The sequence below is a fragment of the Neopusillimonas maritima genome (assembly GCF_003576595.1).
Lineage (GTDB): Bacteria > Pseudomonadota > Gammaproteobacteria > Burkholderiales > Burkholderiaceae_B > Neopusillimonas > Neopusillimonas maritima.
Window position 1 is genome coordinate 587706 of sequence record NZ_NQOU01000001.1, and the last position, 230686, is coordinate 818391.

Consider the following 230686-nt stretch of genomic DNA (forward strand, 5'->3'; position numbering starts at 1 on the left):
GCAACTCGACGTTGTCGGCCAGGCTGCCGTTCATTTTCCAATTGCCAATAACCAAACGTTGACGCGCTTGCGAGGTAGTCATGAGTAAAGCCGGGATCGAATAAACCCGCTATTGTAGCGTGATTTATTCGATCTCGTTGAGCCTGTCGCGGTTAAACCGTGAGAATAATTTTACCGATTTGCTCGCCCGCTTCCATCATGGCATGTGCCTTGGCGGCCTCTTCAAGCGGGAAAGTAGCATGAACAATAGGCTTAATCTTGCCGGCTTCAAGTAACGGCCATACATGTTCACGCAACGAGTGCGCCACTTCCGCCTTGAAACTAACCGAACGCGGACGCAAGGTTGACCCCGTTACCGTTAAACGGCGACGTAAAATCTGGCCGAAATCCAGCGTACCCTTCACGCCACCCAATAAGGCAATAATCACGATTCGCCCATCATCAGCCAAACATTTCAAGTCGCGGTTAATGTAATCGCCCGCCACCATATCCAGAATGACATTCACCCCTTTGCCATCGGTCAGGGCACGAATCTCTTCAACGAAATCCTGTGTTTTGTAATTAATCCCTTTGGCGGCGCCCAGTTTTTCAACTGCCTGCACGCGTTCATCACTTCCCGCTGTGGCATAAACAGGGTTACCCATGGCTACGGCAAGTTGAATGGCCGTCGTGCCAATACCACTGGCTCCGCCATGAACCAGCAACGACTCCCCTTTTGCCAGGCGCCCGCGATCGAACACATTGCTCCAAACCGTGAAATACGTTTCAGGCAAACCCGCCGCCTCGATATCGGACAAACCTTTGGGAATCGGCAGGCACTGATCGATCGGTGCGACGCAATATTCCGCGTAACCGCCACCGGTAATTAAAGCGCAAACTTTGTCACCCTTGGCAAAGCCGCTGTCGCCGACATTACCGTCGACAATTTCACCTACAACCTCAAGGCCTGGAATGTCAGAAGCACCGGGAGGCGGCGGATAATTACCTGCGCGCTGCAAAGCATCCGGCCGGTTTACCCCCGCCGAAATCACCCTCAGCAACACTTCGTTTTCATTGGGCACCGGCATGGGGCGCTCGGCAGGCACCAGCACTTCAGGCCCGCCCGCTTGGGTAATTTCCACCACTTTCATGACAAGTACTCCTTGGACAATTCAAAGCGCATAGGCTAAACTAGCGGGCTTGCATTGGCAAGTTAAGCTTACAGTAGTAGTAGCAAGCCTAGCACCAACGCGTAATTAGACCATTTTCAGGAAGCGTGGCAGAGCGGTTGAATGCACTGGTCTTGAAAACCAGCGAGGGTTTGCGCCCTCCGTGAGTTCGAATCTCACCGCTTCCGCCAAATAAATAAATCAAGCCCCTGATGATCAGGGGCTTTTTTATCTACCTTATCTGCATTTGACGTGCCATTTATAATGGAAAGCCTAATTTAAAAGGAGCTCTACATGACCCAAGCCTCAGCCCGCCACATTCTTGTTGACACCGAAGACCGCTGTCTCGAGCTTAAAACATCTATTGAAAATGGCGCCGATTTTGCCCAGGTTGCCAAAGAGAACTCGCGCTGCCCTTCGTCGAACGATGGCGGCAACCTCGGCACCTTCGGCAGAGGTCAAATGGTGCGGGAATTCGACGAGGTCGTATTCAGCGCACCTGTCGGCGTCGTTCAAGGCCCCGTCAAAACGCAGTTTGGTTTTCATCTGGTTGAAGTCACCGGCCGTCAAGACTAATTAGCACGACTGCCGGATACCGCGCGGGGCAGGTGGTACCAGGCTGACTTTCCGGGCCTTATTTGCGCGCCAGTATATCGGCCACAATTTGCCCGGAACCACCCCCCAAACCTGGCCCGGGATGGGTAGAGGCGCCAATGTGATACACATTCTTGTATGGTGTACGATGCCCGCGCGCGCCGGAGCTGCCCGCAAACGGCCGCAACCAAAAGAATTGATCGGGCGAACATACGCCGGAATAAGGATCACCGCCCACCAAATTGCAGTTCATGGCTTCCAAATCGCCAGGCGAAAACGTCTTACGACCAATAATTAAGTCGCCCAGCCCAGGCAACACCGTTTCAATACGCTTTTGAATTCGATCGGCCATGGCCTCGCGCACGGTTTCATTCCAGCGCCCGTCGGACGGCACCTGAATTTCACCCGCAGCGTCGCCCTTCAGCCGCGAAGGCATGTCTTGCAGTTGCAGCCATAGAATCCATTTACCTTCCGGTGCCCGGCCGGCATCAACCGCAACGGGCTGGCCAATGGCAATGGTGGGCAAGCGCGGCAACAAACCATTATTGGCTTCCACCACAGACAGCGCTACGTTCTCCATGCTTTCGGTTAAGTGCACCAAAGGCACTTTCAACATTTCAGGATCACGCCAAGGCGCAGGCCCGTTCAAGGCAAAATGCACCTGCATACAGCCGCGTCCAAAATGATAGCCTTTGGCCCGCTGAGTCAGTTTCTGAGGCACATTTGGCAGCAACCGCTCATACAGCTGGGGTGGCGTCACATTGCAAACCACCGCCTCACTGGCCTGATATGCTTGACCGTTGGCCACCACGCCGGTCGCCCTTGAACCGCTTACGGTAACCGACTCAACCTCTGTGCCGGTTAAAACCTGCCCGCCCCGCTGCTCAATAAAGGTTTGCAGGGCCTCTACCAAACGCTGGCCGCCGCCTTTCACCACCGGCATGCCGCCGGCAACAACCGCGGCGAAGGTAAGTTTGCCCATTAAGGCGGCACCGGCATCGTCGGGACCCAAGCCCGAATGCAGCACCCAGGGGCTCATCATGGCACGGGTAATATCGGAATTCAGCTCGCGATACGACCAACGCCGGAATGACTCCACCGATTCCGACGTAAATTGCAACAAACCGTCGAGCCCTCGCTTACGCCATTCAGAAAAGAACAAACGCATTACCTTACCACTGTAGGGCGAGTGACCCAGCAAACCGAATGTCAGTGCGGCGTCTTGCTCGAACAGTTTGGCCGCCATTGCGCCGAACGCGTCTCCGTCGCCCGGCGCAATGGCATTAATGCGCTTTACGCTGTCTTCGATATCCTGCTTTAAGGCCAACAACTGACCGTCGGGTGTGGCGATGCCCGTGGTGTACTCGTTGGCCACGAACTCAACACCCAACGCAGCCAGATCATCTTTCAACTCGGCATACGCGCCGCCGCCCATGAAAAGCGGATACCACGACGACAACACCTCGTGCGTGAAGCCGGGGAACAGCGTTTCGGTGCGAATACAGCCACCGAGCCGATCGTTACGCTCTAGCACTAAAACCGACTTTCCCCGTTTGGCTAAAAGAGCGGCGCACGACAACGAATTCATGCCGCCACCCACCACAATGATCTGGGCTTGATTACTCATAATTTGACCTTAAGGTACCAGTGCCAACACACGCAACGGGCTACCCGACCCCCCTTTGATCTTCAACGGTGCAGCCACAATAATGGCCCCTGTCGGCGGCAACTGATCAAGATTATTCAGGCATTGCAAACCGTATTTGTTGGCGCCATGCATGAGTGTGTGACAAGGATACGGCATGGGCCAACCGAACGACTGACCCGCATCGGTGTTAATGGTTTCGACACCGAAACCCAACACATCGCGCTCTTTAATCATCCACTCCACGGCTTCTTGCGAAGGCCCAGGGGTGTGCGCGCCGTCTTCCTTAACGTTGGCGTAGGAAGCCGGATCTTTCTCGAGGCGGTCAGCCCAACCTGTGCGAAAAATTACCCAACAGCCTTTGGGAATCTTGCCGTGCTTATCTTCCCATTGCTTTAAATAATCAACAGTAAGCACCCAATCTTCGTTTTCCGCAACCTGGGCCGTTGCATCAACGACCACTGCAGGCGCAATAAAATTCTTGGGATCGATGGAATCAACTGTGTTGTTGGGGTGATCTTTACCGGTAACCCAGTGAATCGGCGCATCGAAGTGCGTACCCGTGTGTTCGCCACAGGTAAAGTTGTTCCAGTACCAGGCCGGCCCGGCATCGTTGTACTGAGAGATTGTCTCCATTTTGAATGCCGTGACCTGGCCGAATTGCGGCGGCAATTGCAAGGCAGGAAAATCTGACGACAAAGTGTGGGTAAGATCAACCACCTTGAAATTGCCGGTAGCCAGTTGCTCAAGATTATTTGTAGCGGTACTCATACTCTCTCCTTTAGTTGAAACCTCAATTATCTAAACGACAATTTCGCACGATTTAATCCAAATATCAAACCTTATCGAGTTTAATGCTGTCAAACCATTCATCATCCATTTCCGGCAAGGGAATGGCATCGATCAGCGCGTGCGTCACTTCGCTTTGAGGGGCGTCAAAAACCTGATCACAGCGGCCGGCCTCGACAATTTCACCACGATTCAACACCATTACCTGCGAACAGACGGTGCGAATAACGGAAAGGTCGTGACTGATAAACGCAATCGTCAGATTCATATCAGCAGCCAAGCCACGCAACAGGGTAAGCACCTGTGCCTGCGACGACACGTCAAGCCCGGACACAATTTCATCCGCCAATATAAAGGCAGGATTCAACGCCACCGCGCGCGCAATTCCCACGCGCTGGCGTTGTCCGCCCGATAATTCATGTGGATAGCGTTTTGCAAAAGCCGTCGACAAGCCTACTCGCTCCAGCGCTTCATACGCTTTTTTCTCGGGAGCATCGATACCATAGCGCTTGATTGGCGATGCCACAATGCGGCCCACCGTATGACGCGGGTTCAGCGACGACATGGGATCCTGGAAAATCATTTGCAGGTCACGCCTTAAGGGTTTGAGCTGAACCTCATCGAGATGCGAAATATCTTTACCTCGAAATAGAACCTGCCCGGAAGACACGCCAAGCAGCCGAACCAGGACACGCCCCAACGTTGACTTTCCCGAGCCACTTTCACCCACGATGCCGGTAATTTCACCTGCCGGCAGATCGAAAGACAACCCCTTCAAAATTTCAATACGCGGCGCAGGCCCGAATAAGGGCTTGCGTGTCATGTCGGGCAAGGCAAGATGCAGATCCCTTACCGAAAATAATGGCTCAGCCATGCGACCCTCCATTTACGTCGGAAAGCGCGACTTCTTGCGCTAGCGCCGTAATAAGTTCCGCCGGCACCGGCCGCATCGGCTCATCAGGATGAGTGTAGCGCGGTGTTGCGCTAATGAGCGCACGCGTATAAGGATGTTGGGGGTTGGCAAAAATACTGGCGGTATCAGCGCTTTCCATGACCTTTCCTGCAAACAAGACCGTCACGGTTTGACTGATTTTGGCCACAACGCCCATGTCGTGAGTCACAAAAAGTACTGCCGTGCCCGATTCGGCTTGCAGTTCGCGAATAAGCCTCAAAATTTGCTTTTGTACAGTCACATCAAGCGCGGTTGTGGGTTCATCGGCAACGATAAGCTTGGGTTTGGGCGCGAATGCTGCGGCAATCAATACCCGCTGTCGCATGCCACCGGAAAGCTCGTGCGGGTAAGACGACATGACCCGTTTGGGGTCACGAATATACACGCGCTCGAGCAACTCCAAAGCGCGCGCCTGGGCGGCATCCTGACGCCAGCCCAAACGTTTCACCAGCCTTTCTGTAATTTGCGGTCCAATGCGTCGGGAAGGGTTCAAGGCGGTCAGTGGATCCTGGGGGATAAGCGATGCGGTGGCTGCAACGGTTTGACGGCGCTGTGCGGCACTATGTTGATCGAGATTTTCTCCTTGCAAAAGAATTTCACCCGACGTGATCTCGATGTTGCGTGGTAATACACCCAACACGGCTTTACCGATCATGCTTTTACCGGCCCCGCTTTCGCCCACCAGCGCCCGAACCTCACCCGGCTTTACCGCTAGTGAAACCTGACGCAGCAAGCGCTGACCCCCACGCAGGGCGACATTCAGATTCTTAACCTCGAGTGTTGGCTGCTGACTATTAATGTGTGTCATGTCGCTTACCTCGACAAAGGGTCAAACTGCGCTTTCAAGCCTTCACCCAACTGGCTGAAGGAAAGCACGGTAAGGAAGAGCACGACCAATGGCGCTACCAGCACCCACCACGCGAAATGAATGGATGCTCTGCCTTCGGCAATCATACCGCCCCACGTAGGCGAATCGGAAGAGATGGATAAGTTCACAAAACTTAAAATGGCTTCCACAATAACGGCCACCCCCATTTCAAGCGCCAATAAAGCCACAATAGTGGGAAGGACGTTAGGCATCACCTCGCCCACTAATGTCCCCATACGGGTTGCGCCGCCGATTTTCGCCGAATGCACGTAATCCATGCGTGTTTGCACCATCGCCTCAGCGCGAATGACGCGGGCGAAACGCGTCCAATCGATAATCGCAATGGCCAGAATAACGGATGTCAGCCCCGTGCCCAGCACAGCCACCAGCAAAATGGAAAACAGAACCGGTGGAAATGCCATCCATACGTCGATCAGCCGGGAGACCACCCTGTCGACCCAACCCCCGAAATAGCCCGCCAGCAGCCCCAATACAGAACCGAAAACACAGGCCGCCGTTGCCGCGACCAGCGCAACAGTCAGCGCGATCCGAGCACCGTAAATAACGCGGGACAACACATCGCGCCCGAGGCTGTCAGTACCAAGGTAATATCCCGCTTCATAGCCGTCGAACCCAAAAGGTGGAAGCCGCCCGTACAGCAAGTCCTGAGTAAGCGGATTATGCGGTGCAATCCACGGCGCCAGTAAGGCCGCCAGTACCAGCACCGTAAGCCAACCCGCCGACAACCAAAGACGAAAGTTGAACTGACGCGCCCTTGCCCTGGGCTCAGCGCGCAATACACCGGATGTCGCTTCAGCCATGACGCAACCTCGGATTCAGGACGGTATAGAGCAAATCGACCACCAAATTAACCAATATAAACAAGCAGGCAAACATCAATACAATGCCCTGAATAAGAGGCAAATCGCGATTTATGACGGCATCAATCGCCATATTCCCCAAACCTTCATAAGCAAATAAACGTTCGACAATCACAGTGCCGCCGATCAAGAACGTGAACTGCACGCCTATTAGCGTTAGCGTGGGCAATGCCGCATTGCGCAAGGCCTCGCGCAAGATCACTTGCGTCTCGGTAAACCCTCGTACACGCGCCAGAACGGTGTAATCGAGTTGCAGCATTTCTTTCAGGCTTTGCTTGAGTAACTGCGAAATAATGGCGGCCAACGGTAATGCCAAGGCCAGTGCGGGCATCAGCATATGCGCCAACAAGTTTTGCAAAACGTCGAAACGCAAGCGCAACAATGCCTCAAATAAATAGAAATGGGTAGTGAAGTCGAAATCCAACTGCGGCGAAACCCGTCCGGAAATATAAAACACAGGCCATAACACGCCAAACAACAAAATAAGCAACAAACCCCACAAAAAGTCGGGGATCGATAACGTAGCCCCGTTAAATAGGTCGACCGCTGTTTCAGTGCTTCGACCGCGCTCTTTCGCGCCCAACACCGCCGTGAAACCCCCAATTGCCAATGCAATCAACAGCGCCAGAATCGATAACTCCAACGTGGCGGGCAAACGGGCCAAAACCAGTTCCGCAACCGGTTGTTTTAACGTAATTGACGTTCCGAAATCACCTTGAAGAACGCCCCCGGCCCATATAAAAAACTGTTGAACCAGGGGTTTATCAAGACCATACAAGGCGGTTAAAGCGGCAATATCAGCCTCGGATGCACCGGGCGATATCATCATGGCAATAGGATTACCCGGTGCAACCCGAATAAGAATAAACACCACAATGGCCACACCAACAAGCGTTACCAGCATTGTGGCCAAACGAATAAGAATGGGTTTCAGCATGAAAACTACAACGGCATTGCGAAAGAAAGCGGGTGGCTCTTAAGAACCACCCGCCAGGGAGCCTGACGTATTACCTTAAGACGCCGGCTTCATGGAAGCGGGGGTGACATCACCCGTTGCGGTAGGCGGCACCACGACCTTATCAGAATGAATAACCGGCAGCACGTACTGCAAAATCGGAATGACGTAACCGTTCTCCAAAATGTAGGCACTGACATCTTTCCAACCCTGGATTCGCTTGGCTTCATCAGGTTCCGCCCACAAGGGCCCGATTTTTTCGATGAGGTCGGGGGTGTCCCATACCGAGTGCGGCGAAGGACCAAACATGGCGTGACCGGTTGACGTGGTGGGGTCACCAATCGCGTTACCCCAGTTATAGAACGCAGCAGGAGCCAGTTGGTCGGCCGCACGTAATTCGAAATGCTTGGCAATTTCGTAAATTTCGATATCGGCCTCGATGCCCACCTTACGCCACATCCCCACGATGGCCTGAATCATTTCGTAGTCTTTGGGTTTGAAACCACGCGTGGTCTGGATCGTGAACTTCACCGGATTTTCGGTTGAATAACCCGAGGCAGCCAGCAATTCTTTGGCTTTTTCCGGGTTGTACTCCATTTTCAGGTTCGGATCGAAGGCATCGTATTCAGGCGCTTCCAAAGTGGCCAATGGTACGCCGTAGCCTCGCAACAAACGGTCGATAATAAGCTGTTTGTCAATGGCATGATGCGCAGCCAAACGAACGTTTTTGTCGAGCATGGGGCCTACATCGTTCAGGAAGATCATACCCACGTCGGCAATGGGGAAGGCCTCTCCTTTCAGACCGGGTTTTGCCTTCAGGCGATCAAACTCTTCATAGGGAATTTCCATCGTGACCTGGGCGTTACCCGATTCGATTTCCGCAACGCGACTGGCCGCATCGGGCACGAATTTAATGGTGACCGTCTCAAACGCGGGCTTGCCCCCCCAGTAGTCCTCATTTGCCACCAGGCGCATGTAAGCGCCACGTTCGTAGGCATCGAGCTTGTAAGGCCCTGTGCCGATCGGTGCTTTTTCAAAGCCCTCCGCCCCCACTTTCTCGTAGTACGCCTTGGGCAAAACATAACCGGTAAGGAACGCCATCCATTTGAAAATAGTGGGTTCAAATTGCACCACATCGGCAGTCACGACATTGCCGTCTACTTTAAAGTTGGCCAAATTCTTCCAGACAAACTGACCTGGATTTCCGGTGGCAGGATCGCCGGCGCGTTCCAATGACCAGGCGACGTCTTCCGCAGTAAAGTCGGAGCCGTCGTGCCATTTAACCCCTTCACGCACCACCATACGAACTTTCTTGTTGTCGTCGGTAAAGCCCCATTCGGTGAGCAAACCGGGGGAAAAGCTGAGGTCGGGCTCTTGTTGGATAAAGCGATCGAAAACCGACAGATACAAAGCCTGCAGTTTCGGGTTTACCGCCGACGGGCCGGTGGTTGGATCCCAACTGGGCAGCCCTGTGTTGTACGCAATAACAAGATCTTTACCGCCGTTCTGTGCAAAGGCGGGCATACCAAGCGCTGAGATACCGGCAGCTGTAATGCTGAACTGCAAAAAGTCGCGTCGGGTTTGCTTCATGGTGGGTTCCCTTTTTTAGTACTTAAGTAAGTGACGATTTACTTTTCATATTAATGTTTGAAGGTTGAAATACCCACTGGTATTAACCCCAAATCATCCCCGCAAGTCTTGTGCCACCATATATCCGGAACCCGCCCCGGTGCCCGCACCCGGCCACACTGCCGCCCCCACCATATGCAGCCCTTTCACGGGGGTGTGCCCATCGGCAAAACCCAGTACCGGGCGAAAGAGAAAATTCTGGAACAAATGATGTGACCCGCAAATTTGATCTCCGCCCACGAGATTCGGATTTTCCGCTTCCAGGTCAAGTGGCGAAACCACATGACGCTTCAGAATCAGGCCGGACAAACCCGGTGCGTATTGTTCAATTTGCTGTATGACACGATCGGCGTAGGCCTCTTTTATGTCGCCCCATGCACGGCCCTGAATGATACCGGCTGCATCACCCGCCACCTGTGCCGGCAAACAGCGCACCTGCACCCACAGCACATGTTTACCCTCTGGCGCCCTGGACGCGTCGTAAACCGTGGGCTGCCCTACTACCAGCGCAGGCTGGCTGGGTAACAACCCCGCTATCGCCTGCTGATAGGTTTGCGCCAATACATCGATAGACGGGCCGATATGTACATAAGCGAATTGACGCAACGCTTGCGCCTGCCAGGCAGGCAAATCGGACAAGGCCAAATGAATCATCATCGTGCCGGGCGCATGTCGAAATGCCTTCATACCCTGATCGAACCGAGCATCACCGCTATGGTCGGACAGCATGTTTAACAGCGCGCGCGGTGCCACGTTGGCCAAAACGCGGTCGGCCTGCACCGTTTCCCCATTTGCCAGTTGAACACCTCGGGCATGACCACCTGCAACCGTAATGGAAGCCACCTCAGCATCACAACGCACCTGCCCACCACGCGACTCAATCAGCTTGATGAGCGAACGCGTAACGGTGTCAGCTCCGCCTTTGCCTATGACCATACCCATCGCCTGACCGCCAAAGCTTTCCAGGTAGGGAAAAATCGCCCCACCGGAAATATCCGGCGCAAAATCAAGGTGCAATCCCCAAGTTGACAGTGCCGCATGCAGACGCGGATCGGAGAAAGTTTGCTCCACCCAATTTCGGGGAGAGGACACAATTAAACGTTTAAGCTCAAACAAGCCTGTGAGCCCCAGGCTGCGAAAGATCTGCCATCCGGCTTTTGTCAGCCCCCGCTTGGACATTCGGGCCGAAAGCAAAGCCACCAAGGCACCTGCATTGGCCGGAAACGACGCAAGCCCCGCTTTCCACGCGGCTTTGTCCTGCGCGTTGGGAATTGTGGCTAACGTTTCTTCAATATCGGTTGATACACCGAAGTAGTCGCCGTTGGGGAACACAGACGCAAACGGGCGGTTAACCGGCACAAACTCCAAACCATGCATAGCCAGTGTTTCCGAATGGCTCTTATGAAAGCCCGACCCGGCAAACATGGATAAATTCATGGCCGCCACGTCGTGGCGAAACCCGGGCAATGTCAGTTCTTCTGTACGTACCGCACCGCCCGGGCGATCAAGGCGCTCAAGAACAGTTACTTCGTGCCCGGCAAGCGACAGCTCTGCAGCGGCTACCAGGCCGTTAATTCCCGAGCCAATTACGACGACTTTCATTTATGCTCCTGATTGTTAATAGCCTTAAGCGGGCTCAACCTTATCAAGGTTACGCGCGGTCTTCCACCTTGATCACAATGGCCATGGCGGAATCGCCTGCCGCACAACCCACGAACAGCCCATGACCACCTCCCTTGATCGCCAGCATTTCAATTAACTCAATAACCGCACGCAACCCCATGGGCGACTGGGGGTGACCCCAAACCAACGAGCAGCCATAGTCGTTAAAGCTTTCCAACGACAACCCAAGCTCTTTGGCCAAAACCAGGTCATTCACTGCAAAGGGATTATGCGTTTTGATGGCGGTTAGATCGTTCACTGTCAGGTTGGCGGCTTGCAACGCCCGGCGCGCTGCGGGAATGGTTGCCGCCGGCATATGAGCCGCTTTTACCCGTGCCTGCCCAAACGACACAATACTCACTTTAATGCCTGGGTCACGCGATAACGCCTTCGCCTGGTCAGCATTCGTCAGCACAATGCCGGCGTTGCCGTCGGCCGGGTGCGTTTGGCCGCCAAATGTAACCGTCCCGCCTTCCATAACCGGCTTTAACTTGGCTAACCCTTCGCGTGTCGTGGGGAAAATGCCCTCATCTCCCGAAAGCACTGTTTGCTCTTTTCTGAACCGGGCATCGGGCACACTGAACGGCAGATCCATGAAGCGGCGCAAGAATGCACTGTCGTCCTTTAACGCATTTTCATACTGCGCATAACGGATGAGTGTCAGTTCATTTTGCTCTTCGGTAGTGAAACCATATTCTTTGGCAACGTTTTCCGCGGTGGTTACCATATTGACACCGGTGTAGGGATCCCAGTTGAAACTATCGAGCACCCAATTTTCATGATCTCCCGTTCCACCAGGCCCTTGGGGCGCGGGATAATAAATATGCGGCCCATTCGATATGCGGTCGCAAGCAATGGCCAGCGCCACCTGTGAATCGCCTTCGCGGATGGTTGACGCCACCGTTTGCAATAGCCGCACGCCGGTCGCGCAGGCCTGGCTAATGGTAGGGCCGGCAAGGTGGGGTATACCCATTTCACCTGCAAGCCAAGGCAAGCCATAGAAAGACCCTTTTTGTGGTACCGACATGCCCAAGGCCGCAAAGTCGAAACTTTCCGGGTCGACCTGCCGTCGCTTCAACGCATCTTTTGCAACATGCGCCGCAAATTTCAAACTATGCAAATGCGACAAACTACCTTGCCACCGGGCAAACGGCGTCGACCAATAAGCACCATAAGGGATTTCAATTTCTGACATAAATTAACTCCAAAATTTACGGGATACTGGTGACAAAACCCCGACTCAAGCTTGCTACTTTTTCAAACCCGGCATCTTTCAAAATCGACACGGCCAACGAAGAACGCCGGCCCGACCGGCACATGGCAACCACCGGTTTATCTCGCGGAATTTCTTCCAGACGGTCACGCAACTGGTTCAACGGAATGTGCACATCAACCAAACGCCTGGACTGAGGATTGTCTTTCACCTCATCATCCAGCCGCACGTCGAGCACCGTGACCTCGCCCAAATGCTGCTCCAGCCACTCCTCATCAATTTCAGGTACGCCGGCGTAGGTAATACGGATATCGCCCCAACCCGGTTCCTCCGGGAGTTTACCGTTCTCTGGACGGCCACTGCGCAAATTGGCTGGCACAGCTTCGTCAATTAATTTCGGATGCGGTAATTTCATTGCATTCATATATTCAACGAAATCCGTTTCGCTGGCTCCCGCCCCTACGCGCGCGTTAAACGCTTTTTCTTCACCGATCGTGCTGACTGTGCGCCCCTGATAGTCGTGCGCAGGATAAACCAGGCAGGAATCGGGCAAAGCAAACAACTTGCCGGTAATTGAATGGTATAAGCGATGTGCGCTACCTTGCTGAAAATCACTGCGCCCGCATCCACGAATGAGTAAGGTGTCGCCGGTAAATACCATCGACTCCCCCTCCAGAATGAAGCTCATACAACCATCTGTATGACCGGGCGTCGAGATCGCCTTTAACCGAACACCTTTCACCCCAAACTCATCGCCATTCTCCAGCGCCACGTCGGTATGATCGGCATTAATCACTTTGGCCGATGCAATCCGGCACCCTGTTTTCTGTTTGAGCAACCATGCAGCCGTAATGTGGTCCGCATGCGCATGCGTGTCTGCAACAAGCGCCAACGTCAAACCCAGTTCCCGAATCAGTGCCAAATCACGACGCACTTGTCCAAATACCGGATCAATCAGCATCGCCTGCCGGTGGTTTTCGTCAGCAAGCAAATAAGTATAGGTTGAAGATGTGTTGTCGAATAATTGGCGAAAAATCATAACGACACCCTATAAATAAATTACCAGATAACCATATTACCCAAGCTTCGTTGACAGTAAAGGCGCGATGCTTGATGCTTATCAATACCGGGTTGGATATTTACCCAGTCAACCTATGGAAAACCCGAATCATTTGCGCTAGTATTAATGAGTAGTGCGACACCGGATGAATCTGAACCGGATAACAATTTAAAGCAGTCTATTTTCAAGAAAGAGGTTAAACCATGTCATTACGTATTAACGACGTCGCTCCCAATTTCACCGTCGACTCAACCGCCGGCAAAATCACACTACACGACTGGATCGGCGACAGCTACGCTATTCTGTTCTCACATCCCAAAGATTTCACCCCCGTCTGCACCACGGAGTTCGGCGCGGTTGCCCAACTGGCACCCGAATTCGAGAAGCGCAATACAAAAGTGCTGGGTGTTTCGGTAGACAGCGTTGACGATCACCAGAAATGGAAACGCGACATCGAAAAAGTGGCGGGTGCACCGGCCAACTTCCCCATTATCGACGACACGTCTTTGGAGGTATCCAAGCTCTATAACATGCTGCCTGCCGACGCCTATTTGCCCGACGGGCGCACACCGGCCGACAGCGCAACGGTTCGCACCGTATTTATTATCGGCCCCGACAAAAAAGTACGCCTAACGATGTCTTACCCTATGTCGGTCGGCCGCAATTTTGCTGAAATTTTGCGCGCACTGGATGCCGTTCAGGCAACCGACGGGGTACCTATTGCCACCCCCGCCAACTGGACACCCGGTCAGGACGTTATCGTTGCCTTGAGCCTGAAAGACGACCAGGCCCGTGAAAAATTCGGCGAACTCGACATTAAGTTGCCTTACCTGCGCTATGCCAAAGCACCGGCAAAATAAATTCAACTAATTCAGTAATTTATACATTCCAGGCCCCGCTCGGCCCATATCGGTTAAGCGGGGTTTTTCTTATTCAGCCAGATGTTTTACCCATTGTTCGAAAGGCTCAGGCCTGCAAAACAAATACCCTTGATACACCACATCACCCCGGGCACTCAAAAAATCAGCCTGCTCATGTGTTTCCACCCCCTCGGCAACAACCTGCAGATTCATATGGTGTGCAACCGCCAGAATCGACTCAACAAGCGCGGCGCTGTCTTTTGCATTGGGTGCATCCTGAACAAATATTTTGTCGATTTTCAGCTCGTGTATTGGTAAGTGTTTAATGTAAGTTAGTGAGGAATATCCCGTGCCGAAATCGTCCAGGGAAAAGTGGATGCCGAGCTTCGTTAACGTGCGCATTTTTTCGGTTACATCAACCAGATCATGAATCCACAATGACTCTGTCACTTCAAAAGTGAGCCGTTCGGGATTGGCGCCGGTTGCATGCAGAATATGCTGAACCGATGAAAGAAAGCCAGGGTGCATGAAATGACGAGGGCTGATATTGACCGCCAATCGACCTGGAATTAAGCCATTTGAATCTTTGGCCAGTATTTCGCACGCCTCGTGTAACACCCACTCCCCTAACTCAACGATTAAATCGGTTTCTTCCGCAATCGGAATAAACACGCCTGGTGAGATGAGCCCGCGCTCTGGATGCAACCAACGCACAAACGTTTCGGCACCAACAACGGTGCCTTTGGTGTTCACTTGCGATTGGAAATAGAGGTGTAGTTGATTATCGGCGATGGCAATACGCAATTCGCGCTCGATTTGAAATTGTTGCTCCGCCACCACCGACATGGACTGCTCATAAAAGATACTTTGATTACCGCCTTTCCACTTGGCCCGGTGCATGGCAATATCCGCGCGCTTCAACACTTGAACAGGCGTATCGAAGCGGTCGTGCGGAAAAAACGTTATTCCAATGCTCACAAAAACCGGTATCTTCAAATCGTCGAGCTCAACCGGTGTTCTCAATTCCGCTCTAATACGCGTAATCCAGTCGGTCGCCACCTGCTCCAACTGGGAATCCGATGCAAAATTTTCGTTCAGTAAAACAAAAAAATCGCCGCCGGACATACGCGCCAACGTACCTTTTTGCATCAGCGTCTCTTGCAACCGGCGGGCTACTTCCTGCAACAAACGATCACCCACGTCGTAGCCCCTGGCATCGTTGAGCCGTGAAAACCGATCGAGATGAATCAGTAATACTGCACCTTTTTCACCTGAACCTAAACACAGGGACAAAGCATCGTCGACTTGCTCGGCCAGATAATGGCGATTGGGTAACGTAGTAAGCGCATCGTAATAGGCCAACCATTTCAGATTATCCCGGGTCTTCTCCTGTTCTTCGTAATCCTGAAACAAAAGACACACCGCTGCCGTGCCCGCAGGGTAAGCCAGTAAAACGGTTAACCAGATCTGCTCAACAATCGCAAACCCGACCCCGTTGGGAAGCAACAGAAACAAGAGCAGCATGAACAAATGCACCGCCAGCCCGGCACCGAACGCCTGGATGGCCGTTAAGCTGCCGTATCGCTGTCGGAAATAGTAGAAAATAACGCCGATTCCCGCCGACATGACAATGGTGGCGACACCAACCGGCATGCCGGCACCACCCAACCAGACACGATAAGCCCCCACCAGTAACGCCGAAACCCCGGCGGACACAGGCCCGCCAAAAAGGCCCGCTATAAACAACACAATGGAGCGGCCATCGAAAATAATGCCCTCACCGTACTCCAGGGGGGCCAACATACCCACCACAGCAACCGCCCCCAGCAATACCCCTAAAATCACCTTGCGCGACACCTTTTCACGCTTGTTGCGTGACACCACAACCTGATAAAAAACCATCAGGGAAAGCAGCAGACTAATGTTATAGATGAGGTCGATGAGCAACATTGAGGGTCAACTGAAACAAGGCATTGCCAGCATACACCAAGCGCGTTAATCGGCAACGCCAACCCCGATTAGAGTTTGTACCAACAACAGCTAGTTGGAACCGAAAATCTCGGCAACCGTTTTGCGCAACCATTTGTGTGCCGGGTCGTGCTGCATACGCTCGTGCCAGCTTTGCCGCACGTGATAAGACGGCATATCAACCGGCAATTTCATGACACGTACACCATGCGCACGCGCAAGCAACTTAGCTGCGCGGCCTGGCAGCGTGGCGATCAGGTTGGAACTGCCCACGACTGTTGCCACGCCAATAAAATTGGGCACCTGAACACCCACTTTGCGTTTCAAGCCCTGCTGCTGGAGATTATGTTCAATGATCAGGTGGCCGGTGCCGGACGTTTTCACAATCACGTGCTCCTCATCCTGAAAACTTCGAACAGTCAGTGCCTCTTTGACCCGCGGATGATCTTCGCGTACCAAACAGGCGAACCCATCTTCAAACAACTTTTGCTGCACATATCGTCCGTCAAGATCAGGTACGAATCCCAACGCCAAATCAACATCTCCATGCTGGAGCTGATCAGCAATTTCATTGGTAATTGTGATGACATCAACCTGAATATGCGGGGCAATGTCGCGGAATGTGTTCAAAATATGCGGTAACACCACAATTTGCCCCACGTCGGTCATGGCAATACGAAACAGTCGTGCGTCACTGGCAGGATCAAACCGGGGCTGGTAGGCCATGGTTGCCTCAAGCAAAGCAATCGCATTGGCGACCAACTCGTGTAATTGTTCGGCAATGGGAGTGGGTACCATTTTGCCGCCGACACGCACAAACAAAGGGTCACCAAAATGCTGGCGCAAACGCCCCAAAGCGAGGCTAACGGCCGGTTGCGTCAAATTCAGATTTTCCGCTGCACGAGACAAGTTTCGCGTTTTACAGATCTCGTCGAACAACTGAAGCAGCTTCAAATCGATATTGGCCAGCTTCTTCATAACCACGCCTAATGAAAAGTATAAAGTTGATTATATTGAATTAGAGTGAGCGACAACCGAGAATACGGGATAAAGGAGAAAACCGTATATGAATGAAGCAACTCACTCGGCTAAAGCCCCCATTCTTATCGTGGGCGGCGGCATCGGCGGCTGTGCTGCCGCAATCATGCTAAGCAAAGTCGGTTACACAGTATCATTGCTTGAGCAAGCAGATGAACTATCGGAAATTGGGGCCGGCATTCAATTAGGCCCCAACGCCTTCAGAATGTTCGATGCATTGGGCATTACCGCCGAAATAGAAAAAAGCGTTGTTTATCCAGAGCATCTGGTCATGATGGACGGCCTGACCGGCGATCAGGTTACGAGCATGAAAATGGGCCAGGCCTTTATTGATCGATTCGGCAAGCCGTACGGCGTTATTTATCGCGCCGATTTACACCGCGCGCTGGTTGATGCCTGTGAAAATAACGACAACGTGACGATTCACACGGGCTGCAAAGTCGCGGAGTATGACGATACGGGTAATAGCGTTAAAGTCACTACCGAGGACAATCGTACTTTTGAAGGCGCAGCACTCATTGGTTGCGACGGCCTATGGTCGCGCATTCGCAGCCGGCTTTTGAATGACGGACCCCCGCGGGTTGCAGGCCACATTGCCTACCGTGCGGTTCTTCCCATTGAGGAAGTTCCCGAGCATCTGTACCGTAATGATATGGTTTTATGGGCCGGCCCGCGCAATCACCTGGTTCACTACCCGTTGCGCAAAGGAGCGCTGTACAACCTGGTCGCCGTATTTCACAGCGACCGCTATGTGGAAGGTTGGGACGCCAAGGCCGACCCCGAGGAGTTGCACGCCCGCTTCGCACAAAACTGCGAGCCGGTAAAAGAACTTCTGTCAAAAATTGAAACATGGCGGATGTGGGTGTTATGCGATCGGGAGCCGGTTAAAACGTGGTCGAAGGGCCGTGTAACATTGCTTGGCGATGCTGCCCATCCCATGCTTCAATATATGGCGCAGGGTGCCGCCATGGCCATGGAAGACGCGGTTTGCCTGGCCGGCGAATTACGAAACACACAGAACTTCGAGCAGGCGTTTGCAAGCTACCAGAATAAGCGTTACTTGCGCACAGGGCGCGTTCAACTGACCGCGCGGTTGTATGGCGAAGCCTATCACGCGGCCGGTGTTACGCGTGAATTGCGTAATAATATGCTTGAGTCGCGAACGGACCATCAGGGTTACGAAAGCCTGGCGTGGCTTTACGATCCGTCGAACTCGCCCGCTTTTTAGAAAACCTGGAAGCGCACGTTCGACCTGAACAATAAAAATCTGTCATTTTGAATAAAGTAATTGTTGGAGGAGCAAACAATGATTTGGCTGAAGAACACCTGGTATGTTGCCGCCTTTGAGCATGAACTCGAGGAAACGACCATTAACCGCAAATTGCTGGGCGAAAATGTGATTATTTATCGCACGTCTGAAGGCGAGACTACCGCTTTGCAAGACCTTTGTCCTCATCGCCTGATGCCTTTGTCGGTCGGCAAACGGATTGGCGACGAACTCCAATGCGGTTATCACGGCATGAAGTTCAATGCCCAAGGCACATGCACGACCATTCCAGGACAAAGCCAAATTCCGGCAAAAGCCTGTGTCAAACGTTTTCCAACTGTATTGCGCCACGGTTTTGTGTGGATATGGATGGGAGACCCCGAGTTAGCCTCCGACACCCTGGTTCCCGATGTTCACTGGAATGATTCGCCTGATTGGACGCCTTCGCTGGGTTACCACCATTTCGAATGCGATTTTCGTCTTATGAACGATAACTTGCTTGATCTAAGCCACGAAAGTTATGTGCATACCCGCACTATCGGAAATGAAGAAGAAGAGTCTATCGCCAACTATCCTCTTAACGTCACGGTCAGCGGCGACCGCCTTATTCGTGCTCACCGCGAAATGCCGAATATCGATCCTCCCCCTTTCTTCGAAATGGTGCTCAAAAGCAGTAACCCGATCAATCGCTGGCAAACAGCAATTAACCTGATGCCGGGCATCAACATGACAGACGTGGGTGTATACCCGGTTGAGAAAGACCGCTCGCAGGCTCACGTCATGCATGTTTTGCATTTACTCACCCCCGAAACGGAAAAATCCACCCACTATTTCTGGGCAGTTGACCGCAACTTTGATCTGGGCGACGAAAAACTAACCCAGGGCATCAAAAAATCCATTGACGATACCTTTAATGAAGACAAGGTTATTCTTGAAATCCAACAGAAACAGCTGGATGAAATGGGCGGGGAAAGCATCCCCAACGTTGCTATTCGGCTGGATGAAGCTGCCGTAAGGGCACGCAGAATGCTGGATATGCAAATTCAAAAAGAAGCCGAAGACCCGAAAACGGTGCTGGAACCCCTGCCGCTGCTTGAAGAAGCTGAACCGGAAGCGGCCGAGGCCTAACCGCATGCAAAAACTCTGCCGCGTTTTTCGTCCATTCGCTTTTGCAACAATAAGTATCATGGCTGGGGTCACGGCCCCGGCCATGGCCACCCCCCCTGACCTGATCCTGGGTGCGTCACCCAGCGATGATGTGGTCGCCATGGCACAACCAGACCCAGGTCAGGCGATTGCTGCATTACCCGAAATTGTTAAACGCATTATGGAGCGCAGCGGCATACCCGGGCTGGCCGTCGCGGTCGTGCACAACAACCAGGTTGTGTTTCGCCAGGGTTTTGGAGTTCGCGAGGTTGGCAAAGCTGAACCTGTGGATGAAGATACTGTCTTCATGCTTGCCTCTTTGTCGAAGTCATTAACAGCCTCTCTTATTGCCACGCAGATAACGCAAGGGAGGGTAAGCTGGGCCGATCCCGTTGTTCAGCATTTACCCAAGTTTCAACTAAAAGACGCCTACGTCACTCAAAACGCAACCATTGGCGACTTTATGGCGCACCGTACCGGCCTGCCGTTCGCTGCGGGCGACGCACTGGAAGACTTGGGGTACGACCGCGACTACATCCTTGGAAAATTACACCTGCTTGACCTGAACCCGTTCAGGTCTTCTTACGCGTACGCCAATTTCGGTACGACAACAGCCGGGCAGGCCGTTGCCGCAGCGGCCGGCCAACCCTACGAAGCTTTATTGGAAAAGGACTTGTTCCTGCCTTTGGGTATGACCGCATCAAGTGCAAGATATGAAGACTACCTGGCGCGCCGGAACCGTGCATCCTTGCATGCTTTAACCAAGGGTGATTTCAAGCCACTATATGAACGTAACCCCAATGCGCAAGCCCCTGCAGGCGGTGTTTCGTCCAACATCAAAGATATGTCGCAATGGCTGAAATTTTTGTTGGCCAATGGCAAATTCGAAGGGAAAACCATTGCATCACAAGAAGCGCTGGTTCCTGCCATGAGTATTCAAACCATCACCAATCAAGTGGCAACCGATATATCACGCCCCAGCGCTTACGGCTTTGGATTCGACTACGGAATCGAAGCGAATGGACGCACGACAATAAACCATTCGGGCGCGTTCCTGCTGGGTACTGGCACCCATTTTCGTATAGTGCCATCGGCCGATCTTGGCATTATTGTTTTAACGAATGCCAGCCCGGTAGGCGCGGCCGAAGCAATTGCAGCGGAGTTTATCGACCTTGTCTCTTACGGTGAAGCCAGACGTGACTGGTATGCAGGCTACAACCATGTTTTATCGGGCATGTTCGACCCTGTTGGTGATTTAGTCGGTAAAGCACCACCCACGGAACCCAAAGCAGCTTTGCCCCTGAATCAATACACCGGCCTATTCAACAACAACTATTTCGGCCCGGCGCGCATTCAATTAAACGAGGGCAAACTGCAAATCACTTTGGGTCCGACGCCACAGGTCTATCCTTTAACTCATTGGGACGGCAATACCTTTGCCATGAAGCCGTTCAGTGAAAACGAACCCGCCGGCTCTATTTCATCGGTTAAGTTCCACACCGAAAATGGCACAATAACGGGCTTTACCGTGAACTATCTTGACCGTTACCAACAAGGCAACTGGACTAAACAGCAAGAGAACTAGCCACGCATTGCCAACCCTACCGCCGCCACCAGCTTTTCGCGACGGTAGGGCTTATGCAAAACATCGTCGTCCAGATCGGCCTGGCCTAGCGAAGCATGTATTTCGTGCCCTGCATAACCCGTGGTGTACAACACTTCCAACTCAGGCCTTAACGCACGCGCGCGTTTAACCAGTTCGCGCCCGTTCATGCCGGGCATCAAAATATCGGTGAACAATAAATCACACACTTGCCCCGCCCGTAAAAGCTCAAGCGCCTGTTCAGGTGTTTGAGCCGGGCAAACATGATAGCCCGCCGATTTCAATGCATTTTCAACATACGCCCGAACATCGGGATCGTCTTCAACCACCACCACCGTTCCTTTGGCTTTTTGCGCAACTTGAGTCAAGGTTGAAGCTGCTTTGCCGGATGTTGAACCACCCTGAGCACACGGTAAATAAAGCGTGAATTTCGCCCCTTGCCCTGGTTCCGATTCAACACTAACATGGCCTCCCGACTGAAGCGTAAAACCAAAGACCATCGCCAACCCAAGACCCGAGCCCTGCCCTTCAGCCTTGGTTGTAAAGAAGGGTTCAAATACGTGGGGCAAGTCGTCTGCAGCAATGCCGGCGCCGGTATCCGCCACCGATAAGGCAACATAGCTCCCCGGCGCCAGATTCGAATCAATTACCACTTCATTGCTTTCGTTATCAACCCGTATTGAGCTGGCTGAAATATTAAAACAGCCGCCCTCAACCATCGCATCACGGGCGTTAACGGCCAAATTCAACAAGGCGTTATCCAGTTGTCCTGCATCGACAAGAATTGGCGGCAGGTCTGCAGGGAAATCAAGATTGATGCGAATTCGCGTACCCAGTACATTTTTTAGCAGCGGCAACATACCTCGCACCACTTTTTCAGCGTCCAGACGCTCCGGTTCAAGCGGTTGACGGCGGGCGACCGCAAGCAAATGACGCGTGAGCTCCGCCCCTTTTTCAGCCGCCTGCAGAACCATGTTCACCAGCGTAATCAAACGTGGATCGCGCTGTATTTCTTCCGATAATAACTGGGCATTGCCCAAGATAACGGTTAAAAGATTGTTGAAGTCGTGCGCCACTCCACCAGTTAATTGGCCAAGCGACTCCAATCGTTGTGTTCGTTGTATTTGCTCTTCCAGCCTTATTTGCCGGGTTCGGTCGGTGAAGCCTCCAACCACCCGTTTCGCTCTGCCGCTCTCGTCTCGAAGAATGTGCGAGCGATCATCAACATGCAGCCAATGCCCGTTACCATGCCGCAACCGGTACTTAACGAACCGGATCTGCACATCCGACTGTAAATCTTGCTCAAGTGAATCAAGTACCCGAATACGGTCATCCGGATGCAACAATTCGCGCCACAATGAGCCTAATTGATCGGCGGCGGGCACAGGATGCCCCAGAACCGGAAACCATCCCGCACTGACCCAGTAACGGTTGGTGGCTATGTCCCAATCCCAGGCCACGTCGGTTGTTGCTTCGGCAAGCAAGCGAAAGCGTTCCTCACTTTCACGCAGTGCGGCTTCCGCGCGCTCCCGCCGTTCTATATCCTGCCGTAACACCCTGTTCACACGCTCAAGTTCGGTTGATTTCTCTTCAAGTTTGCGCACCAGGGTGTGACTATACAACTTGAATAACGGTTCATTTCCATAGCGCGCCAACACGGCCTGATCAGACGGCCGAGTCACAAATCCACGCCCAAGCACTTCATTCATAACCGACAAAAAAACATCGGGCTCAGTGGGTTTCAGCAAAAACTCGTCGCAGCCAAGATCACGGGCCAGCTTTTCATCCTCGGGTTCGGTATACGTTGCGGTGTAAACAATAAAAGGAATGGACTGCAAAATAGGATCACTTTTCCAGGCCTGCAGCAATGCATAACCGTCCATTTGCGGCATCAGCAAATCAGAAATAATAATGTCGGGAGGCGCTGCTTGCGCCTTTTCAAGTGCCACCACACCGTTGGGGGCCGCCATCACCTGATGCCCAACCGCCTCAAGCAGCACACGCAGGTAATAAACATTATCTTCTTTGTCGTCAACAACCAGAGCCTGAACCACGTCGGCCTCCTGATTCCGCGCTGCCGCAATACGCTTCAACCTGTATCACAAATGTATCCGGGTCGATCGGCTTTTCAACATAACCGTCACACCCAGACTCAATCGCCCGCTCACGGTCGCCCGGCATTGCATATGACGTGACCGCCACAATGGGAATGTGAGCCGTTGACGCGTGGCGACGAAGCTCTGCGGCGACATCATAGCCATGCATGGTCGGGAGCTGAATATCGAGCAAAATAAGATCGGGCTGCCACTGCTGGGCCTTGCGTATCCCCGATGCCCCGTCAATCGCCGATTGCACCGTATGACCGCGCTTTTCCAGAAGAAAAGTCAGCAAATACCGGTTTTGTTCGTTATCTTCAATAATCAGTATCCGTAACGGCAATAACGTCATGACATCTCCAGCGGTAGCGTCACTGTGAAAATGGTACCTTCCGACCACACACTGCGTACCGTAATCGTTCCTCCAAGCAACTTAACGAGTCGCGAGCAAATTGCCAGACCCAGACCGGTACCTTCGTGCGCCCGCGTGAGCCCGTTATCGACCTGACTAAATGGGTGAAACAGCGTACCGATATCTTCAGGCTTGATACCTATTCCGGTGTCACGAACCTGAATACGAAGGGCTTGGCATGGCGGTGCCTGTGCGTTTACATGAAACGCCGGATCCAAGGTTAATTGAATAACAGCGCCGCCTTCGTCTGTAAATTTAATTGCATTGTTTAATAGATTAATAAGAATTTGTTCCACCCGACGACGATCGCTATACATACTGCCGACATCGGGTGCAATTTCCACCTGCAAACGCAAACCTTTTTGTTCCGCCAGCGGCTGAACCAAACCGACTACTTTGTGAGCCGAATCCGAGATATCGAAGGCCTCAGCACGTACTTGAAGTTGACCTGCTTCAATTTTCGATAAATCGAGCACATCGTTAATCAGATCAAGCAAGTGCCGCGCACTCCCGCGCACCATGCCTAACTGGCGTTGCTGCTCGGGAGTGAGCGGCCCGGCCATACCCTGTAAAACGATGCCGGTAAACCCAATAATAGAATTCAACGGCGTTCGTAATTCGTGTGACATGGTTGCCAGAAAAGCCGACTTTAAACGGTCTGCGTCGCGCGCCCTGTTTAGGGCATTCTCCAATTCATGAGTGCGCCCCGACACCTTTTCCTCAAGCGATCCATTTAGCTCGCGCAGTGCAGCATAGGCCTGCTCCAGCGCACCAAACGCCTTCCACATTAGCCAAAAGAGCAGTGCCGACGTTACCGCGACGAACGCCAACCCTTTGAAAACACTCCACCGGGCCAAAGTTTCCTGATCCAAGGCAAGACTGAGCAATGCATAATCTGAGAAATAAATCCAGACGATGGACACCATGGCATAAACCAAGGTGATGGTGGAGACCCGGGAACGTGGCGACCAAACCGCTCGCGAACGCCGGGCGGTAAAGACCGGAGAGGAAAATGCCCCCTTCCGTTTACGAACAGGTGCCTCGAAATTAGCCATTGTTCTCCTGCCCTACCCATCGTCCGAAAAAGATTATTGAATATAGAGCGGCGCTCATCACACCGTCAACGAAAACTTGGCGAAAAGAATGCACGCTGCATCTGCGCTGATTGATCTTGCTGATTGATCTTGCCTGTCAGTGCAACGTGAGAATGTCCTGTATCTGCTAAATAGAAATGTCCGGTTGGCGGACAAACGAGCAGGGGCACAGGATGATCACGATGAGCGAACGCGACACGCACCGTCTTGGTGTACTTGAACGGGTTAGGAGTGGGCATTTGAGTCAAGTCCAGGCGGGACTGGAACTGGGTTTGAGTACGCGCCAGGTGCGCCGTTTGCTTACACGCTATGAGCGGCAAGGTGCCCGGGGGTTAGTGCACTGTTTGCGCGGGCGCCCCTCGAACCGGCGTACCCCGCAAACAGTGCTGGATCAGGCCCGGCAGTTGGTGGGGGCTTATTATGCGGATTTTGGTCCCACGCTGGCCAGCGAGAAGCTGCTTGAGCGTCACGGCATTGCGCTGTCGGTAGAACATACCCGTCAACTCATGACCCAGGCCGGGCTGTGGCATCCCAAACGGCGGCGCAACAAGCCCATTCATCCGATGCGTGAGCGACGCACCTGCCGGGGTGAGTTGATTCAAATCGATGGCTCGCCGCACGACTGGTTTGAGGGGCGTGCACCGCGCTGCACGCTGTTGGTGTTCATCGATGATGCCACCAGTGAGCTGATGGCGCTGCGCTTTGTTGAGCAGGAAACGACCCGTGACTATTTAAGCGTCTTGCAACAATACATTCTGGCGCATGGTCTACCGGCCTGTCTGTACAGTGATCGCCATAGCATTTTTGTGACCAATCACGGTCAACAGGAGCACGTTAAACCCACGCGTTTTAATCAGGCCCTGCAGCGGCTGGGCATCGAGGCCATACAGGCGAGCAGCCCGCAGGCCAAGGGGCGGGTCGAGCGCGCCAATCAGACGCTGCAAGACCGGTTGGTTAAAGAGATGCGCCTGGCGGGCATTAACGGCATGCAACAGGCCAATGCCTGGTTAGAAGCGTTTCGCCGTGGGCATAACCAACGCTTTGCCGTGGCCGCGCATAACATGCAGGATGCCCATGTGCCTTACCTGAGCCGCCCTGAAGCGCTGGTGCAAGCCTGTAGTCTGCATTATGAACGCATCCTGTCGCGTGCACTGACCTGCCAGTTCAACGGCAAGCTGCTACAGATCCAGGCACCGGGTCAGCAGCGTCAGTTGGCCGGCAAGCGTGTGCAGATTCTGGAGCAGCCGGACGGGCAACTGACGCTCTTGTATAAAAACGCATCACTGCCCTTTGAAATGGGGCCCAAATCCAACAAACTACCCCCGGTGGATGCAAAACAATTAAATGACGTCGTGACGCATAAAATCGACCGACGTGAACTCAACAGACGGCCTGCACCCGATACCCATCCCTGGAAAAGATGGATATCCACAGAGCCCAACCCTCGGGGACAAATAGCCCCTTAAACAGGACATTTCTACTTTGCACAAAAGCGGACATTTCTATTTAGCGTTGACAGCTGATTGATCTTGCCATGCCAGACACGCGAATTTATGTCATAATTTGGGGCTTCGCGTCCATGGCGGAATTGGTAGACGCAAGAGACTTAAAATCTCTCGCCCATAGGGCGTGCCGGTTCGATTCCGGCTGGACGCACCACCCTGTTTTTCCTAGTCTCAAGCCTTCGGGCTTTCTCCATTGCATTTACCGGTGCAAGCACCCAACGACGTATTTCAACCACGCTCGTTTTTACCCCGATTGACACGGTATCAAGAAACCTTATACAAATCGGATAAACCGGTATAGAATCCAAAAAAACAAATAAGAAGCAATAACAAATAACAAGATTCCGGCATCCCGGCATGTGTCGTGCCGAAGATGCGCCCACAAGGGAGGGCCGTAATGGCTTACAGAAGTCAAACCTGCGCAAGGTTGTTCTGTTGCAAACAAGCGGTAACGCTAACCGCAAGGGGTTTTGTCAGCCCTGCGATTCACGCTCTTGAACATCTGCTATACCAAAGGATACTTTCAACCCCGCCGCAGTGCGGGGTTGTTTCGTATACGGCCACCCGGTCTCTGCAAGCCCGGGTCGCTGTTCATTGGGGGAGACGCACGTGGGATAAGTGTGCCTCATGGAGACAACGACAAGGAGTTATTTATGGTGGACAAAACATCCTCTGAAGCCTATTGGAAGGCAAATCTCCGCATTATCTTGATTTCACTCATTATCTGGTTCATTTGCTCTTTCGGTCTTGGTATTATTCTGCGCCCCGCCCTAATGGGCATCTCGGTAGGCGGAGCAGACTTCGGGTTCTGGATGGCTCAGAACGGTTCGATCTACGTATTCATCATACTGATCTTCGTTTATGCGAAGTTGATGAATTCCCTGGATCGCGAACACGGCGTTGAAGAGTAAGGGGAACCCTATGGATCAATTTGTCCTCAATCTGATATTTGTCGGGGTCACCTTCGCCATTTATATCGGTATCGCCTTCTGGTCACGTGCGGCTTCAACTTCCGAGTTCTACGCGGCCGGCCAGGGGGTGCACCCGGTACTCAATGGGATGGCCACAGGGGCCGACTGGATGTCTGCCGCCTCGTTCATTTCCATGGCGGGTATTATCGCCCTGGCGCCTACCGGCGGCTACACACAATCTGCCTTTCTTATGGGGTGGACAGGCGGTTATGTGCTGCTGGCGCTGCTACTTGCCCCCTATCTGCGAAAGTTCGGCAAATTCACTGTCCCGGAATTCATTGGTGAACGTTTCTACTCAAACGGGGCGCGTGTCCTGGCCGTAATCTGCCTGATCGTCATTTCCATTACCTACGTGATCGGGCAAATGCGCGGTGTCGGGGTTACGTTCTCTCGTTTCCTGGAAGTCTCCACCGATGTCGGTCTTTATATCGGTGCCGCAATCGTATTTATTTACGCGGTATTCGGGGGAATGAAAGGCATTACCTATACCCAGGTGGCGCAATATGTCGTGCTCATTATCGCGTATACGGTACCAGCACTTTTTATCTCGCTGAATCTCACCGGAACCGTTATTCCGCAACTGGGTTTTATCGGTGGGTATGCTCCTTCAGGTGGGGATATCAGCCTATTAACCAAACTCAATGAGGTGGTCACTGAGCTTGGCTTCACCGCCTATACGGCAGATACGCCCAATCGGCTTAACATGTTCCTGTTCACGCTTTCGCTCATGATTGGCACGGCGGGCTTACCACACGTCATTATCCGCTTCTTCACCGTACCCAAAGTGGCGGATGCCCGCTCCTCTGCAGGCTGGGCGCTGGTATTCATTGCCTTGCTATACACCGTAGCACCCGCAGTAGGCTCAATGGCTCGCCTGAACCTAACCACCACCATGTGGCCGGCCGCCATTACCAGCACCGCCACCAGCGGCCCCGCGCTTTCCCTGGAGGACATTCAAACCAAACCCGAGCTTTCATGGATTCGCACGTGGGAGGCAACCGGCCTGCTGGATATGGAAGATAAGAATGGTGACGGCCGAATCCAGTACTACAACGATAAAGCCCCGGCCGACTCACCCATTATGCAAATGGCTCAAGAGCGTGGCTGGAAAGGCAACGAACTGGTGAAAATCGACAACGACATCATGGTCTTGGCCAATCCCGAAATTGCGGGCCTACCTGGCTGGGTGATTGCGTTGGTGGCAGCCGGGGCGCTTGCTGCAGCACTCTCAACAGCGGCGGGGCTATTGCTTGCTATTTCGTCAGCCATCTCTCACGATTTGATCAAAGGGTCCATTAAGCCCGACATTACGGAAAAAGGAGAGCTCACGGCGGCCCGAATATCCATGACCTTTGCCATTATCCTGGCGACCTGGCTGGGGCTGAACCCCCCGGGCTTCGCCGCCCAGGTGGTGGCGCTGGCCTTCGGTCTGGCTGCGGCAACCATCTTCCCTGCACTCATGATGGGTATCTTCTGGAAACGCATCAATAAGCAAGGCGCCATTGCCGGTATGTTAATCGGCCTGCTGTTCACTGCCATTTATATCTTTGTGTACAAAGGCTGGTTCTTCATCCCCGGCACCAACAACCTGCCGGATACCGCCGCAAACTATGTCTTTGGCATATCGCCACTGTCGATCGGCGCGGTGGGTGCGTTGGTTAACTTTGTTGTGGCTTATCTGGTCTCGTCGGCCACTGCGGCACCTCCACAACATGTTCAGGAATTGGTCGAATCAATCCGCGTTCCGAAAGGAGCCGGTGCCGCGACACACCATTAACCTGAGACAAACCGGGCGGGGTTCCCTGCCCGGGCTTTTTCACATGAAGGGTACGCCATTGCGGCGTACCCATTTTCTTCAAGCCGCCCATGGTACAAACCGTCTTGTCGCGTTCCGAAGCTGTTGAATTTCTTGAAACTGTGGCTCCCTATAATGGTTTGCCCGCCAGTCAACTGAGCGCCCTGGCCGAAACAGTTTCGATCCTTCATTACTCAAGCGGTGAGTTTGTTTACAAAATCGACGCGCCGCTTGAAGGCCTTCATATTATTGTTTCGGGCACCATTGATATCAGTGATCGCGATGGAAAGCGCGTGTCTCAGTTGGCAAAAAGGCAAAGCTTCGGCGAGCGCGGCCTACTGCGTGACGGCAAGGCGTCTACCACCGCCCGTGCCAAGACAGACGCCGTAACGTTACTGATACCCGCTGCGACACTGCATCAACTTATCAAACAGTTTCCAGCCGTAGCGCATTACTTCTATTACGGCGAACGGGCACGACACCAACCCGGCGACCTCAACTCCCTGAGGGTCAGAGACTTAATCACGCGCAAAGCCATCTCGTGCACACCCGAAACTACTGCGGCCAACGCCGCACAAACCATGCGTGATCAGAACATATCATGCCTGGCGGTTGTCACGGCAGACACACAGAAACTGGTGGGGATGATTACGGTTCGCGACTTAACCTTCCGTGTACTCGCTCAGGCACTGGATGCCTCGGTTCCCGTACGCGAGGTCATGACACCCAACCCCCCCACGCTATCACCGAATGCACTGGGCTCGGATGTGTTGCGCACTATGATGGAGCACAACATCGGCCATCTTGCCGTGATTGATCGGGATCAGTTCTCGGGCATTATCACGCAAACCGACCTAACCCGTTTCCAGGCCGTCAGTAGCGCCTTACTCATTCACGATATCAGCCAGGCAAGCAGTATTGAGAAAATGGTGGGCATCACCTCGACGCTACCCCGTTTGCTGGTACAAATGGTGGCCGGCCAGCAGCGCCACGAAATCGTCACTCGCCATATTACCGATATTACCGATGCCATTACCCGACGCTTACTCGCGATGGCTGAGGAGCAATTGGGTTCGCCCCCTGTGCCTTACCTATGGCTCGCCTGTGGCAGTCAAGGGCGGCAGGAACAAACCGGTGTTTCCGACCAGGATAATTGCCTGTTTCTGGACGACCGCGTCACGCCCGAGGACATGCCGTACTTTGAACAACTCGCCCGCTTTGTCTGCGACGGCTTGAATGCGTGCGGCTATGTTTACTGCCCGGGCGACATGATGGCAAGCAACTCGCGATGGCGACAGCCGGTATCCACATGGCGAAACTACTTTGAGACCTGGATGAAACGCCATGCGCCTGAGTCACATATGCTGGCCTCTGTTATGTTCGATCTGCGCCCTATCGCAGGCCGGAACGAGCTGTTTCAAAACCTGCAGGCCGAAACGCTTGAAGCCGCTTCAAAAAAATCCATTTTTATGGCTCATATGGTCGCCAACAGCCTGAAACATACTCCGCCGTTGGGGTTGCTGCGAGGCTTCTCGACGGTTCGAACAACACGCGGCGGCAACCAGGTCGACCTGAAACATAACGGCGTGATTCCAGTCACTGATCTGGCTCGGGTTTACGCGCTGCAAAGCCAACTTAAGGAAATCAATACACGTGCGCGCCTTCAAGCCGCCGAACAAGTCGGTATGATTTCAAGCGCCGGGGCCAGGGAACTGATTGCAGCCTACGATTTAATTGCAACGCTGCGATTGGAAAACCAAATGCGCCTCATCCAGGCAGGGCAAAAACCCGATAACTACCTATCCCTTTCTGAATTACCTGATTTTCAACGCCATCATTTGCGCGATGCTTTTGTCGTTGTAAGAACGATGCAAGCTGCTATTAGCCAAGGCCGCAGAATGCCGGTATAAAACCAATACGGGCAAACTATTCACAGGAGACTTCTTTTTCATGCTGGGTGATTACATCGCGATGCTGGCCATTGGCGTACTGGCCGCCTGTATTGTTTTTATTCTCGGGCGACTCCTGCGCCGAAGAGGGCGCCAATTACCGCGCTGGATCATGCCTTTCGCGATCGGCGCTTCAGTCATCACCTATTCCGTTTGGAATGAGTACACTTGGTTTAATCGCATGCAATCCGCACTACCCGATCACGTCGTCGTCGTAGGGACAGGCGAACGCTCAATGCCGTGGGCGCCCTGGACCTATCTCGCCCCTGTCGTTTCACGTTTTGTTGCTGTCGATACCGCCGGCATCAGCCGATCGGAAATGCGCCCGGAACTGGTTCGAATTCAGATATTTCTGGTTGAAAGATGGCAAGCAACACGCACCGCCGTCGTTGCTTTCGATTGCAATAAAAGGCTACGCGCCGATTTAAGTGCAACCGCCCGTTTGTCGGCCGAAGGGACACTTACCGGAACGCAGTGGCAGCCGGTCCAGAACGATACCGCATTGCTCGAGGTAGCGTGCGAACACAGAGCCCGGCCCACTTAACCCAGCAACGTCATATGGCAACTTCGTACCGCCCCCGACGCCGGCTGGCCCTGTTATTTGCGGGGCTGGCTGCAGGCTGCCTTACGGCCCTGGCCGGCGGGTTGATTTATGGATACCATCGGGCAAATGATCCCGACATTCTGGAGGCCGTTGTCATCGGTGGCGTCATTGCCGGTTTTGTTATTAGCGGTCTGATTACTTGGGTATGGTTACTGATAGACGAAAATATCGCCCGACGCGCACAGCGCTTAACCGGCTTGATCCGTGCCGGCACACACAGCCAAATCACCCAGTTTCCCAACGCCGCTCCTAACCCCTACTTGGGCGACCTTGAAATTGCGGCCACGGAACTGGCCCACGCTTTCCTGGACACACGCTCCATTCTGCAGCGAACCGTTAAGCGGGAAACTGAACAACTGGCGCTTGAAAAAACAAGGTTGGAACGACTTTTAGGCGATGTTCCTGTCGGCGTGATGATCTGTTCTGCAGAACATCAACTTGTGTTTTACAACGGTCACGTCATGAGCTTATTAGGGGGCCTTGAAACCGGGATCCCACCGGGCTTGAATCGACCGGTTTCCGATTATCTCTACACCTCGTCCATAGAACACGCATACGAACGATTGCTGCGCACGCAAGACCCGGAAGCCGCATCGGACATTCTTTGTGCCACCGTCGAAGAAGGGCGTGTTCTCGCAGCACGAATGCGCCTTCTCGACGAAACGCCCAACTCCAAAACAGATGGGCAACAGCCCCACCCCGGTTACGTACTGACAATAAGAGATGTAACAGGTGATCTTGCCGCCCACAGCATTCGCGCCAACACCGATCGCCCCGGTGATTGGCCATTATCCATGATCCGATCCAGCGACCTCGCTGCTGCGCTGCAAGCAACCCTGCGCAGCAAAGGCCTGCTGATTGCTATTGACAGCACCGAACTCATATTGCGCTGCGATGGTTTCCAAGTCATTGCAGTACTCTCGTTACTGGTACAGCGCCTACCGTCCCCCGCAGAGCAAATCAAGCTCATTATTACGCACGCAGGTGCCGGAGCGAAGCTGCAAATAGAATGGCAGGGAAAACCGCTCGCACAGCACGAGCTGGATAGGTTGTCGGATGAGCCTGTTGATGTCGGGCTTGCAAATATGACCGTGAAAGGCATTCTTTCAATCCATGGCGCCTATTGGCTGGCTGATTCATCTGCCGCCGGGCCGCAGGTAAATTTGTTTCTGCGTGAAGCGCGGTTGGCTCAGCGCCGCCCACCGTCCATACCACGAGCGGTTGTATACGACTTCGGGCTGCTCTCAAAAGCCGGTAATGCGGAAGTCTCGGCCACCCAGTTAGACGAACTGACCTATGTTGTGTTCGATACGGAAACAACCGGCCTAAGTGCTGAACAAGACGATATTGTGCAAATTGCGGCCGTGCGTATTGTGAACGGCCGGCGCATACAAAATGAAGTATTTGATACGCTGGTAAACCCCAGGCGCACCATACCTGCCGCGAGCACAAAGGTGCACGGCATTACCGACACCATGGTTGCCAATGCACCGGATATCGCCACTGTCATCCAGCGCTTTCACAAATTTGCCCAGAACGCGGTTTTGGTAGCACACAATGCGCCATTCGATATGGGCTTCCTGAAAAAATATGAAGCTCAAACCGGCTGTCGCTTTTCCAATCCCATACTCGATACTGTGCTGCTATCGGCAGTTTTATTTGGCGAGAGCGAAAGCCATAGCCTTGATGCCCTGGCGCATCGACTGGGCATCACGATTTCCGAGGAAGCCCGCCATACCGCCATTGGCGACGCCACCGCAACAGCCGACGCCATACTTAAAATTATCCCTGCGTTGAAGGCGCGTAATCTCAACACGTTTGGCGATGTACTGAAAGAGGTACGAACCCACCGGCGCTTACTTCAAGACCTGAATGGTTGAGCGGAGCCCGATTTGTACCTCATCCTCCGGCAAGCACTGCCTATGTTTATTTCTCGCTCGATACTGATGAAACAAAAAATTATGCCGGGACGAACCCGGCATAATTATTCCAAACTAACGCAGAAGGTTATTCCGCGGCTGGAGCAGCCGGCGGAACCGGCTCGGTTGGACCTCCTTGCGCCTCGATACCACCGATCGCCTTCATGGACAAACGTAAACGACCTTTGTCATCGGCTTCAATCACTTTAATTTTCACGACCTGACCTACTTTCAACACATCGTTGATATTGTTGATACGGTAATTAGCGATTTCGGAAATATGAAGCAAGCCGTCACGACCTGGCAATACCTGCACAATGGCACCGAAGTCGAGCAGACGCAGAACCGGACCTTCATAGTCTTGCCCCACTTCAACGTCGGCCGTAAGCTCTTTGATACGACGCTCGGCTTCACGGGCTTTGTCGAGATCGGCGCTGGAAATGGTAATGGTGCCATCGTCGCCAATATCGATATTGGTGCCCGTTTCTTCAGTAAGCGCACGAATGGTGGCGCCACCTTTGCCGATGACATCACGGATTTTCTCAGGGTTGATTTTCACCGTAAGCATGCGGGGAGCAAACTCGGAAAGCTCGGTACGCGACCCTTCAATGGCTTCTTTCATTTTACCCAGAATATGCATACGTCCTTCATTGGCCTGCGCCAAAGCAACCTGCATGATTTCGCGGGTAATACCCTGAATCTTGATGTCCATTTGCAACGCGGTAACACCAGTTTGCGTACCGGCCACCTTGAAATCCATATCGCCCAGGTGATCTTCATCACCCAGAATATCGGTAAGTACCGCAAATTTGCCGCCGTCTTTAATAAGACCCATCGCCACGCCGGCAACGTGATCTTTAACCGGTACACCGGCATCCATCATGGCTAATGAACCACCGCATACCGAAGCCATAGAAGAAGAGCCATTGGACTCAGTAATTTCCGACACAATACGAATGGTGTACTGGAAATCTTCCGGGGCCGGCAAAGCAGCAATGAGTGCACGCTTGGCCAAACGGCCATGACCAATTTCGCGACGCTTAGGCGAGCCGAAACGGCCGGTTTCACCTGTGGAGAACGGTGGGAAGTTGTAATGCAACATGAAACGATCACGGCTTTCACCCATCACCGAATCAATGATCTGTTCGTCTTGTTTGGTACCGAGTGTTGAAATCACCAACGCCTGGGTTTCGCCCCGGGTAAACAAGGCGCTACCATGAGTACGGGGCAAAACACCCAAACGAATACTGATGGGACGAACAGTGCGTGTGTCGCGCCCGTCGATGCGGGGCTCCCCAGCCAAAATTTGCCCACGCACAATGGCCGACTCCAGATCAAACAGAATATTCTCAACTTCCACTGAATCGGGCACAGGTGCTTCTTTAGCCGCGGCATGCTCTTCAAGTTTGGTTTTTACTTCAGCATATACCTCACGCAGGCGTGCAGTACGCACTTGCTTTTCGCGGATTTGATAGGCCTCTTTCAAACCCTCTTCTGCAACTGCCTTAACCGCTGTGATCAAAGCCTCGTTGCGGGCCGGTGCCTGCCAATCCCACTCGGGCTTGCCTGCCTCACTGACCAAATCATGAATGGCATTGATGGCGGCTTGCATTTGTTCGTGACCAAACATCACACCATTCAACATGACCTCTTCCGACAGCTCTTTCGCTTCGGACTCAACCATGAGTACGGCGGCTTCCGTACCGGCAACCACCAGATTCATACCCGACACCTGCAACTGCGAAGTGGTAGGATTCAAAACGTAATCGCCGTCGACATAACCCACGCGCGCCGCGCCGATAGGCCCATTGAACGGAATGCCCGAAATAGCCAAAGCGGCGGAAGCACCAATCATGGCGGGAATATCGGGGTCTACTTCCGGATTCACCGACAGCACGTGAATAATGACCTGTACTTCGTTGTAAAAGCCTTCCGGAAACAAAGGACGCAACGGGCGATCGATCAGGCGCGATGTGAGCGTTTCCTTTTCAGAAGGACGGCCTTCGCGCTTAAAGAACCCACCGGGAATACGGCCAACCGAATAAGTCTTTTCGACGTAATCAACGGTTAAAGGGAAAAAATCCTGCCCTGGTTTGGCATTTTTGGCGGCAACAACCGTTGCCAGTACCACGGTATCATCAACTGATACCAATACGGCACCTGTTGCCTGGCGAGCAATCTCGCCGGTTTCCATTACAACAGTGTGTTGGCCGTACTGGAACGACTTGGTCACTTTATTAAACATTACACAGTATCCTTACAATAAAAAAACCGTGCACACCACGATTGTCTCGTAGTGTCCACGGTTGTACATCATGGGGAACCAGCCCCTGATATCACTTACGCAAGCCAAGCTTTTCAATAAGCGTGCGGTAAGCGTCGGGATTACGGCTCTTTAGGTAATCGAGCAATTTGCGACGGCGACTAACCATGCGCAATAAACCGCGACGCGAATGGTGGTCTTTTTTATGCGTTTTGAAGTGGTCGGTCAGTTCGTTGATGCGAGCGGTGAGCAATGCCACCTGAACTTCCGGAGAACCGGTGTCGCCCTGCTTGCGCGCGAACTGCGAAACAATATCGGACTTCTTGATTTCTGCTACAGACATGATGAGATTTCCTCTTGAACATGCGACAAGGCCGAGGTGCCTTGACGTGAACGATAGATAAATACGACTAACTGCCTACGCTGCCCAAGCCAAATGGGCCAAATACAACAAGACAGATGTGGGATTATAACTGATCCGGTAGAATTTGCAGGAACACACTGTCAGGTGCAACTTCTATGAGAACCCTTCCACTAAAACCGGTTTTAATGGCAAGCCTGCTTGCATTAATCGCCGGATGCACCAGTATCACCTCAGTTCCTCCCGGCACATCCGCCCAGCAAATGGTCGGCCAGTTCGGCACCCCAACCTATCAATGCCCGCTTGAAAACGGCGGTACACGTTTAATCTGGAGCCTGCAGCCTTTTGGTCAGCAGGCCTGGGCCACCAATACCGATAAAGAGGGGCGAATTGAGGGGGTAAAACCTGTTTTAACCGACGCGCATTTCAGCATGTTGCGCGAAGGCGTATGGACACCGGAAAAACTGCTATGTGAATTCGGGCCACCGGCCGAAAAATCAGCAGTTGGCCTGCCCTCTGTGCGCCAAATTGTATGGAGCTACCGTTACCAGCAAGACGGCGTATGGAACTCGCTTATGCATGTTTATTTAGGGCGAGACGGCAACCAGGTAACCCGTTTTCACCCCGGGCCCGACCCTATGTACGAACGCAACCGGTTCGGCATGTTCTAACGGTTTTCGGTGTCGTTGCCAGGCGGCTGATCGTCGTTAGCGCGCCTGAAGCTTAATTGCTTTGCCTTGCGCAAACGCCACAACAAAACGCCCCAACCCGACAAACCATACACCACAAATAAACCAAACAAGACAACCGGTGGATCGCTGGAGACAAACACAAACGCCGCTACCAATACCAGAATGACCCAAAATGGAACACTGCGGCCCAGTGCGAAACTCTTGCCGCTGTAAAAAGGCAAGTTGGTGACCATGGCAACACCTGCATAGACCGTTACCGCGAACGCTATCCAGGCAATTGCGCCATCTTGCAAGTGAAACTTGTTGTCGACGGCGAGCCACATAAAACCCGCCACCAAAGCAGCAGCCGCCGGACTAGGCAACCCCTGAAAAAAGCGCTTGTCGACCACCGCAATATTGGTATTGAACCGTGCCAGCCTTAATGCCGCCCCGACCACATAAATAAACGCAGCCAACCAGCCCCATCGGCCAAGGTCATGCAACATCCATTCGTACATAATGAGTGCAGGGGCAATGCCAAACGATGTCATGTCAGCCATGGAATCGTATTGCTCACCGAATGCAGACTGCGTATTGGTGAGGCGGGCCACGCGACCGTCCATGCCATCGAACACCAAAGCCAGAAACAACGCAATAGCAGCAATTTCATAGCGACCATTCATGGCTTGCACAATGCCATAAAAGCCGGCGAACAAATTGGCCGTTGTGAATGCATTGGGCAGCAAATAAATACTGCGGCGTCGGCGGGTTTCGTCTGAAGACAAATTAGGCATAAAGAAAATTAACTTGAAAGTTCAGCCAGCACTGTACTGGTCGCGCTGACCTTGTCTCCGATTGCAACCCGGGGTCGTGAACCCAGCGGCAAATAAACATCGACCCGGGAACCAAAACGGATAAAACCATAACGTTGACCGCTGTACAAGCGCTCACCTTCCTTAGCGTAGCAAAGAATCCGCTTTGCCACCAACCCGGCCACTTGAACTGCGGTAACAGTTTGCCCGGCATCTGTTTTAAGCACCATGGCATTACGCTCGTTTTCAAGCGACGCTTTGTCGAGTGCAGCATTAAAAAACTTGCCGGGGAAATACGCAATCGACTCCACCGTACCATTTACGGGAGAGCGATTTGAATGCACATTGAAAACATTCATGAACACACTTATTTTCAACGCCTGACGATTGGCGTAAGGGTCGTGCGTTTCTTCAACGACCACAATACGTCCGTCGGCGGGGCTTAACACATTCGCTTCGCCATCGGGTGCCACGCGTGCCGGATCACGGAAAAACTGCAGCACAAACAAGGCCAGCAGCCAGAAAATTACTGATACGCCTGGTGACCAAAGCGTAACCAAAATTGCAACCACAACAGCGATGGCCAGAAAAGGCCAGCCTTCACGGGCAATAACAGGATGGGGGTAAGGCGGTTTTTTCATAGGCTTCAAAGAAAAAGCGGGGACAGGCCTTGCAACAACTGCAGCGAACCTGACCCCGCTCTATGGATCCGGAAAGATCTTAGTTCTTGGATTGATCAACCAGTTTGTTGGCCGCAATCCAAGGCATCATTGCACGCAACTTGCCACCGACCTGCTCAATTTGAGATTCGGCATTCAAACGGCGACGCGAAAGAATGGTGGGCGCGCCGGCCTGATTTTCAAGAATGAAGCTCTTGGCGTAATCACCTGTTTGAATATCGCGCAGAACCTGACGCATGGCATTTTTGGTCTCTTCCGTAACAATGCGCGGGCCGGTGACATACTCACCGTATTCTGCGTTGTTGGAAATTGAGTAGTTCATGTTGGCAATGCCGCCCTCGTAAATAAGGTCGACAATCAGTTTCAGCTCGTGCAGGCACTCGAAATAAGCCATTTCAGGAGCATAGCCCGCTTCAACCAGCGTTTCGAAACCCGCCTTGATCAGTTCAACGGTACCACCGCACAGAACGGCCTGTTCACCGAACAAGTCGGTTTCGGTTTCTTCACGGAAGTTGGTTTCAATGATACCGGCACGGCCGCTACCAATAGCGCAAGCGTACGACAGCGCGATATCGCGTGCGGCGCCGGACTTGTCTTGATGAACAGCAACCAACGCGGGTACACCGCCGCCTTGGCTATAAGTGCCGCGAACGGTATGGCCCGGCGCCTTGGGCGCAACCATGATGACGTCGACGTCGGCACGCGGCTGAACCTGACCATAATGAACGTTGAAGCCATGAGCAAATGCCAACACGGCACCCGACTTCAGGTTCGCGTCGACGTGATCTTTGTATACCTGAGCAATGTTTTCATCGGGCAACAGGATCATGACAACATCGGCACTTTTTACCGCGTCGGCCACTTCAGCCACTTTCAGGCCGGCGTTTTCCGCTTTCGACCATGACGCACCGCTTTTACGCAAACCCACCACGACATTCACGCCGGACTCATGCAGATTAAGCGCATGGGCGTGACCCTGCGAACCATAACCGATGATGGCAACCTGTTTACCTTTCACCAGCGAGAGGTCACAATCTTTGTCGTAAAAAACTTTCATTTAACTTGCTCCAGTACAAAGCGTATTTTAGTAGAGCCGGGTTTACGCCGACCCATAATGGTTAATCGAATGCCCGCCTGCGGCGGGCAAAAATGTCCTGCAAACCTACAATTTTAAAACACGTTCGCCCCGACCAATGCCGGACACGCCCGTACGGACGGTTTCCAGAATGGCACTGCGGTCGAGCGCACCGATAAAGGCTTCAATTTTTTCCTGATTACCGGTCAGTTCAATGGTGTAAGCCTTGTCGGTTACATCGACGATATGACCGCGAAAAATGTCGGCCATACGCTTGATTTCCTCGCGCTCTTTACCCACAGCCCGAACCTTGATCAGCATCAGTTCGCGACGAATATGCGGCCCTTCGGAAAGATCGACCACTTTCACCACGTCGATAAGACGATTCAGGTGCTTGGTGATTTGCTCAATGACTTCATCGGAACCCGTCGTGACGATCGTCATGCGTGACAGCGTGGTATCTTCGGTTGGCGCGACTGTTAACGTTTCAATGTTATAGGCACGTGCCGAAAAAAGCCCCACCACACGAGACAATGCGCCGGGTTCGTTTTCAATAAGGATGGAAATGACATGTTTCATAAGTCTGTCCTTATAACTCTTCTGAACCCAGCAACATTTCCGTCAGGCCACGACCTGCTTTCACCATCGGCCAAACATTTTCCGTTTGGTCGGTAATGAAATCAAGGAACACCAAACGGTCTTTATGTTTGCCGAATGCTTCGCGCAACGCCGGCTCGACGTCGGCGGGTTTATCAATAAGCAGACCTACGTGGCCGTAACTTTCCACCAACTTAACGAAATCAGGCAAGGCATCGACATATGATTCCGAGTAGCGTGAACCGTAATCAATTTGCTGCCACTGGCGAACCATACCCAGATAACGATTATTCAGGCAAAGAATTTTAGGTGACAAATGATATTGCTTGCAGGTGGACAATTCCTGAATGTTCATCTGAATGGAACCTTCACCCGTAATCACCGCAACATCACGCCCGGGGTTGGCCATTTGCGCCCCCATGGCATAAGGCAAACCTACGCCCATGGTGCCCAGGCCACCGGAGTTGATCCACTGACGCGGCTCCTTGAAGCCGTAATACTGCGCCGCCCACATTTGATGCTGGCCGACATCGGACGTGACAATGGCATTGCCACCAGTCACTTCCCAGAGCTTTTCAACAACAAACTGAGGTTTGATCACCTCATCGGACGACTTATAGCGCAAGCACTCTTTGCCACGCCAGGTATTGATTTGCTTCCACCACGGATCGATACGCGCCGGGTCAGTGCGGTCTTCCGCCACCGCCATTTGCGAATAAAGATTAGTAAATTCCTGCAGAACGTCTTTAACATTACCGACGATAGGTACATCGACCTTGACACGCTTGGAAATGGAGGACGGGTCGATGTCGATATGAATGATTTTGCGTTGGTTCTGCGCAAAGTGCTTGGGATTACCAATAACACGGTCGTCGAAACGCGCGCCTACGGCGACCAACACATCGCAGTTCTGCATGGCCATATTGGCTTCGTACGTACCGTGCATGCCGGGCATGCCCACGAAACGCGGATCGGTGGATGCGATCGCACCCAAGCCCATTAAGGTATTGGTGCAAGGTGCGCCCACCAAATCAACCAATTGGCGTAGCTCGTCAGCCGCATCGGCCAACACAACACCCCCACCGGAATAAATCATGGGGCGCTCTGCCGCAAGCAGCATTTGCACGGCTTTTTTAATTTGGCCCTGATGCCCTTTCACAACCGGCATATAAGAGCGCATCGCCACTTCGCCCTTCTGGGCGGTGTACTTGCAGGTCGCGATGGTAATGTCTTTGGGAATATCGACCAATACGGGGCCGGGGCGCCCTGTTTTGGCAATATAAAACGCCTTGCGCATGGTTTCGGCAAGGTCTTTTATGTCACGCACCAGGAAGTTATGTTTGACACAGGGGCGTGTGATACCCACTGCATCGCACTCCTGGAAAGCATCCTCACCAATGACCGCTGTCGGCACCTGACCACTAATGATCACCATGGGAATGGAGTCCATGTATGCAGTTGCAATGCCTGTAACAGCATTCGTTAAGCCAGGCCCACTGGTGACCAGCGCAACGCCTATTTTGTTGGACGAACGGGAGTACGCATCGGCCGCATGAACAGCAGCCTGTTCGTGACGAACCAGAATATGCTTGAAGCTATCTTGCTTGTAGATTGCGTCGTAGATGTAAAGTACCGCACCACCGGGATAGCCGAATATGTGATCAACACCTTGTTCAGCCAGGCAGCGCACTACGATGTCGGCGCCATTGAGTTCCATAATAAATTCCTTTCATAACCGGCCCTGACACACCGACTGGCCCTTGCGGCCCGGGCTGCACCGGCATCGGCAACATAATCCGGCGCTTTGTGACCCACGGAGCCACGCCACCCAGACACCTTGCAGAACCGACACGCACCCATCGACATGCAGTGCACGCATTCAAATGAATGCAAGAGGTAGAAACGGAAAGCGTTGGCAACACACGCTTGTGGCGCGGCCAACCGCAAATCGCACGTTAAATTTTGAGGCGCAAGAAACCAGGCGGATAACCCGGCAAAAAGCCATACCTTCACGGCTCACCCAGGATAAGCAGGCGAGCCAAACGATTACTTTACCGCGTTGCAGCAACAGAATCAAATGGAAACGTTTGATTTTGCAGATTAAATCGGCCAACGTCGCACATTTCACACATTAAGCCTCTATACTTGAAAACTTCCAGCGGACTCTGTGCCTACAGAACAACGCAGTAAACGCAACAAATATGGCTTCCACCCTACCCCAGCTACAGCGTTTTTTTTATAGCCACTATTTTCTTGGCGGACTGCGCCAGGCTACCGGTGTCATTATCCCGGCACTGTTCCTAAGTTTTTTTTTCCAACAATACGGCATGGCAATGGTCGCCGCCATCGGCGCTGCCTGCGTTGCCGTAATCGACCAACCGGGCAGCCCGCGCCGCTATAGCTTCAACAACATGATCGGTGCGGTCTTGCTTGGAACGCTGACCACTGCAGTTACCGGATTAAGTACGACACACCCGATTCTGCTCTGGTTTGTCATCCCCACCCTGTGTTTCATTTTTTCAATGTTTACTGTGTACGGCCGCCAGGGTGGCCTGATGGGGTTTGCCTGCCTGTTCATCATGACACTGACCATGCGTCAGCCCCTGGAAACACATGAAGTCCTTATCCATACATTAAGCTCATTCGGCGGCGGCGTCTTTTACTTTGCATTCAGCGCTTTTATTCACCGTGTTTTCTGGCATCGGGAAGAACGGCAAGCACTTTCAGTTGCCCTTTTTTCCACCGCCGACTATATCGAAGCGCGATCACGCTTATACGACGTCAATCACGATCTGGAAGAAAGTTACCGCCAATTGATGCGCACACAATCGGCCATGACCGATACGCAACAAGCCGCCCGAAACACCGTACTACGCGAGCTCCCCACCGGTCAGTCACGCTCCGACCAGCAACGTTACACCGCATTGAACATATTCATTGATATGGTCGCGCTGCTTGACACCCTGGTGGCAACACAAACCGACTATGCAACCTTGCAACGCACTCTGGCCACCAGCGATGTTCTCATTTTTGCTCGGGACGCTCTGCGCAAACTGGCCAACAATACGCGTCAAATTGCTCTCGATGTTGCCCGCCACAAACCCGTCACGGAACGCAGCAGTGTTAAGGCGGAAATACGGGCTATTGAATACGAGCTGGAGCTATATCGACAAAATGGTTTTGCTCAAGGGAACGCTGAGGTCTATACACTTTTGGTTCAAGTGCTGCGCCGTTTACGCAATGCGGCGCGCATTGTGGAACGCATGACAGAGCACACGCACGCACGGCGGGCGTCTTCTTTGGTTGATACCCGTCTTAATAAAACCCTGGGCCGTTTCCTGACACACAATGAGTTGCGCCTTGGCATGATCACCAGCAACCTGCGGCTGGACTCTCCCAGTTTTCGTTATGCGGTTCGAGTCACCATTGCCGCAATCATCGCACTGGCGATCGACCACGGTTTAACCTTGCTACTTCAGATGTCAGGGCGCGATCCCGGTTTCACGATACATGGCTACTGGATTATTCTGACGACCATTATTGTGCTCAAGCCAGGGTACGCCCTGACACGACAACGCAACCTGCTTCGTTTGCTGGGCACTTTCATAGGCTGCCTGCTGGCGCTGATTATTCTGAACCTCAACCCGCATATCGACATTTATTTCTTTATCCTGGTTGTCGCGTGCGTATTGGGGTACAGCATGCTTCAGCTTAACTTTATGGCCTCGGCGACCTTCAATACCCTGTGCATTCTGCTGGCGTTCAATTTAACCGCTCCGGCGTCAACCTTCCTTATTGGTGAACGCCTGGTTGATACGGTAATCGGTAGCCTGGTCGCCCTGGGGTGCAGCTACATTCTGCCTTGGTGGGAATACAATTTCATGGGCTCGCTGGCTAAAGCGGCACGTACAGCCAACCATCGCTTTTACCGCACCGGGCTGCTGTATGCCGACTTAAACCGCACGCTTTTAAGCATCGAAAATCAAACGGTCAATTCCTCGGTCACAAAAGACCTTGACGTCACAACGCTCACCCAGCAAGTCCACGAGGCCGACGTCAATTGGCGCCTGGCACGCAAGAACGCGTACATAGCGCTGGGTAACCTAACGTCGGCGTTTTACCGAATGATGGCGGAACCCACCCGATGTCAGAAGAATGTTCCCGAGGTTAACCACCTATTAATCCAGAATCACTTGCTGGCATCGCAAATCAGCGCCGCGGTTCCACTACTGGCACAATTGCCTGAGATTCCAACTGGCATCCAGCAATCGCTTGACGCCATCGACGCACTATTGGAAGATCGCAATGCCCCGATTCCAGTGAGCATTGAAACTGAAGGCGATTTGGCGGCATTAGCCTACCCAATTCGGCAAATGAGCCGCGCCGCACAATTGATTCACCAGGAAATGCAAGTCTTCGAAAAGCCGCAAAGCGGGCCACAGGCACCCCAGCCCCAACCCGCCTGACTCGTCGGCGCGTTCATTCCAAAATAACAGACGTACTCATTCCATCGTGGCCAAACTAAGCTTGCCTGGCGTAGGGATCCTCAAGCGGCCTGGGTGCCTTACTGGCAAAAAACCAAACCGCTGTCAGTGCCTGCAAGCCCAGGAGCAGATACCATGCCGTCATGTGTGCAACTGCCGGATATACCCCTGTGGTAATCGGTTCCCACAATTCCACAACCCAGCCAATAATGTTCTGAAAGAGGAAGATAAGGAAAAACACCAACATATTGAAGGTCGTACCCACACGGCCCAGCATATGACGGGGGAAAGTCTCTACCAGCACGGCGTAGATCAAAATGTTCGTACCGCCAAGAAAGCCGTAGGAAGCCCACAAGAAAATACGCGGCACGGGTGCATCCAGCAAAATCATCAACTGCACCAACATAAAGCAACCGGTGAATACACCCACCAAGTGGTACAGACTAATGCCCATTTTCTCGATACGGCGCGCCGCAACCCCCGACACAATGCTGCCAATCACTGCTGCAAAGCCCAGCATGGATACCAAACCATCGACAGTCGATAGCGGCAAGTTCTTCACATCGAGCAGATACGGCTTCATCCACAAGGATTGGACCCCATAAAATACACCGCTGGCCGTTGAGGGAAACAAAACAATCTGCCAAAACAACGGGGTTTTCGCGAGCTCCCAAGTACCGAGAAACTGCGAACCCAAGCCAGGGCGCGTTCTGCCTGACGCCCGCCCGGGCCCCACATCGCGAGAACCAAAATACAACAAACCCGCGACCACAACCGTGATGAATGCGACCAGATAGCTGGCCACTTGCCATGAAATGACGCCAAGAAGAAGCGCGAGCGGCGTTCCAACTACGGCGCCACCCAACCCCCCAATTGCCACCACTCCCCCGTTTACCATTGGCAAGCGGTGTGTAGGAAAAGTGAATGCCATGGCCTGAAAGGCGGCACCCAAACAAACCGATACGCCAATCCCAATAAGCAGCCGCCCTACCATAAGGCTGGTTAAGCTCTCGCTTAAGCCGAACACCACGGCGCCCACAGCCGCCACCAGCATAAACGCCGCGTTAACGCGGCGCGGTCCCCACGTGTCAAGCGCGGCCCCAGCCGGAATCTGTGCCAACGCAAAGCCTAGAAAATACAAACTGGTTAGCATGCCGAGGTCGCCCGCCGACAAGCCAATTTCGGATGTTAAAAACGGCGCAAACCCAATGTTAATGCCGCGATAAAGATAAGAAACAAAATACCCAAACGAAAAGAACAAAAAAACCCGTGTTGCGTTCTGCATGCCATCCCTTCGCATTAAGCCTGTTTACGGCGGAAAACCAGTTTGGCATCCGTCGAGGCCGAAGCATCGTAGGCATATCCTTCAGAAGCAAATTGCGTCAATTTCTTGGGGTCATCTATTTTGTTTTCAATGACGAAACGCGCCATTAAGCCGCGCGCACGCTTGGCATGAAAGCTAATCACTTTCCAGGCCCCGTTTTTATAATCCTGAAACACGCACTGAATGACATTGGCCGACAGTGTCTTTTTATCGACAGCCTTGAAGTATTCTTCCGAAGCCAAATTCAAAATAATTTTGGATTTATGATCTTTCAGTTGTTCATTTAAATAGTCGGCAATTGAACTACCCCAATACTCATACAGGTTTTTGCCATTTGGGTTTTCAAGCCGGGTACCCATTTCAAGCCGATAAGGTTGCATGAGATCAAGCGGGCGCAACACCCCATACAGGCCACTTAAAATCGCAACGTGGTCTTGTGCCCATTTCAGTTGCGCATCCGATAGCGAGGGCGCCTCCAGGCCTTCGTATACATCCCCATTGAAAGCCAGCGCAGCCTGACGGGCGTTTTTCAAAGAGAACTTAGGAGTCCAATTGCTGTAACGCTCAACGTTCAGCTCTGCAAGCGAATCACTCAGGCTCATCAGCTCGCCAACCTCGGAAACCGACTTCTTGCGCAAAATATCAATCAGAGGCTTCGCCTGCTCAACAAAAAGCGGCTGGGTATGCAACGACGTTCGAACGGCCGATTCATAATCCAGCTTTTTCGCTGGTGACAATAAAAGCAACATTTCCCTTTCCTTTACATCAAACCTTTGATAACCAACCCCTTAAGCACACCTAGCGCGCCGTCCAGCCCCCATCCAGGCTCAACGTTGAACCCGTCATTTGCTGGGCGGCATCGGAAGCCAGAAATACTGCGGCCCCGCCAATTTGGTCTGGCATCACAAACTGCAATGAAGGCTGCTTTTCCTCAAGCAGCAACTTTGCAGCCGCTTCAATATCCACCCCATGCTTTTCAGCCAGCGCTTCAATTTGACGCTCAACCAATGGCGTACGCACCCATCCCGGACAAATGGCGTTCGCAGTAATGCCCGTTCCCGCCGTTTCCAGAGCCGTCACTTTGGTTAACCCGACCACCCCATGTTTGGCGGCGACATAAGCCGCCTTTTGAGCGGACGCAACCAAACCATGGGCAGAGGCGATATTAATAATGCGCCCCCAACCCTGCTTCTTCATATGTGGCAGAGCAGCCGCGGTTGCATGAAACACTGCCGACAAATTCAACGCAATAACAGCATCCCAGCGATCCACCGGAAAATCCTCGATGAAGTCAGTATGCTGAATACCTGCATTATTCACTAAAATATCAATATTGCCCAGCGCCTGAACAGATTGTTCTACAAACTGGCGCACTGATTCGGCCTGGCTCAAGTCAGCATGGATGTACTCCACCTTAACCGGGTACTCCAAACGCAAATTGACTTGCAATTGTTCAATTTCATTGGCGTTTCCAAATCCATTCAGCACGATATCTGCGCCGTTCGCAGCCAGCTCACGCGCAATTGCCAACCCAATGCCACTGGTTGACCCCGTTACCACTGCTTTCTTTCCTACCAGCATCAATTCCCCTTTCTGTTCGTTCGCATACCTGAGCGGCCCAGACGGGTTTTATTCTATATAAAAGCCCTAACTGAAACAGCTAACGGTTTGTGCAAGGTGTTTGAATTATTGATAGAATAGCAGTCTTGCTGAGAAGTGACCGCAACACGGACAGGTGGCAGAGTGGTCGAATGCGCCGGACTCGAAATCCGGTATACGTTTAGGCGTATCGTGAGTTCGAATCTCACCCTGTCCGCCAATGATGGTCATTATTAAAGCCGCCGAAACTCAATTTTGGCGGCTTTTTTGTTTTGGGGCTATATGGCGTTACCCTAAAACAGGGGCATACATTAAATACAGATAATTACGCTGTTACAGCATGAGCCGGCTCAACATTCAATTTCCCCCCCGAATGCTCAGCCTGCCATAAATCATAAGCCACTTGACAGCGTGACCATGCAAAACCCGCGACAACGCCACCCGGCTAACACCCAACTGTCGCGCTGCCTCGGCAACTGAAATCCCTAACGCTGGAAGAACGTCTTCTCGTAACGTCTCTCCTGGATGAGGAGGGTTATGCATACGCATTTCGTTCTCCTAGTGATAATCTTGATAATCAACCAAAATGACGTCTTGGTCTTCAAACATAAATGTTAAACGCCAATTCCCGTTAACCCACACCGACCAATGTCCTTTCAGCTTGTTCCCTGCCAGGGCATGCAAACTCCACCCCGGAAATCCATATCATCGGGACTCAACGCATCATTCAACTGTCGCAGCTGACGTGCGAGTTTCGGCGCGTGGGCAGGTTGAATACCTGCCTTTGATCCTGTTTCGAAGAAACATTGCAAGCCGCGATGCCGAAAAGATTTGATCATGCATCATTGTATCGTTGAACTATACACAGCAATATCTCACCATCTCTCAGCCATTATTTCCTGCCCATAAGCCCATGCAAACCGACATGAAACATGCTTGCGCCGAATACTTGACAGCGATAATATGAAATTACGATGAAAAGTGCTGCGGCGCTGCATCTGATTCGGTTTTGGTCACAGTGCCACAGAGGCTTGTCCTACAGGAGGTTGCCATGGCCTTACAAACACTGAATTTCAATGTCGATCTGAATAACGACGGTGCATACAGCCTATGGGAGTTATGGCTGGTTGCCAAAGAACTCTATCGTGTCCCGGGAAACCTTGTGGTCGAAGGGCTGGGCAACATTCCGTTCGTCGCCGACGCACTTAATATCCGGGCCTCTGAATCAGCCGGTTACACCAGTTTGAACGGTACGCTGGCCGTTTTAATATCGTTGTTATTTTGGACGGCACTGCTTTTTACGGCGCTATCGTACTTATCGCCCGACGCCACCTCCGAGACCGATCCCGAACAAAAAAACAACGAAGCTAATTCACATCAGTCCGTACGAGAGCCAGTAGGCGCCACCCGACATCACAAGCATCACCACCCCGCTTCAACGTCGCCCATACCCGGCAAAGTCAGGCCGGCCTCGCTAACCGGGCATTTGGTTAACAAGCCACGCAGGTTCGCTCACTCGCGTCTGCGTCGCCCGAACCACAACCTGTTTTTCTACAAACGTTCCAAGCCGCCCATATAAGGCCGCAACACGTCCGGCACAATAACGGAACCGTCTTCCTGCTGGTAGTTTTCCACCACTGCAACCAGTGCCCGCCCTACAGCCAAACCTGAGCCATTCAACGTGTGCAGATATTCAGGTTTACCTTTTTCAGGGCGGTAACGCGCCTGCAAACGGCGCGCCTGGAAGGCTTCACAGTTCGATACCGAAGAAATTTCCCGCCAGGTATTTTGCGCCGGCAACCACACTTCAATGTCGTAAGTTTTGGCCGCCCCAAAACCCATATCACCATCACATAACAGCATGACGCGATACGGCACTTTCAGCTTCTGCAAAACCGACTCGGCATGTTGCACCATGTCATCCAGGGCGGCGTATGACTCGTCGGGGTGCGTAATTTGGACCAGCTCGACCTTGTCGAACTGATGCTGGCGGATCACGCCACGAACGTCGCGCCCGCCGCTACCTGCCTCGGAACGAAAGCAGGGTGTGTGAGCGGTAAGCTTGATAGGAAGATCGGCAACAGGCGTGATCGTGTCGCGCATCGACCCCGCCAACGTAATTTCCGAAGTGGAAATCAAATAAAGGTCTTCATGCTCAATGGGATTCCCATGCTCATCCACTGAATGATCATGCCCGCCTTTCGTCACCCAGAACATATCCTCCTTGAACTTGGGCAACTGGCCCGTTCCATACAAGGTTGAGCTGTTCACAATATAAGGCGTGTAGCACTCGGTATAGCCATGAGTTTCTGTTTGCAAATCGAGCATGAATTGCGCCATGGCGCGATGCAAACGAGCAGCGTGGCCACGCAACATCATGAAACGCGACCCCGCCAATTTGCGCGCCGATTCAAAATCCAGCCCGAAACGTTCTGCCAGCGTGACGTGATCAAGCGGTTCGAATGCCAAAGGGGCGGGGTTGCCATTGGCGTCGGACTCACCGGGAATCCAACGACGCACTTCAACGTTGTCGTCGGAAGAAGCACCTTCCGGCACCGACGGATGCGGTAAGTTGGGAATTGTCATGAGCCAACCATTCAATTCCGCCTGAATGCCCGACAACGCGTGTTCCAGCTCTTTGAGTTTGTCGGGAATGGCTTGAGACTCCGCCATTTCTTTGGACGCATCCTCGCCACGTGATTTCAATTGGCCAATCAGTTTCGACACGGCGTTACGTCGCGCCTGTAGATTTTCGGTTTCCACTTGCACCGCTTTGCGGCGCGCTTCCAGCGCCTCAAAACGCGCGGTATCGAAGGTAACACCGCGGCGGGCCAGCGCACTGACCACGCTGGATAAATCTTTACGCAACAACTGAGGGTCTAACATAATTGGCCTGAAACTATAAACTTAGCGAGACAACGTCCAATACCTTTACGCTAACGCAGCAATTGCCGCGTTCAACGTCGTGCTGGGCTGCATTGCGGCGTCGATCTTGGCGCTGTCGGGACGATAATAACCACCGATATCAACCGGCTTGCCTTGGGTTGCCTTCAGCTCTTCCAGAATCTTCGCTTCATTTTCTGTGAGCGTTTTCGCCAATTGCGTAAACTTGCCCTGCAATTCTGTATCGGTGGTTTGTGAAGCCAGCGCTTGCGCCCAGAACATAATTAAATAGAAGTGGCTACCACGGTTATCAAGCCCCCCCACTTTGCGTTCGGGCGACTTGTTTTCATCGAGCAACTTACCCGTAGCCTGATCAAGCGTTTCAGCGAGCAGTTTAGCGCGTGGGTTGTTGTAAGCATTACCCAGATGCTCCAGCGATGCCGCCAAAGCCAGGAACTCGCCCAACGAATCCCAACGCAGGAAGCCCTCTTCCACAAACTGCTGAACGTGTTTGGGCGCTGAACCACCCGCACCGGTTTCAAACAAACCACCACCGGCCATCAGCGGTACGATGGACAGCATTTTCGCACTGGTACCCACTTCCAGAATAGGGAACAGGTCGGTAAGGTAGTCGCGCAACACGTTGCCGGTAACGGAAATGGTGTCTTTACCCTGACGAATACGCTCGAGAGAGAAAAGCGTTGCATCGACCGGCTTCATAATGCGGATATCCAGACCGTTTGTATCGTGGTCTTTCAGGTAGCGCTCCACCTTCTGAATCAGTTGGGCATCATGGCCGCGTTGTGCATCAAGCCAGAAAACTGCCGGCGTGTTGCTCAGGCGTGCGCGTGTAACCGCCAGCTTGACCCAGTCTTGAATGGCGGCGTCTTTGGTTTGACACATGCGCCACAAATCCCCTTTTTCCACCTCGTGCTCAAGCAACACGTTGCCCGCGGCATCGGTGACGCGCACCACGCCGTCGGCAGGAATCACAAAGGTTTTATCGTGAGAACCGTATTCTTCAGCCGCCTGCGCCATCAGGCCGACGTTAGGCACACTGCCCATCGTTGCCGGGTCAAGGGCACCATTTTTCTTGCAGTCTTCAATAACCGCCTGATACACGCCGGAATAGCAGCGATCTGGAATCACAGCCTTCGCTTCCTGCTGCTCACCTTTTGAATTCCACATGGTGCCGGAATCACGCACGACAACGGGCATAGAAGCATCGATAATAACGTCGCTGGGCACGTGCAGGTTGGTGATACCTTTATCGGAATTCACCATAGCCAACGAAGGGCGCTCGTTATACAAAGCGTCGATATCAGCCTTGATCGTGTTTTGCTGATCTTCAGGCAACGCCGCAATTTTTGCGTATAAATCGCCGATGCCGTTGTTGGGATCAAAACCAATCTTTTCAAGCGTATCAGCGTGTTTGGCCAATACTTCTTTATAGAAGACCGACACCACGTGACCAAAAATTACCGGGTCGGACACCTTCATCATGGTCGCTTTCAGATGCACGGAAAACAGCACACCCTGTTTTTTGGCGTCTTCAATTTGCGCTTCCAAAAAGCTGCGTAATTTGCCCACCGACAGCACAGCTGCATCAATGACTTCACCGGCTTTCAACGCGGTTTTTTCTTTCAAAACCGTTTTACCGCCGTCTTTTGCGGTCAATTCGATTTTGACATCGCCCGCCTGGTCGACCGTAACCGACTTTTCGCTACCATAAAAGTCGCCCTCTTCCATGCTGGCGACATGCGCTTTGGAGTCGGACTTCCAGGCGCCCATGCGATGCGGATGCTTGCGCGCATAATTCTTTACCGACAAAGGCGCCCGGCGATCGGAGTTACCTTCACGCAAAACCGGATTGACCGCACTGCCTTTGACTTTGTCGTAACGTGCCTTAATGTCTTTTTCTTCATCATTCTTGGGCTCGTCGGGATAATCAGGCAAAGCGTAGCCCTGAGCCTGCAACTCTTTAATTGCCGCTTTCAATTGGGGAATAGAGGCACTGATATTCGGTAATTTAATAATGTTGGCTTCCGGCTTTTTCGCCAGCTCACCTAACTCGGCCAACGCATCGGGGGTTTTCTGCTCGGCAGTCAGCTTATCGGGAAACACCGCCAAAATTCGCCCCCCCAGCGAGATGTCACGCGTTTCCATGGCGATCCCGGCGGTGCGCGCAAAAGCCTCTACCATGGGAAGCAGGGAATGGGTTGCCAGAGCAGGTGCCTCGTCGGTCAGGGTATAGATAATCTTAGAAGTCATAGTTTCCTCGTAAACCTGGGTTGGGCTTTTAAATCTTATATAAGATACAAGACAATGATCGTATTATAACGACCACATCACTGCAACGACATTCCTTCAACAATTTCACGGCCAAAGCCCGAGCACGATACTTGACTGGCACCCGGCATCAGACGGGCAAAATCATAGGTAACCACCTTCCGCTCAATCGCGGCCTCAAGCCCCTTCAGAATAAGATCGGCTGCTTCAAACCAGCCCATATGACGCAACATCATCTCGGCTGAAAGAATAGCTGAGCTTGGGTTGACATAGTCTTTTCCTGCATATTGGGGGGAAGAACCATGGGTTACCTCGAATAACGCAACGGTATCCGAAAGGTTCGCGCCTGGCGCAATCCCGGTGCCCCCAATTTGCGCCGCCAGTGCTGAAGAAAAATAGTCGCCATTCAGATTCGACGTCGCAATGACATCGAACTCCATCGGTCGCAACAGCGATTGAGCCAAGAAAGCATCAGCCAACGTATCTTTCACAACGATGTCCCGGTCGGTGCGGGGATTACGAATGCGGCACCGAGGGCCGCCGTCGACCAGTTGTGCATCAAATTCCGTGCGCGCCAACTCGTATCCCCAATCACGAAATGCCCCTTCGGTAAATTTCATAATATTGCCCTTATGTACCAGCGTGACCGAATGACGATCGTGATCAATGGCGTATTGAATCGCTTTTCGCACGAGTCGTTGGGTCCCTTCGCGAGAGATGGGCTTAATGCCGATAGCGGTTGTGTCGGGGAATCGGATCTGGCTGCTTTGCAATTCATCCTGAAGAAACTGAATGAGTGCGTGTGCTTGTTTCGACTCGGCCGGGTATTCAATTCCCGCATACACGTCTTCGGCGTTCTCCCTGAAAAGCACCATATTGGTTCTTTCCGGATGACACACCGGTGAAGGCACGCCTTTGATGTAGCGCAACGGCCGCAACGAGACATATAAATCGAGCTGCTGGCGTAAAGCCACATTGAACGAACGAATCCCGCTGCTTACCGGGGTGGTAAGCGGGCCTTTAATGGCGACGCTGAAGTCCTTGATTGCTTGCACCGTTTCTTTCGGCAAACCTTCTTCGCCATAGATCTGCGCTGCCTTGGCTCCGGCGTACACCTCCATCCAATGAATGGCACGGCGCCCGGTATAGGCCTTATCAACCGCGGCATCAGTCACGCTGCGCATCACCGGCATAATATCCGCTCCGGTACCGTCGCCCTCGATAAAAGGAATTACGGGTTGGTCGGGAACCTGCAGCCCCCCAACAGCATCAACGCAAATTTTTTCCCCTGAACCGGGCACCTTAATATGTTGGTATGTCATGATTTAACCTCGTCGTCCAGGCTACGCAAGAACGCCATTTTTTCAGCAATTTTTATTTCCATGCCGCGCGCAACCGGCTGATACCAATTTTGCGCCGGCATGCCCTCCGGCAAATAGGTTTCGCCGGCCGCATAGCCGTGCGGCTCATCATGGGCATAACGATACGCGTGCCCATACCCTAACTCTTTCATTAGCCGCGTAGGTGCATTACGTAAATGCACAGGCACCTCACGACTTTTATCTTGTTTTACAAATGCCTTGGCTTGATTGTACGCAACATAACCGGCATTACTTTTGGCGGCAATGGCCAGATACATAACGGCTTGGGCAAGCGCCAACTCACCCTCGGGAGAACCCAGACGATCGTATGTAACTGCCGCCTCGTTGGCGATCTGCATGGCCCGGGGGTCTGCCAAACCAATATCTTCCCATGCCATGCGGATAATTCTGCGCGCAAGATACTTGGGATCGGCCCCGCCGTCCAACATGCGGCAAAGCCAGTACAAGGAAGCGTCTGGATTCGAGCCCCGAACGGACTTATGCAGAGCACTGATTTGATCGTAAAATGCGTCGCCGCCTTTGTCGAACCGGCGCAAGTTCTGCGATAAGGCAACCTCCAGCCATTCGGGATCAATCAGCGACCGACCCGCCGCGCGGGCGGCTTCCGCCACTACTTCCACCGCGTTGATCAAACGACGGGCGTCACCGTCAGCCCAGGCGGCCAACTGTTTGCATGCGTCGTCGCTGAGCGCCAGCACGCCGGCATTCGCTTCGCGGGTTTCATCTTCATTCAACACCGTTAGCGCTTGCGCCGCCAACCGCGTTAAATCGTCTGATGAAAGCGGCTCGAGAACATATACCCTGGCCCGAGACAATAACGCTGAGTTCACCTCGAATGAAGGATTTTCAGTGGTCGCACCAATAAAAGTGAACAGGCCGCTTTCAACATACGGCAAGAAGGCGTCTTGCTGCGCTTTATTGAAGCGATGCACTTCATCGACAAACAAAATGGTGCGGCGCCCCTGGCTCTGCGCCACCTGCGCGGCAGTAACGGCGTCCCGTATATCTTTAACCCCCCCCAATACAGCGGAGATTGCCAGAAACTGAGCATCGAATCCAGCGGCCATCAATCGGGCCAACGTGGTTTTACCCACACCCGGCGGCCCCCAGAAGATCATGGAATGCGGCCGCCCCGACTCAAAGGCAACACGCAACGGCTTGCCTTCACCCAACAAATGTATTTGCCCGGCAACCTGATCCAATGTGCGAGGGCGCAAGCGCTCCGCCAAAGGCGCCCCGGAAGCCAATTTATGGGAGGAATGAGAAAACAGGTCCATTACTGTCGCAAAACGACATGATCGACGCCATCGGGAACGACAAACCGGAAAGCGTCGTCGGGAAGCTCCGGGTTCGTTTGTACCGACTCAAAACGAATCACGGTGGTTTGCCCGAAGCCGTCAAGCAACTTAAGTTCAACGGGCAGGCCGTCTTTAAAGCCCAGATCAACGTGTTGAAATCCGGCATCCGCGCTTCTCGGTTTCGCCCTTAACCAGGCCACACCGTTCTTGACCGGCAACTCTTGAATTTCAAAAGCCTCTTCCAGCTCGCCTGAACCAAACAGAATGGCTGCAGGCGACGCCCCGACAGACTCGTCCACCGACCGCTCGGTTACCTGTGCCAGATCGGGATCGTATTGCATGACCTGCCGACCATTGGAAACAATTAACTGTTCATAAGGCTGAATAATTTCCCATTTAAACCGACCAGGCCGCTTAAAGGAAAAGTCGCCGGTTTGCGGGGCCTTTGTTTCGCCCGTTTGCGTTTCAGTTTGCTGCGAGAACTTACCGGACGCGGCTTGAACCTGCTCGTTGAACTGGCTTAATTGTGCCCGCGCACTGGTTTGGGCCTGGCCCAACATCGGCAACATACCAATAACAACAGCCAGCAAGAAAGATTTAATCTGCATTAGCGGAATCTCCAGGGACCAGAATTTCACGATTGCCATTTGCCTGCATGGCCGACACCAGCCCGGCTTGCTCCATTTGTTCCAGCAACCGTGCCGCGCGGTTATAACCAATGCGCAAATGACGTTGAACCGAGGAAATAGATGCCCGTTTGTTCTTAAGAATGACCTCAACCGCCTGATCGTACAAAGGATCGGTTTCCGCGTCGGCAAATCCGGTAACACTGCTTACGCCATCACCTGTTTCACCCTCAACCGCTCCTTCCAGCAAGCCCTCAACGTAATTTGGCTCACCTTGCTCTTTCAAGCGTTCCACCACACGGTGAACTTCGTCGTCGCTAACGAACGCACCATGCACCCGTACCGGCAACGCTGTGCCGGGGGGCATATAGAGCATATCGCCCTGGCCCAACAATGTTTCCGCCCCCATTTGATCCAAAATAGTGCGGGAATCAACCTTGGAGGAGACCTGAAAAGCAATACGTGTCGGAATATTTGCCTTGATCAAACCGGTGATTACGTCGACACTGGGACGTTGTGTCGCCAAAACAAGATGAATCCCCGCGGCGCGGGCTTTCTGCGCCAAACGCGCAATCAACTCCTCGATTTTCTTGCCCACAACCATCATCAAATCGGCCAGCTCATCGATAACGACCACGATGGTCGGCAACGTTGATAACGGTTCGGGCTCGTCGGGTGTTAGAGAGAAAGGATTCGGAATAGTTTCACCGCGTTTGGTGGCTTCTCGAATTTTATTGTTGTAACCCGCCAAATTACGCACACCCATTTTGCTCATCAACCGATAGCGCTTTTCCATTTCGCCCACACACCAGTTCAAGGCGTTGGCAGCATGACGCATATCGGTTACAACCGGCGCAAGCAAATGCGGAATCCCTTCGTAAATACTCATTTCAAGCATTTTCGGATCAATCAGGATCAACCGTGTTTGCGACGCGTCGGCCTTGTACAAAAGCGACAGAATCATGGCGTTGATCCCCACCGACTTGCCCGATCCGGTTGTGCCGGCCACCAAAAGGTGGGGCATTTTGGCCAAGTCGGCCACCACCGGGTTGCCGGCGATATCCTTACCCAAAGCGATGGTGAGCGTCGACGCGCCCAAGTGATAAGTTTGAGAACCGATAATCTCGGATAGCTTCACCATTTGCCGGCGCGGGTTGGGAAGCTCAAGCCCCATTAGATTCTTGCCTGGAATGGTTTCCACCACACGGATGCTGACCAAACTGAGCGCACGTGCCAGGTCTTTGGCCAGGTTCACAATTTGACTGCCTTTCACACCGGTGTCGGGCTCAATTTCGTAACGCGTAATAACCGGGCCGGCCTGGGCGGCCACAACCGTGACCCCTACCCCGAAATCAGACAATTTCTTCTCGATGAGGCGCGAGGTGAACTCAATGGTTTCCGGCGAAACCGTTTCCGGGGCATCTGTTACGGCATCCAGCAATCCTATTTCAGGAATATCCCCCGAGGCATCGGAGGGTGGCGCAAACAAGGTTTTCTGTTTTTCTTTTTCGGCACGTGCAGACCGCGGAATCGCCACAATGGCCGGCTCGATGCGAACCGGTTGCTCGTGCACCAGCTTTTCCTGAGTGGCAACCACTTTCTCTTCGCGTTCAGCCTTTTTGGTTTCTCCTACCTTGCGATCTTCACGGGCGACTTTGAACTGCCAAAGACGAACCAGTAAACGTTCAACCGCAGCCCCGACCCGCTCAACCACATTAAGCCAGGAAAAACGGAAAAACAGACTGGCGCCCACTGCAATAAACACCAGCAGTAATAGCGACGAGCCTGTCATTCCCAAAAGATACGCCAGCGCCTGGCCCAATAACTTGCCCAGTTCGCCGCCGGCCCCTGCCGGCAGGGCCGCCGCGATCGTGGGTCGCTGCAACGCTTCTGTGCCCATAACGCCGATAAACAGAAGAAAAAAACCAACCCCGACTTCCCAACGCAGGCGGGGTAAAGGGTCTGGCCGAGCCGAATCGGGCATCAAATGACCGGTGAGGCGATAAAACCCGACCGCAACACGTTGCGCGAGCAGAATCACCCAAAGCCAGGCCGAATAACCGAACAGGAACAAAAGCAAATCGGCGATATAAGCGCCCAGCGTGCCGCCACGGTTCAATGTTACGCTAGAGTGCACGGAGTGCGACCAGCCGGGGTCAGACGGCGACCAGGTCGCCAGCACCAATGCCAGCCAAGACGCCAGTGCGGCGAAGAAAATCCAACGCGCCTCGCGCAGCAAACCGGATACCCGGGTTTGCAGGGGTGAGGGGCCATTGCGCACATTGCGCGAGGAACGGGTAGGTGCTGCCGGTAATCTAGACATGGACTCATTATAATTGGCTGACACTAATTTCGGATATTCTGTCATGACCACTGCAAAACACGCCAAAGTCATCATTCTTGGATCCGGCCCTGCCGGCTATACCGCGGCCGTCTATGCTGCCCGCGCCAACCTGAAACCCGTTCTCATCACCGGGCTTGAACAGGGAGGCCAGCTCATGACCACAACGGATGTCGACAACTGGCCTGCAGATGCCGCCGGCGTGCAAGGCCCCGACCTCATGCAACGTTTCCAGGAACATGCTGAACGCTTCGAAACCGAAATGGTATTCGACCATATCGCCGGCGTCGACTTATCAAAACGACCCTTCACCCTTAATGGAGACTCAGGCGACGTCTACACATGTGACGCCCTGATCATCGCCACCGGCGCCTCGGCCCAATACCTGGGACTGCCGTCTGAAGAGGCGTTCATGGGTCGCGGCGTATCCGCGTGCGCGACGTGCGACGGCTTTTTCTATAAAAAACAAGATGTTGTAGTCGTAGGCGGCGGCAATACAGCCGTTGAAGAAGCGCTCTATCTTTCAAACATATGCAACTCTGTTACGTTGATTCACCGCCGCGACAAGTTCCGCGCCGAGCCCATCATGGTCGACAAAATGATGGAAAAGGTCAACAACGGCAACATGCACCTGAAACTTTTCTATGAATTGCAAGAGGTTTTGGGCGACAACAGCGGCGTCACGGGTGTACGTATCCGCAATAACCAATCTAATGAAACTGAAGACCTCGATGTTACCGGTGTGTTTATTGCCATCGGCCACAAACCCAATACAGATATCTTCAGCGGCCAACTGAATATGGAAAATGGCTACATCATTACTAAAAGTGGTTTGAACGGTTTGGCAACAATGTCTTCTGTACCCGGCGTCTTTGCTGCCGGAGACGTCCAGGATCATGTTTATCGTCAAGCCATTACCAGTGCCGGTACGGGTTGTATGGCGGCACTGGACGCACAGCGCTGGTTGGAGAATGAAGGTTAATAAACACGGGTTGGCCGACCTTAAAAAGTTGCACCGACAAGCGTTGGCGGAACCGCTCGAAAAATCAGTCGAACCTGCAGGCAAGCCGAACCATGCCTTAAAAAATCCGCAGGGTCGACCTTCTGATTCGGGCATCACCGCCCAAACACTCACGCCTGAAGACCGCGCGTTGTTTAAACGCGCGGTACGCACAGTTAAACCACTTCGGCCATCGAATATTGTCATTTTGCCGCCTACGCCTAAAGCACACCCCAACGTGTTAAGGCAAAAACGGCAATTGGCAACAGGTCGTAACCCGGAACCCCTGTCGCAACGCTTTTCCGACCACTACCACCCGTCTCAACCTCAATGGGAACCGGGAAGCTATCTTAGGTTGGGCAATGGCCCCGACGTTCTGAAAAACCTGAAACGCCAGAAATGGCCCATTACAGCCAGCCTGGACCTTCATGGTGCAACACTGGACGAAGCTCGCACGCGCATGGAGCAGTTCTTGCAGTCATGCCTTGCTCATCGGGTGAAATGCATTCGTATCGTTCATGGCAAAGGCTATGGCTCGCGCGAAGGAACGCCCGTGCTGAAGGATTCGGTTAGAAGATGGTTAACGCAATTCGACGCCGTCATTGCATTTGCCGAATGCAACGAACAGAATGGCGGAGCGGGTGCGGTGCAGGTACTGCTTGATCTTCCCAAAACCCAGTCGATTGATTAACAAGTAATCGCAAAGCAAAATACAAAGGCCGGTGAATACTCACCGGCCTTTGCTTTTCTTGATTATTATGGGTACCGCTTCCTGCCATTTAATGACAGATATAGTTTTATATCCGAATTATCGGTTTGCCCATGCAGGGCTTGTCTCCTCACCTGCATGAAATGAATTGTGCACGACTTGCTACAACTTGACACTTAGGGATTGCACTTAGGTCGTGCAAAAAGTTACTAAATGGTGCAATCGGCACTTACCACTCTTAGGCATGCCGCACCACTTTGGTGCGCAATGTCCGGTTCCACGCGCAATTCTCATCACATTACCGCCAAACGAGCATCTATTCGAGCCCGGCATTTCTGCTAAAGTGCAAAACATGTCTTTGAAGCCATACACTGTTTAAGTAGGGCAGCAATGCCTGAAGCGCCCCTGGAATGAATCAACGACGCATACTCGGCCTACTTCTGGTCATCAACCTCATGCTTGGCGGGTGCGTGGCCATTAATAATCCCAACGGCACAGGCCCCAGCAACGAAGACATGACGTTTGACCAAATGGTACAAACCGACTTCAACCGCACGGTCACGATTGCCATGCGAGACAACCTCGATAGCTTGAAAGTTCTTGCTGAAAAGCTATATCGTCGTAACCCGAACCAATGGCGCAAGACGACCGCAGAAAACATTGAAGAAGCCATTAAGCGCAGCAACACGGCGATAGACTCGCGCACGCCGCCTGGCGCGCTGCGGGGTTTAAGCGACATACAAATTTTATCTGTTTCGCTGGATCCCACCTACCCGGGCGACCGGGTTGCGGCGTTTGTGTATGGTTTGGCCGATACCATTATCCGCGCGCACAACGGTAAAACCCGTTTTTACGTAACCGACTCAATCGACGCACAACATGTATTCAATGCTGCACGCAACGTGGAAATTGCGGCATGGCTACTGGCTACACGCAAAGACAAACATAACCAGCCTTTATTGTTGGCTAATGAAATCGGCCCCGATGGGGCCAACTTAAGTTTCGAAAGGGAATTCGGCCAAATCATCGGGCGGCTAGACCTGATTGCCAACCTACTGGACGAAAACCTGCGACGCGTCGGCATCAACTACGTTCAAGGTTTGCTGTTTTTTAATTTTCTGCCAGTGCGCTGAAACGTCGGGCACGTCGTTTTCTGGCCCAAATCACAACACCCGTTATTGCCAAAGCCGCCACAAGCAAACCCATTACCGACATTAAAATACGGCCGAACAAACCTAAAATACGCCCCGAATGCAACGGAAACTGCAGTTGCACGAAAATATCGGCGGCGGTTCCCTTCCAGGGCACGTATTCTCCAAGATATCGGCCGTCTTGAGCATCAAAATACATATTCGCTATTTCCATACCCCCGCTGGAATGGTCGGCTCCGGGATGAAAAAATGCCACACTGTAAAAACCCATGTTTCTGGCGTAAAAAATGCCGGCGGGCGGACGCTCCCACTGCTCCTGCTGCGCTCTTTCCTGCGCTATGTCACGTATGTCCTGGAACGTTAGCGCTGGCTCTATCGGCTGGTTAAATGGAGTCGAAGGCCGGGTTTCAAAAGGCCCCGGCGTCACCTTGGAAACCATGGACATCGCTGGGTAAAACACCTCCCTGTACAAATTCAGGGAAAAAGACGTAAACGCAATAATAAAAATCAAACCCCACGCCCACAGGCCAATAGCACGATGGTAGTCGAAGTTCAGTTTGTACGCCCCAGCATTCAGGCGCATTTTCCACGCAGGTTTCCAGCGCTGAAACCAACTGGTTCTTGAACGTGCGGATGTTGAGCGCGCGGATGAATTTCGTTTGGGCAGCGTTAAATAGAAGCCAATAAAACTATCCAGCAACCACACTAAAGCAATAATCCCCATTAGCTGGTATCCCCAGCGATCAGAACCCCAAAAGGCCGGAACATGCAAATTCTCGTGCAACTGACGTAAAAATGGCATCAGGGTACGCGTTGAAAGCGACACATTCGACGTATCGCGCTGCCCGATTATCTCGCCGGTTACCGGATCCATGAAAACCTGGTCGTAACCCAAATCGTACAATTGCCCATCCGGCCCCACCCTTGGCTGCACCATGAATGACACAGAATGCCCTGCTTCATATTGCAAGGGCATATACACAACCTGCGCGCGCGGATCGCCGGCTTCAACCCGACCCGCCAGCTCGTCGAACGGTAAGAAAGCCCCTTCGGAACTGACCGTATAAAGATCTTTATTCAACCATTCATCAATTTGATGTTCCCAGGAAATCACCGCACCGGTTAGACCGGCGACGATCAGAAAAAGGGCAATAAACAACCCGACCCAACGGTGCAATAAAGTGGCGACACGACGCAACATAAAATCAATAACCTGCCGTATACGCCATTAGTATTCGAGAGACGCCGAGAGCATGAACGTGCGCGGTGCGCCAACGGTAAGGTAACTTGAGCCTGGGTAGCCACCTGCCGACGCCCAGTAGTTCTTGTTTGCCACGTTTAAAACATCGGCACGCAATGTGAGCAAGTGGCCTTGCACCTCGGTAAGATAGCGCGCGCCCAAATCAACTCGAGTCCAGGCTGGAATTTGCTGTGTATTGGCAGCGTCAACATATTGCGACGAAGTGTGCACCACACGGCCACTTAAAGTCAGACCACTGGAACCGGGCACGTCCCACTCAAGCCCGGCATTAGCAATAAATTGGGGTGCCCCAATAGCGCGATTACCGTCATTCGCGCCGCCCGCCGTTTGCTGTTGTTTTGCATCCAGGAAGGTCATGCCTCCCAACACACGCAAACCACGCATCGGCTCGCCATAAAAAGTTAATTCCGCGCCACGATTACGCTGTTTTCCGTAAACACCATAGACACGCGTAGTCGGATCAACATAGGCGGTTGGTTGATCCAGCGTAAACAGAGACGCACCCAAGCCGAGATCCCCGTTATCGAATTTGATACCCACCTCTTTCTGCTTGGTTTTAACCGCATCAAAAGTGGCGCCCAAATTTACCGGCACTGGATTAAAACCGGAAGCCGGGCCAACTTGTGTGAGCCCTTCAATATAATTGGCGTACAGCGAAATAGTATCGGTAGGCTTAACCACCAAACCCACTACTGGCGAAATGGCCGTGGAACGATTCGACGGCTGGTTGGCCTGGCCTGTGTTGTAGTCGTATGATTGATTTTCTATTACCTGGTAACGCGCCCCAACCGTTAGTAAAACGCGCTCTTGTGCGAATGCCAGCGTATCGGAAACCGCAATACTGTGATTACGTGTTTGCAGTGTGCGCTTGGGATCATCCAACGACCCTCCCGTGAACGAGGGTGCCGCCGGCAAAGGTTGCGTTACCGGGTTGTACAAATTCGAATTGGTGGTCGGATAGTACTCGTAGGCGTTCTTGCTTTCAAAATTATAGAAATTAAGCGCAACATTCACTTTGTGCCCGACCGAACCGGTTTCAAATTCCGCCCGCGCCCCAACCTCACCGGTTAACACACTGTCTTTGCGTTCCCCACGAAAAGCGTTCTGAGTCATATCACCCATTGCATTAGTAACCGTCGGATTAGCAAGCAAAGAAGACTCTTCACTTTCTCTCATGCCCAATGCCGCCCAGGCAACAATGCGGTCGGTCACATCGAACTCGCCACGTAAGGTGCCAAAAACATCGCGGGCGTTGGAAAACGTATAGTCTTGCGCCACATTACGTTCTGCATCAATGGCCGATGGAATTTCGAGCCCCGAGGCAAACGTGATGCTTGGCTGACTTCTTTTAAGGCGATGATCTTGCCAACCAATGTCGGCAGACAGACGGGTGCGGTCACCTTTCCAGTCGATACCCAAACCGACAGCGCCTAATCGCCGGTGCTCGTCGTCAACTGCACTACCGCCCGAGCGCGTGACCGCATTTAGCCGTATCCCCGTGCGATTCTCCGGACCAAAGCGCCGCGCCATATCTACAGCCACATAGCCCTGATTCCCACTTTCCCAACCGGCAGATCCACGCATAAGCGGCTCATTAGGCGCCCGCTTGGGCACCACATTGATTGAACCACCCAAACCGCTGTTACCTGGGGCTGCCCCGTTGAGAAAAGCGTTGGCCCCTCTGAAAACATCAAGACGTTCGATAAACTCAGCAGCCAGATACTGCCGGGGCAGCAGCCCATACAACCCGTTGTATGTGACGTCGTCGGAGTAAAGCGGAAACCCGCGGATCATGTAAAGCTGCTGATAATTGCCAAACCCCCGTGCAATTCGCACCGTGGGATCGCTTTGCAGAATATCGGCCACACTGCGAGCCTGCTGATCGCGGATAAACTGATTTGTATATTCCACACTGTTGAACGGCATATCCATTACATCGACCGTTCCCAATATGCCCAGCCTACTGCCCGTGGCCACCTGCCCTCCCGCAAATACGGGCGACAAACCTTCTGAAGAAGCGTCTGCACTGGCCTCCACGACAATGGGCTGTAGCGTTTGTACTGATGACTCCTGTGCACTTGCAGCCCCCCATGACCCCATTAGCACGAGAGAAAATCCTATAAATGGTACGGTACGATTCATAATAATGGTAATGTTGATATTGGTATTGATATTGAAAACTATTATCAATTATTTCAATTTATATTATGAATTGCAAACCGCAGGGGCAATAATGTTGTTTATCGACACCTTTCAGCGTTCAAAATGACTCAGTGGCGTGTCAAACCCCATTTTTGATTCATTTTCAGGGCAGACCGTCACAGCAATATCCAATGTATGTGCGCCACTGCCGATCATCATGCCGCGCACCGGGGAAATATCCGCATAATCACGACCCCAGCTTAAAGTGATGTGCTCGGTATTCACAAAAATATTGTTGGTGGGGTCGCTATCAATCCACCCAAAACCCGGCATATAAACAGACACCCAGGCATGCGACGCATCCGCCCCAACCAAACGGGCCTGGCCTTCCGGCGGGTGCGTAAGAATATAGCCACTGACATAACGCGCAGCCAAACCAACCGAACGCAAACACGACAACATTAAATGAGCGAAGTCCTGACACACCCCTTTACGATGATCAAACACGTCGGTGACCGGTGTGGACACAGTTGTTGCCGTCGGATCAAAAGTAAACTCCGAATAAATTCTGTTCTGCAGCGCTCGAATAAGCCCACACAAAGATTGACCGGGAAACATCATTTCCCGAGTCCAATCAGCAAACACCCGTTTAACGCGAACATGCGACGACTCGTACAAAAACTTCATCGCCTCAAAATCCGAAGCTGAGTAACGTTTACCCGGCGCAAATCGATAAAAATCAACCACCTCCTCCAACGGCAAATCAACCGATGCAGCAGGCAAGTAGCGTGGTTTGACCTCAACCCGGGAGCGTGACCGGAACTCAAGTTCAGTATGCTCTTGTTCCAGACAAAACAATAAAACCTCATTCCCGAATGCGTCGCGCGTGGTATGGATATGCGACGGTAGTGGCTGAATATCAACGTGACACGAATACACATCCTGCCAAGGCAATTGCCGCGGCGTCAGACGCAGGATCTGACGCGACAAACTGACCGGCAATTGATAGCGGTACAAGGTGTCATGCATTACCTGATAGACCATACTGACGCTCATGACGCCTCCTCGCCCGGCACATCAACCACATCATTGTCGTGATAATGATCTGCGAGTAAGAAGTATTGCCGACTGATGTCGCGCGTTAGCGTGTCCACCAGCTTTTGCGCCAGTTCACATAACCCAACCAAACGTTCGCAAACCAGACGATGATTTACTTGGGGCGCAACAAACTGGCCCAGATCAAACGATTGCAACTGCTCACCCAAGGTGTCCGACAGCACAACGGATTGCCCACCGCTTAATTCAAAATCATTCAAGCGGGAACGAATTTTTTCACACTGATATTTCAGGGAATGCGGGTTAGTCGGGTCAAACAAAGTGATGTAAATAACCGACAGCAACTCCGGTTCCCGCCGATAACGGGCGCGATAGGTCACCACACTATTCAAAAGCCTCAGGGCACTGCCTTCGAAAATCTTTTGTTCGGCAGAAGGGAGCTGCAAAAAATACGCCATCACCTGTCCGGCATGGCGAAGCCGCTCAACCACCCTTCCCAGCTCAAGGAACGACCAGCCGTCATCGCGCGTCATCTGCTCATGCACAAATCCGCCCAGCGAGGCACACATTAACGCCAAGTTATCGAGATGTGACTGCACCGCAGGTAAAGAACGCGGCATCACAGCCACCGAATTTCGCATTTTGCTGATCACCAGCCAATTGTCTTGCGAGAGCCGCTCTTTAACATTCCACCCGCAAAAATAAAGCCGATAAACATTGTTTACCAAAGACTCAACGGCATCAGACTGGGAGATCGCAGCTCGAAGCAACTCGAGCGCTCCGTGCATTGGGTGGTGGGCAGTCGGCCCGGCCTGCATAATGAACATTTGCTCGCACAACTTGTGCACCAATGCCACTTTCTGTTGATCGATCTGCGTATCATTGCCCACCAAACCCGCGAGTAATTGCAGACAACGCACGACATGCTCACAACGTGCACCATAGCGCCCCATCCAGAAAAGGTTATCACCGACACGCGCTGAAACATCAACATGCGAAGCCAGCAAATCCTCCAGACTTAGGTCCGAAGCTATCTGGGCGTCAGCGGGATCAGGACCCTCGCCATTGGAGAGCCCTTTTTTGGCGGACAAGGATACCTGGGTTACCCAGACATCCTTGCTCGCCCCCTGATTACGACGCGAAAGCAAAGTTTGGCTGCGGTCATAACCCACATGCGCTATGCCGCCGGGCATGACGGCATAAGACCCATCCGGCCTGGCCACGGCAAAAACACGCACCAGATAGGGGTAAGCATCCAGAGAGACTGACCCGGCTTCGGCAATATCCGGGGTCAGCGCCAGATCCAATGCCTCATGCGCGACATACGCCTGGGGTTGCGCCTCAATACTTTGTCGAAGTGACTGCTGCTCTTTTTGGCTCAACGCTCTTACCAAAACCGTATCCTGCGTCATCCCCGTAAAAGCAGGCTTAATAACCAGATCATTTAAATGAGCCAACACGTAGTCCAGCGAACCGGCGTCTCCGCACCACCATGTTTGCACAGACGACATTTTCAACGGCTCACCCAGCAACTTGCTGCACAAACCCGGCAAATACGCTTGCAAGCCGGGCGATTCAAGCACGCCACTACCCAGCGCATTTGCCATAATCAGATTGCCTTGCCGAATCACATGCACCAGCCCGGGCACACCCAACATTGACCCGGCATCCAGTTCCATCGGGTCACACTCCCGATCATTCATGCAACGTAAAACGACATGGACTTTTCTCAAGCCCCGTAGTGTTTTCATATATAAAAAGTCGTCTCGCACTGTCAGATCGGCGCTTTCGACCAACGGGAAGCCCAACTGACTCGACAAATAGGCATGCTCAAAATAAAGATCGTGTTCGGGACCCGGCGACAACAGAACGACGATTGGGTTATCAGCACGATTCGCTGCGTAGTGCTTCAACGTCTGCTGCAATGTTTCATAAAAGGCTGTTTGGTGGCGAACATGTGAGGCGGAAAATGCTTCGGCAAGAATGGGCGCCACGATTTGACGGTTCTGCAGAGCGAACCCAGCCCCCCGGCAATCTTGTGTATAGTCGGCTATTAACTTCCAGCGCCCGTCGGCGCAACGTGCAATATCGGCCGCATAAAGATGCAATTTCGGGGCGTGGCTGGGAAGCAAGTACTGACAGGGCCACAAATAGCCTTTTTGACCAAGCACTAAAGCGGCCGGAATATCGCTATTCGACAAAAGCTGTTGCTCGCCATAAATATCCGACAAGACGTAATCCAACAGCTTTGCTCGTTGCGCGATCGCGCCGGCAATCGTGGCCCACTCGTCCTGCTCAATCGCTACCGGCACCAAACTTAAACGCCAGGGCTGATACAACCCTTCAACCTCGGAATAAGCGTTATAACTGAGCCCAAAACTGCGCAGCCGTTCAGCCACAAGGTCGATAGGCTCCTGAAAAGAATTTTCGGCAAAGCCTTCCAACTGGCGCACAAGCGGTACCCAATGAGGTCTTACAGCACCATGTTGATCCAGCAGTTCATTGTAATGACCGGCGTGATTCAAATACTGATTAAGCAATGCGTCTTGTCTCATTTGAACGGAACCAGAAAATCTCGGCTAATTCGTTCGCCCAACTCGTTTACACGCGAAAGATAAGTTTCAAGGTATTCATGCAAACCGGTCGCAAAGATTTCGCTGACCGATCCGTATTTCAAGTCGGCATACAGCCGACCCGCCATCTTGACCGTTGTGTGAGAAGCTGAATCGTGCAAAGACGCCACCATTTTGGCCATGTTTCCCGTGCACGCGGCCAAAGAGCGTGGCATGTCTTCACGAAGTATCAGTAACTCAACCACTGCTCGCGAACTAATGGCATCACGATAAAGACGGCGGTAGATTTCAAAGCCGGAAAGCGAACGCAACAATGATGCCCAGTAATAAAACTCGGCCGACACATCAACTTGACTACCCGCCGAATCGTGCGGAGTCCCCCGCTGAAATTTAACGTCAAGAATTCGGGCAGTATTGTCTGCTCGCTCGAGAAACGTCCCCAGGCGTGTAAAGTGATAAGCCTCATCGCGCAACATAGTTCCAACCTGAACACCGCGCAATAAATGGGAACGCAATTTAATCCAGTCAAACAAACGTACCGGATCTTTTTGCAAAACTCGACCTTTAAGCATTTTGTTCATTTCAAGCCAAGTTCCATTAAGCGTTTCCCAAACCTCCGTAGGCAAAACACCACGAACCGCGCGGGCATTCTCTCGTGCAGCACGAACGCAACTCAACATTGAGGACGGGTTATCGGGATCTTGCACCATGAAATCGATGACATCAGTTGCCGAGGCGCGAGAAAATGTCGCGAAATACTGGTCGGACAACTCGGAAATTTCCAGCACACCGCGCCAATTACCCTCTGCATACTGATCAGTCGTGCTCAACAGCGCTGTTTGATAGCTTACTTCCAGCATTCGGGCGGTGTTCTCGGCACGTTCCGCGTAACGTGCCATCCAGAAAAAATGGTCTGCAGTCCGACTTAACATGCTTGCCCTCGCATCTTTGGCAGTTGTGTGCCGCTTAACTTACAACCCAGGTATCTTTGGTTCCGCCGCCTTGCGACGAATTAACCACCAACGACCCTTTTTTTAGTGCTACACGCGTCAACCCACCTTGCACCATGGATATGCGTTTTGAACCCGTTAAAACGAACGGACGCAAATCGATGTGGCGCGGCGCAACCCCTTCTTCAACAAAAGTGGGGCATGTAGAAAGTGCCAGGGTGGGTTGCGCAATATAACGGGTTGGATCCGCCTTAATCAGGCTGCGAAATGTATCAAGCTCTTTTTTTGTCGCGTAAGGCCCAACCAGCATACCGTACCCTCCGGCTCCGTGCGTTTCTTTAACAACCAAATTGGATAAATTCGCCAATACATAACTGAGATCTTCCGGACGCCGGCACACAAAGGTTTCCACGTTCTTAAGCAAAGGTTGTTCGCCCAAGTAAAACTGAATCATGTCTGGTACATAGGGGTACACCGACTTGTCATCGGCAATGCCCGTTCCAATTGCATTGCACAGCGTTACATTACCCGCACGGTAAACCGACATGAGACCTTTAACACCCAGTTGTGAGTCTTCACGAAAAACAGCCGGATCAAGAAAGTCATCATCAACGCGGCGGTAAATAACATCAACCCGCTGAGGGCCCCGCGTGGTACGCATATACAAATAATTGTCTTTCACAAAAAGATCCGGCCCCTCAACCAGTTCGACACCCATTTGCTGAGCCAAAAAAGCATGCTCAAAATAGGCCGAGTTATACATACCGGGCGTAAGAACCACAATTGTGGGGTCATCCACTCCCCCCGGTTCTGCACTGGTTAAGGCATCGAGCAATAAACTGGGATAATGCGCTATCGGCGTAATTCGATTGGACGCAAAAAGCTCGGGGAACAGGCGCATCATCATGCGCCTGTTTTCAAGCATGTAGCTCACTCCGGAAGGCACGCGAAGGTTGTCTTCAAGCACATAAAACTCACCACTTCCCGCGCGAACAATATCAATTCCGGCAATATGCGCATAAATATTGTGGGGCACATCCAAACCCACCATTTCGGGACGAAACTGCGTGTTGGCAAGAACCAGATCCTCAGGAATACGATTGGCGCGCAGAATATTTTGCTCGTGATAGATATCGTGCAAAAACATATTCAATGCCGTAACGCGCTGACGCAAGCCTTCTTCAAGCAAGGCCCACTCAGTTGCGGGAAAAATGCGCGGAATAATATCAAAAGGTATCGTACGCTCGGTACCCGCCTGATCACCGTACACGGCAAACGTAATGCCAACCTGCTGAAAAATAAGCTCGGCTTCTTCCCTTTTATGGGTGATGTCCTGGAACGCCTGCTCTTTCAGCCAAGATTCAAACGCTTGATAGTGTGAACGAACCGCCGGCTTAGTCACGCCCGGATTCACCCACATCTCGTCATAAAACGACATGCATTCCCCCAATTGGAAAAGGTTGAACTCATTTTACATGCCGTCGTTGAACCTGGTTATCGCACTGCAGGCCCAATGTACCGACTTGTTTGCTGACGCCCAGCGGACACATTACACTCTTTGCTTTGCAATGGCAGACATTGCCTACCCACTTCTAAAACAGAACCCTGCATGGACACCAAACCTAAAGGTCGCAGCATTCGCCCGAACCCCGACAACTGCCCATGGACAAATGTACAGGAAGACGGTCACAGCCTGACGGTTGACCAATTCCCCAGTACTGTCATCGTGCAGTTGGCCAACTCCTTGCGGCGTGAGGTAACAACCAAATATGCAGAAAAATATGGCCTGACGGTTTCTGAGTGGCGATTATTATCGCTATTGGCGCGATTTGCACCCATTCCATTCGGCGAATTGGTAGCCTTGTCGGGCTCGGATAAGGCTTTGGTCAGCCGAACCTTGCGCGCGCTCGAACAACACGGCTTCTGCAAAGTTCAGCCGGAACCGGGCGGCCACAAGAAAAAACTGATATGTGAGATTACGCATGCAGGACTGGCCAAACATGAAATCGTCATGCCGGTGGCCCAACGATTGCAAGCCGCCGTCCTGGCGCAACTGACCAAAACCGAACGCGAAATAATGTATTCCGCGCTCATGAAACTGCATGACGCTTGCGATAGCGGCAAACTGACACTCGATTAAAGTTTTACAAAAACAATTTAATTGATGTTTATCCTATGTTGACACATCAACATAATTCGCGCTAACGTGCGCCTACAATCATACGACACAGGGAGCTTGCACCATGAGCGAATCCATTATCGGCGCATGCATTCCGCAAGTAACAGCCCGCACCAAAGTTTCCGGTACAGCCCAATATGCGGGCGACCTGAAAATGGCGGGCATGCTACACGGCAAAGTATTGCGCAGCCCCTATCCCCACGCGCGGATCATTAGCATCGACACGTCGCGCGCCAAGGCCCTCAAGGGTGTCAAAGCCGTCCTGACAGGTGAAGACACCCCCACACGCATGTGGGGTTCTGCACGTAAAGAGCGGCGTATTCTTGCCGCCGGCAAAGTCCGGTTTGCAGGCGAGGAAGTGGCCGCAGTCGCCGCCGTCAGTGATGAAATCGCCCGCGACGCGCTTGAGCTGATTCGCGTTGAGTACGAAGAGCTACCCACTTTGCTCGACCCCTTTTCCGCGCTGGAGCCGGGCGCCATTGAAATTCACGACGGAACCGGCAATATCGCTTATGAAACCCATGTTGACCGGGGTAACGTGGACAAAGGCTTTGATTCAGCAGCCGCTATTTACGAAGCCACGTATGAAATGCCCCCCCAATACCCGGGTTATCTGGAGCCTATGGGCACCCTGGCTGCCGTCGACGGCGATGGTCGCATTACCGTTTGGGCACCCACACAATCTGTATTCATGTCGCGCTCGCGCCTTGCCGAAGCGCTTGATGTCCCTCATTCACGCGTTCGATTCATTCAAACCATGACAGGCGGTGCGTTTGGCGCCAAAGCCGTTGAAGACGCCAACACACCCATTGCGGCGCTGCTGGCATTGAAAACCGGCAAGCCGGTACGTTTGGTAAACACACGCCTTGAAGACTTTCTAGGCGCTCCAACCAGCATGGGCGCCACCGTTTGGCTTCGCATGGGGGTTTCAAAAGAGGGCCTCATCGTTGCCAAAGACTCCATGATTATCGGCAACAACGGCGCCTACACCGGGCTGGCCTCACATGTCATTCACGTTACTTCCATGCGCAGCGACTCAATGCACCGCATCGAAAACGTACGGGCGCGCGGCAAGCTGGTTTACACCAACCATATCCCCAGCGGCGCATTCCGAGGTTTTGGCGGACAGCAAATGGCTTTCCCCTTGAATAGCCACCTTACGATGTTGGCTGAAAAAATTGGCATGGACCCGGTTGAAATGCAATTGCGCAATGCCATCCAAACGGGCGATACCAGCGTGCATGGTTGGGTCATGCGTAGCTGCGGGCTGTCCGACTGCATCAAGCAGTCCACTGAAGCCATTGGGTGGGCCGATAAACGGGGTTCCAATAAATCAGCCCCAGGAACAGGAGCAATTAAGCGTGGGTTGGGAGTTGCGGCCGGCATACACGTTAGTGCCAATCGGCAATTAGGCAACTGGGACGGCTCCACCGCCGTGGTAAAAATGAACGAGGATGGCCGGGTGACACTTTTATCGGCCGAATCGGATATGGGGCAAGGCGCCACGACCATGATGGCACAAGTCTGTGCGCATGAGCTGGGCATTCCAATCAGCCACGTCACCGTATCGCAACCCGACAGCGACGTATCTCCGTTCGGTATTGGTGCCATTGCGTCGCGCGTCACAATTATCGCTGGGAACGCCGTTCGAATGGCCGCCAGTGAAGCGCGAGAAAAACTGTTTGCCGTGGTTGCGGAAAAACTGAACGTTCAAGCCTCTGAGCTTCAGGTCGAGAACGGAGCCATTGTCGTCAAGAACAATCGCGAACAATTCGTATCACTACCCGACGCGGTGCGTTTGCATTTATTCCGACACGGCGGCGAAGGCGTCTACGCCAAAGCCACTTACGACCCACCTACTGTCATGGCCGACAAAAACTATTACGGCGACGTCGCGCCTGCCTATTCATTTGCCGCCCAGGCAGTTGAAGTGGAAGTGGATACTGAAACCGGGCAAGTACGATTAGTGCAGAGCTACACGTCGGATGACTGCGGCAAAGCCTTGAACCCCATGGCGGTACACGGACAAACCTCGGGGGCCACAGCCCAATCAACCGGGTGGGCGCTCTATGAAAATCTCGACTTCCAGGACGGCCGCCTGATGAACGGCAACTTTGCCGACTACAACATGCCAACGGCCAATTCCGTCCCTACCCTGCAAAGCGGCATTATTGAGTCGAACGACCCCAACGGGCCTTACGGAGCGAAAGGTGCGAGCGAAACGGCCATTCTGCCCGGCGCGGCGGCCATCGCAAACGCGGTTTACGATGCCATTGGAGTCCGTATCAACTCGCTGCCCATTACGCCCGAAAAAGTTCTCGCAGCATTGCGCGAAAAACGCAATGAAGGAGCGAATCATGCATGATTTTGAATATCTGGAACCGACAACAGCGCAAGACGCATGCAAAATGCTGGCCGATTTTGGCGAGGATAGCCGGATTATTGCAGGTGGAACCGCACTACTGCTGGGTATGCGGCAACGCATGTTGTCACCGTCTCACTTAATTTCCCTGGGTAAGCTCGATAACCTGCGAAAAATTGAGTTTGAAGAAGGTGTCGGCCTTCAAATTGGCGCATTGGTACGCCATGCCGATATCGCTCGATCTGAAGTAATTAATCAACATTTCCCAATCCTGGCCAGCATGGCCTCGCGTCTGGCCAATCCACAAGTGCGGAACGCGGGCACTATTGGGGGTAATCTCTGTTACGGCGACCCTGCTACCGACCCACCCGGCTGCCTGTTGGCGCTGGGCGCTCAAATTGTCGTTATGGGTCCGAAAGGAGAACGATGCCTGGCAATTGAAGATTTTCTGGTGGATTATTTTCAAACCGCACTGGAACCTGATGAAATCGTAACCCACATCCTGATTCCCGCTTTACCTGGCAATGTTCTCGGATCCTACACTCGCTTTCTTAGAACACCAGCCGAACATCGGCCATTAGTGAATATTGCATTATTGGCCCAAACAGCAGACCGCAAAACATGCGGGCAAATTCGCATTGCCATGGGCGCCTCAACCACGACGGCTACCCGCCTTGACAAGGCCGAAGCCTATCTTGAGGGCAAAACCATCACCACCGAGGTCTGTGCGCAGGCAGCCGATCTTGCCGTACAAGACTTATCAACCATATCCGACTCCCGAGGCTCCGCCGAATACCGCCTGGAAATGACGCGTGTTGTATTGCGTCGCTCTCTCGGCGCTTTGTTTAACCTCGATCAGCAACAAGGAGCGATCTATGAGTAAACATACAATCGACGTGACCGTAAATGGCGAGGAAATGACGGTTGAGGTCGCTTCCCGACGTTTACTGTCCGACTTTCTTCGAGACGATTTAAACCTGACAGGCACGAAACGAGGCTGCGAAACCGGCATTTGCGGCGCATGCTCAGTCATTGTCGACGGTGAGGTGGTGAAATCGTGCCTGTCGCTCGCGGTGCAAGCCAATGGCAAAGACATTACGACGATCGAAGGGCTATCACAAGACGGGCAACTACATCCGGTGCAAGAATCATTTATGAACTGTGGTGGTTTGCAATGCGGCTATTGCACGCCCGGTTTCATCATGACGGCAACCGCCATGCTCAATCACACCCCCAATCCCACTGAAGAAGAGATCCGCGAAGGCCTGAACGGCAATTTATGCCGTTGCACCGGCTATGTGGGTATTGTTGAGTCCATCCAATCCGCAGCAGGAAAATTAAATGGAAATTGAAAAGAAAATGACAATTGCGGCGCCCAGGGAAAAAGTTTGGGCCATGCTGCTCGACCCTAATGTCATGGGCGCCTGTGTTCCGGGCATGGAATCAATTGACGTTATTAGCGATACAGAATATCTGGTCAGCATCCACGTCAAAATGTCGTTCATCAGTGCTCGCTTCAAAGTCCGCACCTTTGTGGTTGAAACGCGCCGGCCCGAGTACCTGAAAAGCGAAGGTAAAGGGGAAGACTCCAGCCTGACCAGCTCGCTAAAACACACCAGCGAAGTCTTTCTTACTGAGTTAGGCCCCAACGAAACCGAATTTCGCACAATCGTGAACGTTGAGCTTCTTGGCCGTCTGGGCAGTTTCGGCATGAATATGGTGAAAACCAAAGCCGACCGCATGTGGGACGATTTCGGCCGCAAACTGGCTGAGCGTATCACGGGCGAAATCCAGCCGGAACCTGCGACAACGAACAAAACCCCATCCACGGCCGAAGACGAAAGCACATCGGAAGACCAAACCGGCGCTGGTGGAGCCGACAAGGGTTCTTTAATGTCCCGCATGCGTTCGGTATTCGGCTCCTCGTCGTAAAATAGGGTATTGGCAATTAATACCGTTTCAGCGCAATGTTCAATCCTTCACGAGAGCAAGTTCGCACATTTTTTACCGAGTCATGGCAAAAGCATCTGAATAATCAGGTGCTGACGCCCCTTGAAACAATGGCGGTCGACTGGATTCAGCAACATCCTGAATACCACGATGAATTATTGCGCAAAGACGCCCTGAACGCCGAATACACTGTGGAAAGCGGTCGAACCAACCCCTTTCTTCATCTGTCGATGCATCTGGCTATTTCAGAACAACTCTCAATCGACCACCCGCCCGGCATTCGTGCAGCACACAACTCACTGGCACAAAAAGTGGGCGCCCATGAAGCGGCGCATGAAATAATGGAATGTTTGGGTGAAGTCGTGTGGGAGGCCCAACGCTTGGGCAAGCCTTTCGATAACGACACCTACCTGGAGCTGATTCAGCGCCGTGCAACTCGGAACTGAATTAATTCAAAAAAGGGCGCCGTATACAGCGCCCGTTTTTCAATAAAATTATCGGCGAAAGCCGAAAACGTTACTTGGTGCTAAGCGGCGAAGGCAAGCTGGACAACCAGGCAGCGATGTTTTTCATATCCTGACCGGACAGCTGGGCAGCGAACGCCCCCATAATGGCGTTTTTACGTACATTGGCTGAAGCCGGGTCGCCTTGCTGACCTCTTTGGTAGGCGCGCAGCGCATGCTCCAGGTAGTCGGCATGCTGGCCGGCCAAAATAGGATAAGCAGGCATGGTGGGTGTTTTGGCATCGGCACCATGGCAACTGGCACAGTTGAATTTCTGATAAGCCGCCTGACCGGCCGCCAAATCAGCTGCGGAAGCCAAAGGAGCTACCGCCAACAACGCCGAACCCAACAGGGCGAGTGTTAGTTTCTTCATGAAAGCTCCCGATTATTTGAGGTTGGAATAATAAGCAGCCAGGTCGGCCATATCTTGCTCAGACAGGCTTTTGGCAATGGCTTCCATCGTAGGGAAGCTTCTTGCACCACTGGCATATTCCTTCAGCGCCGCCACAATGTACTCGGCGTTTTGCCCAGCAATTTTGGGCACATGATAAACCTCGGGAAAGCTGGACTTGTACCCTTCAATGCTATGGCAACCAATGCACATGGACACTTTGTTTACAGCCGCTTTCGCATTGGCTGCTCCAGATTCCTGAGCCTGAACCTGCCCGATGAACCCACAGGATGCCATAACGGCCAGCGCAGACAGCGTGCGCGTCATTTTTGTTCGCAACTTCATAGTAGCTCTTGTTTGGCGGTAAATAAACGACCGACCACCCCTGGGTGACCGACAAATCCTTAGAATTGTACGATAATTATCGACACTACCGTTAACTGATTGGTTAACGTTGCGTGAACTGCATTTTAATACGGACTTTTTCATGACACTTAATCCCGCTTCCAATACAACCCGATTTGAAGGAACAGATCAATACATTGCTACCGACGATCTCAAACTGGCAGTCAATGCCGCTCTCGCGCTTGAGCGCCCCCTGCTTATCAAGGGAGAACCCGGAACAGGCAAAACCATGTTGGCCGAACAACTTGCGCGCGCCTTGGGTCGCCCTCTGCTGCAATGGCACGTGAAATCCACCACCAAAGCCCATCAAGGGCTTTACGAGTACGACGCCGTATCGCGCCTGCGCGACTCCCAGTTAGGAGACGAAAAAGTTCGGGACATCGGAAACTACATTGTGAAAGGGGTGCTTTGGGAGGCGTTTGAAGCCGACGAACCCACTGTTGTACTTATCGATGAAATCGACAAAGCCGACATCGAATTTCCCAACGACTTGTTGCGTGAACTGGACCAGATGTCGTTTCATGTTTACGAAACGCGTGAAACCATTACCGCCAAGCACCGGCCGCTTATCATCATTACGTCGAACAATGAGAAAGATCTGCCCGACGCATTTCTGCGTCGATGTTTCTTTCACTACATCAACTTCCCCGATCGCGACACACTGCAGGAAATTGTCGACGTTCATTACCCCAACATCAAAAACGACGTGCTTGAAGCGGCGCTGGACACCTTCTTCACATTACGTGACGTCCCCGGTCTGAAGAAAAAGCCCTCAACGTCTGAGTTTCTCGATTGGCTGCGACTTCTGGTTGCCGAATCCGTCTCCGCCGACGAAATCGGTGACCCCACCCAAGGACTTCCCGCCTTATCAGGCGCATTGTTGAAGAACGAGCAAGACCTGACCCTGCTGCAACGATTGGCCGCCGTTACCCGTGCCAGTCAACGTCGCTAAGGAAGCTTAAGCCGTTATGTTGCTTGATTTTTTCTATCACCTGCGTGAGCATCGTTTACCCGTCTCTGTTCAGGAGTACCTCACCCTCCTGAGCACATTGAAAAGCAAAATCATGCCACCGTCGCTGAATGATTTCTATTATTTGGCGCGCCTGGTGTTGATTAAAGACGAAACGTTATTCGATCGCTACGATCAGGCGTTCGGCGCCTTCTATCAACAAATTGAAGCAGCCGTGCCAGTCGACAAAGAGATACCGCTCGATTGGCTCATCAAAGAGTTCCAGAAAAAACTCACGCCGGAAGAGAAAGCGGCCATTGAGAAACACGGCTGGGACAAGCTGATGGAGCTTTTCAAGAAAACGCTTGAAGAGCAAGACGAACGCCATGCCGGCGGCAGCAAATGGATTGGGACGGGCGGCACCTCGGCCTTTGGTCATGGCGGCTATCACCCCGAAGGCATCCGTGTAAACGGTCCGTCGGCTGGTAACCGCACTGCGGTCAAAGTGTGGGAGAAACGCGAATATCGCGACTACGACGATACGCAAGAGCTCGGCACACGCAATTTCAAAATGGCTTTGCGTCGTTTGCGACGATTCGCTCGCGAAGGTGCCGCGCTGGAACTCGACCTGAACGACACTATTCGCCAAACAGCTCGCAACGCGGGCTTGCTGGACCTGCAACTGGTTCCCGAACGGCACAACGCCGTTAAGGTACTCATGTTGCTCGATGTGGGCGGCAGCATGGACGACCACATCAAACAAGTAGAGGAACTCTTCTCTGCCGCACGCAGCGAATTCCAACACCTGGAGGTGTACTACTTCCACAATTGTCCATATGAATTCCTTTGGCAACACAATCATCGCCGGCACTCGGAACGAATTGAAACGTGGGATGTCATACGCAAATACAACGAAGACTGGCGGTTGATTATTGTGGGCGATGCAACGATGAGTCCGTACGAGATACTGACACCCGGCGGCTCGGCGGAGCATCACAACCGGGAAACAGGTGCCGCGTGGTTGCAACGCCTGCTGGATAATTGGCCCCGCTCGGTGTGGCTTAACCCGGAGCCCGAAGGTTATTGGCCCTACCGTCAGTCTATCGGCATTATCCGCGACCTTGTGCACAACCATATGTACGGGGTCACGGTCAGTGGTCTTGAACAGGCCATGCGACATTTGTCCAAGTAGCAACTCCAACGGTAAACCCAACTTTTCCAGCGCATGCAAACCTTAAATCGACGCCCCGCCTTTTCCTTCAGTTTCTTAAAGCAACCAAACCGCCTGCTGGCCATACTAGCCATGTTTTTACTCCCATGCTCATTTGCATGGGCACAAAACAGCCAAGTTGTTTTGCCTGAAGGCGTCACGGCCGGCCCTGTCGTAGAAGGCACCAGACAGTACACGCTGGAGAACGGGTTAACGGTGCTGCTTAGCCCTGATGCGTCCAAAGCCTCTGTCACCGTCAACATGACTTATCTGGTCGGTTCCCGTCACGAAAACTACGGCCAAACCGGCATGGCGCACTTATTGGAGCACATGTTGTTCCGGGGCACCCCAAGTCTACCCAACGCGCTGGCGGAATTCTCAAAACGGGGGCTGCGTGCCAACGGATCCACATCGAGCGACAGAACCAACTATTACGCCACCTTTGCATCCGACCCCGAACTGCTTGAATGGTATTTACGCTGGCAAGCCGACGTCATGGTTAACGCCACCATTTCACGCGCCGATCTCGACACGGAAATGACTGTTGTCCGCAATGAAATGGAGGCCGGCGAAAACAGCCCTTTCGAATCGCTCATGCAGAAAGTGCAATCGGCCGCCTACCAATGGCACAACTATGGCAACGACACGATTGGTGCACGATCCGACGTCGAGAATGTTGATATCGAGCAATTGCGCGCCTTTTATCGTCTGTACTACCAACCCGACAATGCTGTGCTGATCGTTTCGGGCCGCTTCGATCTGCAAAAGACCCTTGATCTGGTGACAAACGCATTCTCGGAAATTCCACGGCCAAAGCGCAGTCTTCCGCCCGAATACACCATAGAACCTGTCCAGGAAGGGGAGCAAGAGGTTATCGTACGCCGGCAAGGCGGCACGCCGCTGGTGCTCGCGCAATACCATATTCCGGCGGCAGCCAGCCCTGAATTCGTCGCCTTTGATCTTGGCGCCATGATACTGGCCGACACCCCCTCCGGACGCCTTTACAAGGCCTTGGTTCAGAAGGGCCTGGCAGCTCACAGCTTTGGTTTTGCAAGGCCTATGCGGCAGCCGGGCTATGCGCTTTTCGGGGCACAACTGGAAAACGGCATGAACCCAGACGAAGCGCTGATTACCTTGACCGAAACACTTGAAGACCTTGAAACCCAGCCATTCACCGACGAGGAGCTTGAGAGAGCACGAACCCAATGGATGACGAGTTGGGAACAAACCCATGCCGACCCGGCCTCGCTGGCTTCAGCGCTTTCTGAAAGTGCGGCATTAGGTGACTGGCGTTTGTTCTACTGGACGCGCGAACAAGCCGAAAAAGCAAATTTAAAAGCCGTCCAGGAAGTGACCTCGGCCTACCTGGTGCCTTCAAACCGCACCACCGGCCTGTATATTCCAACGGAATCAACCCAACGCGCCCCAAAACCGAAAGCAACGGATCCAGCCGCATTGCTGAAAGACTTTGAGGGGCGCGAAGTCCGCGATCCAACCGCGGCATTCGAAGCCTCTCCCCAGAATATCGACGCTCAAACCGTTCGTGAAACTTTGTCTTTGGACAATGGCACTATTGAACTTGCCTTACTGCCCAAACCCACCCGAGGCGACCGGGTTGAAGCTCGTCTATTACTTCAGGCAGGCAGCGCCGAAGACCTGAAAAACCTGCGTACTGTATCAAGCACAGCCGCCGCGTTACTGACCCGTGGAACAACCCAGTACACGCGCCAGGAAATTGCCGATCGCTTCGACCAACTGCAGGCACAGGTAGGCTTTGGTGGAGGCGGTAATCAAGTTGGCATCAATATCTCTGTACCCGGAAAGAATTTACCCGATGTCATAGAGCTGGTTGGCCACATTCTGCGCGAAGCCACCTACCCTGCCGAGGAATTGGATCGCTACAAAACCCAAGCTCGCGCCTCAATAGAAAGCGCAATGACACAACCCGGTTCGGTTGCATCTCGCACACTGGCGCGACACGACAACCCTTGGCCACCGTCTGATATTCGTTATGTGCCCACTTTCAAGGAGGCATTGGAAGAAATCAATTCACTGAGTCGCAATGCACTGGTCGACTTTCATCAACGCTTCTATGGGGCGGCCACACTACGTTTTAGTGCAGTTGGCTCATTTAACCCTCAAAATACGAAAAATGCGCTTTTACAGGCCTTCAAAAACTGGAAATCGGCCCCTGAATACAAACGCATTGAACAGCCTTTCCGCAAGGTGGAACCGGAACAATTCACCTTACACACACCCGACAAGGCAAACGCCGTTTTCATGGCGTTTCAACCATTAGAGGTTCAAGACGATGCCCCCGACTATACGGCCTTGTACGTGGCCAACTACATTCTAGGTGGGTCGTCGTCATCACGACTATGGTCTCGTATTCGCGTTGAGGAAGGTATTTCGTACGACGTAGGTAGCAGTATTGACGCCTCGGCGTTCGAGCCCAGCGGTGAATGGTCGCTATCGGCCATTCTGGCACCCGAAAACGCACAGCGTTTCAAACAGGCAATGAATGAGGAGCTTGAACGTGCAATACAGGATGGCTTCACGCAAGAAGAGCTTAACGAAGCTGTGCGTGCACTAATGAATCTGCGTCGTTTGAATCGCAGCAACGACGGCGTGCTTGCCAGTGTATGGCTGGACTACATGCAGGAAGGCAGAAGCTTTGCCTGGTCGGCCAAAATCGACAAAGAGCTTGAGGCCCTAACTTTGGAGCAGGTTAATGCTGCCGCCCGCAAATATTTCCAGCCTCAAGCCCTGAGTAGCGCCCTGGCGGGGGACTTCCCCAACCAGGCAAACGCCGAAACAAAACAAGGTGAATAAACCTTAACTAAAAAAGTTTTTTACCCGGTCTGTCCAGGAGTCGCTTTTGGGGGAGTGTTTCTCCCCACCCTGCGACAAAGACGCCTCGAACTGGCGCAACAGTTTCTTTTGCTCTTCGCTGAGTCGTACGGGCGTTTCCACTGCAACGTGGCAGTAAAGATCGCCGGGGTAGCTCGAACGAATACCTTTGATACCCTTACCGCGCAGACGGAACGTTTTACCTGTTTGCGTGCCCTCGGGAATCGTGATGGAACCTTTGCCGCTCAGTGTGGGTACCTCAACATCGCCCCCTAATGCAGCCGTCGTGAACGGAATCGTTAGTTCACAATGCAAATCCTCGCCGTCACGCTGGAAAATAGAATGCTGCTTAAGGTGAATTTCAACGTAAAGATCGCCGGGCGGCCCACCATTTACGCCGGGTTCGCCATTGCCGGCCGAACGAATTCGCATGCCGTCGTCAATGCCGGCGGGAATCTTGACTTGCAACGTTTTATTGCGTCGAATCCGGCCCACGCCATCGCATGCCACGCACGGATCCGTAATTTCCTTGCCGCTGCCATGGCACGTTGGGCAAGTTTGCTGCACACTAAAAAAACCCTGCTGCATCCGCACCGCGCCATTACCACCGCAAGTACTACATGTTTGCGGCTGAGTTCCCGGCTTGGCCCCTGAGCCTTTGCAAGTATCGCAATTTTCCCAGCTGGGTACCCGTATTTCAGTATCAAAGCCTGTAGCCGCTTGCTCAAGCGAAATTTCCAGGGTGTATTTCAGGTCGGCACCGCGATACACCTGCGGGCCGCCACGCCGGCCTCCGGCGCCACCAAAAATTTCGCCAAAAATATCACCAAAGGCGTCGGCAAAGCCTGCGCCACCCATACCGGCACCGCCCATGCCGGCACCAGCCGCATTCGGGTCGACACCGGCATGGCCGAATCGATCATATGCCGCTCTTTTTTCAGGGTCGCTGAGCATCTCATAAGCTTCTTTCGCTTCCTTGAATTTCTCTTCGGCCTCCTTGCTGTCGGGGTTGCGATCAGGATGATATTTCATGGCCAGCTTGCGGTAGGCCTTTCGTAATTCATCGTCGGTCGCATTTTTCCCTACACCCAGCACTTCGTAAAAGTCGCGTTTTGCCATATTTTCTTTGCGCCTGCTTGCGCTTAAATTGAATCAGTAATAAACAACAACGCCCGATTTCCGGCAAACACCAGAAACCGGGCTAAGAACCGCTAAAACGAGCCCTTACTTGTCGTCGCGCTTAACTTCTTTGAAGTCGGCATCAACGACGTTCTCGTCTTCCGGTTGCTGGGCGGTAGCCCCATCGGCACCTTGCTGAGCCGCTGCCTGAGCCTGCATATCGGCGTACATCTTTTCGCCAAGTTTCTGCGAAGCCGATGTCAGTGCCTCAACCTTGGCGTCAATCGCTTCCTTGTCGCCATCTTTAAGGACTTCTTCCACTTCCTTGATGGCAGCCTCAATGGCTTCCTTCTCGGAGGCTTCCAGCTTGTCGCCATACTCTTCCAGCGACTTGCGGGTGGAATGCACCAATGCTTCGGCCTGGTTTCGCGTCGTGGCCAATTCGGCTATACGACGGTCTTCTTCAGCATTTACCTCGGCATCTTTCACCATGCGCTCAATTTCGTCATCGGTTAGACCCGAATTGGCCTTAATGGTGATCTTGTTCTCTTTACCGGTACCCTTGTCTTTCGCAGACACATGCAAAATACCATTGGCGTCGATATCGAACGTGACTTCGATTTGCGGCACGCCACGCGGTGACGGCGGAATGCCTTCAAGGTTGAATTCACCCAGGCTCTTGTTACCCGCCGCAATTTCACGCTCACCCTGGAAGACCTTGATGGTTACGGCCGGCTGATTGTCGTCGGCAGTTGAGAACACTTGCGAGAAACGGGTTGGAATCGTCGTGTTCTTCTGAATCATCTTGGTCATAACGCCACCAAGCGTTTCAATACCCAGCGACAGCGGTGTCACGTCGAGCAGCAAAACGTCTTTGCGATCACCGGACAATACCGAGCCCTGAATGGCGGCACCAGCTGCAACCGCTTCATCGGGGTTCACGTCTTTACGTGGGTCGCGACCGAAGAACTCTTTAACCTTCTCCTGTACTTTCGGCATGCGTGTCATGCCGCCAACCAAAATCACATCGTGAATTTCGGAAACCTTGACACCTGCGTCTTTAATGGCAATGCGGCATGGCTCAATGGTGCGCTCGATGAGCTCTTCAACCAATGCCTCCAGTTTGGCGCGCGACAGTTTCAGGTTCAAATGCTTGGGACCTGAGGCGTCGGCGGTAATATACGGCAGGTTAATCTCGGTTTGCTGCGTGGAAGACAGCTCGATCTTGGCTTTCTCAGCCGCTTCTTTCAAGCGCTGCAAAGCCAAAACGTCTTTCGACAAATCAACCCCGCTTTCTTTCTTGAACTCATCGATAATGTAATCAATGATGCGCTGGTCGAAGTCTTCGCCGCCCAAAAAAGTATCACCGTTGGTCGACAGCACTTCGAACTGCTTTTCACCGTCGATATCGGCGATTTCAATGATCGAGACGTCGAACGTACCACCACCCAGGTCATAAACAGCAATTTTACGATCGCCTTTTTCGGTCTTATCCATCCCGAAAGCCAATGCGGCTGCAGTGGGCTCGTTAATAATACGCTTGACCTCAAGGCCGGCAATGCGACCGGCATCTTTGGTTGCCTGGCGCTGGCTGTCGTTGAAGTAGGCCGGCACAGTAATGACCGCCTCGGTGACTTCTTCACCCAGATAGTCTTCCGCCGTTTTCTTCATTTTGCGTAATACATCGGCCGACACTTGAGGAGGGGCCAATTGCTTGCCCTGCGCCTCAACCCAAGCATCACCGTTGTCTGCCTTGACGATTTTATAAGGCATCAGATCAATATCTTTCTGAACCGCCTTTTCATCAAACTTACGACCGATCAGGCGCTTGACCGCGTAAAGCGTGTTGGCCGGATTGGTGACTGCCTGACGTTTGGCGGGCGCGCCCACCAGAATTTCGCCGTCTTGCATGTACGCCACAATCGACGGCGTGGTGCGTGCACCTTCCGAATTTTCAATAATGTTGACCTTGCCGCCGTCCATCACAGCAACACAGCTGTTGGTCGTACCCAGGTCAATACCAATAATTTTGCCCATAATGTATCGCCTTAAAAATTGCGTTCAATTCAGTTGGAAACAAACTTGACTGATTCTTAAGTGGGGCCTGCCTTAAACTTTTCAAGGCATACCCCACAGAGTTTTTTTCTTTACGCCGTTAGTGCGCCTAATTATTGCGCCGGCTTGCCCGAAGACACCGCCACCAAGGCGGGCCTGAGCACGCGATCAGCAATCGTGTAGCCCTTCTGCAGCATTTGCACAACCGCGCCTTCCGGCAGGTCGGACGGAACCGAAGAAATGGCCTGGTGCAAATTAGGGTCGAACTTATCACCCTCTGCAGGCGCCACTTCCTTAAGCTGATTGCGCTCAAACGCGCCTACCAATTGTTTCAGCGTGGCTTCAACCCCCGACTGCCAAGCCTCGGGGGATTGATCTTTCAACCCAAGCGCAGCCTCAAGACTGTCTTTAACCGGTACCAGGCTTTCAGCGAATGACTCAATACCGAATTTACGCGCCTTGGCCACATCATCCTGAGCACGACGCCGGATGTTCTCGGTTTCCGCTTTCGCCCGTAAAAGTTCTTCGTAATACTGAGCCACCTGAGCCTGCGCCTCTTCAAGTTTGGCTGCCAACGCCTCGGCCGACTCCAGTTCAACGGCCGGCTCTGCATCGGCGGCACCCTCCCCTTCGGAAAGCACTTCATCTGCAGACTCCGAAGCTTTCGCAACCTGCTTATCGTCCTTGGGGTCAAGGGGCTCATTCTGTTTCGACATAACGACGCACTCCATTTGCATTTGATTCGATCAAATGCAAATGGGGGCAAGCGCCCCCATTTCAAGACATTGGTACAAATAACTTACGCCTTTTCCGACCACCCCGAAAGATGGCGACGCACAATTTGAGAAAGTGCCTCCACCCATTGGGCATCATCATTCAAACAGGGGATATATCTGAATGTCTCTCCGCCGGCATGCAAAAACGCCTCACGACACTCTTCTTGAATCTCTTCCAACGTTTCCAGGCAATCCGCCAAAAAACCGGGGCACATGACATCAATATGTTTTATGCCCTCCTGGGCCCACGCCTTCAAAGTGGGCTCGGTATAAGGCTGCAACCATTTTTCGGCCCCAAAACGGCTTTGAAACGAGACATAAACGCGTTCAGCGTCTTCCTGCGGCAAATGCGCCTTAATGGCGCGAACCGTATCCATGCAATCGCGATGATAGGGATCGCCTTGCAAAATGGTGCGCTGAGGCAAACCGTGAAAACTAAGTAATAAACGCTCCGGCTTGCCGTGCACATTCCAAAATGCAGTTAATTTGCTCACCAACGCCTGTATGTAGCCGGGATCATCCTGATAGCGTTTGATAAAGCGCAGTTCCGGCTGATTACGTAACCGGGCTGTGTAGGCAGTCACTGCATCGACCACAGTGGCGGTGGTACTGGCAGCATATTGCGGATACAAAGGAACAGTAAGAATACGTTCACACCCTTTTTTGCGCAGTGCGTCGATGCCCGCCTCTATGGAAGGATTTCCGTAACGCATTGCCAACATTACTCGAACATCAGCCCCCTCCATTTGCAGCGCTTTTTCAAGCCCGGTGGCTTGCGCCTGACTGTAAACCACTAACGGTGAGCCTTGCTCAAGCCATATCCCCCGATATCGCGGCACGAGCGTGCGAGGCCGCGTTCGCAAAATAATGCCGTGCAGGATAATGCGCCAAATCCATTGTGGAATCTCAATAACGCGCGGATCCGACAAGAACTGGGCCAAATAACGCCGAATCGCCGGCGCAGAGGGTTCATCCGGTGTACCAAGATTCACCACCAAAATACCGATCGGCCCAGACGGTCGTACCGGCGGTTGCGGGTCTAGTCCGTGGGGATCATGGGGTTCCGGATAATAGCGGGAAGGAAGTAAAGAAGGCATTGACGCCCTTGTAATCGGTTCAGGAAGAAGAATGATGGCTTAAAGCGTTAGATAACAATTTAGCCGTAATATCAACGATAGGGATAACGCGATCGTAAGCCATACGGGTTGGCCCGATTACGCCCAGTGTGCCCACGACTTTGCCGTCGATACCATAGGGCGCGGTGATGACGGAAACGTCTTCAAGCGGTACCAGTTGGGAGTCACCGCCGATATATATCTGCACGCCTTCGGCCCGGCTGGAGACATCGAGCAACTGAAGTAAATCGGTTTTTTTCTCGAACAGCGCAAACATGCGGCGCAGACGATCCATATCGGAGGCAATATCGGACACGTCGAGCAACTTTCTTTCACCTGAAATATAAACGCCGTCATCGGTTTCATCGGAAACGGTGCCCGCCTCAACCGCCTGTTGCATCAGCCGCGAAATATCTTCTTTCAAGGAGGAAAGCTCATCTTTGATGGCAAGCCGCACTTCGTTGAACGACTTGCCGGCAAAATGCTGATTAAAGAAATTACTGGCTTCTGTCAGTTCCTGATCGAGATAATCGCGCTGAACAAACAGAATACGATTTTGCACATCGCCATTCGGGGTAACGATAATCAGCAATACACGCCGCTCGGAAAGGCGAATAAATTCAATTTGCCGAAAAACCTGAGTGCGCCTGGGCGCCATCACCACACCGGCAAAGCGGGTTAAATTCGACAACAAAGTAGCCGCTGCATTCACCGTACGACTTGGATCGGTGACCGGCAACATTTCCTGGATTTGCGAAGGCTGAAGAATTTCAAAGCGTTGCGTGGCCAGCAAACGATCGACAAAAAGTCGGTAGCCCCTTGGCGTGGGCACACGGCCCGCCGAAGTGTGAGGGCTTTGAATCAGGCCAAGCTCTTCGAGGTCGGCCATGACATTGCGAATTGTGGCGGGCGATAGCTCGAACATTTTTGAAAGCGTACGCGAACCGACCGGCTGGCCATCGGCAATGTATCGTTCGATTAACGCTTTCAGCAGTGACTTCGCTCTGTCATCCATGTCCATGGTGATACCTTACACTCCAGCAAGACAAACTTGTCAACAGATCCGCCACAATAACAACGGACACGACCCTATAATAAATTGAACTCACCTAACTCATCATATACAAGGTATCGGCACAATGCATTTTAAAACCGTTGCGCTAATCGGGCGCTACCAAGACTCGGGGCTCGACGCACCACTGCGCAGGCTGGCCCGGCATCTTGAAAGCGCCGGATGCACTGTGCTGGTTGAGTCCGACACGGCAACCAATACCGGCGTTACCGAATTCAAGACGGCATCTTACGCTGAAATAGGCGAACATGCGGATCTTGCCGTCATCATGGGCGGCGACGGCACCATGTTGGGCGCGGGTCGTCTTTTGGCGCGCAGCAACGTCCCCCTTATCGGCATCAACCATGGGCGCCTGGGTTTCATTACCGATATTCCCATTCACACCGCCACCGATGCACTGAGCCAGGTTATTGGGGGGCACTACGAAATTGAAGAGCGGCTCATGCTTGAAGGCCGGGTCATGCGCGGCGACCAGGTCATGTTCTCGGGGGTCGCACTGAATGACGTTGTGATCAACCGCGCCGGTAGGGGCGGCATGATTGACCTGCGCGTTGAACTGGACGGAAACTTTATTTACAACCAGCGAGCCGACGGCCTAATCATTTCAACGCCCACGGGCTCAACCGCTTATGCCCTGTCGGCCAATGGGCCCGTTCTGCACCCGCAGTTGCAAACCATCCTGCTTGTTCCAGTCGCCCCACAAACCTTATCCAACCGGCCGATCGTCATTCCCGACAGCGGCGTCCTTAGCATGACAGTAACTGCCCTGGGGCGGGTAGAATCCGGTGCCAGCGTGCATTTCGACATGCAGGCCTGGTCTGAGTGCCAACCGGGCGACAGAATCGACGTACAGCGCTCCAAAGACAACGTTCGTTTCGTGCACCCCCTGGGCTATAGCTTCTTTTCAACCCTGCGGCGCAAGCTACTTTGGAACCAAATCCCCCAGCTTTCCAACGAGGGCGAATAATTTATGTTGCGCACCCTGCACCTTCGGGATTTTGTCATTGTTGATCAGGCCGAATTGCATTTTGACGCCGGTTTTACGGTATTTTCCGGTGAAACCGGCGCAGGCAAATCGATTCTTATCGATGCGCTTTCCCTGGTATTGGGCGCGCGCAGCGATGCCCGCTTTGTTCGCGAAGGCTGTAAACGTACCGACATTAGCGCACTTTTCAGTGCGCCGGAAACTTTAGCGCAATGGCTGGAAGAACAAAGCCTGGAAACGGACCACGACGAACTGGTGCTGCGGCGCGTAATCGACCAGCAAGGCCGCAGCAAAGCCTACATAAACGGTATTCCGGCCACGCTGGCTCAATTAAAGGAACTAGGCGAACACCTTGTCGACATCCACGGCCAGCATGCCCACCAAAGTCTTTTGCAACCTGCCAGCCAACGCGCACTGCTCGACACGCAGGGGGGCCATATCGCCTTGGCGCAAGAGGTGCAACAACACTGGCAACACTGGCAAACGGCAAAACGACACCTCGCGCGGGCGCTTGAGCAAACCGACAAGCTCAACGAAGAGCGCGACCGTCTGGAATGGCAAGCCTCCGAGTTGGAGCGCCTGGACCTGCAACCGGGGGAATGGGAAACCTTAACCACTGAACATCATCGCCTGGCTCATGCGCAGTCTTTGCTCGAAAACGCCAATCGCGCGCTGGAAGCACTCGACAACGACGACCAGGGGGCGCGCCACTTTCTGAATATGGCCGCACAACAAATGGAACACATGCTGCGTCACGACGAGGCCGTGCGTAGCTTGTACGAGACACTGGAATCAGCGCGTATTGCCACGGCGGAAACTGTTTCCGACCTCAATGCCTATCTTGACCGCATTGACCTGGATCCAGAGCGGCTGGCGCAAGCGGAACAGCGCATGTCCGCCATTTTCGAACTGGCCCGCAAGTTTCGGATCGAGCCCGAGAATATTCCAGAGTTCCAGGCCGACATTGCACAAAAGTTGCGCGAAGCCAGTGCCAACGCCGACATTTCTCATCTTCAACAAGACGTCGACACCTATTATCAGAAATATTTAAAAGCCGCCAAAGCACTCTCCAAAGCACGGGCGAAAGCGGCCCAAACCATGTCCGGGCAAGTAACCGATGCCATGCAAACATTGGCCATGAAAGGCGGGTGCTTCGAAATTGGCCTGAATAATGGCGGCGAAAATGCTCACGGGCTTGAAAACGTCGAATTTTTGGTGGCGGGCCATACAGGCGCCACCCCGAGGCCTTTGGCCAAGGTGGCATCCGGAGGGGAATTGGCGCGTATTTCGCTGGCACTATCGGTTATCGCGAGCCAGGCTGCACGCGTCCCCACCCTGATATTCGACGAGGTCGATAGCGGTGTGGGTGGGGCCGTGGCTGAAGTCGTGGGCCAGTTATTGAAATCGCTCGGACAACAGCACCAGGTTTTATGCGTAACGCATTTGCCGCAAGTGGCAGCGTACGGCCACCATCACTATCGCGTCAGCAAAAAGGTCATACAAAACAAAACCAAGTCGACCATTGAGTTGCTGGCTCCCACCGACCGGGTCGACGAAGTAGCCCGGATGCTGGGGGGGCTGGAAATTACCGACACCACCATTCGTCATGCCAAAGAAATGCTGGCACGCTAACCGGGGACCCCGGATTTATTTGCTATTGCACTCTTTGCAAATGCCGTACAGCATCATGGTGTGACTTTCCAGGGTGAACTTCTTTTCCTTGGCAATAATATGCTGGCGCTTCTCAATTTCAGGGTCGGTAAACTCGAGCACCTTGCCGCAACTAGTGCAAATAAGGTGATCGTGGTGGTCGCCGTCGTTCAGCTCAAACACCGCTTTACCGCCGTCGAACTGGCTGCGGGACAAAATACCTGCCTGCTCAAACTGGGTAAGCACCCGGTAAACCGTAGCCAGGCCGATATCCACGTCTTCCGCCAACAATGCACGATAAACATCTTCGGCGCTATGATGACGCTGGTCGGACTTACGGAAAACATCAAGGATTTTCAGGCGCGGGAACGTCGCCTTCAAACCCATGCTCTTTAATTCATTTTGATCATTCATGTGATAAATCCCGGGCAAAAAGACGGAAATCCGTAGGATGACACGGCAAAAAAACGCCGAATCTCGAGTAACGCTATCATTGCATTTATTGTTAAGCCTTTATCATAACGGTTTTATTCATTTGAATAACAGGGGCAATTCGTGGTAACCACTGTCAAATCCTTCTTTAGAACCTGGCGCAGCAGCCTTGCCATCGGCTTTTTGGCCATTTCACTCTCTGCGTGCGGCGGCACAAAATGGGGTTTTCCCTACCGGGCCGACGTACAGCAAGGAAACTGGATCACCGCCGAGCAAGTCGCCCGACTGGAACAGGGCATGACACGCGAACAGGTGCGTTTTGTGCTGGGCACCCCGATTTTGCAGGATATTTTCCGCACCAACCGTTGGGATTATGTGTTTTACAACCAACCAGGTTACGGCGAACCGGAAGAACGCCAATTCACTGTGTGGTTCGAAGGGGATGTCCTGGTTCGCTGGGGGGGTGATAAACAACCAAACCGCCAGCCATTTCAGTCCAACGACACCGGTAGCGTCGACGAAACGGAAGCCCGTGCGGCTGAACGCGAAGACGACACGGCAACCGAAAACACATCTCGTGAAGAGCAGGTGGGCCCGGATACCGATATCGGCATTAACGTAGAACAACCCCAACGCCCGCAAATCCCTGGGCAAACCAATACTGAACCACTCCGCTAAAAGGAAACCCATGCGTATCGCCATTGCAGGAGCTGACGGCCGAATGGGCCGTATGCTGACTGAAGCCGTCATTCAATCCCCCGACCTTACCCTGAGCGTCGCACTCGACCGCCCCGGCGCGGCGTGCCTTGGTCAGGATGCGGGGGGGGGCCTGGGGCATACAACGGGCGTTCTCATTACCGACGATCTCGACGCCCTGGCAAATGCCGATTGCTTAATAGACTTTACCCGGCCTGAGGGCACGCTGACCCATCTGCAGGCCTGCATCAAGCACAACGTGAAGTGTGTTATTGGAACCACCGGATTTGATACCGAGGGCAAACAAGCGATTCAGGCCGCCGGCCAAAAAACCGCCATTGTCTTTGCATCCAACATGAGCATTGGTGTGAATGCCACATACAAACTATTGGAAATGGCCGCCCGGCTGCTGAACGATGGCTATGATGCCGAGATATTCGAGGCCCACCATCGCAATAAAGTCGACGCACCGTCAGGTACCGCTATTTCAATGGGTGAAACAATCGCGCGCACTTGGGGCAAAAAACTCGACGATGTGGCCGACTGGGCACGACACGGGCACACCGGCCCACGCAAAGACGGCAAAATCGGCTTTTCAGTACTGCGCGGTGGGGACATTATCGGTGATCACACCGTTTACTTTTGCGGCGACGGTGAACGCATAGAGATCTCACATCGTTCCAGCAGCCGAGCCACGTACGCGCAAGGCAGCCTGCGCGCGGCTCGCTATCTCGCCCGCAAGGAATTCGGGCTGTTCGACATGCAAGACGTCCTGTCGGTGTAACGTAGTTCGGTATTTCCGCCGGCGTGTATAACGTACTTCAAACGACGTTTACAGGCTCCTGCTCCAGGTCAACACCATAACGCAGGCGAATATCCTTACGTATTTCATCGGCCAGATAACGCACCTCAAGCGCGCTTGCCTGGCCATGATTAACCAACACCAGCGCCTGGCGGCCATGTACCCCTACATCCCAGATGCGCTTGCCCTTCCAACCGGCACGGTCAATTAACCAGCCGGCAGCCAGCTTCATGCCACCTTCCGGCATGGCATAGGCAATGACATTGGGGTGACGACGTTTGATCTCCTCAAACTGGGCGGCACTCACAACCGGGTTCTTAAAGAAACTCCCTGCATTACCCAGAACCGCCGGATCGGGTAACTTCTTGCGCCGGATTTCACACACCGCCTCAAACAGGGCATGCGCGGTTACAGCGCTACCCATTGCCTGCAGCCCTTCGTGCCGGGCCAAATCGGGATAACCCAATGTTGGCCGCCATTCGCGCGGCAAGAAAAACTGAACTGACAAAATGAGCCATTTGCCCGGCGCCGACTGTTTAAAAAAACTATCGCGGTATGAAAAACGGCATGCTTCACGGGTAAAACAAACCTCTTCGCCACGCGCCATATCCCACGCCCGTACCTGATGCACAAACTGATCAAGCTCAACCCCGTAAGCGCCGATATTCTGAACCGGCGCGGCACCCACCGTACCCGGAATCAACGCCAGATTTTCCAACCCGAACCAGCCCTGATCAAGACAATAACGCACAAAGTCGTGCCAATTTTCTCCGGCCTGTGCTTGCACCAGATAACCTTCTGTTGACGCTTCGAGCAGGCGGATTCCCTTCGTTGCAACATGAACCACCAAGGCTTTCACATGCGGCGCCATCACCACGTTGCTCCCACCACCCAACACAAACACCTGCCTGCACTGGCCCGTAAGCTGAGTAATTGCAGGCAATTGCGCGCGATCGGTAAAGCGAACATAAGCATGTGCTTTAGCCTGCAAGCCAAAAGTATTAAGCGCAGTAAGATCTTGCGCGCAAGGAACGACTGAGTTCAACGGCACTGTTTGTGTCATGTACTAAAACTGCCATATGCGATAAACAACAGCCTGTATTACACCACGTTGAAATAAAAAATATGTTATTATCTTGTTCTTTCGCAGCTAGGAAAATTTTTCGCCCAGCAAAGAAACAGCCGAAGCTGTTAAGTTGCCCAAGTAAAAAATTTCATATATACTGCGAAGCTTCTTGAAACAGGCAACACGGGTTTTAAGAACAGAAAGCAGTGCTTTTTTGCGGGAATAGCTCAGTTGGTAGAGCGCAACCTTGCCAAGGTTGAGGTCGCGAGTTCGAGACTCGTTTCCCGCTCCAGATACCTAAAGGGAAGCCCACAACGCTTCCCTTTTTTACGTACAATGTAACGTGTACGTTCCCCACGGCGCAATGGCAGAGTGGTTATGCAGCGGATTGCAAATCCGTGTACCCCGGTTCGATTCCGAGTTGCGCCTCCAGTACTTATCCCCATCAATTACGCCAAGTGCTAACATGCTTGCATGGACAAACGCGTTCTTGAAGCAATGGCCCGCTGGCCAAGTGTACCCGACGTTTATGGCTGGCTTTCCTTAACGGAAACCGGTAAGTGGCGCCTGCATCCAAAAGGCGATGCCACCCAAGCCGACACGCCCGGCGAATCAATTACAAATACGCAAATTATTGGTTTCATCAATCGTAACTACACACACCGCGATAACGGCCAATGGTATTTTCAGAATGGGCCCCAAAAAGTGTATGTACGTCTTGATGCCGCGCCCTACATTTTTCACACAAACGAAACCGGCGCTCTCACAACACATACCCAACAAGCAGTTCAGCATATTCAGGCCTGGTGGCTTGACGACGCCGGCAAGCTTTACGCCCAGACAGAGCATGGCCCCGGCCTGATCGCCGGCCGTGATACGCTGGCCGTACTGGAGCAACTGCATACCGCCGATGGTCAAAGACTAACCGACTGTCCCGAACGCATTCCTCAAGATACGTCAACCACATTATTGTTAAGTAGCGCTTTACAATCCGTCGCAGAGAATACAGTACCATTGCGATACTGTCCGGCACCCAGGCTAGAGGCGCAACTTGGTTTTGTGCGACTGCCGGCCTTAGGCTATGCTTAACTGAATCGCGCACTCCCAGCGTCCATAACAATTCAACGTTTTATGACTACTCAACCGTCCTCGTTCTATTTCCCCGCGCCGCGGTCACAAAAGTTCTGCAGCCAGTGCGCAACCGAAATCTCCTACATTACGCCACCAGATGACAATCGTTTACGCGCAGTGTGTCAAAGCTGCGGTGCGGTTCATTATCAGAACCCGCGCAATGTCGTGGGGGTGTTACCCATTTTCAATGACAAAATCCTGCTGTGCCGTCGCGCCATTTCACCCCGATACAACAAATGGACGCTACCAGCCGGCTTCATGGAGCTGGGCGAAACAACGGCACAAGGGGCAATGCGGGAAACTCAGGAAGAAGCGGGCGCACAAATTGAACTTGGCCCACTTTATACCGTTATCAATGTGCCTCATGCCGAACAGGTCCACTTCTTCTATTTGGCAAAAGTGTTAAGTCCTGAACTGGCACCCGGACCCGAAAGCTTGGAGGCAGGTTTTTTCAGTCCGGAAACTATCCCTTGGGATGAGCTGGCCTTTCGCACCGTTATAACAACGCTGGAACACTATCTGGATGATAAGAAAAACGGCGTTTTCGACTCGCCTCACAAGAAACCGCCGGTTCATCATTACGACGTTCCCCTTCCAATGCACGATTTTTAGCGCATGAATTGGTTATTGCATCTGCATTAAGTCATCGGGCCCCAGCGTGTCGTCTATTTTTTGGATAAAACCCGACCAACCCTTACCCGACCCGACAACCGCGCCAGCCGACGGTTTGCTGGCTGCGGGTTACGACTTAAGTATTCAGCGCCTCCATGAAGCGTACTCAAAAGGGATTTTTCCCTGGTTCAGCGATGGCGACCCTGTTTTATGGTGGAGCCCCGACCCGCGCATGGTTTTGCCTTGTGCCGACCTTAAAGTGTCGCGCTCATTGGAAAAAAAGCTCAAACCAATACAGCAAACGGAACAGCAACTAAACGCGCCCTTTCGCATTACTGCAAATATGACCTTTGAAGCGGTCATGGATGCCTGCAGCCAACCACGCGGCGGGCAGCCTGGCACCTGGATATCACCCTGGATCAAGGACGTTTACACAGAGTGGCATCATGCGGGCTTTGCCCATAGCATTGAAACCTGGCATGAAGGGAAACTGGTGGGCGGTTTATATGGGGTAAGTATAGGGGGCTGTTTTTTTGGCGAATCGATGTTCACACGAGTCAGCGATGCTTCCAAACTTGCTTTGGTTTACCTGACCCGTTTTCTAAAGAACCACGGCGTTGAGCTAATCGATTGTCAACAAGAAACAACGCATCTGGCCAGTTTGGGCGCCAAGCCCATTTCACGCGCCCACTTTCTGCAAGCATTAACCAAAACCCTCGGGCGTCCAGCGCCCCCCTGGCAGTCGGGCCAGCTTTTACAGCACGGGGTGTTTGCACAGGGAGCAACAAACCCGCCATAATATCCGTGCCGACATTTGTTTGCATATTATTTATGAGCGACCCCGCCGACCTCAAATGCCACAGCCTGCAGTTTTACGCAACGGCCTCTTACCCCTGTAGTTATTTATCGGGTCGCGAGGCGCGATCGCAGGTTGCTGCCCCGATGCATCTCATTACCAGCAATATGTACTCACGCCTGGTGGAACAGGGGTTTCGGCGCAGCGGCTTGTTTACTTACCGGCCGCATTGCGACAATTGCCATGCATGCAAGCCTATCCGTCTCGACGTCGCTGCGTTTTCGCCCAATCGCACCCAGAGGCGCATTTGGAAACAGCATCAAAACCTGCGTACATGTACCCAGCCTCTTGCATTCAAGCCGGAACATTTTTCACTGTATCAGCGCTATATCCAGGCGCGCCACCACGACTCCGGTCTGGATGACGACAGCGAGGCGCAGTACAACCAGTTTTTACTGACCAGCCGGGTGAGCTCATCACTTGTCGAATTCCGTGAGCCGGCCGGCGGGCAACTCATGATGATCTCGATCATCGACATCCTCGACAACGGCTTGTCGGCGGTTTACACCTTCTTCGAGCCTGAAGCGCAAGGCAGCCTGGGAACGTACGGCATTCTTTGGCAAATTGAACGTTGCCGCGCGCTTCAACTACCGTGGCTTTATCTTGGATACTGGATTTCCGAAAGCCGTAAAATGGCATATAAATCCCAATTCCACCCCCATCAAATCTATGTCAATGGCCGGTGGGTTAACCCACACCAGTTAATCTGAGTTTTCATGTCGTTTCTTTTCAATTCTTATGCGCTGGCGCGCCCGGCTCTGTTCTCGCTCGATGCCGAACAGGCCCATGAACTTACCCTGAACGCTTTACAGAAGGCTTACGACTGCAACCTGACACGCAGGCTAGTGGAAAATCGGCCGGCCTTGCCATCGACGCTAATGGGGTTGAAGTTACGCAACCCTGTAGGTCTGGCGGCCGGGCTCGACAAAAACGGCGCCCACATTGACGCGTTGGGCAATCTTGGATTCGGTTTTATCGAAGTCGGAACCGTGACCCCAAAACCGCAAAGTGGCAACCCCAAGCCCCGATTATTCAGGCTACCCGAAGCCCATGCGCTGATTAACCGCCTGGGGTTTAATAACGACGGCCTCGACATATTCCTGGAAAATGTACAGAAAAGTCACTGGCGGTCCGAGGGCGGCATATTAGGTTTGAATATTGGCAAGAACGCCACAACCCCCATCGAGAACGCTGTAGACGACTACCTGATTGGTTACCACGGCGTATATCCGCATGCCGATTACGTTACGGTGAACATCTCATCGCCCAACACCCAGAATTTACGCGCATTGCAAGAAGCAAGCGAACTTACCGACTTATTGTCGCAGTTGCAAACAGCCAGAAAGGAACTGGAAGACAAACACCAGAAACGTGTTCCGCTCGTTGTTAAAATCGCACCCGACCTTTCTGCAGAACAAGTCGACGCCATCGCGGCGGTTCTTCAACGCTATGGTGTAGACGGCGTCATTGCAACCAACACCACCTTAAGTCGTGATGCCGTTACAGGTATGCCTCACGCAAATGAAACGGGCGGCCTGTCGGGGCCGCCCGTTCATGAACTCTCTTTAGCCGTCATTTCCCGCTTGCGCCAACAGCTAGGCAAAGAATTTGCCATTATTGGTGTCGGCGGCATACTGGGTTCCCAGCAAGCACGCGAGAAAATCGAGGCAGGTGCCAACGCGGTTCAGCTATACACCGGGCTTATCTACAAAGGCCCGGCACTGATTACTGAATGCGTTCAAGCGTTGCGTGGCCAAAACCTGGCAGGTTAACCACGCATCGCCGGCGGCAGCCCGCTAATTACGACGCGCTACGTGCGCGACTTGTTGCTTTCTTGCCTGCTTCAGCAGCTTCAGTTGCCGCCTTCAAGCTGGCATTGGTTGCAGCGGTGATGTTCGACTGCGCAGCATCGGACGCTTGCTTGGCTGCCTTGGTTGCAGTTTCATAAGCATTCGTTGCACTAACCACTGACGACTTCATCAATGCAATGGCGCTTTCAGAACCGGTAGGAGCAGTTTTTGCAAACTCCTCAATGGCGTCATGCAATTGCTGCTGGCTTTCATTAACCTGCTCTTCAGTGAGCTTGGTTAAGTCGGCCTGAACCGAAGTGAAAATGTCGTATACATGTTTGCTGTAAGCCACTGCCTTGTCGGCATTGGGTTGCATTGCATTGCTGGTGAAAGCAACTGCGTCCTGGGGGTCTTTCAATTCGATAGCCTGCTGTGATGCACGGGCAACGTCATCGAAAGTTGCTTTCCAGACTTTAAGATTCAGATCAACCAGTTTTTCAAAGCCGCCGAAGATTGAACCCTGAGCAGCCAGGATCTTGTCGAGCGACGCTTTCTGGTTAGCATAAATAGATTGTGGAATTGCGCTCATGGTGTTTCCTTTAAAAGGTTAAATATTGCACTGCACAATTTCAATTTAACCTTAAAAAACAACCATGTCAATACTTTTTTGATGCGTTGCAATATAACCGTGTTCGCTCACGCATGCCACGCTTGCTCAAGACGCACCCCTTCGTAACCCAACGCCTCTGAAATGCGTCCGGCCGTTTCAATTAAGGCTGCGATCCAATCATCGTGCATACGCTCCGCAGGCGCGGAAATGGATAAACCGGCCTGCAAGTTACCCGCATCGTCATAAATACCGGCGGCAATGCATCGCACGCCCAACTCCAACTCTTCGTTATCGCGGGCATAGCCGGATCGCCTGATACCAGCCAACTCTTGCTCAAGCAATTCGGCATCGATGATGCTGTTAGGAGTAGCACCCGCCAGCCCCGTACGTGCCACATAAGCCTTAACTTGCCGCACATCGCTAACCGAAAGAAATAACTTGCCGGTCGAGGTTAAATGTAACGGTGCACGCCCACCAACAGCACGAACAACCTGCATGCCCGAACGTTCGTTCCAGGCGCGCTCGATATATAAAATTTCGTCGTTCTGCCGCACGGCCAGATTAACCGTTTGGCCGGTAAGCTTATGCAACTCTCTCATGGGCTCAAGCGCCACCTGGCGCACATTCAGACGACCTTTCACCAAGGCACCCAGCTCCAGCAACCGCATACCTAATTGATACAGGCCACTATCAACTCGTTCAACATAGCGACCGGCCACGAGGTCATTCAAAATTCGATGCGTTGTTGACGTATGCAACCCGGTTCGCGCCGCCAGGCTTTTCAGCGCAACGGGTTCCGCTTGATGCGCCAAGACGTCGAGCAACAGCATGGCTCGCTCTAAAACTTGAATGGAAATCGGTGAAGAATTGGCTGAAGCGCGCGATTCGGACATGATATGAGTTAACCAATGAAAATGATGCACTGCGACATTATCATATTATGAAATTATGCCGTGACTGTGCAAGTTTTTTCAAGCACGGTACTCACAACCCGCCTAAGGTGTCAGCGACCCACCTGCTTCTATAGCGGCTTGCCGCAAATACGCGAGCGCTTCAGAAGCAGCCTGAGGCTCACCTTTGACCCCTAAGTCGATGTGCGAACGCCCGTTCCCCATACTGGGCAGACTAAAAGCCTTTACACCCGGCCAACGACGTTCCAACTCCTCCAAGGCGGGGGTAATTCGGGATTCCGGCAAGCTGTAAACCAGAAACGAATGTTCAACGCGCGGGGTTTGATGGTGCAATTGACGATAACGATGATCCAGTGTCCATTCCATCATCGGCCATGCCATGACCGGGAAGCCGGGCATGAAAGTATGATTTGAAATGAAAAAACCCGGAATTTTGTTATATGGGTTCGGCACAATTTCCGCCCCCACTGGAAATACACCCATTTGCAGACGCTGTTTGTTTTCCGGCAAGCTCATATCGGCACTCCCGTTACCTTTCGCCGCCATTTCCGCGCAACGTTCTGAAATCAGGCGCTCTGCCTCAGGGTGCAAGGCCAAATCGACCCCCAAGGCTTCGGCCGCCGATTGGCGCGTTTGGTCGTCTGGGGTTGCGCCAATCCCGCCGCAGCAAAAAACCACGTCGCCACTGGCAAAACTGCGCTTGAGCGTTTGCACAATAGTGGGGCGATCATCAGACACCAATTCGACACCGCCCAGTTGTAAACCGCGCTGCCCCAACAATTCAATGAGCTTGGGCATGTGTTTGTCTTGCCGCCGCCCCGAGAGAATTTCATCGCCGATGATAATCAGCCTTATTTTTGTTGTACTCATTACCCGCTTCAACCTCGTTCGTGTAAATAATTAAGCCTCAACCACCGTTTCTTGTCGCATATTTTCAAGCGCGCTCAAGCTGAAATGCGCAAACGCCAGCGCGGAATAAACCGGTAGCACAAGCCAGGCCGGTGGAAACAAATTAATGAGTGACATAATGCCGCCCAAAATCCAGTATTCCCGACCATGCCGACGCCAAAGCAAACGACGCTCCTGAGGGCTGGCATGCTCCAGCACGGAATCGACCCGTAACATACGGGTAAACGCAAAGGCCCACCAAAAAACGGGCAACAACACCGCAAACGGCGGAATCAACCACAAAGGCATGGTAAGCAACCAGCCAATCACAAACAATCCCCCCACCCACACAGCGTTCCAAACACCCTGAACGGCAATGACACTACCCTGCCGGCGCAAACCCTGATACTGACGCCGCTCCAAATGGCGAAGTACGATAGGCATGACGAAAATGGCGGCAATGACCAGGCCCAGGATGCCGGACAACGGCAATAAAATCACAACCGCGAGCAACGGCACCATATACAGCTTGATGGAAAACAGGCCGATAGCCAGCATCCACTGGTCAACTGTGTTCACGACGCCCCATTGGGCCATCTCGGAATTCAACCAGCCGGTGAGCGGCTCCCAAAAAGCCCAAATCAGAATTATTGCGCCCAAAAGCGCAATAATGAACGGCAGAAACAGGGCCAACAGCATCTTCGGGTGAAATTGGGATACCAGCGCCCGTTTCATCGCCTCGACCACCGCGTTCATACCCCGATTTCCAGGACCGTTCCGATTGACAACCACTACATTGGGATCATTCATGCATCAACCTTTTTACTGACATTGGTCTATCATAATCAAAAGCCTATTCTTTTTGTGTCCGCTAACCATTTCATCGCGTTTCATGTCTTTTTATCTGCTCCCCAACGACCTTACCTCATTGCAAACGGCCTTTGCATCCGAATCAATAGATAAAGGGGTTTCCGTTATTTGCTACTGCGCGGAGTGGTGTGATACCTGCCGACAGTATTTGAATGATTTTCGCGCCCTGGCCGCACAATGGCCCACCCACACTTTTATATGGGTGGACATCGAAGAAAATCCGGAGTTGCTTGATGAGGAAGACGTTGAAAACTTTCCCACCGTCCTGATTCAGGACGATAGCGGCAATCGTTTTTTCGGGCCCTTGTTGCCCCACATTGGGCATTTGGAAACGCTGCTGCGCAAAGCACCCGAGCTACCTGCGTCGCAATCAGGCCCAGGGCCGGTTGCCTCGTTGGTGAATAACTAACGCCCACCCAACAAAACACCTACCGATTTACGGGTATTTTTAGTATCGCTGGTATGAGTGGGTAAACGTGGCTTGGCTTCAACGTTTGCGGCAACATACGGGCGTGAGAAAAAATCATCCACCGGTGCACGGGAGCGGCTAGTGTCACGATGGCGACCACGGCTCTCGTATGCAGGAGACGGAGAAGAAGATCGACGCGCTGGCTTCGGCAAGTCCAAGGTGCCGCGTAGAATTTTCGTTTTGATCAGCTTTTCAATATCAAGCAAAAAGCGTTCTTCATCAGGAGCAAAAAGCGCGATGGCCTCGCCCGACGCCCCGGCACGTCCGGTACGTCCGATGCGATGCACGTAATCTTCCGCGTTGTAGGGTAAGTCGTAATTAATAACACAAGGCACGCCTGCAACGTCGAGCCCGCGCGCCGCGACATCCGTGGCCACGAGAACCTCAAGCTTACCCGCCTTGAACGCTTCAAGCGCCTTCATGCGCTCAAGCTGACTTTTGTCGCCATGGATGGATTCTGAGCGAATGCCGTCAAGATCGAGCTGCCGCGCCAAACGACTGGTGCCGATTTTCGTATTACAAAACACAATGACCTGATTCAAGCCGCGCGACTTCACAAGGTGCGTCACTGCCGACCGCTTGTCGTTCCCCCCCAGCGGATAGGCAATTTGCGTTACATTTTCCGCTGTCGCATTACGCGCAGCAACCTCAATTTCAATAGGATCTTTCAACCAACTGCGACCCAGCTTGCGAATCTCATTGCTGAATGTGGCGGAAAACAATAGCGTTTGACGCTGCGCAGGCAACAGGCGCACGATACGATCGAGGTCAGGCAAAAAACCCATATCCAACATTCGATCCGCTTCGTCGAGCACAAGAATGCCGACCTGACCAAGGTTCACGTTCTTTTGTTCCACATGGTCAAGCAAACGACCGGGCGTCGCAATTAACACCTCACAACCTCGACGCAATGCATCGCGCTGGGGGTTGATATCGACCCCACCAAACACGACTGCAGAACGCAGCGGTGTTGAAGCACCGTATGTTGAAACGTTGTCGGCAACCTGATCGGCCAATTCGCGCGTAGGCGTTAAAACCAACGCCCGAACCGGGTGACGCGCCGGCGATGCGCTGGAATTTGCAACCGACATAAGACGATGCAAAATAGGTAATGTGAATGCAGCTGTTTTGCCTGTGCCGGTTTGAGCCGCACCCATTACATCGCGGCCTTGCATTACAACGGGTATGGCTTGCGCCTGAATCGGAGTGGGGGAAGTGTATCCCGTTGCTGCTACCGCTTTAAGGATGTCGGCATGCAGTCCGAGCTCGGAAAAAGTCTGAGGTGTAAGATCTGAAATAGTGGTATCTGCCATCGAAATCGGGTTATGCCGCACGGCAAATTAATGCGCCCATGCGGATTTAAAACACATCTATTTTAACGCAGGCGGACGTACAGGTCGAAATGCGGCTTCGATAACCGGGCGAAAGTGTCGTTAAATATCCACGACTTAGCGTTATCGAACCACTTTTCGCCTCGCCTAGCCCAATAGCGCGCGGATTACCCAATACGCCACCATGCCACTGACCATAACCAACACCGCACTGCGAGTACGCAAATAAACCAGCACCGCAACCAGCACCGCCAGCATTTTAAGGTCTACAAAGGCAGCCGCACCTTCCCCCCAAGGCAAAACCTCAGGCACTACAATGGCTATTAGCGCGGCCGGCGGCGCATAACGCAGCGCACGTCGAATGCCGTCGGTTAAGGGCAGATAGTCACCAAACAAAAAATATCCGGCTCGCGTAATCAAGCTGCATAACGTCAAAAATACAATGACGGCCAAAATGTAAGCGTCAGTCCCCGGTTCAAACATGACGCCCTCCTTTAGTACGATCACGATGCTTTTCGGCCATAACACCCGCCACAATTCCACCTATAACGGCAGCGGCCAGCCCCAACCGCAGTGGCAACGGCTGCCCTACCCAGGCAATACAACCCGCCACCACCAGCGCAACCGCCATGGGGATATTTTTCACCAGCGGAACGGTAATGGCCAGCAATGCCAACGTGGCGGCAAACTCGAGCGACCACGACTGAGGAATGATCGCACCCAGATAAATACCGGCAATCGAGGCAATCTGCCAGGAAATCCAGCCGGGAACGATCACCCCAAGATAAAAATAGAGTTGATCCCGGGTCCCCCGCTTTTTCGCATCACCGTAGCGCGTCATGAATAAAACAAAAACCATGTCGCTGGACCAATACCCCAACCCCAAGCGTTGCAGAAAAGGGTAACGGCGAAAATACGGTTGCAATGCGGCGCCGAAAATGACAAAACGAATATTTACGACGCAACCGGCCAAAAAAATCAACCAGACCGGTGCACCGGCAACAATCAGCGGCAAAGCAGTGAGCTGCGCGGAACCCGCGTACACAAACAATGTCATCAAGGTCGCCATCACCTCGGACATGCCGCTTTTGATCATGGCAATGCCGGTCACAAAACCCCACAAACTTGTCGCAACCATGGTAGGTGCAACCTGACGAAAACCCGTGTTGAAACTATGCCAGGCGCGTGCCTGCTTGATGGGCACCGAATGGCTGGACGGCAAAGACAAGGCAAAACCCCGTTATAAAATATGTCAGCATGCTGACAGTTAATGCTGAAACGACAAATGATATCCGACTCAACCAAGTTTGTTGAGTCATTCTGCGTGAATGCCCGCAATTGGTACAATGCCGCCATTCGGTATTCTTCTATTCAGGAACCTTCATGAATCGCGCAGAAGACAAATCTGTTCCCCATGGTGACGTCATCGAGGTCGATGCCTCCGACCTGCCGGTATATTGCCCCGGGCCCAAGGCACCGCTGTGGTCAATGCATCCCCGGGTTTATATCGAAGTGGCCAAATCCGGTCAGGGCGTTTGTCCTTATTGCAGCGCAACCTACCAGCTCAAACCCGGCCAGACAGTGCACAGCCATTAACCTGGCTTACCGCCCCCTCAAGTTTTAATTTCAAGGGCTTTACGCACTAAGTGAACGCTCAATTCGATCCTTCCGTCTGTCCCACACCCTGGTGGTTACCGAATGGGCACATGCAAACGATTTGGGGTGCTGCAGGCGCCCGCTTTCATCGGGTTGCATTTATACGCGAACGTGTCACCACACCCGACGGCGATTTTGTCGACTTCGATTGGACTGCGCCGGGATTGTTCGCCGATCGTTCCGCCGATAACCGAAAAGTTGAACCCGATCCTGCTTTGGCACACACGGCAGCACGACGCTGGCTGGAACCGCCCGATCAACAAGTACTCAACCATGCCCGCGATATCCCGGCTCTGGTCCTGTTTCATGGCTTGGAGGGCAGCAGCCAAAGCCGTTACGCGCAATCTATTGCGCACTATTTTCGGGCGCGCGGCTGGATTGTTGTTGTCGCGCATTTCCGCGGATGCTCAGGCTTTCCAAATCGAATGGCCCGAGCATACTACTCGGGTGACACCGATGAAATCGGCTTCATTTTGGCGCAACTCAAATCCAAAGTTCCCAACGCCAAATGGCACGCCGCCGGGGTATCGTTAGGCGGCAATGCACTGGTTAAATATTTGGGTGAAAATGCCGAAAGCACGCATTGGTTGCATGCTTGCACGGCTATTTCAGTACCACTCGACCTAGTGGCGGCAGGAGAGGCTTTATCGCGCACACCGGCCGGTCGTCAGGTGTATTCGCGATATTTTCTGAAAAGCATGATCACCAAAATACGCGAAAAAGCACAGCGTTTTCCCGGTATTACGGATACTTTCAAGCTCGGACAAGTTAAAACCATACGTGATTTTGACGACTTATACACGGCGCCCATGCATGGCTATAAGAATGCACTTGATTACTGGACTCGTGCCTCAGCCAAACCCGTGCTCAAGTCAGTCAGCAGGCCCACGCTCATCTTAAACGCCCGCAACGACCCGTTTATACCCGAGGCATCTTTACCTGGAACGAGCGAGTGCTCGGATGCCATTTTGTTGCACCAACCGGCGCAAGGCGGGCACGTGGGTTTTATTACCGGTGGCTTTCCCGGCAACCTGAACTGGCTGCCTAACCGAATGGCCAACTATTTTGAACGCCTTACCTGAACTGTTCAAGTAACTCACGATTGGTTCTCACCCGATCCTGAAGCTCCCGAATACGCACATCAAGTTCTGATTGCTCGTAGAAATCATTGGAAAGCCCCCTTGCCTGCTGAAGCTGTACCACCGCAGCCGCCAAAGCACCCATTTTTTCGTAATAATCGGCCATGGCCCGACGCGCCTTAACCGGCTGACCAAGACGTTCAAAGGCTTGCGCCTGCAGTTGATAAAACCGTGGCTCTTCAGGCCAGCGCTCAATTAAATTATCCAGCTGTTTTAACGCAGCGGACGTTTCATTGTTCTTCAATAATGCCTCAACGGCGGCCAGGCCTACCCCCTGGTTCTCGGGCCAACGCGCCAGAGCCCGATCGGCGATTTGACGTGCTTGTTCAACTTGATTCCGGGCCATCGCCAAATCAATTTCCAGGCTGGCCATTGGGGGCGACTGAACCCCTTGAGCTCCGGCTTGGCGCAAGGCCTGCGCAACCTCGTCATATGCTTTGCGCTCCCAGGCCAGATACGCCAGCCCATACCACGCAGCAGCGCGCCTGACCCCTTCATATTGAGACGCTTCTTGCCGCAACACAGACTCGGCATTACGTGCAGAGCCAGAGTCGCGCGCTTGAAGAACGCGCAGCTTGGAGCGAACAAACCAGAAGGCGTCGCTATCTTGATGACGCCCTGCTGACATTCCCCTGGCACGGTTTTCAATATCCGACATACGCTGAATGGAGAGCGGATGAGTACTTGCGTAAGCACCGCCGCCCTCACCTCGATTCAGCCGTGCGGCGTTCTCGAGCTTGGAAAACATCTGCACCATTCCCGCAGGATCAAACCCTGCCTTGGTGAGCATTTCAAAGCCGGCCCGATCCGCCTCTTGTTCAGCCTGACGCGAGAAGCCAAGTTGTTGATCAACTGCCGCCGCCTGGCCGAATGCCGCAACACCCATGGCCAGGTCACCACTACCCGCCAAAGCTGCAAGCAGCGCGCCGGCAATTGACGCCAATGCAATATTTCGTGACTTCGTGCTTTGTGTCATGCCGCGGGCGACATGGCGTTGATAGACGTGCGCGATTTCGTGCGCCACAACCGAAGCTAACTGTGACTCATTGTCGGCCGCCACGATAAGACCGCTATTAATACCAACGTAACCCCCCGGCAGCGCGAACGCATTAATTGAAGGGTCGCGAACACCAAAGACGGTGACATCTGCGCCTGATGAGGCCTGGCTTAAACGACGCCCCAAGCCCAATAAATATTGAGAGACATCGGCATCGTTAATATACGAAGGGAAACGACGCCCTTGTTCCATAATGGCGTCGCCCAGGGTTTGCTCTAATGCGGGGGAAAGGTCGGCCGAGGAGGCCGCACCCATGCTTGGCAACCCCACAGGTTGTGCCTGCAAACCTTGCGCTCCTGCAGCGCACACCAGAAAAACCGTGCACAGCCAGCGCTTTAACCTCATGCAGCCCCCGATGCCTTAGCTGGTAAGGCGCGCTGACGCGGTGTCGTCAACCGCTTTTTGGCGGACAAACGCATCAGCGTACCCAATGCAAACAATAAACCGAAAACCTCGACAAACCCCGCCAGAATCCACATTGTGAGACCGCCGATACCTTGGTCGGTCACGGCGGACATACCTGGAATAGCCCGACCGCAGAGATCAAAAATTGGGTAAAGGTCATATTCGGTGAAGGTAATGATGGCTCCCACCACCATTTGCGGCACCATGGTAATGACCGGGGAAATAATTCGCCCACCCGGCGACATGACCGCAGGGGGGCTTGGCCGACGATCGAGAATCAAATTCCAATACAAAAAGCCGCTAATAACCACTGACCAGTTCATCAGGCGATACAAGCGCCAATCGAGCATGGAATAAAACTGGACAGTGGGAATCAGCCAGACCACTACGAGGAACACGAACATGAACGGCACAAGAATTTTGTGCGTTAACAACCAAACCCAGAAGCGCCCAAACGGTGTTTGCAAAAACCGACGTAACCAAGCCCGCAGCGACAAAGGCAAGCCGGCACGCAGCACCTGCCCCGGGTATGCCCCCATGATAAGTAGCGGACCAAGATGATGAAGCACGAGATGCTGCAGCCGATGCGCAAAGAACAAGCGCTCGGCGTAATAATCAACGCGGGTATGAAGCGACAGGTAAAGAAACACCAGGCCCACCCAGAACAGCGCCTGACGCGCTGCCGAAACCCGATGCACACGTGTGCCACGAACAAACAAAACAATGCCCACGAAAAACATGAGCAATAAAGCCGGGGAGAACTCCCACGGCGTCAACCAACCGAGGACATCCATGACACAGATTCTGTGAAAGACAACCGGCTTAGTTTAAAGCAATATGCCGATGATCGCCCCAGCGTACATCACGCACACCTTCCAGTTTTTTCAATTGGCGCGCCTGATTCATAAGTGCCGGCTTCAAGTCGTCGGGGCAAGAAACCGTGACACACGCTGTGACCAGCGCCGGATCGGGTGCGCGGTCGACCTGCATTGAACCAACGCTCAACCCAGCCACACCGAAGTCGCGATAAAGTGTTTTACGAATTTGCCCCATGTTTGCGCGGGAACAAACCAGCGTTAAACGCGACACGGCCGGTTTCTTGACAATACCAGCCGGCATGGTTTGTACACCGGCACGACGCAAAAAAAGATTGAATAAACGCATAACACAACTCCTCCGCGTGCCATTTTGATGAAAACAAGCACAGCGTGATGACCCGCGCACTGACTGCGCAGAATCTATTCATATTTAAAGTGGAGTCGGTTGTTCGGAAGAACTCCGAAAAATTGACTGCCACACCCTTGTTTGTGTCACCGGGCGTGGCATGGCTTACTGCCGAAATCGCCCTAGTGACTTGTTCGGTCGATAGATAATCGACAACTGTCGTCGCTTGAGTCGGTATTCACCGCAGAAAGCTCCTGTATAACCAAAGAAGCAAAATTATAGCCTGTAGAAGCTTGTTCGACAAGGGGCCAGGCTATTTTTCAGTAAGTATAGCCATCCAGCCAACCCAACTGTTCATAAACATGAATCACGGTCATAGCGAGACCGAACATAACGACTGTTGCGCCAAATAGCGTGGTCAGAATAGCGATTACAACTGGCCCCCAGCCGGTTTGAGTAATCGACACACCGTTGTTATAGCGCTGATCGAACCAACTGTCGGGCTTAAGACAGAAGATGAGAGCCTCAATATAACCGGCTGCGGCCGGAATGAACAAAAGCAGAAAAGCGGGTGTATCCCACCAAACCGGGCGGCTAAGCGCAAACGCCAACAGGCCGGCGGTTACCAGCGTAAACAACCACGCACCACGACGATGCAGATACCACCAATGTGCTCCAAACACGCCCAGCACAGCCGCCAGCAGCGATACAATAACTTTACTTCGATGTGTAGACATTTCTTAAACTCATAACCGAATAGCCGAATTGTATTCAAGCTCGGCCCCTTTATGTCTGACCCCGACTACGATATTGTGATTGCGGGCGCCGGCCCGGTTGGTAGCGCGCTTGCCTTAATGCTTGCGCGCTACGCCCCACAGCCCGAACGGATTGCGCTGGTTGGCGCGTCGTTCATGCGCCGGGGGGCTTCGCCCAACGAGGCTTCCGACCCGCGCTCAATCGCGGTCAATCACGGCAGTATTGAACTCTTACGCAAGCTAAAGGCCTGGCCTGCACACTATCGGCCCATCGAAACGGTGCATGTTTCGCAACAAGGGCGATTGGGCCGAACCGTCATTCAACATACCGACCTTAATGTTGCGGAACTGGGGGGGGTAGTCAATTACACCGACCTATTAACTGAGCTGCACCACTCGCTGGCAAGCAGCGGCATCAGTTGCATTGAACTTAAACACGCCGCACTGCAGTTGAATGAATATCCGGAAGTGCTGGCCGACACTCGCAGGATTCAAGCTTATATGGGCGTGCAATCTGATGGCATTCGCCCCAAAGGGCTCAACAAACAATACGACCAGTGTGCCGTATTAACAGTGGTGAAGGCGGGTGAGCCGCGCCCAGGCTGGGCTTTCGAACGATTTACCCGGCAGGGGCCCCTAGCATTGTTACCCCACCCCTCCGGCGCCAATCACTATGGCGTTGTGTGGTGCTGCCGGCCCGACACCGCTGCGCAATTGCGTGACGCCCCCGATACCGATTTCAACACCCAACTACAAAGTATTTTTGGCGAACGGCTGGGCACTTTATCTGTTTTGGGCGAGCGCGCTGTCTACCCACTCTCGCTGCATGCGGGCCCCACACGCATCGGCCGGCGAGGTATTGCAATCGGCAATGCAGCTCAAACATTACATCCGGTAGCGGGCCAAGGGCTGAATCTGGGTTTGCGGGACGCAGCGCAGCTTGCACACACCTTACGTTTTTGGCTTACTCAACCAAGCCAGGACCCAGGCCCTATGCTGGAACACTACACGCAACTGCGCAAACCCGACCGTTGGCTCACCACGGGCATTACCGACTTCCTGCCGCGCATATTCTCAACCAAACAGCCTCTTGTAGAACATGCGGCAGGGCTGGCCTTACTCGGCATGGACCTCAGTTTAGGAGCGCGTATGCCGCTTGCTCATCATCTGTTACAAGGCCTGCGTCGGTAACCAAATTTATTTCCCTCTCCCCACCCTGGTCAGGGAACGTTAAAATGCCCCCATGCAAATCGGCCCCTGGACCCTCCCCAATCGTGTATTTGTTGCGCCTATGGCAGGTGTAACCGATCGTCCCTACCGACAACTCTGCAAGCGGTTGGGTGCAGGCTATGCCGTCTCTGAAATGGCAGCCAGCAATCCTCGTTTATGGAATAGCGTCAAAACATCACGTCGCCTGAACCACGACGGGGAAATCGACCCCATCGCAGTGCAAATTGCGGGGGCCGACCCTGAAATGATGGCGGAAGCCGCTGTTTTCAATATTCGTAAAGGCGCCCAAATTATTGATATCAATATGGGCTGCCCGGTTAAGAAAGTGTGTAATGTCGCCTCCGGCTCCGCTTTGCTGCGTCACGAAGACCTCATTGCCCGCATTCTTGAAAGCGTCGTTAGCGCGTGTCGGCCATTCGGCATTCCCGTCACGCTCAAAACCCGCACCGGATGGGATCACCACTCGCGCAATGCACTTCGCATCGGCAAATTGGCGGAAAACACCGGCATCTCCGCCCTTACCTTACATGGGCGCACACGTGCCGACTTATACAACGGGCATGCGGAATACGACACCATCAAAGAAGTCAAAAGCCAACTGCATATCCCCGTTATCGCCAACGGCGATATCGACAGTCCGGAAAAAGCCCGTTTTGTTCTCAATTACACGGGAGCCGATGCCATTATGATCGGCCGCGCGGCCCAAGGCCGGCCCTGGATTTTTCGGGAAGTCGATCACTTTCTGGCAACCGGCACTTACCTGCCTCCCCCTACTTTCGGGGAATTACGCGATTGCCTGCTCGAACACCTTGAAGATCACTATCGTTTCTACGGCGAGTACACTGGTGTAAGATCGGCACGCAAACACGTTGGATGGTATCTGGGCAAACTTCCCCTGAGCGCGCCCTTGATTCAACGCATCAATCAAAGCGACCAAAGTCAAGAACAACTCGCCGCCCTGGCAGCCTGGTTCGACCAGTTCGCACCCGAAAAATATTTAACAACACCATCGCAGGCGCTGGCCGCCTGAACTCACAACAGCGAAAAGAATGAACTATCCCAACCCCATTGAACAGTGTGTACGCGAGCATCTGGAACGTTATTTCGCCGACCTGGGAGACACCGAGCCACACGATATTCTGGCCATGGTGGTCAACTGCGTTGAAAAACCGGTGTTGCAAATCGCGCTGGAAAAAACGCACGGCAACCAGTCAAAAGCGGCCGCTATGCTGGGTATTACGCGCAGCACCTTGCGTAAGAAACTCAGCGCGCACGATTTGCAACCTTGAACCCATCTACTTTTGAGTCGTACCCATGAAGATACAAACCGCCCTGCTTTCGGTTTCCGACAAAACCGGTATCGTTGAATTTGCCCAAGCATTGGTTGAGCGCGGCATTAAACTTTTATCAACCGGCGGCACGGCAAAAATGCTTGCGCAAGCGGGCCTGCCTGTTACCGAAGTAGCCCAACACACCGGCTCACCGGAAATTCTCGATGGCCGCGTCAAAACGTTACACCCAAAAATTCATGGCGGGCTACTGGCACGTCGCGATAGTACTGAACATTTAGAAACGCTGGAAGCGCACGGTATAGACCGCATTGATTTGCTGGTTGTGAATTTGTATCCCTTTCGCGAAACCATCGCCAAGCCGGGCTGCACTTTTGCCGATGCAGTGGAAAACATTGATATCGGCGGGCCGGCCATGTTGCGGGCGGCTGCAAAAAATCATGGTACCGAAGAAGGCGGCGTCGCCGTTGTGATCGATCCGGTTGATTACAAAAAAGTACTGGCCGATATCGACGGCCCGGACGGTCAGCCCTCCTATGCCCTGCGACTGGCCTTGGCGGCAAAGGTCTATGCCCATACCGCAGCCTACGACGGCGCCATTGCCGGGTACTTAAGCAGCCTGGCAAACGAAGCGCCGGCGCAGAACGCAGAACCCGAGCGCACCCCTTGGCCGGCAATGCTTACGGTGCAAATGAAACGCGAACAAACGCTACGCTATGGCGAAAACCCGCATCAGGCTGCTGCGTTTTATGTTGACCAACCGGTCGGCGCCGGCCTATTGGGAAGCTATCGCCAGCTTCAAGGCAAAGAACTTTCATACAACAACATTGCCGATGCCGATGCGGCCTGGGAGTGCGTGCGCAGCCTTGAAACGTGTGGCTGCGTGATTGTGAAGCACGCCAATCCATGTGGCGTGGCGGTGGCGGAAAATTCGGAAGAAGCCTATCAAAAAGCCTTCAAAACCGACCCTACATCCGCTTTCGGTGGCATTATTGCCTTTAATCGTCCGGTTGATGAAAAAACCGCCAGGGCGATTACAGAACAACAGTTTGTCGAGGTGCTATTGGCGCCGGCCTACTCAGGCGAAGCACTGGCCGTATTCACCAGCAAAAAGAACGTTCGCGTGCTCGAGGTGCCCAGTGGCAACGCCCAGAACCCGATGGATATTAAAAGGGTTGGCGGAGGCTGGCTGGTACAAACCCCCGACACCTTCCAGGTGGATGAAAGCCTGCTCAAGGTCGTCACGGATAAACAACCCACCCCCCAACAATTGCACGACATGCTGTTTGCCTGGAAAGTTGCAAAGTATGTGAAATCGAATGCCATTGTGTTTGCCGCAAACGGCATGACACTGGGCGTTGGCGCGGGTCAAATGAGCCGTATTGACTCAGCACGCATTGCCTCCATCAAAGCTGAAAACGCGGGTCTGAGTCTGGCCGGTTCCGCCGTCGCCTCCGACGCTTTCTTCCCTTTCCGTGACGGCCTGGACGTTGTAGCCGAAGCCGGCGCTACGTGTGTTATTCAACCCGGCGGCAGCGTGCGCGACGACGAAGTCATTGCCGCCGCTAACGAACGCGGTATTGTCATGGTGCTCACCGGCACCCGTCATTTCCGTCATTAATGAGAGTCCTTGGCATTGACCCCGGCCTTCGGCGCACCGGCTTCGGCATTATCGATGTCGAAGGCATGCGCCTTGGCTATGTGGCCAGTGGCACCATTCAGGTTCCCGCCGACCTCCCCCTGGCACAGCGCCTGAAAACCATTCTGGATAATGTCAGGGAGATCATTCAGGCACATAACCCCACCGTTTCCGCGCTGGAAAAAGTATTTGTCAATACGAATCCAACCTCAACCTTGCTATTGGGGCAGGCACGCGGCGCGGCCATGTGTGCGCTGGCCGACCATCACCTCGACGTCCACGAATATACGGCACTGCAAATCAAGAAATCCGTCGTTGGAAACGGCCACGCCGCCAAAGAACAGGTACAAGCCATGGTTCAGCGTTTATTGAACCTGAACGGCTTGCCTTCGCCGGACTCGGCCGATGCCCTGGCTTGTGCTATTTGCCATGCACACGTGGGTGCTCTGGCCGCGAAACTACATGCCGGCGGAGCACTATCAGGCCGGGGCGGCGCGCGTTTGCGCGGCGGCCGTTTATCGCGCTGAACATTATTGAATAAGGTATCGACATGATCGGACGCATTACCGGCACGCTGCTCGACAAAACCCCACCCACTATTTGCGTGCAAACAGGGGGGCTGGGATACGAAATCGATGTACCCATGAGTACCCTTTACGACCTGCCCGAGGCAGGTGCGCAGGTTACGCTTTACACCCATCTGGCGATCCGGGAAGATGCCCATGTTCTCTATGGCTTTCTCACTGCTCAGGAACGCATCACCTTTCGCGCTTTAATCAAAGTAACCGGGATCGGTGCACGAACCGCCTTGGCGGTACTTTCAGGCATGACCACCGATGACTTGGCACTGGCCATCCGGGAACAGGAAACCGGCCGCCTAACGCGAGTACCCGGCATCGGAAAAAAAACGGCGGAACGCCTGCTGCTCGAACTCAAAGACAAACTCGGCGCGCCGGCGCATCATGGGAGCGGCGGAAACGCGAGCTCCGGTCGCGATGACATTTTGAACGCACTCATGGCACTGGGCTATTCAAACAGTGAGTCCCAGGCGGCGTTGAAGGCTCTGCCTGCCGATATCGATGTTTCCGAGGGCATACGCCAGGCCCTGAAGTCGCTGGCACGCTAGAGTCGCCGACCCGATCGTTCTCGTGTACGATTAACGCAATATTTCAAGCTGAACTGAGCCATGGCTATTCATTCTGATTCCTTCTCCGGCACCGCGTCAGAGCCGCGAATCGTCGCACCACAATCCTCCTCGCCTAACGAGGATACGCTTGAAAGGGCCCTGCGCCCGCGCATGCTGTCTGATTACGTCGGGCAGCACAATGTGCGCGAACAACTTGAAATTTTCATTACCGCCGCCCGGCAACGCAACGAATCGCTCGACCACGTTCTGCTTTTTGGACCTCCCGGGCTGGGTAAAACCACGCTGGCACACATTATTGCGCAGGAAATGGGCGTTCAGTTGCGCCAAACCTCAGGGCCGGTCCTTGAGCGCCCCGGCGATCTCGCTGCGATGCTGACCAATCTCGAACGCAACGATGTTTTGTTCATCGATGAAATTCATCGTTTGTCGCCGGTCGTGGAAGAAATTCTCTACCCGGCATTGGAAGACTTCCAGATCGACATCATGATCGGCGAAGGCCCGGCAGCCCGCAGCGTAAAAATCGACCTGCAACCCTTTACGCTGGTGGGCGCCACCACACGCGCCGGTATGCTAACCAATCCTCTGCGCGACCGATTTGGTATTGTTTCGCGCCTTGAGTTTTATAGCGTTACCGACCTTACCCATATTGTCACCCGCAGTGCAGGTTTGCTGAATGTCACGATTACGCCGGATGGCTCCCAGGAAATTGCGCGGCGGGCACGCGGTACCCCTCGAATCGCCAATCGACTGCTTCGACGTGTGCGCGATTATGCCGAGGTGAAATCCGACGGCGTGATCAACGCAGATACAGCCAACGCCGCGTTGTCGATGCTGGATGTCGATCCGCAGGGGCTCGACTTAATGGACCGTAAACTGCTGGATGCCATTGTGCACAAATTCGACGGTGGGCCGGTGGGAGTCGACAGCCTTGCCGCGGCCATTGGCGAAGAGCGTGACACGATTGAAGACGTCATCGAACCATACCTGATCCAACACGGCTACCTTCAACGCACCCCCCGCGGGCGCATGGCCACACAAACAACCTGGCGTCATCTGGGCCTTACCGCCCCCACATCACGCGACAACACGCCCAACCTTTTTGAGTAAACGCGTCAACGTCACCCGCAAACGTGCGACGCAGGCATCAGACCGACCTTATGCTGCTCAGCAGCTGTTCGCCGTATGCCTCGCGTTTACGGGCACCGACACCGTTAATATGAGCCAGGTCGTTCAAACTTTGCGGGCACGACAGCGCGACCTCCCGCAACGTAGCATCATGGAAAATAACGTAAGCCGGAACCCCATGGCTACGGGCCGTTTCGGCGCGCCACGCCCGCAACGCCTCAAAACGCGCAAGCGCATCAGCCGGTAAATCGTCCATTGCCGCACGTTGCCTGGCCGGCCGCGTTTTACGCGCGTCCAGGGTTTCTTTGCGCAACATAAGGGTGGCATCACCTTTGAGCACAGCCCGGCTTTCATCGGTTAACGCCAATGTGCCGTAGCCCTCTTGGTCAACCGCAAGAATATTGCGTGCGAGCAACTGACGTAGAACACCGCGCCAGGCCTGTTCCGACAAATCTTTACCCACACCGAACACCGACAGGGCGTCATGTTGATTCTGCCGGATGCGATCGGTTGACTTGCCGCGCAAAATATCAATTAAATGTATTGCGCCAAACCGCTGCCCGCGTTCACGCCACAAACGATAAACCGCCGACAACAACTTCTGCGCGGCAACTGTTCCATCCCACGACTCCGGAGGACTCAAGCAAACATCGCAATTGCCGCAAGGCCCGATAGCCTGGTCAAAATAAGCCAACAGCCGCTGACGACGGCAATCCACGGTTTCACACAATCCAAGCATAGCGTCGAGTTGCGCAGCGGAACGGCGCCGGAACACTTCATCACCGGTCGACTCGTCAATCATCCGGCGTTGTTGCACCACATCCTGCAAACCATATGCCAGCCACGCTGTCGCCGGCAAACCATCGCGACCGGCACGACCTGTTTCCTGGTAATAGCCCTCAACAGACTTGGGCATGTCGATATGGGCGACAAAACGAACGTCGGGTTTATCAATCCCCATTCCAAACGCAATGGTTGCCACCATCACCACCCCCTCCTCACGCAAAAAACGGGCTTGATTCTGGGCACGCTGTGTCGCCGATAAACCGGCGTGGTAAGGAAGTGCCGCAATACCATTCCGGGCTAAAAATTCGGCGGTGTCCTCAACGCGTGATCGCGAAAGCGCGTAAACCACACCACAATCTTCGCGATGTTCGGATTGAATGAAATCTAGCAACTGTCGTTTGACTTCGCGTTTTTCAACCATCCGGTAACAAATATTGGGACGATCAAAGCTGGAAATAAACAGCCCGGCCTGCTCCAGCCCCAGACGTTGAATAATTTCATGACGCGTTGCCGTTGTGGCCGTAGCCGTTAGCGCGATCCGGGGCACCTGGGGCCAGCGCTCGGCCAATAACGACAGACCCAAGTACTCTGGTCGAAAATCATGCCCCCATTGCGACACACAATGTGCCTCATCAATGGCGAAAAGTGCTATGTCACCCTCTTCAAGCAACGCCAGGCACCGTTCCGTTAATAATCGTTCCGGCGCCACGTACAACACATCGAGTTGCCCCGCCCTGAACGCCTGCTCTACCTGACGCGCCTCACGCCAGTCAAGTGTGGAGTTCAAGAAAGCAGCCCGCACGCCCAACTCAAGCAATGCATCGACCTGATCCTGCATCAACGCGATAAGCGGTGACACGACGATACCGGTTCCTTTACGTACCAATGCTGGAATTTGATAACAGAGGGATTTGCCGCCCCCGGTGGGCTTCAGAACCAAGGCGTCTCCCCCATTCACAACATGTTCGATAATCTCATGTTGATTCCCCCGGAACGAGTCATAACCAAAAACCTGCTGTAAGACGTCCAGAGGGGAAGAAGAGGAGAAAGACATTAATAAACCAAAAAACTATTAGAAGTTAAACCCAAATGCGTTACCGAGCCGCCCCTATTGGCATACAGCTCAGCGGGCATTTTATAGTACGCAACAGATTTCAATTGGTTTCCGCCTCTTGCCCAAATTTGATTCAGCCAGCAAACTTGACGCACCATGGAAAAAACGCTTACCAAAGTTCTGGTTGTTGATGACGACCCGGCGCTCAGGCAGTTACTGGCCGACTACCTGAATCGTCATGGCTACGACACTTTGTTATCGAACGATAGCCACGACTTGCCTGCACGCATTGAACGCTACACGCCCGACCTCATCGTGCTCGACCGCATGTTGCCTCATGGCGATGGTGCCGATGCCTGTCGCCGCCTGCGCCAAATGGGGGAGGATATTCCCGTTATTTTACTCACCGGGCGCGATGACACCATTGATCGTGTACTCGGCCTGGAGGCCGGCGCCGATGATTATCTGGGCAAACCCTTTGACCCAAGAGAACTGCTGGCCCGCATAGAGGCCGTACTCAGGCGCAAAAAAGGCGCCTCTGCGCTGGTTAAAGAGCAACCTGTTCATTTCGGGCCATTCACCTTCGACCCCGCACGCCGGCAGCTCTTGAAAGAGAACTCCCCCATTAAACTCACTGGTGGCGAAATTAATTTGCTGGAAGCACTGGTTCGCAATCCTGGCAAAGCGTTATCACGAGAGCGCCTGCTTGCGCTCGCGCGTGACGACGAAGAAGGTGAGCGTAACGATCGGGCAATTGACATCGCCATACTGCGCTTGCGTCGCGCGATAGAAAACGACCCCAAACAACCCCACTACATTCAAACCGTATGGGGAGTGGGATATCGGTTTTCGCCCTGAATATGAAATTCAAGCATTTCACGCAGCGCCTGGTTCCCCGTTCGCTCAGCACCCGGTTGATTTTGCTGACATTAGGCACTTTGCTGGTGGTACAGGCCGCCACCCTTGCAACGGTTGCCCATTTTCGTCAGAAATTCACCGAAGAGGTAACCGTTGAAGTCACTGCCACCACAATTAGAACTTTACGCGCCTCTCTGGCTCAGGTACCGGAACATGAGCGAGCCGAACTGGTCAAGCACGCGTCGCGAGGCGAGTGGCAGTTATGGTCTCGAACCCTGCCTTCCAACACCCGAAATATCGAAAGAAAACGCAAAAATCAGGAAGAGTCAGGTCAACAAAGACGGTCGCCACCCGACGATTTACGACGTGAGCTGCGCCATTTCGTAACGGCCCTGAACAACCGGCTTGATGATGGCACACGCGTCGGATTATCGCGGGGCGAACTCCCACGACTTTATATTTCACTCGACAACCGTTTCGACAACCCCGACAAGCGCACCCGGGAATGGCTGGTTATCCCCCTTGATCGTTTATCCCCCCCCGTTAGCAGCCAAACGATTCTCGCCTGGTTGGGGGGGATGGGGCTGTTGCTGTTGGTCGCCGCTGCTTTTTCCTGGCATATTACCCGTCCGCTTACGCGACTGGCACGGGCAGCCGATCAATTGGCAGCCGGCCAGCCGCAACGTGTCACGCCGTCGGGCCCAACGGAAACAAAAGTTTTGGGGCAGCGTTTCAATGCCATGCTGGATGCACTGAGCGAATCGGAAACGGTCAAACGCACGCTTCTTGCCGGATTGCCCCACGATTTGAAAGGGCCCTTGTCTCGCATGTGGCTGCGTGCCGAAATGATCGACGACGGGGAAGTTAAAGACGGTCTGCGCAAAGACATCCAGGATATGCAGCGCATGGTTAACCAATTTATTGGCTTTGTTCGTGGAACGGACCCCAGCACCTATCATTTCACCCCCCTCAACCTGACTCAATGGCTGGATGAACAAATCAACGCCTGGGAAACTGCCGGCAGCGAAGTTCGTTTACTGGGTATGCCAACAGCCACCGTCTGGATTCAGGCGGATCCGGTGTCGTTGGGGCGCCTGATTGACAACCTGGTCACCAATGCCTTGAATCACGGCAAGCCACCGGTAGAGGTGTCGCTTACGCTGGAAGAAGGTAATGCATGTATTCATATACGTGATTACGGGCCCGGGATCGCCGCTGCGCAGCATGCTGAAGCCCTGCGACCTTTTTCCCGATTGGACAAAGCGCGAACCCGAACCGGATCAGTTGGACTGGGTTTGGCCCTGTCCGACGCCATTGCCCGTGCACACGGCGGACACTTAAGCCTGGCAAACGCCAAGCCCGGCCCGGGGCTTGAGGTGCAAGTTAATTTACCCGTTGGCGAAAAGCCGGGGGTTGAGGCGGGCGCGACACCCCAAACATCCGCCAGTACACCCAAATATTGAAAATTAACGCCACCGGCAAAGCAATCACAGCTGCCGCCAATATAAGCCGCAAAGCATCCACCGATGCGGCGGCGTCCCAGATGGTGACATTATCAAGAACAAGATAAGGGAAAAAACTATACCCAAGGCCGCCCAACGTAATCAGGAAAACCAGCAAAACCAGCAAGAACGGCAACCAGGCATGACGATAACTACGATGAATGGTTCGCTGCAACATCATTTCAATAATCATGAAACTGATCAGGATCCAGACCCAAAGCAGAACAATGACCAACCATTGCGACCCTGAGGTCCAGCGCAAAAACACGCCTGTGTTGGCAAACGCAAGTACCAGTGACACAGCCACCGCACCCGCAGCCGCCCAGCGCACTGCCTGTCGCCCCCAATAAGCCGCCCTTACACGCAGCTCGCCCGGCTCACGCATCATGAGCCACGCGGCACCCAACAAGCTGTATGCAGCGACTGCGCAAAGCGCTACAAACCCCGCATAGCTGACATAGCCTGCTCCCGACTCGTAACCAGTGACGATTTGCCCAAGCAAATAACCATGCGCCAACGCGGTCATCCACGAACCCATGGCAAACACCAGCGCCCAACCGTTTTGAGACGCAATCGGTGAGCGTAAACGCAACTCAAATGCGGCCGAACGCATAAAAACACCCAGCCCCAACAGCGTCAGCGGGACATACAACTGCCCCATGACCGCTTCCCAGGCTAAAGGGAAGGCGGTCGCAAGCAAGGTTAGGCCCAACAACAACCAAAACTCATTAGCGTCGCGCCATGGGCTCAGCAATGCCAACATCCGCATACGCAAAACAGGCGACGCAAATGGAACAAGGCAACCAACGCCAATATCAAAACCATCGAGAACGGTGCCTGCAACCACTAATGCGAAGAACAGGAACATGAACGCCAATGGCATCCAAAAATGGGGGTCGTGGGCTTGCAAACCCAATAACACAACCAAAGAATCAATCATGCCCTGCCCCTTTGACGCCCAACCGGAATAACGCCATACCGCATGAAATACCGTACGAGTCGAACAAATGCCACAAAAAACAGCACATACACTGCGCTATAAGCCAGTAACCCGGCAAAAATTTCACCGGCACCGGTAACCGCCAGAATTTCAGTTGTTGTCACACTACCGTTAACCGCATAGGGCAGTTGGCCAAACCATACATAAGCCAACCAAAACACGAAAACGGGCAAACCAAGATAGGTCAGGCCACTGAACCCTCGACGCATACGCTGCGAAATGGCCGAAATATCAAAAGACTTTCGACGCAACCTGAACAAAAACCACACCCCCAGCAACCAGGCCAAAACGACAGCCAAAATTAAAAAGCGCCAGGACCAGAAAGTTAAAGCAACCGGTGCATGCATGCCGGCGAACTCATCCAAGCCAACCGCTCTGCCGATTTCATCACGCCCCAGGGCAAATCGCCCCAGGCTGGGAATCGACACCGCACCACGCGTGACTTGTTGTGTTTCCGAAGGCCAGCCGACCAAGGCCAAGTCGGGGCGCGTTCCAGTTTGCCAATACGCCGCGGTTGCGGCCGCTTTTCCAGGTTGAAGTTCGGCCACCTGTTGGCTATAGACACCCAACGCGCCGATCAAGCACGTAGACGACAACACGGCAGCAAACAACCCCGTACGAAACACTTGCCTGTGACTGTCATCAACAGGCTGCCACAACGATTGTCGAGCCGTCACCCCAATCATCATGAACGCTGCGCCAAACAAAGCCAACGCTATGGCTATCCATATAAAACTGAAAAGAAATGGGCTGAAAAGCGCGTCAAACCAACTCGTCACCTGATAGCGACCCTCAAGAAACTGCGCACCCGCCGGCGCTTGCATCCAGGCAAATAACGCCAGAACCCAAAACAGCGCTAGAGTCGTCCCAAAGGCAACCATGACAACGACTAACGTATGTGCGCGATCCGACATGCGACGTTGCCCGAAAAGCATCGCGCCCAAAAAGCAGGATTTCATGATGAAAGTGGTTAACACCGCCGCCGCAAGCAAGGGCCCCGCCACCTCGCCGATGCGCGCCATGAGCCCCGGCCACAACGTACCCAATTGAATAAGCACGGGGAACCCAGCCGCCAGCGCTAAAATACTGGTTAGTGCAAAAATACGCGCCCAGAAGCGGTATGCTTGAATAAAGCAAGCGCGTTGGCCCGGCGACACCGCCCGCAACTTAAAATAAACCAGCAACCATGCCAGCCCCAACTCAAGCAGCAGGAACAAAGAAAGAAAGCCTAAGCTGGTGAAAAATTGGATTTGCGCCAACCAAAGGGGTGAGTTCGTCATAGAATCCCGCGAATAATGTGCCACATAATGCTAACCGCGGACTCTCTCTCAGGCAAATGGTGCAGATCATGGCAAAATGCTCTTTTAATATTGTATTGACTCTCTCGTACTAGCTTTCGACCTTATGACCACGGAATCCAGCTCCACTCCCAGCTCTAACTTCCTGCGCACGATTATTGAAAACGACCTCGCAGCCAACCGTTTTGCAGGCAAACGCTGGGCCGGACGCCCAGGCCCCTTATCGGTGCAACAAAACGGCAGCCCCGATCCGGCCAAAATCCGCACCCGCTTCCCGCCCGAGCCCAACGGCTATTTGCATATTGGGCACGCAAAAAGTATCTGCCTGAACTTCGGCCTGGCACGCGATTACCAAGGCACTTGTCATCTGCGTTTCGACGACACCAATCCGGAAAAGGAAGACGACGAATACGTTCAGTCGATTATTGATACGGTGAAATGGCTGGGTTTCAACTGGCAATACGAAGGTGAAACAAATCTTTATTACGCCAGCGACTACTTCGACACCATGTACGCTTTCGCCCAAGCCTTGATCCAGGCCGGCTGCGCTTATGTCGATGAACAAACGCCTGAACAAATGCGCGAAAACCGGGGAACGCTCACCGAGAAGGGCAAAAATTCGGTCTGGCGCGACAGACCTGCTGAAGAATCATTGCAACGCCTGGAAGAAATGCGCGACGGGAAACACCCCGACGCCAGCATGGCATTGCGGGCGAAAATTGATATGGGCTCGCCCAATATCAATATGCGCGACCCCGTTCTGTATCGCATTCGACATGCCAAACACCATCGTACCGGCGATAAATGGTGTATTTACCCCATGTACACATGGGCCCACCCCGTGGAAGATGCACTGGAAGGCATTACGCACAGCATTTGTACGCTGGAGTTTGAAGATCAGCGCCCCTTCTACGACTGGATTCTGGCCAGACTGGCCGAACTGGGCCAATTGGGCGAACCCTTGCCCCGCCAGTACGAATTCGCCCGTTTGAATTTGAACTATGTCATCACCAGCAAACGTAAACTCCTGCAGTTGGTGCGCGAAGGGCATGTACAAGGCTGGGACGACCCTCGTATGCCGACTTTGGCAGGGTTGCGCCGACGCGGTTATACGCCTTCATCGATTCGTTTGTTTGTTGAGCGCGTTGGCGTCTCCAAGGCCGATTCCCGTATCGACTACAGCACACTCGAACAGGCATTGCGCGATGACCTGGACCCTGTCGCCGATCGCAGCGTAGCCGTTCTCGACCCCGTAAAGCTGATCATTACCAATTACCCTGAAGAGCAAACTGAATTGTGTCACGCCCCGCGACACCCGCATCATCCGGAGGCCGGCCAAAGAGAATTTCCTTTCTCACGCGAACTCTGGATTGAACGTGACGACTTTCGCGAAGAGCCGCCCAAGAAATATTTCCGGCTCTTCCCAGGAAACACGGTTCGGCTCAAATATGGCTACATCGTTACCTGCACGGGCTGTGTAAAAGACGAAGACGGCAACATTACTGAAGTCCACGCCGAGTATCTGCCCGATACGAAAAGCGGCACGCCCGGTGCGTCTTCCGTCAAAGTCAAAGGAAATATTACTTGGGTCAGCGTAAAGCATGCCGTACCCGCCACGATAAGGCTGTATGATCGTCTTTTTGCAGATCCGCATCCCGATGCCGGCGACAAAGATTTTCTTGAGGCCTTGAACCCAGATTCTTGTCAAACAATCGAAGGCTGGCTTGAGCCCGGCACCGTTGCCGCCCCCGGGAAAACCTGGCAATTTGAACGACTAGGTTATTTTGTCGCCGATCAAGTTGACTCAACCCCGGAAAAACCGGTTCTTAACCGCGCCGTTACCTTGAAAGACACATGGGTGTGAAATATTGCAACGCAACGCGCTGAAAGGCACAATAGCGCCCATCCCTTATAAACTGTTCTGAATTCCGTGAGCGACTCTTCCTCAAAACCCGATCTCAGCGCGCTCGACTTCAAAAGCGCAACACTGTATGCCATTCGTGTGGTGCTACACAGTGCCGACCTCAACGCGCTCACTAACGCGCTGGATCAGCGCATGAAAGACGCCGGCGCATTTTTTGAAAATGAAGCGATTGTCATCGATGCAACGGCACTAACGGAAAACATTAACTGGAAGGCACTGCTGAAAGCCCTTCGGACGCACAAACTCTCGCCAATCGGCGTGATGGCCAACGACAAAAACCTGGAATCGGCGCTACGTGAAGGCTTAACGGCTGTCGACTTGTCGAATGCGCCCTCCAAAAATGTTGCGTCGGCAAACACGAGCCAGAACGCAACTTCCGATACCACGCAAACCATCGACTCAACTGCCGGGAAAGCGGATACCGTTCCGACCACCTCGACACCCAAAGAAAATATCGAACCCGCGTCCACCACCATGGTGGTAGACCGCCCCTTGAGATCGGGCCAGCGCATTTACGCAAAAGGCGGCGATCTCATTGTGGTGGGCATGGTAAGCCAAGGTGCGGAAGTTATTGCCGACGGCAATATCCATGTGTACGGCCCCCTAAGAGGCAAGGCCATGGCCGGTGCCCGTGGCGATACCAACGCACGAATTTTCGCCACACAGCTCGACCCCGAACTCCTGGCGGTAGCCGGAGTGTACCGGGTCATTGAGGCCGAACTGGAAGCCGGCATTCGCAACAAGCCGGCCATCGTTCAGTTGCAAAACGATAAGCTGGATATTTTGCCGCTGGATTCAAAAGGCTAAACCCGGTTACCTTTTTATAGCTGTTTTGCTATACGATTACGTGATTTACTCTCTCCAACATAAAGGAAAAATATCGTCATGGCGCGAATTGTTGTAGTGACATCCGGCAAAGGCGGTGTGGGCAAGACAACCACCAGTGCCAGCTTCTCCTCCGGCCTGGCCATGCGCGGGTTTAAAACCGTCGTTATCGACTTCGACGTCGGCCTTCGAAACCTTGACTTGATCATGGGTTGCGAACGACGGGTTGTCTATGATTTCGTCAATGTTATTCAAGGCGAAGCGACACTGAAACAGGCCCTCATCCGCGACAAGCAAATTGAAAATCTTTACATTTTGCCCGCATCCCAAACGCGCGACAAAGATGCTTTAACCCGCGAAGGCGTCGAAAAAACCCTGAACGAGCTTAAGCATATGGGCTTCGAATACATTGTGTGCGACTCCCCCGCAGGCATTGAAACAGGCGCGCTTATGGCCTCGTATTTCGCCGACGATGCGCTCGTCGTCACCAACCCGGAAGTCTCATCGGTCCGTGACTCCGACCGAATTTTGGGCATCCTTTCATCCAAATCGCATCGCGCCATCCATAGCGAAGAACCTATTAAAGAATACCTGTTGCTAACGCGTTACAACCCAAAACGCGTTTCAGATGGAGAAATGCTGTCTTTGCAAGACATCGAAGATATTCTGCGCATTAAGCTTTTAGGGGTCGTGCCTGAGTCGGAATCAGTCTTGCAGGCGTCAAATCAAGGCATACCGGCCATTCATGTTCGTGGTAGCGACGTTTCTGAAGCTTACCAAGACGTCGTGGCACGTTATTTAGGCGAAGAACGTCCGTTACGCTTTACTGACTATGAAAAACCCGGCCTGCTCAAGCGTCTGTTCGGGGGTAAGTAATATGTCGTTTCTTTCATTTTTATTAGGGCAGAAAAAAACCTCGGCCAGTGTCGCCAAAGACCGCTTGCAACTCATACTTATTAATGAGCGCGGCGGAAACAGCGCCGCCCCGGACTTTCTGCCCGAACTGCAAAAAGAATTGGTGGACGTCATCTCCAAATATGTGAAAATTCAGCCCGACGACATCAAGGTCAACCTCGATCGCCACGACTCACTGGAAGTCCTTGAGGTAAAAATCGAAATGCCTCAAGTAGACAACCGGCGCACCTAACCCTCAACCGGGAAGTGCGTAAAAAATGTGAAGTAAAACGGCCCCTGCATTTGTGTGCAGGGGCCGTTTTACTAAGTTAACGGTGTGATGCGAGATAACGATTAATCGTTGTGCTTGCCGATTTGGTCACCAACTACACCACCAATTGCGGCACCACCAACCGTACCCAATACACCACCACCGGTTACGGCAGCACCAACCACGCCACCGACACCTGCCCCGGTAACGGCGGCTTTTTCACGACCGGTCATGCTGTCCCAAGTTGAACAGCCGGCCATCGCCCCGGCAAAAACCATAACTGCAGCCAGTTTGCTGAATTTCTTGTATTGCATGGATCCCTCCGATTTTTGAATAACAAACGCAAATGCGATGAGTTCAGATTGCCAAAATATGGCCATGGACGTTGTTAAGAGACGCAAATAATGTATCTTAATATAAACAAACCCACCATGAAAAACGTATTTTAGACACGCATTTTGTAACAACTCACTTAAGCGATTTGTAGCGTATGCGCTTGGGCTTTGCGCCTTCTTCACCCAATCGACGACGCTTATCTTCTTCATATTCCTGATAATTGCCATCGAAGAAGACCACTTGCGAATCACCTTCGAATGCCAGAATATGCGTGGCAATGCGATCGAGAAACCACCGGTCGTGGCTAATTACCATGACCGTACCGGCGAACTCAAGCAGGGCGTCCTCAAGCGCACGCAGCGTTTCAACATCCAGGTCATTGGACGGCTCGTCGAGCAGCAATACGTTACCACCGGCAATGAGCGTTTTTGCCAAATGGAAGCGGCCGCGCTCACCACCCGACAAATTCCCAACGTGTTTATTCTGATCACCGCCACGGAAATTAAAACGCCCCAGATAAGCACGTGACGACATTTCAAACTTGCCCACGTTGATCAAGTCTGCACCGTCCGACAGCGCATCAAATACCGTTTTATCATCGGGTAACGCATCGCGCGATTGATCTACATGGGAAATCTTCACTGTTTGCCCAATTTTCACGGCACCCGAATCGGGTTGTTCACCCCCACTAATCATGCGGAACAGGGTCGACTTACCTGCTCCATTGGGCCCGATAATGCCGACAATTGCACCGGCCGGGACCTTGAAGCTTACGTTGTCAATGAGCAACCGGTCGCCAAACGCCTTGGTAACGCCATCGAACTCAATTACCTCGTTCCCCAGGCGCTCGGCAACGGGAATAAATATTTCCTGGGTTTCGTTGCGCTTCTGGTATTCATGGGATGACAGCTCTTCAAATCGTGCCAAACGCGCTTTGGCTTTTGCCTGGCGCCCTTTCGGGTTTTGTCGCACCCACTCCAGTTCCTTCTTGATGGTGCGCTGGCGTGCCGACTCAGAAGCTTCCTCCTGCTGTAAGCGCGCATCTTTTTGCTCAAGCCACGAACTGTAGTTCCCTTTCCAGGGAATGCCATGCCCGCGGTCGAGTTCCAGAATCCACTCAGCCGCATTGTCGAGGAAATAACGGTCGTGTGTGACCGCCACCACCGTACCCGGGAATTTGCGCAAGAACACCTCAAGCCACTCAACACTTTCCGCATCCAGGTGGTTGGTGGGCTCATCCAGCAAAAGCATATCGGGCTTGGACAACAAAAGACGACACAACGCCACCCGACGCTTTTCACCACCCGAGAGCTTATCCACCTGTGCATCCCAGGCGGGGATACGCAATGCATCTGCCGCTATTTCCATCTGGGTTTCGATATCGTCTGAACCACTGGACGCAGCTGCCGCAATGACCGCCTCTAGCTCCGCCTGCTCGGCAGCCAATGCGTCGAAGTCGGCGTCGGGCTCGGCGTAGGCGGCATACACCTCATCCAACCGCTTGCGCGCTTCAAAGACCTCGCCAATCCCTTCCTCCACCGCTTGCCTGACACTATGTTCAGGATTGAGCTGAGGCTCCTGAGGTAAATACCCTACTTTAATACCCGGCATGGGGATGGCTTCCCCTTCAATCTCTTTATCCACACCTGCCATGATTTTCAGCAGAGTGGATTTACCTGCGCCATTCAAACCCAGTACGCCAATTTTGGCACCTGGAAAAAATGACAGGGAAATATCACGCAAAATCTGTTTCTTCGGGGGCACAATTTTGCCGACCCGATTCATGGTGTAAACGTATTGAGCCATACCTTGAATTCAAAAAGACGTTAAATAACAAACCTCGATTGTAGGCCGTTACGAAAAATAAAGCCGCGCCCATGACAGAAGCAGGCCGCGCTTGTTAAGACATGCGAATCAACTAGAATAAAGCTTTGTAATCGAAACACAGGTTATTGCTATGACATCCAGCGCGCCGGCGCCCCTTGTTTTTACCCAGGAAGAGCTCGACAAACTCGGCCGCACAGCCGACGCGCTGAGTGCCTATATTGGCAAACCCGTGCTTGCTGAACTTATTGACGCGCAAGAAACCGGCTTTGAATGGGTAATTTTCGGGATCCCACTGGGGAAGGACGAAACCGATAAAGACGGTGTCAATGTTGCCATTGGTGGAAAAAAAACGCGTATTTTGGGTAATAAGGGCGGGTTAACCGTCGGCAAAAACGATATCTACGAATGCGAATTCTTATGGGCCATTCAATTATCCGACCTCGAAGGCATCCGCTTTATTAAAGTGGATCATGAGGGCGAGGAGATAGCCTGGAGCCTGGAAATAGAGGGGGTACTGCCCTTTCAGTTAGACGAACCAGAACCTGCCCCCGACGACGATGAAGACGATGACGCCCAAGACGACGCCTTCCATGTTCAACCTGATGACCCGAAAAAATTACACTAACCAGGTTGGGCCGATAGCCAAACAAAAAGCCCGAAGCGACGAACACTTCGGGCTTTTTAACAAACCTGAACGAATCAGGCCCGTTTTACTTTTTCCAGCATTTTGAACACACCTTTGGGCGAGCGCACAAAAAGACGCTTAAATGCTTTACCCAGGCAACGACGCTCAATGGTGTTACGACGGTTACGCTTGATTTCAGCCATGACATTCTCCGAACTATATTTAACCCACTATTCTACCGTAAACTCCACGTTCAACTCAATTCGTCTGCTGTAACCTCCCATGAACGCTCCTATCCGCATATTCGGCGCACGCCAAAACAACCTTAAAAACCTTGATGTCACCATTCAGAACGGCGAACTGCTGGTTCTTACCGGGGTGTCGGGCTCGGGCAAAAGCTCTTTGGCATTCGATACGCTTTACGCTGAAGGCCAGCGGCGTTATGTGGAAACTTTTTCACCCTACGCGCGCCAGTTTCTTGACCGCATGGATAAACCTCAGGTTGACCGCATTGAAGGCATTTTGCCGGCCATCGCCATCGACCAGGTCAATCCGGTGCGCAACTCGCGCAGCACCGTCGGCACCATGACGGAGTTAAACGACCACATCAAGCTGCTCTTTGCACGTATGGGCCGTTTGTTTTGCCGCTGTTGCGGCCAGGAGGTGCGGCGCGACGACCCGCGTTCCATCCAGCAAGCGCTGGCTGAGCGCACCCGTGACCACGATCCGCGTCTGATCATCACCTTTCCCGTTTCAGTCCCTGCGTCGTTCAGCGAGGAAGAAATTCGCGGGTTCCTGGAACAACAAGGCTATACCCGTATTCACCGCCAGGAAACCGTCACATTCAACGACAATAACGCAGCCGCCGCAGGCAAAAAATCCAAAACCAAGGCCGGCAAGAAGATCACAACCGAAACGCAACCGCGTTTGCAATTACACGTCGTACAAGACCGCTTTCGTTTCGGCAATGCGGAAAGCAGCCGCGTCATGGAGGCCCTGGATACCGCCCTTAAACAGGGCGCAGGATACATCACCATTTATGCCTCCGACGGCCCGGATGAACCGGAAACAGCGTGGCGCTTCAGCAACCGGTTGCATTGTGCACAATGCAACATTGATTACGCGCGCCCATTGCCCAGCACTTTCTCATTCAACTCGCCGTTAGGCGCGTGCGAGCATTGTCGTGGGTTTGGCCGCGTCATGGGGATCGATTTCGGCCTGGTCGTGCCGGACGAAACCAAAACGCTGCGGGAAGGCGCCATTAAACCGTGGCAAACCAATAGCTACAAGGAATGCCAGCAAGAATTACAACGTTATGCACCGTCCGCCAACGTGCGCCTTGACACCCCATGGCGCGATCTAACCGAAGCCGAGCAGCATTGGGTCATTCATGGCGACCCGAACTGGAAAGGCGGTCCAAAAGCCTGGCAAACACAGTGGTATGGCGCTCAGCGCTTTTTTGATTGGCTGGAGACCAAAGCCTACAAAATGCACGTGCGCGTTTTGTTGTCGAAATATCGCAGCTACACCCCCTGCCCCCATTGCGGCGGTGCGCGGCTAAAGCCGGACGCCACGCTTTGGCGCCTGGGTCAACATGTCGTTCCCGCATCCCGCACGACACCCCGTTTCATGCCGGTTCATGCCGAATGGACGCAGGCGCAACTGGATGCGCTGCCCGGCCTCGGTGTGCACGACCTCATGCAGCTACCTATCGATCAGGTTAAAGGCTTTTTTGCTGAGCTCAGTTTTGGGTCGGCGCTCGATGCAGCACTTGATCTACTGTTGAATGAGGTCAGGGCTCGCCTGAACTTTCTGTGTGATGTCGGGCTGGGCTATTTATCGCTCGACCGACAAAGCCGCACACTTTCAGGCGGTGAGGTTCAACGCATCAACCTCACCACCGCGCTGGGCACTTCTTTGGTCAATACCCTGTTTGTTCTGGACGAGCCTTCTATTGGTCTTCACCCCCGCGACATGCATCGCATTGTGGAAGTCATGCAGCGTTTGCGTGACAACGGCAACACCCTGGTTGTGGTGGAGCACGACCCGCAGGTCATGGTGGCCGCCGACCGTATTATTGATATCGGCCCGGGGCCGGGAGAACGCGGCGGGCAAATTATTTTTGACGGCAACCCGGATGAGCTGCGTCGTGCCGATACGCTAACGGGTAACTATCTGGGCAATCGGTTGCGTGTGGAAGCCCCTCGCCCAATGACAGTGCAAGCGGGCACACCTAAACTTTTACTGGAAGGTGTAACGGCCAACAACCTCAAGAATGTGTCTGTTTCCATTCCGCTTGGCCGCCTGGTTTGCCTTACCGGAGTATCAGGCTCGGGCAAATCGACATTGGTGCAAGACGTACTGTACCCAGCCTTGCTGAAGCAAAAAGGCAAACCCACCGAAGCGCCCGGCCCCTTCACTCATTTACTGGGTGCGGAACTGATTGCCGACGTGATCATGGTGGATCAAAGCCCCATCGGAAAGACAGCACGATCCAACCCCGCCAGTTACGTGGGGGCGTTCGACGCCATTCGCAAACTGTTTTCCCAGGCACCCTTGGCCAAAGAACGCGGCTACACGGCCGGCACATTCAGCTTCAACAACGGCGATGGTCGTTGCCCCACTTGCGGCGGTACCGGCTTCGAACACGTGGAAATGCAGTTCCTGTCGGATGTGTATTTGCGATGCCCGGATTGCGACGGCAAACGTTATCGGCCGGAAGTATTGGAAGTACGCGTAGAACATCTAGGCCGCAACGCGACAATCGACCAAGTGCTGGAGATGACGGTTAACGAAGCGCTAAGCTTCTTTTCGGGCCTGCGCGATGTGCAAACCGGCCTGGCACCGCTGGCCGACGTTGGACTTGAGTATGTGCGGCTGGGCCAACCCGTACCGACACTCTCGGGCGGCGAAGCACAACGGTTAAAACTGGCCGGCCATCTTGCCGCAGCCTCGCGCAGTACCCTTTCGAGTGCCAAGGTTGCCAAGCGCGGCAATTTGTTCTTATTCGACGAGCCCACCACCGGCTTGCACTTCGACGACGTGGCCCGACTCATGCGCGCGTTCCGCAAATTGCTTGCGGCCGGCCATTCTTTACTAATCATTGAACACAACCTGGATGTTGTGCGCGCAGCAGACTGGGTGCTCGACCTGGGGCCGGACGGTGGAGAACGCGGTGGCGAACTGATTGCCGCCGGTACGCCCAACGACATTATGCAAAACGAGCGTTCTTATACAGGCCAGGCGCTGCGCGAATATGAAGGCAATATTGTCTTTTCTTCCCCCACACTATCAGAGCCTCTCAAGCCGTATCAAGCAACCGGTACAAGCCACAATAATGAGGCCGGAACGCCGCTGCAAACGACACTGCGCAAACAACATAACTTATCCCGCAACATCAGCATCCTGAATGCGCGCGAACATAATCTGAAAGGCGTCAACGTCCATATTCCGCGCGATACTTTTACGGTGATTACGGGTGTGTCGGGCTCGGGCAAATCCACGCTGGCGTTCGACATCCTGTTCAACGAAGGGCAACGCCGTTATCTTGAATCGTTGAACGCCTACGCCCGCGCCATTGTGCAACCCGCCGGCAAACCCGATGTTGACGCCATCTACGGCATTCCGCCCACCGTCGCCATCGAGCAACGTACCAGCCGCGGCGGGCGTAAATCAACCGTGGCCACCATGACGGAGATCCACCATTTTCTACGTTTGCTATACGTGAAACTGGGCACCCAAATGTGCCCCGACTGCAACGTTGAAGTTAGCTCGCAATCGCCCGAACAAATTGCCGCCCAGCTTATTCGCGACCACAAAGGGCAGCACATTGGCCTGCTGGCACCGCTGGTATCGGCACGCAAGGGTTATTACACCGACTTGGCAAAATGGGCGCAAGGCAAAGGCCACACCCACCTTCGCGTCGACGGAGAATTCATCCCCGTATCGCCGTGGCCCCGCCTCGACCGCTATAAAGAGCACTCGATTGAGTTGCCGGTGGCCGACCTGATCGTCGATCCGAAAGAAGAGCTGGCGCTGCGTCAGGCTATTCGGCAAGCACTGGAACACGGACATGGCACCCTGACCGTCTTGGCACCGCTTACCAACGCATCCGGCCCAATCGACGACCGCCGAAATTTAGAGTCGCTTCAAGGCCTTCCGGCGCAGCATTTTTCGGTGAAACGGGCCTGCCCCTGCTGCGGCACCAGTTTTCCTGAACCCGATCCGCGCATGTTTTCGTATAACTCCAAACATGGCTGGTGTACCGACTGCTTCGGTACCGGCCTGCGCCTGCAAGGGTTCGACGAAACACAAACCGGCGAAGAAACGGCGTGGAATGCCTGGTACGAAGGCGAAGCGCATAGCTGCCCTTCCTGCAACGGCGCCCGGCTGAATCGCGTATCCCGTGCCGTACTTTGGCGCGACAAAGGTATTGCGGAACTGGCTTCATGGTCGGTAGCCGAGGCCGATGTCTTTTTCAACGGGCTTGTGTTACGTGGTCGCGATGCGGAAATCGCACGCGACATCCTGCAGGAAATCAAAGGGCGGCTGAACTTTATGCGCGAAGTGGGGCTCGACTATTTAAGCCTGGATCGCGCCGCTCCCACACTGTCGGGCGGTGAGGCCCAACGCATTCGTCTGGCCGCACAATTAGGCTCGAATCTGCAAGGCGTTTGCTATGTGCTGGACGAACCCACCATCGGTTTGCACCCGCGCGACAACCAGATTCTGCTGAAAGCGCTGGCCCGTCTTGAAGGGAACGGCAACACCCTAGTGGTGGTTGAACACGACGAAGACACCATTAAAAAAGCCCAGCATATTATCGACATGGGCCCCGGCGCCGGGGTGCGGGGTGGTCAAGTGGTGGCACAGGGAACCGTGGAAGAAATCATGCAGGATCCCCAATCGCTTACCGGGCGCTATCTGAAACACCCCTTGCAGCACCCCTTCAAACCGCGTCGCGTTATTCACAACGAAACCCCGATGATTGAAATCCAGGGCGCGCACCTTCATAACCTGCAGCACGTAACCGCACGCATCCCCATCGGCTGCCTCAGTGTGGTCACCGGCGTGTCGGGATCAGGAAAATCCACCCTGGCACGCGATGTGTTGCTGGATAACCTGGCGCATGTCGTGGGTCGTCAATCCAGCATGAAATGGCACGGCTGCGAATCGATTACCGGTTGGGAAACCATTGATCGCGTATTGGAGGTCGACCAAACACCCATCGGCAAAACACCGCGCTCATGCCCGGCCACCTATGTTGGTTTTTGGGATGATATCCGTAAACTGTTTGCCAATACGCGTGATGCGCGGCTACGTGGCTGGACGGCGGCGCGATTCTCGTTCAACACGGGCGATGGTCGCTGCCCCATTTGCGAAGGTCAAGGCCTGCGGACCATTGAAATGAACTTTCTGCCCGACGTTAAAGTGCCTTGTGATGCCTGCAACGGTGAACGTTTCAACCGCGACACACTCGATGTGAACTGGCAGGGCAAGAGCGCCGGTGAAATTTTGAAAATGGACGTGGATGACGCCGTTGAACATTTCACCGCCCATTCAAAAATTTCTCGCGCACTGAAACTGATGCAGGACGTGGGTTTAGGTTATTTAACATTAGGGCAACCCTCGCCCACGTTATCAGGTGGTGAGGCGCAGCGCATCAAACTGGTTACCGAGCTCACCAAGGCGCGCTTAACCGAGGGCGTTATCACAACGGGGCGTGCGTCACGCACACCCCATACCCTTTATGTGCTGGATGAACCCACCGTCGGGCTGTCGATGGCCGACGTTGAAAAGCTGATTCATGTGCTGCACCGCCTGGTTGAAGCGGGCAACACCGTGGTGGTAATTGAACACAATCTGGATGTTATTGCCGAAGCCGACTGGATTGTGGACATGGGCCCCGAAGGCGGCACGAACGGCGGTCGTTTGGTTGAAAACGGCCCACCCGAGGCAATTATGAAAATTGCCGAAAGGTCCCACACGGGACAGGTACTAAAAACGTTTATGACGGCGTAACGAGAAGACTAGCTTGGCGCAGGGATACATCGCCTAAGATTTTGTGTTTTTCTTCAATACCTGTTGTATGGCATCATTTGCCGCAGCCAAACCCATGGCTGCGGTTAATGCCATTGCGGACCCATAGCCCGCGCAGGATAACCCTTGCAGCGCCTCGGCCGGCGCATCTGCCTCAAGCCAGGCGGCAGGCAACACAGCAGGCTGGTCAAACCAAATAACGCGCACTCCCATCTTGGCAACACGGCGGCGCGCTTTATCACTCACCGAGCCTTTCGGGAAATCATGGTTGCGCCGCAAAACGTTACGCAGCTTTGCCAACAGCGCATCGTTGGTTGAAAAGGCCAGATCGTCCACTTTCATTGCCAGCAGGTCGGTTTTTCCCCCGGCACCACCGCAAACAATAATGGGAATACGGCGGCGACGGGCCTCAAGAATCATCGCCACTTTTGCGCTAATTTGATCGGTACAGTCGATAATGAGTCGAACCTCTTCACCAAAAACTGTATGTACATTCTCAGGCACGACAAAATCATCGATGTTCGTGAGCCGACAAGCCGGATTGATCCCGTGGATACGTTGCGCCATCGCTTCCACTTTCGACTGCCCCAACGTATCGGTTAAAGCATGCACCTGTCGGTTAATGTTCGATTCGGCAATATGATCAAGGTCGATGAGCGTCAGATTTCCCACGCCGCTGCGAGCCAGCGCCTCGGCACACCATGAACCCACACCACCCAGGCCCGCAACCGCAATATGAGCTTGTGCCAGCCGTTCCGGCGCGCGATCACCATACAACCGCGCCAAACCGGAAAAGCGACGCTGCGCATCGATTGAATTGTCAAACTCATCCATAGCCGACACAAACCCTATTCATGAAGTAGTACTATTAGATCATGGCCAAATTGGTTGAATAAATCTTTAGCTACCGTCATGTCGAACGCATTGTGAAAACTACTGCTGTAACCTGCCCGCCCTGTTCTCCCAGCCCAGGCACGTTCCGACGCCTTACCGATGCCGAACGACAGGAATCGGTTGAGCAGTTCATGCGCTGTCTGAAACCACACCAGGATTTATGGGTGTTCGGCTACGGTTCATTGGTATGGCGCCCGAATTTTCATTACCTTGAACGACGCCCCGCGCTGCTGAAAGGCTACCACCGCTCACTCTGCTTGTGGTCCCGCATCAACCGCGGCACACCGGAACGCCCCGGCCTGGTATTCGGGCTCGACAACGGCGGTTCCTGCCGCGGCATGGTTTATCGCGTCGGCTCCAACGACATCCCGGAAACACTGGATGAACTGTGGAAACGAGAGATGCCCAGCGCCGCATACATTCCGCGGCACTTGCCGTGTCAAACACCGCATGGCCAAACACCCGCATTGGTGTTTGTGGTCGACCGCAAGAAAGATGGTTATGTTAGCAATTTGAATCACGCGCAATTGGTGGACATCATCCACAATGCACATGGTACCTATGGCCCCTGCATCGAGTACGTATTGGAAACCGCGCAGGCACTAACCGATCACGGCATTCACGATGCACGCCTTAACGCGTTGGTTCGGCAATTGCGGAACGATGCCACCAATCCAACACAAACCTGATTCCGCCAGTCGCGCCCAAACGTGACACCAACCATTATGTCTATTGCCGATATCCGACGCGACTATCAAAAAAACGCGCTACATGAAGATACCGTTAAAGCGGATCCCTTGGATCAGTTTCAACTTTGGTTCAATGAAGCCTTAACGGCAGAAGTGATCGAACCCACTGCCATGACTCTCGGGACCGTAAAGGATGGGCAGCCGTCTTCCCGCATCGTTTTGCTGAAGGGGTTTGACGCGCGCGGTCTGGTGTTTTTCACAAACTATCTGTCACGTAAAGGCAAGGCGCTGGCTGAACAACCCTTTGCAAGTGCACTCTTTTTCTGGCCGGAACTTGAGCGGCAGGTTCGGTTTGAAGGACGGGTGGAACAGGTTGCACAAAGTGAGTCCGACACGTATTTCCATAGTCGCCCTTTAGCGTCGCGTGTCGGCGCCTGGGCTTCCCCCCAAAGCCAACCCATTACCCGCGAAGCACTCGACGCACGGGCACAGAAACTGGCCGATGAACTGGGTGATAACCCACCCCGGCCTGAGCATTGGGGAGGCTATCGCCTCATTCCCCACTATATCGAGTTCTGGCAAGGCCGCCCATCGCGGCTGCACGACCGGATCGCTTACGAACTTCAACCAAACGGCGCTTGGTCATACCAGCGCCTGGCACCCTGAGTCCAGCGTCTTTCATGAATGTCGACATTGAATGCATTGTCGTCGGTGCCGGTGTTATTGGGCTGGCCGTCGCACGTGAACTAAGCCGGGCCGGCCACGAAGTGTTGGTGGTAGAGGCCGAAGGCCAAATCGGTACCGGTGCCAGTTCGCGTAACTCCGAAGTCATTCACGCAGGCCTTTATTACCCCACAGGCAGTCTGAAAGCCCAACTTTGCGTGGCCGGGCGGCAAACTTTGTACGACTATTGCGAAGCATACGGCGTGCCCCACAAGCGAACCGGTAAATTAATTGTCGCCACGGCGAACAGCCAATTAAGCGCGTTGAAAACACTGCATGACAAGGCTTTGGCCAACGGGGTAACCGACATTCAATGGCTATCAGCCTCAGAGGCCGTTGCGCTGGAACCGGAGCTCACCTGCCAGGCGGCTTTGCTGTCACCGTCAACCGGCATCATCGATAGCCATGCGCTTATGCTTTCTTTGCAGGGCCAGGCCGAAGGGGCAGGCTGCCAGTTTGTCTTTCGCACACCGCTGCAAAGTATTGAACAGGCCAACGGCAACTTTCATCTGGGGTTCGGTGGTGCCGACCCCATGTCGTTAACAGCACGGTATGTCGTGAACGCAGCAGGCCTGGCGGCACCGACTATCGCCCGCCTTTTCCCCTGGCATGCGCCCACACCGCGCCCAAACGCCCATTATTGCAAAGGCCATTATTTCAGCCTGATGCAACGATCACCTTTTTCGCATCTAATCTACCCGATGCCCGACGAAGCAGGCTTGGGTGTGCACTTAACGCTGGATATGGCCGGGCAAGCGCGGTTCGGACCCGACACAGAATGGGTGGACACAATAAACTACGCCGTTGATCCTTCCCGCGTTGAGCGCTTTTATGAAGCTGTGCGACAATACTGGCCACATTTGTCAGACGATAGCCTGATGCCTTCTTACACCGGTGTACGCCCAAAAATTGTAGGCCCGGATCAACCGGCCGCCGACTTTTTAATTGCCGGCCCGACATGGCATGGCGTGCCTGGTGCTGTTCATTTACTGGGCATTGAATCGCCAGGGCTGACTGCCTGTTTGGCTATCGCACAGCAATGCCGCATGGCCCTTGAAAACCAAGATCAAATCAAACAGATATAACGATGAACGACTACATTCTGACCCTGTCCTGCCCCGACCGAACCGGTATTGTGCATCGTGTTTCAGGCTGGTTGCTGGAACGACAGGGCAATATTCTGGATGCCCAGCAATTCGGCGACACCGAAACCAAACAGTTCTTCCTGCGCGTGCACTTTGAGCTTCCCGAGCATCAGCAAGCGGAAGAGCTTGAACAGCAATTCCAGGCTGTTGCCCAGGAATTTGGTATGCAGGCGCGCGTTCATGATGCGCAGCGTAAAGCACGTTTGCTGATTCTTGCCAGCCGGCAGGGTCATTGCTTAAACGACTTGCTGTTTCGCACACACAGCGGCCAGTTGAATGTCGACGTTGTCGGCGTGGTGTCGAACCACAACGATCACGCCGGCATGGCCAAGGCTTATGACATTCCGTTTCACCACTTTCCCGTCACCCCCGAAACAAAACGGGAACAGGAAGAACGCATTCTTGCGCTGGTGAACGAACAACAAGTGGACTTGGTTGTACTGGCACGCTATATGCAAATTCTAAGCACCGAAATGTGTCGTGCGCTTTCGGGTCGTGCAATTAACATTCACCACAGCTTTCTGCCCAGTTTCAAGGGGGCCAAACCCTACCATCAGGCGCATGCACGCGGTGTCAAAATTATCGGCGCCACTGCGCACTATGTCACTTCCGACCTGGATGAAGGCCCGATTATTGAACAGGATATCGAGCGCGTGAACCACAATATGAGTGCAAAAGATCTTACCCAGGTAGGCAGCGATATTGAGTCGCTGGTGCTGTCACGTGCCGTGCGCAGCCATGTGGAACATCGCATATTGCTGAATGGCAGCCGAACGGTGGTCTTTCATTAAAAAATATTAACGCCCCAGCGCCACGCCTTCGCGGCGTGGATCGGCCCCGCCCTCCAGACCGTTGGGCGTTATGACCACCCCCTGCAAACCGCTGGGCAGAGACTCCAAACGCACTTTGTGGCCCATTCTTTCAAGAGAAGCCGCAAGCGGCTCAAGCTGCGTTCCCTGTTCAATCTCGGTGCCATAATTGCAACTTCCCCGATTAGGCAGCGCAATTGCAGCCTGAATGTCCAGCCCCCAACCCAACACGCCTAATAGCGTTTTAGCCACAAAGCTAATAATGAACGGCCCGCCGGGTGCGCCGATGGCCATATACGGCTTGCCATCGCGCAGTACGATCATGGGCGCCATAGAACTACGAGGACGCTTGCTTGGCTCGACGCGGTTGGCAACCGGCATACCCGCGTCATCGACACCGCGCAAAGAAAAATCAGTTAGCTGATTATTCAACAAGAAACCGCGCACCATAATTTTGCTGCCAAATGCCGACTCTACCGAAGTTGTCATCGACACCACATTCCCCTCTTTATCGACAACGGACAAGTGCGTTGTCGAAGGTAATTCAGGAGAACGGTCTTTGCCAAACGTGGAGATTTCCCCAAGCGGATTGCCCGCCCGGGCACGCGGCATAGCGCGAGCGGGGTTAATTAAAGCGGCGCGCCGGGCAATATAACGGGGGGCCAACAATGTGTTCACAGGAAAGGAAACAAAGTCGGGGTCGGCAATATACACATCACGATCCGCACACGCCAGCTTCCCCGCTTCGGCAAATAAATGAACGGCTTCGAGCGAGTTAGGGGCATAATCAAGAATATCTGTATGCGTTAGCATCAGCAAAATTTGCATAACCGTAACCGGACCCGAACTGGGCGGACCCATTCCGCATAATTCGTACTCTAAATAAGCCACACAAAGCGGCTCGCGCGGCACCGCTTCGTAAAAAACCAAATCCGGCAAAGCAAGCGTACCCGGCGTTGCGTGCGACCGCACCGCGCTGACAATATCGTGGGCGATAACGCCTTCATAGAACGCATCAGCGCCTTGTTGTGCCACCTGCTCAAACACCTTGGCCAATGCGGGGTTCTTCAACACATAGCCCACAGGGCGTGGTTTGCCTTGCGCGTCGTAAAAGTAAGACCGGGCGGTCTTGCTTTGGCGCAACGCTTTACTGCGTAGCAGCAGCCCGTGCAAACGGGGCGACACCGCAAAGCCGTCTCGCGCAAGTTGAATTGCCGGCTCGAATAAGTCGGCCCAGGGCAACCGCCCGCCATCAGCATGCATTTTTTCCAGGCCACGCAACAAACCTGGGGTGCCCACCGACAAGCCGCTATTCACCGCATCCCAAAAAGGCAATACCTCGCCGTCAACTTTGAAATAGCTTCCATTGGAATCCACCGGTGCGGTCTCCCGTGCATCGTAAGTGCGAAGGCGCTGGTTCGCGGCATCGAATACCACCATGAACCCGCCCCCTCCAAGCCCTGATGACTGAGGCTCAACCAAACTCAACACCAACTGTGCGGCAATCGCCGCATCGACGGCGCTACCGCCGGCATCCAGTATCGCCAGCCCTGCCTCTGAGGCATGAGGATTCGCGGCTGAAATCATATAGTCATCGGCGCGAGCCAAAGACTTTTCAGTCCAACCCGTTGCCTCTTCAGGGTTGACCGGTGTACGGGCCAACGCTACTGACATGCCCGACAACAAACTACCAACTATCAGAGCCGAAATAAAATAGCGTGCAACCTGTCTCGTTCCGATCATCTTTGTTCAACCCGCCTGTTCTTCAACCGTTTCCTGCAGCCATGCCTCAAAAGCAATCAGTGCGTCGGTTTTGCCGACATGAACAGGGTAACTGAAATAGTACGACTGCCGCACAGCCAGAGCCCCGTCGAACGGCACGACCAGGTCGCCATTTGCCAGTGCCTCATCGGCCAAAAACCTCGGAATCAATCCAACCCCCAGCCCTGCGTGCACTGCCGCCAATAGCATCGTGAAGAGCTCGTAACGAGGACCCGCCGCGACCCCGGGCAAGTATTCAAGGCCCTGCGTACGATACCAGTCACGCCATGCGTCGGGCCGCGACATCATGTGCAAATGCGTTAGACCTGCCAACCCATCCGACGCATGTTGTGCAATTTCATACAGGAAGGGAGAACAAACCGGAACAAGCGCCTCTTCGGGAAACAAGCGAATACCTTGCGTGGCGGCCCACGGCTGCTCGGCATGATAAATGGCCGCATCGAAAGGATGGTCGGCAAACTGAAACGGCAACGTGCGACTGGACAAACTCACCGCGATATCGGCATGACGCGACTGAAAAGCGGGCAAACGCGGAATGAGCCACGTCGTAGCCAATGTGGGTAGCACGGCAATATGCAAACTATGGCCCAGCCCGGCACGCGACATTAAACTAAACGTGTCTTTTTCCAACTGCTCCAGATGATGGCGAACGCGTGCAGCATATTCCGCCCCCGCATCGGTTAACACAATACGTCGACGCACACGGGTAAAAAGCGCGACGCCCAAGCGCTCCTCCAGCCCATTCACCTGTCGAAAAATGGCACTATGGGTCAGTGACAATTCCTCCGCGGCGCGCGAAAATGACCCCAGGCGCGCCGTTGCTTCAAATGCTTGTAAGGCTCCCAAATTCGGCACGCCCTTGCGCATCGCTTCCCCTTTAATCTGGTCGTGACTCGAAACGTGCACATTTGTCACGACATTGTGCAATTTTATCAATTGCATTGTGCCAATAACTCACATAACCTGCCAGTATTGGTACGAATACGTTTACCTTGGGTTGCGTTTTCGGTAAAATACTTTAAACCTAAACTTATTTTCGGAGCGCATACATTATGTCCTCGGCCCCATCCTTCCATTGGGAAGACCCCCTGTTACTTGATTCACAGCTTACAGAAGAAGAGCGCATGGTAAAGGATGCCGCTCAAGCGTACGCGCAAGACAAACTCGCACCGCGCGTTCTGGAAGCCTTCCGCAACGAAAAAACCGACATTGAAATTTTCCGTGAAATGGGTGAGCTGGGCTTGTTGGGCCCCACCATCCCTACTGAATACGGCGGCTCCGGCCTGAATTACGTCTGCTACGGCCTGATTGCGCGTGAAGTTGAACGCGTCGATTCCGGCTACCGCTCCATGATGAGTGTTCAATCCTCCCTGGTTATGGTGCCCATCAACGAATTCGGCAGCGAAGAGCAGAAACAGAAATACCTGCCCAAGCTGGCCAGCGGCGAATGGATTGGTTGCTTCGGCCTAACCGAACCCAACCACGGTTCCGACCCTGGCAACATGGAAAGCCGCGCAGTTAAAACCGACAGCGGCTACAAGCTAAGCGGCACAAAAATGTGGATCACCAACTCCCCCATCGCGGACGTTTTCGTGGTTTGGGCCAAGTGCGTCGGTGGCGACTTCGACGGCAAAATCCGCGGCTTCATCCTGGAAAAGGGCATGAAAGGCCTGTCGGCGCCCGCCATTCACGGCAAAGTCGGTCTGCGGGCCTCCATTACCGGTGAAATCGTGATGGACGAAGTGGACGTAAGCGAAGATCACATGATGCCCGGCGTTAGCGGCTTGCGTGGCCCCTTTACTTGCCTGAACTCGGCCCGCTACGGTATTGCCTGGGGCGCATTGGGTGCGGCTGAATTCTGCTGGCACACTGCGCGTCAGTACACACTCGATCGCAAACAGTTCGGTCGCCCTCTGGCGCAAAACCAGCTTATTCAAAAGAAACTGGCCGACATGCAAACCGAAATTGTCCTGGGTCTGCAAGGCTGCCTGCGTTTGGGCCGTATGAAAGACGAAGGCACTGCCGCCGTTGAAATCACTTCCATCATGAAGCGCAACTCTTGCGGCAAGTCGCTTGATATCGCCCGTATGGCGCGCGACATGCTGGGTGGCAATGGTATCTCCGACGAGTTCGGTGTTGCACGCCACCTGGTGAACCTGGAAGTGGTGAACACCTATGAAGGTACCCACGACGTTCACGCCCTGATTCTGGGCCGTGCACAAACCGGGTTACAGGCGTTTTTCTAATGCTAACGGTTATGCTCACCAAGCCGTTTCACTAACGGCAAGGCGCTCAATAAAAACGGCAAAGTATTCTTATGATACTTTGCCGTTTTTTGTGCCCTGAAAACAAATCGTCAGCTATATCGGCTGTGCAAACCCTTGATTAACGCTCATACCAGACGTACCCTTTAGAAAAACAATGAAAGGACTATATGGGCGAGAATCAAGACAGGACAACTCATTATCGTGAAAACAGCCTGACACTTGGCGGAGCCGTCATGCTGGGTACCGGCGTTATGATTGGCGCAGGCATTTTTGCGCTAACCGGGCAAATGGCGCAAATGACAGGTGCGCTTTTCCCGCTGGCCTTTCTCGCAGCCGCCGTTATCGTTGGCTTTAGCGCTTATTCCTATATCAAGATTTCAAATGCCTACCCATCGGCCGGTGGCATTGGCATGTATCTGCATAAAGCCTATGGAAATCGGCTTCCCACCGCTTTCAATGCACTATTGATGTATTTTTCAATGGTCATTGCCCAAAGCTTTCTTGCTCGTACATTTGGCGCCTACACCATGCAACTATTCGGTGGTGACGACAGCGGCTACATGGTGCCGCTACTTGGTGTTCTACTTATCCTGGCAGCGTTTATCATCAATTTGCTGGGCAACCAATTTATTCAGGGCACCGCTTCCTTCATCGGAATTCTGAAAATCGGTGGCATTCTAATTTTCGGTTTAGTAGGTGTCTGGATCGCGGACGGAGTCAAGCTAGACTTTTCCGATAGCAATGAAACCGGCGGCGGGATTGGCCATTTCTTTGGCGCAACCGCGCTGGGCATCCTGGCATTCAAGGGCTTCACAACCATCACCAACAGTGGCTCAGAAGTGCAAGACCCCCACCGCAACGTGGGGCGCGCCATTATTATTTCCATTGCTGCTTGCGTCGTCATCTACACTTTGGTCGGCTTCGCTGTTGCCGGCAATCTATCTTTGCAGGAAATCATCAAGACTCAAGACTATTCGCTTGCCGCTGCCGCCCGTCCGGCGCTGGGTGAATACGGTGTTTGGTTTACGGTCGCCATTGCCATGCTCGCCACTGCGGGCGGTATTCTGGCCAGCATATTTGCCGTTTCAAGAATGCTGGCGATGCTAACGGAAATGAAGCTTGTTCCCCACAGTCATTTTGGCATGCCGGGTAGCATACAGAAACATACATTGGTCTATACGGTTGTCTTGGGCCTGATTCTTACCGCCTTTTTCGACCTATCTCGTATCGCAGCACTGGGTATTGTGTTCTACCTGGTTATGGATATTGCCATTCACTGGGGTGTATTGCGTTACCTGCGCGAAGATATCAAAGCCAAGGCCTGGGTTCCCGCGACCGCAATTGTGCTGGATTTACTGGCCCTTGGGGGGTTCATCTGGGTTAAATTGAACAGTGATCCGTTTGTTATTGGGGTAGCGGTTGTCGCCATGATCGCTATTGCAATTACAGAGCAAATTTTTCTTAAAAAGACCGCATGATGGGAAATTATATGTTTAGCAACGGTATGTGGTTTGGCCACTGGCTATGGATGCTGGTTATTGCCGTTTTGGTGGTTATTCCCGCCTGGCGCATTTGCAAACGAATTGGCTACCCCGGGTGGATGGGCATATTAATATTAATTCCTTTAGCCAACCTTATTCTTTTGTATTTCATTGCGTTCAGTAATTGGCCAATCGACAATCGCGCAGACGGATGAAAATGACCTGAGCGTGGCCCTTCCATTTCAGGAAGGACTATGATCAGGATTGCCCCAAATCGAACAAACTCGTGGCCTCCAACTCCAGCACCTGATCATCATTCTGGTTATATACACGCCACGTCCAGCGCACGATCCCCAAATCTTTACGCGTTTCTGAAACGCGCACGTTATTAACCGTAAGTTCCAAACGCAAAGCGTCGCCGGGGCGCGTGGGTAATAACCAACGAATCTTATCAACGCCGGGAGACCCGAAACTTTCAGAGCCTGCCAAGGCAGAATCAGCTGCCATACGCATCGCTAAACTGCACGTTAGCCAACCACTGCCAATCAGGCCGCCCCAACGGCTGTTATTGGCCTTCTCGGGGTCGGTATGAAACCACTGGGGGTCGAACTGTTTGGCAAAGTCAATCATGGTTTTTTCATCAAGCACCACAGGCGGGTGCTTGATGACCATGCCATCTCGAAACTCACTAAATTTCATGAAATACAACCTTTCATCGATTGAACTGAATACTAGTAAGTTTCGAAGTGTAACCGACCTTGGGTTTTAAGTTGGGCGTGAACATCTTCCCATTTCTTGCCGCTTTCCGTAACGATGTCTTTCAGTGCAGCCAACACACCTTCTTCCATGCCTTTCAAGCCACAAACATAAATGCAGGTTTTGCTATCGTTGATCAACGCCAAAACATCAGACGCGCGCTCGCGAATCACGTCTTGTACATACTTTTTGGGGCGATCGGCCTGCCGCGACAACGCCAGGTTAATATCGATAAAGTCTTTGGGCAGATTCATAAGCGGCCCAAAGTAAGGTAACTCACGCTCAGAACGCGCACCAAAAAATAACATTAATTTGCCACGGTACTTGCCTTCTTTATTCAGGCGACGGCAATGTTCAGTCATGGCACGCATGGGCGCAGCCCCTGTGCCGGTACAGATCATGACCAGGTTTGAGTCGGGCAGATTAGGCATCAGGAAACTGTTGCCGTACGGGCCAATCAACTTCACCGAATCGTTCTTTTGCAGGTCGCACAAATAATTCGAACACACCCCTTTTACCGGATTGCCGTCGTGGTCTTCCACAACACGCTTAACGGTAATCGACAAATTGTTGTAACCGGGCCGCTCACCGTCGCGCGGACTGGCAATGGAATATTGCCGCGCATGATAAGAACGACCGTTCTCGTCTTCACCTGCGGGGAAAATGGCGATTGACTGACCTTCCAGAAGCGGCATGGGCGTGTCGCCCATGTCGAGCACAATATGGTGAATGTCGCTGTCTGTATCGCTATCGGTAACACGATAATTACCCACTACTGTCGCAGTAACCGGGTTTTTATGCGTATACAAATTGGTATACGGATGGGCTGCCGACCAAGGCGGTATGCTCGCACCCGCTGCCGTAAACGGCTTGTTTTCGAGGTCTTGATCGCCTTCTTCTTTTTGTGCCTCGGAGGCCGTTGGTGCTGCCGGTGCTTTTGCCTCAACAACTTCAGCCCCTTCCGGCGCTTCCTGCGGCTCAGGTAATTCGTCCCACGTAAATTGCTCTTCAATGGAGTAAGCGTTGTCGCTTACCACTTGAATCCAGTTGTCGATTGCACCGGTGGGGCACGGCGGCACACAGGCCATGCAATCATTACATATCGACGCATCCACTACGTAATTGTTGGAGTCGTGCGTAATGGCATCGATCGGGCAGGTTTCTTCGCAGGTATTACAGCGAATGCAAATTTCCGGATCAATTAAATGCTGCTTCATGACTGTGGTGGCCGTTGTCATTTTTGGTCTCCGTGACGCACTACTGAAAATGTGCGGCTATGTGACGATATTCTGTCAAGATCAATGTGCCGGAGCACCCGGTAAAGGCGCCCCGGCACACTGTTAGTCTACGCTTTTTTAATTGAATCGAACGTATTCGAAATCAATTGGCTGACGGTTGATACCCATGGGAGGAGGTGCAATCCAGTTGGCAAACTTGCCGGGCTCAACAACACGCCCCATCAGGGAAGCAACATACGCACGGTCTTCCTCTGTCGGCAACCACTTGTCGACGTTGGCATTCCATTGCTCTTCGGTCAGTACCGTTCCGTCGGGCGACACACGGATTCCCGACAAAGTACCAATACGACGGTTGAACGCTTTGTGAGGAACGGTGAGACGGAAATCAATGCCGGCCTTTTCCAGCACTTTGTTCCAACGGTTCACACCGGCCACTGAATCGCGGATGTAGTCGTCACGCAATACTTCGTTCAAGGCATTCAGCATAGGAACCTGAATCTCACGCAGCTCGCCGTTATGTACCTCAAGAATGGGGTACGTGTCGTTCTTCAGCAAGTGGTCATCGGTACGTTTGCCTTCTTCGTGACGACCTTTCAAACCGGCACTGTAGAAGATAGCCGCATTTGAAGACTGGTCGGCACCGAACAGGTCGATCGTGACACTGTAGTGGAAATTCAGATAACGCTGAATGGTCGGCAAGTCGATGACACCTGCTTTGCGAATCGCTTCCGGATCAGTCGTTTTCAATTCGTTCATGACCTGAGCGGTACGTTGCAACACGCGCGACACACCCGATTCGCCCACAAACATGTGGTGAGCTTCTTCGGTAAGCATGAACTTGGTGGTCCGTGCGAGTGGGTCGAACGCCGACTCGGACAAGGCGCTCAGCTGGAATTTTCCGTCGCGGTCGGTAAAGTACGTAAACATGTAGAACGCCAGCCAATCTGGGGTTTTTTCATTGAAAGCACCCAGAATACGCGGGCTGTCTTCGCTACCGGAATGACGCTGCAACAGTGCATCGGCCTCTTCACGGCCATCGCGACCAAAATAACGGTGCAACAGGTAAACCATGGCCCACAGGTGACGACCTTCTTCTACGTTCACCTGAAACAGATTACGCAGGTCGTAGAGCGAAGGTGCCGTCAGACCCAAATGACGTTGCTGCTCAACCGAAGCCGGTTCGGTGTCGCCTTGCGTCACGATAATGCGGCGCAGGTTGGCACGATGCTCGCCGGGCGCATCTTGCCAGGCGGCTTCACCAAGGTGCTCGCCGAAGTGAATCTTGCGTTCACCGTCTTGTGGGGCCAGGAAAATACCCCAGCGGTAATCGGGCATTTTTACGTAATCGAAGTGAGCCCAGCCACTGGGGTCCACACTAACGGCGGTGCGCAGGTAGACATCCAATTCCTGGGACGCTTCCGGACCCATATCCTGCCACCATTGCAGGTAATTGGGCTGCCAATGTTCCAGCGCACGTTGCAACGTGCGATCACTGGACAAATTGACGTTGTTTGGGATTTTCTCGGAATAATTAATACCGGACATGTCGTTGACTCCTTAATTGGTTATCGCCTAACTTACACACGATCCCAGTCGAAACTGGCTTTCTCACCTTTGCCATACAACCGCAGGGCGCCTTTGTCGCCCGAGGCATTCGGCCGATAGAATATCCAGTTTTGCCAAGCCGACAACCGGCCGAACACACGGGTTTCCATCGTTTCTTTCACGCCGAAACGCAGATTGGCTTCCAGGCCGGTCAGCGAATCGGGTGACAATGCACGGCGCTCTTCCAGCGCAATGCGCACTTCATCATCCCAATCGATATCATCGAGAGAGTAGGTAACCAGCCCCAGCGACTCCGCCTCTTCGGCACCAATTGTGCTGCCAATCTTGGCACGGACCGCGTCAATAGCCGGCGCTTCCTCGTAGAAGCGACGTTCAATACGGCTTAGCGCATTCACCATGGGATACGCGCCGAAATTCAGTTCATTTACGGCAATTTGCGCAGGTTTGTCGGTTTCAGGGTCATCCAGCATATAAGTACGGTCGCAAGCCAGTGCCAACTCGAGCAGCGTGCCCACAAAGCATGAACCGGGTTCGATCAGAGCAAACAGCGAACGTGAGGAGACATCGAGGCGGGCAAGCGTACGACGCAACATGCCGACCGTTTCGCGAACAAGCCAGTTATCGCTGAGCTTTTGCAAAGTTTCATCGGCCGCCAACACGCGGGACGCATCGCCTTCGGTTTTGAAAACCCAGGTACCAATGTCTAACTCGTTAGTACGCATGTGCAAAATCGCGTCGTCGAGTTCGCGTGCCATTTGCAGGGGCCACCAAGCGGCACCCTGAGACTCAATGCCGGCAATGTCGGTCGGTACGTCGGCATCGGGCGCTTTAACAACCCAGGTTGCAGAACGCTGCTCACGATCAATCGTGATTTCGACGTATTTGTACTTCACGCCGTTTTCACTTTCTTCACGCTCAACACGTGTCAGCTGAACACCTTTGGCGTCGGCCGGACGATTGCTTTGCTCTGCCAACTCGGCAGCACGTTTCTTGACACCCTCTTCAAACTGCGCAGGCTTGATGATGTCATCAACCAAACGCCAATCTTTAGCTCGCTCCCCACGCACGCCTTCCACCAAAGTGCAGAAAATATCGGCACGATCGTGACGAACTTTGCGCTTGTCGGTAACGCGCGTTAACCCACCCGTACCCGGCAGCACGCCCAACAGCGGCACTTCCGGTAAAGAAACGGCGGAGGAACGGTCATCGATAAGCAGGATTTCGTCGCATGCCAGCGCAACCTCGTATCCACCACCGGCACATGCGCCGTTTACGGCGGCAATAAATTTCAAACCGTTGTGACGGCTGGAGTCCTCAATGCCATTACGGGTTTCATTCGTAAATTTACAGAAATTCACCTTCCAGGCGTGGGACGACAAACCCAGCATAAAAATATTGGCGCCCGAGCAGAAAATACGATCTTTCTTGCTGGTGAGTACGACAGTCCGAACTTCCGGATGCTCGAAACGAATACGCTGCAACGCGTCGTGCAATTCGATATCGACACCCAGGTCATAGGAATTCAGTTTCAGTTTGTACCCGGGACGCAGACCAGCGTCTTCGTTAACGTCCATCGCCAAGGTGGCCACCTGGCCATCAAAACTGAGATCCCAGTGCTTATATTGACTGGGATCGGTGCGAAAATCGACGGGGGTAGCGGCTTCACTCATGGATGAGTCTCCTAATTATTTAACCGGAATAATAGTGCATCTGTAGATTTTTCATGCATAATAATGCAACAAATTTCCGGCGTCAACTTTTTTATGCAAAAAAATGCATGCTTGCACTAAAGTGCACCTACACAAGAGGCAGACCTGCAACCTCGCGGATGTGCGTACGCAGTGCGTCGAACACTTCCGACAAACTGCGTTGGCTTGTCATGCATACGTAGTCGGCCTTCGAATAAAATGCCTCGCGCCCGGCCAGAATGCGCTTAAGGTCGGCCATGGCCTCGTTATTGCCGGCCATGGGCCGGAAGTCGCCCTGCGCCATTACACGCGCCATATGATCTTCCGGACTCGCTTTCACCCACACGGTATAACAGTGGGACAACAGTAAATTCATGGTTGAAGGTTCGGAAACAATACCCCCTGGCGTGGCAAGCACCATTTCAGGATATAGTTGCAGCGACTCTTCAAGGGCACGTTTCTCGTAACGCCGATAAGCCGTAGGCCCATACAGACTGTGGATCTCCAGAATGCCGCACCCGGCCACGCGCTCGATTTCCGAACTAAGTTCGACAAAGGGATAGCCGATATCGGCCGCCAGCATGCGCCCCAAGGTTGATTTTCCGGCACCGCGTAGCCCCACGACGGCAATTTGCTTTGTGCGATTGCCTGCAGTGGAAACGGCTTGCCCGACAAACAGCTGCGCCAGCGCCTCTCGTGCCTGCTGGAGCTCCTGCTCCGAGCGATTGTGCAACAGCTCCCGAATAAGCAGCCATTCAGGCGTAGAAGTGGTCACGTCACCCACCAATTCCGCCAAAACGCAATTAAATGCCTTGGAAATCTGCAGCAGAACCAGGATGGATACATTCCCCACACCCCGCTCAAGATTGGCAAGGTGACGTTCAGACACGCGCGCAGCTCGCGCGAGCTCTTTACGCGTCATCCCCCTAATGGCGCGTAGCCGCCGTACCCGCTCCCCAAGAGCGATGAGATACGGGTCGCGATCCTGGCTGCCTGTCTCCTCAGCCGCCAGGACTTTCTGATTTAATGCTTTATTGTTCACCCAGAAAAACCCTAATGAGTCGATATAGATGCATTATAATGCTTGACAATTGGAAAGAAAAGGCCTAATTTTGAGTCTTGGCGAGGGCGCCTTGCTGGGTTAGATAGCATTTTATTGCTTTGGCCCGGCACTCGACTCCGCTAAGAAAGGATACATAAAAATGAACCTCGAGACATTTCAGCAACTCATTCAAAAAGTAACCAATCATATTGGCGACCGTCCGTTGAATAAAACGTTGCAAGACGACCTGAATCAAACCTTCCCTGTTGGGGGCGACGTTTACAACGGAATAGTCAACGCCTGTCGCACAGGCGTTGCGCAAGGCTGGATGTGCCAATACGAAGGGGGCGGCATTCGTTACGGGCGGGTCATCAAGCCAACAGATGTACTCAATGGCTATTCGGTCGACGTGGTCGATATGAAAGACCTTGCCGGGCCCCACCATCGCCACCCAAACGGCGAAATCGACCTGATCATGCCCATCGACGACACCGCCAAGTTCGACAACCACCCGGCCGGCTGGCTGGTGTATGGGCCCGACACGGCGCACAGCCCCACCGTGAGTCAGGGCCAGGCATTGGTTCTGTATCTTTTGCCTGAAGGCAAAATCGAATTCACCCGCTCATAGGCTATGGGCCCACTGGGCCGCCTGTTTGCAAGGTGCCCGGCACAATTGCCGCTACACGGCGGCCCCCATCACAGTACGGCACCTGTTTCTACGAGAAAAAGACACGTTATGACAAAACTCGCAAACTATCTTGAAGGACGCTGGCAAGAAGGAAGCGGCAACGGCAGCCCGGTTCTCGACCCCATCACGGGTGAGACGTTGGCCACCGTTAGTGCCGATGGCCTGGATATGCATGCCGCCTACGATTACGCCAGGCAACAAGCCGGGCCCGCCTTGCGCAAATTAAGCTATGCCGAACGCGCTGCCTTGCTGAGCGACATTGTGAAAGTGCTTCAGGCAAATCGCGACAAATACTTTGATATCTCGCTGCGCAATTCCGGCACGGTACAAAATGACAGCTCGGTCGATGTCGACGGCGCCATTTACACGCTATCCTTCTATGCCAAAGCCGGTTCCAAAATGGTGGAAAAAGCCTTGCGCCTCGACGGTGAGTCGGCACCGCTGGCAAAAGACAACGTCTTTGCCAGCCAACACATTTATGTCCCCATTCAGGGGCTGGCCCTCTTCATCAACGCATTCAACTTCCCGGCATGGGGCCTGTGGGAAAAAGCCGCGGCCGCGCTGCTATCCGGCGTTCCCGTTGTCATCAAACCCGCCACCTCCACCGCCTGGTTAACCCACGAAATGGTGAAAGATGTCGTCGACGCCAACATCCTGCCGGCCGGCGCCTTGAATATCGTTTGCGGCCGCCCCGACGCTTTGCTCGACGCGTTAAACGGTCTTGATGTCGTGTCTTTCACCGGTTCGGCCGACACCGCCGCATCGTTGCGCGACCATCCTCGCATCAAACATGACGGCGTGCGTTTCAACGCGGAAACCGACAGCATTAACAGTGCGGTTCTGGGCCCGGACACCGACGATGACGCCACCGGGCTGCTGGTGCGCGAAGTGGTGCGCGAACTCACCATCAAATCAGGCCAGAAATGCACCGCGATACGCCGTATTTTTGTCCCCGAATCGAAATACGATGCAGTGGCGCAGGCTATTTCCAACAAACTTAAAACCATTACGGTGGGTGATCCTCGCAAAGAAGGCGTTCGAATGGGCAGCCTGGTGAATCTCTCACAACGCGACGCCATTCTCGAGGGCATTGAAAAACTGGCGGAATGCAGCGATATCCTGTTTGATGGCCGCACGGAAAGCACTATTGATCTCGACAACGAAAATACAGCGGTCGTCCCACCCGTACTATTCGGGGTACGCAACCCCGACGATCATCCCCTGGTTCACGAAATGGAAGTGTTTGGCCCGGTCGCCACGCTCATCCCTTATCGCAACACAGAACACGCCTTCACGCTAACACGTCGCGGCATGGGTTCATTGGTTGCCTCGGTATACAGCAATCAGCCCGATTTCCTGGCGCAAGCAGCCGCAACCCTGGCGGAAAGCCACGGTCGTGTACACCTTATCAACAACGACGTAGCCAAAGCCCATACCGGGCACGGCAACGTGATGCCGCAATCGAACCATGGCGGCCCAGGGCGCGCCGGCGGCGGCGAAGAACTGGGCGGCTTGCGCGCCCTGCGCTTTTATCACCGGCTCGCGGCCATTCAAGGTTCTCCCGAGGTCTTGGGCAAATTGGCCCAGGAAGCAGGTTCTGAAAGTTAATAAAACAAATTATTGCCTGTCGTGCTTCCAATACCCCGACAGGCCTCCTTTTTTCGGAGACAACAAAATGGAAGTCTGCCCTGCAGAATTGAATTACGCCCAGTATCTGGCTGAGTTCAACCGTTCGCGCGCGTCAAAAACTGCCTATATCGACGACACACGCAAAATTACCTACGGTGAGCTGGCTGATCTTTCCGCCCGTTTTGCGGGCTTGCTCAAAAACCTGGACATCCGTCGGGAAGAGCGAATTTTGCTGGTGATGCACGACACCGTTGATTGGCCGGTGGTCTTTCTGGGTGGCCTGCATGCCGGCGTGGTACCGGTTGCGGTCAACACACTTTTAACAGCCGACGACTATGCGTACATGCTTGAACACAGCCGGGCTCAGGCAGTGTTCACCTCACCCGGCCTGGTGGAAACGGTTCAGTCGGCCATGCAAAACTCACGCCACGAAGTCAAGAAGGTCGTCGTGGCCGGGGTCGGCGCGGACGAGCTGCCCGCCGATGTAGCCCATTTCGACACACTCATGCAACAGGCAGAAGCGTTGCCGCCCGTACACACAAAAGCCGACGAAATCGCGTTCTGGCTTTACTCTTCGGGCTCTACAGGTCAGCCCAAAGGGGTGGTTCACAGCCATGGCAACCTTTGGTACACCGCCGAACTCTACGGCAAGCCCGTACTGGGGATTCGCGAAGACGACATCGCTTTTTCCGCCGCAAAACTGTTTTTCGCTTACGGCTTGGGAAATGCGCTGACCTTTCCATTATCAGTCGGTGCAACCGTCGTGTTAATGGGAGAGCGCCCCACCCCCGAAGCCGTTTTCAAACGTCTTGTAGAACACAAACCCACTGTTTTCTATGGCGTACCCACGCTGTATGCCAGTATGCTGGCGTCGCCCGCCCTTCCGGCCAAGGAAGATGTCGCCATTCGCGTCTGTGCCTCAGCAGGTGAAGCACTGCCCAAAGACCTGGGTGAACGTTTTACGCGCCACTTTGGCTGCTACATTCTCGACGGCATCGGTTCCACCGAAATGCTGCATATTTTCCTGTCAAACCAAATGGGCGATGTCCGTTACGGCACCACTGGAAAGCCGGTACCTGGATACGAAGTTGAGCTGCGAGACGACTCCGGTAAACCCGTTCCCGCCGGCGCCATCGGTGATCTGTATATACGGGGATCCAGCGCCGCACTGATGTATTGGAACAATCGCGCCAAAACACGCGAAACCATGTTGGGCGAGTGGCTTAAAAGCGGCGACAAGTACGTTTGCGATGCAGACGGTTATTACACTTATGCCGGCCGAAGCGACGACATGATCAAAGTGAGCGGCCAGTATGTTTCCCCGGTCGAAGTGGAGAACGTACTGATCCAGCACGAAACCGTTCTTGAAGCGGCGGTCATCGGCGTTGAAGACAGTCAGGGGCTGGTAAAAACATCCGCCTACGTCGTGCTGCGCTCCGGCATCACCGCAGACGCCGAGACTCAGAAAACACTGCAGAATTACGTGAAATCCCAGTTGGCGCCGTTCAAGTACCCACGCACGATCCATTTTGTCGAAGATCTTCCCAAAACAGCTACGGGTAAAATCCAGCGTTTCCGACTGCGCCAGCGCGAACAGAACAGCTAAGATTTCAACATGAGTAATCTGTCCATCACCCACCGCCAAGTCCCCATTCGCGTCGACGATCGCGATTATGAGCTCGAATGCCAGTTCATTTCGCCGGAGAAAACCGACCGGGACCTGGTTATTTTCCTGCACGAGGGTTTGGGTTCAGTTGCCTTGTGGCGTGATTGGCCGGCGCAACTTTGCGAACAAGCCAACTGCCGTGGGCTGGTTTACTCACGCTATGGTTATGGCGCCAGCACACCCCGACCACCTGAGGAAAAATGGCCGCTTGGCTACATGCATATACAAGCGGAAAAAGCCTTGCCGGCCCTGTTGGAAGCGCTGGATATGGAGCACGAACGGCCTATTTTGTTCGGCCACAGCGACGGCGGCTCTATTGCCCTGCTTTATGCGGCGATGTACCCCAGCCGCCCCAAGGCCATTGCAGTAGCGGCGCCCCATATCTTTGTTGAAGATGTCACGATAACCAGCATTGAACAAGCGCGAGAGGCTTATCTGAACACTGATCTGCCACAACGTTTCTCCCGTTATCACCAGAACCCCGACTCGGCATTCTGGGGTTGGAACGATATCTGGCTTAACCCCGAATTCAAATACTGGAACATTGAAGCCTATTTGCCCAAAATCCAATGCCCTGTTCTGGCGATTCAGGGGAAAAACGACGAGTACGGCACGCTAGCCCAAATCCAAGGGATACAACGGATAGTGTCGCACGCAGAACTCTGTATTATTGATGATTGCCGTCATTCTCCCCATAAAGATCAGCCGGAAGTCCTGAACCAGGCGTTGGTGGCTTTCATACAAAAACTGAACGAAACGTTACCCACCAACCCATGAACCTGTTTTTATTGCGCCTATGCGCAGCCATAGCAGTACCTTTACAACACCAAGGAGTAGACACAATGAAGAAAGTCTTAACGGGCACCGCACTCGCCCTTTCTCTCGCATTCGGCGCAGGCGCTGCGTCGGCCGAAGTCAAAGTGGGCTTTATGTTGCCTTATAGCGGCACCTACGCTCAATTGGGTGAAGCCATTGAAAACGGCTTCAAAATGTATGTGGAAGAACAAGGCGGCAAACTTGCCGGCCAGGAAGTCACCTATTTCCGCGTCGACGATGAATCCAACCCATCCAAAGGGCCCGATAACGCCAACCGCCTGATCAAACGCGACAACGTCGATATTCTGATCGGTACGGTTCACTCCGGTGTGGCCATGGCCCTGGCCAAAGCAGCCACCGAGAGCGACGTTACCCTCATTATTCCGAATGCCGGCGCCGTTGCCATTACCGGCCCACTGTGCAGCAAGAACGTCTTCCGCTCATCATTTTCGAACTGGCAACCTGGCTACGCCATGGGTGTTGTCGCCGCGGAAGATGGTCACAAGAAGGCCGTGACCATTTCCTGGAACTACGCTGCGGGTAAAGAATCCACTGACGGCTTCAAGGAAGCATTCGAAAAAGGCGGCGGCGAAGTTGTCGAACACCTGACCCTGCCTTTCCCCCAGGTTGAGTTCCAGCCGCTGCTCACGGAAATCGCTTCTATCAAGCCCGACGTCGTCTATACGTTCTTTGCGGGCGGTGGTGCCGTTAAGTTCGTACAGGATTACGCAGCTGCAGGTCTTAAAGATCAAATCCCTCTGGTCGGCGCCGGCTTCCTGACCGACGGCACGCTTAAAGCACAAGGTGAGTCCGCTCAGGGCTTGCGCACTGCGCTGCACTACGCCGATGGGTTGGATAACGAGCTCGACAAGAAATTCCGCGAGAATTATTCCGAGAAGTATCCCGATTTGCCGCCTGATGTTTACGCGGTTCAGGGTTACGACGCAGCACAAATGCTGGCGGCCGGTATGGAAGCGGTAGACGGCGACGTCAGCAAGAAAGACCAAATGCGCGATGCCATCCGCAATGCAACCATCAAGAGTCCACGCGGCGATTTCACCATCTCCAAATCCGGCAACCCCGTTCAGGATTTCTACCTGCGCGAAGTTAAAGGCATGGACAATGTTCCTGTGAAAATCGCGGTTGAGGATCTGGCTGACCCCAGCCGCGGCTGCAAACTGATGTAATCACCCTATAAAAAAACAATACTAAAGGAGGCCATGTGGATCCGGTCATTTTCCTTATTCAATGTCTGAACGCTGTCCAGTACGGGCTGCTGCTCTTCCTGGTTGCCAGTGGGTTAACACTCATTTTCGGCATCATGGGCATCATCAACCTGGCTCACGGCAGCTTCTACATGATCGGCGCCTACATGGCCTTCGCGCTAGGACCTCTTGTTGAACAGTATGTGGGTGGGGGGTTTGTTACAACCCTGCTCGCCTGCGTTATTTTGTCGGCCATTCTGGGTTACTTCCTGGAATGGGCTTTTTACAGCTATCTTTATCATCGCGATCACCTGCAGCAAGTCCTCATGACTTACGGCCTTATCCTGGTGTTTGAAGAGCTGCGCAGCATCATTATTGATAACGACGTTCATGGTGTCGACACGCCGTCCTGGTTAAGTGGGGCCATCTCGCTCGGCGACATCATGACTTACCCCACCTACCGTCTCTTCATTTCGGTGGTCTGTCTGGTCGTTGCAGGCTTGCTTTATTGGTTACTTACACACACACGCCTGGGCATGATGATTCGTGCCGGCGCCAGTAATCGCGACATGATCAACTCACTGGGCATCGATATTAATCGCTTGTTCCGTATTGTTTTTGCGCTGGGCGTTGCGCTGGCGGCTTTTGCCGGTGCCATTGCGGCTCCTGTGTCCTCGGTTTATCCCGGCATGGGCCACTCCATTCTTATTATCTGTTTCGTTGTGGTCGTGATTGGCGGCATTGGATCTATTAAAGGGGCGTTCGTCGCCGCCATGCTCATCGGCTTTGTCGACACCTTCGGCCAAGTCCTGTTTCCGCAAGCCGCAGGCGTTCTGGTTTACGTCATGATGGCCGCCATCCTGTTATTCAAGCCCGAGGGGCTCTTCAAGCAAGGCTAACAACAATGCACTCCTCGATACGCAACTTTATCCTGCCCCTGCTTCTTTTTGTCGTCACCGCGCTGCTGCCCTTGGTCACGTCCGAGTACTACACTGCGCTGATCGTCAAAATCATGATTTATTCATTATTTGCGCTTAGCCTGCAATTGCTGGTTGGCTGCACCGGCCTCATCAGCCTGGGCCATGCCGCGTTCTTCGGCATCTCCGCCTACGCGGTTACTTTATTGTCGCCCCAATACGAGTCCGGCAATTTATTGTGGATGTTACCCGTTAGCATAGGGATCGCAATGGTGTATGCCCTGATTACCGGCGCGCTGTCGTTGCGAACCAAAGGCGTCTATTTCATTATGGTCACCCTGGCGTTTGCGCAAATGGCTTACTACGTCTTTCACGACACCAAAATCGGTGGCGGAAGCGATGGCATCTATTTGTACGTTCGGCCCGAATTCCGCATTGGCGACTGGGTTATCCTGAATCTTGATAACGCCTACGTTTTCTACATGTTTGTACTGGTTTGCCTAACCCTTACGTGGGTATTTCTTGCCATGCTCATGCGTTCGCGTTTCGGCGCCGCGCTCACCGGCATTCTGGTGAATGAACAGCGCATGCGCGCAGCCGGTTTTTCAACGTTCGGATACAAGCTCACGGCCTACATCATTGCCAGTGGCTTGGGTGGTCTTGCCGGCATTCTTTATGCCGCCAAAGACGGCTATGTGAACCCTGAACTGATGAACTGGGAACAGTCGGGCCTGGTACTGCTTATGGTTATTTTGGGCGGTATGGGCCGGCTTTCAGGTGCGGTTATCGGCACCATTACACTCATTCTGCTGCAGGAAATATTCCAGTCGCAAGCATTGTTCGGCGAGTTTGCCGTTCACTGGCACCTTACCTTCGGCCTGGCCATTATTATTCTGGTGGCGCTCATGCCCAAAGGTTTAATCGGACTGCCTGAACAACTTCGCGCCCGCCGCCGCTCTTCGGCCGGCTCACCTGCTGCACACTAGAGGTAAAGCATGACACAAACCTTATTGTCGGCCAAAAACGTCACCCGTCGCTTCGGCGGCCTGGTCGCCATCGACAATGTCTCCGTCGATCTCGATCGGGGTCAAGTCCACGCCGTAATTGGTACCAACGGTGCCGGTAAATCCACACTCATTAATGTGCTTTCCGGGGAAATTCCGCCCAATGAAGGCTCAATTATCATGAACGGAACGGACATTACCCGCTGGCCCCAACCCAATCGGGCACGTGCCGGCCTGGGCCGAAGCTACCAGCGCACCACTATTTTCCCGACTTTAACGGTACATGAAAATTGCCGTTTATCGGCACAAGCCAAGCACCAAAAATTCTGGAGCTGGGCGACCCCCGCAAAAAACTGCCGCATCAGTAATGAAGCAGCCGACCGCGCGCTGGAGCTAACCGGTTTGGCCGAATACGCCGACCACACCGCGGGGCTGTTATCACACGGCGGGAAACGTCAACTCGAAATCGCCATGTGCCTGGCCACACACCCAACCGTTCTGCTTCTCGACGAACCGCTAGCGGGCATGGGGGCGGAAGAAACCGACCGCATGCTGGATCTACTGGACTCGCTCAAAAAGGAACATGCCATTTTGCTGGTGGAACACGATATGGATGCCGTATTTCGAATTTCCGACCTCATCACCGTGATGGTGAACGGGACCGTTATTGCGCATGGCGACCCTGAAGCCATCCGCACGAACCACGAGGTACAAACGGCCTACCTGGGAGAAGACGAATGACTGTATTGATCAACGCTCAGGGGTTGAATACTTTCTACGGTGCAAGCCATGTTCTTTTCAACGTTAATCTGAAAATTCAGGCGGGCGAGTCGGTTGGCCTTCTGGGCCGCAACGGGATGGGTAAAACCACGCTTATTCGCACCCTGATGGGCCATTTGCGCCCAACCAGTGGGAATATCGTTATTCGCGACAAAGACCACACGCGCTCCGCACCATACCAAGTTGCACGTGAAGGTGTCGCCTATGTCCCCGAGGGGCGCGGCATTTTCCCCAACTTGAATGTTCGCGAAAATCTGCTGGTTGCCGCTCGTTCCGGTGTGAACGGCCGAAACGACTGGAACTACGATCGCGTGTTGGAAACTTTTCCACGTCTGACGGAGCGTCTTGGCCACGGCGGGCAACAGCTTTCGGGCGGTGAGCAGCAAATGTTGGCCATTGGGCGCGCCCTCATGACCAACCCCGACATCCTGATTCTTGACGAGGCAACCGAAGGCCTGGCGCCACTGATCGTGGCCGAAATCTGGCGCATTATCGACACCATTCGTAAAAGTGGTGTGTCCACGCTGATTGTCGACCGGAATTTCCGCAAGGTACTGGCCAACACCGACCGGTGCGTGGTACTTGAAAAAGGCGTCGTGGTGGAAGAAAAAGACAGTGCAACCCTGTCAAAACAACCCGAACTTTTAACCCGCTACCTGGGTGTATAAACGCGCTGAGGCACACGCAAAAAGCAGGTTAACTGCTGAATGCCGCCGCAGCGCGCTTCAATCGGTCTTGCACAGCGTGCCAGGCTGCCTCTTCAGGCGGCGCCTGTACCAACAGGCAATCAAAACCGCCTAAATCAAGGCGCCGTAAATTGGCATAAAGATCCCGGGCATAAACAACGGGGTCTTCCGCTGCCGACATCCACGTAAACCCGGCATTCGATTTCCCGGTTAAATCAGAGGCTACCGGGCCGATGACCAATATCGCAACGTGCTGGTTCCCGCTTGGTGTCGAGCCCAAACCGGCAAGCGATAACACTGCGTCCACACCCAAGCCGACAAGGCGATCAATATCCGCCCGGGAACGCAATAATAACGGCGTATGGGGTGCATAGTGTGCTTTCAAAGAGCCGGAGACTTTCGGCGCCGCCGCATCCGCATGCTCACGCGGCATTACCCCCAATACACCGGCAATGTCAGTGGCGGAAATATGCCCTGGTCGCAACAACACCGGCCCCACGCTTTCAAGACGCGACAAATCCAGAATCGTAGACTCAATCCCCACTTCGGAACTACCCCCTTCAAGCACAAGGAGGTCCGCCTCGCCCAAATCGGCAAATTCTTCACGTACATGACTTGCCTGGGTGGGCGAAACCTGGCCAAACTTGTTCGCCGACGGCGCAGCCACCCCCCCGTTTCCGTTCTTCAGGGCTGAAAAAGCCGCAAGCAATTGTCGCGCAACAGGATGCGCGGGGCAACGCAGCCCGATGGTAGTCTGCCCGCCACTGACCTGGGCTGGAATATGATCTGCACGCTCAAGAATCAACGTAAGCGGTCCCGGCCAGAATGCACGTATCAATGCATGCGCCTCGTCCGGGATATTCTTGGCCCAATAGGAAAGGTCGGCACCTGGCGCAACGTGCACAATAACCGGATGATTGGATGGCCGCCCTTTGGCCGTATAGATACGCGCTACCGCTTCAGGGTTCTCGGCATCCGCCCCCAAGCCATAAACCGTTTCAGTTGGGAACGCAACCAGCCGCCCCGCCAGCAGTTGTTGGGCAGCTTGATGGATTGGGTCATAAGTGGTGCGGGTATTCACGCTTAAATGGCTTATGCTTTTAATATTAACGGCCGTACTTAGTAAGGCAGGTTCAACAAACGCTTCACTTCGTCCGCTTGATGCGTTGCGCGCTCGAGGGATTCGGCAACAACAGTAATATGCCCCATTTTCCGGCCTGGGCGCGCATCGGCCTTGCCATATAAATGCAAATGCGCCCCGGGAATAGACAAAACGGCCGGCCAATCGGGTTCTTCATACTGCCCCTGGTCGTTAAACCAAAGGTCACCCAACAAATTCAGCATTACCGAAGCACTGTGCGCCTGCGGATGACCCAATGGTAAACCCGCCATAACCCGAACCTGTTGCTCGAACTGACTTGAGACACAAGCATCGATTGTGTGATGACCGCTATTATGAGGGCGTGGCGCCACCTCGTTGGCCAACAAAGCACCACCGTCTAATACAAAAAACTCGACGCACAATACACCCCGATAATCAAGCGATCTGGCAATGCCGGCCGCGGCATCGCGCGCCTGATCAAGCAACGCATTGCCTAACCCCAGCTCATCGGCTTGAGGAGAGGCGCTTGAAACCGCCAAAATACCGTGATGATGCACATTGACAGCGGGTGCGTAAAAAACACATTCGTCGTTATAGCCGCGCGCCATGACAACTGAGATTTCACGCTGAAGCGGCATCAAGGCCTCCAGAACGCAGTCGACTTTGTTGAACTCAACAAAGGCTTCGTACGCTTCCACCCGCGAAGCGACCCTTGCCTGACCTTTTCCGTCGTAACCCAAACGCGCCACTTTCAGAATGCCCGGGAACAAAGATTCGGGCGCGCTTTGCAAATCATCTTCAGAGCGTACCGGAATATAAGGCGCAACCTCGACACCCGCTTTCTGAATAAACGCTTTCTCGTCGATTCGATTCTGCACAATTGCCACGGCATCACCCGAGGGACTTACATTAGAGCCCTGCGCCTGAATAAACCGCAAACTATTGGCCGGAACGTTCTCGAACTCGGTAGTGACCGCCGGACAGCGCTGCGCGAGCTCGGTCAACGCCGATTCATTGTCGTATGCCGCGCGTAAATGGAAGTCTGCAACAGCACCGGCCGGACTATTGGCGTCTGGGTCAAGCACCGCCACCTTGTAACCCATGCGCTGAGCTGCATGACAAAACATACGACCCAACTGACCCCCACCTATCATTCCCAGCCATTGTCCTGGTTTTATGATTGTGTTGTTGCAATCGTCAGACATAAATTCATCAACTCAAGAAGACTGAGGCGGCGGCACAACCATTGCCCGGGCCGCTTCCGTTTGTTTTAGGCGAAATGCATCCAGTTGCTCTGCCAGACGTGCATCTGTTGTCGCCAGATTGGCAATAGCATGCAAAGCCGCATTGGCCGCACCCGCTTCGCCAATGGCAAACGTGGCAACCGGCACGCCTTTAGGCATTTGCACAATCGACAGTAAAGAATCTTCACCACGTAAATAGCGCGACGGCACAGGAACGCCGAAAACAGGAACTGAGGTAAGCGCGGCCATCATACCGGGCAGGTGGGCGGCGCCCCCCGCCCCGGCAATAATGGCCCGAAGCCCCACCCTGCGCGCATCAGCGCCGTACTGCGCCATATCGGCGGGCATGCGATGTGCTGAAATAACCTTAACCTCGTGCGGCACCTGAAACTGCGTCAACATATCAACTGCGTGCCGCATCACCTCCCAGTCGCTGGAAGAGCCCATAATAACCCCCACCAAAGGGGCACTATTATTCAAGACAGAGGATGATTGATTCATGGCAATAACAATGGCTTAAACAACACGCGAAACCGGCCATGACTTCACCCGGCAACGGACTGTCTTAAGTGGTTAAACGGGTTAACGCCTCGTGATACTTGGCTGCGGTTTTCTGTATTACGTCGTCGGGCAAACGCGGTGCCGGCGCCGTTTTGTTCCAGGGTTGCTGCTCCAGCCAATCGCGTACGAACTGCTTGTCGAAAGAAGGTGGGCTGCTACCTTCATTGTATTCATTCGCCGGCCAAAACCGCGAGGAATCGGGCGTAAGAACTTCGTCCATTAAATGCAACTGCCCTTGTGCGTCGAGGCCGAACTCGAACTTGGTGTCGGCAATAATAATGCCTTTGCCAAGCGCAAATTCAGCGGCTTCACCATACAACTGCAAAGTAACGGCACGGATTTTTTCCGCCATGGCTTGACCCACTTCCGCTACCAAATGGCTGAATTCAACGTTCTCGTCGTGCTCACCCACTTCGGCCTTGGCGGCCGGCGTAAAAATGGCTTCAGGCAAACGGCCGGCCAGCTTCAAACCGGACGGTAGCGCAATACCGCACACCGCACCCGTTGCCTGATAATCTTTCCAGCCTGATCCAATTAAATACCCCCGCGCTACGGCTTCAACCATGACAGGCTTCAGGCGTTTTACCACCATGGCACGGCCTTTTACCTGATCGCGCTCGTTGGGTGCCACCACCGATGCGGGATCGATGCCGGTTGCGTGGTTGGGTATCACGTGTGCCAGCTTATTCAGCCAGAACTCGGTTAACGCAGTTAGTACCTGCCCTTTGCCTGGTATGGGGTCGTCGAGGATGACGTCGAATGCAGAAATGCGATCGGACGCGACAATAAGTAAAAGGTCGTCGTTGACCGCGTACATATCGCGCACCTTGCCCCGTGCAAGCAGGGGCAAGGACGGGATGCTGGACTGATGCAGGGCGGACATTTACTGAACCACTTGCGCCAGGTCGCCGGCCGAATAACGGCGTGCCATTTCATCAAGCGCAACGGGTTTAATTTTGCTGCCGTTACCGGCGCAACCGAATTGCTGATAACGTTGCAGACAAATTTCCTTGGCGGCCGCCCGGGCAGGCTTCAGATATTCGCGTGGATCGAACTTGGACGGATTCTCGGCCATAAAGCGGCGAATGGCGCCCGTCATGGCCAAACGGATATCGGTGTCGATATTGATTTTGCGCACACCATGTTTGATGGCTTCCTGAATTTCTTCCACGGGAACCCCGTAGGTTTCTTTCATGTCACCGCCAAACTCACGAATTTCGGCGAGCAGCTCTTGGGGAACGCTGGAGCTGCCATGCATTACCAAATGCGTGTTGGGCAGACGCTGGTGAATTTCTTTAATGCGCGAAATCGACAGAATATCGCCAGTGGGTTTACGGCTGAATTTGTACGCCCCATGGCTGGTGCCAATGGCAATCGCCAGCGCGTCGAGCTCGGTTTGACGCACGAAATCGGCTGCCTGTTCGGGGTCGGTAAGCAATTGTTCCATGGTAAGCGTACCTTCCGCACCATGGCCGTCTTCCTTGTCACCCTTCATGGTTTCCAGAGAACCTAAACAACCGAGTTCACCTTCTACGGTAATACCCAGTTTGTGCGCCATTTGAACCACTTTACGGGTAACGTCGACGTTGTATTCGTATTCGGCAATGGTTTTGCCGTCTTCTTTCAACGAGCCGTCCATCATGACGCTGGTAAATCCCAGGTCGATGGCGCCCTGACAAACTGCAGGCGATTGACCGTGGTCTTGATGCATAACCACCGGCAAGTGCGGGTAACTTTCTACAGCCGCCTGAATAAGATACTTCAGAAAGCCTTCACCGGCGTACTTGCGGGCACCTGCAGAGGCCTGCATGATAACCGGGCTATCGGTTTCATGGGCAGCCTCCATAATGGCCTGGACCTGCTCAAGGTTATTGACGTTGAACGCGGGGATACCATAACCGTTTTCGGCAGCATGATCGAGCAGCTGACGCATGGATACGAGGGCCATGAAAAGACTCCTGAAAGCAAATTAATATAAAGGGTTCATTTTACCCGAAGCGCCGACTTGGGACGGAAAGCCCGCACCACGTCTTCCCGGGTTTCTATATACGGGCCGCCGATCAAATCAATGCAATACGGTACGGCAGCAAAAATGCCTGCCGCCAGTACATTGCCTTCGGCATCTTTCAAGCCCTCCAGCGTCTCTTTAATGGCTTTGGGCTGGCCCGGTAAATTAATAATCAGCGCAGCATGTTCCGTGGTCTCACGAATGACTGCCACCTGGCGCGACAAGATTGCGGTTGGCACAAAACGCAGGCTGATCTGGCGCATTTGCTCGCCGAAGCCGGGCATCTCTTTTGTACCAACTGCCAGTGTCGCCTCGGGCGTCACGTCGCGACGCGAAGGACCGGTTCCTCCGGTGGTCAGCACCAGATCGCAGCCGACCTTATCGACCAATTCGATTAGCGTTGCCGAAATTTGATCCGGCTCATCGGGAATGAGGCGTGTCGCAAACTGAGCAGGTTCAGTCAACGCAGCGTTCAGCCAATCTTGCAAAGCGGGTATCCCTTTATCTTCGTATGTGCCCGACGAGGCACGGTCGGAAATAGAGACCAAGCCCACTAATAGTTGATCGGGATGCGCACGAGATAAACGATCTGACTCAGACATCGACAATACTCCTGTTGTTCGAAAGCGCCTTAGTCTTGCGCCCTGCGTTCAAGTACATCAACGGCAGGCAGGGTTTTACCTTCCAGGAACTCCAGGAACGCGCCGCCACCCGTAGAGATATACCCTACCTTATCGGTGATATTGAACTTGGCAATGGCCGCCAGCGTATCGCCGCCACCGGCAATGGAAAACCCGTCCGATTCGGCAATGGCTCGCGCAATGGTTTGCGTGCCTTTGGCAAACGCATCGAATTCGAAAACACCCACAGGGCCATTCCAGACAATAGTACCCGCCTGCTTCAATATATCGGCCAATTGAGCGGCAGTTCTGGGACCGATATCCAGAATCAGGTCGTCATCGGCCACATTTTCAGCGTCTTTAACCTCGGCCGGCGCATCGGCACCAAAGGTTTTGGCGCACACCACATCAACCGGAATGGGTACGTCCGCACCACGCTTTTGCATAATGTCCATTACCGCGCGCGCTTCTTCAACCTGATCGGGTTCCGCCAAAGATTTTCCAATGGGCAAGCCTTTGGCCAGCATGAACGTGTTGGCAATGCCGCCGCCCACAATCAATTGATCGACCTTGTCGGCCAGCGCGCGCAGAATTGAAAGCTTGGTAGATACTTTTGAACCCGCCACAATGGCCACCATTGGCCGACGCGGCGCCTTCAACGCTTTGCCCAAGGCTTCTAATTCAGCTTCCAGCAAGGGGCCCGCGCATGCAACAGGCGCAAACTGCGCAATACCATGCGTTGTGGCTTCAGCACGATGCGCCGTGCCAAACGCATCGTTCACGTAAACGTCACACAAGGCGGCCATTTTGCGAGCCAGCCCTTCATCGTTCTTTTTCTCGCCTGCGTTTCCGCGCGCGTTTTCAAGCAATACTACTTGGCCTGGCTGAACATTCACGCCGTCCACCCAGTTGGTCACCAGCGAAACACTCATCCCCAATAATTCGCCCAGGCGCTTAGCCACCGGTGCCAGCGAATCGGCCTCAGTCAACGCTCCTTCTTTTGGGCGCCCCAAATGCGAAGTCACCATTACCGCTGCGCCGGCATCAAGTGCCAGGCGAATGGCCGGTACGGAAGCGCGAACACGCGTGTCTTCGGAAATGTCCCCTGCGTCATTGAACGGGACATTCAGATCGGAACGAATAAATACGCGTTTGCCTTTTAGGGCATTGGTACCGGCTAGTGCCGTAAGGGTTTTAACATTAGACATAGCAAAAGAAGAACGAGAGAGCGATGAAATGGAACAAGGGCGGGAACCCCCGCCCTTGTGTGGACTAAAACAACTTATTTGGCTGACATTAAAGCAACCGTGGTATCAAGCATACGGTTCGAGAAGCCCCACTCGTTGTCGTACCAGGAGCACACCTTGACCAAGCGACCCGAGACTTTGGTTAAGCCGGCATCAACCGTGCTGGATGCCGAGGTGTGGTTGTAGTCTACCGACACCAAAGGCTCTTCACTGTAATCCAGAATGCCTTTCAATTCCGCAGACGCAGCCGCTTCCTTCAAAAGAGCGTTCACTTCCTCAACCGATGTATCGCGCGAGGCAACAAAGGACAGGTCAACAATGGACACGTTAATGGTCGGCACGCGCATGGCAAAGCCGTCGAGCTTGCCGTTCAATTCAGGCAGAACCAATCCCACAGCCGACGCAGCACCGGTTTTTGTGGGGATCATGCTGGAGGTGGCGGAACGGGCACGGCGCAAATCAGAGTGATAAACGTCGGTCAGTACCTGGTCGTTCGTGTATGCGTGGATAGTGGTCATCAAACCATTTTCCAAACCAATTTTGCGGTGCAAAGGCAGAACCAGAGGGGCCAGGCAGTTTGTCGTGCACGATGCATTGGAAATGACCGTATCAGACGCTTTCAACACATTGTGATTGACACCGTACACCACCGTGGCGTCAACGTCTTTACCGCCGGGCGCGGAAATAATCACTTTCTTGGCGCCGCCTTGAATATGCGCATTTGCTTTTTCCTTGCTGGTGAAAAAGCCGGTGCATTCCAGCACAACGTCGACGCCTAACTCGCCCCAGGGCAATTCAGCGGGATTGCGATTGGCCAGCACACGAATGCGGTCGCCATTGACCACCATGTAATCACCGTCGACCTCAACCGTGCCGGGGAAGCGCCCGTGAGCGGTATCGTAACGGGTAAGGTGAGCATTGGTTTTAGGGTCACCTAAATCGTTGATCGCCACGATTTCAATATCGTGGGATTTTCCACCTTCATAGTGGGCACGCAGAATATTGCGGCCAATACGGCCAAACCCATTAATCGCTACGCGAATTGCCATGACATTTCTCCTGTTTACAAAACCTGTTCAACGACCTCGGCCACCCTTTCGGCGGTGAGGCCAAAATGCTTGAATAACACCCCACCCGGCGCCGACTCACCATAGGAGTCCAGGCCAACCACTGCGCCGTTCAAGCCAACATACTTGTACCAACCGGCTGTCACGCCGGCTTCAACCGCGACACGTGGTGCGCCTTCAGGCAGCACACTGCGTTTCCATTCGGCGCTTTGCTCGTCGAAAACATTGGTGCACGGCATGGAAACCACACGTACCGGGATGCCTTTTTCGGCCAACTGTTGTTGCGCCTGCAATGCCAAGGCCACTTCGGAGCCCGTGGCGATAATGATCGCCTTGAAGTTGTCTGCGTCGCGCAAAACGTAACCACCCCGGGAAATTGCCTGGATGGTGGTGTCGTCCCGCTCGACAAAAGGCAGGTTCTGACGCGACAAGAGCAACGCAGACGGCCCGCCGTTATTTACATTCATACCAATGCTGGACGGGCGCGAAACGGATTCAGACCAGGCCACAGCGGTTTCGGTCGTGTCGCAGGGGCGCCATACATGCAAGTTAGGAATTAAGCGCAAGCTGGCGGCATGCTCGACTGACTGGTGGGTGGGGCCATCTTCGCCCAGCCCAATTGAATCGTGCGTGAACACATGCACCACGCGCTGCTTCATCAACGCCGCCATGCGGATGGCATTACGGGAATAATCGGAGAAGGTAAGGAACGTACCGCCAAAGGGCAAATACCCGCCATGCAAGGCCACGCCATTCATAATGGCGGCCATGCCAAATTCGCGTACACCGTAGTTAATGTGGCGGCCGAATTGCACACCAGCGTTGGTGGCACGTACCGGCGCAACCCCTTTCCAGTCGGTAAAGTTCGAACCGGTAAGGTCGGCCGAGCCACCCAGCATTTCCGGCAGCAAGGGCGCGAAAGCCGTAATAACAAATTGGGATGCCTTGCGGCTGGCAACGGTTTCTGCGCGCTCTGCTGTGGCCTTAATGAACGCCGTAGCCTGCTCTGCAAACTCGGCAGGTAACTCACCCTTCATACGACGAGTGAATTCGGCCGCCAATTCAGGGTGCGCTTTGGCATAGGCGTCGAACTGATTTTCCCATTCCGACTGCCACAACTTTCCTTTAATGCGGCCATCCCAACGCAAATAAATATGATCGGGAATTTCAAAGGGGGCATGGGGCCAGTCGATTGCTGCGCGCGTTGCGGCAATTTCGTCGTCGCCCAATGGCGCGCCATGCACTTTCTCGGTGCCGGCCGCATTTGGCGCGCCTTTACCAATAACAGTGCGGCAGCATATAAGCGTTGGGCCGCGTCCTTCACCAGCCCAGGCTTTGGCCTGCTCAATGGCTTGATCAACAGCCGCAACATTATGGCCATCGACATTACGAATGACGTTCCAGCCATAGCTTTCAAAGCGTTTGGGTGTGTCATCGGCAAACCAGTCTTTCACTTCGCCGTCGATGGAAATGCCGTTATCGTCGTAGAAGACAATGAGCTTCGACAATTTCAGGGTGCCAGCCAACGAGCAGGCCTCGTGGGAAATGCCTTCCATTAGGCAACCATCACCCACAAAGGCGTAAGTGAAGTGATCAACAATGGCGTGACCGTCTTGGTTGAACTCTTTGGCCAATAATGCCTCGGCCAGCGCCATACCAACAGCGTTACTTACCCCCTGCCCAAGTGGGCCGGTCGTTGTTTCCACACCGGGCGTAACCCCCACTTCAGGGTGGCCTGGTGTACGCGAGTGCAGTTGACGAAAATTGCGCAATTCTTCAATGGGCAAATCGTAACCACTAAGGTGCAACAAAGCATAAATAAGCATGGAACCATGCCCATTGGACAGCACGAAGCGGTCTCGATTGGGCCACGCCGGATCAGCTGGATTATGACGCAGGTGGCGCGTCCATAATGCTTCAGCAATATCGGCCATGCCCATGGGCGCACCAGGATGCCCGGATTTGGCTTGTTGCACGGCATCCATGGCCAAAGCACGTACGGCATTAGCCAGGGAAGAGTCTTGGGTCGGCGAAACGCTCATTGGATACTCGCTATATGAAGGCGAACCCTATCAGGGCAAACCCCAATAAAGAAAGATTGCAAAGCCGAACATTTTAACACCCGCCGTACATTTAGCCTGTTACATGTCAAATGAACGCAACATTTTGACGGCGGCACGCTAGAATTAAAGGCTTTCAGGCACCCGGCCTCCAAGGTCCATTTGCTTACCCCGGACACCCCTTAATGACTGCTCCGCGCTTTTTCTACCCCTTCTCGCCGCAATGCGGCGATACGATTGAACTACCCGACACACTGGCCCACCATGCCGTTCGAGTCTTGCGCCTTAAGCACGACACACCGATAGTGTTATTCGACGGCCGGCAGGGGCAATATCACGCGACCTTAATTCTTGAAGGCAAGAAAGCCCTGGCCCATATCCATAAATATGAAACCCGAAATGTTGAGTTGGCCGGCCATTTAACGTTAGGGCAAGCGTTAGTCTCGTCGGACAAAATGGATTGGATCATCGAAAAAGCGGTTGAAACAGGTGTACGCACCTTCATTCCGGTTTTAGCGCGACGCAGTGTAGTCAATCTGGGCGCCGAACGCATCGGCAAGAAAATGCGCCATTGGGAGAAAATTATTGAGTCGGCCTGCGCCCAATGCGGTCGCAATCAACTCATGCAACTTACCGAACCAAAAACACTGCCATCCCTGTTGGCAACCACCGACCTGACGCTTATTTGCCACCCCGACGCCCCCCACTCCTTACGCGACGTGCTGAACCCATCCTCAAATCACATCACCTTGCTCATTGGGCCCGAGGGTGGCTGGTCGGAAGAAGAAATGGCGCAGGCCGATAAGGCCGGGGTCAAACCAGTTCGTTTCGGCAAGCGCATATTAAGAACAGAAACCGCAGGGCTGGCCATGGTATCGGCCATTAGTGCCCTGCAAGACTGGGAATAGCGGCGCGGGTGCCGCTACGTTAACTGCCGGAGTACGGAACCGGCGCAACACCCGGCTCGGGGTCGGGATGTTTTCCAGCGTGCTGAACCGCGAAAGAAAAGCTGCGCCCGTTATTCGCAGCGTACTCCACCACATCTTCACATACCGAGATAATGGCTTTTGAATCTTCCTCAAGCGCCGGGTCGCCCGAGTGCAAATTGTGAAACCAAAGGCATAGCCCTGCTTTCTGATCGATAACCGTATCGCACAGGCAATCGTAAAAAGCATCCAGATTACCCCCAAAAAACTCGGGAAAATCAACCGCTTTCACAACAGCCCTTAGCACAGCCGAGCGACTACGGGCACGATCACACTCAACGGGGAAATAAGTGATACCCAGCGCGTCGGCCTGTTTTGCCACTTCTTCCTGGCTGACTGAAAGGGCGTCGATCTGGCCCCCTTTTTTCAGCTTCTTTTGCAATGCGGACTGGGTCATTGCGCCTCCGATAAAAAACGTATTACGGGGATGGGCTTAGTGTATTTGCGTCGACCACCGCCATTGCGGTCATGTTGACAATGCGACGCACCGTTGAGCTGGACGTAAGGATATGCACCGGCGCATTTGCGCCCAACAAAAACGGGCCAATCGCAACATTGCCACCAGCCGCTGTTTTAAGCAAGTTATACGCGATATTACCCGAGTCAACGTTGGGGCAAATCAACAAATTGGCCGCACCTTTCAATGTTGTTGAGGGAAGAATGCGCTCACGCAACGATTCGTCCAATGCGCAGTCGCCATGCATCTCGCCATCAACCTCAAGATCAGGCGCCTGGGCATGAACCATCTCCAGCGCCTGACGCATCTTCTCGCCGGACGCCGAACTGCCCGTGCCGAAGTTTGAACGCGACAACAGCGCTATTTTCGGTTCAATATTCAAGCGGCGCATTTGTGCCGCCGCCGCCATGGTAATTTCAGCAACCTGCTCCGCCGAGGGATCATCATTCACATGAGTGTCAGCCAACGCCACCGTCCGTTCGGAAAGCAACAGAATATTCATGGCGGCGTATGTTTTTGCCCCAGGCGCCTTGCCAATAACCTCATCAACAAAGCGCAGATGATCGGCATAGGCCCCAACCGTACCGCAAATCATGCCGTCGGCATCGCCCAAATGCACCATCATGGCACCAATTAACGTCAGGCGGCGACGCATCTCGACCCGCGCCATTTCCTTGCTAATGCCGCGCCGGCACATTTTTTCCCAATAGGTTGTCCAATATTGATGGAACCGCTCGTCGTAATCCGGATTGGTAACCTCAACATCCACACCCAACTTAAGGCGCAGATTAAAGCGTTTAATGCGCGCCTCCAGGACGGCCGGACGCCCGACCAGAATCGGCTTTGCCAAATGTTCATCCACAACGATTTGAACCGCCCGCAACACGCGCTCATCCTCCCCTTCCGTGAAGACAATACGCGCCTTGCCGCCATCACGTACCATCGCTTTGGCGGCGGAAAACAAGGGCTTCATGAACGAACCCGAGCGATAAATGAACTGCTGCAATTGCTCTGCGTATGCGTCGAAATCTTCAATGGGGCGGGTTGCCACGCCGTCGTCCATGGCGGCCTTTGCCACGGCCGGCGCAATGCGCAAAATAAGACGCGGATCGAACGGCTTGGGAATGAGATACTCGCGCCCGAAAGATACGCCGTAACTGCCGTAGGCGGCCGCCACAACGTCATTCTGCTCTTCCTGCGCCAACTGCGAAATGGCCTCAACGGCCGCTTTCTCCATGCCCCGTGTAATCGTGGTTGCGCCAACGTCGAGCGCCCCACGGAACATATAGGGGAAGCACAACACGTTATTAACCTGATTCGGATAGTCGGAACGACCGGTTGCCACCACAACATCGTCGCGCACGGCATGGGCGTCTTCCGGCAGTATTTCAGGACTGGGATTCGCCAAAGCCAAAATAATGGGGTTCGAGGCCATGCGGGCCACCATCTCGGGTTTCAACACGCCACCGGCGGACAACCCCAGGAATACGTCGGCTCCCTCGATAATATCGCCCAGCGTACGCGCCTCGGTTTCCTGCGCGTAACGAGCTTTTTCCGGGTCCATCAATACCGTGCGGCCCTGGTACACCACCCCTTCAATGTCAGAGACCCATATATTCTTTGCGGGCAAGCCTAAATCGACCATCAGTTCAAGACACGCCAGCGCAGCTGCGCCCGCCCCCGACACCACGACCTTGACCTTGTCGATATCTTTTTCGACAACTTTCAAAGCACTGATAAAGGCCGAAGCCACACAGATTGCCGTTCCGTGCTGGTCGTCATGAAAAACCGGGATTGACATACGCTCGCGCAACTTGCGCTCAACAATGAAGCATTCCGGCGCTTTAATGTCTTCCAGGTTAATGCCGCCGAACGTGGGCTCCAGGCGAGCAATGGTCTCAACCAGCTTGTCGGGATCCGATTCGTTAATTTCAATATCGAAAACATCGATACCTGCAAACTTTTTGAAGAGTACCGCCTTGCCTTCCATGACCGGTTTCGATGCCAGGGCACCAATGTTGCCTAGCCCCAGAACAGCCGAACCGTTGGTGATGACGCCAACCAGATTGCCTCGCGCCGTGAAGCGCCGGGCGTTTTGGGGATCTGACACAATTTCTTCGCAAGCGGCTGCCACACCCGGAGAATAGGCCAGCATCAAATCGCGCTGGTTCGACAACTGTTTGGTGGCGGTGACTGCAATTTTCCCAGGACGCCCTTTCTCGTGATACTCAAGCGCGGCTTTACGAAGATTCTCTTCCATGATGGTCCGTTTACGTCAAAAAAGAATGAAACAAAGGGAATGATACACACATGCCCGGTTAAAAAATTACAATGCCTGGCCCGGGTGGGGAAAAATACCACAGGGATCAAACTGATTCTTGATATGCAGATCGATATCTTGCGCTGCATAAACGACCGTATCGTCAAACGCGTTCGACGCCACACCCCGGAACGGCAGCGGTTCGACTGGCTCCGACATCGCCCGAAACACAAACCACTCCGCCCAGCATAAGTCTCCGCCGTGCCCGAAAAGTAAGTGCGAAAGGTTCACTTCATGCCCATCGGCCGGCATCAACGCATCGAGGCGATATCGGCCGGGCCAGTGAGAAGCGTCGGCACACAGCTTGGCAGAATCTCCCGCAGCAAGGCGAAAAAGTGCAGGCGCGAGTTGCTGCAACGTTAACGTGCCCAAAGGTTGTTGTTGCGTCTCCCCGAAAGGACCTAAAACCGCCTTCGTTTCATCGGCGAACAGCACTCCGGCATGGCTTAAGCCCATACGTCCAAGCTCACCCGTGGGCAAATTCATGTGGACTCGATCGGCAAGCAATGCCGCCACGGTTAAATAATCGGGGAACGCATCAAACTGCTTCAAGCCGGCCTGCTTAAGTTCCGCAACGAAACAGCCCGGTTGTACAAACCATTTATCGTCCGTTTCAGGCACCGGCTGACAGGTTTTCAAATAGATACTGGGGTCAACCCACAATACCGGCGACCCTGGTTGCTGTGCCTCTTCTTCCAAGCCATCAAGCATGAACACAACCTCGTATTCATTACACAACATAAGCGCGTGATGCGCGTCGGCCGGTGTTTTGGCTGACAGCCTGGCATGACCAAAACCGTCGACCCGACCCTCGTTAAAAAAACTTCCCTGCACTAAACGGCGCATTCGTTGGCAAAAATTTTCCCATGGATCATTCGTGATGCGCCGACCCGTGAAAAACGCGCGGCGTGACAGCGACGGCATGCCTGATTTCCTTTGAACTGAATAATACGATTAAATAACGCTTTAAACTCAATAAACCGTGACCTGCAAAGAGACGCCGTTATGCCCGAATTGGCCCAAAGATGCTCCGAGATACAACCATTCTACGCCGTTGAGGTGTTCAAACAGGGGGCGGCACTCATTGCACAAGGGCACGACATTATCAGCCTGGGCATCGGCGAACCCGACTTCACCGCTCCAGCCCAAGTGGTAGAAACACTGAACCGGGCTTCATCCGCCGGATTAAGCGGTTATACCCCCCCATTGGGCCTTGCGCCCTTGCGCGAAGCCATTGCACATTATTATGGCGAGGAATTCGGTGCCCGTGTGAAGCCTGAACGGGTTATCGTCACGTCGGGCGCCTCCGGCGCACTTTTATTAGCCTGCACGGCACTGATCGACCCGGGGGCTGAGATACTCATGCCCGACCCATCCTACCCCGCCAACCAGAACTTTATACGCTGTGCAGGTGGTAGACCAAAGCTGATTCCGTGCGGGCCCGAACAACAATTCCAGCTAACGGCAAACGATATCGAAACACATTGGGGCCCGGATACGCGCGGTGTCGTTATTGCTTCGCCCAGCAACCCCACTGGCACACGCATTTTGCAGTCTGAACTCAAGAAGCTTATCGAGGCAGTTAATGCCCGTGGCGGCTTTGTCATTATGGACGAGATCTATCTTGGACTTTATTACGATGAAAAGCCCGAAAGCGCCCTCACCCTGGATGATAATCTCATTATTATCAATAGCTTTTCAAAATATTTTCACATGACCGGTTGGCGCTTGGGCTGGATGACTGTGCCCGAAACCATGATCACCGCCGTAGACAAACTCGCGGCCAGCCTGACCATCTGCGCACCCAGTCTGGCTCAGCATGCCGCCCTCACCTGCTTTGAGCCGGAAGTCATGCGCATCTATGAAAACCGCCGCCTTTCGTTCAAACAGCGGCGCGATTATCTGGTTCCGGAGCTTGAAAAACTAGGGCTAACCGTTCCGGTTAAGCCTGATGGTGCGTTCTATGTGTACGCCGACGTTAGCCGGCACAGTAATGACAGTGAAGCGTTTTCGCAGCAAATGCTTGCCCAGGCTCATGTTGCGGCGGTGCCCGGTCGCGACTTTGGCCCCGCACATGCCCAAAAAATGCTGCGCTTTTCCTATACGTTGGGCTTAAATCGGCTGGAAGAGGCCGTTGGGCGCATGGCTCAATTTCTGCGCTAACCCGAATTACAACTTAAAGCTGGGCGCAATGCCCGAGGCAAGCGCGATACGACGCATTTCGGCCAGCACTTTATTGCCGTAACCGCCGTCGCCCGGCCCGGTCGCGCCAACGTAGCACGCCAACCCCCCACGAATTGAACCACGCCGCTTGATGCAATCGTACAGAATTTGAGTGCCCACCTGAATATTGGCCAAAGGATTCAACGCGGCATCTACTCCATCGGCAAAATCAACAAATTTCTCTTTATGGACGCGTGTCATCACTTGCATCAGACCCTGCGCCCCGACATGACTTTCAGCAAACGGATTGTAACGAGACTCGATTGCGATGACGGCAAGTACCAATTGGGGATCGAGTTCTCGCTGGCGTGCCACTTGAAACACATTCTGAATAAGCACACCCGCCGCCTTGTGCGCGATGCGATATTTGCGCGCGATATAGCTGCGCAGCGCTTTGCTTTGCTCTGACGTTACCCCTGGAATGACATAGTCATCTGCTTCGGCCATTGCCTGCGAAAACGGTTGATCGGCATCGGGCATGCTATCGGTTAACGGCGCTTCGGCCCACTCGCTCTTCGCCCAATCGGGCTCCGACAACAAAGCACCGAAACTAAAACCCCGCTCCGGCAAGGAAAACAAATCGATTTGCAAAGAGGCAGGACGCAAACTGGCCAGCAAAGCCGTATGAACCTGACGGGTTTGTTCCTTCAATGCGGGCACCGTAAGGCTTAGTGCAACAGTGACCAGAACAGCCAGACCCAAATAAACAGCACATACATGCACCAACTCAGCAAGTTGATGACGTACACTTCGAAAAATACGGGCAAGCGCCTGGCCCGAACTGTTTAGAACCATAGGGGTGAACATCTCTTGAAATATCGTGATTTACGCGACTTTATAGCGCAACTTGAGTCAATTGGCGAACTGAAGACAATTCATGCCGGCGTTTCCACGCACCTGGAAATGACCGAAATCAGTGACCGTGTCCTTCAGACCCAGGGGCCGGCACTTTTGTTCCGCAATGCGCAACATCAGAATCAGGCAGCGGCCATGCCGGTACTCACCAACCTGTTCGGCACACCGCATCGGGTGGCCTTGGGCATGGGGGCCGATAACGTCAGTGCCCTGCGCGATATTGGGGAGTTGCTGGCTTCGTTACGAGAACCCGAGGCACCCAAAGGGCTGAGGGATGCGTTCGCAAAAGTCGCCACCCTGAAGTCGGCCCTCTGGGACATGAGTCCAAAGAAAATTCGGGGCGCGCCTTGCCAGGAAATTGTGCTGGAAGGCAAAGATGTCGATCTGAACCAAATACCCTTGCAGCACTGCTGGCCCGAGGACATTGCCCCATTGTTGACATGGGGGCTGGTGATTACTCGGGGTCCGAATGCGCGACGCCAAAATCTGGGCATTTATCGCCAGCAACAAATTGGACGCAACAAATTAATAATGCGTTGGTTATCGCATCGAGGCGGCGCATTGGATTTTCGTGATCATTGTCTTGCAAACCCCGGCCAACCGTTCCCGATTGCCGTTGCGCTGGGAACCGACCCGGCCACTATTCTGGGCGCCGTCACACCGGTTCCCGACAGCCTCTCGGAATATCAATTCGCCGGCCTGTTGCGGGGAGCCCGCACTGAGCTAACGCAAGCGATCGGCAGCGAACTGTCGGTCCCAGCATATGCGGAGATTGTACTGGAAGGCCATATACTGCCGTCTACCGACCCCGGCGCGCTGCCAACGAACCCGCAGGGCGCGACGACGCCTCCGAAAGAGTCTGGCTACGAAATGGCCCTGGAAGGGCCGTACGGCGACCATACCGGGTATTACAACGAGCAAGACTGGTTTCCCGTCTTCACGGTTGATCGCATCACCATGCGCCGAAACCCCATTTACCACAGTACCTACACGGGTAAGCCGCCCGACGAACCCGCTGTTTTGGGTGTTGCATTGAACGAGGTTTTCGTACCTTTGTTAAAGCGCCAACTGCCTGAAATTGTCGATTTTTATTTGCCGCCCGAAGGGTGTAGTTACCGGCTTGCCGTTGTCTCGATCCGAAAACAGTATCCCGGACATGCCAAACGCGTGATGTTTGGCCTTTGGAGTGTCCTGCGTCAGTTCATGTACACCAAGTTCATCGTGGTGGTCGACGACGACATTGACCCACGCGACTGGAAAGAGGTTGTTTGGGCTATGACAACCCGAATGGACCCGGTACGAGACACTGTGTTGGTGGAAAACACCCCTATCGACTATCTGGACTTCGCCTCGCCCGTTTCGGGGTTAGGCGGCAAAATGGGAATGGACGCAACCAACAAATGGCCGGGAGAAACCCAGCGAGAGTGGGGCCGACCGATTGTGATGGACGAAAAGGTTAAAAGCCGAATTGACGAAATTTGGCCGACTTTGGGCCTGGGGTAATGTTGTGCTGCCTCAAGATGCGTCCGGCGAGCCCTGGCCGGGCTTTAACAGCTTCACCATTTGCCAGGCTGCAACAACGCCCACACCTGCCTTCAATAAGCGAGTGCGCGAACGCCCCCTTCCTGAAAACAGGCCGGACAACGTAGAAACCAGAAACGGATAACGGCTCAAAAAGCGGGCGCCCTGCATGAGCGCGGCACCCGCCCCTTTACCAGACGACAACGAACGCGGCACCACGCTACGAACCAATGCTGCGGGCGAGATGTCGTGCACGACATCGCACGTGGATTTACGCAACGACTGACGCTCGACGGCCGCGCGGGCCCTAAGCAGCTCTTTTCGCAAAGCGCGCTCTCGGGCGCGCGACATCGTTGAGCTCATGGTGCATCTCCTGGATTGCGATCGGCACGATCCACTTCCTGCAACCGATTGACCAAAGCAAGGTCACGTTTCAGTTCATCGAGCGTTGCTTCAAAGGGGACAGGGTTGGCGCAAAGCTCGTTTTTGACCCACCAGGCCAAGCCCAGGCCAACGAACAAATACACCAACGCCAGCAAGCCCAATGCCGCATACCGATATTCGGTTGGCCAGAAATACAGCGCAACCAAAAGCGAAACAACCAGCAACGCGAGCACCAGGCACAAGATCGCGCCCACCGTCAGGCACATCACCTTTATCAGGCGCAAGCGCTGCTCCGCCAATTCGATTGAGAAAAGCTCTAAACGTGTACCGACGATGGAAACCAGCGTTGCAGCCAACTGGCCGGCGGATTGTCGAAGTGCCATCTAAAACGGGCCCCTTGAAGCAATGAACATGATTTCGGGCCGTTTCTTAACGGCGACTGATCAACATGCCGATGAGCAAACCCGTCAGGCCCGCGACACCTATTGCCTGCCACGGATTGTCATGCACGTAGTCGTCGGTGGCACGTGCGGCCAAACGACCCCGCTCAAGCAGGGCATCTTGCGTGTCGTACAAAGCCGAACGCGTACGACGCAGCGATTGCATGGCGCGTTCGCGCAATTCCTCAGCTTTTTCACCGCTTGCCTGGGCTGCTTCGCGAAGCAGCTTCTCAGCGTCGTCAAGGCTTTCCTTCACGCCTTCAATAAACTCTTCTTCTTGAGCTTTCAGTTCATTTTTAGCCATTTTTGCACCCCTTTAGTTAAATTAGTGGTGATCACGGCGGGCCGGATTAATTGGCCCGCTTACCTTTTCATAGTACCGGACTGGCGCTAAAACGCAATTGACAAATGTTAAATAAAAAGACTGATTACGCCCTTTAGCCGATCAGGCGTGTTTTTGACGCGTGCCAAAAATTCGGTCTCCGGCATCGCCCAGGCCGGGAATAATATAGCCATCATCATTTAAATGACTATCGATCGAAGCCGTATAAATATGCACATCGGGATGCTGAGTCTCAACCGCCTTAATCCCTTCCGGCGCCGCCACCAGAACCAAAGCACGAATATTATTGGCACCGGCTTTTTTCAGCATATCGATGGTGGCAACCATCGAGCCCCCGGTGGCCAACATGGGGTCAACAATCAGTGCCAAACGCTGATCAAGGGAATCTGCCAAACGTTCAAGATAAGTTTGCGCCTGCAGGGTTTCCTCGTTACGGGCAATGCCGACCGCGCTGACTTTAGCGCCCGGTATCAAGGTAAGCACACCGTCGAGCATGCCGATGCCGGCGCGTAAAATCGGTACCACCGTAACCTTTTTACCGGCAATTTTCTCTACATTGATATGGCCACACCAGCCTTGCACCACAGTGGGCTCAAGGGGCAGATCTTTGGTGGCCTCGTAGGTTAGAAGCGCCGCCACCTCTTGCGACATTTCGCGAAAATTCTTGGTGCTGAGATCCGCTTTGCGCATCAAGCCCAACTTGTGTCGGATCAGGGGGTGGCGTATTTCATGTATCGGCATGCAAAATTCCTGCGGGAGAATTAAAAGACTCAGGTAGCAAGTTTAGCCGTTTTACAGCCGGCCTTTGACTTAAAGTCCGGCCACCCTTACTGAGTGCTTAACCAGCGAATCAGTGCATCATCAAAAGACCGCATGGCACCGGTTCGATTGCCATTGACCATACTTACAAGGGCGTATCGCCTGCCGCTTTCACCCAACACATAACCTGCAATCGCACGGGTATCGCGCAATGTTCCCGTTTTTAAATGGGCCATTCCGCGCGCTTCATCATTACGCAAACGCCGGCGAACCGTTCCATCGACCCCCGCAATGGCCAAAGACGACATGAATTCAGGCATAAGCGGTGAGTTCCAAGCCGTATCCAGCATTTGCACCAAACCGGCCGCCGTCAGGCGGCCGTCGCGCGACAAGCCTGAACCGTTATCAATAACCCAACCACGGGTATCGATGCCCTGGCGGCGCAACAAATCGAGCGCAATCCGCGCACCGGCTTCGGGCGTTGCGCCATAGGCACCGGACTCAGCCGCCAGCGTTAACAAGAGGGTACGCGCCATGACGTTATTGCTGTATTTATTTACGTGGCGAATCATATCTGAAAGCGTCTCGGAATCATGCCACACGAAAAGCGATGCACCAGGCGGAGTTTCACCTTGTCGAATACCCCTGCCTAACGTACCGCCAAGCTCACGCCACAACAAACGAAAAACAGCGTCGAAGTAGGCGGGCTGATTCATCGCAAGACGATAAACACTGAACTCGCCACAAGATCCTGCCGCCGTTCCATCAACTTGCACAACAACCGCCCCGGACGCACTGGGGAAAACTTGGGTTGAGACCCGCGGCGACCCCGGGCAAACAGCATCGCTCCATGCCACCTCGCCCTGAACCCGAATACCCCGAACCGGGGGGTCAACAACCGGAATCCACTTTCGGGCCAGGTAATCGGGCTGAAAAGACAGCCGAACGGCACCTAAACCAACCATCATGGCATCGGGACTGGCGTTGTAAGGGCGATCGGGGGCCGCATCGAAAGCACCGGGATCAATCGCCACCGGCCCGAAAATGGATCGATCAACCACCACCTCCGTTAAATTCTTCACCCCGCGCAAGCGCAATTCACGTAATAAAGCCCAGAGCTCCTCGACCTGCATAAAAGGATCGCCCGACGCCTTGAGGTAAATCGGCTTGGGCAGTGACCCCTGGGCGTCGGGAACCGGCACACCATCGTAAAAAAACGCCGTACGCCACTGATAATCGGGCCCCAGTTCAGACAAAGCCGCCCAGGTTGTGACCATTTTCATGACTGAAGCAGGATTACGCGGCACCTCGGGATTAATGGAAAACAACACCGGGCCGTTCAACTCTTTCACGACGACGGAGACGTCATTGGTAGTTAAGCCGGTTTGTCGCCAGGCCTGCTGCAAAGGTTCCGGCAACGTCTGGCTACTGCCCGACACCGGTAAACTAAGGCCCAACACACACGCACAACCGAGTATCAAACCGAGCTTTGAAACCGCCGCCTTCCGGTGCCGAGTAAAATGCGCAAGCATCAATGTCATCCTGTTGAGTCAACCCAAACACAAAGCATACCGAAAAGCACGTTCTGTTTCATGACCGAAAAACCCTATCCCGACAACAACGAATTGCGCCTCTCACAATTCGATTACGATTTACCTGAAGCGCTGATTGCCCAAACACCAGCCGACCAACGCAGTGCCAGCCGCTTATTGCACCTGGACACCTTATCGCAAATTCACGACCGCCAATTTCTTGATTTACCCGACTTCTTAAAAGCGGGAGACTTATTGGTATTCAACAACACAAAAGTGATCAAGGCGCGTCTTTTGGGACAGAAAGACACGGGTGGCAAGGTGGAATTGCTCATTGAAAGAATCACCGAAGATAAACAGGCGCTATCGCATATTAAGTCCAGCAAATCGCCCAAACCCGGCACGGTATTGCATATTGCCCCGAATTTAAGCCTGACGGTCACCGGTCGCGAAGGCGAACTTTTTTCCGTTCAGTTTCCGGTTAACGTACTTGACGCGCTGGACGAGCATGGTATGACACCGCTGCCACCGTACATTGAACATGCGGCAGACGCCCAAGACGAAGCGCGATATCAAACCGTTTATGCACAAGAGCCCGGCGCCGTGGCGGCACCTACGGCAGGATTGCACTTCGATGATGTTGTGCTTGAACAATTGAAAAACAAGGGGGTCCGGCTTGCTTTTGTGACCCTGCATGTAGGCGCCGGCACATTCCAACCGGTTCGGGTGGAAAAACTGACCGAACACAAAATGCATTTCGAGCGCTATACCGTACCCGCTGAAACGTTAAAGCTTGTTGATGAAACGCGACAGCAAGGCAGGCGAATTATTGCCGTTGGCACCACCAGCGTGCGAGCGCTGGAATCGGCGGCAAAGCAAAGAGAGGCGGGCCAGGCTGGGGTCGACATTTCGGGCGATACAAACTTATTCATTACACCGGGTTACCAGTTTGATCTGGTCAACGCCCTCATCACCAACTTTCACTTACCGCGCTCAACCCTGCTGATGCTGGTTTCCGCCCTGGCAGGCATGACGCCGATCAAGCAGGCTTATGAACACGCGGTTGCGCAGCAGTACCGCTTTTTCAGTTATGGCGACGCCATGTTTATCGAGACCCCTTCCAAATGACCGGATTGAATTTCAAACTTCTCAAAACCGATGGGCCGGCCCGCAGAGGCCAGGTGACGTTGAACCACGGCGTGGTGGAAACGCCCATTTTCATGCCGGTCGGTACGTATGGCAGCGTGAAAGCCATGTTACCTCACGAACTAGACGACATTGGCGCACAAATCATTTTGGGAAATACATTTCACCTATGGCTGCGCCCCGGCACGGAAGTCATTGAAAAACATCAAGGTTTGCATGGTTTCATGCAATGGTCTCGTCCCATTCTTACCGACTCCGGCGGCTTCCAGGTATTCAGTCTCGACGGCCTGCGCAAAATTACTGAAGAAGGCGTGAAGTTTGCCTCTCCTATCGACGGCTCGCGCCTGTTTCTGACACCGGAAGAGTCCATGCGTATTCAGCGCGCCTTGAACTCAGATATTGTCATGGTGTTCGATGAATGCACCCCTTACAAAATAGATGGACGTCCAGCCACGCACGAAGAAGCCGCTCAGTCAATGCGCATGTCCCTGCGCTGGGCGCAACGCTCAAAGAATGCCTTCAATGAACTGGAAAACCCCAACGCCTTGTTCGGTATCGTACAAGGGGGCATGTACGAAGATCTGCGCGACGAATCACTTGCAGGCCTGACGCAAATCGGCTTTCACGGCTATGCGATTGGGGGATTATCGGTCGGGGAACCCAAAGAGGAAATGATGCGCGTCCTGCGTCATGTGGCCCCCAAATTGCCCGACAACGCACCTCGCTATTTAATGGGCGTAGGCACACCTGAAGACCTGGTTGAGGGAGTCAGCCACGGCGTAGACATGTTTGATTGCGTCATGCCAACCCGAAACGCCCGCAATGGCTGGCTGTTTACCCGTTACGGCGATATCAAAATTCGCAATGCCCGTTATAAAGATGACACCCAGCCGCTTGATCCCGATTGCCATTGCCACACTTGCCAACATTTCTCGCGCGCTTATCTGCATCACCTGCAACGGGCCAACGAAATAACGGGATCGAGGCTAAACACCTTGCATAATCTTTACTTTTACCTAAAGATAATGGCCGAGATGCGCGAAGCCATCGAGAACGGATCGTTCCAGCAATGGAAAGCTGAATTTACAGAAAATCGATCGCGCGGCATCCAATAGCCAGATATCGCTACAATAGAACGCTAAACCTAAAATCAGGAGTAATGAATGTCCCTCGTTGACACCCTTTCACAAATCGTCGCACAGGCAGCCGGCGAAGGTAATGCACTGATGGGTATGCTACCCATCATTTTAATGTTCGTCATTCTGTATTTCCTTATGATCCGCCCCCAAATGAAGCGGCAAAAGGAACATCGCAATATGGTGGCCGCGTTGGCCAAAGGCGACGAAATCATTACCACGGGCGGGATGTTGGGCAAAGTCACCAAAGTCAGCGACAGCTACATCACCGTCGAAGTAACCTCGCTGGCCGACAAGCCTGTTGAAGTGGTTTTGCAGCGTACCGCCGTTGCCTCGGTGTTGCCCAAAGGCACCATCAAAGCACTATAAGCAGCAACCTGCTCCTTTTCAGCCCCGTATCCACCGAAACGGGGCTTGTTTACATTTCAACCGTTGATCCGCAATGAACCGTTACCCCCTCTGGAAATATCTCATCGTTCTGGCTGCTGTCATTATTGGGCTTCTTTATACCCTGCCCAATTTCTTCGGCGAATCGCCTGCCGTCCAGATTGCACCTGCCAAAACAGCGGTCAAGGTTGAAGCCAACATGATGGGCCGCGTCCAGCAATTGTTGGATGAAAAAAACATCCCAACAACAGGTTCATTCTTTGAGCAAAACGGGCCGGTGGGCACGGTTCGTTTTCGTTTCGACTCAACCGACACACAGTTGCAAGCCAAAGATGTTATCGAGAATGCGCTGAACCCCAACCCGGCCGACCCCGATTACACCGTCGCGTTGAATTTGCTGCCGTCGTCACCCAACTGGCTCACTGCATTGGGTGCCAGCCCCATGTATCTGGGGCTCGATTTGCGCGGTGGCGTTCACTTCCTGCTGCAGGTTGACATGCAGGGGGCTCTGAACGGCCGCTACGACACGCTGGCCAACGACGTCCGCGTTATCCTGCGTGAAGAAGGTGTTCGTACCGGCGGGGTCGAGCGCGACGGCATGTCAATCGTGGCCCAGTTCGACAACGAAGACGCCGCTAACAACGCCGCTTCTGTGTTGCGCAACCGTTTACCCGAAATGATTTACTCGGTCTCTGAAAATGGAGACCGTTTCGTGCTCACCTCCCGGCTAACCGAAAGCGCGGTTACGGAGGTTCAAAACAATGCGCTGCAACAGAACATCACGACGCTGCATAACCGGATTAACGAACTGGGCGTCGCCGAACCCATTATTCAGCGCCAAGGTGCCGACCGCATTGTTGTTCAGTTGCCGGGGGTTCAAGACGTTGCCAAAGCCAAGGAAATTCTTGGTCGTACGGCAACTCTTGAAATTCGCATGGTCGATGAGTCACAATCGGCCCAGAACGCTTTGGCCGCCGGCCGCGTACCCTTTGGCCTGGAGCGATACGAAGACACTGATGGGCGCCCGCTTCTGTTGCGTCGACAGGTAGTCCTGACCGGTGAGAACCTGCAAGATGCCCAACCCGGGCGCGACCAGCAAACCCAGCAACCATCGGTCAACCTCACGCTCGACCAAAAAGGCGCTCGTATTTTCCGCGACGTTACCCGCGACAACGTGGGTAAACGCATGGCTATTCTGCTATTTGAAAAGGGTAAAGGCCAGGTGGTAACCGCGCCCGTTATCCGCAGTGAAATTCCGGGGGGGCAAGTTCAAATTTCCGGCAGCATGACGGCACAAGAAGCCTCGGATATTGCGCTGCTCTTGCGCGCCGGTGCCTTGGCGGCACCCATGGAGATTATTGAAGAGCGCACTATCGGACCCAGCCTGGGCGCGGAAAATATTGAAATGGGCTTTAAATCAGTGATGTGGGGCTTTGCTGCTTTGGCCTTGTTCATCATTATTTACTATCACCTGTTCGGTGTCTTCTCCACCCTTGGACTGAGCTTCAATATTTTGTTGCTGCTGGGTGTCCTTTCCATGTTGCAGGCCACACTTACATTACCGGGTATCGCTGCCTTGGCGCTAGCCCTGGGTATGGCGATTGATGCAAACGTGCTGATCAACGAACGGATCAGGGAAGAACTGCGAGGCGGAATGGCGCCGCAGCAGGCGATTCATCAAGGTTTTGAACGAGCCTGGGGCACCATTCTCGACTCCAACCTGACGACACTTATTGTGGGGCTGGCGTTGCTGGCATTTGGTTCCGGGCCGGTTCGCGGTTTTGCCGTCGTGCATTGCATCGGGATCCTAACCTCCATGTTTTCTTCTGTCGTGGGTGTACGGGCCATCACCAACCTTTGGTACGGGCGTCGTCGTAAGCTGCAAAGCATTTCAATCGGGCAAATCTGGAAGCCGAAAGATTAAAGCCCGATCCAACATGCAATTATTCGCCCCAATCATTTAGGCAACGAAATAATGGAACTCTTTAGAATCAAACGCACCATTCCGTTCATGCGCCACGCGCTGGTGCTGAACCTGATCAGCCTGATCACTTTTGCTTTAGCTGTATTTTTTATTGCCACGCGCGGATTCCATTTATCTATCGAGTTTACGGGTGGCACCGTCATGGAAACCCACTATCAGCAATCAGCCGATCTTGGGCAGGTTCGCAACGCCCTGAGTGAAATCGGCTACTCCGACTTCCAGGTACAGAATTTCGGCACCTCGCGCGATGTCATGATTCGCCTGCCGGTGGCGGAGGGTGAAGACGCCACGGTTCAAAGCGAGAAAGTCATGGCTGCACTGCAGGCCGACACGCCGAACGTGGAGTTACGCCGGGTGGAGTTTGTTGGCCCGCAAGTAGGTGAAGAGCTGGTCACAAACGGCCTGCTGGCCTTATTGTGTGTTGTTATCGGCATTATGGTTTACCTGGCCCTGCGTTTCGAATGGAAGTTCGCTATTGCAGGGGTCGTAGCCAACTTCCACGACGTCATTATCATTCTGGGCTTTTTCGCCTTTTTCCAATGGGAGTTTTCTTTAGCCGTACTGGCCGGTGTTCTTGCAGTACTGGGCTACTCGGTAAACGAGTCGGTGGTGATCATGGACCGTATCCGTGAAAATTTCCGTAAGCAACGGCGGGCTTCAACCACGGAGGTGATCGACAGCGCAATCACCCAAACCATTTCCCGCACCATCATCACCCACACATCAACACAAATTATGGTGTTGTCGATGCTGATCTTTGGTGGGCCGACGCTACACTATTTTGCCCTTGCTCTTACGATCGGCATTTGGTTTGGTATCTATTCTTCCGTTTTCGTTGCCGCCGCCATTGCCATGTGGCTGGGCATTAAACGCGAAGATTTGGTTAAGCCAGTTAAAAAAGACGACGCCGAAGTCGAGGTCGAAGAAGGCTAAGCCTGCAAAGCGCGTTCGCCAAAACAACAAGCCCCCGATAACAACTGGGTTACCGGGGGCTTTTGCTTTCTTAAAACCTGGGTCTATTGACTGAATAAAACGCTATTGACCCGTAGACTTAACCACGTAGGCAGTAACCGCCTCCATGTCTTCCTGGCTTAAGGAGTTGGCAAAAGAAGGCATGGCGCCCATTCCGTCTTTCAGCACTTTCATAATGCGGTCGGCACTGGGTTTCAACTCATCGAGGTTTGGCCCAATTGCACCTTGCGAACCTGCATCTTTCAGCGTATGACAGACGGCACAGGCGGGCACTGCCTTACTGACAAACAACTCCTTCCCGCGCTGCAACTGAGCATCGTTGGCCCAGGCCGCCGAGGAAACCAATAACGACAAACCTGCAAAAGCAAAAGCAAATTTCATGAACAAACCTTTATGAAGTTACGTTGATTTCGACCATGTGGTCTTGCCAGCTATTGTTGTTGTACCCGCGATTGTTTTCAGCGCGTTCCGCAGGCTGGGTTTGACCTGCCGCATTGGTGGTGCGACTGGCCAGATTATAACGACCCGGCTTCAAGTCGGCCGTAAAAGCAAACTGGCGCCACGCATACTTGCCCAAGTCGGGACCCACAAACCGCGCCTCCTGCCAGGACTTTCCACCATCGATCGACACCTCGATCTTGCTCGGGCTATCCATACCGCCCATTGCAACCCCGCCGATGACAACAGGCCCGGCTTTTAACGATGTATCAGGCGATGAAGGTGACGTAATCCACGACTTGGGCGGCATTTCCCAAATGGACTCATGCTGTGGCCCGCCTTTTTCCCCTACTGCGGAAAACCGGTAGCTGTTCTGTTGGATACTGGCCGGCGACTGCGCTTTGGTAAACGCCAACTGCTTGACATATTTAACATTATTAACCCCGGTGTAACCCGGCACGATTAACCGTAAAGGGCCGCCATGTGCCAACGGCAAAGGCTCGCCGTTTACTTCCCAGGCCAATATTGCATCTTTCATGGCCTCCAGCGGCACTGACCGTTCCACCCTAACTGAGTTGGGATCGAGCCCGGCAGGGATTTCCTCACCGCCTGTGCCCGTCATGTACACCATGCCGTCTTGTACACCACCCAATGCCTCAACCAACGTGGCAATGGGAACACCAGTGAAAATAACGCAACCTGCTGCACCCACGGTCCATTGCGTACCACCTGGTTTATGCGGGAAATACGCACGGCCGTTGCCGGAACACTGCAAGACCATGGGCAACGCCTGCAAACCCATATCTTTAAGCTGTGCCAAGGTAAACGTATGGGGTTTCCGGACCCCTTCAATATTAATCTGCCAGGCATCGGGATTATCGGTAATGCCGGCAGGAGGCGGGGAAACATTATTGCGAATGAATAACCGGTTCAACGGTGTAATCACACTGCTGCCCACTGCGCCGCGCTGGGTTTCAATGGTGTTTGCACTATGCACAATCAAGCTGTTCGCGTCTTTCCATTTCGCGTAATCGGGTAACGGTTTGACGTCGGAAACAGGCTGTGGGTTGGATTGAGCAGCGGGCTCGGTGGAATCGGCTCGCGCCACAGTGCTCATTCCAGCCCACGCGGCGGCAGCGCCGGCTGCGGCCAATACCCGGCGACGAGGGGTGTTGATTTTTTCTTGCATGGCAACCTCCTGTTGAGCAAGACGAAGAAACCAAATACCTATTTTTTATTATTTTTGATTATGAGTTTATTTCTTGAGCGCTGAAAGAATTATACGACCAAGAAAACGAACAAACCATCTACAAGCGTTACAATGACCGCTGTTTCAACCCTGCCCCCGGGATCAACACCCGTTTCGGCCACTATCATGCAAGAAATTCCACTTAAACGTTTCGCCACGCGCTCACCAGCGCCCCAAACTCCATCCTCAAACACCACCGGCACACAAGTCGCCAATAAAGCGCCCGTTGGCGCGCCACGCAAAGTTTTCATCAAAACTTTCGGCTGCCAAATGAATGAGTACGACTCCGACAAAATGCTCGACGTTCTCGGTGGCGAACAGGGTGTTGAAGTAACCCAAAACCCCGACGAAGCCGATGTCATTTTGTTCAATACCTGCTCGGTGCGCGAAAAAGCGCAAGAAAAGGTGTTCTCCGACCTTGGCCGTGTACGGCATTTAAAGCAGGCCAACCCTAATCTGGTTATTGGTGTGGGTGGTTGTGTGGCAAGTCAGGAAGGCCAGGCCATCGTGCAGCGCGCGCCCTTCGTCGATGTTGTATTCGGTCCTCAGACCCTGCACCGGTTGCCACAGCTTATTAATCAGCGGCGCGAGTCGGGCCGTTCTCAAGTCGACATCAGCTTTCCGGAAATCGAAAAGTTCGACGCCTTGCCTCCAGCTCGAATCGACGGCCCCACCGCTTTTGTGTCTATCATGGAAGGGTGCAGCAAATATTGCACTTTCTGCGTGGTGCCTTATACCCGTGGTGAAGAAATTTCCCGCCCGTTCGACGACGTTCTGGTTGAAGTGGCCGACTTGGCCGACCAAGGGGTCAAAGAGGTGACTCTGCTGGGCCAGAACGTGAATGCTTACCGGGGCCCAATGGGCGATACCAGCGAAATTGCCGATTTCGCCATGTTACTGGAATACATCCACGACATCCCGGGTATTGAACGAATTCGCTATACCACTTCACACCCAAAGGAAATGACCGGCCGCCTTATCGAGGCTCACGGCAAATTACCCAACCTGGTGCCGTTCCTGCATTTGCCGGTACAAGCAGGCAGCGACCGTATTCTGGCGGCGATGAAGCGCGGCTACACCGCGTTGGAATTCAAATCGATCGTGCGCCGACTGAAGGCCGCGCGGCCCGGTATCACGCTTTCATCCGACTTTATCGTTGGTTTCCCTGGAGAAACCGAAGCCGACTTTGAGCAAACCATGAAACTGATCCGTGACGTCGGTTTCGACCAATCGTTTTCTTTTGTTTATTCGCGACGCCCCGGCACGCCGGCGGCCGACCTTGAAGACAACACCACAAAAGAACAGAAGCTGGAGCGCCTTTATCGTTTGCAGGCGCTTGTAAACGAACAGGCGGCCGCTATTGCCCAGGGCATGCTGAATACGACGCAGCGAGTCCTGGTCGAAGGCCCGTCCAAACGCGATCCCAACGAACTCATGGGTCGCACGGAAAACAACCGTATCGTGAATTTCCCGGCCCCGGCTGAACTTATCGGCCAAATGCAGAATGTTCGTATCACGCAAACCAGCGCCAATACGCTCCGAGGTGAACTACACCCATGACCAGAAGCGCACGCCGGAATAAACCGGTTACCGTTCGGCTTGATGGCGACAACATGCATCTGGCCAACTTGTGTGGGCCTCTCGACGAAAACCTGCGCCAGATCGCCGACGGCTGGAACGTCCGGCTGAGTCGCCGCGGCAGCCAGGTGGCCATCGAGGGGGAACAGGCAAAAGCGGCCGCACAAGCTGTCGAATGGTTCCATGAACGCGCGGTTCACAAGGCGCTAACCATCGACGATATCCAGCTTGGTCTGGTGGAGTTGGGCGCCGGTCGCAGCGAAGCAGACGATCCTCGCAAAATCGAGCCGCTTCCCGAGCTGCCGCCGGTGGACGATCAAAGCATGGACCTGGTGCTGCGCACGCGCCGCACTGATTTGCGGCCACGCACACCACGACAACGGGATTACCTGAACAATATTCTGAAGCACGACATTACGTTTGGTGTCGGTCCGGCAGGCACCGGAAAAACCTGGCTGGCTGTGGCATGCGCAATCGATGCGTTGGAACGCGAATCGGTGCAGCGGCTCATTCTTACCCGCCCTGCTGTTGAGGCCGGCGAGCGTCTGGGTTTTCTGCCAGGCGATTTGGCCCAAAAAGTCGATCCTTATTTGCGCCCGCTTTATGATGCCCTTTACGACCTGATGGGTTTCGAGAAAGTTCAACGCCTGTTCGAAAAGCAAACCATCGAAATTGCGCCGCTGGCCTACATGCGCGGTCGTACCTTGAATCACTCTTTCGTCATTCTCGACGAAGCACAAAACACCACGCCGGAACAAATGAAAATGTTCCTTACCCGAATCGGCTTCGGCAGCAAAGCCGTTATTAACGGTGACCCCTCACAAATCGACCTGCCCAAAGGCCAACCCAGCGGTTTAACGAATGCACTTGAGGTTCTGGAAACCGTTCAAGGAATTGCCAACACCCGTTTCACCAGTGGTGACGTCGTCCGCCACCCGCTGGTTGCACGTATTGTCGACGCTTATGAAAAAGCCAGCCTCGAAACTCGGCCCTAAACTGAGTTTGTCGGTTCAATATGCCATCCCGGACGACGCATTACCGCGTTGGCGTTTGCGGCGCTGGGCGCAAGCCGCCCTCGCTGCCACGGCCGGGAATACCGGAATTGAACAGGTTAGCCTGACCCTGCGACTGGTTGACGCCGATGAGGGGCGTGCGCTTAACCAACAATTTCGCGACCGCAACTACGCTACCAATGTCTTAACCTTTGAATATGGCATTCAACCTAATGCAAGTTTAATGGCTGACATTGTGCTGTGTCTTCCCGTCCTTTACCAAGAGGCCCAGGCACAGCACAAAACCATTCATGCCCATGCTGCTCACTTAACCATTCATGGCGTTCTTCACGCCTTGGGTTACGACCATCAAGACGAACAGGAAGCACACGAGATGGAAACCGTCGAAACCCTCATTCTGGCCCAACTCGGCTTCACCGATCCCTACCAGGTTTTGCCCGAACCCCGCTGAAACCAACCCGCTTTTTCGGTTATGCTAGACACTCCAGTAACTCGTCCTGCGGACAATGTCAGAATCCACACCCCCCGACCCGGAACCTCATTCGGCCAAGCCGGCCACCAAATCATTCCTGGCGCGAATCCTGTCTCGCATTCGCCCTGAACCAGAAGACCGCGAAGACATCAAAGCGTTGCTCGAAGCGGCCCACGAGCGCCGCATCATCGACGAAGACTCTTACGCCATGATTTCCGGCGCTCTTGAGGTCGTTAATCTCACAGCAGGCGACATCATGGTGCCGCGCTCAAAAATCGACATGCTCGATATCGGCAAGCCCTTGCCGGAACTGCTGCCTGAAATTATCGAAACCGGTCATTCACGGTTCCCTATTTTCGAAGACGATCGCGACAACATCGTAGGCATTTTGCTGGCCAAAGATTTGTTGTTAACCATCACAAACCCCGCCATCGACCTGCGCCCGCTTATCCGTCCGGCGGTATTTATTCCAGAATCGAAACGGCTGAACATATTGCTGCACGAGTTCCGCAACAACCGCAACCATCTGGCCATTGTCATTAACGAACACGGCGGCACGGCCGGCCTGGTCACCATGGAAGACGTGCTTGAACAAATTGTCGGCGATATCGAAGATGAGTTCGATGAAGACGCGGAAAAAACCATTTTCCAAACCGGTAGCAACAACTGGCGCGCAATGGGCATGACGGAAATCAGCGTTTTCAATCGCTCATTCAACACGACCATGCCAACCGATGAATACGACACGCTCGGTGGCTGGGTAACCGCCGAACTCGGGCGTATCCCCCGGCGTGGCGACACCGTACACCGCGAGGGGCTTATCATCACAGTCGTGGGCGCCGACGCCAAACGCGTTTTGTGGCTGAATATTCAACACGACGAGCACTCAACACTTGCCGGCCCCGATGACAACAACTGAGAGCCGGCTTCATCGCGTTCGCGAAGCGGTTCAACCCTTGCTGCTGGGTGCCGCTCATGCGTTCACGTTCTCTAACGGTCCACTACCGGGCTGGCTGTTACCGTATGCACAAATTCTGATATTGGTGTTCCTGGCGCGCCATATATGGCAATGTCGGCGAACAGCCCGGGCGGCCCAGGCCGGTTTTTTATTTGGGTTCGGCCATTTCGCACTCGGACTCTATTGGCTTTATATCAGCCTGCATCATTTCGGCGGGCTTGCACCTGCGCTTTCGGTTGCCGCCGTATTGGCGTTGGCCGCCGCGATGGCGTTATACCCCGCTTTGGCCACCGGCCTAGCCTATTATCTTACGCGTGGGCTAAGGCAGCCGGGCGGCCACTTTTTCGGGCTGGCCTTGAGCGCCGCGATTTGGGCATCGTCTTGGGCTTTAACGGAATGGCTGCGTGGCACCCTTTTCACAGGCTTCCCGTGGCTGAATATTGGCTATGCCCATGCCAGTGGCTTCCTGGCAGGCTGGGCGCCCATTTTGGGGGTTTATGGCGTCGCCTGGCTGGCCGCATTTTGCGCCGCAGCCGTCGCTTTGCTGATTCAAGCGCATAAAACAACGGAGGACAGCCGGGCCGCCGCCGCTGTTGCGCCGGCCATCGTGCTTAGCTTGGCCGGTTTTGGCTTGTCGCAACTTAATTGGTCAGCACCCACCGGCCACCCAATATTGGTTCGCCTTGTTCAAGGCGGGGTCCCCCAATCAATGAAGTTTGATCCTCAGCGCATGCAACAAGGTATCGAAACCTATATGAAGCTCGCCGCTCTGCCACCGAAACAGGCCGGCGCGGACCCGGACATCATTATTCTGCCCGAAACGGTGATGCCGCAATTTCAAAACCGTTACCCTCCGCAGATTTGGCAAGAATGGAAGGACATCGCCCGTGAACGCAACGCAACGTTAGTCATGGGCATTCCTATAATGAGTGACACTGAAAATGGTACACGCTATACCAATAGCGTGATCGCCCTCACCGCTGAAACGCCTGTGCAGGACCTCATTACCGGCACAACCCGGCATCGTTACGACAAACACCACTTGGTTCCCTTCGGCGAGTTCATACCTCCCGGCTTTCGATGGTTTGTAGATGCCCTTAATATTCCCCTAGGCGACTTTAATCGCGGCAGTACGCGCCAGAGCCTGTTTGCATTGAAGGGCCAAATCATCGCGCCCAATATTTGCTATGAAGACGTCTTCGGTGAAGAAATTATCCCCGCGCTTCACGACAGTGAACAATACGGCCCGGGCGCGACACTATTGGTGAACGTCAGCAACCTGGCGTGGTTTGGGGATACGTGGGCTTTGCGGCAACATCTTGAAATAGCCCGAATGCGGGCACTGGAAACGGGCCGCCCGATGTTACGGGCAACCAACACCGGCATGACCGCCGCCATTGACCCCAACGGCACAGTGCGCGCAGCCTTATTACCTGAACAACCCGGCGTCCTCGACGTTGAGGTACAAGGGATGCAAGGTTTAACACCCTATGCACGGTGGGGTAATCTCCCTGTACTGGCCCTGAGCTTGTTGTTATTTGCCGTTGGTGTGTTCGCAGGCCGACAGACCGGAACGAAGTAAGGTCGTGAAGTCGTCGGCGGGAATGGGCCTGGAAAACAAATAGCCCTGACCGTAATCGCAACCGATACCAGCAAGTAAATCGCGTTGCTCAACCGTTTCCACGCCTTCTGCAATCACTTTCAAACCCAGCTTGTGCGCCATGACCACGATGGCTTCGCATAACACAAGGTCTTCCGAATGGGTCGACAAATTCCGCACAAAAGATTGATCGATTTTCAAAAAATCGATATCCATTTTGCGCAAGTACGCAAGTGAAGAATAACCCGTTCCAAAATCGTCCAACGCCACCTGAATTCCGGCATCTCGAAACGCCAACAGTTTATCGCTGGTGACATTGGATGCATCAATCAGCATGCGTTCGGTCAGCTCCACCACAATAGCGCTGCCCGGCAAACCCAATTGCGCCAAATAGGCGATCCATTCCGTTTCATTCAACCCCTCGCCACGAAACTGAACCGGCGACACATTCAAGCCGACCTGGAACTGCGTGAACCCGCTTCGATGCCACTTGGCCAATTGATCGGCGGCGGTACGAAACACCCACTCTCCAATCGAAATGATCATGCCACTATCTTCGGCAAACGGAATAAAGTAGGCGGGGCTGACAAACCCCTTCTCTGGATGCTTCCAACGGATAAGGGCCTCTGCCTTCACCACTTGGTGAGTGTCCAAATCCACAACAGGCTGGTAATGCAGCAAAAGCTCGTTGTTATCCAAAGCGCCCAACAAATCCTTCGACAAGCGACGACGCTCTCGTGCCGCATATTGCATGTTAGGGTCATAAAAACGAAACTGGCTGCGGCCCGCTTCTTTTGCTGCATACATCGCCAGATCGGCATATCGCATCAGTACGTCAGTTTCACTGGCATGATCTGGATAAATCGCCACACCCACACTGGCCGAAAGGTAGGCAACGGTGTCCTTAAGCCGGTATGGCCTGGCGAGGTTATGCAAAACCTCTTCACAAATACGCTCAACCACTTCGTCGCCCACCACGCCGCCCACAACAATGACGAACTCGTCGCCACCCAGACGCGCCACGGTGTCGGACTCACGCACCGAGCGCACCAGGCGATGCGCGACCTGGCGCAATACCTCGTCGCCCATATCGTGGCCAAGACTGTCATTCACCTCTTTGAACAAATCGAGGTCCAGAAATATCAAAGCCAACCGGGTGCCGGTGCGCACAGCGCGCGATTTCTCAATCTTCAAGCGATCTTCCAGCAGCTTGCGATTCGGCAAACCCGTTAGATGATCGTAATTCGCCTGGCGCCATACAACCTCTTCAGTTCGCTTCTTTTGGGTAATATCGGAAAAGACACCAATTCTGCAGCGCACGGAACCATCCTCGTTATACGAGGTGTTGATACTTAAGCTTTCAACATACTCATCACCGTTCTTGCGTCGATTCCAGATTTCGCCGCGCCAGTGACCGGTTTTCAGTAAGGCTCCCCACATCGCCTTGTAGAAATTTTCATCGTGGCGCCCAGAACTGAGAATACTTAGCCGATGACCAAGCACTTCATCCAGCGCATAACCGGTAATGTCGGTAAATGCCGGGTTAACTGTAATAATCACGCCATTTGCATCGGTAATGACCATAGCCTCACTGCTATGCTGGTACACCAGCGACGCCAAATAAGCCGACTCCGCATCGGCTTTACGTTGCGTGATATCAAGCATCAGGCCCACCATAACCGCCTCGCCCGCCATCATCATGCGCGACCCAAATACTTCGACGTCAATGTAGCTGCCATCTTTGCAACGGGCTTTACGCTCGTAATGAATTTCCCGCACGTCGCCGGTTAACGCCCGTTTTATGTTCGATTCGACCAGATGCCGTTCATCGTGCGCAACAATATCCAAAATCGTCATATCATGCAGCATCTCGTTGCGCTCGTAACCCAGCATTTCCAGCAGCTTTGAGTTCACATAGATAAAACGTCCTTCTCGCACAATGTAAACGCCAATAACCGCGTTTTCAGCCAGGCCTCGGAACAAGGCTTCCGTGCCATTGAGTGTGTCTGTGCCTTGTAAGGCAATCGCAGTTTCCAGCAAAGTGAGCATAATCAAAAAAAATAAAATTTAGCTAACTATTATCGCCCGAAGCGGGTTGCGCCCTTCCGGATCGCCTAACCATATGTTGCGCCAAATCAAAACCGATACGAATAAATTACCCTGGCATGAAATGCCACCAACTTGCACAGACAAAAAAAATAGTGCATAATTTCGCTTCTTTGCGATACAGCAGTATTTGCCACGGGGGTATAGCTCAGCTGGGAGAGCGCTTGCATGGCATGCAAGAGGTCAGCGGTTCGATCCCGCTTACCTCCACCAAAAACTGCTTGCAGGGAAAAGTGCAGTAAAAACGTGTTATACTGCGCAACTCAATTTGTCCTGTCCCCTTCGTCTAGAGGCCTAGGACACCACCCTTTCACGGTGGGTACAGGGGTTCGAATCCCCTAGGGGACGCCAAAAATTTTGGCATTGGTTAGGCACCGTTACCGCTGCGGAGCGGTAGTTCAGTTGGTTAGAATACCGGCCTGTCACGCCGGGGGTCGCGGGTTCGAGTCCCGTCCGCTCCGCCATAACATTTTTGTAGTCTGTTGATATATATAAGAAAAACAACGACAGGCAAAACACAGCCCCACATTTAGACCCACACCGCTCAAAGCTTCACACCTGTTTCTTAAAAACAACAGGCGGGCTGCATGCGTGCGCCTCACTGGCTTAATCCGCGTTATGAAGCGTGCCCCGAAAATCCCAACCGACATTCAAACGTAATGGCTTGATGTCGTATTTCGCTCTAAGGGCTTCAGCAATCTGAACGGCCTGAGCGCCCCGATCCCTGATTTGGCCCTCACAATACTCGGCGGCGCCATCTTCACCCAACACCCCATAGTGGAATGTCACGCCCCTACCGCTCTCCTCCAACTCCAGCGGAAAACTCAACACTAGAGAGACAATGTTTTGATCGAGCGCTTGCCAATCAACGCCTGAAGGTAGCGCATCCAGCACAGGCAAATTAAAGTGTTCCGAGCCGGCCGCACCGCTTGATTGCTGAAACAACCTTGTCTCTTCCAACTGATGTGCACAGGTGAGAGCGAACCGCTCAAACACCAGAGCAGTAGTCAGAGCCCAATAACGCTTATCTTTGTCGCTCTTCCTCGCTTCACGCCACAGCACAACTCCCTGGGTCATTGCTGCACCAAGTGTTCCCGATACTGCTGCCACCGTTAAACTCTGTAGATCCATCCACGCACCTGCCTCAAGATAGTTACTCTGTAATCAGTCGCCGAACCACTTCGGCAGCCCACTCTGGATAAAACGTGTCATGCAGGTCAGATATCCAATTTGAGTTGCCGTCCTTTGCTCGAGGAAGCGGAAAAGCGATATCTGACCTTTCCTCACAAACAGCCAAACCCATAGGGATAAGCCTTAAGCTAAACCTAGGATCAGTAATACTACGCGCCGTGACCTCTTGTTGGAATTGCCCATCTGGGGCGCACACCATGTCTGCAAGATCACGAATCCCTTGAAGCATTCTATCGCCCATCACGGTAACGCGTAGCGCAGTAGAAGCCGTTGTTATCCCCATGCCGGGCCCGACGTATGCCTTGCCATTTAAGTAAACCGGAACGCTAATGCCTGAGCGTCTGGATTCATACCGTTGAGTATCGGTAACATTCTCACCAGGCATTATCGACTTCAACTCAAATTGATCAAAGTACTCAGGCCAGCAGCGCTGGACAGTTTTTAAAAGCTCAATATCCGCATACTGTGAACCCCTTGGATGCGGTAAGGCGTCAATGAACAACACAACATTGTGTTCCACCAAGGCAAACAGTTGATATCCTGAGCGCGGCACAAAGTACTCACCGGAACGCGCTACCTTATTCGTTAAATGAAAGTGCGATATCTTCCAATCAGCCCAGAGCAAATCAGTACGCAGTCCGCGCTCTTTGCCACTGAAATCGTTATGCAATATCAATCCCTTGCCTTGGTATGGGTTGACGTCTTCGCCGTGGCTAAAACGAAGCTCCATTGTCTTAATAGCACGAGCGATATGAACCGGTAACAGCTGTGGGAATCTGTCGGAATAGAGCACAGCACGGGGCTGCGAGTCAATATGCCTCATCCGAAAATCAATCCACCGATAAATGGGGCTAGACAGCCGCGCCTCCGCTTTGGAATACATCAGTCCAAAAACTGTTATTAGATGCTCTGCCACAGCTTCGATATCTGCTCTAAAACGCAGGCGCATGTCACGGCTATCCATTGTGTCCCCAAAGCTCCCTTACTATTCATATGTGTTATTTACACCATCATAGCCAGCCCCCACTCACACGCTTCTATTATTTGCCATTTTTTAATTCGACTGGCACCATTCGGGAAACCACTCCGGGGGCGCTATGAATGACCACAACGTCACGATGACTTTGAAAGATTTACAGCCAGACTACTGCTTGCCGCCTGATCAAGATGCGGAAATTAAGGAAGTTTGCAATGGCATTGAGGATTGCCGCCGACACTTGGAAAGCATTGATCAAGATGCCGGCCGCTCAGCTGAACTGATGGAGTCGATTAAGGTAGACGTCGAGGCGATGCGCTACCAAGTCATAGAACGAATGAGCCGATCTCATGGCGCCGTGACGTTTCCATTGTGGATAATCGCGGCCCTACTGGCCTGGATAGCCTTCTTCAAATAACCCGCCGCGAAGGCGGGCCTTGAATATCACTGTTCAACAGCTGCCGCCGTACCTGCCGTTGCCCCGGCCATGCCTCTAGCCAAAATATCAGCCAAGCGGTTTTTATTGCGGGCCGTGATTGGGGCCAGAAGCGCCTGGGCAAACTCGGGGTCAAGTAACGCCCGATCAAGCAACACGCCAACCCGATCATTAGAGAGAGCGCGAGCCGCCCCCGCTATTACCCGGGTACTGACCGGGAATCTATCCAGCAGCAGTTGCCATCCAGTACTATGCGACAGGTTCATGGCGGTATCGGATCCCGGCGCCTTGCCTACTGTATTCGAACGCGCCGCCCGGGTCAGATCATCAGCGATTGCGCCAAGCTGCTTCAAGTGCTTTTCACTGAATAGCTCTTTTAAGGCTGGGCCGTGTGAATCCAGCCAGCGCTTAAAGTCAGTTGGCCTGAATGCCTGGGTACCGCCCTTGGTGGCGAAGTCATGCAGCCCAGTTACCGCGTAATCGCGTAGCGCCTGCGTAGCCTCAGCACGATTGCCAACGGCTTTCCCGAACTGGCGAATGTCGGCCAGAGACGTAGGCCGGTTGTTAAAGAAGGCACGCGGGATTTCAGCGCCTTGCAGATAGTCGGCCCGGTCAGACCCCTGACGCAACATGCCACGAGCTGGCCCGGTTTCAAAGCGGTCAGCCTGCGAACGCCGTAACGCCTTGGCCGCTTCGAACTGTGCGGCACGGTCTGGCCCTATGGCGCCAAGCTGGACCATTTCATCCGGCACAGCATCAAGCGCTGCATGGACCTCACCAGCAGCGGCCGCTTTGCGGTTATCAAATGCCGCCTTGGCCTTGGACTGCATTTCACCGGCCCGAGACTTCAAGTTTTGCAGAGTGGCAAATGGGACGTTATCCGGCAGGTCAGCCAGATCACTTACCAGCGCCCCCAATTCCGCATCAGGGCCACCGGAGCCCTGGCCGAAGTACTTCTGTACGATCCGATGCGCCGTTTCCTTGGGTAGTGCCATGGTCGCAGCATCATCGGCAACGATGGGGGCGTATGCTTCGCGCACCTGCTGCCTCATGCCTGCATAGTTATCGTCAAAGGCACCCCGAATTGTGGCACCGACATCATTGCCCGCGTCGTGTATGGGTTTGATCACTGGGCTTATCTCGTCCAGCGCCGCCACCCGTGCCGCGTTCTGCTGTGCTGTTCGTTCCGTGAAGGCGGTATTGAACTCGGGTCGATTGCTACGCCGTGCTCGTTCGGCAGCCAGTAGCGCAGTATCGCCCAAGGCCTGGGCAGTCGTCGGGGCGCTGCCTGGCACAAGATCATCACCAACACCATGCAAACGGACTGCCAAAGCGTCAGACGTCGTATCGGCCATGCCTGCCAACCGCTGACCAGCAGAACGTTGCGCCGCATTCTGGCTTACCAAAGGTGCAAGCGGCCTGGCCACAGCCTGCCCCAGCGCCATACCGGCAGACGGAGCCACCCCGCCCACCAGGCCGGCCACCGTTTGCCCAACAGGCCCGGCACCCACCTCACGAACCAAGCCAGACGATCCACCCGCTGTCGCGCCGCTGACTGCCTGCAATAAGGGCTGATCCGCCAGAAGCGCCCCAACGCGCTGCACGACTGGGTTTACCGCACGAGTGCCCAATTCAGCGGCACCTCTGGCCATGCTGCCTGCCCCAGCCATTGCGCCGGCCACATCTTGAGCAAGGCGCTCTGTCCTGTTCTGTGGCTTGGGCAACCCCATCCAATCGGCTGCTACGTTGCTGTCCGCCTTGGGAACAACCTCCTCACCAGCGAGCCAATTAACGACGCCTGCCGGGCCATTCCAAAGCATATTAGGCAGAGCGGTAACGCCAGATAGCCCCGCCCGCGCCGTCAATCCTAACTGCCGCCCGATGGAATCAGGCGTGGCTGGTTCAGACAGACCCGCAAGCAATTCATCATCGCTCATGCCAGAGAAGTCGGGGGCGCCGCGTGGCGTCAGGCCGGACAACAGATCATCGTCGGTCATTGCCGAGAAATCCATGGGGGCGGATGCCTTGGGTTTCAGGCCGGCCAGTAGCTGATCGTCGGGCACACCGGTAAAGCTTTGGCCCGGCACGGTACCGGCCTGAGCAGCTGGCAGCAATGCCTGGGCGCTTTTGTCCAACGCACGGGCAATAAATCCGGCATCACGCTTAGGTTGCGCATAAGGACTCGACGGCAGGCTGGCCCATGTTTGGCCTGATCGCTGTACCGCCGTATCAAAGTCGCCTTTCATGAGCGCTGGCAAAGCACCATTACGACGCAGCAGCTCGACAGCGGCCAAGTCCTGGCTTTTCGGGCTGAAGTCCGTCAGGCCCAGTTTTCCGGCAACATCATCCCATGTGCCTTGGAGGAACTGGTACCGACCTGCCGCACTGGTCTTGTTGCGCTGGCCATCCGTCTGGGTGAAGTCATGCAACTGGCGGGGGTGGTCGGACAGGTCAGCAATCTTGCCGCCGCCAAAGGCAGTAGCGTACCCGTGCTGGTCAGTACCTTCCGCCATCGCAATAACATCAAGGAACTGGCGAACGTTGGGATTGCCAAGCGCCCGCTCAAGGTCTTTTGCAGTGAAAGCCATATCAGTACCCCAGTTCACGAAGTCGCTGCGCAAGAGCCGGGTTGGTAGCAGCACGGCGGCGCAATTCTGAAATGCGCGGGTCTTCCTGCTGGTCAACACGAACGCCGCTATTGATCACAGAAGGCTGGTTTGTATACTGCTCATAGCTCATTGGCTGTAAGCCGTAATTAGCCCTCATAGCGTCGTTCATCATTGAACGAAGCTCAACGGCGCGGGCATTGATGGCCTGTATCTCTTCCAGCCGCTGCTGCACCACCAGGGGATCATTGATGTTGGCCAACAACTCATTCCAGGCACGCTGGGCATCGCCGTCTGTCTGTACGCCCTTATTGAGCCGCAGCGAATCATTGCGCAGCTTTTCAAGCGTGGACTGGAAACTTTGCAGATTACGGCTTTCCTCAGTACTCAGACCCATGTTATTGAGCGCCTTACTCATAAGGTTGGTGAAAAATCCAAGATCCAGACTACCGTTTTCTATCTGACTGGCAAAGCTGCCAAGATCAGCATTGATTGATGCGGCGGTACCAATGGCGTCAAGGTTCTCCTGCTGCATCTTAAGCGCGGCCGTTGGCATTGGCTTGTCTTGATAGGGCAATGGCTGACCGCTTGACGTATGCACGGGCTGCGCCGTGCCTTGGGCCATATCCACAATTGCCCCGCGGTTAGCATCGTATTTGAAACGCTGTTGATCGGCCTGAGCTTTTCTCAACGCGGCTTGACTGGTCTGCTGATCACCAAACAATGCGGCCATGCCTGGGTTTGCCCGCACAATTTTCCCGGTGCCTTGATCGATCGCATAACCCGAGTCGCCCACCGCCTTGAACGGTGTATAAGTACCGCCACTAGCCACAGCAGTAAACCGATTCTGACGATCCAGCCCCGTAGACGACTCGGGAATGGCGTTCGCTGCTTCCTGAAACAAACCCGCTTTCTGAAGGGTTAGCATCGTGTTGGCTAAGTTGTCTGCCGAAGCGCCCCCTTTAAAAATCGTACCGGCCCCGGGTTGTATCGCATCCAACTGCGCAAGGTAATCTTGGTTGTCACGCAACCCAAGCGCTCGTGCCACATCCGCAGCCTTAACGTTGGCGAGATTTGCCTGCTGTTCCGCGCTATACGTCTTTGCACCAAGCAGTGCTCCCTCTGCCATCGCCTGCGTCTGATTCGCCTTAGATTTCGCCAGGTCCTTTAACGCTGGAGTAATGGAGGCTGCAAGCCCACCGGCAAAGCCACCACCGATTGGAAGTGTCGTTCTCATAAATGCTCCTAACGGTCTATACCAAAACAACAAACGTAATGAAAACATTCAGCACGCCTGCAAAGCCTTCCTTTAGAAATATGAATCGCGTTCACAATTTTCACCAGATCAAATGGACTTCGGGACCCAAGAACCAAAGCCGGTTTTTGCTTGTGGCATCCAACTTGATGCACCGCCATTAAGCTTTGATCCCAGGCTACCTGTATTCTTAAAACCCAGTCCGCCCGCGTTAGGCGAAAGTCCAGACCCAGACCACACACTATTGCTTGAGCTGCCGATACCATCAAATGCACCCATCAATCCCGTTTGCCCCACGCCCTGTAGGATGGTTCCTGCCAACATGGCCCCTCCGCTAGGCGTACCGGCAGCCTGTATGCCAACCTGGTCGGCGGCGTGCTGCCCCCTCGAGAAGTTTTTGAGCATTCCAATTTCATTGGCCGAATCACCAATGCCTATAGCTTCGTTTTGGCGTAATTGCGATGCCGATCCGATTCGGCCAAAGATTCGCGCCAACGCCTCGGCAGTTTTCGCTTGTTGAGCCATGGATGAGGCCCGGGCAGTTGAATAATCATCTGAAACGTCGCCCTGCACGCTGGGGGCTTCAACCCGCTCAGCCATGTTTTGTTTGACTGGCTCCAGCATTTCCGAGGTCAGTTGCTGCTCAATAACATTTTGCTTATCCAGTCGATCATCGGGGTTGAACTCCGTAGCCTTTTTCATGGCAGCCTGTTCGGCCTGACGCTGCAGGTTTTGTTGGCGAATCAAAGAATCTTGAATGGCTCGCTGTTGTCGAGCCGCCGCGTCTTGCACCGCTTGATTCTGAATAAAAGCACCCGATATAAGAGACACAAGAGAGGCAATTTCAAAACCTGTCATGAGAATTTACTCCTTTCAATACCCGCACGCGATGGGCGAAATACACCTCAAACTTCATGCGTCAGCGTTAAATTTAATCTTTAGTTATGATGCCGCGAAAAGAGGTGAAGACGGGGTAAATGTTTGATCTCAAGCCATCACGACAGTGCGTGATAGCGAAGTAGTCGTATCATTTGAAAGTACGCTCCCATTCTTCTTCGCTCATTGTTCCTGGGACAACGAGCACGCCGGAGTTGAGCTTTTCTCCGCCTGAAGTGAGGTCGAGTTTGTCGTTGAACATGCCAAGATGGCGCGCAACGTTTTCCAATGCCTTTTCTCTATCTGCCGCCAATACCTGTAGGCCGTCTTTCCCGATTTTTACGCCAGCAAACGCCATTCTGGCAGGGCCAGACAGTTCTCTGGAGTCTTTGACGTGTATCTTGCCGTGGCCTTCGCCTGCACATTCCGGGCAAGCCGAGTTCGGCGCACGGTTGGAAAGGAAGCCGAAGCCTCCGGAACAGTCGGGTGCCGGCTTCTTTGAAGTCTTGGCCAACTTCAATTCGCGGGTAAATTCCTGCTCTGTCCATTGGTATTTGAAGCCTTTTCCCCAGCAGTGCCGACAGCATTCGCGTCGGTATTCAACCAGGTCATTCATGTCGACATTGGCCAATTGCCACCAGCGCTGCAGCACCATTTCTTGAGTGATGTGAGTGCGTTCGGACAGTTTTTTCTGAGCGGCTGCGACCGCCGCCGCTACCTTGACATTTAATAACAAACGACTTGACTGCTCTTGCGCCGTTTTTTCGCTGTATCCAGCGCGAATTGCGGCCCGTGTTCCGTTCAGGTCGACCAAATATTCTTCGACAAATCTGGCTTGTTTTGGCGTCAAACTCACCTCGCACCTCTTAACGCTGCCTACCCTTCCAGGGTGCACAGTTTGGGGTACCCCTTACCGCTTAATTATGTATGCAGTTTGAGGTACCCCTTATCAATCATTTTCGACCGTCTCAAAACACGATCCCCGCGGGTCCTTCTCAACGATCTGACCAGCTCTGCACAACTGTCTCCACACCCGATCAAACTGCCGCCGAGTTAAGCCGGAGAGCGACTGAACCGAGCGCCGACTTTTTGCTTTTCGTGCCGGCTTTGCACAAGGGAAAGCCTTCGGGTTAAAGCCCATGGCGGCTATTGTTTGCAATATGGCGGCATCAGGAGTCGCCAAATCGGGGGCCGTGCCCTTCTCCAGCGTGGCCTGACAGGCAACCACGTCCGACTCAATAATCAAGCCCTGTGCTTGCAAATAACGCCAGACAGAAATAAATCTAGCTGGAGTCCAACCCAAAGATTGCGCTATAAGCTCCTTGTGTTCGCGAACCGGCTCTGAGCGATTCCATGCGGGAAACACCTTAGGCGAATACCCAAGGTGCTCAATAGCTTCGAGCATTAAACGGCAACTATCCAGTTTGCATATCTGCGGTCCGCCCAGTTGCCCACGCGTTTCCTCGAGGTCAGTTTTAGTCGCTATGCCCAGATTCGACACGTTAACCGGATGGCCCGTCGGCTCGGCCGCCTTAACATTACTTAACAACTCTGGCCCAAATTGCTTCGCAGCTTGTTCAGTTGGCGCTACCCGGCGCACAAGATGGGCGGCCAGCTCAACCAGAGCATCAGAGTCTTGCTCATCATGGATTCTTGCAGTCACCGCGCCAACGGAATTGCCTCGGCGAACCGTGTGCGAAATTACCAAAACTGTGGCCAGCCTCCCAGACGGCAGCCGAACAACATCACCGGTTGCCAACTGGTCACCGCACCAGGTCTGTATACGGTCCTTGCTGTCATCGAAATGGCGAAGCATTTTGGGCTGCAACTGAACAACGTCCTGGCGATCGCCGCCGTCCAGCTTGATCATGACGCGCATGAACGGGTCACGCTTCGATTCGTAACCTTTATGAGCGATGACAACGCCCGAGCGCCCGGATGGCAACTTAACGCGGCTACCGATTGGAAAATCTTCAACCTCAAAAAGTGTTTGCTCGAGCACTAGTCAGCCCCTTCCGGAAACAACATCAACCTTCGTCCGGTGATTCGCCAACCGAAGCTGATGATTGCCTGCGCTCCTGATAGGCTCCTGCGGCGATCAACAATCTGGCACGAGCAAGCCTGGCCAATGTAAGGTGAGCCTCCGCACAATCGATATAGGCATTCACCAGCCGCATGCCCTCAGCGAGGCTTTCTCGGGCCGTAGCGTCATCTACAGCCATCAGATTGCCCAGAATCTGTTTCGGCGTATGGGTCAGCGTGAGAAGTGAGAACGACTTGAGCACCTCGGCATCGACGCTGTTCTGTAGCTCTTTGGCTTGGTCTGCCGTCAGGAGCAATGCAGGGTCAAGCATGTCGTTGAAATTAATGGGGGTATCCATTCAAATCTCCCGAGCGGTCGGCTTTGTCCCATCTGGTGCTTGGCGGGATTCACTTTGTGTCATGAACCATTCAAAGCCTCTGTGAAACATTGCCCGGCATTGATCTGGACTCACGGGGGCGGGTCCATCCCAACCAACTGTCAGCGGCCCGACGGATAGCTCAACCAATTCCTCCTTTGAGCCAGGCATCCCCAAGGACACCCATGCACAAGCCAACATGGCGCCGGCGCCTACAAACCCTGCGTAGATCGGGTAGTTGGGACCCTGTTCATCCTCTTCCCTTAGTACTGAAGCGGGGGCACCAGCGGCAAGCCTCAGATCAAGTCGATTTGATCCAACATCAGCTGTTCTGCCGATATCGGCTGCATGCCTGACTAAATCGGGCACCAAGGCCAAAACTTTAATTGCAATCTCATCATTTTTCACTACGCTCGACCTCCCGTAATACATACACAAACCCGGTGTAGAAAAAGTCAAAACACTCCCATCGCCCACCGTCCATTTCATCGACATCCACAAGCAATCTGCAACTCTCTTGAAAATCGCAAAACAACCTAAAAACACACGCGAACAGTTCGTTTTTGTCATCCCCCACCGACAATTCAACCTCATGTTGCGCCCTATAGAAGAGAAACCTCTTGCAAAGCTCAGCAGCTGCCCTAGCACCGGCCCGAACAATCGCGCGCTTGGAGCTGCACCAAGTGTGCTCGGCCGGTATAGCGAGGTAACCGGCCAACTCTGCCACACAGTCGAACCGGGCGTAGTCGTATGCAAAGGAGTAGGCAACGAAGTAAGCTCGATCAATCACGAAAAAAAATCCATCGGCAAGAGCACGATTATTGACAGCCTGATCTTCATCCGAGGCCAGCAGATATGCAGCCATAACCTCATCCAGCTTATGCTCTACGTGTTTGTCGCCCTCAAAAACAATGCGCAGCAGGCCTGCGCCATATTCCCCCATCCACCCTTCCAGCCACCGCGCTGCCTCTTGGGCACCAGCTGTAACCATGACGCGCACGGTCTCACCGGAATATCTGTTTCGCGACAAAAGCGCATATGGTGCCAGCGCGGCAGCCGCATCAAGCATCAATCCACTCATTTAGCGACCCGCATAAAGTCCATCGGCTTGCGACGTGAGTCGCTGGTGTATTGCAGGCTGGCCGGATCAAACCAAAGAAATGCGTGATCCTCCCAGTCACCGTGACGGTTCTTATCGCAAATCAACATGGCATCACACTTTTTCAATATTTCGTCCGGTACCGCAGCCCCTCTATCCCGGCACTTTTTAACTTCCGTCTCCTTGGGCTTGTTCCGCCAAACGGTAATAAGTTGATCGACTTGATCAATAATCGCACCCGAGCCTTTGGCGTCGAACTTTCCAGGCATGTCACGCTCGTTCTCTTTCTTGCGCGAGTGATGTACCAGGTGTATATGCATTTCACATTCACGAGCCAGCCGGCACAAAGTGTCGATAAACTCTTTCTGCCCGTTGTAGTCATCCTCAGCCCGGACACACTTCATCAGACTATCAATCACGAAATGCTTGATCTTCAACTCTCTGTGGCAGTAACGAATGACTGCATAAAGCTGTTCCGCCTTCACACTGCCAAGATGGTCATAGATCCAAACTTTGCCCTTCAGCCAGCTCATCATTTTGTGTATGTAGTCCTGCGCAGGCCGATTCGTCATTGATAGTTGGCGCAACATTCGAGGGATATTTTTGCTTGGCGGCATTTCAAATGAACCGATGCAAACGGACTCATTTTGCGCTGCAAACCCAAGACAAGCCTGATTCAATAGCTGACTTTTACCGTGGCCGTTAATTCCCAACCAAAGCGTTATTTCGCCCGACCGAAAGCGCAACCCGTCCTGCGTTACCCCCCAAGGCAACTTCGCCCCCTGAACGCCCTCATCCTCATGACCATGGAATTGATTGACCATCATCGGAGTCCAGGACTCAATGCCGCGCACCTTCATCTGCGGCTCGCTTTCCTGCATGTACTTTTCCCAGTCAATGTCATCGTCCTGGATCAACTGCAAAGCCTGCACTTGCGTCATGCTTTCTCCAAAGTGTCATAAAAAATGCTTGGGCCGCTCACAACGATACGTGCAGGCTTACAGAGCCTGATCTGCCCGAATGCGCTCCGTAACCGGTCAACATTCTGGCCTTGCAGATGAACGATTACCCCCACAAGGAAGCGAAAATCCAAACGGTGAATATCATCACCTGGCTCAACTAATACTTCCGGCAAAAAACCATTAATAAGCATGTCCTCGGGATCAACATACTTCGACAGCTTGCTGTCATCTTCCAGCAGAACTACAAACACCTGAGTGGGTTTCTTCCCCATCCGCCTCAAATCCTTAATGGCCATATGTCCACGCATTTCAAACCATTCCCCCGAAACGATCATCCTTTTGGCTGACGATGGAGCTTTGGCCGCGTTCTCTTGCGAACTGGGCAGCATTTCTTATCCAGTTTCGCCAGGTTGCATCCCAGTCCTTCTTAACGGCTTTAGAGCCAGGCGCAGCAACCCAGTAATCACGAAACTTTTCTGCCTCTTCTCTCAAGTCTTGCTCAGACCATGCAGGATTCTTTTCAAGGGCGAACTCTCTGAGCTTTTCAGAAGGCTCCCAGTCATTGGGTATGCGCGTCCCTCGATCTTGCTTAACTGACTCACTTTTATTGACGCGCACTACCCTATCTACCTTATCTACCTTATCTGTAGGGAAACTTGGTACTGCTTCAGGTGAAAAACGGTACTGCTTCGGGTGAAAAACGGTACTGCTTCCCTCATGACAAGCGGTACCAAATTTGGAACTGCTTACCGAATCAAGCGGTACCGTTTCTGGTACCTCTTCACCTGGCGCAACCTCACTAAGCTCAGGCAATCCATCTGGTGACTTGATCAGATAAACATTGACTGACTTGGTCGCCCCCACTCGCGCGCCGGTATCCAACAGGTAACCCATTTCTACCAGCCGCTTGAGATTCAGCATCACCGTTTTCCGATCCTGCCCGGTGTCACTCACAAGCTGCGTGATCGACGGATACACAGCCCACTGGGCATCGTTGGTAGCCCTTACGTAGTGGGCCATCACCGTCAACAAGTGCTTGGCCGGCGAACGGTTTATGGGCTGGCGTAGTACCCATGAGATCGCCTGAACACTCATGCCGCACCCAAATAAATAGGCCCTGTCAAAGCCTTCAGGTACCGCACGGACGTTGCGCACGAGCCTGCAGACGTTTTGGAGGTTGAGAGGCTTACAACTTTTCTTGCCATAGTTTCCTGCTGCTTTCTCGATAAGCCTTCTTCGATTCGATTTCCTCGAGAGGGTCCCACCTCGTAGCGCACGGTTCGCCAACAGCCAGCAGATCAACCATCAGAGCTCCAACCGCCTCAAGGAAATCAGTCGTGGCGCCTTCATCAAGGCCGCGGACGATCGGCACGATATTGCTATCCACCATATCCGGATTTCCAGTGGCCTCACGAGCCGCTTCTATGCGCTGACAAAGGCTGGCGTACCAAGCCATTGCGATCGCATGGCCAGGACGCTCTGGATAGGACAGCGGAGCCTTTGTTCTTGTTGTATCAGTCATGATCACTCCCACTGGTTGCTTTTAAGTAACCGAGCGCCTGCCTGATCTGCTCGGCGCTTGCACTGGCCTGCCTGGCACCCATTCTGGAAATGGTCCGGATATGGGACGCCACACGCTCTAAGGCTGCTCTATACTCTGGGCTAACACTAGGCAACGCGGCCATATTTTGCAAGACATCAGCCTCCTGGCATATCGAATAAAACAAGGCGGCGCACTCGCTATTACTTGTCGCGCCGAGGCGCGCCGCGTCGCTTGCCACCATCAGCTGTTGAAGTTCTAAGGCTCGCATCATTCGCTCCCCTCAAAATCGTCGTTTATGCCCTCGGCGAAGATAGATAGATGGGACACGAACATTAATGACGAAGCGTGTAGAAGACCAAGCAAAGACGCTACCTCAGCATCATTAAGGGCAGCACCGGATTCTTTTGGATCGTCACTATCTTTCATTATTTGACTGACCTGGAGCAGCTCCGAGATAGTTGCCGATCCCTTAGCAACCCGCATTGCTATCTCACACAAATCGACCAGATCACGACTGGGCAAACGATTTTCTATGGCGGCTCTCGTTACATCCTGTGTGAAAACATTCATCAGACTTTTAAGTTGCTTGTCCATGCTCAAACCCTCCCAGAAATGTGGCTGGCCAGAGCGTCAGCAAAGCCCTTATCAAAGGCGGCACGCACCTTGTTTTGAATAGTGTGAGAGATGCAAAACACCTGCCAGCGATTCTCTCTCCATTGAGCAAGAGATACAGAAGGGCAGGGATTAGCCAGCCACAGGCGTGCAGCCTGATAGCCGGTGTGTGCAGCATGGGAAATTGGTTGCGCTGGACGCGCGAAGATACGCAAAGCCATTGTGGCCTCCTTGGACAGGTTGTTATCCCGCTCCCCACTTCCAAATGGGGTGGGCGGACAAATGCCGAGGTTGGAAGACCGGCGTCCAAGGGAACCGGCAGGGCGCGAGCCCTCCCCGCCATCGCCCGCCCAAAGAAGGCGCACTACGGCATACGGACGTAAAAATACCGCCATGGGGCGGTTCGTCCGCCTCAGAACTTTCCGGCTTCCAACCCGGGTCGCGTTTGTTTTCACGACGCCTCTAGTATGCATCACGCGGGGGCGATTTGCAATTACCACTTTTCTACGAACGCGCGCAGTCAGCACCGTAATGCCGACTAGTCTCAGGCCTGACGAATGTCCACTCTCTTCGGCGCCGTGCTTAGAATCAATGCTGTGAGCGACTCGGAAACGATCACAGGCCCGCCCCCTGGCGGGTCTTTTTATGTCCGTCATATCGCTTAATTACGGATATCACGATTGGCTTCTATCCAACCAAGTGGATCATTCAGCCAGGCACGGATTTCTTCGACAGGCCAAACAGAAGTTCGGGTCGACAATTTCAATGGTTTTGGAAACTTCCCTGCCTTAACCCACACCCAGATAGTTGAACGCCCAAGTCCGCACACAGCCGAAACTTGCGGGATGCGCACCATCCCGCACTCTGGAAGCGCCGTGGTCGCGAACGACTTTTTCTGGTCTTGCGGTTGAGTCTGGTCGGGCGCGTTTTTGATGGTCGGCACGGCCCCGGAGTTGGTGATTTGCATAATCAAAGTCCAAGTAACTAACGTGGACTAATGATCGGATATACAGTGAAAGTCTGAAAGACCAGTAATTTTTAGTTTTCACCCAAATAACTGGGTACCCATCAGTGTCACCCGTAGGGGTTTGTTATCGTCCGATGATGGAACTGCGGGTGTGGGCGACCAGGTTGGAGTAATAGTGATAGTTGCGCTCGACAAGCTCATTCTTAAAGCCGCTTACTGTCTTTCTGATTGCAGCCTCGCTGACGCTGGCTACGCCCTCCAACTGCATGAGCATTTGCACAACGTGTCGATTTGGCTTTCCAAAAACGAGCTTGTTCGCAAGCCAAAGCCGATAAATAAGTAACCGTTCGTTTGATTTATCGTCATCTCGGAAGATTGGCAATGTGCCTTGGCAAATACGCTTTAGTGCTACCTGAACATCCATTTTTGCCAATACTACTGCGCTGGATGGTTCGGCACTCTGCACTGCTTTTTGAAACCACAAGCCTTCACCATGAATCGGGGTGCTGAACAATTTATCTTGGGCTTCAAGGCCTTTTTCGATTGTTGCTACCAAAGTACGGATGCGTTTCCTTGTAGACAAATAATGTGGCACCGCCTTAGGAACGTGGAAGTACTCATAGAGCGCACCCAAAACAAGAATCAACCATTTCATTTCTCGGCTGGATGCCTGCTTATCGAAAACATCTTGCAAGCGCCAAGTAATAGAAATGCTTGCCTCACTTCCAAACAATATGTGTGAGGCGCGGGTAATGCCTCTGCGAGCTTCCACAGCCTCTTGAAGCAGCTGGACTATACGCTCATCATCAATAAATCTGTTCTCACGGCCTAGAGCAGCGTTTTTAGCGTTCAAGAATGCCGTCTGTGCCCCAAGCCATTTGACGCACTCCATGGAATATGCTTGATCAAGCAGTTTTCTATACCTACCAACCAATTCTAAAAAATAACGTCTGGCCAGCTGCTCATCCGAACCGAGTATTGCTTTCGGCACTCCGGGCCTATTCAGCCACTCTTCGACAGGCAGCGGGTCAGAAAATGCCTTGATGGCGTACAGAAATTGCTTTTTTGAGGGGTGCTTCACACCAGCTCCGGCCTGGTTTCAGGGCGCCAAGACTCCATTCTATTTCTATAACGCTCCCGATCAAACGCCTTTGGCAGCCCCAGCACACGACATAGCCTGCGCTTCTCAATAACAGCAGTCATCTCCGTGGGGTTGACCAATCCCGTATGCGGGTCGATGACGTACAGGGGGCGTGAAAGCGATCTGACTTTAAAGCATCCCCCGCCCGCCAGCCCGATAACCTGAACCAGCACACCGGCATTACGCCCTTGAGTGATTCGTGCTTGAACGCCCGGGCCAATACGTGCGTAGCGACTGAAATTGACGATCTTGCCGTTATCCCGCCCGCGGTATGTGCGCTTGGCAACAGGCTCATTACTCACGTATGACAGGTTCGTGACCGAGGCCATGCTCTGCTCATCGCTTGTAATAGCTTTGTTTGTCATATGCTGTGTGCTCATTTCGACACCGTCCCATTCTTGCGCCCATACACACTAGATGACCCGTCAAGCAGCTGGATAACGCTATCTATACGCTGGCTGGCCATCACGACAGGACGGCTGAGATCGTTATTCAGCTCTGGCTCTTCTGACGCAAGCACGAGCTTCAAAAGCGCCTGAGCATCAAATAATCGATCAATCAAATCAAGTTCGAATTCGCGGTACGAAGGTGTCGCTGCAGGTACGTCACCAGCTTGTTTGCTGCGGTCTTGGGTTAAATTGTTGGAAGCCATCGTTTACTCCTTGGTAGTGATGATGGTTAGGGGGCGAGCGGTATTGCCGTACCAAGCGCCCCCGCTTTGCCCGAATCCGTCGGGCGCGGTAATAAATACGATCAGTCTAAATAAGATCGGCTGCCATTCGTTCCCGTCTTTTGGTTGATTGGCACTACATTGCTTTGGTCGGAAAAAACGAAGTTCGACCAGTTCTGCATCATGGTCCGCCTGGCATCGAACAAATCCGTACGCTCGTAAGCGCGCTGCGTTTTGTTGCCTATGACGTGAGCAAGAGCACGCTCAGCAATGTCTTTACCGTAGCCGTTATCAGCGGCCCAATCCCGGAAGGATGACCGAAACCCATGCGCTGTGGCCACCCGCCCGGGAACGTCGCTAACAGCCTGGGCCTTGCGTAACAGTACAGTCAGCGCCATGTCAGACAACTCTTTACCGCGCATGGATGGAAACACCAGCTGCCCGGCCTTACGCTCTCCCTGCCTTTGCAGCAGATCAACAGCGGCGTCAGACAGTGGCACACGGTGCATCATGTTTGCCTTCATACGACCGGCGGGCACTGTCCACAACTTGGCATCGAGGTCGATTTCTTCCCAGGTAGCGGCTCTCACCTCGCCAGATCGAGCCGCGGTCAGAATGACGAACAAAAGCGCAGCCCGGGCACCCAAGAGCGGCTCAACCATCAAACTCGCTCTTACAAAACTGCCAACCTGTGCCCACGGCATGGCCGGTTGGTGATTCGTCGGGGTCGGCTGCGCAGCAAGCAGCCGGTCGGTAACATCCAGGGGGTTACTTGTCACATAGCCATGGGCCCATGCCCAGGCCATCACATCGGCACACCGTTGCTTAACGCGTCGTGCTGTTTCGGGGATCGTCAACCAGATGGGGCGCAACACGTCGGCGAAGCGCCTGGGGTCAAGCTTGTCGACCTTTACGGTGCCAATATGGGGAAATACGTGCTGCTCCAGCGTACCGATCCACTGGGTAATGTGCTTTTCGTTGCGAAAGCCCTTCTTCACCTCATCCCAGCGCTTTCTGGATGCCGCCTCGAATGTCGGAATTTCGGACAGTTCCTTTTTGGCTTCGATGGGGTCAACACCGCTGGCGATCTGCTGTCTGGCAGCCAGGGCCGATGCAATCGCCTCGGCAACGCCGGTATCAGGATAGGCACCCAAGCCCATGTCCCGGCGTTTGCCCGTCACCGGAGAGACAAAGCGAAGCGTCCATTTGCCGGAGCCTGCGGTTTTGCCCGGCTGCAGTGTCAGACCGGTAACGCCTGCCGGGATAGCCTTGCCGCCCGGTTTAATCGCTTGCGCTTGCCTGTCTGTAATCTTAACCATGACCTTTCGACCCCACAATGAGCCCCACATTTTTGCGTAGCTTCAATGATAAATTCTGGAATCAAAATGGACTATCTTTATTTCTATATACCGTGCAAAGATACGATCTATAGACTAACTAAAACTTTCTGAGATTATTACTTGGCGGTCGTCCGCTCCGCCAAAGAATTCAGTAAAAAAGCACTTGCATCATGTAAGTGCTTTTTTTTCGTCCTTTATCTTGCCCCCCAGGGTACTTCACATTACACTCACCCCCCCCCCTCTAACGAGTTAATCACAGTACCTTTATAGGCTTCTGATAATGAAAAAGGCAGTTCTTCTGGGGTTGATAATCCCTTTGTTTTCCGGCTATTCAGCATTGGCAACTGCACAAACCAACTCGACATCATTGGTGCCGGACTCCGGCATTTATTTCGGCTTAGGATTCGGCGCCAACTCGACTCAATTTAAAAACCAGAAACTGGAAGCAACAGGGACTTCAACAGTCACCAACACGGCAACGGGTGCGCTCGTTTCCAAAGGCACCGCCGGAGGCCCACCCGTGGGTATCGGCATGGACACGGTAAATTCCATTTCACCTGCCTTGCAAGCCGGCTACTTTGAGAAACTGCAAGGCACCGATTACCTGTGGGGCGTCAAGTTTTCATACAACTACTTGGGCGGCACAACAGCAACCAAGGACTTCATTCGAATCCCGCAGTATGGCTCCTTTTCAAACGGCACACCGTTCACCGGCAACGCCATTGCCCGCTCTTACCAAAAAACGGTTAACCACCAGTTCTCACTGATTCCGTATTTCGGCCATGCTTTTAACAGGGGTACGGTTTATTTTGGCGTTGGCCCCACACTATCGCAGGTCAATACGAATATTAACGATCTTGTAGGTTTTGCCGATATCAACGGCACCCGCACTGACATTTCAGGCTCTGCGCAAAGCTTCTCCGCAAGTCAGTGGGTTTGGGGTGCCGCAGTGATGCTGGGTGGCACGTATTACCTTGATAAGTCGTGGTTCCTGGACTTCAGCTATACGTACAGTGTGACGCAAGACAAAACAGCGAACTATTACTCCACCTATAACAACCCCGGCTCACCCAATACGTACAGCGGCTCTTTAATCGGCAGCAGTACCGGGACGGCAACAGTGCAGTCAGCCAACCTGTCTCTTAACAGGGTTTTCTAAGCCTCAGCACCCCTTGTCGATACGACCAGCCGGACCAAATAAGGATCCGGCTGGATACACCGCCGGCCGGCGCAAAGCAATCAGGCACCGAACGGAATCTTTGCCTCAATCAACCGCCACACGTTCTAACAAGTCCATTAACAAGCGTCGCTCATCCGAGCTTAAGCGCTGCGCGATGCGCTTCTCAAATTCCCGGTTCAATACATTCAAGCGCTTCAATTCATCGAGCCCTTTTTGCGTAACGCCCAAAGCATAACTGCGGCGGTCATCCGGCATGGTATTGCGTTCCACATAGCCCAATGCCTCGAGTGAATCAATTACCTTCACTGCCCCCGCCCGCGTAATACCGAGCATATCGGCTAATACAGTCTGGTTGATTCCCGGCTGGGTGGCGACGATACTTAAAGCGGTCATTCGACCCGGGGTAAGGCTTTCCGGCCCCATCACAGAAAACAACACGTCATAAGAGCGCACCTGCGCGCGCTTAATTGCATAACCTAAAGAATCGCGTTGCAAATCAACATAGGTCAATGGCGTATCGGCCATTTCAAAGGCGTCAGTAGAGGGGGAAAATGAATTAACCAAGGGTTTGCACTTATAGAATATGGATTTTCAAAAATATAACATTTCGCATATTGTTAACCTGATTAACAATGTACAGAATCTATTTTTCGGGAACAATAAGAAACTACCCTTAATAATAGCCCCGAAATAGCAACACCGGAGACACGAATGAATAGTCTTGCCAATGCGAAATTTCGCCCCGTGGCGTTTGGGCCTTACACCAGCCATGTTGAAAAACGCGCCGACGGCGGTTATGTGCTGCGCTCCCCCGAACCTCTGCAGCCTTATCTGCGCTGCTATACGGAAGCACTGGTTTACTGGGCAAATAAGGCACCTGATCGCACGTTTCTTGCACGCCGCAACGCGCAAGGTGAATGGGTGCATCTAAGCTATGCAAGCGCTTTGAAGCGTGTTCTGCATATCGCACAAGCCCTGCTCGACCGTAATCTGAGCGCCGACCGACCTTTAATGATTTTGTCGGAAAACAGCATTGAAAGCGCACTGATGATGCTGGCCGCACAACATGTAGGTATTCCGTTCGCGCCCATTTCGCCGGCCTATTCGTTACTGTCGCGCAGCGCCGATCGCGTTCAGCATGCCGTAAAACTTCTTACCCCCGGCGTGGTGTTTGCGCAGCACGCCGACCGTTATGCGCATGCAATAGAAATGGCGGTGCCGGAAGATCTGGAACTGATTTTTATGGAAGGCAACCTTGAAGGTCGCCATTGCACCACTTTCGATACTCTGGAAAAAACGCCTGTTACCGAACAGGTTGAAAGCGCCCATCAGGCCGTCAGCCATGAAACCATTGCCAAGTTTCTGTTCACATCGGGCTCTACAAAACTGCCCAAAGCCGTTGTGAATACACATGGCATGCTTACCAGCAACCAGCAGATGTTCATCCAATGCTATTTGTTTGCCAAAGATGACCCACCGGTTTTGGTCGACTGGCTGCCCTGGCATCATACAGCCGCTGGAAACAATAACTTTGGCATCGTGCTGTACAACGGCGGCACCATGTATATAGATGATGGCAAACCCACGCCCGACGGCATGGCGGAAACCATTCGCAATCTGCGCGAAATCCCTTCCACCATTCACTACACGGTTCCCAAAGGCCTGGAAATGCTGGCACACGCCATGAAGCGTGACACTGCGCTGCGCGAACAATTCTTCAAGAACCTGAAGCTTATTTTCCCTTGCGGTGCCGCGTTGCCGGGGCCACTTAAACAAACCATCGATGAATTGGCCATTCAAACCGTGGGTATGCGTATTCCTATGACCACCGCGCTGGGGCAAACAGAAACCGCCCCTTTTGCCATTACGGCGCACCTGCCCGACTGGCAGGCCGGTGTGATCGGGAATCCCGCCCCTGGTTGTGAAGTCAAACTGGCACCCGTGGCCGACAAACTGGAGGTACGCTACAAGGGGCCGAATATCACGCCGGGTTATTGGCGCCAACCAGAACTGACTGCGGAAGCATTCGATGAAGAAGGTTATTTCTGCAGCGGCGATGCCGCCACCTTTATTAACCCCGAGCATCCGGAAGAAGGCTTGCGCTTTGACGGGCGCATTGCCGAAGATTTCAAGTTAATAAGCGGCACGTGGGTAAACGTGGGCGCCTTGCGTTCCAGCATTATTGCGGCGGGTGCCCCCTATATTCACGACGCCGTTGTTACGGGCCACGACCGCGACGAACTGGGCATGATGCTGTTCCTTCTGCCCGCCGCAACCGCACTTTCACCAACGTTGACCGACAACGCCGGCACACAGGACATTGCCGGCAACCCCGACGTTCAACAATGGGCTCAAAATCTCCTGAACGAACTGGGTGCGAAAGCCACAGGCAGCTCCAATCGTATTACGCGAGCCATTATTTTGCGTGATCCCCCCGTTATGGAACTGGGCGAGATGACCGACAAAGGTTCTATTAATCAACGCACCGTATTGCGTACACGTGCCGAACTCGTCGAGCAACTTTACGCCGACAAACCCGGCTCAACCGTACTGCGTTTGCAAGATAGAATGGCAACATCTTGAACTGAGACGCTCTATCTACTTTTGAACGCGAAGGACTGATTTAGATGACTGAACAAAAGCAGGACTCCCTTGTTGCCATTGATATCCACACGCACGCCACCGTTTCAACACGGAATCCGCCCGATGAAGTAGCGATTGCATTCGACAAGGCCATGGCGGAATATTTCAAAGAAAAAATGCCCCGGCCCACCATAGAAGAAACGGCCCAGTACTACCGTGAACGTAACATGATGGCGGTCATTTTCACTGTTGATACCGAGCGCGCCAACGGCCAAGTCCGTATCAGCAATGAAGAGGTTGCCGAAGAGGTTGCCAAACACCGCGATGTGCTGATTCCCTTCGCAAGCATCGACCCGTTGCGCGGAAAAATGGGCGTGCGTGAGGCACGACGCCTTATTGAAGACTACGGTATTCGCGGTTTCAAGTTCCACCCTTCGTCACAAGAGTTTTATCCCAACGACCGCGCAGCTTACGACCTGTATGAAGTGATTGCCGAACATGCCTTGCCAGCTATTTTCCACAGCGGCCAAACCGGTGTGGGTGCGCGTATGCGTGGGGGTGGCGGCGTACGCCTGAAATACTCCGACCCCATGTTCCTGGACGACGTTGCAGTCGACTTCCCGGACATGCCGATTATTATTGCCCACCCCTCATTCCCCTGGCAGGAAAACGCTTTGGCAGTGGCCACACATAAACCCCAGGTATATATCGACCTATCTGGATGGTCGCCGAAATACTTTCCACCCATTCTGATTCAATACGCCAACACCATTCTGAAAGACAAAATGCTGTTTGGTTCAGACTTCCCCGTGCTCACACCCGACCGCTGGCTGGCCGATTTCGAGAAAATCGGCATTCGCGACGAGGTCAAGCCCCTTATTCTGCGAGACAACGCGGTTCGTGTGTTGCGACTGAACGATGACCCTGTTTACGGTCGTTATGCGCGTTTGAAACCGCCCACTCTCGACGGCTGTTGCTAAAGGAACGCCTCTTATGAACTTGCAAGACACTCCCGTAATTGTTACCGGCGGCGCCTCGGGCCTGGGGGAGGCGACCGCGCTCAAGCTAGCCTCCCAGGGTGCGCGCGTAGCCATTCTAGACGTGCAGGATGAAAAAGCACGGGCCGTTGCCGAACGTATCAACGGCCTCGCCGTTCATTGCGACGTCACCTCGGAAGAAAGTGCTGCTCAAGCTATTGCCCAAGCCAAAGAGGCGCACGGTGTTGCGCGTGTATTGGTGAACTGTGCAGGCGGCGGGGTAGGTAAACGGGTTGTCGGTAAAAACGGCCCCATGCCTTTGGAAGAGTTCACCAAAGTGGTGAATTTGAATCTATTCGGCGCCTTCAACATGACGCGTCTGGCCGCCGCCGACATGATCGCGGCTGACCCGATAGGCGAAGAGCGTGGTGTTATTTTGTTTACCAGTTCAGTGGCCGCCTACGAGGGGCAAATTGGCCAGGCAGCATACGCCGCATCAAAAGGCGGCCTGGTGTCGCTTACGATTCAACTGGCACGAGAGTTCGCCCAGTTTGGCGTGCGGGTGATGTCTGTGGCACCCGGCATTTTCTTAACGCCGTTGCTCTATACCGCCAGCCCGGAAGTACAGGAATCATTGGCAAAATCCATTCCGTTCCCGCCGCGCCTGGGCCAACCCGACGAATTCGCCGATCTTGTTCAGCATATTATTGGCAACCGATACCTGAATGGTGAGGTTATCCGTCTGGATGGGGCAACGCGTCTGGCTCCACGCTAAGAAGGTCGGTACGGGACGAATAAAACCCCGCCCCGCCCCAACACGCATTTATTTTTGGAAATAAGCCTTGAATTCAGGGGCCACGGAGGCACCCTTTATGCCGCCTTCCGGTGTGTACACTGCCCAGGCGCGCTTTTCAAAGCCGGTAGCCACCAGCCGCTCGCCGCACTTCACTGTATAGGCAATACGAAACCGGCGTTCGGCCCACTCCTCAACTTCCGCATAAACCGTAATGACATCATCGTAAGTGACGGGAGACTTGAAAGTCGCACCGACATCCACCAACGGCGTTACAGCACCAAAGCGCGACCGCACTTCACGTTGATTCAGGCCCACACTGCGCACCATTGCTTGAAAAGTGCTGTCGAACCAGTAGAAGAAGTTGGGATAGAAAACGATGCCGGCATCGTCGCAGTCGCCCCACTCAACAGTGAAGTCGCGTTTAAACGTCGTCATTATTATTGGCTCCAATCGGTAAAAAGTATGATCATACCGGTTTCCCAACAATTGCACCTTCCCATGTAAATTACTTTTTGATACAAATAGACGGGATGCGCAGAAACCTCCTTTCATTGAAAGCGTTAACCGAAATTAAATGAAACATAATCAAACTTAAGCCTAAATAGAAACTTTTTAACGCAATGAAACCCTATTTTTAACTTGCCGCCAACGCCCCGCCTCCTTAACATAGCGCTCTAAATACACTTTTGTTTCCTGGTCGCCCACGGCGCCTTCTAATATTCACTTCAAAGTATCGAACAACCATGCACGCCCTTGTTGAAACACTCGTCGAGAACACCTCAGAGCACGACACCGAAAAATGGACCATCAAGCGCATTCTGGCGCTCTACGAACTTCCATTCCCGGAACTGATGTTTCAGGCGCAAACAGCGCACAGGGAACACCACAACCCCAACAGCGTGCAACTATCCAGTTTGCTTTCAATTAAAACCGGCGGCTGCCCGGAAGATTGCTCCTACTGCCCTCAATCAGCACGCTATGACACAGGGGTTGAAAAGGAAGCATTAATGCCCATAGAGGAAGTGCTCGAGGCGGCGAAACAAGCGAAAGCAGGCGGTGCGCAGCGCTTTTGCATGGGGGCCGCATGGCGCTCACCCAAACCACACCAAATTGAGGCCGTGGCGCAAATGATTCGCGAAGTAAAAGCACTGGGTCTGGAAACCTGTGTCACACTGGGCATGCTAAAAGACGGCCAGGCAGAGCAATTAAAAGAGGCGGGTCTCGATTACTACAACCACAACCTGGACACGTCGCCCGAGTTCTATGGGGAAATCATTTCCACCCGAACTTACCAAGACCGCCTTGAGACGCTTGAACGGGTTCGTAATGCCGGTGTGAATGTGTGCTGCGGCGGCATTGTCGGCCTGGGCGAATCACGCCGCGAACGGGCTGGGCTGATTGCCCAATTGGCAAATATGTCGCCCTACCCCGACTCAGTCCCCATTAACAATCTGGTTAAAGTGGAAGGCACCCCATTATTCGGCACTGACGACATTGACCCGTTGGAGTTTGTTCGTACCATTGCCGTTGCCCGCATTACCATGCCACGTACTTTCGTGCGCCTTTCCGCCGGGCGCGAGGAAATGAGCGACACCATGCAAACACTGTGCTTCCTGGCGGGCGCCAACTCCATTTTTTACGGCGAGAAATTGCTGACTACCGGCAATCCGCAGTTTGTTGAAGACCAAAAACTATTCGAACGCCTGGGCCTGCAAGCGCATAACAGCAGCCACTAACGAACTTTCTTAGGAACACCAGCAAGGGCCGCCTCGAGCTTTCAGGCGGCCCTCTTTCCTTCACATGTACGTCCTTTTGCTAAGCATAGGCTGCAGCGTAGCCGTTTCGGTGCTGCTTAAATTGGCACGATCCAGACGATTCGATCTGGGTCAAGCTATCGCCGTGAACTATATCGCCGCTACAATACTGACGCTGGGCCTGTTGCAACCGCAACCGCAAACCCTGCTGAACAACCCCGACGCCTGGGGGCTACTGAGCGCACTCGGTTTGCTTTTACCGACTGTCTTTCTCGTTATGGCAATGGCCGTGCGCCATGCGGGCATTGTCTTAAGCGATGCCGCACAACGCCTTTCCCTGCTGATACCGCTACTTGCTGCGTTCCTGTTTTTTAACGAAGTTTTAACGACTCAGAAGTTACTGGGGATGGCACTGGCGTTCGCTGCCCTGATCTGTTTGTTGATAAAGAAAAAAAACCTTAACCCAAGTCAACCACGCGCTTTTCTAACCCCGCTTGCGCTTATCGGTGTATGGCTGGGCTATGGCGTTATCGACATTCTGTTTAAGCAACTGGCGCGGACCGGCAGTCAATTCGCCACCAGTTTGCTGGGGGCTTTTGTGCTGGCCGGCGGCTTCATGCTACTGATTCTAGTGTTCAAAAAAACGCCGTGGACAGCAAGAAATGTCATAGCAGGCTTGCTGTTAGGTGTGCTTAACTTCGGCAATATTTATTTTTATATCCGCGCCCACCAACTGTTCCCGGAAAATCCCAGCCTGGTTTTTGCCGCAATGAATATAGGTGTTATTTGCACCGGCACACTTATTGGCGCTGTTATTTTCCGCGAGCGTTTGGGAAAGGTGAACGTCATTGGCATCGCTTTGGCCATTGCCGCAATGCTGCTATTGTTCAACGCCATATAAAGCATTCTGTCTGCTAATTAATTAGAACGAAACTCACTTTTTCCAGGCCCAACCCAGGCTTTTTACCAGGACCATTTCCCGATGACCCTTACTAACCGGAGCCTGAAGGTATCCGGCCGTCGTCCGAATTTTGTATTGCGTCTTGCTCTTCTTCCATGGGATCGACGTTGTGCGATATATCCGTCTCGGGGTCTACACGAGGATCCATTTCCGCCACCACCGGAGTAGTTTGAATTTCGGTCATGGGCACAAAGTGGGTAGGCGCATCCTGACTCAGATTTTCGCCTGTGACACGCTCCGGTCGGACATAAGCCACCAATAATGCTGCACAAACCGCCGCAAAGATAAACAATGTGCCAGCCTGCAGTTCACGCATAATCACGCCCACAAGCAATGGCCCCAGACATGCTCCAAAACCATACACCATGAGCAACACAGCACTTAAGCCAACTCGCCGCTCTGGGTCAACGTTATCGTTGGCAAAAGCAGCCCCAATGGGATACAGCGTAAACTGCAGCACCCCCAGCCCGCACGACAGCACCAACAAAGCCCAATATGGCAAATCCAGCCAACCCCAAAGCGGCACGGTGATCATGAACAACAATAAAGCATTGATACGAATGAGGCCGGCCCGATCGACACGGTCGGCCAACCACCCGAGCGGCCACTGCGACACGAGCCCGGCTGCCACTGCAGCCGCTACAAAAATAGCCACCTGATCACTGCTTAGGTTTTGTTTGTAGGCAAAAACCGGGCCCAACCCGTAGAAAGAGCCCGTTAACACGCCGCCAACAAGCACAACGGCTAACGACATGGGTACGCGCTTCAAGTAATAAAACAACATAATGGGCGCGGGTTGCGGCACAGTGGGGTGCAGCCTGCGCGTTAGCGCCACCGGAATCAAACACAAAATGGAACAAATACCCGCGAATACCAGGGGCCGGAAATCGAGCTCGGGGAAAAGGGTTAGAGACAACTGCCCCAGAACCGTACCCAACCCTGAAAACACCATGTAGAAGGCCAATACACGCCCACGTGAGGTGTTGTCAGTTTGTTCGTTCAACCAGCTTTCAATGGAAATGAACTGCGTCACCATTGCCAGGCCGGCCATAAAACGCAGAAAGGTCCACACCCACAAATTATCAACCAATGCCTGAACCAGGACCGCCACAGTAACGACCGCGGCAGTGGCCGTGTAAGCGCGAATATGCCCGACACTGGCAATCAAACGATGACCTGTTCGCGCGCCCAGCACCAACCCAAGGTAGTACACCGCAATCAGCGTCCCCACCCAGATTTCCGAAACCTGAGCCTCCGCTAAACTAATGCCCAAGTACGTATTGATGAGCCCTGTTCCCAGGAGCAACAACAACGTGGCAAAGTACAACGAAGAAAAGGACGCAACTGCGCTAAGCATTCAACCTCGCTAAATTTAATGGGTTAGAGTTACTTCAAGTTAGAGTTGCTTCAACATTGTTTCGGCATCACTGACTTCATAACCGCCGCCTTGCTCAAGATTCAGCTGCGTCACGACGCCGTTATCAATCACCATGGAATAACGCTGCGAACGCACACCCAGGCCGCGCTCGGTTAAATCAAGCTCCAGACCCAATTGCTTGGTCCACAAACCGCTGCCGTCGGCCATCATGCGAATGCGCCCATTCACTTTCTGGTCGCGCCCCCAGGCGCCCATGACGAATGCATCATTCACTGCCACACACCAGATTTCGTCGATGCCCGCTGCCTTCAAAGCATCGTAATGCTCAAGATAGCTGGGAACGTGCTTGGCCGAGCAGGTAGGCGTAAAGGCGCCCGGCACCGCAAAAACCGCAATTTTTTTGCCTTTCACCAAATCGGCCACCTTGAACGCGTTAGGCCCGAGCGAACACCCTTCTGTTTCAACTTCCACAAATTCCGTTAACGTTCCGTCTGGAATCTGGTCACCTTTCTGAATTGCCATTTCGTTTCTCCACCTGTTTAAGTATGAACCCGCATTTTATACCCTGGGGATAACCCCAATAAAGGACTTATTACGTATATCATTGTTCTTTTAAGTTGATATTTCCGACTATGAGTTCCTCAAATGACCCCGATCTTACCCTAAGCCACCTGGATGAAGGCGGTCAAATCCGCATGGTGGATGTCGGTAGCAAACACGCCACCCAACGCAGCGCTACTGCGCAGGGCATCGTGCGCATGAGCCAACAGGCTTTTGCTTTGCTCACCGCGAAAGACAACGCCAAGGGCGACGTATTGAATACCGCGCGCGTGGCCGGCATTCTGGCCGCCAAACGATGTGCCGAATTAATTCCCCTGTGCCATAGCCTGCCGCTGAGCTTTGCCGGGATCGATTTTGAACTGAATGAAGAGAACCACAGCATTACTGTTCGCTCCATCTGCCGCACCGATGCCAAAACCGGTGTGGAAATGGAGGCCATGACCGCCTGCAGTGTCGCCGCACTCACCATCTACGATATGTGCAAAGCGGCCGATAAAGGCATTATCATTGAACAGATCAAGCTGAAACATAAGTCGGGAGGTAAAAGTGGAGAATGGCACAGTGATTAACGTTCTGTACTTCGCCCAGGTTGCCGAGCTTACCGGCACCCGGCTGGAAAACTGGCCGCTGAACGAACCCATTACCGGCGAACAGTGGCTCAATGCCCTGGAACAGAAATACCCGCAACTGGCGCCCACGCGCCGTCTGAAACTGGCGGTGAATCAGTTTCATGTCAAGCCAAGCGCCGTTATTAATCCGGGTGATGAAGTGGCAGTATTTGAACCCGTTACCGGAGGCTGACATGGTTGTTGTACAAACTGAAGACTTCAACAGCGCCGAGCTCACCGCCGATTTGCGCGAGCGCACAGCCAAACATGCCGGTGCACTGGTTACCTTCACAGGTTATGTGCGTGATTACGCCGGCGAAAAAGAAACACATACGTTGTTTCTTGAGCATTATCCAGGCATGTGTGAACGTGAAATAGGCGATATTTGCCAACAAGCGCAATCACGCTGGAACACGGCGGAGCCGGTTGTCGTGCATCGCGTGGGCGAAATGCATAACGGTGAGCAGATTGTGTTTGTCGGTGTGGCCAGTGCGCACCGGGGCGATGCATTTCGCGCTTGTGAATTCATTATCGACGCGCTGAAAACACGCGCGCCATTCTGGAAACGTGAAACACTGGCAAACGGCGAGCAATTCTGGGTACAGCAACGCGAGTCGGACGCCCGGAAAACCCAGGAATGGGAAACCAAGCAAGCATCGTAAAAAGAAGGACCTCAGAACGTGACGAAAGCCACTTCCAACACGCCAAAGGTCGCGCTTAATTGCGCGGTACTCACTATTTCCGACACCCGAACTGCGGCCAACGACACATCGGGCGACTACCTGGCCCAGGCTGTTGCCCAGGCGGGCCATCAGTGCGTGCGTCGCGATATTAGCAGCGGCAATGTGTATCACATTCGCAAAGTCATCAGCGACTGGGTTGCCGACCCCAATGTACACATTATCCTCACCAACGGCGGCACAGGTTTCTCGCATCAGAAATCCACCGGCGCTGCCGTTACGCCTTTGCTCGACATGACCATTGCCGGTTTTGGTGAATTATTCCGCCATCTTTCATTTCTTGAAATTGGCAGTTCAACCTTACAATCAGACGCCTTCGCAGGCGCCGCCAACAACACACTAATTTTCTGCATGCCCGGCTCCACCAACGCGTGCCGTACGGCATGGGAGCGCATTATTAAAGAACAGCTCGACAGCACGCACCGCCCGTGCAATTTCGCCACGCATTATTTGAAAACACTGAAAACGGACTAACCATGCTTGATTTCGATACCGCTCAGGAACACCTGGCCCAGGCAGCCACTGCCCCTACGCGCAAGGAAACCTGCTCGCTGGAAGAGGCTCAGGGTCGTGTGTTGGCAACGGCTTTAAGCGCTCAAGTTGACCTTCCCCCGGCCGACAACAGTGCCATGGATGGTTACGCCATTCGACTGGCCGACTATGAAGCAGGCACAACGTTACCCATACAGCAACGCTGCTTTGCAGGTGAACCGCCCGAGCCATTGAAACCGGGCCACACCATTCGCCTGTTCACCGGCAGCTTGATGCCCGAAGGCGCTGACACCGTTGTCATGCAGGAAGACACCACGGAAACCGACAACGCCATCGTCATCAACACGCCGCCGGTTGCCGGTGCGCACGTGCGCAAAAAAGGCGAAGATGTTGAGAAAGAACAGGAATTACTGCAACCCGGTACCGTACTTGGGCCGGCTCAAATCGGCTTACTGGCCTCCCAGGGAATTCATCAGGTTGAAGTATGGGCACGTCTGAAAGTGGGTATTCTTACCACCGGCGATGAACTGGTTAGCCCTGGTCAAGCACTTGGCCCGGCGCAACTGTACAACTCCAACGGTGCCATGCTGGCCGCCCTGGTGGCAAAACTGGGCGCCACGGTGGTGCACCAGTTACATGCCACCGACACGCATGAATCAATTGAGTCGGCATTCAAAACACTGCTGCAGGATTGCGACCTGGTCCTGACCGTAGGCGGTGTTTCGGTTGGCGAGAAAGACCTGGTGAAGCCCACTATTGAATTATTAGGCGGCAAACTCGATTTGTGGAAAGTGGCCATGAAACCCGGTAAGCCGGTGGCACTGGCCCAGGCACAGGGCACCCCTATTGTGTGCCTGCCCGGCAACCCCGTATCGGCATTTGTGGTTTGCGCCTTGCTGGTCTCGCCCCTGATTCGGGCGATGCAAGGTCGCACCGAAACCCGCCCGCGTGTCATGTATGGTCGTTTGCGGTCGAACCGTCAGTTCAATGAAACGCGCGAAGAATTTTTGCGTGTACAAACCAAATCGAATAACAACGGCGAGTTGTCACTGGTTCCCTACGAGTTGCAAGGCTCGGCCATTATCAGCTCGCTGCCATGGGCTTCGGGGCTGGCGCGCATCCCGGCCAATACTGTCGTGAAAGACGAGGATATTGTTCGGTACTACGCATTTGCCGATTGGCTGGTTTAGTTACGCTAGTTACTCACCCAAACGGTGTCGCGCCCAGGCCAAATCTTCCGGCGTATTCAAATTGGCAAACAGCGCTTCGTCGTCGGTGAACGTTACCGGCACAGCCTGTTGCGCATGAAGCCACAGCAACACTTTGCGATCGCCACCCAGCAAATAATGGTGTAAAGACGCGGCCAGGCTTTGATGCACCAGCATACATAAGGGGTGGTCTCTGTCGTTCGTGCGGGCATACGCCACTTTTGCCGGCGTTGACCCCACCGCATCGACCAGGCGAACATGCAAATCGTCTGGCAACCAGGGAATATCAACCGGCAACGTTAAAAGCCATGGTGTTGTCAGTGCTGCCAGCGCCGTGGCCACACCCGCCAACGGCCCCGCCTGGGCGCCGTAAACCGGGTCATCGGCCAACACTTGCGCAAATAAATGCCCTTGCTGGGTTTGGTTGGCACTTAACCAAACCTGGCCTGTACGCGCAGCAAGGTAACGCTGCGCGCGGGCTGCCAGTGTTTCACCACCCAGTTCCAACGCCGCCTTATCTGCCCCCATGCGGCTGCCCCGCCCGCCGGCCAGGACCAAACCGGTAATTTGATCAGCAGAAATCACCTGCGTAGTCATGCATTAACCGAGTGAGCAATAATTATTCGTGCGTGTTTATTCGTGATTCGCGCGCTCATCCGCCGATATAACTCATTTCAATCTTGCGACGCGAAACCGTTTCCTTACCGCGCTGCTCGGAATAGCGGTCGGTTCGGCCTTGCCAGATTCCGGCCAAATGAGCGGCCAGTTCCTCGTTGGACGCACCACCGCGCAAAACGGCGCGCAAGTCGTAGCCCTGGTCGGCAAACAAACATAAATACAGGCGGCCCTCGGGTGACATGCGGGCGCGGGAGCAATCGCCGCAGAACGGATGCGACACACTGGTGATAACGCCAATTTCTCCACTGCCGTCTTGATAGCGCCAACGCTCGGCCACTTCCCCGGCGTAATCCGCCTGCACCGGCTCAAGTGGATACTGCGCACCAATAAGGGACAGAATTTCTTTGCCGGTCACCACTTCGTCCAGGTTCCAGCCGTTCGTGGAACCCACGTCCATATACTCAATGAAACGCAGCACGTGGCCGGAATTCCGGAAGTATTCAGCCATAGGTAAGATCTGGCTGTCGTTCAAACCCTTGCGAACCACCATATTGACCTTAACCGGCGCCAGCCCCACTTCAGCAGCGGCCTGTATGCCGTCAAGCACTGTGTCTACGGCCACTTGGCTATCGCTCATTTGCTCGAACAATACCGGGTCGAGTGCATCGAGGCTAACCGTCACTCGATTCAAACCCGCCTCTTTCAAGGCGGCCGCTTTTTTACGCAACAAGGTGGCATTGGTGGTTAATGTGAGTTCCACCGGGTCACCCTGCGGTGTGCGCAGTTCCGCCAGCATGGCCACCAGTTTTTCAATATCTTTACGCAACAGGGGTTCGCCGCCGGTTAAGCGAATTTTTTGCACGCCCTGGCTAACCGCCACCGAAGCAAGCCGCGTAATTTCTTCAAACGACAACAACGACGCATGCGGCATGAAAGGATAATTCGCGTCGAACACTTCACGCGGCATGCAATACGTGCAGCGAAAATTGCAACGGTCGGTGACTGAAATGCGTAAATCGCGTAGCGGACGCTTGCGCGTATCCAGCAGCGGCTCACCTTTTTGCCATTGCCCGGTTTGCAGCTCCACATCGCTTGCGCGCCCTTCCGGCGCCATGTAAAAAACTTTGCTCATTGCTTTTTGCCAAACTTGCGCGGCATCTACGCCACCTTCATTTTCGTTGCACCCAAAGGAAAGGCTTCCTCGAGTGCCAATACTTGCCCCATATTACGCGATTCATAGCCCGCCAGCCCTGCAACGTAATCACGATATGCGTTGCCCGTCAGCAAGGCCAGTAACTGCTGCATTTGCGGTGTTTCCAGGCTGTCGCGATTCACCGCAAAGAAATAGCGCTCTTTAGCCAGGGGTATAAAAGCCAACCCACAACGCCAGGCCGCCGTTTCCACACCGATACCCACATCGGCCATACCGCTGGCAACGTGCGCCGCGATCGCCATATGGGTAAATTCGCTACTGTCGTAACCCACCAC

Annotated in this window: 215 protein-coding genes, 8 tRNA genes and 2 pseudogenes (2 of these 225 only partly in view); 102 read left to right on the plus strand and 123 right to left on the minus strand. The window is 53.5% G+C overall.

Annotated elements, in window-relative coordinates:
* Together tpiA and CJO09_RS02900 are read right to left on the minus strand one after the other, a co-directional pair.
* Window positions 1-82 carry the start of a triose-phosphate isomerase gene (gene tpiA, locus CJO09_RS02895; RefSeq protein WP_119440990.1) on the minus strand. It extends 662 nt beyond the left edge of the window, so 82 of the gene's 744 nt are visible here — the first part of the coding sequence; the start codon lies at window positions 80-82; its stop codon lies off the left edge, out of view.
* Between the two features lie 70 nt (window positions 83-152).
* On the minus strand, window positions 153-1130 hold the full coding sequence (locus CJO09_RS02900; protein ID WP_119440991.1) for an NAD(P)H-quinone oxidoreductase: 978 nt from the start codon (window positions 1128-1130) through the stop codon (window positions 153-155).
* Window positions 1131-1249: 119 nt separating this feature from the next.
* Between CJO09_RS02900 and CJO09_RS02905 the strand changes: the two genes are divergently transcribed.
* Both CJO09_RS02905 and CJO09_RS02910 read left to right on the plus strand, forming a co-directional pair.
* Window positions 1250-1339: transfer RNA gene (locus CJO09_RS02905), tRNA-Ser, on the plus strand.
* A gap of 103 nt (window positions 1340-1442) precedes the next feature.
* Window positions 1443-1724, plus strand: a complete 282-nt coding sequence (locus CJO09_RS02910) for a peptidylprolyl isomerase (protein WP_119440992.1) — start codon at window positions 1443-1445, stop codon at window positions 1722-1724.
* A 58-nt stretch (window positions 1725-1782) separates the two neighbouring features.
* On the opposite strand, the gene CJO09_RS02915 is transcribed toward CJO09_RS02910, so the two are convergent.
* The 10 genes from CJO09_RS02915 to CJO09_RS02960 all read right to left on the minus strand — a co-directional run bounded on the left by CJO09_RS02915 (window position 1783) and on the right by CJO09_RS02960 (window position 13375).
* A complete protein-coding gene (locus CJO09_RS02915; protein ID WP_119440993.1) occupies window positions 1783-3369 on the minus strand; it encodes a phytoene desaturase family protein in 1587 nt (528 codons plus the stop codon).
* A 9-nt stretch (window positions 3370-3378) separates the two neighbouring features.
* On the minus strand, window positions 3379-4158 hold the full coding sequence (locus CJO09_RS02920) for a cyclase family protein (RefSeq protein WP_119440994.1): 780 nt from the start codon (window positions 4156-4158) through the stop codon (window positions 3379-3381).
* Window positions 4159-4222: 64 nt separating this feature from the next.
* Window positions 4223-5050, minus strand: a complete 828-nt coding sequence (locus tag CJO09_RS02925; RefSeq protein ID WP_119440995.1) for an ABC transporter ATP-binding protein — start codon at window positions 5048-5050, stop codon at window positions 4223-4225.
* Window positions 5043-5936 carry an ABC transporter ATP-binding protein gene (locus tag CJO09_RS02930; RefSeq protein ID WP_119440996.1) on the minus strand — a complete coding sequence of 298 codons (894 nt, stop codon included), beginning with the start codon at window positions 5934-5936 and terminating at the stop codon, window positions 5043-5045. The genes CJO09_RS02925 and CJO09_RS02930 overlap by 8 nt, the downstream gene beginning before the upstream one ends.
* A gap of 5 nt (window positions 5937-5941) precedes the next feature.
* Window positions 5942-6817, minus strand: coding sequence for an ABC transporter permease (locus tag CJO09_RS02935; protein WP_119440997.1), 876 nt, complete (start codon window positions 6815-6817; stop codon window positions 5942-5944).
* A complete protein-coding gene (locus CJO09_RS02940) occupies window positions 6810-7814 on the minus strand; it encodes an ABC transporter permease (RefSeq protein WP_119440998.1) in 1005 nt (334 codons plus the stop codon). Before CJO09_RS02940 ends, CJO09_RS02935 begins: the two co-directional genes overlap by 8 nt.
* A 75-nt stretch (window positions 7815-7889) precedes the next feature.
* A complete protein-coding gene (locus tag CJO09_RS02945) occupies window positions 7890-9422 on the minus strand; it encodes an ABC transporter substrate-binding protein (protein ID WP_114419878.1) in 1533 nt (510 codons plus the stop codon).
* A gap of 93 nt (window positions 9423-9515) precedes the next feature.
* Window positions 9516-11063, minus strand: a complete 1548-nt coding sequence (locus CJO09_RS02950; RefSeq protein ID WP_119440999.1) for a phytoene desaturase family protein — start codon at window positions 11061-11063, stop codon at window positions 9516-9518.
* Window positions 11064-11112: 49 nt separating this feature from the next.
* Entirely contained in the window at window positions 11113-12318 is a 1206-nt protein-coding gene (locus CJO09_RS02955; protein ID WP_119441000.1) for a thiolase family protein, read from the minus strand.
* A 16-nt stretch (window positions 12319-12334) separates the two neighbouring features.
* On the minus strand, window positions 12335-13375 hold the full coding sequence (locus CJO09_RS02960; protein ID WP_119441001.1) for an MBL fold metallo-hydrolase: 1041 nt from the start codon (window positions 13373-13375) through the stop codon (window positions 12335-12337).
* 224 nt (window positions 13376-13599) lie between these two features.
* On the opposite strand from CJO09_RS02960, the gene CJO09_RS02965 reads away from it, so the two are divergent.
* Window positions 13600-14256 (plus strand): peroxiredoxin, encoded by a 657-nt coding sequence (locus tag CJO09_RS02965; RefSeq protein ID WP_114419884.1) that lies wholly within the window; start codon window positions 13600-13602, stop codon window positions 14254-14256.
* Window positions 14257-14325: 69 nt separating this feature from the next.
* On the opposite strand, the gene CJO09_RS02970 is transcribed toward CJO09_RS02965, so the two are convergent.
* The gene (locus CJO09_RS02970; RefSeq protein ID WP_119441002.1) at window positions 14326-16206 is read right to left on the minus strand and encodes a putative bifunctional diguanylate cyclase/phosphodiesterase; all 1881 of its coding nucleotides are present in this window, start codon (window positions 16204-16206) and stop codon (window positions 14326-14328) included.
* A 90-nt stretch (window positions 16207-16296) separates the two neighbouring features.
* A complete protein-coding gene (locus CJO09_RS02975) occupies window positions 16297-17202 on the minus strand; it encodes a LysR family transcriptional regulator (RefSeq protein WP_119441003.1) in 906 nt (301 codons plus the stop codon).
* Window positions 17203-17290: 88 nt separating this feature from the next.
* Between CJO09_RS02975 and CJO09_RS02980 the strand changes: the two genes are divergently transcribed.
* From CJO09_RS02980 to CJO09_RS02990, 3 genes are all read left to right on the plus strand, one after another.
* A complete protein-coding gene (locus tag CJO09_RS02980) occupies window positions 17291-18490 on the plus strand; it encodes a 3-hydroxybenzoate 6-monooxygenase (protein WP_119441004.1) in 1200 nt (399 codons plus the stop codon).
* 78 nt (window positions 18491-18568) lie between these two features.
* The gene (locus CJO09_RS02985) at window positions 18569-19657 is read left to right on the plus strand and encodes an aromatic ring-hydroxylating dioxygenase subunit alpha (RefSeq protein WP_119441005.1); all 1089 of its coding nucleotides are present in this window, start codon (window positions 18569-18571) and stop codon (window positions 19655-19657) included.
* 82 nt (window positions 19658-19739) lie between these two features.
* The gene (locus tag CJO09_RS02990; RefSeq protein ID WP_218961020.1) at window positions 19740-21260 is read left to right on the plus strand and encodes a serine hydrolase; all 1521 of its coding nucleotides are present in this window, start codon (window positions 19740-19742) and stop codon (window positions 21258-21260) included.
* On the opposite strand, the gene CJO09_RS02995 is transcribed toward CJO09_RS02990, so the two are convergent.
* The 3 genes from CJO09_RS02995 to CJO09_RS03005 are packed head-to-tail and all read right to left on the minus strand — an operon-like array spanning window position 21257 to window position 24841.
* Window positions 21257-23332 carry a hybrid sensor histidine kinase/response regulator gene (locus tag CJO09_RS02995; RefSeq protein ID WP_158582699.1) on the minus strand — a complete coding sequence of 692 codons (2076 nt, stop codon included), beginning with the start codon at window positions 23330-23332 and terminating at the stop codon, window positions 21257-21259. The genes CJO09_RS02990 and CJO09_RS02995 overlap by 4 nt on opposite strands.
* Entirely contained in the window at window positions 23310-23726 is a 417-nt protein-coding gene (locus tag CJO09_RS03000; RefSeq protein ID WP_233758633.1) for a response regulator, read from the minus strand. Before CJO09_RS03000 ends, CJO09_RS02995 begins: the two co-directional genes overlap by 23 nt.
* Window positions 23723-24841: a sensor histidine kinase gene (locus CJO09_RS03005; protein ID WP_119441007.1), complete on the minus strand. Its 1119-nt coding sequence runs from the start codon at window positions 24839-24841 to the stop codon at window positions 23723-23725. Before CJO09_RS03005 ends, CJO09_RS03000 begins: the two co-directional genes overlap by 4 nt.
* 221 nt (window positions 24842-25062) lie before the next feature.
* Here CJO09_RS03005 and CJO09_RS03010 point away from each other — a divergent pair, with 221 nt between their 5' ends.
* From CJO09_RS03010 to CJO09_RS03040, 7 genes are all read left to right on the plus strand, one after another.
* Window positions 25063-26346, plus strand: a complete 1284-nt coding sequence (locus CJO09_RS03010; protein WP_119441363.1) for an ISNCY family transposase — start codon at window positions 25063-25065, stop codon at window positions 26344-26346.
* 107 nt (window positions 26347-26453) lie between these two features.
* Window positions 26454-26539, plus strand: a tRNA-Leu gene (locus CJO09_RS03015).
* A 499-nt stretch (window positions 26540-27038) separates the two neighbouring features.
* Window positions 27039-27296: a DUF4212 domain-containing protein gene (locus CJO09_RS03020; RefSeq protein ID WP_119441008.1), complete on the plus strand. Its 258-nt coding sequence runs from the start codon at window positions 27039-27041 to the stop codon at window positions 27294-27296.
* 10 nt (window positions 27297-27306) lie between these two features.
* The gene (locus CJO09_RS03025; RefSeq protein WP_114419899.1) at window positions 27307-29133 is read left to right on the plus strand and encodes a sodium:solute symporter family protein; all 1827 of its coding nucleotides are present in this window, start codon (window positions 27307-27309) and stop codon (window positions 29131-29133) included.
* An 89-nt stretch (window positions 29134-29222) separates the two neighbouring features.
* Window positions 29223-31061: a DUF294 nucleotidyltransferase-like domain-containing protein gene (locus tag CJO09_RS03030; protein ID WP_114419901.1), complete on the plus strand. Its 1839-nt coding sequence runs from the start codon at window positions 29223-29225 to the stop codon at window positions 31059-31061.
* A 40-nt stretch (window positions 31062-31101) separates the two neighbouring features.
* Window positions 31102-31644: a hypothetical protein gene (locus CJO09_RS03035; protein WP_119441009.1), complete on the plus strand. Its 543-nt coding sequence runs from the start codon at window positions 31102-31104 to the stop codon at window positions 31642-31644.
* Window positions 31645-31658: 14 nt separating this feature from the next.
* The gene (locus tag CJO09_RS03040) at window positions 31659-33584 is read left to right on the plus strand and encodes a 3'-5' exonuclease (protein WP_119441010.1); all 1926 of its coding nucleotides are present in this window, start codon (window positions 31659-31661) and stop codon (window positions 33582-33584) included.
* Between the two features lie 127 nt (window positions 33585-33711).
* Here the strand turns inward: CJO09_RS03040 and pnp are convergent, their stop codons facing one another.
* On the minus strand, window positions 33712-35868 hold the full coding sequence (gene pnp, locus CJO09_RS03045; protein WP_114419906.1) for a polyribonucleotide nucleotidyltransferase: 2157 nt from the start codon (window positions 35866-35868) through the stop codon (window positions 33712-33714).
* Window positions 35869-35959: 91 nt separating this feature from the next.
* Window positions 35960-36229, minus strand: coding sequence for a 30S ribosomal protein S15 (gene rpsO / locus CJO09_RS03050; RefSeq protein WP_114419908.1), 270 nt, complete (start codon window positions 36227-36229; stop codon window positions 35960-35962).
* A 176-nt stretch (window positions 36230-36405) separates the two neighbouring features.
* Here rpsO and CJO09_RS03055 point away from each other — a divergent pair, with 176 nt between their 5' ends.
* Complete coding sequence (locus CJO09_RS03055; protein ID WP_114419909.1) at window positions 36406-36918, plus strand: hypothetical protein; 513 nt, start codon at window positions 36406-36408, stop codon at window positions 36916-36918.
* Here the strand turns inward: CJO09_RS03055 and pssA are convergent.
* The 5 genes from pssA to CJO09_RS03080 all read right to left on the minus strand — a co-directional run bounded on the left by pssA (window position 36915) and on the right by CJO09_RS03080 (window position 41799).
* Window positions 36915-37712, minus strand: coding sequence for a CDP-diacylglycerol--serine O-phosphatidyltransferase (pssA, locus tag CJO09_RS03060; protein ID WP_114419911.1), 798 nt, complete (start codon window positions 37710-37712; stop codon window positions 36915-36917). The two genes, CJO09_RS03055 and pssA, sit on opposite strands and share 4 nt — an antisense overlap.
* 8 nt (window positions 37713-37720) lie before the next feature.
* Window positions 37721-38371 (minus strand): phosphatidylserine decarboxylase, encoded by a 651-nt coding sequence (locus CJO09_RS03065; protein WP_114419913.1) that lies wholly within the window; start codon window positions 38369-38371, stop codon window positions 37721-37723.
* A gap of 79 nt (window positions 38372-38450) precedes the next feature.
* Window positions 38451-39467 carry a ketol-acid reductoisomerase gene (gene ilvC / locus CJO09_RS03070; RefSeq protein WP_114419914.1) on the minus strand — a complete coding sequence of 339 codons (1017 nt, stop codon included), beginning with the start codon at window positions 39465-39467 and terminating at the stop codon, window positions 38451-38453.
* A gap of 105 nt (window positions 39468-39572) precedes the next feature.
* Window positions 39573-40064 (minus strand): acetolactate synthase small subunit, encoded by a 492-nt coding sequence (ilvN, locus tag CJO09_RS03075; RefSeq protein ID WP_114419916.1) that lies wholly within the window; start codon window positions 40062-40064, stop codon window positions 39573-39575.
* Between the two features lie 10 nt (window positions 40065-40074).
* Complete coding sequence (locus tag CJO09_RS03080; RefSeq protein WP_114419918.1) at window positions 40075-41799, minus strand: acetolactate synthase 3 catalytic subunit; 1725 nt, start codon at window positions 41797-41799, stop codon at window positions 40075-40077.
* A gap of 484 nt (window positions 41800-42283) precedes the next feature.
* Here CJO09_RS03080 and CJO09_RS03090 point away from each other — a divergent pair, with 484 nt between their 5' ends.
* Window positions 42284-44548, plus strand: a complete 2265-nt coding sequence (locus tag CJO09_RS03090; protein ID WP_119441011.1) for an FUSC family protein — start codon at window positions 42284-42286, stop codon at window positions 44546-44548.
* 55 nt (window positions 44549-44603) lie between these two features.
* On the opposite strand, the gene CJO09_RS03095 is transcribed toward CJO09_RS03090, so the two are convergent.
* The 3 genes from CJO09_RS03095 to CJO09_RS03105 are packed head-to-tail and all read right to left on the minus strand — an operon-like array spanning window position 44604 to window position 47471.
* Window positions 44604-45851 (minus strand): MFS transporter, encoded by a 1248-nt coding sequence (locus tag CJO09_RS03095; protein WP_119441012.1) that lies wholly within the window; start codon window positions 45849-45851, stop codon window positions 44604-44606.
* A 14-nt stretch (window positions 45852-45865) separates the two neighbouring features.
* The gene (yaaA, locus tag CJO09_RS03100; protein WP_119441013.1) at window positions 45866-46639 is read right to left on the minus strand and encodes a peroxide stress protein YaaA; all 774 of its coding nucleotides are present in this window, start codon (window positions 46637-46639) and stop codon (window positions 45866-45868) included.
* A 49-nt stretch (window positions 46640-46688) separates the two neighbouring features.
* Window positions 46689-47471, minus strand: a complete 783-nt coding sequence (locus CJO09_RS03105; RefSeq protein ID WP_119441014.1) for a 3-hydroxybutyrate dehydrogenase — start codon at window positions 47469-47471, stop codon at window positions 46689-46691.
* A 148-nt stretch (window positions 47472-47619) separates the two neighbouring features.
* Here CJO09_RS03105 and CJO09_RS03110 point away from each other — a divergent pair.
* Window positions 47620-47709, plus strand: a tRNA-Ser gene (locus CJO09_RS03110).
* Window positions 47710-47897: 188 nt separating this feature from the next.
* Here the strand turns inward: CJO09_RS03110 and CJO09_RS15895 are convergent.
* A pseudogene (locus tag CJO09_RS15895) lies at window positions 47898-48038 on the minus strand (HigA family addiction module antitoxin); the annotation flags it as partial.
* Between the two features lie 9 nt (window positions 48039-48047).
* Window positions 48048-48328 (minus strand): annotated as a pseudogene (locus CJO09_RS03120) (type II toxin-antitoxin system RelE/ParE family toxin).
* A 212-nt stretch (window positions 48329-48540) separates the two neighbouring features.
* Between CJO09_RS03120 and CJO09_RS03125 the strand changes: the two are divergent.
* A complete protein-coding gene (locus CJO09_RS03125; protein WP_119441016.1) occupies window positions 48541-49068 on the plus strand; it encodes a hypothetical protein in 528 nt (175 codons plus the stop codon).
* On the opposite strand, the gene serS is transcribed toward CJO09_RS03125, so the two are convergent.
* The 6 genes from serS to CJO09_RS03155 form a co-directional block, all read right to left on the minus strand.
* The gene (gene serS, locus CJO09_RS03130; protein WP_119441017.1) at window positions 49041-50375 is read right to left on the minus strand and encodes a serine--tRNA ligase; all 1335 of its coding nucleotides are present in this window, start codon (window positions 50373-50375) and stop codon (window positions 49041-49043) included. The two genes, CJO09_RS03125 and serS, sit on opposite strands and share 28 nt — an antisense overlap.
* Window positions 50376-50420: 45 nt before the next feature.
* Window positions 50421-52643 (minus strand): NADP-dependent isocitrate dehydrogenase, encoded by a 2223-nt coding sequence (locus tag CJO09_RS03135; RefSeq protein ID WP_119441018.1) that lies wholly within the window; start codon window positions 52641-52643, stop codon window positions 50421-50423.
* A gap of 77 nt (window positions 52644-52720) precedes the next feature.
* The gene (icd, locus tag CJO09_RS03140) at window positions 52721-53983 is read right to left on the minus strand and encodes an NADP-dependent isocitrate dehydrogenase (protein ID WP_119441019.1); all 1263 of its coding nucleotides are present in this window, start codon (window positions 53981-53983) and stop codon (window positions 52721-52723) included.
* Entirely contained in the window at window positions 53980-55320 is a 1341-nt protein-coding gene (locus CJO09_RS03145; protein WP_119441020.1) for a replication-associated recombination protein A, read from the minus strand. The genes icd and CJO09_RS03145 overlap by 4 nt, the downstream gene beginning before the upstream one ends.
* On the minus strand, window positions 55320-55949 hold the full coding sequence (gene lolA, locus CJO09_RS03150; protein ID WP_119441021.1) for an outer membrane lipoprotein periplasmic chaperone LolA: 630 nt from the start codon (window positions 55947-55949) through the stop codon (window positions 55320-55322). The genes CJO09_RS03145 and lolA overlap by 1 nt, the downstream gene beginning before the upstream one ends.
* The gene (locus tag CJO09_RS03155; RefSeq protein ID WP_119441364.1) at window positions 55939-58290 is read right to left on the minus strand and encodes a DNA translocase FtsK; all 2352 of its coding nucleotides are present in this window, start codon (window positions 58288-58290) and stop codon (window positions 55939-55941) included. Before CJO09_RS03155 ends, lolA begins: the two co-directional genes overlap by 11 nt.
* A gap of 43 nt (window positions 58291-58333) precedes the next feature.
* On the opposite strand from CJO09_RS03155, the gene trxB reads away from it, so the two are divergent.
* From trxB to CJO09_RS03170, 3 genes are all read left to right on the plus strand, one after another.
* Complete coding sequence (trxB, locus tag CJO09_RS03160; protein ID WP_119441022.1) at window positions 58334-59290, plus strand: thioredoxin-disulfide reductase; 957 nt, start codon at window positions 58334-58336, stop codon at window positions 59288-59290.
* Window positions 59280-59999 carry a Smr/MutS family protein gene (locus CJO09_RS03165; RefSeq protein WP_158582700.1) on the plus strand — a complete coding sequence of 240 codons (720 nt, stop codon included), beginning with the start codon at window positions 59280-59282 and terminating at the stop codon, window positions 59997-59999. Before trxB ends, CJO09_RS03165 begins: the two co-directional genes overlap by 11 nt.
* Before the next feature lie 428 nt (window positions 60000-60427).
* Window positions 60428-61150, plus strand: coding sequence for a hypothetical protein (locus CJO09_RS03170; protein ID WP_179950509.1), 723 nt, complete (start codon window positions 60428-60430; stop codon window positions 61148-61150).
* On the opposite strand, the gene CJO09_RS03175 is transcribed toward CJO09_RS03170, so the two are convergent.
* The 6 genes from CJO09_RS03175 to CJO09_RS03200 all read right to left on the minus strand — a co-directional run bounded on the left by CJO09_RS03175 (window position 61128) and on the right by CJO09_RS03200 (window position 70588).
* Window positions 61128-62369, minus strand: coding sequence for a PepSY-associated TM helix domain-containing protein (locus tag CJO09_RS03175; protein WP_245961206.1), 1242 nt, complete (start codon window positions 62367-62369; stop codon window positions 61128-61130). The two genes, CJO09_RS03170 and CJO09_RS03175, sit on opposite strands and share 23 nt — an antisense overlap.
* A gap of 27 nt (window positions 62370-62396) precedes the next feature.
* The gene (locus tag CJO09_RS03180; RefSeq protein ID WP_245961207.1) at window positions 62397-64529 is read right to left on the minus strand and encodes a TonB-dependent receptor; all 2133 of its coding nucleotides are present in this window, start codon (window positions 64527-64529) and stop codon (window positions 62397-62399) included.
* A 153-nt stretch (window positions 64530-64682) separates the two neighbouring features.
* A complete protein-coding gene (locus CJO09_RS03185; RefSeq protein ID WP_119441024.1) occupies window positions 64683-65627 on the minus strand; it encodes a transglutaminase family protein in 945 nt (314 codons plus the stop codon).
* The gene (locus CJO09_RS03190) at window positions 65624-68182 is read right to left on the minus strand and encodes a circularly permuted type 2 ATP-grasp protein (protein WP_119441025.1); all 2559 of its coding nucleotides are present in this window, start codon (window positions 68180-68182) and stop codon (window positions 65624-65626) included. The genes CJO09_RS03185 and CJO09_RS03190 overlap by 4 nt, the downstream gene beginning before the upstream one ends.
* The gene (locus tag CJO09_RS03195) at window positions 68179-69132 is read right to left on the minus strand and encodes an alpha-E domain-containing protein (protein ID WP_119441026.1); all 954 of its coding nucleotides are present in this window, start codon (window positions 69130-69132) and stop codon (window positions 68179-68181) included. The genes CJO09_RS03190 and CJO09_RS03195 overlap by 4 nt, the downstream gene beginning before the upstream one ends.
* A 34-nt stretch (window positions 69133-69166) precedes the next feature.
* Window positions 69167-70588 (minus strand): circularly permuted type 2 ATP-grasp protein, encoded by a 1422-nt coding sequence (locus CJO09_RS03200; RefSeq protein ID WP_119441027.1) that lies wholly within the window; start codon window positions 70586-70588, stop codon window positions 69167-69169.
* 171 nt (window positions 70589-70759) lie between these two features.
* On the opposite strand from CJO09_RS03200, the gene CJO09_RS03205 reads away from it, so the two are divergent.
* The 6 genes from CJO09_RS03205 to CJO09_RS03230 all read left to right on the plus strand — a co-directional run bounded on the left by CJO09_RS03205 (window position 70760) and on the right by CJO09_RS03230 (window position 76087).
* Window positions 70760-71290: a MarR family winged helix-turn-helix transcriptional regulator gene (locus CJO09_RS03205; protein WP_119441028.1), complete on the plus strand. Its 531-nt coding sequence runs from the start codon at window positions 70760-70762 to the stop codon at window positions 71288-71290.
* A 103-nt stretch (window positions 71291-71393) separates the two neighbouring features.
* Window positions 71394-73694: a xanthine dehydrogenase family protein molybdopterin-binding subunit gene (locus CJO09_RS03210; RefSeq protein ID WP_119441029.1), complete on the plus strand. Its 2301-nt coding sequence runs from the start codon at window positions 71394-71396 to the stop codon at window positions 73692-73694.
* A complete protein-coding gene (locus CJO09_RS03215) occupies window positions 73687-74574 on the plus strand; it encodes an FAD binding domain-containing protein (RefSeq protein ID WP_119441030.1) in 888 nt (295 codons plus the stop codon). Before CJO09_RS03210 ends, CJO09_RS03215 begins: the two co-directional genes overlap by 8 nt.
* Window positions 74567-75043 carry a (2Fe-2S)-binding protein gene (locus CJO09_RS03220; RefSeq protein ID WP_119441031.1) on the plus strand — a complete coding sequence of 159 codons (477 nt, stop codon included), beginning with the start codon at window positions 74567-74569 and terminating at the stop codon, window positions 75041-75043. Before CJO09_RS03215 ends, CJO09_RS03220 begins: the two co-directional genes overlap by 8 nt.
* On the plus strand, window positions 75033-75623 hold the full coding sequence (locus tag CJO09_RS03225) for an SRPBCC family protein (RefSeq protein ID WP_114419961.1): 591 nt from the start codon (window positions 75033-75035) through the stop codon (window positions 75621-75623). Before CJO09_RS03220 ends, CJO09_RS03225 begins: the two co-directional genes overlap by 11 nt.
* A gap of 35 nt (window positions 75624-75658) precedes the next feature.
* Window positions 75659-76087, plus strand: a complete 429-nt coding sequence (locus tag CJO09_RS03230; protein WP_114419963.1) for a DUF1841 family protein — start codon at window positions 75659-75661, stop codon at window positions 76085-76087.
* A gap of 70 nt (window positions 76088-76157) precedes the next feature.
* Here CJO09_RS03230 and CJO09_RS03235 read toward each other — a convergent pair whose 3' ends face one another.
* A complete protein-coding gene (locus CJO09_RS03235) occupies window positions 76158-76517 on the minus strand; it encodes a c-type cytochrome (RefSeq protein ID WP_114419965.1) in 360 nt (119 codons plus the stop codon).
* Window positions 76518-76529: 12 nt separating this feature from the next.
* Window positions 76530-76880, minus strand: a complete 351-nt coding sequence (locus CJO09_RS03240; RefSeq protein WP_114419967.1) for a c-type cytochrome — start codon at window positions 76878-76880, stop codon at window positions 76530-76532.
* A gap of 142 nt (window positions 76881-77022) precedes the next feature.
* Here CJO09_RS03240 and CJO09_RS03245 point away from each other — a divergent pair, with 142 nt between their 5' ends.
* From CJO09_RS03245 to CJO09_RS03255, 3 genes are all read left to right on the plus strand, one after another.
* A complete protein-coding gene (locus CJO09_RS03245) occupies window positions 77023-77892 on the plus strand; it encodes an AAA family ATPase (protein ID WP_114419969.1) in 870 nt (289 codons plus the stop codon).
* A 16-nt stretch (window positions 77893-77908) separates the two neighbouring features.
* Window positions 77909-79081 carry a vWA domain-containing protein gene (locus CJO09_RS03250; RefSeq protein WP_119441032.1) on the plus strand — a complete coding sequence of 391 codons (1173 nt, stop codon included), beginning with the start codon at window positions 77909-77911 and terminating at the stop codon, window positions 79079-79081.
* Between the two features lie 111 nt (window positions 79082-79192).
* The gene (locus CJO09_RS03255; protein ID WP_158582701.1) at window positions 79193-81931 is read left to right on the plus strand and encodes a M16 family metallopeptidase; all 2739 of its coding nucleotides are present in this window, start codon (window positions 79193-79195) and stop codon (window positions 81929-81931) included.
* Between the two features lie 3 nt (window positions 81932-81934).
* Here CJO09_RS03255 and dnaJ read toward each other — a convergent pair whose 3' ends face one another.
* The 5 genes from dnaJ to hrcA all read right to left on the minus strand — a co-directional run bounded on the left by dnaJ (window position 81935) and on the right by hrcA (window position 88029).
* Complete coding sequence (gene dnaJ, locus CJO09_RS03260) at window positions 81935-83068, minus strand: molecular chaperone DnaJ (protein WP_119441034.1); 1134 nt, start codon at window positions 83066-83068, stop codon at window positions 81935-81937.
* A gap of 105 nt (window positions 83069-83173) precedes the next feature.
* Window positions 83174-85105 (minus strand): molecular chaperone DnaK, encoded by a 1932-nt coding sequence (gene dnaK / locus CJO09_RS03265; RefSeq protein ID WP_114419976.1) that lies wholly within the window; start codon window positions 85103-85105, stop codon window positions 83174-83176.
* Window positions 85106-85236: 131 nt separating this feature from the next.
* On the minus strand, window positions 85237-85839 hold the full coding sequence (grpE, locus tag CJO09_RS03270) for a nucleotide exchange factor GrpE (RefSeq protein ID WP_119441035.1): 603 nt from the start codon (window positions 85837-85839) through the stop codon (window positions 85237-85239).
* Between the two features lie 83 nt (window positions 85840-85922).
* Window positions 85923-86996, minus strand: coding sequence for a ferrochelatase (gene hemH / locus CJO09_RS03275; RefSeq protein ID WP_119441036.1), 1074 nt, complete (start codon window positions 86994-86996; stop codon window positions 85923-85925).
* A gap of 19 nt (window positions 86997-87015) precedes the next feature.
* Window positions 87016-88029 (minus strand): heat-inducible transcriptional repressor HrcA, encoded by a 1014-nt coding sequence (gene hrcA / locus CJO09_RS03280; RefSeq protein ID WP_119441368.1) that lies wholly within the window; start codon window positions 88027-88029, stop codon window positions 87016-87018.
* A 124-nt stretch (window positions 88030-88153) separates the two neighbouring features.
* On the opposite strand from hrcA, the gene CJO09_RS03285 reads away from it, so the two are divergent.
* Window positions 88154-89053, plus strand: coding sequence for an NAD kinase (locus CJO09_RS03285; RefSeq protein WP_119441037.1), 900 nt, complete (start codon window positions 88154-88156; stop codon window positions 89051-89053).
* A 3-nt stretch (window positions 89054-89056) separates the two neighbouring features.
* Window positions 89057-90703, plus strand: a complete 1647-nt coding sequence (gene recN / locus CJO09_RS03290) for a DNA repair protein RecN (RefSeq protein WP_119441038.1) — start codon at window positions 89057-89059, stop codon at window positions 90701-90703.
* A gap of 15 nt (window positions 90704-90718) precedes the next feature.
* On the opposite strand, the gene fur is transcribed toward recN, so the two are convergent.
* Entirely contained in the window at window positions 90719-91135 is a 417-nt protein-coding gene (gene fur / locus CJO09_RS03295) for a ferric iron uptake transcriptional regulator (RefSeq protein WP_114419986.1), read from the minus strand.
* 141 nt (window positions 91136-91276) lie between these two features.
* Here fur and CJO09_RS03300 point away from each other — a divergent pair, with 141 nt between their 5' ends.
* Together CJO09_RS03300 and dapB are read left to right on the plus strand one after the other, a co-directional pair.
* Window positions 91277-91831 (plus strand): outer membrane protein assembly factor BamE, encoded by a 555-nt coding sequence (locus tag CJO09_RS03300; RefSeq protein ID WP_119441039.1) that lies wholly within the window; start codon window positions 91277-91279, stop codon window positions 91829-91831.
* A 10-nt stretch (window positions 91832-91841) separates the two neighbouring features.
* Entirely contained in the window at window positions 91842-92633 is a 792-nt protein-coding gene (dapB, locus tag CJO09_RS03305; protein ID WP_119441040.1) for a 4-hydroxy-tetrahydrodipicolinate reductase, read from the plus strand.
* A 37-nt stretch (window positions 92634-92670) separates the two neighbouring features.
* Here the strand turns inward: dapB and murB are convergent, their stop codons facing one another.
* Window positions 92671-93714 carry a UDP-N-acetylmuramate dehydrogenase gene (gene murB, locus CJO09_RS03310; protein ID WP_119441041.1) on the minus strand — a complete coding sequence of 348 codons (1044 nt, stop codon included), beginning with the start codon at window positions 93712-93714 and terminating at the stop codon, window positions 92671-92673.
* A gap of 219 nt (window positions 93715-93933) precedes the next feature.
* On the opposite strand from murB, the gene CJO09_RS03315 reads away from it, so the two are divergent.
* The 7 genes from CJO09_RS03315 to CJO09_RS03345 all read left to right on the plus strand — a co-directional run bounded on the left by CJO09_RS03315 (window position 93934) and on the right by CJO09_RS03345 (window position 98088).
* A tRNA-Gly gene (locus CJO09_RS03315) sits at window positions 93934-94009 on the plus strand.
* A 66-nt stretch (window positions 94010-94075) separates the two neighbouring features.
* Window positions 94076-94149 (plus strand) — tRNA-Cys (locus tag CJO09_RS03320).
* A gap of 42 nt (window positions 94150-94191) precedes the next feature.
* Window positions 94192-94806 (plus strand): DUF2946 family protein, encoded by a 615-nt coding sequence (locus CJO09_RS03325; protein ID WP_119441042.1) that lies wholly within the window; start codon window positions 94192-94194, stop codon window positions 94804-94806.
* A 42-nt stretch (window positions 94807-94848) separates the two neighbouring features.
* On the plus strand, window positions 94849-95460 hold the full coding sequence (locus CJO09_RS03330) for an NUDIX hydrolase (protein ID WP_119441043.1): 612 nt from the start codon (window positions 94849-94851) through the stop codon (window positions 95458-95460).
* Window positions 95461-95506: 46 nt separating this feature from the next.
* On the plus strand, window positions 95507-96259 hold the full coding sequence (aat, locus tag CJO09_RS03335; protein WP_119441044.1) for a leucyl/phenylalanyl-tRNA--protein transferase: 753 nt from the start codon (window positions 95507-95509) through the stop codon (window positions 96257-96259).
* Between the two features lie 32 nt (window positions 96260-96291).
* Window positions 96292-97026, plus strand: coding sequence for an arginyltransferase (locus CJO09_RS03340; RefSeq protein WP_119441045.1), 735 nt, complete (start codon window positions 96292-96294; stop codon window positions 97024-97026).
* A 6-nt stretch (window positions 97027-97032) separates the two neighbouring features.
* On the plus strand, window positions 97033-98088 hold the full coding sequence (locus tag CJO09_RS03345; protein WP_119441046.1) for a quinone-dependent dihydroorotate dehydrogenase: 1056 nt from the start codon (window positions 97033-97035) through the stop codon (window positions 98086-98088).
* A gap of 28 nt (window positions 98089-98116) precedes the next feature.
* Here CJO09_RS03345 and phaP read toward each other — a convergent pair whose 3' ends face one another.
* From phaP to CJO09_RS03365, 4 genes are all read right to left on the minus strand, one after another.
* A complete protein-coding gene (gene phaP / locus CJO09_RS03350; protein WP_119441047.1) occupies window positions 98117-98695 on the minus strand; it encodes a TIGR01841 family phasin in 579 nt (192 codons plus the stop codon).
* Between the two features lie 107 nt (window positions 98696-98802).
* Window positions 98803-99609 carry an IclR family transcriptional regulator gene (locus CJO09_RS03355; RefSeq protein ID WP_174233112.1) on the minus strand — a complete coding sequence of 269 codons (807 nt, stop codon included), beginning with the start codon at window positions 99607-99609 and terminating at the stop codon, window positions 98803-98805.
* Window positions 99610-99711: 102 nt separating this feature from the next.
* The gene (locus CJO09_RS03360) at window positions 99712-100497 is read right to left on the minus strand and encodes a competence/damage-inducible protein A (protein WP_119441048.1); all 786 of its coding nucleotides are present in this window, start codon (window positions 100495-100497) and stop codon (window positions 99712-99714) included.
* Window positions 100498-100527: 30 nt separating this feature from the next.
* Complete coding sequence (locus CJO09_RS03365) at window positions 100528-101325, minus strand: EI24 domain-containing protein (RefSeq protein WP_119441049.1); 798 nt, start codon at window positions 101323-101325, stop codon at window positions 100528-100530.
* 82 nt (window positions 101326-101407) lie between these two features.
* Here CJO09_RS03365 and CJO09_RS03370 point away from each other — a divergent pair, with 82 nt between their 5' ends.
* Entirely contained in the window at window positions 101408-101794 is a 387-nt protein-coding gene (locus tag CJO09_RS03370) for a thioredoxin family protein (protein ID WP_119441050.1), read from the plus strand.
* Here CJO09_RS03370 and CJO09_RS03375 read toward each other — a convergent pair.
* The 3 genes from CJO09_RS03375 to CJO09_RS03385 form a co-directional block, all read right to left on the minus strand.
* A complete protein-coding gene (locus CJO09_RS03375) occupies window positions 101791-103167 on the minus strand; it encodes a DEAD/DEAH box helicase (protein WP_119441051.1) in 1377 nt (458 codons plus the stop codon). The genes CJO09_RS03370 and CJO09_RS03375 overlap by 4 nt on opposite strands.
* A gap of 165 nt (window positions 103168-103332) precedes the next feature.
* A complete protein-coding gene (locus CJO09_RS03380) occupies window positions 103333-103668 on the minus strand; it encodes an AzlD domain-containing protein (protein ID WP_114420014.1) in 336 nt (111 codons plus the stop codon).
* Window positions 103661-104323 carry an AzlC family ABC transporter permease gene (locus CJO09_RS03385; RefSeq protein ID WP_119441369.1) on the minus strand — a complete coding sequence of 221 codons (663 nt, stop codon included), beginning with the start codon at window positions 104321-104323 and terminating at the stop codon, window positions 103661-103663. Before CJO09_RS03385 ends, CJO09_RS03380 begins: the two co-directional genes overlap by 8 nt.
* Window positions 104324-104568: 245 nt before the next feature.
* Here CJO09_RS03385 and CJO09_RS03390 point away from each other — a divergent pair, with 245 nt between their 5' ends.
* Window positions 104569-104781, plus strand: coding sequence for a zinc-finger domain-containing protein (locus tag CJO09_RS03390; RefSeq protein WP_119441052.1), 213 nt, complete (start codon window positions 104569-104571; stop codon window positions 104779-104781).
* 110 nt (window positions 104782-104891) lie between these two features.
* A complete protein-coding gene (locus CJO09_RS03395; protein WP_119441053.1) occupies window positions 104892-105923 on the plus strand; it encodes a YheT family hydrolase in 1032 nt (343 codons plus the stop codon).
* Here the strand turns inward: CJO09_RS03395 and CJO09_RS03400 are convergent.
* From CJO09_RS03400 to CJO09_RS03415, 4 genes are all read right to left on the minus strand, one after another.
* Window positions 105916-107382 carry a M48 family metalloprotease gene (locus CJO09_RS03400; protein ID WP_245961208.1) on the minus strand — a complete coding sequence of 489 codons (1467 nt, stop codon included), beginning with the start codon at window positions 107380-107382 and terminating at the stop codon, window positions 105916-105918. The genes CJO09_RS03395 and CJO09_RS03400 overlap by 8 nt on opposite strands.
* A complete protein-coding gene (locus tag CJO09_RS03405) occupies window positions 107379-108236 on the minus strand; it encodes a cytochrome c oxidase assembly protein (protein WP_119441054.1) in 858 nt (285 codons plus the stop codon). The genes CJO09_RS03400 and CJO09_RS03405 overlap by 4 nt, the downstream gene beginning before the upstream one ends.
* A 28-nt stretch (window positions 108237-108264) precedes the next feature.
* Window positions 108265-108606 (minus strand): hypothetical protein, encoded by a 342-nt coding sequence (locus CJO09_RS03410; RefSeq protein WP_119441055.1) that lies wholly within the window; start codon window positions 108604-108606, stop codon window positions 108265-108267.
* 320 nt (window positions 108607-108926) lie between these two features.
* Window positions 108927-109343: an NINE protein gene (locus CJO09_RS03415; protein ID WP_119441056.1), complete on the minus strand. Its 417-nt coding sequence runs from the start codon at window positions 109341-109343 to the stop codon at window positions 108927-108929.
* A gap of 51 nt (window positions 109344-109394) precedes the next feature.
* Between CJO09_RS03415 and CJO09_RS03420 the strand changes: the two genes are divergently transcribed.
* Genes CJO09_RS03420 through ruvB form a run of 7 tightly spaced genes read left to right on the plus strand, consistent with a single transcriptional unit; the run spans window position 109395 to window position 115773 of the window.
* On the plus strand, window positions 109395-110552 hold the full coding sequence (locus CJO09_RS03420; protein WP_119441057.1) for an FAD-dependent monooxygenase: 1158 nt from the start codon (window positions 109395-109397) through the stop codon (window positions 110550-110552).
* A gap of 52 nt (window positions 110553-110604) precedes the next feature.
* Window positions 110605-111621 (plus strand): tRNA dihydrouridine synthase DusB, encoded by a 1017-nt coding sequence (gene dusB / locus CJO09_RS03425; RefSeq protein ID WP_119441058.1) that lies wholly within the window; start codon window positions 110605-110607, stop codon window positions 111619-111621.
* Window positions 111622-111640: 19 nt separating this feature from the next.
* The gene (locus tag CJO09_RS03430) at window positions 111641-111880 is read left to right on the plus strand and encodes a helix-turn-helix domain-containing protein (RefSeq protein ID WP_114420035.1); all 240 of its coding nucleotides are present in this window, start codon (window positions 111641-111643) and stop codon (window positions 111878-111880) included.
* 25 nt (window positions 111881-111905) lie between these two features.
* Window positions 111906-113501 (plus strand): bifunctional phosphoribosylaminoimidazolecarboxamide formyltransferase/IMP cyclohydrolase, encoded by a 1596-nt coding sequence (purH, locus tag CJO09_RS03435; protein WP_119441059.1) that lies wholly within the window; start codon window positions 111906-111908, stop codon window positions 113499-113501.
* Entirely contained in the window at window positions 113501-114046 is a 546-nt protein-coding gene (gene ruvC / locus CJO09_RS03440; protein WP_119441060.1) for a crossover junction endodeoxyribonuclease RuvC, read from the plus strand. The genes purH and ruvC overlap by 1 nt, the downstream gene beginning before the upstream one ends.
* Before the next feature lie 23 nt (window positions 114047-114069).
* Window positions 114070-114645 (plus strand): Holliday junction branch migration protein RuvA, encoded by a 576-nt coding sequence (gene ruvA / locus CJO09_RS03445; RefSeq protein ID WP_119441061.1) that lies wholly within the window; start codon window positions 114070-114072, stop codon window positions 114643-114645.
* Between the two features lie 60 nt (window positions 114646-114705).
* A complete protein-coding gene (ruvB, locus tag CJO09_RS03450) occupies window positions 114706-115773 on the plus strand; it encodes a Holliday junction branch migration DNA helicase RuvB (RefSeq protein ID WP_119441062.1) in 1068 nt (355 codons plus the stop codon).
* A gap of 37 nt (window positions 115774-115810) precedes the next feature.
* On the opposite strand, the gene recQ is transcribed toward ruvB, so the two are convergent.
* Window positions 115811-117631: a DNA helicase RecQ gene (gene recQ, locus CJO09_RS03455; protein ID WP_119441063.1), complete on the minus strand. Its 1821-nt coding sequence runs from the start codon at window positions 117629-117631 to the stop codon at window positions 115811-115813.
* A gap of 156 nt (window positions 117632-117787) precedes the next feature.
* Between recQ and CJO09_RS03460 the strand changes: the two genes are divergently transcribed.
* Window positions 117788-118489, plus strand: coding sequence for a response regulator (locus tag CJO09_RS03460; RefSeq protein ID WP_114420043.1), 702 nt, complete (start codon window positions 117788-117790; stop codon window positions 118487-118489).
* A gap of 2 nt (window positions 118490-118491) precedes the next feature.
* Window positions 118492-119952, plus strand: a complete 1461-nt coding sequence (locus CJO09_RS03465) for a sensor histidine kinase (protein WP_119441064.1) — start codon at window positions 118492-118494, stop codon at window positions 119950-119952.
* On the opposite strand, the gene CJO09_RS03470 is transcribed toward CJO09_RS03465, so the two are convergent.
* Window positions 119873-120931: a cytochrome d ubiquinol oxidase subunit II gene (locus CJO09_RS03470; protein ID WP_119441065.1), complete on the minus strand. Its 1059-nt coding sequence runs from the start codon at window positions 120929-120931 to the stop codon at window positions 119873-119875. The two genes, CJO09_RS03465 and CJO09_RS03470, sit on opposite strands and share 80 nt — an antisense overlap.
* Window positions 120928-122271 (minus strand): cytochrome ubiquinol oxidase subunit I, encoded by a 1344-nt coding sequence (locus tag CJO09_RS03475; protein WP_119441066.1) that lies wholly within the window; start codon window positions 122269-122271, stop codon window positions 120928-120930. The genes CJO09_RS03470 and CJO09_RS03475 overlap by 4 nt, the downstream gene beginning before the upstream one ends.
* A 124-nt stretch (window positions 122272-122395) precedes the next feature.
* Between CJO09_RS03475 and CJO09_RS03480 the strand changes: the two genes are divergently transcribed.
* From CJO09_RS03480 to minE, 4 genes are all read left to right on the plus strand, one after another.
* Window positions 122396-124153: a glutamine--tRNA ligase/YqeY domain fusion protein gene (locus CJO09_RS03480; protein ID WP_119441067.1), complete on the plus strand. Its 1758-nt coding sequence runs from the start codon at window positions 122396-122398 to the stop codon at window positions 124151-124153.
* Window positions 124154-124219: 66 nt separating this feature from the next.
* Window positions 124220-125020 (plus strand): septum site-determining protein MinC, encoded by an 801-nt coding sequence (gene minC, locus CJO09_RS03485; protein ID WP_119441068.1) that lies wholly within the window; start codon window positions 124220-124222, stop codon window positions 125018-125020.
* A gap of 78 nt (window positions 125021-125098) precedes the next feature.
* Window positions 125099-125914, plus strand: a complete 816-nt coding sequence (gene minD / locus CJO09_RS03490) for a septum site-determining protein MinD (protein WP_119441069.1) — start codon at window positions 125099-125101, stop codon at window positions 125912-125914.
* Between the two features lies 1 nt (window position 125915).
* Window positions 125916-126185: a cell division topological specificity factor MinE gene (minE, locus tag CJO09_RS03495; protein ID WP_119441070.1), complete on the plus strand. Its 270-nt coding sequence runs from the start codon at window positions 125916-125918 to the stop codon at window positions 126183-126185.
* Window positions 126186-126286: 101 nt separating this feature from the next.
* Here the strand turns inward: minE and CJO09_RS03500 are convergent, their stop codons facing one another.
* A complete protein-coding gene (locus tag CJO09_RS03500; RefSeq protein WP_119441371.1) occupies window positions 126287-126517 on the minus strand; it encodes a glycine zipper 2TM domain-containing protein in 231 nt (76 codons plus the stop codon).
* Between the two features lie 154 nt (window positions 126518-126671).
* Window positions 126672-128345: an energy-dependent translational throttle protein EttA gene (ettA, locus tag CJO09_RS03505; protein ID WP_119441071.1), complete on the minus strand. Its 1674-nt coding sequence runs from the start codon at window positions 128343-128345 to the stop codon at window positions 126672-126674.
* Between the two features lie 151 nt (window positions 128346-128496).
* On the opposite strand from ettA, the gene CJO09_RS03510 reads away from it, so the two are divergent.
* A complete protein-coding gene (locus tag CJO09_RS03510) occupies window positions 128497-128991 on the plus strand; it encodes a hypothetical protein (RefSeq protein WP_119441072.1) in 495 nt (164 codons plus the stop codon).
* A 74-nt stretch (window positions 128992-129065) separates the two neighbouring features.
* Here CJO09_RS03510 and CJO09_RS15835 read toward each other — a convergent pair whose 3' ends face one another.
* Complete coding sequence (locus CJO09_RS15835; RefSeq protein WP_255455254.1) at window positions 129066-129194, minus strand: hypothetical protein; 129 nt, start codon at window positions 129192-129194, stop codon at window positions 129066-129068.
* Between the two features lie 79 nt (window positions 129195-129273).
* Here CJO09_RS15835 and uvrA point away from each other — a divergent pair, with 79 nt between their 5' ends.
* Window positions 129274-135012, plus strand: coding sequence for an excinuclease ABC subunit UvrA (gene uvrA, locus CJO09_RS03515; protein ID WP_119441073.1), 5739 nt, complete (start codon window positions 129274-129276; stop codon window positions 135010-135012).
* Window positions 135013-135045: 33 nt separating this feature from the next.
* On the opposite strand, the gene CJO09_RS03520 is transcribed toward uvrA, so the two are convergent.
* The gene (locus CJO09_RS03520; RefSeq protein ID WP_119441074.1) at window positions 135046-135864 is read right to left on the minus strand and encodes a tRNA threonylcarbamoyladenosine dehydratase; all 819 of its coding nucleotides are present in this window, start codon (window positions 135862-135864) and stop codon (window positions 135046-135048) included.
* A gap of 92 nt (window positions 135865-135956) precedes the next feature.
* Between CJO09_RS03520 and CJO09_RS03525 the strand changes: the two genes are divergently transcribed.
* From CJO09_RS03525 to purU, 4 genes are read left to right on the plus strand one after another with little or no spacing between them, the layout of a single operon-like run.
* The gene (locus tag CJO09_RS03525; protein WP_119441075.1) at window positions 135957-136613 is read left to right on the plus strand and encodes a gamma-glutamylcyclotransferase; all 657 of its coding nucleotides are present in this window, start codon (window positions 135957-135959) and stop codon (window positions 136611-136613) included.
* Between the two features lie 36 nt (window positions 136614-136649).
* On the plus strand, window positions 136650-137279 hold the full coding sequence (gene pdxH, locus CJO09_RS03530) for a pyridoxamine 5'-phosphate oxidase (RefSeq protein ID WP_119441076.1): 630 nt from the start codon (window positions 136650-136652) through the stop codon (window positions 137277-137279).
* A gap of 14 nt (window positions 137280-137293) precedes the next feature.
* Entirely contained in the window at window positions 137294-138421 is a 1128-nt protein-coding gene (locus tag CJO09_RS03535; RefSeq protein WP_119441077.1) for an NAD(P)/FAD-dependent oxidoreductase, read from the plus strand.
* Entirely contained in the window at window positions 138418-139272 is an 855-nt protein-coding gene (purU, locus tag CJO09_RS03540; protein ID WP_199532433.1) for a formyltetrahydrofolate deformylase, read from the plus strand. The genes CJO09_RS03535 and purU overlap by 4 nt, the downstream gene beginning before the upstream one ends.
* A 6-nt stretch (window positions 139273-139278) precedes the next feature.
* On the opposite strand, the gene ggt is transcribed toward purU, so the two are convergent.
* Both ggt and CJO09_RS03550 read right to left on the minus strand, forming a co-directional pair.
* Window positions 139279-141033, minus strand: coding sequence for a gamma-glutamyltransferase (gene ggt, locus CJO09_RS03545; RefSeq protein ID WP_119441078.1), 1755 nt, complete (start codon window positions 141031-141033; stop codon window positions 139279-139281).
* A gap of 6 nt (window positions 141034-141039) precedes the next feature.
* The gene (locus tag CJO09_RS03550) at window positions 141040-141939 is read right to left on the minus strand and encodes a LysR substrate-binding domain-containing protein (RefSeq protein WP_119441079.1); all 900 of its coding nucleotides are present in this window, start codon (window positions 141937-141939) and stop codon (window positions 141040-141042) included.
* Window positions 141940-142124: 185 nt separating this feature from the next.
* Here CJO09_RS03550 and CJO09_RS03555 point away from each other — a divergent pair, with 185 nt between their 5' ends.
* The 3 genes from CJO09_RS03555 to CJO09_RS03565 all read left to right on the plus strand — a co-directional run bounded on the left by CJO09_RS03555 (window position 142125) and on the right by CJO09_RS03565 (window position 145035).
* Window positions 142125-143318, plus strand: coding sequence for an acyl-CoA dehydrogenase (locus tag CJO09_RS03555; protein ID WP_119441080.1), 1194 nt, complete (start codon window positions 142125-142127; stop codon window positions 143316-143318).
* A gap of 188 nt (window positions 143319-143506) precedes the next feature.
* Window positions 143507-144817: an APC family permease gene (locus CJO09_RS03560; RefSeq protein ID WP_119441081.1), complete on the plus strand. Its 1311-nt coding sequence runs from the start codon at window positions 143507-143509 to the stop codon at window positions 144815-144817.
* Window positions 144818-144828: 11 nt separating this feature from the next.
* Window positions 144829-145035 carry a hypothetical protein gene (locus CJO09_RS03565; RefSeq protein ID WP_245961209.1) on the plus strand — a complete coding sequence of 69 codons (207 nt, stop codon included), beginning with the start codon at window positions 144829-144831 and terminating at the stop codon, window positions 145033-145035.
* 43 nt (window positions 145036-145078) lie between these two features.
* On the opposite strand, the gene CJO09_RS03570 is transcribed toward CJO09_RS03565, so the two are convergent.
* The 5 genes from CJO09_RS03570 to CJO09_RS03590 form a co-directional block, all read right to left on the minus strand.
* Complete coding sequence (locus CJO09_RS03570) at window positions 145079-145519, minus strand: MaoC family dehydratase (RefSeq protein ID WP_119441083.1); 441 nt, start codon at window positions 145517-145519, stop codon at window positions 145079-145081.
* A gap of 32 nt (window positions 145520-145551) precedes the next feature.
* On the minus strand, window positions 145552-146814 hold the full coding sequence (gene boxA, locus CJO09_RS03575; RefSeq protein ID WP_119441084.1) for a benzoyl-CoA 2,3-epoxidase subunit BoxA: 1263 nt from the start codon (window positions 146812-146814) through the stop codon (window positions 145552-145554).
* Window positions 146815-146931: 117 nt separating this feature from the next.
* Window positions 146932-148359 (minus strand): benzoyl-CoA 2,3-epoxidase subunit BoxB, encoded by a 1428-nt coding sequence (gene boxB, locus CJO09_RS03580; protein WP_119441085.1) that lies wholly within the window; start codon window positions 148357-148359, stop codon window positions 146932-146934.
* A gap of 32 nt (window positions 148360-148391) precedes the next feature.
* Entirely contained in the window at window positions 148392-150050 is a 1659-nt protein-coding gene (boxC, locus tag CJO09_RS03585) for a 2,3-epoxybenzoyl-CoA dihydrolase (protein WP_119441086.1), read from the minus strand.
* Window positions 150051-150177: 127 nt separating this feature from the next.
* Window positions 150178-151110 (minus strand): helix-turn-helix transcriptional regulator, encoded by a 933-nt coding sequence (locus tag CJO09_RS03590; RefSeq protein WP_245961210.1) that lies wholly within the window; start codon window positions 151108-151110, stop codon window positions 150178-150180.
* 160 nt (window positions 151111-151270) lie between these two features.
* Between CJO09_RS03590 and CJO09_RS03595 the strand changes: the two genes are divergently transcribed.
* The 9 genes from CJO09_RS03595 (at window position 151271) to CJO09_RS03635 (ending at window position 160483) form a co-directional block, all read left to right on the plus strand.
* Window positions 151271-151738: a DUF4863 family protein gene (locus CJO09_RS03595; RefSeq protein ID WP_119441087.1), complete on the plus strand. Its 468-nt coding sequence runs from the start codon at window positions 151271-151273 to the stop codon at window positions 151736-151738.
* 108 nt (window positions 151739-151846) lie between these two features.
* Complete coding sequence (locus CJO09_RS03600; protein WP_119441088.1) at window positions 151847-153406, plus strand: 3,4-dehydroadipyl-CoA semialdehyde dehydrogenase; 1560 nt, start codon at window positions 151847-151849, stop codon at window positions 153404-153406.
* 67 nt (window positions 153407-153473) lie between these two features.
* Window positions 153474-155033 (plus strand): benzoate-CoA ligase family protein, encoded by a 1560-nt coding sequence (locus CJO09_RS03605; protein ID WP_119441089.1) that lies wholly within the window; start codon window positions 153474-153476, stop codon window positions 155031-155033.
* A 9-nt stretch (window positions 155034-155042) separates the two neighbouring features.
* Window positions 155043-155870: an alpha/beta fold hydrolase gene (locus tag CJO09_RS03610; RefSeq protein ID WP_119441090.1), complete on the plus strand. Its 828-nt coding sequence runs from the start codon at window positions 155043-155045 to the stop codon at window positions 155868-155870.
* Window positions 155871-155935: 65 nt separating this feature from the next.
* Entirely contained in the window at window positions 155936-157096 is a 1161-nt protein-coding gene (locus CJO09_RS03615) for an ABC transporter substrate-binding protein (protein WP_119441091.1), read from the plus strand.
* A gap of 35 nt (window positions 157097-157131) precedes the next feature.
* Window positions 157132-158013 carry a branched-chain amino acid ABC transporter permease gene (locus CJO09_RS03620; RefSeq protein ID WP_119441092.1) on the plus strand — a complete coding sequence of 294 codons (882 nt, stop codon included), beginning with the start codon at window positions 157132-157134 and terminating at the stop codon, window positions 158011-158013.
* A 5-nt stretch (window positions 158014-158018) separates the two neighbouring features.
* Complete coding sequence (locus tag CJO09_RS03625) at window positions 158019-159017, plus strand: branched-chain amino acid ABC transporter permease (protein WP_119441093.1); 999 nt, start codon at window positions 158019-158021, stop codon at window positions 159015-159017.
* A 9-nt stretch (window positions 159018-159026) separates the two neighbouring features.
* A complete protein-coding gene (locus tag CJO09_RS03630; RefSeq protein ID WP_119441094.1) occupies window positions 159027-159776 on the plus strand; it encodes an ABC transporter ATP-binding protein in 750 nt (249 codons plus the stop codon).
* Complete coding sequence (locus CJO09_RS03635; protein ID WP_119441095.1) at window positions 159773-160483, plus strand: ABC transporter ATP-binding protein; 711 nt, start codon at window positions 159773-159775, stop codon at window positions 160481-160483. The genes CJO09_RS03630 and CJO09_RS03635 overlap by 4 nt, the downstream gene beginning before the upstream one ends.
* A gap of 28 nt (window positions 160484-160511) precedes the next feature.
* Here CJO09_RS03635 and CJO09_RS03640 read toward each other — a convergent pair whose 3' ends face one another.
* From CJO09_RS03640 to tkt, 9 genes are all read right to left on the minus strand, one after another.
* The gene (locus CJO09_RS03640) at window positions 160512-161582 is read right to left on the minus strand and encodes an L-threonylcarbamoyladenylate synthase (RefSeq protein ID WP_119441096.1); all 1071 of its coding nucleotides are present in this window, start codon (window positions 161580-161582) and stop codon (window positions 160512-160514) included.
* Window positions 161583-161620: 38 nt separating this feature from the next.
* Window positions 161621-162808: a 5-(carboxyamino)imidazole ribonucleotide synthase gene (locus CJO09_RS03645; RefSeq protein ID WP_119441097.1), complete on the minus strand. Its 1188-nt coding sequence runs from the start codon at window positions 162806-162808 to the stop codon at window positions 161621-161623.
* A 12-nt stretch (window positions 162809-162820) separates the two neighbouring features.
* The gene (gene purE, locus CJO09_RS03650) at window positions 162821-163348 is read right to left on the minus strand and encodes a 5-(carboxyamino)imidazole ribonucleotide mutase (RefSeq protein ID WP_179950510.1); all 528 of its coding nucleotides are present in this window, start codon (window positions 163346-163348) and stop codon (window positions 162821-162823) included.
* Between the two features lie 64 nt (window positions 163349-163412).
* Window positions 163413-164291 (minus strand): phosphoribosylaminoimidazolesuccinocarboxamide synthase, encoded by an 879-nt coding sequence (locus tag CJO09_RS03655; RefSeq protein ID WP_119441098.1) that lies wholly within the window; start codon window positions 164289-164291, stop codon window positions 163413-163415.
* Window positions 164292-165356 carry a class II fructose-bisphosphate aldolase gene (gene fba / locus CJO09_RS03660; RefSeq protein WP_119441099.1) on the minus strand — a complete coding sequence of 355 codons (1065 nt, stop codon included), beginning with the start codon at window positions 165354-165356 and terminating at the stop codon, window positions 164292-164294.
* Between the two features lie 35 nt (window positions 165357-165391).
* Window positions 165392-166018, minus strand: coding sequence for a molybdopterin adenylyltransferase (gene mog, locus CJO09_RS03665; RefSeq protein ID WP_119441100.1), 627 nt, complete (start codon window positions 166016-166018; stop codon window positions 165392-165394).
* A 29-nt stretch (window positions 166019-166047) separates the two neighbouring features.
* Complete coding sequence (locus tag CJO09_RS03670; protein ID WP_119441101.1) at window positions 166048-167244, minus strand: phosphoglycerate kinase; 1197 nt, start codon at window positions 167242-167244, stop codon at window positions 166048-166050.
* A 74-nt stretch (window positions 167245-167318) separates the two neighbouring features.
* On the minus strand, window positions 167319-168332 hold the full coding sequence (gap, locus tag CJO09_RS03675; protein ID WP_119441102.1) for a type I glyceraldehyde-3-phosphate dehydrogenase: 1014 nt from the start codon (window positions 168330-168332) through the stop codon (window positions 167319-167321).
* Between the two features lie 14 nt (window positions 168333-168346).
* Complete coding sequence (tkt, locus tag CJO09_RS03680) at window positions 168347-170392, minus strand: transketolase (RefSeq protein WP_119441103.1); 2046 nt, start codon at window positions 170390-170392, stop codon at window positions 168347-168349.
* Window positions 170393-170595: 203 nt separating this feature from the next.
* Between tkt and CJO09_RS03685 the strand changes: the two genes are divergently transcribed.
* Window positions 170596-171318: a 16S rRNA (uracil(1498)-N(3))-methyltransferase gene (locus CJO09_RS03685; RefSeq protein ID WP_119441104.1), complete on the plus strand. Its 723-nt coding sequence runs from the start codon at window positions 170596-170598 to the stop codon at window positions 171316-171318.
* Window positions 171319-171337: 19 nt separating this feature from the next.
* Here CJO09_RS03685 and CJO09_RS03690 read toward each other — a convergent pair whose 3' ends face one another.
* The 3 genes from CJO09_RS03690 to CJO09_RS03700 form a co-directional block, all read right to left on the minus strand.
* Entirely contained in the window at window positions 171338-171793 is a 456-nt protein-coding gene (locus CJO09_RS03690) for a barstar family protein (protein WP_114420114.1), read from the minus strand.
* 22 nt (window positions 171794-171815) lie between these two features.
* Window positions 171816-174113, minus strand: a complete 2298-nt coding sequence (locus tag CJO09_RS03695) for an NADP-dependent malic enzyme (RefSeq protein ID WP_119441105.1) — start codon at window positions 174111-174113, stop codon at window positions 171816-171818.
* Between the two features lie 66 nt (window positions 174114-174179).
* Window positions 174180-175097 (minus strand): FAD-binding protein, encoded by a 918-nt coding sequence (locus CJO09_RS03700; RefSeq protein ID WP_119441106.1) that lies wholly within the window; start codon window positions 175095-175097, stop codon window positions 174180-174182.
* 81 nt (window positions 175098-175178) lie between these two features.
* On the opposite strand from CJO09_RS03700, the gene CJO09_RS03705 reads away from it, so the two are divergent.
* Complete coding sequence (locus CJO09_RS03705; RefSeq protein ID WP_119441107.1) at window positions 175179-176336, plus strand: pyridoxal phosphate-dependent aminotransferase; 1158 nt, start codon at window positions 175179-175181, stop codon at window positions 176334-176336.
* Between the two features lie 6 nt (window positions 176337-176342).
* Here the strand turns inward: CJO09_RS03705 and CJO09_RS03710 are convergent, their stop codons facing one another.
* Complete coding sequence (locus CJO09_RS03710; protein ID WP_114420118.1) at window positions 176343-177191, minus strand: lytic transglycosylase domain-containing protein; 849 nt, start codon at window positions 177189-177191, stop codon at window positions 176343-176345.
* A 15-nt stretch (window positions 177192-177206) separates the two neighbouring features.
* Between CJO09_RS03710 and CJO09_RS03715 the strand changes: the two genes are divergently transcribed.
* Complete coding sequence (locus CJO09_RS03715; RefSeq protein ID WP_119441108.1) at window positions 177207-178754, plus strand: UbiD family decarboxylase; 1548 nt, start codon at window positions 177207-177209, stop codon at window positions 178752-178754.
* Between the two features lie 12 nt (window positions 178755-178766).
* On the opposite strand, the gene CJO09_RS03720 is transcribed toward CJO09_RS03715, so the two are convergent.
* The 5 genes from CJO09_RS03720 to dacB form a co-directional block, all read right to left on the minus strand.
* Window positions 178767-179135, minus strand: coding sequence for a hypothetical protein (locus tag CJO09_RS03720; RefSeq protein WP_119441109.1), 369 nt, complete (start codon window positions 179133-179135; stop codon window positions 178767-178769).
* Window positions 179132-179539, minus strand: a complete 408-nt coding sequence (locus CJO09_RS03725) for a phage holin family protein (protein WP_119441110.1) — start codon at window positions 179537-179539, stop codon at window positions 179132-179134. The genes CJO09_RS03720 and CJO09_RS03725 overlap by 4 nt, the downstream gene beginning before the upstream one ends.
* A 46-nt stretch (window positions 179540-179585) precedes the next feature.
* Window positions 179586-179900, minus strand: a complete 315-nt coding sequence (locus CJO09_RS03730; protein ID WP_119441111.1) for an ElaB/YgaM/YqjD family protein — start codon at window positions 179898-179900, stop codon at window positions 179586-179588.
* A gap of 141 nt (window positions 179901-180041) precedes the next feature.
* Window positions 180042-180680, minus strand: a complete 639-nt coding sequence (gene upp, locus CJO09_RS03735) for a uracil phosphoribosyltransferase (protein WP_119441112.1) — start codon at window positions 180678-180680, stop codon at window positions 180042-180044.
* Between the two features lie 86 nt (window positions 180681-180766).
* Window positions 180767-182158, minus strand: a complete 1392-nt coding sequence (dacB, locus tag CJO09_RS03740) for a D-alanyl-D-alanine carboxypeptidase/D-alanyl-D-alanine endopeptidase (RefSeq protein WP_245961211.1) — start codon at window positions 182156-182158, stop codon at window positions 180767-180769.
* Between the two features lie 132 nt (window positions 182159-182290).
* On the opposite strand from dacB, the gene queA reads away from it, so the two are divergent.
* The 5 genes from queA to secF all read left to right on the plus strand — a co-directional run bounded on the left by queA (window position 182291) and on the right by secF (window position 187816).
* Window positions 182291-183358, plus strand: a complete 1068-nt coding sequence (gene queA, locus CJO09_RS03745; RefSeq protein ID WP_119441114.1) for a tRNA preQ1(34) S-adenosylmethionine ribosyltransferase-isomerase QueA — start codon at window positions 182291-182293, stop codon at window positions 183356-183358.
* On the plus strand, window positions 183355-184491 hold the full coding sequence (tgt, locus tag CJO09_RS03750) for a tRNA guanosine(34) transglycosylase Tgt (RefSeq protein WP_119441115.1): 1137 nt from the start codon (window positions 183355-183357) through the stop codon (window positions 184489-184491). The genes queA and tgt overlap by 4 nt, the downstream gene beginning before the upstream one ends.
* Before the next feature lie 48 nt (window positions 184492-184539).
* The gene (gene yajC, locus CJO09_RS03755; RefSeq protein ID WP_114420127.1) at window positions 184540-184881 is read left to right on the plus strand and encodes a preprotein translocase subunit YajC; all 342 of its coding nucleotides are present in this window, start codon (window positions 184540-184542) and stop codon (window positions 184879-184881) included.
* A gap of 73 nt (window positions 184882-184954) precedes the next feature.
* Window positions 184955-186823, plus strand: a complete 1869-nt coding sequence (gene secD / locus CJO09_RS03760; RefSeq protein WP_119441116.1) for a protein translocase subunit SecD — start codon at window positions 184955-184957, stop codon at window positions 186821-186823.
* A 51-nt stretch (window positions 186824-186874) separates the two neighbouring features.
* Window positions 186875-187816 (plus strand): protein translocase subunit SecF, encoded by a 942-nt coding sequence (secF, locus tag CJO09_RS03765; protein WP_119441117.1) that lies wholly within the window; start codon window positions 186875-186877, stop codon window positions 187814-187816.
* A 102-nt stretch (window positions 187817-187918) separates the two neighbouring features.
* On the opposite strand, the gene sorU is transcribed toward secF, so the two are convergent.
* Together sorU and sorT are read right to left on the minus strand one after the other, a co-directional pair.
* Window positions 187919-188236 (minus strand): SorU family sulfite dehydrogenase c-type cytochrome subunit, encoded by a 318-nt coding sequence (sorU, locus tag CJO09_RS03770; RefSeq protein ID WP_119441118.1) that lies wholly within the window; start codon window positions 188234-188236, stop codon window positions 187919-187921.
* A 10-nt stretch (window positions 188237-188246) separates the two neighbouring features.
* Complete coding sequence (sorT, locus tag CJO09_RS03775) at window positions 188247-189482, minus strand: SorT family sulfite dehydrogenase catalytic subunit (RefSeq protein ID WP_119441119.1); 1236 nt, start codon at window positions 189480-189482, stop codon at window positions 188247-188249.
* 186 nt (window positions 189483-189668) lie between these two features.
* On the opposite strand from sorT, the gene miaB reads away from it, so the two are divergent.
* The 5 genes from miaB to lnt are packed head-to-tail and all read left to right on the plus strand — an operon-like array spanning window position 189669 to window position 195145.
* A complete protein-coding gene (miaB, locus tag CJO09_RS03780; RefSeq protein ID WP_119441374.1) occupies window positions 189669-191102 on the plus strand; it encodes a tRNA (N6-isopentenyl adenosine(37)-C2)-methylthiotransferase MiaB in 1434 nt (477 codons plus the stop codon).
* Complete coding sequence (locus CJO09_RS03785; RefSeq protein WP_119441120.1) at window positions 191099-192115, plus strand: PhoH family protein; 1017 nt, start codon at window positions 191099-191101, stop codon at window positions 192113-192115. Before miaB ends, CJO09_RS03785 begins: the two co-directional genes overlap by 4 nt.
* Complete coding sequence (gene ybeY / locus CJO09_RS03790) at window positions 192084-192584, plus strand: rRNA maturation RNase YbeY (RefSeq protein ID WP_119441121.1); 501 nt, start codon at window positions 192084-192086, stop codon at window positions 192582-192584. The genes CJO09_RS03785 and ybeY overlap by 32 nt, the downstream gene beginning before the upstream one ends.
* A gap of 55 nt (window positions 192585-192639) precedes the next feature.
* Window positions 192640-193524, plus strand: coding sequence for a CorC family transporter (locus tag CJO09_RS03795; protein ID WP_114420134.1), 885 nt, complete (start codon window positions 192640-192642; stop codon window positions 193522-193524).
* Window positions 193511-195145: an apolipoprotein N-acyltransferase gene (gene lnt, locus CJO09_RS03800; protein WP_119441122.1), complete on the plus strand. Its 1635-nt coding sequence runs from the start codon at window positions 193511-193513 to the stop codon at window positions 195143-195145. Before CJO09_RS03795 ends, lnt begins: the two co-directional genes overlap by 14 nt.
* On the opposite strand, the gene CJO09_RS03805 is transcribed toward lnt, so the two are convergent.
* Window positions 195098-197212: a bifunctional diguanylate cyclase/phosphodiesterase gene (locus CJO09_RS03805; protein WP_119441123.1), complete on the minus strand. Its 2115-nt coding sequence runs from the start codon at window positions 197210-197212 to the stop codon at window positions 195098-195100. The genes lnt and CJO09_RS03805 overlap by 48 nt on opposite strands.
* Before the next feature lie 194 nt (window positions 197213-197406).
* Between CJO09_RS03805 and CJO09_RS03810 the strand changes: the two genes are divergently transcribed.
* The 3 genes from CJO09_RS03810 (at window position 197407) to CJO09_RS03820 (ending at window position 197733) form a co-directional block, all read left to right on the plus strand.
* Window positions 197407-197482, plus strand: a tRNA-Ala gene (locus CJO09_RS03810).
* Window positions 197483-197544: 62 nt separating this feature from the next.
* Window positions 197545-197620: transfer RNA gene (locus tag CJO09_RS03815), tRNA-Glu, on the plus strand.
* A gap of 36 nt (window positions 197621-197656) precedes the next feature.
* Window positions 197657-197733 (plus strand) — tRNA-Asp (locus CJO09_RS03820).
* 142 nt (window positions 197734-197875) lie between these two features.
* Here the strand turns inward: CJO09_RS03820 and CJO09_RS03825 are convergent.
* Window positions 197876-198400 carry a hypothetical protein gene (locus CJO09_RS03825; RefSeq protein WP_119441124.1) on the minus strand — a complete coding sequence of 175 codons (525 nt, stop codon included), beginning with the start codon at window positions 198398-198400 and terminating at the stop codon, window positions 197876-197878.
* Window positions 198401-198422: 22 nt separating this feature from the next.
* Window positions 198423-199424, minus strand: coding sequence for a hypothetical protein (locus tag CJO09_RS03830; RefSeq protein ID WP_119441125.1), 1002 nt, complete (start codon window positions 199422-199424; stop codon window positions 198423-198425).
* Window positions 199425-199557: 133 nt separating this feature from the next.
* Here CJO09_RS03830 and CJO09_RS03835 point away from each other — a divergent pair, with 133 nt between their 5' ends.
* Entirely contained in the window at window positions 199558-199854 is a 297-nt protein-coding gene (locus tag CJO09_RS03835) for a hypothetical protein (RefSeq protein ID WP_119441126.1), read from the plus strand.
* A gap of 26 nt (window positions 199855-199880) precedes the next feature.
* Here CJO09_RS03835 and CJO09_RS03840 read toward each other — a convergent pair whose 3' ends face one another.
* The 18 genes from CJO09_RS03840 to CJO09_RS03935 all read right to left on the minus strand — a co-directional run bounded on the left by CJO09_RS03840 (window position 199881) and on the right by CJO09_RS03935 (window position 215321).
* Entirely contained in the window at window positions 199881-202460 is a 2580-nt protein-coding gene (locus tag CJO09_RS03840; protein ID WP_119441127.1) for a glycoside hydrolase family 24 protein, read from the minus strand.
* 1 nt (window position 202461) lies between these two features.
* Window positions 202462-203715, minus strand: coding sequence for a hypothetical protein (locus tag CJO09_RS03845; RefSeq protein ID WP_119441128.1), 1254 nt, complete (start codon window positions 203713-203715; stop codon window positions 202462-202464).
* Window positions 203716-203823: 108 nt separating this feature from the next.
* Window positions 203824-204591, minus strand: a complete 768-nt coding sequence (locus tag CJO09_RS03850; RefSeq protein ID WP_119441129.1) for a hypothetical protein — start codon at window positions 204589-204591, stop codon at window positions 203824-203826.
* A 169-nt stretch (window positions 204592-204760) separates the two neighbouring features.
* On the minus strand, window positions 204761-205504 hold the full coding sequence (locus tag CJO09_RS03855; protein WP_342772178.1) for a terminase small subunit: 744 nt from the start codon (window positions 205502-205504) through the stop codon (window positions 204761-204763).
* Window positions 205505-205558: 54 nt separating this feature from the next.
* A complete protein-coding gene (locus CJO09_RS03860) occupies window positions 205559-206611 on the minus strand; it encodes a hypothetical protein (protein ID WP_119441131.1) in 1053 nt (350 codons plus the stop codon).
* A gap of 25 nt (window positions 206612-206636) precedes the next feature.
* Complete coding sequence (locus CJO09_RS03865; protein WP_119441132.1) at window positions 206637-206990, minus strand: hypothetical protein; 354 nt, start codon at window positions 206988-206990, stop codon at window positions 206637-206639.
* A gap of 415 nt (window positions 206991-207405) precedes the next feature.
* Window positions 207406-208089: a hypothetical protein gene (locus CJO09_RS03875; protein WP_147404892.1), complete on the minus strand. Its 684-nt coding sequence runs from the start codon at window positions 208087-208089 to the stop codon at window positions 207406-207408.
* Entirely contained in the window at window positions 208086-209048 is a 963-nt protein-coding gene (locus CJO09_RS03880) for a DnaB-like helicase C-terminal domain-containing protein (RefSeq protein WP_119441135.1), read from the minus strand. The genes CJO09_RS03875 and CJO09_RS03880 overlap by 4 nt, the downstream gene beginning before the upstream one ends.
* Complete coding sequence (locus CJO09_RS03885) at window positions 209045-209365, minus strand: hypothetical protein (protein WP_158582703.1); 321 nt, start codon at window positions 209363-209365, stop codon at window positions 209045-209047. Before CJO09_RS03885 ends, CJO09_RS03880 begins: the two co-directional genes overlap by 4 nt.
* A 13-nt stretch (window positions 209366-209378) precedes the next feature.
* Complete coding sequence (locus CJO09_RS03890) at window positions 209379-210164, minus strand: helix-turn-helix domain-containing protein (RefSeq protein ID WP_119441137.1); 786 nt, start codon at window positions 210162-210164, stop codon at window positions 209379-209381.
* A 91-nt stretch (window positions 210165-210255) separates the two neighbouring features.
* Entirely contained in the window at window positions 210256-210591 is a 336-nt protein-coding gene (locus CJO09_RS03895) for a hypothetical protein (RefSeq protein WP_119441138.1), read from the minus strand.
* Between the two features lie 288 nt (window positions 210592-210879).
* Window positions 210880-211206, minus strand: coding sequence for a hypothetical protein (locus tag CJO09_RS03905; RefSeq protein ID WP_119441140.1), 327 nt, complete (start codon window positions 211204-211206; stop codon window positions 210880-210882).
* A gap of 2 nt (window positions 211207-211208) precedes the next feature.
* Window positions 211209-211445 (minus strand): hypothetical protein, encoded by a 237-nt coding sequence (locus CJO09_RS03910; protein WP_119441141.1) that lies wholly within the window; start codon window positions 211443-211445, stop codon window positions 211209-211211.
* 440 nt (window positions 211446-211885) lie between these two features.
* Window positions 211886-212191: a helix-turn-helix transcriptional regulator gene (locus CJO09_RS15680; protein WP_218961022.1), complete on the minus strand. Its 306-nt coding sequence runs from the start codon at window positions 212189-212191 to the stop codon at window positions 211886-211888.
* Between the two features lie 124 nt (window positions 212192-212315).
* A complete protein-coding gene (locus CJO09_RS03920) occupies window positions 212316-213272 on the minus strand; it encodes a hypothetical protein (protein WP_119441142.1) in 957 nt (318 codons plus the stop codon).
* Window positions 213269-213712 carry a hypothetical protein gene (locus CJO09_RS03925; RefSeq protein ID WP_119441143.1) on the minus strand — a complete coding sequence of 148 codons (444 nt, stop codon included), beginning with the start codon at window positions 213710-213712 and terminating at the stop codon, window positions 213269-213271. The genes CJO09_RS03920 and CJO09_RS03925 overlap by 4 nt, the downstream gene beginning before the upstream one ends.
* Complete coding sequence (locus CJO09_RS03930) at window positions 213709-213984, minus strand: hypothetical protein (protein WP_119441144.1); 276 nt, start codon at window positions 213982-213984, stop codon at window positions 213709-213711. Before CJO09_RS03930 ends, CJO09_RS03925 begins: the two co-directional genes overlap by 4 nt.
* A gap of 101 nt (window positions 213985-214085) precedes the next feature.
* Window positions 214086-215321, minus strand: coding sequence for a tyrosine-type recombinase/integrase (locus CJO09_RS03935; protein WP_119441376.1), 1236 nt, complete (start codon window positions 215319-215321; stop codon window positions 214086-214088).
* A gap of 301 nt (window positions 215322-215622) precedes the next feature.
* On the opposite strand from CJO09_RS03935, the gene CJO09_RS03940 reads away from it, so the two are divergent.
* Window positions 215623-216501, plus strand: coding sequence for an outer membrane protein (locus CJO09_RS03940; RefSeq protein WP_119441145.1), 879 nt, complete (start codon window positions 215623-215625; stop codon window positions 216499-216501).
* A gap of 105 nt (window positions 216502-216606) precedes the next feature.
* On the opposite strand, the gene CJO09_RS03945 is transcribed toward CJO09_RS03940, so the two are convergent.
* A complete protein-coding gene (locus tag CJO09_RS03945; RefSeq protein WP_147404897.1) occupies window positions 216607-217086 on the minus strand; it encodes a MarR family winged helix-turn-helix transcriptional regulator in 480 nt (159 codons plus the stop codon).
* 147 nt (window positions 217087-217233) lie between these two features.
* On the opposite strand from CJO09_RS03945, the gene CJO09_RS03950 reads away from it, so the two are divergent.
* The 3 genes from CJO09_RS03950 to CJO09_RS03960 are packed head-to-tail and all read left to right on the plus strand — an operon-like array spanning window position 217234 to window position 220857.
* Window positions 217234-219105: a feruloyl-CoA synthase gene (locus CJO09_RS03950; RefSeq protein ID WP_119441146.1), complete on the plus strand. Its 1872-nt coding sequence runs from the start codon at window positions 217234-217236 to the stop codon at window positions 219103-219105.
* A gap of 44 nt (window positions 219106-219149) precedes the next feature.
* Window positions 219150-220085: an amidohydrolase family protein gene (locus CJO09_RS03955; protein WP_119441147.1), complete on the plus strand. Its 936-nt coding sequence runs from the start codon at window positions 219150-219152 to the stop codon at window positions 220083-220085.
* A 13-nt stretch (window positions 220086-220098) separates the two neighbouring features.
* Window positions 220099-220857 carry an SDR family NAD(P)-dependent oxidoreductase gene (locus CJO09_RS03960; RefSeq protein WP_119441148.1) on the plus strand — a complete coding sequence of 253 codons (759 nt, stop codon included), beginning with the start codon at window positions 220099-220101 and terminating at the stop codon, window positions 220855-220857.
* 48 nt (window positions 220858-220905) lie between these two features.
* On the opposite strand, the gene CJO09_RS03965 is transcribed toward CJO09_RS03960, so the two are convergent.
* Window positions 220906-221313, minus strand: coding sequence for an acyl-CoA thioesterase (locus tag CJO09_RS03965; protein WP_114421178.1), 408 nt, complete (start codon window positions 221311-221313; stop codon window positions 220906-220908).
* Between the two features lie 308 nt (window positions 221314-221621).
* On the opposite strand from CJO09_RS03965, the gene bioB reads away from it, so the two are divergent.
* Complete coding sequence (gene bioB, locus CJO09_RS03970; RefSeq protein ID WP_119441149.1) at window positions 221622-222614, plus strand: biotin synthase BioB; 993 nt, start codon at window positions 221622-221624, stop codon at window positions 222612-222614.
* A 64-nt stretch (window positions 222615-222678) separates the two neighbouring features.
* On the plus strand, window positions 222679-223533 hold the full coding sequence (locus CJO09_RS03975) for an EamA family transporter (protein ID WP_119441150.1): 855 nt from the start codon (window positions 222679-222681) through the stop codon (window positions 223531-223533).
* Window positions 223534-223624: 91 nt separating this feature from the next.
* On the opposite strand, the gene CJO09_RS03980 is transcribed toward CJO09_RS03975, so the two are convergent.
* On the minus strand, window positions 223625-224950 hold the full coding sequence (locus CJO09_RS03980) for an MFS transporter (RefSeq protein ID WP_119441151.1): 1326 nt from the start codon (window positions 224948-224950) through the stop codon (window positions 223625-223627).
* Between the two features lie 39 nt (window positions 224951-224989).
* On the minus strand, window positions 224990-225493 hold the full coding sequence (locus CJO09_RS03985) for a peroxiredoxin (protein ID WP_119441152.1): 504 nt from the start codon (window positions 225491-225493) through the stop codon (window positions 224990-224992).
* A 110-nt stretch (window positions 225494-225603) separates the two neighbouring features.
* Here CJO09_RS03985 and moaC point away from each other — a divergent pair, with 110 nt between their 5' ends.
* The 5 genes from moaC to CJO09_RS04010 are packed head-to-tail and all read left to right on the plus strand — an operon-like array spanning window position 225604 to window position 228562.
* Complete coding sequence (moaC, locus tag CJO09_RS03990; protein ID WP_119441153.1) at window positions 225604-226101, plus strand: cyclic pyranopterin monophosphate synthase MoaC; 498 nt, start codon at window positions 225604-225606, stop codon at window positions 226099-226101.
* On the plus strand, window positions 226094-226333 hold the full coding sequence (locus tag CJO09_RS03995; protein ID WP_166129081.1) for a MoaD/ThiS family protein: 240 nt from the start codon (window positions 226094-226096) through the stop codon (window positions 226331-226333). Before moaC ends, CJO09_RS03995 begins: the two co-directional genes overlap by 8 nt.
* 1 nt (window position 226334) lies before the next feature.
* A complete protein-coding gene (locus CJO09_RS04000) occupies window positions 226335-226802 on the plus strand; it encodes a molybdenum cofactor biosynthesis protein MoaE (RefSeq protein ID WP_119441154.1) in 468 nt (155 codons plus the stop codon).
* A gap of 18 nt (window positions 226803-226820) precedes the next feature.
* Window positions 226821-227354, plus strand: coding sequence for a molybdenum cofactor biosynthesis protein B (moaB, locus tag CJO09_RS04005; protein ID WP_119441155.1), 534 nt, complete (start codon window positions 226821-226823; stop codon window positions 227352-227354).
* Between the two features lie 2 nt (window positions 227355-227356).
* Window positions 227357-228562 (plus strand): molybdopterin molybdotransferase MoeA, encoded by a 1206-nt coding sequence (locus CJO09_RS04010; protein WP_119441156.1) that lies wholly within the window; start codon window positions 227357-227359, stop codon window positions 228560-228562.
* Between the two features lie 9 nt (window positions 228563-228571).
* On the opposite strand, the gene mobA is transcribed toward CJO09_RS04010, so the two are convergent.
* The 3 genes in view from mobA to CJO09_RS04025 are tightly spaced (at most 55 nt apart) and all read right to left on the minus strand, a layout consistent with a single transcriptional unit that may run on beyond the window.
* Window positions 228572-229177 (minus strand): molybdenum cofactor guanylyltransferase MobA, encoded by a 606-nt coding sequence (gene mobA, locus CJO09_RS04015; RefSeq protein ID WP_119441157.1) that lies wholly within the window; start codon window positions 229175-229177, stop codon window positions 228572-228574.
* A 55-nt stretch (window positions 229178-229232) separates the two neighbouring features.
* The gene (gene moaA / locus CJO09_RS04020) at window positions 229233-230330 is read right to left on the minus strand and encodes a GTP 3',8-cyclase MoaA (protein ID WP_119441158.1); all 1098 of its coding nucleotides are present in this window, start codon (window positions 230328-230330) and stop codon (window positions 229233-229235) included.
* 26 nt (window positions 230331-230356) lie between these two features.
* Window positions 230357-230686: the 3' end of a substrate-binding domain-containing protein gene (locus tag CJO09_RS04025; protein WP_119441159.1), read on the minus strand. It continues 777 nt past the right edge of the window; the window shows 330 of its 1107 coding nt (coding positions 778-1107); its start codon lies beyond the right edge, outside the window; the stop codon is at window positions 230357-230359.

What these genes read in the sequence shown, in the direction of transcription:
- CJO09_RS03155 (WP_119441364.1), bottom strand. Translation starts at nt 58,290, where the DNA reads ATGTCTAGATTACCGGCAGCACCTACCCGTTCCTCGCGCAATGTGCGC.
- CJO09_RS03555 (WP_119441080.1), top strand. Translation starts at nt 142,125, where the DNA reads ATGTCCTCGGCCCCATCCTTCCATTGGGAAGACCCCCTGTTACTTGAT.
- CJO09_RS02970 (WP_119441002.1), bottom strand. Translation starts at nt 16,206, where the DNA reads ATGTTGCTCATCGACCTCATCTATAACATTAGTCTGCTGCTTTCCCTG.
- yajC (WP_114420127.1), top strand. Translation starts at nt 184,540, where the DNA reads ATGTCCCTCGTTGACACCCTTTCACAAATCGTCGCACAGGCAGCCGGC.
- CJO09_RS03195 (WP_119441026.1), bottom strand. Translation starts at nt 69,132, where the DNA reads ATGTTAAGTCGGACTGCAGACCATTTTTTCTGGATGGCACGTTACGCG.
- murB (WP_119441041.1), bottom strand. Translation starts at nt 93,714, where the DNA reads ATGACACAAACAGTGCCGTTGAACTCAGTCGTTCCTTGCGCGCAAGAT.
- CJO09_RS03250 (WP_119441032.1), top strand. Translation starts at nt 77,909, where the DNA reads ATGTTGCTTGATTTTTTCTATCACCTGCGTGAGCATCGTTTACCCGTC.
- CJO09_RS02965 (WP_114419884.1), top strand. Translation starts at nt 13,600, where the DNA reads ATGTCATTACGTATTAACGACGTCGCTCCCAATTTCACCGTCGACTCA.
- CJO09_RS03875 (WP_147404892.1), bottom strand. Translation starts at nt 208,089, where the DNA reads ATGAGTGGATTGATGCTTGATGCGGCTGCCGCGCTGGCACCATATGCG.
- CJO09_RS03355 (WP_174233112.1), bottom strand. Translation starts at nt 99,609, where the DNA reads ATGTCCGAATCGCGCGCTTCAGCCAATTCTTCACCGATTTCCATTCAA.
- CJO09_RS03980 (WP_119441151.1), bottom strand. Translation starts at nt 224,950, where the DNA reads ATGCTTAGCGCAGTTGCGTCCTTTTCTTCGTTGTACTTTGCCACGTTG.
- dnaJ (WP_119441034.1), bottom strand. Translation starts at nt 83,068, where the DNA reads ATGGCAAAACGCGACTTTTACGAAGTGCTGGGTGTAGGGAAAAATGCG.
- CJO09_RS03080 (WP_114419918.1), bottom strand. Translation starts at nt 41,799, where the DNA reads ATGGAACTCAATGGCGCCGACATCGTAGTGCGCTGCCTGGCTGAACAA.
- CJO09_RS03215 (WP_119441030.1), top strand. Translation starts at nt 73,687, where the DNA reads ATGCATGATTTTGAATATCTGGAACCGACAACAGCGCAAGACGCATGC.
- lnt (WP_119441122.1), top strand. Translation starts at nt 193,511, where the DNA reads ATGACAACAACTGAGAGCCGGCTTCATCGCGTTCGCGAAGCGGTTCAA.
- CJO09_RS02945 (WP_114419878.1), bottom strand. Translation starts at nt 9,422, where the DNA reads ATGAAGCAAACCCGACGCGACTTTTTGCAGTTCAGCATTACAGCTGCC.
- CJO09_RS02900 (WP_119440991.1), bottom strand. Translation starts at nt 1,130, where the DNA reads ATGAAAGTGGTGGAAATTACCCAAGCGGGCGGGCCTGAAGTGCTGGTG.
- CJO09_RS03055 (WP_114419909.1), top strand. Translation starts at nt 36,406, where the DNA reads ATGAGAACCCTTCCACTAAAACCGGTTTTAATGGCAAGCCTGCTTGCA.
- sorT (WP_119441119.1), bottom strand. Translation starts at nt 189,482, where the DNA reads ATGCAAGAAAAAATCAACACCCCTCGTCGCCGGGTATTGGCCGCAGCC.
- secF (WP_119441117.1), top strand. Translation starts at nt 186,875, where the DNA reads ATGGAACTCTTTAGAATCAAACGCACCATTCCGTTCATGCGCCACGCG.
- CJO09_RS03035 (WP_119441009.1), top strand. Translation starts at nt 31,102, where the DNA reads ATGCTGGGTGATTACATCGCGATGCTGGCCATTGGCGTACTGGCCGCC.
- CJO09_RS03695 (WP_119441105.1), bottom strand. Translation starts at nt 174,113, where the DNA reads ATGGAAGAGAATCTTCGTAAAGCCGCGCTTGAGTATCACGAGAAAGGG.
- mog (WP_119441100.1), bottom strand. Translation starts at nt 166,018, where the DNA reads ATGTCTGAGTCAGATCGTTTATCTCGTGCGCATCCCGATCAACTATTA.
- ruvB (WP_119441062.1), top strand. Translation starts at nt 114,706, where the DNA reads ATGGCTATTCATTCTGATTCCTTCTCCGGCACCGCGTCAGAGCCGCGA.
- CJO09_RS02935 (WP_119440997.1), bottom strand. Translation starts at nt 6,817, where the DNA reads ATGGCTGAAGCGACATCCGGTGTATTGCGCGCTGAGCCCAGGGCAAGG.
- CJO09_RS03220 (WP_119441031.1), top strand. Translation starts at nt 74,567, where the DNA reads ATGAGTAAACATACAATCGACGTGACCGTAAATGGCGAGGAAATGACG.
- ruvC (WP_119441060.1), top strand. Translation starts at nt 113,501, where the DNA reads ATGAGAGTCCTTGGCATTGACCCCGGCCTTCGGCGCACCGGCTTCGGC.
- CJO09_RS03180 (WP_245961207.1), bottom strand. Translation starts at nt 64,529, where the DNA reads ATGGGGTCATGGGGGGCTGCAAGTGCACAGGAGTCATCAGTACAAACG.
- CJO09_RS03950 (WP_119441146.1), top strand. Translation starts at nt 217,234, where the DNA reads ATGAATAGTCTTGCCAATGCGAAATTTCGCCCCGTGGCGTTTGGGCCT.
- CJO09_RS03845 (WP_119441128.1), bottom strand. Translation starts at nt 203,715, where the DNA reads ATGAGAACGACACTTCCAATCGGTGGTGGCTTTGCCGGTGGGCTTGCA.
- CJO09_RS03835 (WP_119441126.1), top strand. Translation starts at nt 199,558, where the DNA reads ATGAATGACCACAACGTCACGATGACTTTGAAAGATTTACAGCCAGAC.
- CJO09_RS03345 (WP_119441046.1), top strand. Translation starts at nt 97,033, where the DNA reads ATGTCGTTTCTTTTCAATTCTTATGCGCTGGCGCGCCCGGCTCTGTTC.
- tkt (WP_119441103.1), bottom strand. Translation starts at nt 170,392, where the DNA reads ATGAGCGTTTCGCCGACCCAAGACTCTTCCCTGGCTAATGCCGTACGT.
- CJO09_RS03125 (WP_119441016.1), top strand. Translation starts at nt 48,541, where the DNA reads ATGGCCTTACAAACACTGAATTTCAATGTCGATCTGAATAACGACGGT.
- CJO09_RS03865 (WP_119441132.1), bottom strand. Translation starts at nt 206,990, where the DNA reads ATGGATACCCCCATTAATTTCAACGACATGCTTGACCCTGCATTGCTC.
- ybeY (WP_119441121.1), top strand. Translation starts at nt 192,084, where the DNA reads ATGAAAAAGCCAGCCTCGAAACTCGGCCCTAAACTGAGTTTGTCGGTT.
- CJO09_RS03415 (WP_119441056.1), bottom strand. Translation starts at nt 109,343, where the DNA reads ATGTCTACACATCGAAGTAAAGTTATTGTATCGCTGCTGGCGGCTGTG.
- CJO09_RS03025 (WP_114419899.1), top strand. Translation starts at nt 27,307, where the DNA reads ATGGATCAATTTGTCCTCAATCTGATATTTGTCGGGGTCACCTTCGCC.
- CJO09_RS02980 (WP_119441004.1), top strand. Translation starts at nt 17,291, where the DNA reads ATGAATGAAGCAACTCACTCGGCTAAAGCCCCCATTCTTATCGTGGGC.
- tgt (WP_119441115.1), top strand. Translation starts at nt 183,355, where the DNA reads ATGACCGGATTGAATTTCAAACTTCTCAAAACCGATGGGCCGGCCCGC.
- CJO09_RS03200 (WP_119441027.1), bottom strand. Translation starts at nt 70,588, where the DNA reads ATGTCGTTTTATGACGAGATGTGGGTGAATCCGGGCGTGACTAAGCCG.
- CJO09_RS03475 (WP_119441066.1), bottom strand. Translation starts at nt 122,271, where the DNA reads ATGACGAACTCACCCCTTTGGTTGGCGCAAATCCAATTTTTCACCAGC.
- CJO09_RS03240 (WP_114419967.1), bottom strand. Translation starts at nt 76,880, where the DNA reads ATGAAGTTGCGAACAAAAATGACGCGCACGCTGTCTGCGCTGGCCGTT.
- hemH (WP_119441036.1), bottom strand. Translation starts at nt 86,996, where the DNA reads ATGCCTTCTTTACTTCCTTCCCGCTATTATCCGGAACCCCATGATCCC.
- hrcA (WP_119441368.1), bottom strand. Translation starts at nt 88,029, where the DNA reads ATGGATGACAGAGCGAAGTCACTGCTGAAAGCGTTAATCGAACGATAC.
- CJO09_RS03805 (WP_119441123.1), bottom strand. Translation starts at nt 197,212, where the DNA reads ATGCTCACTTTGCTGGAAACTGCGATTGCCTTACAAGGCACAGACACA.
- yaaA (WP_119441013.1), bottom strand. Translation starts at nt 46,639, where the DNA reads ATGTTGCTTTTATTGTCACCAGCGAAAAAGCTGGATTATGAATCGGCC.
- CJO09_RS02940 (WP_119440998.1), bottom strand. Translation starts at nt 7,814, where the DNA reads ATGCTGAAACCCATTCTTATTCGTTTGGCCACAATGCTGGTAACGCTT.
- purH (WP_119441059.1), top strand. Translation starts at nt 111,906, where the DNA reads ATGAAGATACAAACCGCCCTGCTTTCGGTTTCCGACAAAACCGGTATC.
- grpE (WP_119441035.1), bottom strand. Translation starts at nt 85,839, where the DNA reads ATGTCGAAACAGAATGAGCCCCTTGACCCCAAGGACGATAAGCAGGTT.
- CJO09_RS03165 (WP_158582700.1), top strand. Translation starts at nt 59,280, where the DNA reads ATGAAGGTTAATAAACACGGGTTGGCCGACCTTAAAAAGTTGCACCGA.
- CJO09_RS03090 (WP_119441011.1), top strand. Translation starts at nt 42,284, where the DNA reads ATGGCTTCCACCCTACCCCAGCTACAGCGTTTTTTTTATAGCCACTAT.
- pssA (WP_114419911.1), bottom strand. Translation starts at nt 37,712, where the DNA reads ATGCCTAATTTGTCTTCAGACGAAACCCGCCGACGCCGCAGTATTTAT.
- CJO09_RS03825 (WP_119441124.1), bottom strand. Translation starts at nt 198,400, where the DNA reads ATGGATCTACAGAGTTTAACGGTGGCAGCAGTATCGGGAACACTTGGT.
- boxA (WP_119441084.1), bottom strand. Translation starts at nt 146,814, where the DNA reads ATGACAACGGCCACCACAGTCATGAAGCAGCATTTAATTGATCCGGAA.
- CJO09_RS03885 (WP_158582703.1), bottom strand. Translation starts at nt 209,365, where the DNA reads ATGGCCATTAAGGATTTGAGGCGGATGGGGAAGAAACCCACTCAGGTG.
- CJO09_RS03840 (WP_119441127.1), bottom strand. Translation starts at nt 202,460, where the DNA reads ATGGCTTTCACTGCAAAAGACCTTGAGCGGGCGCTTGGCAATCCCAAC.
- CJO09_RS03390 (WP_119441052.1), top strand. Translation starts at nt 104,569, where the DNA reads ATGAATCGCGCAGAAGACAAATCTGTTCCCCATGGTGACGTCATCGAG.
- CJO09_RS03340 (WP_119441045.1), top strand. Translation starts at nt 96,292, where the DNA reads ATGAGCGACCCCGCCGACCTCAAATGCCACAGCCTGCAGTTTTACGCA.
- CJO09_RS03795 (WP_114420134.1), top strand. Translation starts at nt 192,640, where the DNA reads ATGTCAGAATCCACACCCCCCGACCCGGAACCTCATTCGGCCAAGCCG.
- CJO09_RS03380 (WP_114420014.1), bottom strand. Translation starts at nt 103,668, where the DNA reads ATGTTTGAACCGGGGACTGACGCTTACATTTTGGCCGTCATTGTATTT.
- CJO09_RS04000 (WP_119441154.1), top strand. Translation starts at nt 226,335, where the DNA reads ATGGTTGTTGTACAAACTGAAGACTTCAACAGCGCCGAGCTCACCGCC.
- CJO09_RS15835 (WP_255455254.1), bottom strand. Translation starts at nt 129,194, where the DNA reads ATGGCTGAAATCAAGCGTAACCGTCGTAACACCATTGAGCGTCGTTGC.
- ettA (WP_119441071.1), bottom strand. Translation starts at nt 128,345, where the DNA reads ATGGCTCAATACGTTTACACCATGAATCGGGTCGGCAAAATTGTGCCC.
- CJO09_RS03185 (WP_119441024.1), bottom strand. Translation starts at nt 65,627, where the DNA reads ATGAGCGTCAGTATGGTCTATCAGGTAATGCATGACACCTTGTACCGC.
- CJO09_RS03910 (WP_119441141.1), bottom strand. Translation starts at nt 211,445, where the DNA reads ATGGCTTTGCGTATCTTCGCGCGTCCAGCGCAACCAATTTCCCATGCT.
- CJO09_RS03830 (WP_119441125.1), bottom strand. Translation starts at nt 199,424, where the DNA reads ATGGATAGCCGTGACATGCGCCTGCGTTTTAGAGCAGATATCGAAGCT.
- CJO09_RS03635 (WP_119441095.1), top strand. Translation starts at nt 159,773, where the DNA reads ATGACTGTATTGATCAACGCTCAGGGGTTGAATACTTTCTACGGTGCA.
- CJO09_RS03285 (WP_119441037.1), top strand. Translation starts at nt 88,154, where the DNA reads ATGCATTTTAAAACCGTTGCGCTAATCGGGCGCTACCAAGACTCGGGG.
- dusB (WP_119441058.1), top strand. Translation starts at nt 110,605, where the DNA reads ATGCAAATCGGCCCCTGGACCCTCCCCAATCGTGTATTTGTTGCGCCT.
- uvrA (WP_119441073.1), top strand. Translation starts at nt 129,274, where the DNA reads ATGAACGCTCCTATCCGCATATTCGGCGCACGCCAAAACAACCTTAAA.
- CJO09_RS03925 (WP_119441143.1), bottom strand. Translation starts at nt 213,712, where the DNA reads ATGAGCACACAGCATATGACAAACAAAGCTATTACAAGCGATGAGCAG.
- CJO09_RS03595 (WP_119441087.1), top strand. Translation starts at nt 151,271, where the DNA reads ATGAACCTCGAGACATTTCAGCAACTCATTCAAAAAGTAACCAATCAT.
- CJO09_RS03905 (WP_119441140.1), bottom strand. Translation starts at nt 211,206, where the DNA reads ATGGACAAGCAACTTAAAAGTCTGATGAATGTTTTCACACAGGATGTA.
- sorU (WP_119441118.1), bottom strand. Translation starts at nt 188,236, where the DNA reads ATGAAATTTGCTTTTGCTTTTGCAGGTTTGTCGTTATTGGTTTCCTCG.
- CJO09_RS03520 (WP_119441074.1), bottom strand. Translation starts at nt 135,864, where the DNA reads ATGGATGAGTTTGACAATTCAATCGATGCGCAGCGTCGCTTTTCCGGT.
- CJO09_RS03960 (WP_119441148.1), top strand. Translation starts at nt 220,099, where the DNA reads ATGAACTTGCAAGACACTCCCGTAATTGTTACCGGCGGCGCCTCGGGC.
- CJO09_RS03135 (WP_119441018.1), bottom strand. Translation starts at nt 52,643, where the DNA reads ATGACTTCTAAGATTATCTATACCCTGACCGACGAGGCACCTGCTCTG.
- CJO09_RS03710 (WP_114420118.1), bottom strand. Translation starts at nt 177,191, where the DNA reads ATGGTTCTAAACAGTTCGGGCCAGGCGCTTGCCCGTATTTTTCGAAGT.
- minD (WP_119441069.1), top strand. Translation starts at nt 125,099, where the DNA reads ATGGCGCGAATTGTTGTAGTGACATCCGGCAAAGGCGGTGTGGGCAAG.
- CJO09_RS03020 (WP_119441008.1), top strand. Translation starts at nt 27,039, where the DNA reads ATGGTGGACAAAACATCCTCTGAAGCCTATTGGAAGGCAAATCTCCGC.
- boxC (WP_119441086.1), bottom strand. Translation starts at nt 150,050, where the DNA reads ATGAGTGAAGCCGCTACCCCCGTCGATTTTCGCACCGATCCCAGTCAA.
- CJO09_RS03395 (WP_119441053.1), top strand. Translation starts at nt 104,892, where the DNA reads ATGCAAACGATTTGGGGTGCTGCAGGCGCCCGCTTTCATCGGGTTGCA.
- CJO09_RS03385 (WP_119441369.1), bottom strand. Translation starts at nt 104,323, where the DNA reads ATGGTTGCGACAAGTTTGTGGGGTTTTGTGACCGGCATTGCCATGATC.
- CJO09_RS03560 (WP_119441081.1), top strand. Translation starts at nt 143,507, where the DNA reads ATGGGCGAGAATCAAGACAGGACAACTCATTATCGTGAAAACAGCCTG.
- CJO09_RS03700 (WP_119441106.1), bottom strand. Translation starts at nt 175,097, where the DNA reads ATGCCGTCGCTGTCACGCCGCGCGTTTTTCACGGGTCGGCGCATCACG.
- CJO09_RS03235 (WP_114419965.1), bottom strand. Translation starts at nt 76,517, where the DNA reads ATGAAGAAACTAACACTCGCCCTGTTGGGTTCGGCGTTGTTGGCGGTA.
- CJO09_RS03600 (WP_119441088.1), top strand. Translation starts at nt 151,847, where the DNA reads ATGACAAAACTCGCAAACTATCTTGAAGGACGCTGGCAAGAAGGAAGC.
- CJO09_RS03565 (WP_245961209.1), top strand. Translation starts at nt 144,829, where the DNA reads ATGTTTAGCAACGGTATGTGGTTTGGCCACTGGCTATGGATGCTGGTT.
- ruvA (WP_119441061.1), top strand. Translation starts at nt 114,070, where the DNA reads ATGATCGGACGCATTACCGGCACGCTGCTCGACAAAACCCCACCCACT.
- CJO09_RS03400 (WP_245961208.1), bottom strand. Translation starts at nt 107,382, where the DNA reads ATGAGGTTAAAGCGCTGGCTGTGCACGGTTTTTCTGGTGTGCGCTGCA.
- CJO09_RS03690 (WP_114420114.1), bottom strand. Translation starts at nt 171,793, where the DNA reads ATGACCCAGTCCGCATTGCAAAAGAAGCTGAAAAAAGGGGGCCAGATC.
- lolA (WP_119441021.1), bottom strand. Translation starts at nt 55,949, where the DNA reads ATGCAGATTAAATCTTTCTTGCTGGCTGTTGTTATTGGTATGTTGCCG.
- CJO09_RS03890 (WP_119441137.1), bottom strand. Translation starts at nt 210,164, where the DNA reads ATGAGTGTTCAGGCGATCTCATGGGTACTACGCCAGCCCATAAACCGT.
- CJO09_RS03850 (WP_119441129.1), bottom strand. Translation starts at nt 204,591, where the DNA reads ATGACAGGTTTTGAAATTGCCTCTCTTGTGTCTCTTATATCGGGTGCT.
- CJO09_RS03605 (WP_119441089.1), top strand. Translation starts at nt 153,474, where the DNA reads ATGGAAGTCTGCCCTGCAGAATTGAATTACGCCCAGTATCTGGCTGAG.
- CJO09_RS03405 (WP_119441054.1), bottom strand. Translation starts at nt 108,236, where the DNA reads ATGGATGTCCTCGGTTGGTTGACGCCGTGGGAGTTCTCCCCGGCTTTA.
- CJO09_RS03935 (WP_119441376.1), bottom strand. Translation starts at nt 215,321, where the DNA reads ATGGTTAAGATTACAGACAGGCAAGCGCAAGCGATTAAACCGGGCGGC.
- trxB (WP_119441022.1), top strand. Translation starts at nt 58,334, where the DNA reads ATGACCACTGCAAAACACGCCAAAGTCATCATTCTTGGATCCGGCCCT.
- moaC (WP_119441153.1), top strand. Translation starts at nt 225,604, where the DNA reads ATGAGTTCCTCAAATGACCCCGATCTTACCCTAAGCCACCTGGATGAA.
- CJO09_RS02950 (WP_119440999.1), bottom strand. Translation starts at nt 11,063, where the DNA reads ATGAAAGTCGTCGTAATTGGCTCGGGAATTAACGGCCTGGTAGCCGCT.
- recQ (WP_119441063.1), bottom strand. Translation starts at nt 117,631, where the DNA reads ATGTCTTTCTCCTCTTCTTCCCCTCTGGACGTCTTACAGCAGGTTTTT.
- CJO09_RS03365 (WP_119441049.1), bottom strand. Translation starts at nt 101,325, where the DNA reads ATGAATGATCCCAATGTAGTGGTTGTCAATCGGAACGGTCCTGGAAAT.
- CJO09_RS03370 (WP_119441050.1), top strand. Translation starts at nt 101,408, where the DNA reads ATGTCTTTTTATCTGCTCCCCAACGACCTTACCTCATTGCAAACGGCC.
- CJO09_RS03785 (WP_119441120.1), top strand. Translation starts at nt 191,099, where the DNA reads ATGACCAGAAGCGCACGCCGGAATAAACCGGTTACCGTTCGGCTTGAT.
- CJO09_RS03535 (WP_119441077.1), top strand. Translation starts at nt 137,294, where the DNA reads ATGAATGTCGACATTGAATGCATTGTCGTCGGTGCCGGTGTTATTGGG.
- secD (WP_119441116.1), top strand. Translation starts at nt 184,955, where the DNA reads ATGAACCGTTACCCCCTCTGGAAATATCTCATCGTTCTGGCTGCTGTC.
- CJO09_RS02960 (WP_119441001.1), bottom strand. Translation starts at nt 13,375, where the DNA reads ATGATTTTTCGCCAATTATTCGACAACACATCTTCAACCTATACTTAT.
- boxB (WP_119441085.1), bottom strand. Translation starts at nt 148,359, where the DNA reads ATGTCCGGTATTAATTATTCCGAGAAAATCCCAAACAACGTCAATTTG.
- CJO09_RS03040 (WP_119441010.1), top strand. Translation starts at nt 31,659, where the DNA reads ATGGCAACTTCGTACCGCCCCCGACGCCGGCTGGCCCTGTTATTTGCG.
- CJO09_RS02925 (WP_119440995.1), bottom strand. Translation starts at nt 5,050, where the DNA reads ATGGCTGAGCCATTATTTTCGGTAAGGGATCTGCATCTTGCCTTGCCC.
- minE (WP_119441070.1), top strand. Translation starts at nt 125,916, where the DNA reads ATGTCGTTTCTTTCATTTTTATTAGGGCAGAAAAAAACCTCGGCCAGT.
- CJO09_RS02985 (WP_119441005.1), top strand. Translation starts at nt 18,569, where the DNA reads ATGATTTGGCTGAAGAACACCTGGTATGTTGCCGCCTTTGAGCATGAA.
- fba (WP_119441099.1), bottom strand. Translation starts at nt 165,356, where the DNA reads ATGGCCCTCGTATCCATGCGTCAGCTGCTCGATCATGCTGCCGAAAAC.
- CJO09_RS03720 (WP_119441109.1), bottom strand. Translation starts at nt 179,135, where the DNA reads ATGAGCTCAACGATGTCGCGCGCCCGAGAGCGCGCTTTGCGAAAAGAG.
- CJO09_RS03145 (WP_119441020.1), bottom strand. Translation starts at nt 55,320, where the DNA reads ATGGACCTGTTTTCTCATTCCTCCCATAAATTGGCTTCCGGGGCGCCT.
- CJO09_RS03975 (WP_119441150.1), top strand. Translation starts at nt 222,679, where the DNA reads ATGTACGTCCTTTTGCTAAGCATAGGCTGCAGCGTAGCCGTTTCGGTG.
- queA (WP_119441114.1), top strand. Translation starts at nt 182,291, where the DNA reads ATGACCGAAAAACCCTATCCCGACAACAACGAATTGCGCCTCTCACAA.
- CJO09_RS02920 (WP_119440994.1), bottom strand. Translation starts at nt 4,158, where the DNA reads ATGAGTACCGCTACAAATAATCTTGAGCAACTGGCTACCGGCAATTTC.
- CJO09_RS02910 (WP_119440992.1), top strand. Translation starts at nt 1,443, where the DNA reads ATGACCCAAGCCTCAGCCCGCCACATTCTTGTTGACACCGAAGACCGC.
- CJO09_RS03625 (WP_119441093.1), top strand. Translation starts at nt 158,019, where the DNA reads ATGCACTCCTCGATACGCAACTTTATCCTGCCCCTGCTTCTTTTTGTC.
- CJO09_RS03610 (WP_119441090.1), top strand. Translation starts at nt 155,043, where the DNA reads ATGAGTAATCTGTCCATCACCCACCGCCAAGTCCCCATTCGCGTCGAC.
- CJO09_RS02975 (WP_119441003.1), bottom strand. Translation starts at nt 17,202, where the DNA reads ATGAAGAAGCTGGCCAATATCGATTTGAAGCTGCTTCAGTTGTTCGAC.
- CJO09_RS03940 (WP_119441145.1), top strand. Translation starts at nt 215,623, where the DNA reads ATGAAAAAGGCAGTTCTTCTGGGGTTGATAATCCCTTTGTTTTCCGGC.
- CJO09_RS03065 (WP_114419913.1), bottom strand. Translation starts at nt 38,371, where the DNA reads ATGAAAAAACCGCCTTACCCCCATCCTGTTATTGCCCGTGAAGGCTGG.
- CJO09_RS03000 (WP_233758633.1), bottom strand. Translation starts at nt 23,726, where the DNA reads ATGACGTTATTGCCGTTACGGATACTGATTATTGAAGATAACGAACAA.
- pdxH (WP_119441076.1), top strand. Translation starts at nt 136,650, where the DNA reads ATGTCTATTGCCGATATCCGACGCGACTATCAAAAAAACGCGCTACAT.
- CJO09_RS03510 (WP_119441072.1), top strand. Translation starts at nt 128,497, where the DNA reads ATGACATCCAGCGCGCCGGCGCCCCTTGTTTTTACCCAGGAAGAGCTC.
- recN (WP_119441038.1), top strand. Translation starts at nt 89,057, where the DNA reads ATGTTGCGCACCCTGCACCTTCGGGATTTTGTCATTGTTGATCAGGCC.
- CJO09_RS02990 (WP_218961020.1), top strand. Translation starts at nt 19,740, where the DNA reads ATGGCCACCCCCCCTGACCTGATCCTGGGTGCGTCACCCAGCGATGAT.
- purE (WP_179950510.1), bottom strand. Translation starts at nt 163,348, where the DNA reads ATGAATCAATCATCCTCTGTCTTGAATAATAGTGCCCCTTTGGTGGGG.
- CJO09_RS03615 (WP_119441091.1), top strand. Translation starts at nt 155,936, where the DNA reads ATGAAGAAAGTCTTAACGGGCACCGCACTCGCCCTTTCTCTCGCATTC.
- ggt (WP_119441078.1), bottom strand. Translation starts at nt 141,033, where the DNA reads ATGATCGGAACGAGACAGGTTGCACGCTATTTTATTTCGGCTCTGATA.
- fur (WP_114419986.1), bottom strand. Translation starts at nt 91,135, where the DNA reads ATGAATGATCAAAATGAATTAAAGAGCATGGGTTTGAAGGCGACGTTC.
- CJO09_RS03880 (WP_119441135.1), bottom strand. Translation starts at nt 209,048, where the DNA reads ATGACGCAAGTGCAGGCTTTGCAGTTGATCCAGGACGATGACATTGAC.
- CJO09_RS03465 (WP_119441064.1), top strand. Translation starts at nt 118,492, where the DNA reads ATGAAATTCAAGCATTTCACGCAGCGCCTGGTTCCCCGTTCGCTCAGC.
- CJO09_RS03550 (WP_119441079.1), bottom strand. Translation starts at nt 141,939, where the DNA reads ATGCGCAAGGGCGTGCCGAATTTGGGAGCCTTACAAGCATTTGAAGCA.
- CJO09_RS03360 (WP_119441048.1), bottom strand. Translation starts at nt 100,497, where the DNA reads ATGAGTACAACAAAAATAAGGCTGATTATCATCGGCGATGAAATTCTC.
- upp (WP_119441112.1), bottom strand. Translation starts at nt 180,680, where the DNA reads ATGCCGATACATGAAATACGCCACCCCCTGATCCGACACAAGTTGGGC.
- serS (WP_119441017.1), bottom strand. Translation starts at nt 50,375, where the DNA reads ATGTTAGACCCTCAGTTGTTGCGTAAAGATTTATCCAGCGTGGTCAGT.
- CJO09_RS03095 (WP_119441012.1), bottom strand. Translation starts at nt 45,851, where the DNA reads ATGCAGAACGCAACACGGGTTTTTTTGTTCTTTTCGTTTGGGTATTTT.
- CJO09_RS03630 (WP_119441094.1), top strand. Translation starts at nt 159,027, where the DNA reads ATGACACAAACCTTATTGTCGGCCAAAAACGTCACCCGTCGCTTCGGC.
- CJO09_RS03005 (WP_119441007.1), bottom strand. Translation starts at nt 24,841, where the DNA reads ATGGCTAATTTCGAGGCACCTGTTCGTAAACGGAAGGGGGCATTTTCC.
- moaA (WP_119441158.1), bottom strand. Translation starts at nt 230,330, where the DNA reads ATGAGCAAAGTTTTTTACATGGCGCCGGAAGGGCGCGCAAGCGATGTG.
- CJO09_RS03655 (WP_119441098.1), bottom strand. Translation starts at nt 164,291, where the DNA reads ATGTCCGCCCTGCATCAGTCCAGCATCCCGTCCTTGCCCCTGCTTGCA.
- CJO09_RS03460 (WP_114420043.1), top strand. Translation starts at nt 117,788, where the DNA reads ATGGAAAAAACGCTTACCAAAGTTCTGGTTGTTGATGACGACCCGGCG.
- CJO09_RS04010 (WP_119441156.1), top strand. Translation starts at nt 227,357, where the DNA reads ATGCTTGATTTCGATACCGCTCAGGAACACCTGGCCCAGGCAGCCACT.
- CJO09_RS02915 (WP_119440993.1), bottom strand. Translation starts at nt 3,369, where the DNA reads ATGAGTAATCAAGCCCAGATCATTGTGGTGGGTGGCGGCATGAATTCG.
- CJO09_RS03375 (WP_119441051.1), bottom strand. Translation starts at nt 103,167, where the DNA reads ATGGCAGATACCACTATTTCAGATCTTACACCTCAGACTTTTTCCGAG.
- CJO09_RS03245 (WP_114419969.1), top strand. Translation starts at nt 77,023, where the DNA reads ATGACACTTAATCCCGCTTCCAATACAACCCGATTTGAAGGAACAGAT.
- CJO09_RS03410 (WP_119441055.1), bottom strand. Translation starts at nt 108,606, where the DNA reads ATGCGTTTATTCAATCTTTTTTTGCGTCGTGCCGGTGTACAAACCATG.
- CJO09_RS03500 (WP_119441371.1), bottom strand. Translation starts at nt 126,517, where the DNA reads ATGCAATACAAGAAATTCAGCAAACTGGCTGCAGTTATGGTTTTTGCC.
- CJO09_RS03965 (WP_114421178.1), bottom strand. Translation starts at nt 221,313, where the DNA reads ATGACGACGTTTAAACGCGACTTCACTGTTGAGTGGGGCGACTGCGAC.
- CJO09_RS03205 (WP_119441028.1), top strand. Translation starts at nt 70,760, where the DNA reads ATGGACACCAAACCTAAAGGTCGCAGCATTCGCCCGAACCCCGACAAC.
- miaB (WP_119441374.1), top strand. Translation starts at nt 189,669, where the DNA reads ATGCAAGAAATTCCACTTAAACGTTTCGCCACGCGCTCACCAGCGCCC.
- CJO09_RS03230 (WP_114419963.1), top strand. Translation starts at nt 75,659, where the DNA reads ATGTTCAATCCTTCACGAGAGCAAGTTCGCACATTTTTTACCGAGTCA.
- CJO09_RS03725 (WP_119441110.1), bottom strand. Translation starts at nt 179,539, where the DNA reads ATGGCACTTCGACAATCCGCCGGCCAGTTGGCTGCAACGCTGGTTTCC.
- CJO09_RS03645 (WP_119441097.1), bottom strand. Translation starts at nt 162,808, where the DNA reads ATGTCTGACGATTGCAACAACACAATCATAAAACCAGGACAATGGCTG.
- gap (WP_119441102.1), bottom strand. Translation starts at nt 168,332, where the DNA reads ATGGCAATTCGCGTAGCGATTAATGGGTTTGGCCGTATTGGCCGCAAT.
- CJO09_RS03255 (WP_158582701.1), top strand. Translation starts at nt 79,193, where the DNA reads ATGTTTTTACTCCCATGCTCATTTGCATGGGCACAAAACAGCCAAGTT.
- CJO09_RS03105 (WP_119441014.1), bottom strand. Translation starts at nt 47,471, where the DNA reads ATGCTGGTAGGAAAGAAAGCAGTGGTAACGGGGTCAACCAGTGGCATT.
- CJO09_RS03955 (WP_119441147.1), top strand. Translation starts at nt 219,150, where the DNA reads ATGACTGAACAAAAGCAGGACTCCCTTGTTGCCATTGATATCCACACG.
- bioB (WP_119441149.1), top strand. Translation starts at nt 221,622, where the DNA reads ATGCACGCCCTTGTTGAAACACTCGTCGAGAACACCTCAGAGCACGAC.
- CJO09_RS03420 (WP_119441057.1), top strand. Translation starts at nt 109,395, where the DNA reads ATGTCTGACCCCGACTACGATATTGTGATTGCGGGCGCCGGCCCGGTT.
- CJO09_RS03225 (WP_114419961.1), top strand. Translation starts at nt 75,033, where the DNA reads ATGGAAATTGAAAAGAAAATGACAATTGCGGCGCCCAGGGAAAAAGTT.
- CJO09_RS03430 (WP_114420035.1), top strand. Translation starts at nt 111,641, where the DNA reads ATGAACTATCCCAACCCCATTGAACAGTGTGTACGCGAGCATCTGGAA.
- CJO09_RS03480 (WP_119441067.1), top strand. Translation starts at nt 122,396, where the DNA reads ATGACCACGGAATCCAGCTCCACTCCCAGCTCTAACTTCCTGCGCACG.
- ilvC (WP_114419914.1), bottom strand. Translation starts at nt 39,467, where the DNA reads ATGAAAGTTTTTTACGACAAAGATTGTGACCTCTCGCTGGTGAAAGGT.
- phaP (WP_119441047.1), bottom strand. Translation starts at nt 98,695, where the DNA reads ATGAGCGCAATTCCACAATCTATTTATGCTAACCAGAAAGCGTCGCTC.
- CJO09_RS02930 (WP_119440996.1), bottom strand. Translation starts at nt 5,936, where the DNA reads ATGACACACATTAATAGTCAGCAGCCAACACTCGAGGTTAAGAATCTG.
- CJO09_RS15680 (WP_218961022.1), bottom strand. Translation starts at nt 212,191, where the DNA reads ATGCAAATCACCAACTCCGGGGCCGTGCCGACCATCAAAAACGCGCCC.
- CJO09_RS03670 (WP_119441101.1), bottom strand. Translation starts at nt 167,244, where the DNA reads ATGTCTAATGTTAAAACCCTTACGGCACTAGCCGGTACCAATGCCCTA.
- CJO09_RS03470 (WP_119441065.1), bottom strand. Translation starts at nt 120,931, where the DNA reads ATGATTGATTCTTTGGTTGTGTTATTGGGTTTGCAAGCCCACGACCCC.
- ilvN (WP_114419916.1), bottom strand. Translation starts at nt 40,064, where the DNA reads ATGAAACATGTCATTTCCATCCTTATTGAAAACGAACCCGGCGCATTG.
- CJO09_RS03685 (WP_119441104.1), top strand. Translation starts at nt 170,596, where the DNA reads ATGACTGCTCCGCGCTTTTTCTACCCCTTCTCGCCGCAATGCGGCGAT.
- CJO09_RS03170 (WP_179950509.1), top strand. Translation starts at nt 60,428, where the DNA reads ATGAATCAACGACGCATACTCGGCCTACTTCTGGTCATCAACCTCATG.
- CJO09_RS03705 (WP_119441107.1), top strand. Translation starts at nt 175,179, where the DNA reads ATGCCCGAATTGGCCCAAAGATGCTCCGAGATACAACCATTCTACGCC.
- CJO09_RS03175 (WP_245961206.1), bottom strand. Translation starts at nt 62,369, where the DNA reads ATGTTGCGTCGTGTCGCCACTTTATTGCACCGTTGGGTCGGGTTGTTT.
- rpsO (WP_114419908.1), bottom strand. Translation starts at nt 36,229, where the DNA reads ATGTCTGTAGCAGAAATCAAGAAGTCCGATATTGTTTCGCAGTTCGCG.
- CJO09_RS03930 (WP_119441144.1), bottom strand. Translation starts at nt 213,984, where the DNA reads ATGGCTTCCAACAATTTAACCCAAGACCGCAGCAAACAAGCTGGTGAC.
- CJO09_RS03010 (WP_119441363.1), top strand. Translation starts at nt 25,063, where the DNA reads ATGAGCGAACGCGACACGCACCGTCTTGGTGTACTTGAACGGGTTAGG.
- CJO09_RS03570 (WP_119441083.1), bottom strand. Translation starts at nt 145,519, where the DNA reads ATGAAATTTAGTGAGTTTCGAGATGGCATGGTCATCAAGCACCCGCCT.
- dnaK (WP_114419976.1), bottom strand. Translation starts at nt 85,105, where the DNA reads ATGGGCAAAATTATTGGTATTGACCTGGGTACGACCAACAGCTGTGTT.
- CJO09_RS03210 (WP_119441029.1), top strand. Translation starts at nt 71,394, where the DNA reads ATGAGCGAATCCATTATCGGCGCATGCATTCCGCAAGTAACAGCCCGC.
- CJO09_RS03190 (WP_119441025.1), bottom strand. Translation starts at nt 68,182, where the DNA reads ATGAGACAAGACGCATTGCTTAATCAGTATTTGAATCACGCCGGTCAT.
- CJO09_RS03330 (WP_119441043.1), top strand. Translation starts at nt 94,849, where the DNA reads ATGACTACTCAACCGTCCTCGTTCTATTTCCCCGCGCCGCGGTCACAA.
- pnp (WP_114419906.1), bottom strand. Translation starts at nt 35,868, where the DNA reads ATGTTTAATAAAGTGACCAAGTCGTTCCAGTACGGCCAACACACTGTT.
- mobA (WP_119441157.1), bottom strand. Translation starts at nt 229,177, where the DNA reads ATGACTACGCAGGTGATTTCTGCTGATCAAATTACCGGTTTGGTCCTG.
- CJO09_RS03895 (WP_119441138.1), bottom strand. Translation starts at nt 210,591, where the DNA reads ATGACTGATACAACAAGAACAAAGGCTCCGCTGTCCTATCCAGAGCGT.
- CJO09_RS03325 (WP_119441042.1), top strand. Translation starts at nt 94,192, where the DNA reads ATGGACAAACGCGTTCTTGAAGCAATGGCCCGCTGGCCAAGTGTACCC.
- dapB (WP_119441040.1), top strand. Translation starts at nt 91,842, where the DNA reads ATGCGTATCGCCATTGCAGGAGCTGACGGCCGAATGGGCCGTATGCTG.
- icd (WP_119441019.1), bottom strand. Translation starts at nt 53,983, where the DNA reads ATGACATACCAACATATTAAGGTGCCCGGTTCAGGGGAAAAAATTTGC.
- CJO09_RS03730 (WP_119441111.1), bottom strand. Translation starts at nt 179,900, where the DNA reads ATGGCTAAAAATGAACTGAAAGCTCAAGAAGAAGAGTTTATTGAAGGC.
- CJO09_RS02955 (WP_119441000.1), bottom strand. Translation starts at nt 12,318, where the DNA reads ATGTCAGAAATTGAAATCCCTTATGGTGCTTATTGGTCGACGCCGTTT.
- CJO09_RS03030 (WP_114419901.1), top strand. Translation starts at nt 29,223, where the DNA reads ATGGTACAAACCGTCTTGTCGCGTTCCGAAGCTGTTGAATTTCTTGAA.
- CJO09_RS03985 (WP_119441152.1), bottom strand. Translation starts at nt 225,493, where the DNA reads ATGGCAATTCAGAAAGGTGACCAGATTCCAGACGGAACGTTAACGGAA.